At 67.5% G+C, this 192067-nt stretch carries 167 protein-coding genes, 2 tRNA genes and 1 pseudogene (1 of these 170 running past the window's edge); 88 read left to right on the forward strand and 82 right to left on the reverse strand.

Translation table 11 applies throughout. The annotated features are described in order from the left end of the window. From ABIB25_RS11135 to ABIB25_RS11155, 5 genes are all read right to left on the reverse strand, one after another. On the reverse strand, positions 1-231 hold the beginning of the coding sequence (locus ABIB25_RS11135; RefSeq protein WP_354528514.1) for a FadR/GntR family transcriptional regulator. 552 nt of this gene lie to the left of the window's left edge; the window shows 231 of its 783 coding nt (coding positions 1-231); its start codon is at positions 229-231; its stop codon lies beyond the left edge, outside the window. 52 nt (positions 232-283) lie between these two features. Further along, positions 284-1303: an ABC transporter permease gene (locus tag ABIB25_RS11140; RefSeq protein WP_354528515.1), complete on the reverse strand. Its 1020-nt coding sequence runs from the start codon at positions 1301-1303 to the stop codon at positions 284-286. Next, on the reverse strand, positions 1300-2832 hold the full coding sequence (locus tag ABIB25_RS11145) for a sugar ABC transporter ATP-binding protein (protein WP_354528516.1): 1533 nt from the start codon (positions 2830-2832) through the stop codon (positions 1300-1302). The genes ABIB25_RS11140 and ABIB25_RS11145 overlap by 4 nt, the downstream gene beginning before the upstream one ends. 125 nt (positions 2833-2957) lie before the next feature. Beyond that, on the reverse strand, positions 2958-3971 hold the full coding sequence (locus ABIB25_RS11150) for a sugar-binding protein (RefSeq protein ID WP_354528517.1): 1014 nt from the start codon (positions 3969-3971) through the stop codon (positions 2958-2960). Between the two features lie 146 nt (positions 3972-4117). After that, positions 4118-4807 (reverse strand): aspartate/glutamate racemase family protein, encoded by a 690-nt coding sequence (locus ABIB25_RS11155; protein WP_354528518.1) that lies wholly within the window; start codon positions 4805-4807, stop codon positions 4118-4120. 405 nt (positions 4808-5212) lie between these two features. Here ABIB25_RS11155 and ABIB25_RS11160 point away from each other — a divergent pair, with 405 nt between their 5' ends. Continuing rightward, positions 5213-6718 (forward strand): four-carbon acid sugar kinase family protein, encoded by a 1506-nt coding sequence (locus ABIB25_RS11160; RefSeq protein WP_502919794.1) that lies wholly within the window; start codon positions 5213-5215, stop codon positions 6716-6718. A gap of 55 nt (positions 6719-6773) precedes the next feature. Here ABIB25_RS11160 and ABIB25_RS11165 read toward each other — a convergent pair whose 3' ends face one another. Next, positions 6774-8405 (reverse strand): fatty acyl-AMP ligase, encoded by a 1632-nt coding sequence (locus ABIB25_RS11165; RefSeq protein WP_354528519.1) that lies wholly within the window; start codon positions 8403-8405, stop codon positions 6774-6776. A 78-nt stretch (positions 8406-8483) separates the two neighbouring features. On the opposite strand from ABIB25_RS11165, the gene ABIB25_RS11170 reads away from it, so the two are divergent. The 4 genes from ABIB25_RS11170 (at position 8484) to ABIB25_RS11185 (ending at position 12324) form a co-directional block, all read left to right on the forward strand. Next, entirely contained in the window at positions 8484-9377 is an 894-nt protein-coding gene (locus ABIB25_RS11170; protein WP_354528520.1) for a ribokinase, read from the forward strand. 182 nt (positions 9378-9559) lie between these two features. Continuing rightward, complete coding sequence (locus ABIB25_RS11175) at positions 9560-9883, forward strand: DUF3311 domain-containing protein (RefSeq protein ID WP_354528521.1); 324 nt, start codon at positions 9560-9562, stop codon at positions 9881-9883. After that, on the forward strand, positions 9880-11520 hold the full coding sequence (gene mctP, locus ABIB25_RS11180; RefSeq protein ID WP_354528522.1) for a monocarboxylate uptake permease MctP: 1641 nt from the start codon (positions 9880-9882) through the stop codon (positions 11518-11520). Before ABIB25_RS11175 ends, mctP begins: the two co-directional genes overlap by 4 nt. Positions 11521-11586: 66 nt before the next feature. Then, positions 11587-12324, forward strand: coding sequence for an alpha/beta fold hydrolase (locus ABIB25_RS11185; protein ID WP_354528523.1), 738 nt, complete (start codon positions 11587-11589; stop codon positions 12322-12324). A gap of 58 nt (positions 12325-12382) precedes the next feature. Here the strand turns inward: ABIB25_RS11185 and ABIB25_RS11190 are convergent, their stop codons facing one another. The 11 genes from ABIB25_RS11190 to ABIB25_RS11240 all read right to left on the reverse strand — a co-directional run bounded on the left by ABIB25_RS11190 (position 12383) and on the right by ABIB25_RS11240 (position 28836). Next, positions 12383-14197 carry an ABC-F family ATP-binding cassette domain-containing protein gene (locus tag ABIB25_RS11190; protein ID WP_354528524.1) on the reverse strand — a complete coding sequence of 605 codons (1815 nt, stop codon included), beginning with the start codon at positions 14195-14197 and terminating at the stop codon, positions 12383-12385. A 101-nt stretch (positions 14198-14298) separates the two neighbouring features. Further along, the gene (locus ABIB25_RS11195; RefSeq protein WP_354528525.1) at positions 14299-15207 is read right to left on the reverse strand and encodes a 4-(cytidine 5'-diphospho)-2-C-methyl-D-erythritol kinase; all 909 of its coding nucleotides are present in this window, start codon (positions 15205-15207) and stop codon (positions 14299-14301) included. Then, positions 15204-16259 carry a 16S rRNA (adenine(1518)-N(6)/adenine(1519)-N(6))-dimethyltransferase RsmA gene (gene rsmA / locus ABIB25_RS11200; RefSeq protein ID WP_502919795.1) on the reverse strand — a complete coding sequence of 352 codons (1056 nt, stop codon included), beginning with the start codon at positions 16257-16259 and terminating at the stop codon, positions 15204-15206. Before rsmA ends, ABIB25_RS11195 begins: the two co-directional genes overlap by 4 nt. A gap of 56 nt (positions 16260-16315) precedes the next feature. Beyond that, positions 16316-17305, reverse strand: coding sequence for a DUF6636 domain-containing protein (locus ABIB25_RS11205; protein WP_354528526.1), 990 nt, complete (start codon positions 17303-17305; stop codon positions 16316-16318). Between the two features lie 133 nt (positions 17306-17438). Next, positions 17439-19427, reverse strand: a complete 1989-nt coding sequence (locus tag ABIB25_RS11210; protein WP_354528527.1) for an ATP-binding cassette domain-containing protein — start codon at positions 19425-19427, stop codon at positions 17439-17441. Positions 19428-20931: 1504 nt separating this feature from the next. Then, entirely contained in the window at positions 20932-21810 is an 879-nt protein-coding gene (locus ABIB25_RS11215; RefSeq protein ID WP_354528528.1) for a protein phosphatase 2C domain-containing protein, read from the reverse strand. Positions 21811-22088: 278 nt separating this feature from the next. Then, positions 22089-22853 carry a vWA domain-containing protein gene (locus ABIB25_RS11220; RefSeq protein ID WP_354528529.1) on the reverse strand — a complete coding sequence of 255 codons (765 nt, stop codon included), beginning with the start codon at positions 22851-22853 and terminating at the stop codon, positions 22089-22091. Between the two features lie 475 nt (positions 22854-23328). Next, on the reverse strand, positions 23329-25134 hold the full coding sequence (locus tag ABIB25_RS11225; RefSeq protein WP_354528530.1) for a resuscitation-promoting factor: 1806 nt from the start codon (positions 25132-25134) through the stop codon (positions 23329-23331). Positions 25135-25424: 290 nt separating this feature from the next. Further along, positions 25425-26264, reverse strand: coding sequence for a TatD family hydrolase (locus ABIB25_RS11230; RefSeq protein WP_354528531.1), 840 nt, complete (start codon positions 26262-26264; stop codon positions 25425-25427). 2 nt (positions 26265-26266) lie between these two features. Then, positions 26267-28081, reverse strand: a complete 1815-nt coding sequence (metG, locus tag ABIB25_RS11235) for a methionine--tRNA ligase (protein WP_354528532.1) — start codon at positions 28079-28081, stop codon at positions 26267-26269. Between the two features lie 146 nt (positions 28082-28227). Further along, a complete protein-coding gene (locus ABIB25_RS11240) occupies positions 28228-28836 on the reverse strand; it encodes a TetR/AcrR family transcriptional regulator (protein WP_354528533.1) in 609 nt (202 codons plus the stop codon). Between the two features lie 150 nt (positions 28837-28986). Here ABIB25_RS11240 and ABIB25_RS11245 point away from each other — a divergent pair, with 150 nt between their 5' ends. Both ABIB25_RS11245 and ABIB25_RS11250 read left to right on the forward strand, forming a co-directional pair. Beyond that, positions 28987-30510 (forward strand): MFS transporter, encoded by a 1524-nt coding sequence (locus tag ABIB25_RS11245; RefSeq protein WP_502919796.1) that lies wholly within the window; start codon positions 28987-28989, stop codon positions 30508-30510. Between the two features lie 242 nt (positions 30511-30752). Then, complete coding sequence (locus tag ABIB25_RS11250) at positions 30753-31745, forward strand: type IV toxin-antitoxin system AbiEi family antitoxin domain-containing protein (RefSeq protein ID WP_354528535.1); 993 nt, start codon at positions 30753-30755, stop codon at positions 31743-31745. Positions 31746-31843: 98 nt separating this feature from the next. Here ABIB25_RS11250 and gnd read toward each other — a convergent pair whose 3' ends face one another. The 3 genes from gnd to rsmI form a co-directional block, all read right to left on the reverse strand. Continuing rightward, positions 31844-33289 carry an NADP-dependent phosphogluconate dehydrogenase gene (gnd, locus tag ABIB25_RS11255; RefSeq protein WP_354528536.1) on the reverse strand — a complete coding sequence of 482 codons (1446 nt, stop codon included), beginning with the start codon at positions 33287-33289 and terminating at the stop codon, positions 31844-31846. 195 nt (positions 33290-33484) lie between these two features. Further along, positions 33485-33952, reverse strand: coding sequence for a GatB/YqeY domain-containing protein (locus ABIB25_RS11260; protein WP_354528537.1), 468 nt, complete (start codon positions 33950-33952; stop codon positions 33485-33487). A 131-nt stretch (positions 33953-34083) separates the two neighbouring features. Beyond that, positions 34084-34929, reverse strand: coding sequence for a 16S rRNA (cytidine(1402)-2'-O)-methyltransferase (rsmI, locus tag ABIB25_RS11265; protein WP_354528538.1), 846 nt, complete (start codon positions 34927-34929; stop codon positions 34084-34086). 23 nt (positions 34930-34952) lie between these two features. Between rsmI and ABIB25_RS11270 the strand changes: the two genes are divergently transcribed. Beyond that, positions 34953-36707: a dolichyl-phosphate-mannose--protein mannosyltransferase gene (locus ABIB25_RS11270; protein WP_354528539.1), complete on the forward strand. Its 1755-nt coding sequence runs from the start codon at positions 34953-34955 to the stop codon at positions 36705-36707. Between the two features lie 182 nt (positions 36708-36889). Further along, complete coding sequence (locus tag ABIB25_RS11275) at positions 36890-37513, forward strand: superoxide dismutase (protein ID WP_354528540.1); 624 nt, start codon at positions 36890-36892, stop codon at positions 37511-37513. 105 nt (positions 37514-37618) lie between these two features. On the opposite strand, the gene ABIB25_RS11280 is transcribed toward ABIB25_RS11275, so the two are convergent. Then, a complete protein-coding gene (locus ABIB25_RS11280) occupies positions 37619-39529 on the reverse strand; it encodes a primary-amine oxidase (RefSeq protein WP_354528541.1) in 1911 nt (636 codons plus the stop codon). A gap of 132 nt (positions 39530-39661) precedes the next feature. Beyond that, positions 39662-40609 (reverse strand): cation diffusion facilitator family transporter, encoded by a 948-nt coding sequence (locus ABIB25_RS11285; RefSeq protein WP_354528542.1) that lies wholly within the window; start codon positions 40607-40609, stop codon positions 39662-39664. Positions 40610-40886: 277 nt separating this feature from the next. On the opposite strand from ABIB25_RS11285, the gene ABIB25_RS11290 reads away from it, so the two are divergent. From ABIB25_RS11290 to ABIB25_RS11305, 4 genes are all read left to right on the forward strand, one after another. Continuing rightward, positions 40887-42566 (forward strand): circularly permuted type 2 ATP-grasp protein, encoded by a 1680-nt coding sequence (locus tag ABIB25_RS11290; RefSeq protein ID WP_354528543.1) that lies wholly within the window; start codon positions 40887-40889, stop codon positions 42564-42566. Beyond that, positions 42560-43525 carry an alpha-E domain-containing protein gene (locus tag ABIB25_RS11295; RefSeq protein ID WP_354528544.1) on the forward strand — a complete coding sequence of 322 codons (966 nt, stop codon included), beginning with the start codon at positions 42560-42562 and terminating at the stop codon, positions 43523-43525. Before ABIB25_RS11290 ends, ABIB25_RS11295 begins: the two co-directional genes overlap by 7 nt. After that, complete coding sequence (locus ABIB25_RS11300; RefSeq protein ID WP_354528545.1) at positions 43525-44469, forward strand: transglutaminase family protein; 945 nt, start codon at positions 43525-43527, stop codon at positions 44467-44469. The genes ABIB25_RS11295 and ABIB25_RS11300 overlap by 1 nt, the downstream gene beginning before the upstream one ends. 103 nt (positions 44470-44572) lie before the next feature. Continuing rightward, complete coding sequence (locus ABIB25_RS11305; protein WP_354528546.1) at positions 44573-46456, forward strand: AMP-dependent synthetase/ligase; 1884 nt, start codon at positions 44573-44575, stop codon at positions 46454-46456. A 226-nt stretch (positions 46457-46682) separates the two neighbouring features. Here ABIB25_RS11305 and ABIB25_RS11310 read toward each other — a convergent pair whose 3' ends face one another. Next, positions 46683-47552: a 3-hydroxybutyryl-CoA dehydrogenase gene (locus ABIB25_RS11310; protein ID WP_354528547.1), complete on the reverse strand. Its 870-nt coding sequence runs from the start codon at positions 47550-47552 to the stop codon at positions 46683-46685. 183 nt (positions 47553-47735) lie between these two features. Between ABIB25_RS11310 and ABIB25_RS11315 the strand changes: the two genes are divergently transcribed. Next, a complete protein-coding gene (locus ABIB25_RS11315) occupies positions 47736-48800 on the forward strand; it encodes a lysylphosphatidylglycerol synthase transmembrane domain-containing protein (RefSeq protein WP_354528548.1) in 1065 nt (354 codons plus the stop codon). Here ABIB25_RS11315 and ABIB25_RS11320 read toward each other — a convergent pair. Further along, the gene (locus ABIB25_RS11320; RefSeq protein WP_354528549.1) at positions 48766-51507 is read right to left on the reverse strand and encodes an MGH1-like glycoside hydrolase domain-containing protein; all 2742 of its coding nucleotides are present in this window, start codon (positions 51505-51507) and stop codon (positions 48766-48768) included. The genes ABIB25_RS11315 and ABIB25_RS11320 overlap by 35 nt on opposite strands. A 146-nt stretch (positions 51508-51653) precedes the next feature. Between ABIB25_RS11320 and ABIB25_RS11325 the strand changes: the two genes are divergently transcribed. Beyond that, positions 51654-52649, forward strand: a complete 996-nt coding sequence (locus tag ABIB25_RS11325) for a DUF998 domain-containing protein (RefSeq protein WP_354528550.1) — start codon at positions 51654-51656, stop codon at positions 52647-52649. Positions 52650-52654: 5 nt separating this feature from the next. On the opposite strand, the gene mmuM is transcribed toward ABIB25_RS11325, so the two are convergent. The 7 genes from mmuM to ABIB25_RS11360 form a co-directional block, all read right to left on the reverse strand. Further along, positions 52655-53572: a homocysteine S-methyltransferase gene (mmuM, locus tag ABIB25_RS11330; protein WP_354528551.1), complete on the reverse strand. Its 918-nt coding sequence runs from the start codon at positions 53570-53572 to the stop codon at positions 52655-52657. A 19-nt stretch (positions 53573-53591) separates the two neighbouring features. After that, positions 53592-54644, reverse strand: coding sequence for an aldo/keto reductase (locus ABIB25_RS11335; protein ID WP_354528552.1), 1053 nt, complete (start codon positions 54642-54644; stop codon positions 53592-53594). A gap of 176 nt (positions 54645-54820) precedes the next feature. Further along, positions 54821-55609 carry an NTP transferase domain-containing protein gene (locus ABIB25_RS11340; protein WP_354528553.1) on the reverse strand — a complete coding sequence of 263 codons (789 nt, stop codon included), beginning with the start codon at positions 55607-55609 and terminating at the stop codon, positions 54821-54823. A gap of 272 nt (positions 55610-55881) precedes the next feature. Then, complete coding sequence (locus ABIB25_RS11345) at positions 55882-56736, reverse strand: ABC transporter permease (protein ID WP_354528554.1); 855 nt, start codon at positions 56734-56736, stop codon at positions 55882-55884. Next, positions 56733-57692 carry an ABC transporter ATP-binding protein gene (locus ABIB25_RS11350; RefSeq protein ID WP_354528555.1) on the reverse strand — a complete coding sequence of 320 codons (960 nt, stop codon included), beginning with the start codon at positions 57690-57692 and terminating at the stop codon, positions 56733-56735. The genes ABIB25_RS11345 and ABIB25_RS11350 overlap by 4 nt, the downstream gene beginning before the upstream one ends. 206 nt (positions 57693-57898) lie before the next feature. Further along, the gene (locus ABIB25_RS11355) at positions 57899-58558 is read right to left on the reverse strand and encodes a response regulator (RefSeq protein WP_354528556.1); all 660 of its coding nucleotides are present in this window, start codon (positions 58556-58558) and stop codon (positions 57899-57901) included. Positions 58559-58575: 17 nt separating this feature from the next. Further along, positions 58576-59838 carry a sensor histidine kinase gene (locus ABIB25_RS11360; protein ID WP_354528557.1) on the reverse strand — a complete coding sequence of 421 codons (1263 nt, stop codon included), beginning with the start codon at positions 59836-59838 and terminating at the stop codon, positions 58576-58578. Positions 59839-60159: 321 nt separating this feature from the next. Between ABIB25_RS11360 and ABIB25_RS11365 the strand changes: the two genes are divergently transcribed. From ABIB25_RS11365 to ABIB25_RS11380, 4 genes are all read left to right on the forward strand, one after another. Beyond that, positions 60160-60396: a hypothetical protein gene (locus ABIB25_RS11365; RefSeq protein WP_354528558.1), complete on the forward strand. Its 237-nt coding sequence runs from the start codon at positions 60160-60162 to the stop codon at positions 60394-60396. Between the two features lie 91 nt (positions 60397-60487). Further along, positions 60488-60976, forward strand: coding sequence for a hypothetical protein (locus ABIB25_RS11370; protein ID WP_354528559.1), 489 nt, complete (start codon positions 60488-60490; stop codon positions 60974-60976). Positions 60977-61067: 91 nt separating this feature from the next. Continuing rightward, positions 61068-61811, forward strand: coding sequence for a DUF305 domain-containing protein (locus ABIB25_RS11375; protein WP_354528560.1), 744 nt, complete (start codon positions 61068-61070; stop codon positions 61809-61811). 479 nt (positions 61812-62290) lie between these two features. Beyond that, positions 62291-62602, forward strand: a complete 312-nt coding sequence (locus ABIB25_RS11380; protein WP_354528561.1) for a hypothetical protein — start codon at positions 62291-62293, stop codon at positions 62600-62602. Positions 62603-62633: 31 nt separating this feature from the next. Here the strand turns inward: ABIB25_RS11380 and ABIB25_RS11385 are convergent, their stop codons facing one another. Together ABIB25_RS11385 and ABIB25_RS11390 are read right to left on the reverse strand one after the other, a co-directional pair. Further along, positions 62634-64166 (reverse strand): sensor histidine kinase, encoded by a 1533-nt coding sequence (locus ABIB25_RS11385; RefSeq protein ID WP_354528562.1) that lies wholly within the window; start codon positions 64164-64166, stop codon positions 62634-62636. Then, positions 64163-64903: a response regulator transcription factor gene (locus ABIB25_RS11390; RefSeq protein ID WP_354528563.1), complete on the reverse strand. Its 741-nt coding sequence runs from the start codon at positions 64901-64903 to the stop codon at positions 64163-64165. The genes ABIB25_RS11385 and ABIB25_RS11390 overlap by 4 nt, the downstream gene beginning before the upstream one ends. Positions 64904-65215: 312 nt before the next feature. Here ABIB25_RS11390 and ABIB25_RS11395 point away from each other — a divergent pair, with 312 nt between their 5' ends. Beyond that, a complete protein-coding gene (locus ABIB25_RS11395) occupies positions 65216-65653 on the forward strand; it encodes a hypothetical protein (protein ID WP_354528564.1) in 438 nt (145 codons plus the stop codon). On the opposite strand, the gene ABIB25_RS11400 is transcribed toward ABIB25_RS11395, so the two are convergent. Next, positions 65650-66615 carry a glycoside hydrolase family 5 protein gene (locus ABIB25_RS11400; RefSeq protein WP_354528565.1) on the reverse strand — a complete coding sequence of 322 codons (966 nt, stop codon included), beginning with the start codon at positions 66613-66615 and terminating at the stop codon, positions 65650-65652. The two genes, ABIB25_RS11395 and ABIB25_RS11400, sit on opposite strands and share 4 nt — an antisense overlap. 7 nt (positions 66616-66622) lie before the next feature. On the opposite strand from ABIB25_RS11400, the gene ABIB25_RS11405 reads away from it, so the two are divergent. Beyond that, complete coding sequence (locus ABIB25_RS11405) at positions 66623-66880, forward strand: hypothetical protein (protein ID WP_354528566.1); 258 nt, start codon at positions 66623-66625, stop codon at positions 66878-66880. Positions 66881-67119: 239 nt separating this feature from the next. Here ABIB25_RS11405 and ABIB25_RS11410 read toward each other — a convergent pair whose 3' ends face one another. Next, on the reverse strand, positions 67120-68526 hold the full coding sequence (locus ABIB25_RS11410) for a protoporphyrinogen/coproporphyrinogen oxidase (RefSeq protein WP_354528567.1): 1407 nt from the start codon (positions 68524-68526) through the stop codon (positions 67120-67122). 428 nt (positions 68527-68954) lie between these two features. Here ABIB25_RS11410 and ABIB25_RS11415 point away from each other — a divergent pair, with 428 nt between their 5' ends. The 10 genes from ABIB25_RS11415 (at position 68955) to ABIB25_RS11460 (ending at position 81715) form a co-directional block, all read left to right on the forward strand. Next, the gene (locus ABIB25_RS11415; RefSeq protein ID WP_354528568.1) at positions 68955-70907 is read left to right on the forward strand and encodes a glycosyltransferase family 2 protein; all 1953 of its coding nucleotides are present in this window, start codon (positions 68955-68957) and stop codon (positions 70905-70907) included. Beyond that, positions 70904-71239, forward strand: coding sequence for an STAS domain-containing protein (locus ABIB25_RS11420; RefSeq protein WP_502919800.1), 336 nt, complete (start codon positions 70904-70906; stop codon positions 71237-71239). The genes ABIB25_RS11415 and ABIB25_RS11420 overlap by 4 nt, the downstream gene beginning before the upstream one ends. Further along, positions 71236-72948 (forward strand): SpoIIE family protein phosphatase, encoded by a 1713-nt coding sequence (locus tag ABIB25_RS11425; protein WP_354528570.1) that lies wholly within the window; start codon positions 71236-71238, stop codon positions 72946-72948. Before ABIB25_RS11420 ends, ABIB25_RS11425 begins: the two co-directional genes overlap by 4 nt. Next, positions 72945-74009 (forward strand): response regulator, encoded by a 1065-nt coding sequence (locus ABIB25_RS11430; RefSeq protein ID WP_354528571.1) that lies wholly within the window; start codon positions 72945-72947, stop codon positions 74007-74009. Before ABIB25_RS11425 ends, ABIB25_RS11430 begins: the two co-directional genes overlap by 4 nt. Further along, the gene (locus tag ABIB25_RS11435) at positions 74006-74365 is read left to right on the forward strand and encodes a response regulator (RefSeq protein WP_354528572.1); all 360 of its coding nucleotides are present in this window, start codon (positions 74006-74008) and stop codon (positions 74363-74365) included. The genes ABIB25_RS11430 and ABIB25_RS11435 overlap by 4 nt, the downstream gene beginning before the upstream one ends. Then, positions 74362-74790, forward strand: a complete 429-nt coding sequence (locus tag ABIB25_RS11440; RefSeq protein ID WP_354528573.1) for a response regulator — start codon at positions 74362-74364, stop codon at positions 74788-74790. Before ABIB25_RS11435 ends, ABIB25_RS11440 begins: the two co-directional genes overlap by 4 nt. Next, the gene (locus ABIB25_RS11445) at positions 74787-76628 is read left to right on the forward strand and encodes an ATP-binding protein (RefSeq protein ID WP_354528574.1); all 1842 of its coding nucleotides are present in this window, start codon (positions 74787-74789) and stop codon (positions 76626-76628) included. The genes ABIB25_RS11440 and ABIB25_RS11445 overlap by 4 nt, the downstream gene beginning before the upstream one ends. 139 nt (positions 76629-76767) lie before the next feature. Beyond that, a complete protein-coding gene (locus ABIB25_RS11450) occupies positions 76768-78351 on the forward strand; it encodes a phytoene desaturase family protein (RefSeq protein WP_354528575.1) in 1584 nt (527 codons plus the stop codon). A gap of 325 nt (positions 78352-78676) precedes the next feature. After that, entirely contained in the window at positions 78677-80728 is a 2052-nt protein-coding gene (locus ABIB25_RS11455; protein WP_354528576.1) for an aldo/keto reductase, read from the forward strand. A gap of 3 nt (positions 80729-80731) precedes the next feature. After that, positions 80732-81715, forward strand: a complete 984-nt coding sequence (locus ABIB25_RS11460; RefSeq protein WP_354528577.1) for a LacI family DNA-binding transcriptional regulator — start codon at positions 80732-80734, stop codon at positions 81713-81715. Between the two features lie 32 nt (positions 81716-81747). Here the strand turns inward: ABIB25_RS11460 and ABIB25_RS11465 are convergent, their stop codons facing one another. Then, complete coding sequence (locus ABIB25_RS11465) at positions 81748-81933, reverse strand: hypothetical protein (RefSeq protein ID WP_354528578.1); 186 nt, start codon at positions 81931-81933, stop codon at positions 81748-81750. Between the two features lie 115 nt (positions 81934-82048). On the opposite strand from ABIB25_RS11465, the gene ABIB25_RS11470 reads away from it, so the two are divergent. Then, a complete protein-coding gene (locus ABIB25_RS11470; protein WP_354528579.1) occupies positions 82049-82975 on the forward strand; it encodes an epimerase in 927 nt (308 codons plus the stop codon). Between the two features lies 1 nt (position 82976). Here the strand turns inward: ABIB25_RS11470 and ABIB25_RS11475 are convergent, their stop codons facing one another. The 3 genes from ABIB25_RS11475 to ABIB25_RS11485 form a co-directional block, all read right to left on the reverse strand. Next, positions 82977-84074 (reverse strand): DNA glycosylase AlkZ-like family protein, encoded by a 1098-nt coding sequence (locus ABIB25_RS11475; protein ID WP_354528580.1) that lies wholly within the window; start codon positions 84072-84074, stop codon positions 82977-82979. 69 nt (positions 84075-84143) lie between these two features. Next, positions 84144-85385 (reverse strand): RNA polymerase sigma factor, encoded by a 1242-nt coding sequence (locus ABIB25_RS11480; RefSeq protein ID WP_354528581.1) that lies wholly within the window; start codon positions 85383-85385, stop codon positions 84144-84146. Between the two features lie 20 nt (positions 85386-85405). Continuing rightward, positions 85406-85765 (reverse strand): YciI family protein, encoded by a 360-nt coding sequence (locus tag ABIB25_RS11485; protein ID WP_354528582.1) that lies wholly within the window; start codon positions 85763-85765, stop codon positions 85406-85408. A 312-nt stretch (positions 85766-86077) separates the two neighbouring features. On the opposite strand from ABIB25_RS11485, the gene ABIB25_RS11490 reads away from it, so the two are divergent. The 5 genes from ABIB25_RS11490 to ABIB25_RS11510 all read left to right on the forward strand — a co-directional run bounded on the left by ABIB25_RS11490 (position 86078) and on the right by ABIB25_RS11510 (position 89488). Continuing rightward, positions 86078-86257 (forward strand): hypothetical protein, encoded by a 180-nt coding sequence (locus tag ABIB25_RS11490; protein ID WP_354528583.1) that lies wholly within the window; start codon positions 86078-86080, stop codon positions 86255-86257. Further along, positions 86244-87008, forward strand: a complete 765-nt coding sequence (locus ABIB25_RS11495; RefSeq protein WP_354528584.1) for a cytochrome b N-terminal domain-containing protein — start codon at positions 86244-86246, stop codon at positions 87006-87008. Before ABIB25_RS11490 ends, ABIB25_RS11495 begins: the two co-directional genes overlap by 14 nt. Next, positions 87005-87943: a hypothetical protein gene (locus tag ABIB25_RS11500; RefSeq protein WP_354528585.1), complete on the forward strand. Its 939-nt coding sequence runs from the start codon at positions 87005-87007 to the stop codon at positions 87941-87943. The genes ABIB25_RS11495 and ABIB25_RS11500 overlap by 4 nt, the downstream gene beginning before the upstream one ends. Before the next feature lie 79 nt (positions 87944-88022). Continuing rightward, positions 88023-88436, forward strand: coding sequence for an ArsR/SmtB family transcription factor (locus ABIB25_RS11505; RefSeq protein WP_354528679.1), 414 nt, complete (start codon positions 88023-88025; stop codon positions 88434-88436). Beyond that, positions 88433-89488, forward strand: coding sequence for a cation diffusion facilitator family transporter (locus ABIB25_RS11510; protein WP_354528586.1), 1056 nt, complete (start codon positions 88433-88435; stop codon positions 89486-89488). Before ABIB25_RS11505 ends, ABIB25_RS11510 begins: the two co-directional genes overlap by 4 nt. 19 nt (positions 89489-89507) lie before the next feature. Here ABIB25_RS11510 and ABIB25_RS29215 read toward each other — a convergent pair whose 3' ends face one another. Further along, positions 89508-89678 (reverse strand): DUF8730 family Cys-rich protein, encoded by a 171-nt coding sequence (locus ABIB25_RS29215; RefSeq protein ID WP_502919801.1) that lies wholly within the window; start codon positions 89676-89678, stop codon positions 89508-89510. A gap of 185 nt (positions 89679-89863) precedes the next feature. On the opposite strand from ABIB25_RS29215, the gene ABIB25_RS11515 reads away from it, so the two are divergent. Then, positions 89864-90130 carry a metal-sensitive transcriptional regulator gene (locus ABIB25_RS11515; protein ID WP_354528587.1) on the forward strand — a complete coding sequence of 89 codons (267 nt, stop codon included), beginning with the start codon at positions 89864-89866 and terminating at the stop codon, positions 90128-90130. A 629-nt stretch (positions 90131-90759) separates the two neighbouring features. Further along, on the forward strand, positions 90760-92064 hold the full coding sequence (locus ABIB25_RS11520) for a ferredoxin reductase family protein (RefSeq protein ID WP_354528588.1): 1305 nt from the start codon (positions 90760-90762) through the stop codon (positions 92062-92064). A 215-nt stretch (positions 92065-92279) separates the two neighbouring features. Here ABIB25_RS11520 and ABIB25_RS11525 read toward each other — a convergent pair. From ABIB25_RS11525 to glp, 5 genes are all read right to left on the reverse strand, one after another. Further along, positions 92280-92355, reverse strand: a tRNA-Ala gene (locus tag ABIB25_RS11525). 100 nt (positions 92356-92455) lie between these two features. Continuing rightward, positions 92456-93235, reverse strand: a complete 780-nt coding sequence (locus tag ABIB25_RS11530; protein WP_354528589.1) for a 2-phosphosulfolactate phosphatase — start codon at positions 93233-93235, stop codon at positions 92456-92458. 50 nt (positions 93236-93285) lie between these two features. Continuing rightward, on the reverse strand, positions 93286-94536 hold the full coding sequence (gene sepX / locus ABIB25_RS11535) for a divisome protein SepX/GlpR (RefSeq protein ID WP_354528590.1): 1251 nt from the start codon (positions 94534-94536) through the stop codon (positions 93286-93288). Positions 94537-94833: 297 nt separating this feature from the next. Next, entirely contained in the window at positions 94834-95511 is a 678-nt protein-coding gene (locus ABIB25_RS11540; RefSeq protein WP_354528591.1) for a GNAT family N-acetyltransferase, read from the reverse strand. Between the two features lie 6 nt (positions 95512-95517). After that, complete coding sequence (gene glp, locus ABIB25_RS11545; protein WP_354528592.1) at positions 95518-96741, reverse strand: molybdotransferase-like divisome protein Glp; 1224 nt, start codon at positions 96739-96741, stop codon at positions 95518-95520. Between the two features lie 288 nt (positions 96742-97029). On the opposite strand from glp, the gene ABIB25_RS11550 reads away from it, so the two are divergent. The 4 genes from ABIB25_RS11550 (at position 97030) to mscL (ending at position 99594) form a co-directional block, all read left to right on the forward strand. Continuing rightward, on the forward strand, positions 97030-97638 hold the full coding sequence (locus ABIB25_RS11550; protein WP_354528593.1) for a 5-formyltetrahydrofolate cyclo-ligase: 609 nt from the start codon (positions 97030-97032) through the stop codon (positions 97636-97638). Positions 97639-97797: 159 nt separating this feature from the next. Beyond that, positions 97798-98250: an FmdB family zinc ribbon protein gene (locus tag ABIB25_RS11555; protein WP_354528594.1), complete on the forward strand. Its 453-nt coding sequence runs from the start codon at positions 97798-97800 to the stop codon at positions 98248-98250. Positions 98251-98431: 181 nt separating this feature from the next. Next, positions 98432-99082 carry an SAF domain-containing protein gene (locus tag ABIB25_RS11560; protein ID WP_354528595.1) on the forward strand — a complete coding sequence of 217 codons (651 nt, stop codon included), beginning with the start codon at positions 98432-98434 and terminating at the stop codon, positions 99080-99082. A gap of 116 nt (positions 99083-99198) precedes the next feature. Next, positions 99199-99594 (forward strand): large conductance mechanosensitive channel protein MscL, encoded by a 396-nt coding sequence (mscL, locus tag ABIB25_RS11565; RefSeq protein ID WP_354528596.1) that lies wholly within the window; start codon positions 99199-99201, stop codon positions 99592-99594. Between the two features lie 168 nt (positions 99595-99762). Here mscL and ABIB25_RS11570 read toward each other — a convergent pair whose 3' ends face one another. After that, the gene (locus ABIB25_RS11570) at positions 99763-99999 is read right to left on the reverse strand and encodes a hypothetical protein (protein WP_354528597.1); all 237 of its coding nucleotides are present in this window, start codon (positions 99997-99999) and stop codon (positions 99763-99765) included. A gap of 133 nt (positions 100000-100132) precedes the next feature. Between ABIB25_RS11570 and ABIB25_RS11575 the strand changes: the two genes are divergently transcribed. After that, positions 100133-100471: a hypothetical protein gene (locus ABIB25_RS11575; RefSeq protein WP_354528598.1), complete on the forward strand. Its 339-nt coding sequence runs from the start codon at positions 100133-100135 to the stop codon at positions 100469-100471. Positions 100472-100571: 100 nt separating this feature from the next. Here ABIB25_RS11575 and ABIB25_RS11580 read toward each other — a convergent pair whose 3' ends face one another. After that, positions 100572-101066 carry a MogA/MoaB family molybdenum cofactor biosynthesis protein gene (locus ABIB25_RS11580; RefSeq protein WP_354528599.1) on the reverse strand — a complete coding sequence of 165 codons (495 nt, stop codon included), beginning with the start codon at positions 101064-101066 and terminating at the stop codon, positions 100572-100574. A gap of 196 nt (positions 101067-101262) precedes the next feature. Between ABIB25_RS11580 and ABIB25_RS11585 the strand changes: the two genes are divergently transcribed. Continuing rightward, positions 101263-101925 carry a histidine phosphatase family protein gene (locus tag ABIB25_RS11585; protein ID WP_354528600.1) on the forward strand — a complete coding sequence of 221 codons (663 nt, stop codon included), beginning with the start codon at positions 101263-101265 and terminating at the stop codon, positions 101923-101925. Between the two features lie 12 nt (positions 101926-101937). Here ABIB25_RS11585 and ABIB25_RS11590 read toward each other — a convergent pair whose 3' ends face one another. Further along, positions 101938-102789 (reverse strand): alpha/beta fold hydrolase, encoded by an 852-nt coding sequence (locus ABIB25_RS11590; RefSeq protein ID WP_354528601.1) that lies wholly within the window; start codon positions 102787-102789, stop codon positions 101938-101940. Between the two features lie 171 nt (positions 102790-102960). On the opposite strand from ABIB25_RS11590, the gene ABIB25_RS11595 reads away from it, so the two are divergent. The 5 genes from ABIB25_RS11595 to ABIB25_RS11615 are packed head-to-tail and all read left to right on the forward strand — an operon-like array spanning position 102961 to position 107318. After that, complete coding sequence (locus ABIB25_RS11595) at positions 102961-103638, forward strand: biotin transporter BioY (protein WP_354528602.1); 678 nt, start codon at positions 102961-102963, stop codon at positions 103636-103638. 1 nt (position 103639) lies between these two features. After that, a complete protein-coding gene (locus tag ABIB25_RS11600) occupies positions 103640-104839 on the forward strand; it encodes an AMP-binding enzyme (RefSeq protein ID WP_354528680.1) in 1200 nt (399 codons plus the stop codon). A 6-nt stretch (positions 104840-104845) separates the two neighbouring features. Beyond that, the gene (locus ABIB25_RS11605) at positions 104846-106042 is read left to right on the forward strand and encodes a thiolase family protein (protein WP_354528603.1); all 1197 of its coding nucleotides are present in this window, start codon (positions 104846-104848) and stop codon (positions 106040-106042) included. Next, the gene (locus tag ABIB25_RS11610; RefSeq protein ID WP_354528604.1) at positions 106039-106719 is read left to right on the forward strand and encodes an energy-coupling factor ABC transporter ATP-binding protein; all 681 of its coding nucleotides are present in this window, start codon (positions 106039-106041) and stop codon (positions 106717-106719) included. The genes ABIB25_RS11605 and ABIB25_RS11610 overlap by 4 nt, the downstream gene beginning before the upstream one ends. Next, positions 106716-107318, forward strand: a complete 603-nt coding sequence (locus ABIB25_RS11615) for an energy-coupling factor transporter transmembrane component T family protein (RefSeq protein WP_354528605.1) — start codon at positions 106716-106718, stop codon at positions 107316-107318. Before ABIB25_RS11610 ends, ABIB25_RS11615 begins: the two co-directional genes overlap by 4 nt. A 28-nt stretch (positions 107319-107346) precedes the next feature. Here the strand turns inward: ABIB25_RS11615 and ABIB25_RS11620 are convergent, their stop codons facing one another. The 4 genes from ABIB25_RS11620 to ABIB25_RS11635 all read right to left on the reverse strand — a co-directional run bounded on the left by ABIB25_RS11620 (position 107347) and on the right by ABIB25_RS11635 (position 112662). Continuing rightward, entirely contained in the window at positions 107347-107874 is a 528-nt protein-coding gene (locus tag ABIB25_RS11620; RefSeq protein ID WP_354528606.1) for an O-acetyl-ADP-ribose deacetylase, read from the reverse strand. Positions 107875-107939: 65 nt separating this feature from the next. Beyond that, entirely contained in the window at positions 107940-108581 is a 642-nt protein-coding gene (locus ABIB25_RS11625; RefSeq protein WP_354528607.1) for an HAD-IA family hydrolase, read from the reverse strand. Between the two features lie 1774 nt (positions 108582-110355). Continuing rightward, positions 110356-111423, reverse strand: coding sequence for a DMT family transporter (locus ABIB25_RS11630; RefSeq protein ID WP_354528608.1), 1068 nt, complete (start codon positions 111421-111423; stop codon positions 110356-110358). A 273-nt stretch (positions 111424-111696) separates the two neighbouring features. Beyond that, complete coding sequence (locus tag ABIB25_RS11635) at positions 111697-112662, reverse strand: hypothetical protein (protein WP_354528609.1); 966 nt, start codon at positions 112660-112662, stop codon at positions 111697-111699. Between the two features lie 224 nt (positions 112663-112886). On the opposite strand from ABIB25_RS11635, the gene ABIB25_RS11640 reads away from it, so the two are divergent. After that, positions 112887-113081 carry a hypothetical protein gene (locus ABIB25_RS11640; RefSeq protein ID WP_354528610.1) on the forward strand — a complete coding sequence of 65 codons (195 nt, stop codon included), beginning with the start codon at positions 112887-112889 and terminating at the stop codon, positions 113079-113081. A gap of 359 nt (positions 113082-113440) precedes the next feature. Then, positions 113441-113513: transfer RNA gene (locus ABIB25_RS11645), tRNA-Arg, on the forward strand. Between the two features lie 372 nt (positions 113514-113885). Here ABIB25_RS11645 and ABIB25_RS11650 read toward each other — a convergent pair. After that, the gene (locus ABIB25_RS11650; protein ID WP_354528611.1) at positions 113886-114332 is read right to left on the reverse strand and encodes an SRPBCC family protein; all 447 of its coding nucleotides are present in this window, start codon (positions 114330-114332) and stop codon (positions 113886-113888) included. 82 nt (positions 114333-114414) lie between these two features. On the opposite strand from ABIB25_RS11650, the gene ABIB25_RS11655 reads away from it, so the two are divergent. Then, positions 114415-115062 (forward strand): TetR/AcrR family transcriptional regulator, encoded by a 648-nt coding sequence (locus ABIB25_RS11655; protein ID WP_354528612.1) that lies wholly within the window; start codon positions 114415-114417, stop codon positions 115060-115062. Between the two features lie 169 nt (positions 115063-115231). Here ABIB25_RS11655 and ABIB25_RS11660 read toward each other — a convergent pair whose 3' ends face one another. Beyond that, a complete protein-coding gene (locus ABIB25_RS11660) occupies positions 115232-115474 on the reverse strand; it encodes a transposase (protein ID WP_354528613.1) in 243 nt (80 codons plus the stop codon). A 619-nt stretch (positions 115475-116093) separates the two neighbouring features. On the opposite strand from ABIB25_RS11660, the gene ABIB25_RS11665 reads away from it, so the two are divergent. Genes ABIB25_RS11665 through ABIB25_RS11675 form a run of 3 tightly spaced genes read left to right on the forward strand, consistent with a single transcriptional unit; the run spans position 116094 to position 119664 of the window. Further along, a complete protein-coding gene (locus ABIB25_RS11665) occupies positions 116094-118529 on the forward strand; it encodes a penicillin acylase family protein (protein WP_354528614.1) in 2436 nt (811 codons plus the stop codon). 23 nt (positions 118530-118552) lie between these two features. Further along, the gene (locus tag ABIB25_RS11670) at positions 118553-118843 is read left to right on the forward strand and encodes a hypothetical protein (RefSeq protein WP_354528615.1); all 291 of its coding nucleotides are present in this window, start codon (positions 118553-118555) and stop codon (positions 118841-118843) included. Continuing rightward, on the forward strand, positions 118807-119664 hold the full coding sequence (locus ABIB25_RS11675) for a hypothetical protein (RefSeq protein WP_354528616.1): 858 nt from the start codon (positions 118807-118809) through the stop codon (positions 119662-119664). Before ABIB25_RS11670 ends, ABIB25_RS11675 begins: the two co-directional genes overlap by 37 nt. A 108-nt stretch (positions 119665-119772) precedes the next feature. Here ABIB25_RS11675 and ABIB25_RS11680 read toward each other — a convergent pair whose 3' ends face one another. The 7 genes from ABIB25_RS11680 to ABIB25_RS11710 all read right to left on the reverse strand — a co-directional run bounded on the left by ABIB25_RS11680 (position 119773) and on the right by ABIB25_RS11710 (position 127330). Then, positions 119773-120819 carry an L-idonate 5-dehydrogenase gene (locus ABIB25_RS11680; protein WP_354528618.1) on the reverse strand — a complete coding sequence of 349 codons (1047 nt, stop codon included), beginning with the start codon at positions 120817-120819 and terminating at the stop codon, positions 119773-119775. After that, entirely contained in the window at positions 120819-121739 is a 921-nt protein-coding gene (locus ABIB25_RS11685) for an NAD(P)-dependent oxidoreductase (protein WP_354528619.1), read from the reverse strand. Before ABIB25_RS11685 ends, ABIB25_RS11680 begins: the two co-directional genes overlap by 1 nt. 63 nt (positions 121740-121802) lie before the next feature. Beyond that, entirely contained in the window at positions 121803-122573 is a 771-nt protein-coding gene (locus tag ABIB25_RS11690) for an SDR family oxidoreductase (RefSeq protein WP_354528620.1), read from the reverse strand. Positions 122574-122606: 33 nt separating this feature from the next. Continuing rightward, on the reverse strand, positions 122607-123761 hold the full coding sequence (locus ABIB25_RS11695; RefSeq protein ID WP_354528621.1) for a substrate-binding domain-containing protein: 1155 nt from the start codon (positions 123759-123761) through the stop codon (positions 122607-122609). Between the two features lie 96 nt (positions 123762-123857). After that, positions 123858-124916, reverse strand: coding sequence for an ABC transporter permease (locus ABIB25_RS11700; protein WP_354528622.1), 1059 nt, complete (start codon positions 124914-124916; stop codon positions 123858-123860). Next, a complete protein-coding gene (locus tag ABIB25_RS11705; RefSeq protein ID WP_354528623.1) occupies positions 124913-126427 on the reverse strand; it encodes a sugar ABC transporter ATP-binding protein in 1515 nt (504 codons plus the stop codon). Before ABIB25_RS11705 ends, ABIB25_RS11700 begins: the two co-directional genes overlap by 4 nt. 123 nt (positions 126428-126550) lie before the next feature. Then, on the reverse strand, positions 126551-127330 hold the full coding sequence (locus ABIB25_RS11710; protein WP_354528624.1) for an IclR family transcriptional regulator: 780 nt from the start codon (positions 127328-127330) through the stop codon (positions 126551-126553). Positions 127331-127579: 249 nt separating this feature from the next. Here ABIB25_RS11710 and ABIB25_RS11715 point away from each other — a divergent pair, with 249 nt between their 5' ends. The 8 genes from ABIB25_RS11715 to ABIB25_RS11750 all read left to right on the forward strand — a co-directional run bounded on the left by ABIB25_RS11715 (position 127580) and on the right by ABIB25_RS11750 (position 137288). Continuing rightward, positions 127580-128542 carry a cyclase family protein gene (locus tag ABIB25_RS11715; protein ID WP_354528625.1) on the forward strand — a complete coding sequence of 321 codons (963 nt, stop codon included), beginning with the start codon at positions 127580-127582 and terminating at the stop codon, positions 128540-128542. Further along, positions 128542-129564 (forward strand): NAD(P)-dependent oxidoreductase, encoded by a 1023-nt coding sequence (locus ABIB25_RS11720; protein WP_354528626.1) that lies wholly within the window; start codon positions 128542-128544, stop codon positions 129562-129564. The genes ABIB25_RS11715 and ABIB25_RS11720 overlap by 1 nt, the downstream gene beginning before the upstream one ends. A 136-nt stretch (positions 129565-129700) precedes the next feature. Continuing rightward, complete coding sequence (locus ABIB25_RS11725; RefSeq protein ID WP_354528627.1) at positions 129701-130879, forward strand: alpha/beta hydrolase; 1179 nt, start codon at positions 129701-129703, stop codon at positions 130877-130879. Between the two features lie 370 nt (positions 130880-131249). Next, positions 131250-131399, forward strand: a complete 150-nt coding sequence (locus tag ABIB25_RS11730; RefSeq protein WP_354528628.1) for a hypothetical protein — start codon at positions 131250-131252, stop codon at positions 131397-131399. Positions 131400-131558: 159 nt separating this feature from the next. Then, a complete protein-coding gene (locus ABIB25_RS11735) occupies positions 131559-134447 on the forward strand; it encodes a CHAT domain-containing protein (protein ID WP_354528629.1) in 2889 nt (962 codons plus the stop codon). A 169-nt stretch (positions 134448-134616) separates the two neighbouring features. Further along, positions 134617-136116: a S8 family peptidase gene (locus ABIB25_RS11740; RefSeq protein WP_354528630.1), complete on the forward strand. Its 1500-nt coding sequence runs from the start codon at positions 134617-134619 to the stop codon at positions 136114-136116. 109 nt (positions 136117-136225) lie between these two features. Then, positions 136226-136855: an RNA polymerase sigma factor gene (locus ABIB25_RS11745; protein ID WP_354528631.1), complete on the forward strand. Its 630-nt coding sequence runs from the start codon at positions 136226-136228 to the stop codon at positions 136853-136855. After that, the gene (locus tag ABIB25_RS11750; RefSeq protein ID WP_354528632.1) at positions 136827-137288 is read left to right on the forward strand and encodes a hypothetical protein; all 462 of its coding nucleotides are present in this window, start codon (positions 136827-136829) and stop codon (positions 137286-137288) included. The genes ABIB25_RS11745 and ABIB25_RS11750 overlap by 29 nt, the downstream gene beginning before the upstream one ends. A 429-nt stretch (positions 137289-137717) precedes the next feature. Here ABIB25_RS11750 and ABIB25_RS11755 read toward each other — a convergent pair whose 3' ends face one another. The 3 genes from ABIB25_RS11755 to ABIB25_RS11765 all read right to left on the reverse strand — a co-directional run bounded on the left by ABIB25_RS11755 (position 137718) and on the right by ABIB25_RS11765 (position 143170). Beyond that, positions 137718-140090, reverse strand: coding sequence for an HNH endonuclease signature motif containing protein (locus ABIB25_RS11755; protein ID WP_354528633.1), 2373 nt, complete (start codon positions 140088-140090; stop codon positions 137718-137720). Between the two features lie 482 nt (positions 140091-140572). Further along, positions 140573-142087, reverse strand: coding sequence for a hypothetical protein (locus tag ABIB25_RS11760; RefSeq protein ID WP_354528634.1), 1515 nt, complete (start codon positions 142085-142087; stop codon positions 140573-140575). 123 nt (positions 142088-142210) lie between these two features. After that, entirely contained in the window at positions 142211-143170 is a 960-nt protein-coding gene (locus tag ABIB25_RS11765; RefSeq protein ID WP_354528635.1) for a helix-turn-helix transcriptional regulator, read from the reverse strand. Positions 143171-143281: 111 nt separating this feature from the next. On the opposite strand from ABIB25_RS11765, the gene ABIB25_RS11770 reads away from it, so the two are divergent. After that, on the forward strand, positions 143282-143851 hold the full coding sequence (locus tag ABIB25_RS11770; protein WP_354528636.1) for a DinB family protein: 570 nt from the start codon (positions 143282-143284) through the stop codon (positions 143849-143851). A gap of 25 nt (positions 143852-143876) precedes the next feature. Here the strand turns inward: ABIB25_RS11770 and ABIB25_RS11775 are convergent, their stop codons facing one another. Then, entirely contained in the window at positions 143877-144278 is a 402-nt protein-coding gene (locus tag ABIB25_RS11775; RefSeq protein ID WP_354528637.1) for a DM13 domain-containing protein, read from the reverse strand. 28 nt (positions 144279-144306) lie between these two features. On the opposite strand from ABIB25_RS11775, the gene ABIB25_RS11780 reads away from it, so the two are divergent. Together ABIB25_RS11780 and ABIB25_RS11785 are read left to right on the forward strand one after the other, a co-directional pair. Beyond that, complete coding sequence (locus tag ABIB25_RS11780; protein ID WP_354528638.1) at positions 144307-144579, forward strand: hypothetical protein; 273 nt, start codon at positions 144307-144309, stop codon at positions 144577-144579. A gap of 189 nt (positions 144580-144768) precedes the next feature. Continuing rightward, positions 144769-145677 carry a cyclase family protein gene (locus ABIB25_RS11785; RefSeq protein WP_354528639.1) on the forward strand — a complete coding sequence of 303 codons (909 nt, stop codon included), beginning with the start codon at positions 144769-144771 and terminating at the stop codon, positions 145675-145677. Between the two features lie 100 nt (positions 145678-145777). Here ABIB25_RS11785 and ABIB25_RS11790 read toward each other — a convergent pair whose 3' ends face one another. Beyond that, positions 145778-147502, reverse strand: a complete 1725-nt coding sequence (locus ABIB25_RS11790) for an aldehyde dehydrogenase family protein (RefSeq protein WP_354528640.1) — start codon at positions 147500-147502, stop codon at positions 145778-145780. Positions 147503-147682: 180 nt separating this feature from the next. Between ABIB25_RS11790 and ABIB25_RS11795 the strand changes: the two genes are divergently transcribed. Next, entirely contained in the window at positions 147683-148699 is a 1017-nt protein-coding gene (locus ABIB25_RS11795; RefSeq protein WP_354528641.1) for an NADP-dependent oxidoreductase, read from the forward strand. Between the two features lie 21 nt (positions 148700-148720). Here the strand turns inward: ABIB25_RS11795 and ABIB25_RS11800 are convergent, their stop codons facing one another. Next, entirely contained in the window at positions 148721-149206 is a 486-nt protein-coding gene (locus ABIB25_RS11800) for a TspO/MBR family protein (RefSeq protein ID WP_354528642.1), read from the reverse strand. A 212-nt stretch (positions 149207-149418) separates the two neighbouring features. On the opposite strand from ABIB25_RS11800, the gene ABIB25_RS11805 reads away from it, so the two are divergent. Further along, complete coding sequence (locus tag ABIB25_RS11805) at positions 149419-149961, forward strand: Rieske (2Fe-2S) protein (protein WP_354528643.1); 543 nt, start codon at positions 149419-149421, stop codon at positions 149959-149961. Here ABIB25_RS11805 and lysA read toward each other — a convergent pair. From lysA to ABIB25_RS11845, 8 genes are all read right to left on the reverse strand, one after another. Continuing rightward, complete coding sequence (lysA, locus tag ABIB25_RS11810) at positions 149927-151381, reverse strand: diaminopimelate decarboxylase (RefSeq protein WP_354528644.1); 1455 nt, start codon at positions 151379-151381, stop codon at positions 149927-149929. The genes ABIB25_RS11805 and lysA overlap by 35 nt on opposite strands. Then, positions 151378-151698: an Lrp/AsnC ligand binding domain-containing protein gene (locus tag ABIB25_RS11815; protein WP_354528646.1), complete on the reverse strand. Its 321-nt coding sequence runs from the start codon at positions 151696-151698 to the stop codon at positions 151378-151380. Before ABIB25_RS11815 ends, lysA begins: the two co-directional genes overlap by 4 nt. A 1-nt stretch (position 151699) precedes the next feature. Further along, positions 151700-152110: an SAV_915 family protein gene (locus tag ABIB25_RS11820; RefSeq protein WP_354528647.1), complete on the reverse strand. Its 411-nt coding sequence runs from the start codon at positions 152108-152110 to the stop codon at positions 151700-151702. 192 nt (positions 152111-152302) lie between these two features. After that, positions 152303-153856, reverse strand: coding sequence for an IS1182 family transposase (locus ABIB25_RS11825; RefSeq protein WP_354528648.1), 1554 nt, complete (start codon positions 153854-153856; stop codon positions 152303-152305). A 211-nt stretch (positions 153857-154067) separates the two neighbouring features. Beyond that, complete coding sequence (locus tag ABIB25_RS11830) at positions 154068-155534, reverse strand: circularly permuted type 2 ATP-grasp protein (RefSeq protein WP_354528649.1); 1467 nt, start codon at positions 155532-155534, stop codon at positions 154068-154070. Between the two features lie 13 nt (positions 155535-155547). Continuing rightward, a complete protein-coding gene (locus ABIB25_RS11835; RefSeq protein WP_354528650.1) occupies positions 155548-157395 on the reverse strand; it encodes a S9 family peptidase in 1848 nt (615 codons plus the stop codon). Positions 157396-157486: 91 nt separating this feature from the next. Next, positions 157487-159280 carry an N-acetylglutaminylglutamine amidotransferase gene (locus tag ABIB25_RS11840; RefSeq protein WP_354528651.1) on the reverse strand — a complete coding sequence of 598 codons (1794 nt, stop codon included), beginning with the start codon at positions 159278-159280 and terminating at the stop codon, positions 157487-157489. Positions 159281-159462: 182 nt separating this feature from the next. Then, on the reverse strand, positions 159463-159843 hold the full coding sequence (locus ABIB25_RS11845; protein ID WP_354528652.1) for a hypothetical protein: 381 nt from the start codon (positions 159841-159843) through the stop codon (positions 159463-159465). A gap of 511 nt (positions 159844-160354) precedes the next feature. Here ABIB25_RS11845 and ABIB25_RS11850 point away from each other — a divergent pair. The 11 genes and pseudogenes from ABIB25_RS11850 to ABIB25_RS11900 all read left to right on the forward strand — a co-directional run bounded on the left by ABIB25_RS11850 (position 160355) and on the right by ABIB25_RS11900 (position 176487). Beyond that, positions 160355-161116: a response regulator transcription factor gene (locus tag ABIB25_RS11850; RefSeq protein ID WP_354528653.1), complete on the forward strand. Its 762-nt coding sequence runs from the start codon at positions 160355-160357 to the stop codon at positions 161114-161116. Positions 161117-161126: 10 nt separating this feature from the next. Further along, the gene (locus tag ABIB25_RS11855) at positions 161127-162797 is read left to right on the forward strand and encodes a sensor histidine kinase (RefSeq protein ID WP_502919802.1); all 1671 of its coding nucleotides are present in this window, start codon (positions 161127-161129) and stop codon (positions 162795-162797) included. Positions 162798-162972: 175 nt separating this feature from the next. Next, complete coding sequence (locus ABIB25_RS11860) at positions 162973-164208, forward strand: bifunctional glycosyltransferase family 2/GtrA family protein (RefSeq protein WP_354528682.1); 1236 nt, start codon at positions 162973-162975, stop codon at positions 164206-164208. Positions 164209-164261: 53 nt separating this feature from the next. Next, positions 164262-166523 carry an ArnT family glycosyltransferase gene (locus ABIB25_RS11865; RefSeq protein ID WP_354528654.1) on the forward strand — a complete coding sequence of 754 codons (2262 nt, stop codon included), beginning with the start codon at positions 164262-164264 and terminating at the stop codon, positions 166521-166523. A gap of 75 nt (positions 166524-166598) precedes the next feature. Next, positions 166599-166925 (forward strand): annotated as a pseudogene (locus ABIB25_RS11870) (cupin domain-containing protein); the annotation flags it as partial. Between the two features lie 119 nt (positions 166926-167044). Then, a complete protein-coding gene (locus ABIB25_RS11875) occupies positions 167045-167833 on the forward strand; it encodes a response regulator transcription factor (protein ID WP_354528655.1) in 789 nt (262 codons plus the stop codon). A gap of 125 nt (positions 167834-167958) precedes the next feature. Next, positions 167959-170022: an ArnT family glycosyltransferase gene (locus tag ABIB25_RS11880; RefSeq protein WP_354528656.1), complete on the forward strand. Its 2064-nt coding sequence runs from the start codon at positions 167959-167961 to the stop codon at positions 170020-170022. Positions 170023-170293: 271 nt separating this feature from the next. Further along, entirely contained in the window at positions 170294-172312 is a 2019-nt protein-coding gene (locus ABIB25_RS11885) for an ArnT family glycosyltransferase (RefSeq protein WP_354528683.1), read from the forward strand. A gap of 542 nt (positions 172313-172854) precedes the next feature. Beyond that, entirely contained in the window at positions 172855-173532 is a 678-nt protein-coding gene (locus ABIB25_RS11890) for a hypothetical protein (protein WP_354528657.1), read from the forward strand. Positions 173533-173721: 189 nt separating this feature from the next. Then, the gene (locus ABIB25_RS11895) at positions 173722-175575 is read left to right on the forward strand and encodes a LamG-like jellyroll fold domain-containing protein (protein WP_354528658.1); all 1854 of its coding nucleotides are present in this window, start codon (positions 173722-173724) and stop codon (positions 175573-175575) included. A 150-nt stretch (positions 175576-175725) separates the two neighbouring features. Then, positions 175726-176487, forward strand: a complete 762-nt coding sequence (locus ABIB25_RS11900) for a MerR family transcriptional regulator (RefSeq protein ID WP_354528659.1) — start codon at positions 175726-175728, stop codon at positions 176485-176487. 105 nt (positions 176488-176592) lie between these two features. Here the strand turns inward: ABIB25_RS11900 and ABIB25_RS11905 are convergent, their stop codons facing one another. Beyond that, a complete protein-coding gene (locus ABIB25_RS11905) occupies positions 176593-178110 on the reverse strand; it encodes a long-chain-fatty-acid--CoA ligase (protein ID WP_354528660.1) in 1518 nt (505 codons plus the stop codon). Positions 178111-178445: 335 nt separating this feature from the next. Here ABIB25_RS11905 and ABIB25_RS11910 point away from each other — a divergent pair, with 335 nt between their 5' ends. The 7 genes from ABIB25_RS11910 (at position 178446) to ABIB25_RS11940 (ending at position 185246) form a co-directional block, all read left to right on the forward strand. Beyond that, positions 178446-179828, forward strand: coding sequence for a citrate synthase (locus tag ABIB25_RS11910; RefSeq protein WP_354528661.1), 1383 nt, complete (start codon positions 178446-178448; stop codon positions 179826-179828). A gap of 201 nt (positions 179829-180029) precedes the next feature. Next, positions 180030-181418, forward strand: coding sequence for a cryptochrome/photolyase family protein (locus ABIB25_RS11915; RefSeq protein ID WP_354528662.1), 1389 nt, complete (start codon positions 180030-180032; stop codon positions 181416-181418). A 53-nt stretch (positions 181419-181471) separates the two neighbouring features. After that, positions 181472-181708, forward strand: a complete 237-nt coding sequence (locus ABIB25_RS11920; protein WP_354528663.1) for an AbrB/MazE/SpoVT family DNA-binding domain-containing protein — start codon at positions 181472-181474, stop codon at positions 181706-181708. Beyond that, on the forward strand, positions 181705-181893 hold the full coding sequence (locus ABIB25_RS11925; protein ID WP_354528664.1) for a PIN domain-containing protein: 189 nt from the start codon (positions 181705-181707) through the stop codon (positions 181891-181893). The genes ABIB25_RS11920 and ABIB25_RS11925 overlap by 4 nt, the downstream gene beginning before the upstream one ends. Positions 181894-182020: 127 nt before the next feature. Beyond that, positions 182021-182722, forward strand: a complete 702-nt coding sequence (locus ABIB25_RS11930) for a TetR/AcrR family transcriptional regulator (protein WP_354528665.1) — start codon at positions 182021-182023, stop codon at positions 182720-182722. Further along, a complete protein-coding gene (locus ABIB25_RS11935) occupies positions 182719-183633 on the forward strand; it encodes an ABC transporter ATP-binding protein (protein ID WP_354528666.1) in 915 nt (304 codons plus the stop codon). Before ABIB25_RS11930 ends, ABIB25_RS11935 begins: the two co-directional genes overlap by 4 nt. Next, entirely contained in the window at positions 183630-185246 is a 1617-nt protein-coding gene (locus ABIB25_RS11940; RefSeq protein ID WP_354528667.1) for an ABC transporter permease, read from the forward strand. The genes ABIB25_RS11935 and ABIB25_RS11940 overlap by 4 nt, the downstream gene beginning before the upstream one ends. A 203-nt stretch (positions 185247-185449) precedes the next feature. On the opposite strand, the gene ABIB25_RS11945 is transcribed toward ABIB25_RS11940, so the two are convergent. From ABIB25_RS11945 to pdxH, 6 genes are all read right to left on the reverse strand, one after another. Further along, positions 185450-185695, reverse strand: a complete 246-nt coding sequence (locus ABIB25_RS11945) for a DUF2630 family protein (RefSeq protein WP_354528668.1) — start codon at positions 185693-185695, stop codon at positions 185450-185452. A 42-nt stretch (positions 185696-185737) separates the two neighbouring features. Then, complete coding sequence (locus ABIB25_RS11950; protein ID WP_354528669.1) at positions 185738-186673, reverse strand: aldose 1-epimerase family protein; 936 nt, start codon at positions 186671-186673, stop codon at positions 185738-185740. Between the two features lie 64 nt (positions 186674-186737). Beyond that, positions 186738-187313 (reverse strand): hypothetical protein, encoded by a 576-nt coding sequence (locus ABIB25_RS11955; RefSeq protein ID WP_354528670.1) that lies wholly within the window; start codon positions 187311-187313, stop codon positions 186738-186740. Between the two features lie 155 nt (positions 187314-187468). Next, positions 187469-188224 carry a hypothetical protein gene (locus ABIB25_RS11960; protein ID WP_354528671.1) on the reverse strand — a complete coding sequence of 252 codons (756 nt, stop codon included), beginning with the start codon at positions 188222-188224 and terminating at the stop codon, positions 187469-187471. Positions 188225-188378: 154 nt separating this feature from the next. Then, a complete protein-coding gene (locus ABIB25_RS11965; protein ID WP_354528684.1) occupies positions 188379-189683 on the reverse strand; it encodes an MFS transporter in 1305 nt (434 codons plus the stop codon). Positions 189684-189751: 68 nt separating this feature from the next. Further along, entirely contained in the window at positions 189752-190444 is a 693-nt protein-coding gene (pdxH, locus tag ABIB25_RS11970) for a pyridoxamine 5'-phosphate oxidase (RefSeq protein ID WP_354528672.1), read from the reverse strand. A 328-nt stretch (positions 190445-190772) separates the two neighbouring features. Here pdxH and ABIB25_RS11975 point away from each other — a divergent pair, with 328 nt between their 5' ends. Beyond that, a complete protein-coding gene (locus tag ABIB25_RS11975; RefSeq protein ID WP_354528673.1) occupies positions 190773-191906 on the forward strand; it encodes a citrate synthase 2 in 1134 nt (377 codons plus the stop codon). The last annotated feature ends 161 nt before the right edge of the window (positions 191907-192067 follow it).

Raw genomic sequence — 192067 nt, forward strand, 5'->3', positions numbered from 1 at the left:
CGACCACATCGCCGGCGGGTTGGCGAACGTTCCTCGCCCCTGCTCGACACGAACCACACCCTTGGCCGCGACGGTCTTGATGGCCTCGCGTGCGGTCAGCCGACTGACACCCGACTGTTCGGCCAATTCCGTCTCGCTCGGAAGGGGGACATTTGCCGCGTACCGACCGACGACCACGTCGTTGATGATCTTGTCGGCGAGGCCGTCTGCCAGCGACGGACGCGATGTCATCCTGCCCTCCTTTCCATTGCCAGGAGTATGACATGCCAGTCTGCGTCACCCTTTACCTGCCGCGGCTTCGCTTTTGACGCCAGATGTTGAGGGCCACCGCACCGACGATGATGACGCCGCTGAACACCTGCTGCCAGTAGGCCGAGATGCCGAGGAGGATCAAGCCGTCCTGGATCAGTGCCAGCAGGCAGGTGCCGAGAACCGTCCCGAGAATGCTGCCTTCCCCGCCGAACAGACTTGCTCCACCGATCACCACGGCCCCGATCGCGACCAGCTCGTAGCCGTTGCCGGCGGAGGGCTGGCCGACACTCAGGCGGGCGGTCTCGATCACGGCCTCGAGCCCGGCCAGGCCGGCTGCGATGGCGAAGATGGCAATCTTCGTCCGGCGCACCCGGATTCCCGAGAGCACGGCTGCCTGTTCGTTCGAGCCGATGAAGAAGACGTTGCGACCGAAGCGGGTTCTGGCCAGGACCAGGTGCGCCAGCACCGCGACACCAGCGGCGATCCAGACCGGAATGGGTATTCCGGCCAGCGACCCCTGCCCGAGTACCAGGAAACCGTCGGGGAATCCGCTGATCGTCTGGCCCTGGGTGATCCCGAGGGCGAGTCCCCTTGCCACCGCCAGCATCCCGAGCGTCACGACAAAAGGTGGGATCGATGTCAGGCCGACCAGCAGACCGTTGACGAGACCGACGACCACACCGCAGGCCACCGCCAGCAGTGCCGCAACGATGGTCGGCAGGTTCAGGTTCACCATGAACTCGCCGGTCATGATGCTGACCAGCGCCACCGTCGACCCCACCGAGAGATCGATGCCACCGGCCAGGATGACGAAGGTCATGCCGACGGCGATGATCAGCGACAGGGACGCCTGGCGGGCCACGACGATCAGGTTGTCGGTGGTGAGGAAGTACGGTGACCGCCAGGTCAGGAACAACACCACCAGGATCAGGACGCCGGCCAGTCCGGCCTCCCGCGCGGCGAGCACCGATCTCACCCTGTCCATCGCGCTGCGGCGGTCAGGGCCCTCCGCTTCGCCCTTCTGCACTTCCGTCGAGAGCGTATCGGTCATCGTTCCATCTCCGAGTTTTCCGTCTGCGAATCATGAACACCGGTGGCGAGTGCCATCACCTGCTCCTCGTCGGCCAGTCGGCCATCGAGCTCCCCCACGAGGCGGCCCTCGCACATCACGAGCACGCGATCCGCCAGTCCCAGCACCTCCGGCAGTTCGGAGGAGATCATCACCACTGCCACCCCGGTGGCCGCGATCTCCCTGACGAGACGGTAGATCTCGGCCTTCGCGCCCACATCGACGCCACGCGTGGGTTCGTCGAGCAGGAGCACCTTCGGCCGCATGGCCAACCATCGGGCGAGCACCGCCTTCTGCTGGTTGCCGCCACTCAAGGTGCCGACGGTTGTCTCGACGGAGGGCGCCTTCACCCGCAGGTCGCCCGCCATCCGAACGGCCAGCTTGCGATCGCGACCCCGCCCGACGACGCCCAGGCGGCACAGATCGCCCAGGCACGCGGACGTGATGTTGGTGCGGATCGGTAGCCCGAGGAACAGACCCTCGCGCTTGCGGTCCTCGGGGACGTAGGCGATACCGGCGGCCATGGCTTCGCGAGGATTGCGCAGGCGTAGCTGCTTTCCATCGACGCGCACCGTTCCGCTGGTGGTGCGACCCATGCCGAACACCGCCATCGCCGTTTCCGTCCGACCGGCACCCACCAGACCTGCCATCCCGAGGATCTCGCCGGCTGCCACCTGGAAGCTGACGTCGCGTACCCGTGGGCCGGCGTTCAGACCCTCGACCTCCAGCACGGGAGCCGCCGGGGTCGTCGGCACCGCCGGACGCTGTCCGTACATGTCGACGAGATCCCGGCCGACCATCATCTTCACCACTTCCCCGGGGGTGACCTCGGAGACCTGTCGGACCCCGACGAGGGCACCGTCCCGCATGATCGTGATCGCATCCGCTACCGCGAAGATCTCCCGCATGCGGTGGGAGACATAGACAATGCTCACGCCACGCGCCCTGAGCCGACGGACCAGGTCCAGCAGGGTCTCGACCTCGTCCTCAGTCAGGGACGAGGTCGGTTCGTCCATCACGATGAGTCGAGCATTCATCGACAGGGCTTTCGCGATCTCGACCATCTGCCGGCGGGCCACGTTCAGCCGTCCGACCTGATCCGTGGGCCGGGCATCGATCTTGAGCTCCGCCAACAACTTGGCCGTCGCGTCGTGCATGGCGTGGAAGTTCACGCCTCGTCCGGGCCGGGTCGGCTCCCGCCCGGCGAAGACGTTCTCCGAGATGCTCAGGTGCTCGGCCAGCATCAGTTCCTGGTAGATCACCGCGATGCCGGCCGCCTGGGAATCACGCGGGGACCTGATGTTCATTGCTGTGCCGTCGATCTCGATGATGCCGGCCTCGGCGGTGGCAGCCCCGGCCAGCACCTTGAGCAGCGTGCTCTTGCCGGCGCCGTTCTCCCCCACCAGCGCCATGACCTGCCCGGGATCGACCCGGAGGTCGACCCCGCGCAACGCCTTGACACCCGGATAGTTCTTGACGATGCCCCGCATGAGGATCAACGGCTGCGTCATCCTGTCCTGCCTTTCTCGATCGAGTGCCAACGCCACCCACCGACCGGATCAGACCCGGCCTGCCCGGATCAGATCCGGTTCAGATCCGGTTCATCCGGATCAGTTCCGGATCAGTTCCGGCTCGGTCAGTGGGGGGCCGAGCTCTGGAAGGAGTCGAGAGAGGCCGGCGTGACCGTGACGACACCGGTGTCCTGGTTGAAGTCGGCCGGCAGCTTGGACTTCTTGGTGTTCAGGTCGACGAGGATCTGCAGCGCGCTGGCCGTCATCCCGTAGGGCTTCTGGGAGATGAGCGCGTCGACGCAACCGCCCTTCATCCCGGCGATTCCCTGTGGCACCACGTCGAATCCGACCGCCTTGATCTTCCCGCACTTGCCGGCCGCCTTGAGCGCACCGGCGATACCCGGCAGGTCGGAACCGCCGATGCCGGCCATGCCCGTCAGGTCCGGATGGGCCTGCAGGATCGTTTCGGCCTTGCCCTGGGCGTCGGCGATCGATTCGCCGGATTCCTCGGTGGCGACGATCGAGATGCCGGGGTACTTGGCCAGGCCGGTCTTGAGGCCGGTCAGCCGCTGGTTCAGGTTGGTGGCGCTCAGGGATCCGATGACGACGGCGACCTTCCCCTTGCCGCCCATGGCTTTCGCGAGCGCCTCGGCCTGGCTCTCGCCGGCCTTGACGTTGTCGGTGCCGATGTAGCCCTGGACCTGGCTGCCCGGAACCGGGCCGTCCCAGGCGATGACCGGGATGCCGGCGGCCCTGGCCTCGGCGATGATGTCCTTGACGCTCGCCGGGTCGTTGGGGGAGATCGCGATCCCCGCAGGCTTGGTCGCCAGGATCGACTCGAAGATGGCAACCTGCTTGCCGGCGTCATCCGTGTCCGGCCCGAGGAACTGAGCCTTGACCCCCAGCTTGGTCGCCTCGGCCTCCATGCCCTTTCGGGCGTCGACCCAGTACGGGTTGTTCAGCGACTTGGGCAGGAACACGTAGCTGCCCGTGGCCACCGACGCGGCTGCAGCAGCAGGCTGCCCCGCACCCGAGACGGCAGGGCCGCCGGCCGCAACGGTGCTGGACGCACCGGTGCTGCATCCGGCCAGTGCAACGGCGGCGAGCATGCAGATGCCACCCAGAACAGTTTTACGCATGGGAATTCTCCAGTTCTCTTCAGGGGGTTCGAAACGGAGGAGTCGAGATCAATCCGTAGATCTTCGACGAGGTGGGGCCAGGAATGGATGGCACTTCGTGCCGGGATTCATTGCCGATGTGCGGCGCAGAAACGATGCAGTGGGTGTCAGTTCATCGGAGAACCGTGGTGCGAGACCTCCCGCACGATCCGGGCCAGATTCTCCACTCCGGAACGCGGGCTGGACAGGACCGGAAGACCGGTCTCGGCCTCGAGCCGCTCGACCAGACGGTTCATCGACGCCTGCGCCAGCACGATCACGTCGACTTCCCCGGCGAGCTCGGCTGCTTGGTCGGCGATCATCTGGTCGTGGGCGACCCGATCGCCGGCCATGAGCACATCGAACGCGCCGGGGCACAGCCGCTGGACGATGTGTGGGGATCTGCCGGAACCCGCCGCCACCGACGCGATCAGGTCACTCGTGGGGCCGAGCGTCGTCGGGACGGTGGCCAGCACCCCGATGCGGTCCGATCTGGCCGCGATGGTCGCCATCGCCTGATCGATCTTGACGACTGGAACGCCCACTGCCCGTTGCGCCGCATCCAATGTGGGGCCCAGCGACGAGCAGGCCGAGAAGATGACATCGGCTCCGGCGGCTTCGGCAGCCTGCGCCAGATGCACCATTCGAAGCTCGCTCCGCTCGGAGATTCCCTGCTCGCGCACGACGGTCGCCAGCACGTCGGAATCGACGAAGTGGAGGAGTTCGGCGCCCGGGATCAGCTCGGAGATCAGGTCCGTGATCACCGGCTCCACGGTCACGAACACGAAGCTCGTGTGAAGCACTGCCACCTTCGCCATAACTCTCCTTCGATCGACATTGATCCACCCATCAGATGACTTCCTCTGATGTCTTAGGACTATGAACATCGGTCAGGCAGTTGTCAAGACACTCTTCCGGCTTGTTGACGAGCTCCCTCCAGGAACTTCGGTGAATCGTCAGGTGCGCCCGCGGACTACCCGATTCAACGGCGGCGAAACATCGGATTCCAGCCGGACTGCAGGGAGAATTTGCATAGTTCTATGGCGTCCCGGCAGCTGTGCGAATGGCACTGACGCGTATGTATTGTGGCCACTGGACCGGCGCGTTCGACGCTCGCTCCCGATATGCGTCTCAACCCGACCACCGTGCCGGCCGGCCCCATCCGTCCCGGAATCACACATTCGGCAACGCTCCCCGACGCCCTCTTCCAGACGAGGACCCCCATGACGGCTCACCCGCACGACGCAGCCCCGCCGGCCGCGGTCGGCGTTCTGTCCTTCGAGGCATCGACCGCCGATCTGCCTCGACCATGGCGGGTCGATCCAGCCACCATGGCCGAGTCCGCTGCGGCAGGAAGGCGTCTCGTGGTGCTGGACGACGACCCGACCGGCACCCAGACGATCTCGGATCTTCCGGTGTTGACCGGCTGGTCGGTCGAGGATCTGCGCTGGGCCCTGCAACAGCCCACCAACGCCTTCTTCATCCTCACGAATACCCGCAGCCTGTCGCCCGACGACGCGGCCGAGCGGAATCGGCAGATCGTGCGCGCACTGGCCGAGGCTTCCGCCCTCGAGGGGGTCCAGTACGTCGTCGCGAGTCGGGGCGACTCGACGCTCCGCGGACACTACCCACTCGAAACAGACGTACTGGCAGAGGAACTCGACAACGTGCAGGTCACGGTCGACGGGGTGGTCATCGTTCCGGCCTACATCGAGCCGGGCCGGCTCACGGTCGATTCGGTGCACTGGATGCGCACCGAGGAGGGCATGATCCCGGTGGGGGACAGTGAATTCGCCCGGGACAGCAGCTTCGGGTACCAGCACTCCAACCTGCGGGATTGGGTGCAGGAGATGACCGCAGATCGGTTCCGCGCCGACCAGGTTCTCGCGATCACCCTGACGGACCTGCGAAGCGGCGGGCCTGACGCTGTCCAGACCATGGTCAGCTCCCTGCGCCACGGAGCGCCTGCAGTCGTCGACGCCATGGTCGACGACGACCTCCAGGTGCTGGCCATCGCCCTGATCAGGGCAGAGGCCGAGGGCAGGAACTTCCTCTATCGGACGGGGCCGTCGTTCGTCCGCGCGCGCAGCGGCCAGGTGGCCCTGCCGCCGGTCGACGTCGATCGCCTGCGACAGATCTTTGCCCGCACCGGAACGCCGGCTGACGACTCCCGCATCTCGAGTCGGCAGGGGGTCGTCGTGGTCGGCTCGCACGTCGGTCTCACCTCACGGCAGCTCGATCAGCTCCGGCTCGCGGGACACATCACCGAACTGGAGCTCGATGTGCCCACCCTGCTCGATCCGGACCGACGGGACGCACACGTCGGTGCGGTCACCAGATCAGCCGTGGAATTGTTGTCCGACGCCGGGGCCACCGCCGACGTGGTCATCAGAACCAGTCGCGCTCTCGTCACGGGGGCCGACGCCCACAACAGCCTGGCGATCGCACGCGCCGTGAGCGACGCGCTGGTCGGAACCGTCCGGGACATCGTCGCTTCCGTCCGGCCGGCTTTCGTCGTGGCCAAGGGTGGCATCACCTCGTCCGACACGGCCACCGAGGGACTCTCGATCAAGCGCGCCTGGGCACGCGGAACCCTGCTGCCCGGCATCGTCTCGCTCTGGGAACCGGTGGCCGGGCCGGCGCAGGGAATCCCGTACGTCGTTTTCGCCGGGAACGTCGGCGACGACCAGGCACTGGCGGACGTCGTCGCGATCCTCCGCGCCCTGTGAAACGGTTCTCCGCCCTGTGAAACGGTTCTCCACTGAAGCGGCCGGCCGCGGCCGCTCAGCCGATCAGCTTGGCCGCGGCCGAACGCTGCAGCTTGCCGGACGGCGTCTTGGGCAGGGAGCCGACGGCGAGCACGGAGACCAGGGCCGGACGGACGCCGATGGCCGCCGTCACCGCGGAGCGAATCTGACTCGAGATGCGTTCCACCGCCGCAGGATCAGCTGCCTCCCGTGATTCGACGCCGACCGCGAACGACTCCCGGCGGCCGTCCTCCAGCCAGCGCACGGCGACGGCGTTGCCGGCCCGCACACCCTCGATCTGCTCGGCGACCCGCTCGATGTCCGTTGGGTAGATGTTGCGGCCGCCCATGATGATGACGTCCTTGACCCGGCCGCAGACGACGACCTCACCATCGACCAGGTACCCGAGATCGCCCGTGTCGAGCCATCCTTCGTCGTCGCGGGTGGGTTTCGGGCCGTCGACGGTCAGATAGAGCTCGGTGATCGACGCACCCCGGACGTGCAGGACGCCGACACCCCGGTCGCCGAGCCGTTCACCGGCCTCGCCGACCGCGACGCAGGTGATGCCGGGCAGCGGCGGCCCCAGCACCGGGAACGAGCGTGAACCCGGCTCGTCGTCGGCGACCGGCGCCGCCCGATGGCCGTTCTCCAGGGCGTCGGCGTCGATGGTATCGATCCGCAGCGGCGTCCCCCAGGGGTGGAAGGACACCCCGAGGGTTGCCTCCGCCATCCCGTAGGCACAGACCACCGCAGTGGCCCGCAGACCGAACGGGGCGCCGGCAGCGAGGAATCCACGGACCGCCCTGACGTCGATCGGCTCTGCCCCGTTGAGTGCGAACCGCAGCGTGGACAGGTCCAGATCGGTGGCCCGCCCCAGCACCCGTGCCGTCAGCGCGTAGGCGAAGTTCGGTGCGGCCGTGACGGTTCCGCCGTAGCGGCTGATCAGCTCGGCCCACAGCAGTGGACTGGCCAGGAAATCCGCCGGGGTGACGGTGACCAACTCGATCCCCCGGCACATCGGCAGCGTCAGGAATCCGACCATGCCCATGTCGTGGAACAGCGGCAGCCACGAGACCATCACGTCCTCACCGGCACGCAGATGCGCTGCAGCGCACATGGCTCCGATGTTGGCCCACAGATTCCCGTGGGTGATGCGCACTGCCTTGGGGGTCGCAGTGGAGCCGGAGGTGAGTTGCAGCAGAGCGGGATCGGCGTCTCCCCGATCGACTGCCGGAGCCTGCGACGGGTCGCCCCCGGCAAGTTCTGCGACGGTCACCGCGCCGATGCCGGTGCCGTCCAGCAGGGGCGCCAGCTCCAGGAAGGGTTCACCGACGATGACCAGGCTCGCCCCGATCACCCGCAGGGTGGTCATCGTCTCGGCGGCGTAGTGGTCCAGCCGGGTACGAGCGGTCGGCTGGTGCAGCATGGTGACCGAGCCACCGGCCAGCCACACGGCCTGGGCTGCGGGAGCAACTTCGGCCGGCGTGCCGGCGAGCACCGCGACGGCCTGCCCCGGCACCAGGCCCCGCGCGGCCAGCACCGCGGACCCGGCGAGAGCGGTCCGATGGATGTCGGACCATCGCGTACGGACGACGGTGCGCGGTTCACCGGTGGTCATTCCGGCATCTCCCTGCGCAGCGCTGCGCAGGGCGTCGACGAAGGCGCTCATGCCTAGAGAATCTCACGTCACCGGGGGTCTACGGTCGTCCTGGCTGGCACCATCGCCCCGACAGGAGAACCGGCACCCATGACCAGTTCCAATCCCCCCCGTCCCGTCGTCGTGCTCGGCTCGGTGAACATGGACCTCGTCACCACCACCGATCGCCTTCCATTGCCCGGAGAGACGTTGCTGGGCAACAGCTTCGACACGGTCCCCGGCGGGAAGGGTGGGAACCAGGCGATCGCAGCGGCCAAGGCCGGCGGGGACGTCCTGTTCATCGGCGCGGTCGGGCGGGACGACTTCGGCCGTCGCATCGAGCGAGCCCTGAGCAGTGGCGGAGTCTCCGTGCAGCAGCTGCGCCGGGTCGCGGGCCCGAGCGGGGTGGCCACCATCATGGTCGATGCGAATGCGGAGAACACGATCATCGTCGTGCCCGGCGCGAACGGCACGGTCCACGGGCTGACCGACAGCGACCGCGAGGTGATCCACGCCGCCGGCATGCTCGTCTGCCAGTTGGAGATCCCGCTCGCCGGTGTCGTCTCGGCCGTCGGCGTCGCCGCGGCCTCCGGGGTGGCCGTCCTTCTCAACCCATCCCCGGCCAGGGAACTGCCGGCCGAACTCCTGGCCGGCGTCACCCTGCTGGTGCTGAACGAGGGCGAGGCGGCCGCCATCGGCAGAGCGACGGCGGACACCGTGCCTCATGTCGTCACCACGCTCGGCGCGGACGGCGCCCGCTACCGGGGGCCGGACGCCGAGTTCCACGTATTGGCGCCGAAGGTCGACGCGGTCGACACCACCGGCGCGGGTGACGCCTTCACCGGAGCCCTCGCGGTGGCCTGGACTGCCGGAGCGGGTCCGCTGGAGGCCGTCCGCCGGGCCTGCGCGGCCGGCGCCCTGGCCACCACCCGACCGGGCGCCAGCAGTTCCTCGCCGACCGCCGAGGAGATCGACCACCTGGTCGCGGCCACCTACGGTCGCTGACCGGGGAACCCACCGGGCACCGACCGACCCGACACCGACCGGGCGGCCGGGTCCACTCACCCATCCGGAGGTAAACCTGCGCAAAACACCCACCATTGCCGTGTCCGGCTGTCCCGGACCAAGATCGAGTTCTAACCTCCTCTCCAGCACCGCAAGGATGCGGTGCCTGCCGGAGGCGAGCCATGACGCGACCACCCACACCTCACCCGCCCACCACCCACCCCGACGGGCGTGGACCCAGCGCACTGATCTGGCGGTGGTGGAACCTGCTGCTGCTCCTGCCGTTGCTGATGCTGATCACGCCCTGGTTCAACCAGGACAGGCCGCGCGTCCTCGGGCTCCCGTTCTTCTACTGGTACCAGCTCGCGTTCGTGTTCGTCGGGGTGGCCTGCGTCTGGATCGTCTACGCCGCGACCCGGAAGGCACCGTCGACGCGCCCGAAGCCCGCGGCATCCTCCCCCGACGATCCGGCCACCGGCCGTCCCGATGACGGGGCCCGCCGATGACCGGCCACTGGACGGAGTTCACCGTCTTCGTCGTGCTGTTCTTAGGCGTCGCGGTGATGGGCTTCCTGGCCAGCCGGTGGAAGGCCGGGGACACCATGGACCACCTGGACGAATGGGGTCTTGGCGGCCGGAAGTTCGGCGGCTGGATCACCTGGTTCCTGGTCGGCGGCGATCTCTACACCGCCTACACCTTCGTCGCGGTGCCCGCCCTGGTGTTCGGCGCCGGCGCGCTCGGCTTCTACGCACTGCCCTACACCGTCGTGCTCTACCCGATCGTCTTCCTGCCGGTGCTCCGGCTGTGGTCGGTCTCCCGGGCGAAGGGCTACGTGACCCCGGCCGACTTCGTGCGTGGTCGCTACGGCTCGCCGACGCTGGCGCTGCTCATCGCGATCACCGGCATCGTCGCCACCATGCCCTACATCGCCCTGCAGCTCGTCGGGCTGGAATCGGTGCTGCGGACCATGGGCATCAACAGCCATGGGATCGTCGGACACCTCCCGCTGTTCATCGCGTTCCTGGTACTCGCTCTCTACACCTTCCAGTCCGGGCTCCGGGCGCCGGCGCTGATCGCCTTCGTCAAGGACGGCCTGATCTACCTGGTCATCATCGTCGCGGTGATCTACCTGCCCTCGAAACTGGGTGGCTGGGGCCACATCTTCGATACGGCGGCCAAGAAGTTCGCCGCCACCCCGAGCAAGACCGACGGCATTCTGCTGACCGGCAACAATCAGTTGCAGTACGCGACCCTGGCCCTGGGCTCGGCGCTCGCCCTGTTCCTCTATCCGCACTCGGCGACCGGGATCCTGGCCTCGCGTGGACGCAACGTGATCAAGAAGAACATGATCGCGCTGCCCGCCTACTCGTTCCTGCTGGGCCTGCTGGCCCTGCTCGGCTACGTCGCGATCGCCGCCGGCACCAAGCCGATCTTCAACAACGCCACCGGCAAGGCCGACACCAACACCATCGTGCCGGCCCTGTTCCAGAGCCAGTTCAGCGGCTGGTTCGCCGGGATTGCCTTCGCCGCCATCGGTATCGGCGCCCTGGTCCCCGCGGCGATCATGTCCATCGCGGCCGCCAACCTGTGGACCCGGAACATCTACAAGGAGTACATCAACCGCGGCGCCAGCTCGAAACAGGAGGCCAAGCAGGCGAAGTGGGCGTCACTGGTGGTGAAGTTCGGCGCGGTGGCCTTCATCTTCTTCATCGATCCGCAGTTCTCCATCGACCTGCAGCTGATCGGCGGGGTGATCATCCTGCAGACGCTGCCCGCGGTGGCGATCGCGCTCTACACCCGGTGGCAGCACTCATCGGCGCTCATCGCCGGCTGGGCGGTCGGCATGGCCTGGGGGCTGTACCTGCTGTACACGATCCCCAACCCGGCCAATGGCAAGCTGCACTTCGGCGGCTCCGCGCTGCAGCTCGGACAGCTGTCCCTGTTCGGCTGGCACCCATTCGGCGGCTCCGCCTTCCAGATCTACGTGGGTGTGGTCGCTCTGGCCGCCAACCTCGTCGTCGTGGTGGTGGTCACGCTGGTGTTGCGAGCGCTCAAGATCAAGGACGGCGAGGACGACACCGTCGGTGCCGACTACCACGTCGACGAGGGTGACGCCGGCCTGCGGAAGGTGGCGGCCGACTGATGTCGGCCGCCGACGGTCGGCGCATCCGGTCTATCCAGATGCGCGACAACAAGGCACGATGACACCGTGACGTACAGCGCTGTACATGATCTGTTCATCGACGAACGCGAGATCAGGGTCTACTCCAACGGCACCGGCAAGCCGGTGCTGATGTTCCACGACCTCGGGGCGTCGGCCGCGACCTTCGAGCATCTGACGACACCGCTGGTGCGGGCCGCCCGCGAACTGGTGGCGGTCGACCTGCCGGGCTGCGGCCGGAGCGACCCGGTGCCCGGGGAGGGCCTCGATGCGTTCGTCGACCACCTGTCGCAGATCTTCCCCAGCCTCGGCAGCGACCCGATCGACCTGCTGGGCCACGGGTTCGGCGGGTATCTGGCCGCCACCCTGGCAGCGTCGCGTCCGCATCTCGTCCGACGCCTGATCCTGTCCGAGCCGACGGCACCACCGCGGTCGGGTCCGCCTGCGAGCGCCCGGATGTCACCGGGCATGGCGTTGTCGGGAGCGGTGACGACCCTGCGCCGGGGGAAGCTCCGGCAGAACCTGCAGGGGTTCTCCCGGGCCAAATCGGTGCTGGACCAGCTCGCCAAGGCCGATCCGCAGTGGTGGGAGTCGTTGTCGGACATCACGGCACCGACGCTGGTGTTGTGCAGCGGCGCCGCCGAGGTCGGCGAGCGGGCGATCTTCGACCTGATCGCGGCCGCCATCCCGGACGCCATCCGCGCGACGGTGCCCGGCGCGAAGAAGCCGCACACCTCGTCGCCGATCGACTTCGCGGCCCAGATCCTGGACTTCGTCTCCGGCTGAGAAGCTCTCGCCTGACGACGGTCTCACCCCGCCCCGGGACGGACAGTTCGCCCAGGGTTCAGCCCTCGAGCGCCTCGGCCGCGGCCATCCAGCCGGTTTCGGCCTCGTCCTTCTCCCCGTCGATCACCTTGAGCTGCGCCTGCAGGTCGGCAGCGGCGGCGTAGTCCGCCGCCACGCTCGTCAGCCGGGTGTGCAGGTCCTTCTCCTTGCGCAGCAGGGCTTCCATCTTCTTTTCCCACCGCTGCAGGTCCTTGCGGAGCGCCCGGGTGGCGGCAGCGTCCAACGCCACCACGGAGCCGTTGCCCGACGCGCCGGACCCCGGCGAACCCGCCACCGCGGACCCACCCGCGACGGAGCCGACCTCAGCAGCGGCACGGCGGCGCAGGTACTCGGAGATCCCACCCGGCAGGTGGGTGACCTTTCCGTCGCCCAGCAGCGCGACCACATCGTCGGTCACCCGCTCGATCAGGTACCGGTCGTGACTGACCACGATCAGCGTGCCCGGCCAGGAGTCCAGCAGATCCTCCAGCGACGCGAGGGTGTCGGTGTCGAGGTCGTTGGTGGGTTCGTCGAGGATCAGGACGTTGGGCTCGGCCATCAGGATGCGCAGCAGCTGGAGCCGCCGCCGCTCACCACCGGACAGCTGGGCGACCCTGGTCCACTGGTGCTGGTTGGTGAATCCGAAACGCTCGGCGAGCTGCCCGGCCGAGATGTCCTTGCCTCCGAGGTTGACGGTGCCGGCGATCTCGGTGACCGCTTCCAGCAGGCGTAGTTCGGCGGGGAGTTCGACCACGTCCTGCGAGAGATAGCCGATGGCAGCAGTTTTCCCGGTCTTCACCTGCCCGCTCGTGACTTCGCGGTCGCCGACGAGCACCCGCAACAACGTCGACTTCCCGGAGCCGTTGATCCCGACCAGACCGATCCGATCGCCCGGACCGATCCGCCAGGTGACGTCGTCCAGCAGCACCCGGTCGCCGGACGGGGTGGGGACGGTGGCCGTCACACCTTCGAGATCGATGACGTCCTTGCCCAGGCGCTTGCGGGCAAAGCTGTGCAGCTCCACGGTGTTCCGCGGTTCGGGGACGTCGGCGATAAGGGCCTCGGCGGCTTCGATGCGGTAGCGGGGCTTGGAGGTTCGGGCCGGCGCACCGCGTCGCAGCCAGGCCAGTTCCTTGCGGGCCAGGTTCTTCCGGGTCTCCTCCGCCGCCCGGTCCAGGCGGAACCGCTCGGCACGGGCGAAAACCCAGTCGGAGTAACCACCCTCGCGGATCTGCACGCCGCCGTCGACCACTTCCCAGGTGGTGTCGGCCACCGCATCGAGGAACCAGCGATCATGGGTGACGGCGACGAGGGCCGACCGGCGGGCCAGCAGATGGTCGGCCAGCCAGGCGACACCCTCGATGTCGAGATGGTTGGTCGGTTCGTCCAGGATCAGCAGGTCGGCGTCGGTGACGAGCGCGGCAGCCAGTGCGACCCGGCGTCGCTCACCGCCGGAAAGGTTGTCCACCAACGTTTCCAGACCGATACCGGCCAGCCCGAGACCGTCCAGGATGGCACGGACCGACGAGTCGGAAGCCCAGCCGTGATCACCTTCGCCGAAGGTGTGCAGCACGATGTCCCGGACGCTGGCCCCCGGCTCGAGGCGGTCGGACTGGGTGACCACCTCGATGGTGACGCCGCGGAGAGTGGAGACGCGGCCGGTATCCGGCGGCACCAGACCGGCCAGCACCGTCAGGAGCGTGGTCTTGCCGGAGCCGTTGAGGCCGAGCACCCCGATCCGGTCGCCGGTCTGGACGCCCAGCGACACGTCCGACAGGACTGCGCGGACGCCGTGGACGACGGTGGCTGATTCGAGATTGACGAGATTGGCCATCTTGGTGCAACTGCTCCTTGCGTGGTGACGGGGCGGCGTGTTCGACCCCGGTTCTTGAAAACGATGCTGGCGGTGGAAATAGTCCTGGTGGACACCGGGCGTCAGGCGATGATCCTGGCTCCCGGCGCCGGCCCGGCGGCGATCTTGACGCTGCGGCAGGTCCCGGAACCGGCGACCTCCGCCGCGACCGCGGCGGCCGCCACCGGGTCGTCGCACAGCAGGGCGATCGTCGGCCCGGAACCGGACACCAGCCCGCCGAGTGCACCAGCGGCCACACCGGCGCGCAGGGTACGACGCAGGCCGGGTTGCAGCGAGATCGCGGCGGCCTGCAGATCGTTGCCCAACATCGCAGCCACCTTCGTCGGGTCGCCCGAGCTCAGCGCGGCCAGCATGTCCTGGACCTCGCCGACCCGCGGTGGGTCACCGGCCGCCCGTAGACGGTCCAGCTCGCCGAAGACGGCCGGGGTGGACAGCCCGGAGTCCGAGATCGCCAGCACCCAGTGCAGCGGAGTGCGGGCCAGCACCGGGGAGAGCCGCTCACCACGACCGGTCCCGATGGCGGTGCCGCCGGCCAACGCGAACGGCACGTCCGAGCCGAGTTCGGCCGCGTACTCGGAAAGCTGGTCACGGCTCAGTTCCAGTCCCCACAGTGCGGCGCACCCGACGAGAGCAGCTGCGGCATCGGCACTTCCGCCCGCCATCCCACCGGCCACCGGGATCTGCTTGAGGATGTCGATCGCGACCGGCGAACCCTGGCGGGTGCGTTTGGCCAGCAGCCGGGCCGCTGCCCCGGCCAGATTCTTGGCGCCAGGCGGAACCCCGGCGAGACCGGTGGACCGCACGGTATTCCGCGGAGCGGCGGAGAGGGTCAGCTCGTCCACCAGGTCGACGGCGTGGAAGACGGTGACCAGATCGTGGTAGCCGTCCTCACGCAGATCACCGACCGAGAGGAACAGGTTGATCTTGCCCGGCACCCGGACCCGGACCGGCCCGACCGGTCGCCTCGTCACGTGCGCGCCTGGTCGGGCTGGTCGGCCGCATCGGGCTGCTGGTCGGCCTGGTCGGGCTGCTGGTCGGCCTGGTCGGGCTGCTGACCCCCCTGGTCGGGCTGCTGGTCGGCCTGGTCCGGCTGCTGGTCGGCCTGGTCGGCAGCGTGTCGGGCGTCGGCGATCCGGGCGAAGGCGTCGATGTCGAGCATCTCGCCGCGCAGACCCGGGTCCACGTCGGCCGCCCGCAACAGCTCCTCCGCGCGCACCGGCGAACCGGCCCAGCCCGACAATGCTGCACGTAATGTCTTGCGGCGCTGGGCGAATGCCGCGTCGATCACCGCGAACACGGCCTTGCGGTCGCCGACCCGCGGGGTGTCGTGACGGTCGAGGGCCACCAGCGCGGAGTCGACCCCCGGCACCGGCCAGAACACCGAGCGGGCAACGGCTCCGGCCCGTTTTGCGGTGCCGTACCAGGCGGCCTTGGCACTGGGCGAGCCGTAGGTGCGCGAGCCCGGCGGAGCGGCCAGCCGGTCCGCCACCTCGGCCTGGACCATCACCATCACCCGCCGCAGGGACGGGAGCTCGGCCAGTAGGTGCAGCAGCACGGGGACCGAGATGTTGTAGGGCAGGTTGGCCACCAGCGCAGAAGGTGAGCCCGGTATGTCGGCCCCCGAGAGCGCCATGGCGTCGGCGGTGATGACGGTGAGGTCGGCGGTCCGGCTCGGCGCGTGAGCTGCCACCGTGACCGGCAGCAGCCCGGCCAACCGCGGATCGATCTCGACGGCGGTGACGGTGGCCGAGGTCTCCAGCAGGGCCAGCGTCAGCGATCCAAGGCCGGGCCCGATCTCCAGGACATGACCCGACGGATCCAGTTTCGCGGCAGAAGCGATGCGCCGCACGGTATTTGCGTCGTGGACGAAGTTCTGCCCGAGGGTCTTGGTCGGACGCAGATCCAGCTCCGCGGCGAGCCGCCGGATCTCGATCGCGCCCAGCAAGGTCACCTCGGGTGGACGGGACCTACTGTCCCCTACGGCTGGCTGCCCCAACCCCGAACGAGGATCGTCATCACGCACGCCAACCATCCTGACACGGCGAACGCCTTGCGCCCGACCGTTAGCTCATCCTGCTTTCATCCGAGGCCGTAGGAGTTACTTGACATGGAGAAGAAATGCCCGTTGGCCGCGTTCCGGCACGTAAGCCCCGTTTCACGGCTCTCGCAGGTGTAGCTGCCCTCGGTGAGGCTGTACCCGTAGGCCAACACCGAGCCACCCAGACCATCTGAGCTGCGACACCCCAAGGTACCCGAGCCCGCATCGCTGAGGTCGAAGACTGATCCCCAGTTCGACTTGCAACTCTGCCCTGGAGGCATCGGTGGTACAGCGTACGAGTGGTCCGCAATCCCACACCGCGCTCCGTTGGGAGCAAGACCACACTGGATTCCGCCCGGTGAACTAAAGGTCACGTAAGTACCCTTTTCACCAAACGTGGATGCCCCTAGCGGGATGACTTGCGAGAACGTCTCGAGGGCGATGCCTAAAGTTGGCTGAACCGGCGTAACGAATGTCGTCAGCACGGAGGGTTGCCCCACCGTTTCAGTGACTACCACAAGGGTCTGGGTCTGAGTGCGGGTCTGAACGGGCAGCGGGCCGGGAACCGACGTCACGATAACCGTTCTCGGCACAATCTTGATCGACGTTGACGTCTTAACGCGTGCGATCGACGACTTCGCCACGGAGGCAGGGCGCGGACTGGCGGGAGCCACCTCGGAAGCGGTCTGCGCAACGGAGCTCACTAACGAGCTGGCCGGCGCAGACGAGACGGCGGGCGCAGACGAGACGGCGGGCGCAGGAAGAGCCGTCTGATCGGCGCTCTTGCTCTTCTTCGATATCACCACTACAGCGGCGACAAGAACTGCCACGACAGCCAGCGCCACCGCCCCACCTATCAACCAACCCTTCGACCGAGAGCGTTGCGGTGGCATCTCCATCCGCATCATCGGGATGACGCCAGTACTCTTGGAAGCTGAGAGAGTCTGGCGCTGATCCCGGATGTCCGCTCCGCAGCGGCTGCAGAAGGCCCCAGTCTCCCCCGTTGAACCGCAGTTTGTGCAGTCTTTCATGTCATGCACCCCCCTTTCTGGATCTAGCACCGCCAACACAGGTCACTCTCGGACTCAGCCAGATGATACAGCCGCACTCACAACTGGTTCAGATCCCCGCGGCTACGAATTCGCTGGCTTCTGGGCCGAGAACTCAGCTCCTCCGCCGAAGCTGCTGGGACAGCACGAGTGACGCCAGCACAGCCAGCAGGAGTGTCCCACATCCCAGTACGCCGACAGCAGTCCAGAAGTGAGTCAGATCGTGAGACCAGATTGCGTCCAGACCGGACGGTGAAGGGGACAAGCTATCTGTGCGCGTCGGAACAGCGTTGAGATCGAGCTCGGACCCCAGCGCTGAGGCTGCCCATCGGGTTGGTACGAGGGTACTGACCATCCTCAATACATCGCCGGATGTCCCGGGCGGAAACGGTATTGCCAGCCCGGTCAACACGACCTCCGCAGCGAGGAGACCCATCAGGACGAACACAGCCTGCCGCAGATCCGCAGCGACCGTCGACACGAGCAGTCCGACCGACACCGCCGTGAGCGGCACCAAACACCCCACGATGAGAATTCCGGTCGGGCCCGGCAACAGCGGGCGGTCGGACCCTGGCACAACCAACAAGGTCCCCAGCACGGAGGACAGACCCAGCCAAAGTGCCACTGGCGTGAAGGCCAGCATTCTGGACATCAACACCGCGTAGGCAGAAATGCCCCAGCGTGCTTCTCGAACGAGGACTACGCGGTCAGCGACAATGGACGAAAACGACAACGACATGGAAAAGAACGTCAGGCAGACGATGAGAATCAGGGCTGCCGCACGTGCGCCTCCTGGGCTCTGTCCGACGGAGTAACCATGCGACGCGGCCGAATAGGTCAATGCCACGACAATAATTGGGTAGAGGACCGCGGTCCTGATTATTGATTTCAGGACCGCTCGCTGACGAGCGAACTCCCTCATCAACAACGTGCTGAACTGGCGCCAACTCGATGTCGCGCCAGGCGTCGACGGTACCGATCCGGAAGCTAAGGCCGGCAGGGATGTCAGATTGTCCACTTGACCCACAGCTCTACCCTGCCGCAAGCGATCCATAACAGTCGCGTAATCCTGCGCTCCAAACGCTGTCAAGAGTTCAGACGGAGGTCCAAGAAAGCCGCGGTGGCCGCCAGCTGCCACGGCTAGAACGATATCGGCTTGGTCTAGATTTACCATAGAATGTGTCACCACGACGACCGCGCAGCCGCGTCCAGCGATGTCACGAAGTAGTCTCATCAGATTGCGGTCTAACCCTTCATCCAGGCCGGACGTAGGCTCATCAAGGACCAGCAACATAGGGTCACTGAGCAATTCCATCGCTATCGAAAGCCGCTTCTTCTGGCCCCCGGAGAGCGACCCAGCCGATTTCTCAGCATCCTTTCCCAACTGCACCTGCTCAATGACGTCCTCGACGCGGCGAGCTCTCTCGTCGCTTGGTAGATCAGCGGCAAGTCGCAACCGTGACACCAGCAACAATGACTGTCGAACCCCCAACTCGGCATACAGGTCCGGGTGTTGAGGAACGAAACTCACCAAGTTCATCAACTGATCGCCCGCTTTCGAGAGGTCGATCCCACCCAAAAACAGACGACCCGCAACGACATTCACACCACCCGTGAATGCGCCGCATAATGTAGATTTACCAGCACCAGAAGGGCCAATCACGGCGAGTACCTCATTCGAGCCCAGATCAAAAGATATGTCTCGTGTCGTGGGTTCGTTAGCTGTTCGATATTGTAGAGTCACACCCCTCAGGCGTAGGCGAGCCTCACCAGCCTTGGCACCTCTGGGCATCAGCAGCAATTGACCGACGGGGCTAACTTGGAACGTTCCGTGACCGATCATGAACTGTTCAGTCGGCCCTACACGGGCTTGGAGAACCGGCACACTGCGGACAATCGGGCGGAGGCGCGGCGCAAGGCTCCGGATGTCGAGATACTCGCCGTTCCATCTCAACCGCGCGTGCTGGAGCTCGATATCTACGCCGTCTAGCTGGATCTCAGCCGGACCACCACGCCGACCCACCACGGCGTCGACGCCATTGACCAGATCCCAGGATATCACAGAATCTTCTGGAGCCTTTCGATCACCGCCCCCTGCCGTCATTTTCGAGAGCTCCTTGCTTCTAACTTCACCTATAGGCGGCGAACTCGTAAGCGGGACTAGCATGTCTGCCGCAGCAAGGGTCACTTGCAGGTGTACCCGATGGCTATCGATCGCCACAGTCAGGATAGTGCTGGATCCAGCAGTCAAGGCCGGAAAACTGAACTGCCGAGTGGCGTCGATGAAAACTCCGTCGACCCAGAACCACGCGCGAGGGTGAAGACGTTGTACGACCCAACCGCCCAGGAAGCGAAACCTGAACCAGGGCGTGGGGCCCTCGCGGTCACTGAGCGCGAAGTTGCCCCCCTGGTCGACACCGCCGACGTGTACTCCCGGCTCAAGGTTCCAACTCTGGTCTCCATGGACGACCGACAGACTGTCCTGGATAATCATTGACGCTCCAACATAGTTGTGGTTGACGAATCCAGGATCCCTCAGGACTGTAGATACACGAGCACTACGACAATGGACGAAATAGCGAGGAGCAGGGAAAGGCCCACGACTATCTGCCAAGGCTGGAGCCAACGACTTGAACTGGCGGACCCGACGGCCTGACCTGCCGGGCCGCCATCGAGGTGAACCTCGGACTCCCTACCTCGAAGACGTCCGTCGAACTCGACACATGACCGCCACCCACGACCTAACCCCTCAAGTAACTGGTCGGAGAAGTTACCCGTCCCGTCCAGTAAGGTGCCTAACTGATAAACATCATCTGTGGTGAGATATCGACCTAAGTGATCGGTCGAAACCTCGAACGCTCCGAGATCCTCGGCAATACAACGCATTGCGATGAGTGCAAACTTGTACAAGTCCGACCTGACGGTGAACTCAACACCCTGGGCAGACTGAGAGAGCGTAGATTCCGGCGCCTTATACGGCAGTGGGTCCATACCCTCATGGGCAGACCGACCCAGTAGGAAAAACGAATCGCAATCGATGAACAGGTTGCGAACGGGCCCTGCGGTCCCCGGGAGGGCGGGGCCCGTAGTCAGAATATTCTTCGGTTGGAGATCTCCGACGACCACTTGCAACCGGTGAAGGAATCGGAGATTCATCAGAAGCTCTCCCAGGCGCCCCAGCTTATGCGGCATCTCGAAATACTCCCGCCCTTGGGCATGAGCAACCGTCCTGCCGACGGCCAACGACGTGAGATGCCTTGGTTCAAGACGACCCTTCCTCGTCGTCTGAAAGTCCTCATCGGCCGGACGCATTAGAACACCCACCAATAACCCATCTGCTGAGACCAGGGAAGAGGGCCAAGCACACAAGGTTAGGAGTCTATCTCGATCGTCGGACCGCAAAGTCGAGGGGAACTCCACGAGGTCGGATAGGACTTTAGCATCGAGACTGGCCAAGTAGTCGTCGTTGAACCTCTTAAACAACTGCGCCTGCCCCTGGAAGGAGCATCTCCAGATGGTCGCCGTGCCTCCAGAAGCGACTCTGACGAGGTCGCCCAACCGCCAGGACTCCACAGTCACTCCGACAGGATAGGCGTGGGCGTCGGCCATCAGCCACCATCAGCGGGGAAGGGCGAGACGGCAACAAGCGTTCTGTCGTCGTAGAGTTGACGGATCTGAAAGTCTAGGAGTGCACCGAACGTGTGAGCAGGAACTCTGAGATCTATCATCTCTCGGATGGCTTCGGCGAAATAGTCTGGCGCCAGGTCGATGGCTGAAGTCAGGCCGTCAGATGCGAACAGCACAGTAGCGCCAGCCGAGAGTTTGACCAAGCCGGCCTGGAGGCGATGGGGCTCCTTTGGCAGCGAGTCAACAGCGTTGCTCACGAGCGAACCTGCCCGGAGACCACGAAAGACATCGAAGGAAACAGCCGAAATCCAGTTCAGTTGACCTTCGGGTTCGACCGTGGCGAGTCTACAGTCGCCTACAGAGGCCCACGCAAGTTCGACCATCCCAGAGTTGTCCAATTCAATAGCTGCAACTAGTAGAGTGCAGGCCGGATCGGTTTCCACCTTTCGCGACGGAACATCTCGAAGCGGACGGTATCCCAGAACCGCAGCGTAGGAGTCGACCGCATGTGGGCTCAATTGCAGGCAGACCTCCTCGACAAGCGCTGGAGCAAGACCGGTCCATTGTTCAGCGAGCCGCACTTGGCCAGGCACAATTCGGTCTCTCAGGAAATCGACTGCAGTACGCACTGCTTTGAGGGATGCTGCGTGTGAATTTCTGGCCGCGCCTAGGCCATCTGCGACCGCGACTATGCAACCGGTCCAGCCCTCGACGCCACCCAATGCGTAGGAGTCTTCCCGCGGATTGCACTTCACCGCATGAGCGAAGCCAAGTTGGGTGGCAGCATAGACATCAAACGGCCCGATGCGCCCTGTGTCAACACTGAGTCCAGCTGTTCCCGAGCTGGTTCCCAAAGGCATCCGGATAATTGTTGGCTTGGTGGTGACCGTCGAAACCGAGTGCCGTCCACCCCGCGGCTTGCGCGACTCGTCCATTATCTCGGAAGAGTCTGCCTCTGGCTGAGGGAGAGTCGACGGTTGCATTTCAGCAGGCGCTGGGGATCGCGCGAAAGTGGCGCCTATATTCGGTTCAATGGGATCGGTCTTGAACGACGTAGATCGTCTGCGAATGATCCCGCTTAGGTACCCCAGCAGCGCGGCAGTCACGGTGCAAAGAATGGCTAACAGAAGACCAGCGCTCACGTCAGCTTTGTCATTCCTGCTGGCACCCGGAACTCTAAGTGCCCCGACCCTGAGCTATTGCCGATTGAATGCATAATGCTTTCGATGATTTCGGCGAGCAATGAATCAGGCGCCTGGCCATTTGCCATGCAGGCGATTCCTCTGGGTCGCCCGCTTGCGATTTGACGGACTGTACCGGGGGCAACGTCGCCCAGCCCAAGCGCAACTATGGTCGGACTGACTGGGAAGTTGGGATCTTCGAATCCCTCGCGCAGATGGATCCAGTCTGATGTTGTCTGCATCCGTCCACGTACTTGTGGATTCCCATCCGTGATGAAGTATATAGCTGGCGTGTAGAGTTCGCACCCTGTTGCAATTAGCCTCCTAACGTCTTCACGAATCTGTTGTTGAAGATGTTTGAAAATCGCAACATAGTCTGTCGAGTATTGCCGGGTCATTGGACTGATCACCAGGGCAGACGACTGCTCAGAATTTAGCGGAGTAAGAGGGAGGACGGTTTGCGGCTCATCTCCGAAAGCAATTACTGACACGTGGGCCGTGTCGCGGACTGATATGTCGTCCTCTAATGTCTCGATTAGACCCGGAAGTGACTGTTCAATTTGCTGAAACGGGGTTAAAACGTCAAGATGCCTTGAACCACGACGAACTCCCGGCGTCTCCAAGAAGTCAGGATCCCACATCGAACGGGAGACGTCACAGACGACGTAGAACGGGAAGACTCGGCGTCCGACGACCCCTACCGGTCCTGTCCATCGCACCATGGGTATCCATCTCCGACTCACTCAGGTCGGAGCGATCCCCCCCGGCAGACGGACACTACCAGGTACTAGCTCGGTCCCGTCCTGTTATAGAGGGACGTGATCAGAAGGGATCGATCACAACTCGGCGATGAGAGCGTCGATCCTTTGGACCGAAGCGCGCCGAGACCGTGGGTGGTTCCGCACGACTATTGCTCCGCCGTCTAGATTCTTGGTCAGCGCAACTTCCACAGCGGCATGGCGAGGTGCCCGAGGTTTTAGCGCCTGATAGTACGACGAGCGTGGAGCTCGATCGCCGTCAGACGTTCCGACCAGCGCACGAATCCAAGACTCGTCGAAGCTCTCTGATGTCTGCTCCGTTGCATGATGCTTGCTCATGGCCCTTCTCTTCCTTCAGGTTGGCGAACCCTTCAAACACTTCTGCGTTGTGGCATCGAACCGTCGCCCAGCTGCGTAAGTTCCAATCGCTAGGGGAATCTCAGCCAGCTGCGTACCCACAAGCCCAAGGCTCAAGGCCACGCGCCGCGTAGACCCGTTCGGCGATCGCGATCTGCTGGTCCTTGCTGGCGTGGTCAGCACGATCGGCGTACTCGCCGCCGCCGTTGCTCAGCCACGTTCCGCTGTCGAACTGCAGCCCACCGTAGTAGCCATTGCCGGTATTGATCGACCAGTTGTTGGTCGATTCGCAGTGCGCAATGGCATCCCAGTTGACGCTCCAATGGCTGGAGTCCGCGTAGTAGTCTGCGGAACCCGGCGCAGCGGATCCCGAACTCGTGCTCGGCGCAGCACTGGAGGTCGGCGCAGCACTCGAGGAACTGGGACTCGAGGACGAACTCGGGGACGAGCTCGAGGACGACGAACTGGGCGCCGTGGTCGGGGACGCGGTGGTCGTCTCGACCGCCGGAGCGACGTAGGTACCGACGTGGGTGACGGTGCCGATCGCTTCCTTGACCGTCTTGCGTCCCAGCTCCTGGGGCGCACCGACCTTCCCGTTGACGACCTTCATGCGGTAGGTGATCTGAACGGCGCCGGCGTGACCCTGCTGGGTGACCTCCGACGTGCCCTGGTCGATCGAGTCGTCGTCAACGGTCTGGTCGGCCGGCTGCGCGACCACCTGGGTCTTGGTCTGGAGTTGGTAGCCGACCCGGGTGATGGTGATCCGCAGACCCTGCTTCAGCGCGGTGGACGGCGAGGGGGCGACGAGGTCGTCCTTGCCGATCTTGACCCCCTCGGCCTTCAGCAGGTCACCGACGGTCCGGAGGCCGGACACCTTCGCCGCGGCCTTCCCGGCACCATCGGCGATGACGACGGTCGGCAGGGTGCGAACCGTCACGGCCACGCCGTCGGACAACACGGTGCCGAGCGACGGGGACACCCGGTCGTTCCGGCCCAGCACGATGCCCTCCTGGGAGAGCAGCTGGCCGACGGTCTTGGCCGGCGAGGTGACCGTCATCTTCGATGATCTGACGTGCGAGCCGGCCACCGACACCGTGTGCAGCGAAGCCGCGGTGATCTGCAGGCCGACCAGGGGAATCGTGCGGGAGCGGTTCGCGGACAACTGGAAGTCCGACGGGTTGCGGCCGATCTCGGCCAGCGCCTCGTCGACGGTCCGCGCCGTGGTCCAGATCTGCTGCTCGCGTCCGTCGATCGTCACGGTGAAGAGCCGACCGCGATTGAGCGCGATCTGCGAACCGTCCGAGATCGACGCAGCGCCGGCGGGGGCCAGCGTGTCGTGCGAGGAGACCTGGAGGCCGGCTGCCGCCAGGGCACCGTCCACGGATCCGGCCAGGGTGGTGATCTGACGCTGGGTGCCGTCGACCGAGATCGTGACGGTCTTGGTCAGGGCCGCGACGGTGCCGCCGCCGACGGTCAGTGCACACACGACCGCGGCCACGCCGATCAACGCAGGCTTGCGCCAGCGGTTCGCCTTCGGCGCCTTCGGCGCGGGCACGGGGACCGCGGTGGCCTCCGACGCGGCCTCGGTGGCCGGGATGTGATGGACGACAAGGCTTTCGGGTTCGTTCTCGCCCTGGCCGTCGACCGGCTCGGAGGTGAGGTCCGAGGTAGCAAAGGGTTCCGAGGATGCCGCTGTCACCTCAGGAGCTGCGGCATCAGACGCTGCAGCATCAGATGCTGCGAGATGGGGAGCCATGCCATCGGGAGCGCCTACCGCGGGGACGGATCCTTCCGCAGCGCCATCCGCGAGGGGCTGGGCTCCGAACTGATCGAAGAAGGCCTGCGCCGACCCGTCCTGCGGGTCGTGCGCGTCGTTGTTGGAAGCCAAGTCACATCCGTAGCTCGAACCGTGCGGGCAGGGGTAGGTGCATCTGCAGTTCGCCGACCGGTCCGTTTGACGATGACCGATCCTGCCGACATGCGAAGGGCAGGCGTTGAGTGCATCGCCCTGACGTTCCAGAGCGACGCGGACAGCACCTGCCCCGATGCACCCGGGACTTCCCCATCCCGGCTGTTATCACAGGACAGTAACGGCACGGGCACGGGTGGGCAACCTCTAGAACGTTCACAGATTGGGGCGAGGTTGCCCGCCCATGATCGTTTCACCGGTTTCCGTGCTCAATTCACCCGTATGCCGTACACACGCTCTGTGGTCCGATTCACCTCTTCGCACAGACCTATCACATCTTGCCGGCGTAGTAGCGCCAGCGCCCTGACCGTGTAGGGCAGCGCGAACGGCTCGTTGCGCTTTCCGCGGTGCGGGTGGGGCGTCAGGAACGGCGCATCCGTCTCGACCATGATCAGATCCGCCGGCGCGAGCACGGCGGCGGCCTGAAGATCGACCGCGTTGCGGAAACTGACCGGTCCGGCGAAGGACATCACGTAGCCGGCGTCCGCGCACTTCCTGGCCATCGCCGCGTCGCCGGAGAAGCAGTGGAAGATGACGCGCTCGGGCGCTCCCTCGTGGTCCAGGACCTCGAAGACGGCGTCGTGGGCATCACGATCGTGGATCATCAGCGCCTTGCCGGTGCGCTTGGCCAGATCGATGTGCCAGGCGAACGCCTCCGCCTGGACGTCGTGCGGGGCGGCCTCCCAGTAGTGATCCAGACCGGTCTCGCCGATGGCGACCACCCTGGGGTCGTTCGCCAGCTCTTCGATCTTCGCCCTGGCGGTTCCATCCAGCCGATCGGCACGGGTCGGGTGCAACGCGACCGCCGCGTAGAGGTCAGGGTGCCAGTTCGCCGCCTGCACGGCCCAGACCGCCGACTCGAGATCGTCTGCCACCGTGACGACCTTCGTCACCCCGACGGCCCTGGCTCTCGCCATCGCCGCGGCGACGTCATCCACGTTCTCGCATCCGCACGCGTCCAGGTGCGTGTGCGCGTCGGCGACCGGACCCGGCAGGGGTTCCGGCGGCGCCGCGAGCGAGCGGCCGCGCAGTGATTCGTGCAGCGGCATCGTCAGACGATCGGGGCCCAGGACGGCCCGGTTTCGCCCAGCACCGGATCCAGCTTGGCGAACAAAGGGACCGGCTTGGACAGCGGGGTGCCCGGCACGATGTCGCGGCGGGCCCAGACCGCCAGCTGGTGACGGTAGTCGCCGGTGATGACCGGATACCGCCGCACCGGCGGCGCGCCAACGCCCTCGACGTCGTCGTCGAAGTCCGTCACCTCTTGGATCTCCGGTTGGGCGGCCCAGACGCCCTGTCCACCCAGCGCTTCGAAGACTCCCTGGGAGGAGTGCGGCAGGAACGGGGTCAACATCGTCTTGGCGTCGTCGACGACCTGCAGGGCGGTGTGGAGGACGGTGGATTGACGCTCGGGATCCCCACCCAGCTTCCACGGCTCGGCGTCGGAGATGTACTTGTTGGCCAGGCCGACCACCCGCATCGCCTCGGCCATCGCCTGCTTGAACCGACTGCGGCCCAGCAGGTCTCCCACTGTCGCGAAGGCAGCCTCGGACGCCTTGAGCAGCGTGGTGTCCAGTTCGGTCCTGGTGCCGGGCGTCGGTATCTCGCCGAAGTTCTTGTGCGCCATCGAGACCGTGCGGTTGACCAGGTTGCCCCACTCGTTCGCCAGCTCGAAGTTGTTACGGCGGACGAACTCGTCCCAGGTGAAGTCACTGTCCTGGTTCTCCGGGCCGGCCGCCACGATGAAGTACCGCAGCGCGTCGGGTCCGAATTCCCGGATGAAGTCGCCGACGTAGATCACCGTGTTCCGGGACGTCGAGAACTTCGATCCGCTCATCGTCAGGAACTCGCTGGATACCACCTCGGTCGGCAGGTTCAATGCACCGAGGCTCCCCGGCGAGCCACCGCGTGAACCGAGTCCGTTGTACGCCAACAGTTCCGCGGGCCAGATCTGCGAGTGGAAGGTGATGTTGTCCTTCCCCATGAAGTAGTACTGCCGGGCCTGCTCGTCCGACCAGAACCGGCGCCAGGCATCGGGGTCCCCGCCATACCGCCGGGCCCACTCGATGGACGCGGACAGGTAGCCGACCACGGCGTCGAACCAGACGTACAGCTTCTTGTCGCCGCGGTCGCGCCATCCGTCCAGCGGAACCGGTATGCCCCAGTCGATGTCGCGCGTCATGGCGCGAGGCTTGAGGTCGGCCAGCAGGTTCAACGAGAACTTGAGGACATTCGGACGCCAGTCGGTCCTGGTGTTCAGCCACTCCCCGAGCGCTTCGGCCAGCGCCGGCAGGTCGAGGAACAGGTGCTCGGATTCCACGAAAGACGGTGTCTCGCCGTTGATTCGCGACTTGGGATTGATCAGGTCGATGGGATCCAGCTGGTTGCCGCAGTTGTCGCACTGGTCGCCACGCGCGGCGCCGTATCCGCAGATGGGACAGGTGCCCTCGATGTAGCGGTCCGGCAGGGTGCGGCCGGTGGACGGCGAGATGGCGCTCATCGTCGTCTTCGGCACCATGTACCCGTTGCGCTCGACGGTGCGGAAGAGCTCCTGCACGACGGCGTAGTGGTTGCGGGTGGTGGTGCGGGTGAACAGGTCGTAGCTGACGCCGAGCTGCTGCAGATCCTCGACGATGACCCGGTTGTAGCGGTCGGCCAGTTTCTGCGGCTTCACCCCCTCGGCATCGGCCAGCACCAGGATCGGCGTCCCGTGCTCGTCCGTCCCCGACACCATCAGTACGTCGTTGCCGATCATCCGCTGGTACCGGGCGAACACGTCGGAGGGGACGCCGAACCCGGACACGTGCCCGATGTGGCGCGGGCCGTTGGTGTACGGCCAGGCGACCGCGGTCAGTATGGAACTCATGACTTGTAGGTTAGTGCGGCCGGCCGAACCCTTTTCCCCACCCCGCCCGCGCTTATCAACTTCGTCGGCGCTCATGATCGTCGCGGTCTTGGTGCAGGTGGGACAGAAATCGACCCGATCATGAGCGCGACAACCCACGCGGTGAACTAGCTGCGCGCCGGCGCGCCGTACCGCAGACCATCGAAGACCAGGTCGACGAGGGCAATGGCACTGGCTCCGGCGTCAGGACGGTCGGTGGCCATGCAGATACCACCGAGTGCCCTGATCACGTCTCCCGGCTGGAAGTCCGGCCGGATCTCCCCTGCCTCGGCAGCCTTGGTCATGAGCGAGCCCGCCGAATCCAGCAAAATGGCCCTGGCGTCGACGAACAGGTTGGTCTCGGTATCCATCATGGACTTGAGCAGCACGACGAGACCGCGCTTGACGGCGCCATATTCGACGAATCCGCGCATCCACAGCCGGAGGGCGTCGGACGGCCCGTGGGTCAGCGGCAGTTCCCGGGCAGCGGTCTCGAGTCCCTCGATCTGCTTGCGATAGACAGCGAGGACCAACGCCTCGCGCGTCGGGAAGTGCCGGTACAGAGTGCCGATGCCGACGTCGGCACGACGGGCGATCTCCTCGAGGGCGACGTCGACCCCCAGGTCGGTGAACGCGGTGGTCGCTACCTCGATCAGCTTGTCCCTGTTGCGCTGGGCATCGGCCCTGAGTGGACGCACAGCTGCGGGTGACGTCGGTGTCACAGCGGGGATGGTCACGGCACTTCACGCTCCTCGCGCAAGAAATTTCGGTTGTGAGCTTGCATAACCGGAGGAGCCCTCCGTATAGTTCTAACCGGAGGCAACCTCCGGATGCGATCCGGAGGGACCATCCGTTTCGATCGTACGCCCCGCTGGGGTGTGGAAGGAATGACCGCCGTGATCCAATCCCCGTCCATCCTCGAAGAGAAGACAGCCGCCCGCCGACGGCTGCTCGTCCTCGGACTGGTCCTCACCGCCCAACTGATGGTCGTACTCGACGCGACCATCGTGAACATCGCTCTCCCGGACATCTCCGGAGCATTGAACTTCTCCCCCACCGGCCTGTCCTGGGTGATCAACGCGTACACGTTGGTCTTCGGCGGCCTCCTCCTGCTCGGCGCCAGAGCAGGTGACATCCTCGGCCGCAGAAAGGTTTTCCTGGCCGGCATCGCGCTGTTCACGGTCGCTTCCCTGCTCGGCGGGTTCGCCACCTCGTCCGGACTGCTGCTGGCCGCCCGCGCGGTGCAGGGTGTCGGAGCCGCGTTGGCCGCACCGTCCGCTCTCGCCCTTCTGATGACGATGTTCCCGGACGCCCGCGAGCGCACCAAGGCAATCGGCTACTACACGGCCGTCTCCATCGGCGGCAGCGCCGTCGGCCTCATCGCCGGCGGCATGCTGACCCAGTGGGTCTCCTGGCGCTGGGTGCTCTTCGTGAACGTGCCGATCGGCATCGCCGTCATCGCCATCGCGCTGCGGGTTCTTCCTGAGACTGCCCGTCGCTCCGGTCATTTCGACCTGGCCGGTGCCATCACCTCCACCCTCGGCATGACCGGCCTCGTCTACGGGTTCGTCCGTGCAGCGTCGTCGGGTTGGGGCGATCCGGTCACCCTGATCGCCTTCGCGCTGGGCGTCGTGTTGCTCGGCACCTTCGTCGCGGTCGAGGTGCGTGCGCAGTCCCCGATCGTGCCGTTGCGGCTGTTCGCCGACCGTGATCGTGCGGTGTCGTATGTGGCTCGGCTGCTGTTGGTCGCCGGGATGATGGGCATGTTCTTCTTCCTGACCCAGTTCCTGCAGGACGTCCTTCACTACTCGGCCGTCGTGTCCGGGCTCGCCTTCCTGCCCCTGACGATCGTGCTGTTCACCGCCTCGCAGGTCTCGGCCCGCGTGCTGACCGGCCGGTTCCCGGCGAAGACCGTCATGGCCGTCGGCCTGACGTCCTCGACGCTAGGCCTGCTGTGGCTGACCCAGTTGCACGCCACCAGCAGCTATCTCGATCTCCTGTTCCCGCTGGTGCTGTTCGGCCTGGGCAACGGACTCGCTTTCGTACCGCTGACTTCCACCTCGCTCCGCGGCGTCGAGCCGGCTGACGCCGGTGCTGCGTCGGGTCTGGTCAACGTCATGCAGCAGGTCGGTGGGGCCCTCGGTCTTGCCGTCCTGGTGACGGTGTTCGGCAGCGCGTCCCGTGCCGCGGTGTCCCCGGCCGGTGCCTCGGCCGTGGAGAAGGCGCAGCATGCCTTCGTCGTCGGAGCCGATCGTGGGTTCTTCGTGGCCGCGTGCTTCCTGGCCGCGACGGTGATCCTGGTCCTGGTGGCGATCCGCCCCCAGCCCAAGCCGGCCGCGGTCGCCCAGGACGGGGACCTGGACAGCGAAGCCGCCGAACTCAGCGCCTCCGCCGCCGCCGCCCACGCCTGACCCCGCGCTTATCAACATCGTCAGCGCTCATGATCGTCGCGGTTTTGGTGCCAGAGTGACATAAATCGACCCGATCATGAGCGCAAGCCCGACGCCCCGCCTGATGCCTCCAGCATCAGGCGGGGCGTTCTTGCCTTCCGGATCCTCGGACTGCGCACCGATTCCATCCACATACCCCTCGGCCATCCACAATTCACCGATGCACCTGGCCCGGGACGACATCTGTGAAGAGACTTCGCAGGATGAGCAACCTGGCGGATCGGCGACAGATCTCGATGCTCGTCGACCTCCATGGGGCGGTGTTCCTGTTACGGGATGCCGACGCGGCCGGCATCTCGCGCGGGGTGCTCAGGCGGATGTTCGCCACGGGGGACCTGCTGCGGCTGGCCAAATCTGCGTTCGCGCTGACGGCGACGATGGCTGACGCATCGCCGTGGGAGCGGTTTCGCCTGCGATCGATTGCCTTCGCTGCGTGCGCCCAGGAAGGAACCTTCCTGACGGGTGCCGCTGCCGCAGCGGTCCTCGGCCTTCCGATGATCGCGGACCCGCCCGCCCTGCCGATCGCAATCCGGCATGGGAGTCCCCATGCCGGACACCGGCTGACGCCCTATGGCTCGGTACGGCACGGACCCCTACCACTGCGGCACCGCACCACGAAGAGCAACGTGCCGGTCGTGAGTCCGGCGTACTGCGCGATCGACGTCGCCCGGCACTTCGGTCCGCGAGACGGTCTGGTGGTCGCGGACAAAGTACTGCACATGGGGACGCCACGCGAAGTACTGGCTGACCTCACCAGGAGGATGGACCGATACCCAGGCATCTCAGAAGCCCGGTGGGTGGTCGAGCACGCCGACCAGCGCGCAGAGAGCCCACTGGAAACGTTGGGCCGCTTTGCGTTTCTCAGTGCGTCCTTACCGGCGCCGAAGTCGAATGTCTGGATTCCGGTCGGTGGGCAGTGGTTCAGGGTCGACCACCTGATACCCGAGACGGGAGTGATCCTCGAGGCCGACGGCGCGGTCAAGTACGACAATCGGGATGACGCATCCGTACTCATCGCGAACGATCGGGATCGTGAACGACTTCTCCGCGGACTTGATTTCGGACTCGCCCGCTACCAATGGGCGATTGCCGCGCACCGGCCGGCCGAAATTCTCTATCGCGCTCGCGAGGCCGCCCGCCTCCGAGGATCGAAGCCCATTCCCACCTGCTGGACGCTCGACTCACCGTTCGCCTGACTAGCGCTTATCGTCGTGGCCGTTTTGGGACTCGTGTGGCACGAATCGACCCGATCATGAGCGCCGTCGAAGTTGATAAGCGCGACAGGGTGCGGGGGTCAGGCATCGATCTCGGTGCGGTCGCCGGACCACAGGGTGTGGTAGGTGCCGTCGGAATCGACGCGCTTGTAGGTGTGAGCCCCGAAGAAGTCGCGCTGGCCCTGGATCAGCGCGGCGGGCAGGCGAGGGGAACGCAGGCCGTCGTAGTAGGACAGCGCGGACGCGAAGCCGGGTGTCGGGAGACCGGCCGTGGCCGCCCCACCCACCACCGAGCGCCAGGAATCCTGCACGCCGGCCATCGCCTTCGTGAAGTACTCGGTGAACAACAGGGACGCCGGGCGCTCGCTCTTCCCGTCGTAGGCCTCGGTGATCCGGTTCAGGAACACCGCGCGGATGATGCAGCCACCACGCCAGATCCGTGCCACCGCACCGAGATCGATGTCCCAGTCGTACTCGACGGCGCCGGCCACGATCTCGTCGAGACCCTGTGCGTAGGCGACGATCTTCGACGCGTAGAGCGCCTGACGGACGTCCTCGACGAACGCTGCCTTGTCGGCCACGGTCATCGACCCGTCCGGCCCCGGCAATTCCCCGGCAGCAGCGCGCTGGTCGGGCAGCGAGGATAGACCACGCGCGAAGACCGCCTCGGCGATGCCCGAAACCGGCACGGCGAGGTCCAGCGCGGTCTGCACCGTCCAGGTGCCGGTGCCCTTCATGCCCGCGGCATCCACCACGACGTCGACGAACGGCTTGCCGGTCTTGGCGTCGACCTGACGGAGCACCTCAGCGGTGATCTCGATGAGGAAGGAGTCGAGTTCGCCCTTGTTCCACTCGGCGAAGATGTCGGCGATCTCGGCCGGCTCGAAACCCGCGCCGCGCCGCAGCAGGTCGTAGGCCTCGGCGATCAGCTGCATGTCGGCGTACTCGATGCCGTTGTGCACCATCTTGACGAAGTGCCCGGCGCCGTTCTCGCCGATGTGCGTGCAGCACGGCGCACCGTCGACGTGGGCCGAGATCTTCTCCAGGATGGGTCCGAGCGACTGGTAGGCCTCGGCGGACCCGCCCGGCATGATCGACGGGCCGAGCAGTGCGCCCTCTTCACCACCGGAGATCCCGCACCCGACGAAGTTGATCCCCTTCTCCTTGGCTGCGGCCTCCCGGCGGATGGTGTCGGCGAACTTGGCGTTGCCGCCGTCGATCAGGATGTCGCCCGGCTCGAGGAGCTCGGACAGCTCGTCGATGACGGCGTCGGTCGGGCCACCCGCCTTCACCATGATGATGATCTTGCGTGGCACCTTGAGCGACGCCACGAAATCTGCCGCCGACTCGGAGGCGACGAAGTCACCGTCGGAGCCGTGCTCGGCGATGAGCGTCTCGGTCTTGCTGTTGGAGCGGTTGTGCACTGCGGTGACGAAGCCTTTGCTGGCGAAGTTGCGCGCCAGGTTCGAACCCATCACGGCCAGGCCGGTGACACCGATATCGGCGGTGGCGGTGGTGTCGGACATCGATGACCTCCAGGAAAGGGGTACTGCTCTCGGGGTGCGGGTGATGCGGGCCGTGGCCGCGAAAAGGTCCGGGTTCGGCGAACAGGGTTCAGCCTTCCGTACCCCTCGCCAGGCCCACCAACCGGGTGGGCGATGGGGTGTGCGGCCGCGGCGGTGAACGAGTGAGGTACTCGACCACCGCTGGACATCCAGACGTCAGGCGAGGGCTGACTTCACGGCGGCGGCGATCTTCGAGCCGTCGGCGCGACCGGCCGCCTTGGCCTGAGCGGCCTTGATGACCACCCCCATCTGACGGATCGTCGGGGCCTCGCCGGAGGACGCGGTCAACTCCGCGATGACGGAAGCCACCAGGTCCGGGATCTCGTCGTCGGACAGCTGCGCCGGCAGGTAGGCGGAGAGCACGGCCGATTCGGCCCGCTCCTTGTCGGCCAACTCGGTCCGGCCGGCGCCGTCGAACGCCTCGGCGGACTCCTTGCGCTTCTTGACCTCCTTGGTCAGCACCGCGAGCACCTGCACATCGGTGAGTTCGCGGGCCGTGCTACCGGCCACCTCCTCGTTGGTGATCGCCGCAAGAGCCATCCGCAGGGTGCCCAGCGTCAGCGCATCCCGCGCCTTCATCGCCGTCATCATGTCGGACCGCAGTTGCTGCTTGAGTTCGGACATCGCTCCACCTCGGTTCCAGGCCGGGCGGGAACCCGACAGTTTTCAAAGTTAGTCGCCCACCGGGTCGGACGGCACCGGAGATTCCGCCGATCCAGCCCGGGCCGAGGCGCGCAGACAGCGAACGACACGGCTCAGCTGCGGTGTCCCACGGCGTAGACGGTGCGGCGGGGCAGGCCGAAACGCGCGGCGATGGTATCGACGGCGTCGCGACGGGTCGAGCCGGCTGCGACGAGTTCCGCAACCGCGGCACCCAGCGCTTCGTCCGACGGCGGGCCAACGGCGTCGGCCGAGGCGCCCCCGATCACCAGGGTCACCTCGCCCCTGACCCCCTCGGCGCCGGCGGACAACTCGCCGAGCGTGCCGCGCCGGACCTCCTCGTAGGTCTTGGTCAGCTCCCGGCACAGTGCCGCCGGACGATCGGCGCCGAAGGCGATCACCATGGCCGCCAACGTGTCCGAGAGGCGGTGGACGGATTCGAAGAACACCATCGTCCGCGTCTCGCCGGCCAGCGCAGACAGTGCGGTGGCCCGCTCCCCCGACTTCCGGGGCGGAAAGCCCTCGAAGGTGAACCGGTCAGACGGCAGACCCGACAGGGCGAGTGCGGTGATGACCGCACTGGGTCCGGGGACGGAGGTGACGGGCAATCCGGCGGCAGCGGCGGCCGCCACCAGTCGATAGCCGGGATCGGAGACGGACGGCATGCCCGCGTCGGTCACCAGGACCACCGTCGCACCCTGCCGGATCCGGTCGAGCAGACCGGGGATCCGGGCCTGTTCGACAGCCTCGTAGTACGACAGGACGGTCGCGGAGAGGGAAACGCCGAGATCGGCGGCGAGCCGGTGCAGCCGTCTGGTGTCCTCGGCAGCGATCACGTCGGCCGTGGTCAGGGCCTCGATCAGCCCGGCCGAGGCGTCCGAGACCCGCCCGAGCGGGGTGCCGGCCAGCACCAACCGCCCCGTGTCGGCTTCCGCTTTCATGTCCTCACCTTACGATCGACCTCATGACTGCCCCGCCCACCGTCGATTCCCGGAGCGACGAGTCGGACGTCAGCGGCGACGCGACGCCCGTCCGTACGGGTCGTCCCAGCGTTGTCGGGTTGGACGAGACGGATCCGCTGCAGGCCAGGTCAGATCCGGCCGGAGGCGTGGTCGCGATCGGTGAGGTGCCGGCGATCGAACGGCCGCTCAGGCCGCAGCGCCGCACGCCGTCGAACCCGCCGGCCGACCGTTTGCGCGGGTGGATCACCACCATCGTCCTGACGATCATCGGCGGGTTCACCCGCCTGTGGAACGTCGGCAGTGCCTCCGACAACGGGACCCCGCTCTTCGACGAGAAGTACTACGCCGTCCAGGCCGCCGAGGTCGCCCGCAACAGCGGCGTCGAGGACAACCAGGCCTACGGCGTGATCGTCCACCCGCCGCTGGGCAAGCAGCTGATCGCCCTCGGCGAGAAGTTCCTCGGCTACACCCCGACCGGGTGGCGCCTGGCATCGGTCATCGCCGGGACCCTGGTGATCCTGATGATGGTCCGGGTCGTCCGCCGGATGACCAGGTCAACCCTGATGGGCGCCATCGCCGGCATCCTGATCATCTGCGACGGCGTCAGCTACGTGCAGGCCCGCACCGCCCTCCTGGACGTCTTCCAGGAGGTGTTCATCCTGGCGGCCTTCTGCTGTCTGATCGCCGATCGCGACCAGGTGCGGGCCAAGCTCAACGCATCGATCTACGACGGGTTCCTGCCCCAGAAGACCCGGGTGCCGTCGTTTCTCCGGCTCTGGGGGACCTGGGGCGAGCGCGCCGGAATCGCCCACGGCGCCCGTTGGTGGCGATTCGGCTGCGGTCTGTTCATGGGCCTGACGATGTCCATCAAGTACTCGGGCGTCTACTGGATCGTCGCCTTCGGCGTGCTGAGCGTCATCTGGGACATCACCGCACGTCGCGAGATCGGCGTCCGGCACCCGGTGCGCGCCGTCGTCCGGCGCGACCTCTTTCCTTCCTTGTGGTCGCTGGCCGTCATCCCGTTTGCCACGTACATCGCCTCGTGGTGGGCCTGGCTGTTCTCCGAGGACGGGTTCCCCCGCCACGTCCTGGTCGCGGCGACCCGCGACGACTGGCACAACGGCGGCAACACGATCTGGTACTGGCTGGCCTCCCGCTGGGACAACTCCCTGTGGCAGTGGACGTGGAAGATGCTCGACTTCCACTCGACGCTGGACACCCCGACCAATCCGGCGGACCGGCACCCCTGGGAGTCGAAGCCCTGGTCGTGGCCGATCGGCACGAGGCCGGTGCTCTACTACGTCAAAGACGGCCAGACCGGCTGCGGTACCGGGCGAACCGACTGCGTGCAACGTATCTTCCTGATCGGGACACCGGCACTCTGGTGGATCTCGCTGTTCGTCTGCGCCTGGGCGCTCTGGCGTTGTGTGGCCAGGATGGACTGGCGCTACGCCGCCGTCCTGGTGGGTTACGGAGCGGGCTACATCCCGTGGTTCTTCAACCTGAACCGCCAGATGTACTTCTTCTACGTGACCCCGCTGGCGCCGTTCCTGGTCATCGGCATCTGTCTGGTGTTGGGCGACATCCTCGGTCGGGCAAGGGTCGGCGTCGAACGGCGATACCTCTCCATCGGCATCGTCGCGCTCTACGTGGGGCTGGTGGTGGCCAACTTCATCTGGCTGCTACCCATGCTCAACGGCACCTCCATGACCCCGGAACGGCTCAACATGGAGACGTGGCTGCCTTCCTGGGGGTGATCCGGACTACCGACGGCGGACCAGGAACGGGTGCGGGGCGGACTGTCGCGGGCCACCCGACCGGAGCGCCCGGAGTGCTGTCGAGCACCGGGTATAGGGTCGATTGAGGACCTGCCGAACACATCCGCAGGGAACATCGCAGCCTGCTGCGGTGTCGACGTCAAGAAGTGAAGGAGGCCGCAATGGCCCAGTACACCTTGCCCGAATTGCCCTACGACTACGCCGCTCTCGAGCCGTTCATCTCCGGTCAGATCATGGAGTTGCACCACTCGAAGCACCACGCCGCCTACGTCGCCGGGGCCAACACCGCTCTGGACCAGATGGCCGAGGCGCGCGAGAAGGAAGCCTTCGGCACCATCAACGCCCTCGAGAAGAACCTCGCGTTCCACCTCGGTGGCCACATCAACCACTCGGTCTTCTGGCCGAACCTGGCCCCCGGCGCCGGCGACAAGCCGGACGGCGAACTGGGTGCTGCCATCGACGAGTTCTTCGGCTCGTTCGACGGTTTCTCCAAGCAGTTCAGTGCCAACGCCAACGCCATCCAGGGGTCCGGCTGGTCCATCCTGGCCTGGGACACCCTCGGCCAGCGGCTGAACATCCTGCAGTTGTTCGATCAGCAGGGCAACATCCCGTTCGCCCAGGTGCCGATCCTCCTGCTGGACATGTGGGAGCACGCCTTCTACCTGCAGTACAAGAACGTCAAGGCCGACTACGTCAAGGCGTGGTGGAACGTCATCAACTGGGCCGACGTCACGGCGCGGTTCACCGCCGCCCGCGACAAGACCTCGGGTCTCATCGTCCTGTAGTGCAGGCCCCTGGTCCCGTAGCCAGGAAAGTTCCTGTCATCCCGAAAGCCCCTGGCGCACAACGCCAGGGGCTTTCGGTCTTCACCGCCGGTCGTTGCGGGCGGCTCAGTGGCAGTGACTCATCCCTGGCGTGGGCGGGACGTCCAGCGCGGGGTTGCGGTCGAAGAAGCCGAACGGCTTGAGCCAGAACGAGACGGTGTCGGCCGGCATCACCGGCCAGTCCTCCGTCCTGGTGATGTGGTGGATCCCGAACACGTACCAGAGCACGACGTCGGAGTCCACGAGCGGCTCGTCGTCCGAGATCCACCTGGTCAGGCCGTCATCGGTCTCGCTCTGCGTCGGATAGTCGCCACAGGGCCACTTCTCGTCGTCGTGCTGTCTGGTCACCCACAGCGTGTGGCCGATGACGGGTGCGCGCAGGAACTGAGGCGCACCCGGCGCCATCAGTGGCGGGATGGCCGCCCCCGGCACGAGTTTGTATGCCACCGGCGTCCCGATCGCGTTGGTCCGGTGCGGATTCGTCACCTTCCAGGACCGCTGTGTACCGAAGTCGTAGTCGCGGCCGGACGCCGACTCCGAGGCGATCACCGTCGACCGGGTCCGCAGTTCCAGTCCGTACGGGTTCTCCGGGGAAGTCTCCGGTGCGTAGGAATCGACCTCGACCACTGTGTTCGACTGGCCGTCGACGTCGAGATCCAGTCTCGCCACCAGGAAGTGCTGGTGGAATGGCGCATACGTCCGTTGGTCGACCAGGGTGCCGGTGGCAGGCACCGGATCGCCCGGGGCAATTGGCGTGGTGACCATGATGCCGGTAGCCCTGATCTCGCATTCGATGTTGCCGTCGGTGTAGAGACGCCAATAGATCAGATACTCGTAGTTGGCGACCGTGGCGTGCATCGACACCACGAGTCGACGCATACGCCGGACCTCGACGCGGCCATTGTTGTCCACGTGCTTCCAGAGAACCGCATTGTCCTCCTCGTGAATGCAGATAGCCTGTGGGATGTCGTACGGCACTCCTGCTGAATTAGCGAGAGTGGCATCGAGATAACGGATCTCACCCAGACAGTCACAACCGAGCTGCAGCGAGGTGGTCATGTATCCCAGGCCCCACTCGCCGATGTCGTAGGCCGTCCGGCGGTAGTGGTCGAAACTGGAATCCCGATAAGGCACGATCATCTCGGCCAGTGAGATCCGGTGGGCGATTTGACGGGAAACGCCGCGATCGGCATAGGCTATCTGGTGCAGAACCAGGCCCTCACGATGGTTGAAGCCGACTCGTAGCGACCAATTCTGCCAATGGAGTTCGTTCCCGTCGAGCACGAACCCAGGGCCGTCGGGCTGGGTGATGTGCAGTGCCTTGACGTCGTCTCGAAGCACCTGGTCGGGCACCAGATCCGGTTCGTACTCGCCCATCACCGGTGCCGGCGGTGGCGGGTTGTCGACTAGATCCAGATCCAGCAGTTCCATCGTGTTCATGTCGACGATCAGCTTGATGCCGGAAACCGGGTTGGCGTAGGGGTTCCCGTACCGGCTGGAGCGCAGCCAGACATCGGCCCATCCGAGCCGCCGATCGGTCCACTGCGGTGGCATCAGCGCCTTGCCGTACGTCCAGACGTCGATCACCACCAGCGAGAGATCGCTGATCCCGCGCTCCGCCAGCGCCGCGATGACCCGTGGTTCCAGCTTCATCGCGTCTTCGCAGTCGTGCCACTCGTCGATGGTGAAGTTGGGTGTGACGCCGGGAACCTCGACCAGGCTGTCGATCTCGCCGATCACCAGATCGACGACGGCCTCACGGGTCAGGTTGTCACGCCGGTCCCAGAACACCGACGACGAGCGACGTGGAACCGGGTCACCGACGCGCCAGGCCAGCATCTGCTGCTTCGGAGGTTCGGCCAGCGTGATCGACGCGAAGCGATAGGTGTCGCCGACAGCGCCTGCGGCGCGCAGGAGTTCGACCGTGCGGCTGATCTCGGCCGCGCTCAACGGGTCGAGCGGATGCAGGTCGGTCACGAAGTCCTCCAGGTGCCGGGCGCTGGGCTGCGCATACCGATGTGCCCTGATCCGGCAATTTCAAGCCGAAAACGGGCAGATCTGTATGCGCCGGGCAGAACTGTATGCGCGCAAGGGGCGGGCGGGGACGGGTCAGTGAGGGTTCGGCATGGTGGTGGTGGACGACCGGCTGCTGTCGTAGATGTCCGGCTCGATGTAGAGGACGCGGGCGATCGGGACCGCCGTCCGCACGCGCGCCTCGAGCGCATTGATCGCCTCGGCCACCTGGCCGGCCGAATCGGTGGCTGCGACGGCCACCTTCATCCCGACCATCAGTTCGTCCGGGCCGAGGTAGAGCGTCTTCATGTGGATGATCTTCTCGATGTCTTGACCGGCCAGGGCCGCCTCGGCAATGTCAGCCAGATCCTGTTCCGAGGCACCCTCCCCGATCAGCAGGCTCTTCACCTCGATCCCGAGCACGATCGCGACGAGCACCAGCAGCACACCGATGGCGACGGTCCCGACGCCGTCCCACACACCTTCACCCGTGATGACGGCGATACCGACCCCGAGCAGGGCCAGCCCCAGACCGAACAGCGCTGCGATGTCCTCCAGCAGCACCACCGGCAACTCGGGTGACTTGGCGCGCCGGACGAACTGCAGGATCGAGATCCCCTTGCGCTGTTCTGCCGACTCGTGCAGCGCGGTGCGCAGCGAGTAGCTCTCCAGACCGATCGAGATGAGCAGGATGGTGATCGGGATCCAGGCCCGCTCGACCGGCTCGGGGTGCTGCAGCTTGTGCACGCCCTCGTAGATCGCGAACACCCCGCCGACGCTGAACAGGATGATCGAGACCATGAACGCGTAGACATAACGCTCCCGCCCGAACCCGAACGGATGCTCTGCCGTGGCCGCCCGTTTGGCGCGCTTGCCGCCGATCAGCAGCAGCACCTGGTTGCCGGAGTCGGCGAGCGAGTGGACCGCCTCGGCCAGCATCGATGACGCCCCGGAGATCAGGAACCCGACGAACTTCGCCGCCGCTATCCCCAGATTCGCCGACAGTGCCGCCACGATCGCCTTGTTGCTTCCGCCCGTGCTCATGTTGAATCCTGGCTCTTCGCGCAAGCGCTCATCGCTCGCTGCGCTCCGCTCCTCGCTCGTCCCTCGCTGCGATGCTCACCACGCGTCCGATCACCCATGTCGACATGTTCGCACGCAGGGTCCGGTCATCAACGCCCCAAGGCCACTGCAGCTGTCCAACGACGGGTCAGAAACGACGGGGACGCGCCGTGCTACGACCCGGTCATGACATCCCGGCGTTACAGGGCGACAATCCTGTGTCATGACCCCGTCACACGTCGAACCTACGGTTCGGCCCATGGCCGATCTGTTCCAGGACTACCCGTTCGGGCGAGCGTGGGATGAGATGTTCTCCGGACCGGGCGTCATCCGGCCTGCCTATGAATCAGTACACGCCGCTCTCCAGACTCTCAGCGCAGCGGATCTGAAGGCCAGGGCCGACATCATGGGCCGGACCTTCCTCGATCAGGGGATCACCTTCGCCCTCGGCGGCGTCGAGCGTCCCTTCCCGCTCGACCTGATCCCACGCATCGTCACCGCCCAGGAGTGGAAGGTCGTCCAGACCGGTGTGCCGCAGCGGGTTCGCGCCCTCGAGGCGTTCCTCGCGGACTGCTACGGACCAGGACGGATCTTCCAGGACGGGGTTGTCCCCCGCAGACTGGTCACCACTTCCCCGCACTTCCACCGCCAGGTCGCGGGGATGGACGGACAGGACGGCGCGCGCATCGTCATCTCCGGTGTCGATCTGATCCGCGACGAGCACGGCGCCTTCCGGGTGTTGGAGGACAACGTCCGGGTGCCGTCCGGGGTCTCGTACGTGCTGGAGAACCGTCAGGCGGTCTCCCAGGTGCTTTCCGAAGCGGGTGGTGATCAGCAGATCCGCTCGGTCGCCGAGTACCCCGGGCGACTGCTCGCCGCGCTGCGGGCGGTGGCCCCGGCGAACATCAGCGACCCGACCGTCGTCGTGCTCACCCCCGGCGTCTACAACTCCGCCTACTTCGAGCACACCCTGCTGGCCCGGGAGATGGGTGTCGAACTCGTTGAGGGCCGCGACCTGATCTGCCGGAACAACCGGGTCTTCGTCCGCACCACTGCCGGCGAGATGCCGGTGCACGTGATCTATCGGAGACTCGACGACGAATTCCTCGACCCGATGCAGTTCCGGCTCGACTCGATGCTCGGCTCTCCCGGCCTGATCAACGCGGCCAGGGCCAACAACCTGACCATCGCCAACGCGGTGGGCAACGGTATCGCCGACGACAAGCTCGTCTACACCTACGTGCCGGACATCATCCGGTACTACCTCAACGAGGAACCGATCCTGCTCAACGTCGACACCTACCGGATGGAGGACCGCGAACACCTCGAGTACGCCCTCGAGCACCTGGCCGAGCTCGTCATCAAGCCGGTCGACGGGTCGGGAGGCAAGGGCATCGTCATCGGATCGCAGGCCGACGCGTCGACCCTCTCCAGGGCCCGGCAGGCCATCCTGGAGAACCCGCGTGGCTGGATCGCGCAGCGGGAGATCGCCCTCTCGACGGTGCCGACGCTGATCGGCGACAAGATGCGCCCGCGCCACGTCGATCTGCGTCCGTTCGCCGTCAACGATGGCAACTCGGTGTGGGTGCTGCCCGGTGGGCTGACCCGCGTCGCGCTGCCCGAAGGCGAACTCGTCGTCAACTCCTCGCAGGGCGGTGGATCCAAGGACACCTGGGTGCTGGCTGCTCCCGACGAACCGATCTCCGCACCGATCGAGCTGCAGGCCCAGGCCCCTGGTCAGGCAATACTGCCCACGACCGAGGAGGATGACGTGGACCCGGACGGTCAGGAGCAGGGCCAGGGGTTCATCCCGTGGCAGGAATCGCCTGCCCAGAGCACCGGTGCCTTCTTCTTCGATCCGCCCGTCTCCCCTGACGACGGTGGTGAGGGCCTTCGCCACCAACAGGGCCAGCAGCAGCAGGAGCATGCGACATGTTGAGCCGGATCGCGGAGTCGCTGTACTGGCTGGGCCGGCACGTCGAACGCGCCGACTGCACCGCCCGGATCCTGGACACCTACCTGCACCTGCTGCCGACCGGGTCGTGGGCGACCGATCATCAGGTGATCCGGTCGCTGGTCGACTCGATGGGCCTGTCCGGGGACGACGAGGTCGAGGGAGCGGACTCGGGCAAGCTGATCCGCACCCTGGTCTTCGACACCGAGCGCGCCTCCTCCGTCTCCGGCGCCCTCATCGCGGCCAGGGACAACGCGCGTGGTGTGCGCGACGCGCTCCCGCTCGACGTCTGGGAATGCCTGAACGTCACCTGGCACGGGCTGCGCAGCCGCGCAGCGACCGGCGGCGGCCCGCACACCTACCTGCGGTGGGTCTCCGAGCGGTGCGCCATCGCCGCCGGGCTGACCGACCAGGTGATGAGCCACGACGAGGGCTGGCACTTCCTGGCCGTCGGTCGGGCGCTGGAACGTGCTGACATGACGATCCGGCTGATCGCCGCCGCCGACTCGCAGACCGGTTCGGTGCCGCCGTGGCGGGCGCTGGTCAGTGCCTGCGGCGGCTGGGAACCGTACGTGCGGGAACACGGTGGATCGATCGGTCAGCGCACGGCGATCGAATTCGCCCTGCTGGACCGCAAGTTCCCGCGGTCCGTCCTGCGCTGCCTGACGGCTGCCGAGGCCTCGCTCGCGGAGTTGGAGGCGGCCGGGTCGATGCAGCAGCGCGACCCGCGGCGTGATCCGTCCTCGGCCCGCCGGATCGTCGGCCGCACGAGGACCGGACTCGACTACCGGACCGGCACCGAGCTGTCCTCCGATCTGCCGAACCTGCTGTCCAACCTGCAACGCACGGTGGCCAGCGCCCATGTCGCGGTCAGCAACTCGTTCTTCCGGCGTGGCGACGAGGTCACCTGGGCCAACATCGGATCCGAAGGGGTGTTGGCATGATGTCCACCGGAGCAGGCGACATCGCCGGCAGCGCGGGCAGCAACAACCAGGCGATGTACGGGTCGGACATCTGGCGCCTGTTGATCGTGCACCGCACCGAGCTCACCTACCCCGACACCGTCACCACCTCGTACAACGAGTTCCGGATGCAACCGTCGGACGAGCCCGGTCAGGCGGTGCTGTCCTCGCGCATGGAGATCGATCCGTTCGAGGGGGTGACCAGCTACTTCGACTACTTCGGCACCCGCGTCGCCTCGTTCGACGTGCACCGGCCGCACCGCCACCTGACCGTCACGGCGACGTCCACCGTCGAGACCTTCGCGCCTGGTGCGTTCGGTCCGGGCGGCTACGGCAACGGGGCCGCCGAGGTGGCGACGATGAGCTGGGAGGAGCTGGCCGCGTCCGGGGTCGACGACCGCTTCGAGGAGTTCCTGACCCCCACCCCGCTCACCGGGCTGAACGACGAGCTGACCGGTATCTCGGAGCAGATCCGCGCCGAGGCCGAGAATCCGTCCGCGGCCGGACGGGCCATCTGCTCGATGCTGAAGAAGTCACTGAGGTACGAGCAGGGCGCGACCGGCGTCCACACCTCCGCCGAGGAGGCCTGGTCGGAGAAACGTGGTGTCTGCCAGGACTTCTCCCATCTGGCCATCGGTCTGATGCGGGCCATGGACGTCCCGACGAGGTACGTGTCCGGGTACCTCCACCCCGATTCGAAAGCAGAGATCGGCAAGACGGTCGTCGGGCAGTCGCACGCCTGGGTGGAGTGGTGGGACGGGGCCTGGGTGCCGTTCGACCCGACCAACGCCGCCGCCCCGGGCCAGTCGCACGTCGTCATCGGCCGCGGCCGCGACTACCGGGACGTGCCGCCGGTCAAAGGTGTGTACGCAGGCCCGGAGGCCACCGGCAACGAGGTCACCGTGAAGGTCACCCGACTGCGGTAGTCCTCGGCCAGTAACCTCTTGGGCAAGAACTCTGCGCGCCGGGGCCGTTCGGGCAAGGACCCAGACACTCCGGAACATCGCGCATGACGTCAAGGAGGACGCGATGCCCACCATGCCCGCCATGCCCACGGCCGAGAAACAGTCGGCTTCGTTCGGTCACCTGTTCCGCGACCGGGTCGCCTCGACGCCCGACGCCGAGGCGTTCCGCCGCAAGGCCGGTGCGGGCTGGGAGTCGACGACCTGGGCGCAGACGAAGTCGCACGTCTACGAGGTCGCAGCGGGCCTGATCGCGCTGGGGGTCGAGTCCGAGCAGCGGGTGGCGATCGCCTCCGGCACCCGGCTCGAGTGGATCCTGGCCGACCTGGCCATCACCTGCGCCGGCGCCGCGACCACTACCGTCTATCCCTCGACCGCGGCCGAGGAGGTCGAGTACATCCTCGCCGACTCCGGGTCGGTGGTGGTGTTCGCCGAGGATGCGTCGCAGGCGGCCAAGGTGCTGGGCGCCGACCTGCCCGGCCTGGTGGCGGTCGTGCTGATCGAGGGCTCACCCGCTGCCGGCTCGGGTGGTGCCGGCGACTCCGGCAGTTCTGCCGGCCCTGAAGGTTCTGCGGGTGGGTCTGCGGGCGCCGCGGTGATCAGCTGGGACGAACTTGCCACGCGCGGCCGGGCCTTGCTGGCGACGGAGCCGAAGGCGGTCGACGACCGCATCGACGCGCTCGGACCGGAGAGCCTGGCCACCCTGATCTACACCTCCGGCACCACCGGCCGGCCGAAGGGCGTCCGGCTGGTCCACGAGAACTGGACGTACGAGGGCCTGGCCGTCACCGAGCTGGGCATCCTGCGCGCCGATGACGTGCAGTACCTGTGGCTCCCGCTGTCCCACGTGTTCGGCAAGATGCTGATCGCGATCCAGCTGCAGATCGGCTTCGCCAGCGCGGTCGACGGCGACCTGACGAAGATCGTCGAGAACCTCGGCGTCGTCCAGCCCACTTTCATGGCGGGGGCCCCGCGCATCTTCGAGAAGGTCCGCGCCAAGGTCACTCTCACCAGCGAGGGCGCCGGCGGTCTCAAATCGAAGATCTTCAACTGGGCGTTCTCCGTCGGGCTCGCCGCCTCCCGCAGGCGGCAGTTGAAGCAGCCGTTGACCCGGCTGCACGGGATCCAACTCGCCATCGCGGACAAACTGGTGTTCCACAAGATCCGGGCCGTCATGGGCGGTCGGATCCGGTTCTTCGTCTCCGGCTCGGCGGCCCTGTCCCGCGATGTGTCCGAGTGGTTCGACGCCGCCGGGCTGACGGTGCTCGAGGGTTACGGCATGACCGAGACGAGTGCTGCGACGTTCGTCAACCTGCCGCGCGACGCACGGATCGGGACCGTCGGTCCGCCGCTGCCCGGCACCGAGGTCATCATCGCCTCCGACGGCGAGATCCTCGTCAGAGGGCCGGGTGTGATGCGCGGTTACCACAACCTGCCCGGCGCCACCGAGGAGGTGCTGACCGTCGACGGCTGGCTGCACACCGGCGACATCGGTGAGCTGGCAGACGGTTTCCTCAAGATCACTGACCGCAAGAAGGATCTGATCAAGACCTCGGGCGGCAAATACGTTGCGCCGCAGAAGATCGAGGGCATCTTCAAGGCGGTCTGCCCGTACGTGTCGCAGATCATCGTGCACGGCGAGAGCCGCAAGTTCATCTCGGCGATGATCACCCTCGATCCGGAGGCGATCGTCGAATGGGCTGCGGCGAACGGTCTCGGCGGGAAGTCACCGGAGGACCTCACCGGAGACCCGGCGGTGCGCGACATGATCAGCGGCTACATCGACGAGCTGAACTCCAAGCTGGAGCGCTGGGAGACGATCAAGCGATTCGTCATCCTCGCCCGCGACCTCACCATCGAGGACGGCGAGCTCACCCCCTCCATGAAGGTGCGCCGCAAGGTCGTCGAGAAGCAGCACATGGACCAGCTCGACAAGCTCTACGTCGACTGAGGTTCTGCCGCCCCCCGCCCCCCGCCCCGCCCCGCCCCGCCCCGCCCCCGCGCTTATCAACTTCCTCGGCGCTCATGATCGGGTCGATTCGCGTCACTCCAGTCACAAAACGGCCATCTTCCGCAGCGCCGACGAAGTTGATAAGCGCGAGCCAGACCCGCGCCAGTCAGACCCGCGCGAGCCAGACCCGCGCGAGCCAGACACACGCCAGCCAGACCCGCGCGAGTCAGGCGGTGTAGTCGTAGAAGCCGCGGCCGGACTTGCGGCCGAGGAGGCCGGCCTCGACCATGCGTGACAGCAGGGCCGGCGGGGCGTAGTGCGGCTCGCCGTACTCGGCATACATCGACTCGGCGGCGGACTTCGCGGTATCCAGCCCGACCAGGTCCAACAGGCGCAGCGGGCCCATCGGATGCGCGCAACCCAGCACCATGCCGTTGTCGATGTCCTCGGCGGAGGCATGCCCGGCCTCGAACATCCGCACCGCGGAGAGCAGGTACGGGATCAGCAGCGCGTTCACCACGAACCCGGCCCGGTCCTTCGCCCTGACGACGGTCTTGCCCAGTGCCGTCGTGGCGAAGTCGACGACGCTGTCGACGGTCTCGGCGCTGGTGAGCAGGGATGGGATGATCTCGACCAGCTTCTGCACGGTCGCCGGGTTGAAGAAGTGCACGCCGACCACCTTGTCCGGCCGGCCCGTGGCGACGGCCAGCTTGGAGATCGGGATGGAGGAGGTGTTGGAGGCCAGAATCGCAGCGGGGTCGGTGACGATGCGGTCCAGATCGCCGAACACCGCGAGCTTGAGCTTCTCGTTCTCGGTCGCCGCCTCGATCACCAGCTGACGGTCGGCCAACGCGTCGAGCCCCACCACCACCGCGATCCGGGATGACGCTTCCCCGGACTCCTCCGCCGTGACCTTGCCGGACTTGACCGCTCGCGCCAGCGAGGTCTGGATCCGCTGCTCGGACGACGCGGCGAAATCCTCGCGCATCTCCGAGACGATCACATCCAGACCACTGCGGGCGCAGACCTCGGCGATCCCCGATCCCATCAACCCACCCCCGACCACACCGATCCTGGTGATGCGGTTCTCGCCCATGCGCCCTGTCCTCACCTCGTCGTCGTGACTTTGCTCTCCACCGGACGATACGACCCCACCGGGATCACGACGGAAGCGGGCGTGACCCATTCGTCACCGTCGTCACCCGAACGATGGGGACGGACCAGCGCTTCACACCCGGCACACTGTATGGAGCACCAACATCGAATCCGAGGACCCCCTGTGACTACAGCCACCCTGGCGCCCGCCACCGAGCGCGCGAGTGTGCGACCCATCAGGGTGATCATCACCGTTGTGCTGTGCCTGGCCGTGGTGGTCCTCCTCGTCTGGCAGCGTCAGCGACTGGCCGGTCTGCCGGATCTGCTCGCCGATGCCAACTGGGGCTGGATCGCGGTCGGGATCGTCGCCCAGGTCGCCTCCATCGGCGCCCTGGCCCGGGAGCAGCGGCTGCTGATCAGCGTCCGCGGCGGCCGTCGGCCCCTGCCATCGGTGATCGCGACCACCTGGGCGGGCAACGCCATCTCGGTCTCCCTCCCGCTGGTGGGCTCGGCCGCTGCCGCAGTCTTCGTCTACAAACGGTTCACTTCGATCGGCGTCGACCGGACGGTCGCAGCCTGGGCCCTGGCCATCTCCGGCGTCTACTCGACGGTCAGCTTCGCCGCCATCGCGGCTGTCGGCGCCATCATCAGCGGCTCGCCGGGGCTTGCGATCACCGGGGTCATCGCGGTGCTCGCCGGGGTGCTGCCGGCCTGCCTGATCCTCATCGGGCTGCGCCGACCACGGGTCCACCACGCCGCCATCACCGCCATCGCCTACGTACTCCGCCTGTCCCAGCGGCTCTTCCGCCGCCCGAAGGGCAACGCCGACCAGATGAGCTCCTCGACGCTCGACCAGCTGACGACGTTGCGCCTGAGCAAGTCGCACACCGTCATCGTGAGCTTCGAGGCCGTCATCAACTGGATCTTCGATCTGACCTGCCTGGCCTGCGCCATCATGGCGGTCCACGGCACGGTGCCCTGGCACGGCCTGATCCTGGCCTGGGCGGCCGGCAGTAGCGTCTCCTCTCTCGGCCTCACCCCCGGCGGCCTCGGGGTGGTCGAGATCGCCCTTGGCACTGCGTTGATCGGCGTCGGACTCCCCGCCGGCGCCGCCATCGCCGCCGCCCTGCTCTACCGCGCGGTCAAGCTCGGACTGGTATTCGCGATCGGCGGCATCACCCTGCTCGTCATCCGATGGACCACCGCCCGGGAGGTCATCGCGCCGGGCGCTCCGCTCCTTGCCGATTGACCGTCGAGTCGCCCTGGCTGACCTTGTCGCGGCAGAGGAGATGCGCGATCAGAGCGGTCCAGCCGGTCTGGTGTGACGCCCCGAGCCCCTCACCGGTGTCACCGTCGAAGTACTCGCTGAAGGTGATGTGATTGGCCCACAGGGGGTCGGGCGACGACTCGATCCGCCGGCCGTCGCTGGGCCTGCGGCCATCCGCTCCACGGCGGAACAGATCGGCCAGCCGGCCGTCGATCAGATCCGCCGCCCGGTCCAGGGGCATTTGTGGGCCGTCGGGGGACGGTACTGCCGTGGTGAACGAGTCGCCGAGGTAGCCGGCGTACTTGCGCAACGCGTCGGCGAGCAGCACGTTCACCGGGAACCACACCGGGCCCCGCCAGTTCGAATTGCCGCCGAACAGCCCGCTCCGTGATTCCCCCGGTTCGTAGTCGATGGTCATCTCACGGCCGTCGATGACGGCCGTGTACGGCGTGCGGTAGGACGCTGACATGGCCCGGATGCCGTAGGGGGACAGGAACTCCGACTCGTCGAAGATCCTCGCGGCCAACCGGGCGAAGGCGTCGTCGCCGACGAGCGACAGGATCATCGCCTCGCCGGAGGCGTTGGCGCTCAACAGACCCTGCGCCAGATCCGGACGACGGCGGCGGAGCCACGCCAGCCGGGCGGTGAAGTCGGGCAGCTTGGACCAGACGTCCGGCGAGACGGTCGCGACCGCGAGCAGGGGCAGCAGCCCGACCATCGAGCGCACCCGCAGACGCTGGTGACTCCCGTCGGGATGCACGAGGACGTCGTAGTAGAAGCCATCCACCTCGTCCCAGAGCGAGATGTCGTGCGAGCCGAACTGTCTCGTCGCCTTGGCGATCGAGAGGAAGTGCTCGAGGAACTTGGTGGCGATGTCGTCCCAGGCCGGAACCACCATCGCCAGCTCGAGCGAGATCTGCAGCATGTTCAGGCAGAAGACCGCCATCCAACTGGTGGCGTCGGATTCCTCCAGCCGATATCCCGGTCCCAGCTTGGCCGAACGGTCGAAGAACCCGATGTTGTCCATTCCCAGGAAGCCGCCCTCGAACAGGTTCGAGCCGTCGGCGTCCTTGTTGTTGACCCACCACGCGAAATTCAACAGCAGCTTCGTGCAGGTCCGGATCAGGAAATCCCGGTCGGTGCCGCCGTCGACCAGGTAGACCTGCCAGGCCGCCCACGCATGGACCGGTGGGTTGACGTCGGAGAACGCCCACTCGTAGGCCGGGAGCTGTCCGTTGGGATGCATGGCCCATTCCCGGCACAACAGCAGCAATTGATCCTTGGCGAAGGCAGGATCGACGTGCGCCAGCGCGACGCACTGGAATGCCAGGTCCCAGGACGCGAACCACGGATATTCCCAGTCGTCCGGCATGCTGATCACGTCGGCCAGCGAGAGGTGCTCCCAGGTCACGTTCCGGCCGTCCGGCCCCTGCCGTGACGCCGGTGGCACCGGCTCGTCGGGATCCCCGACGAGCCAGCGGTGCACGTCGTACCGGTAGAGCTGCTTGCCCCACAGGAGTCCGGCGAAGGCGCGGCGGGCGATGTTCGCGTCCTCGTCCGAGAGATGCTGCGGCAGCACGGATCCGTAGAACTCGTCGGACTCGTCGCGGCGATCGGCGAACACCGCGTCGAACCCGGACCCGAAGGTGTCCGCATCCGGCTCGCCCGTCGACATCCGCAGGCGGACGGTGACCGAGGATCCCGACGCGACCGCGTCGAAGTGGTACCAGAAGGCCGCTTTCGTGCCATGGCCGCTGGGGTCGACCGCTCCCAGATCACCGTGCACCACCCGATTGTTGATCCCGTCCTTGGTGAACGGGGCCGCGTTCGCCGATGCACCGAACAGGGCGACGTCGTTGGTCTCGTTCTGGCAGAACAGCAGCTGCGGGGTACCTTCGGCCACCACGACGTACCGGCCGAGAAACCCGTGGACGCATTCGATCGCCCTCGACCGTCCGCCGAACATCGCGGAGTCGAGCTGCCGGATGAAAGGCGTCCGGCCGTCGGTCCCCCAGATCCAGGTGTTGCGGAACCACACCTGCGGCAGCAGGTCCAGCGGCGCGGCGTCCGGTCCGTGATTGGTGGCGGTGATGACGGCGCAGACGTCGTCCGGACCGGCCTTGGCGTATTCCACCTTGATGTCGAAGAAGCGGTTGTCGGTGAGGATCTCGGTGTCGGCCAGTTCGAACTCACGGTCGTCGCGGTTGCGTGCGGCATTTTCGGCCCGCAGCCGGGCGTAGGGGAATTCGGCCTGCGGATAGCGGTACAACCAGCTCATGTAGGAATGGGTGGGCGTCCCGTCGAGGGCCCAGAAGTATTCCTTGACGTCCTCGCCGTGATTTCCCTCGGCATTGGTCAGGCCGAACAGCCGTTCCTTGAGAAACGGATCCTGCCCGTTCCACAGCGCCACCCCCAGATTGAGGAAGCCGAAGCGATCGCAGATCGCGCCGAGGCCGTCCTCGCCCCAGCGATAGGCGCGGGAAACGGCCTGCTCGAACGGGAAGTAGGCCCAGGCGTCACCGTCGGCCGAGTAGTCCTCCCGGACGGTCCCCCACTGACGGCCGGATACGTAGGGGCCCCAGAGCCGCCAGGGCCCGCCCGCAGACGGGGACTCGGCGAGCCGTGCGTGTTCGGCGCTGCGGTGCGGGGTGGACTCGGCGGATCTGGCGTGTCGCCCGGCTGTGCTCACCCCGCAAGCCTGGCACGACACCCACCGGACGGTCAGACCGGCCGGGCGTCGTTCACAGATCGCCCACAACCGACCTGATTACCGTCGATCCGAGCAGCAAGCGAATGTGCCACCCGACCACGACCCCTCACCGACTCCGGAGCCGCATGTCGAGCAACACCACCGCGCGGCCATCGGCCGGGACGGCCAGCGCCGGGCCGACCACTGCCGGGCCGACCACTGCCGGGCCGACCACTGCCGGGCCGACCACTGCCGGGCCGACCACTGCCGGGCCGACCACTGCCGGACCGACCACTGCCGGACCGACCACTGCCGGACCGACCACTGCCGGACCGACCACTGCCGGACCGACCACTGCCGGACCGACCGCTGCCGGACCGACCACTGCCGGGCCGGGCAGCGCCGGGCCGGACACCCACCTGACGGCGCAGCGTCGGGGCGCCGTGTCGGCCCTGACCTTCGGTCGGACGTACGGCACCGTGGGGATCGTCGGCATCGCCGCGACGCTGGTGATCTTCGCCGGACTGCACCTTCTCCCGCCCACCAGCGACATCTCGCCGATCCGGCGCACCATCAGCGAGTACGCCTTGACCAGCTCGGCGTGGGCGTTCAACCTGGCGGTGCTGTGCCTCGCCGTCGCCTCGGTTGCGGTCCTGATCGCCGCCGTTCGGCGCGGCCGGGTCGGGCTCGTCTCCGGTGGCACCATCGCCGGCGCACTGTGGATTGCCGGTCTGCTCACCCTGATCGGGTTCCCGAAGCACAACTGGGCGCAGGGCGGCCCGAGTACCAGCGGCTCGATCCACCGGGTGGCCAGCCTGATCGCCTTCGTCGCGCTGCCCATCGCCGTGATGCTGATCGCGCGACGACGTGGAGCCAGCACGCAGCCGGCCTCGGCGCGCTGGGCGCACTGGCTGGGAGTGCTCTCACTGCTGTGGTTCTCGCCGCTGCTGTTCGCCATCATCAGCGCTCCGATGACGGGACGCCCGTGGTGGCAGGCGATCGCACTCGGCCTGGTGGAACGCGGCCTCGCTCTCACCGAGGTGCTGGCGTTGCTGGCCGCCGCCTTCCTGGTCCGGAGTCGCAGCGACATCCACCGCGAGAACCGCGAGAACCGCCTGGCCGGCGCCGAAGTCAACGCCTGACGGGCTCAGTCCGGCACGGCTCCACCGCGGGCAAGGACCTCCGCGATCTCCTGGATCTCGCGCGGCCCGACCCGGCAGCACCCGCCGATCAGGGCCGCCCCCGCGGCCTGCCAGCTCTTGACATCCTCGGGCCGGAAACTCGGGCTTCCGGTCCAACCACGGGCCGCGCCGTCCCAGATCTCGCCGCTGTTGGGGTAGACCACCACGGGTTTGCCCGAGGCCGCCGAGGCGATCGCGGTCAACTCCACGACCTGGGGGGCCGGCGAGCAGTTCACCCCGACCGCGATGATCTCCGGGATCGAGCCGGCCAACTCGAAAGCCGCTCCGAGAGATTCGCCGGCCCGGGTGCGGCCGTCCAGAGCGGTCAGCGACAGCCATGCGGTCACGCCCGATCCGTCGAGAAGCTCGACCAGGGCTTCGATCTCGGCCAGACACGGGATGGTCTCGATGGCCAGGACGTCGGCGCCGGAGTCCATCAGGATGTCCAGTCGGGGCCGGTGCCAGTCCCGCAGCTGCGCCACCGTCAGGCCGTAGTCACCCCGGTACTCCGATCCGTCGGCCAGCATCGCCCCGTACGGCCCGACCGAGGCTGCGACGAAGCGCGGCACGCCGTCGTCGAACGAGTCCCGGGCGGTGAGGGCGCAGCGGACCGCGGTCCGCAGGACGCGCTCTGACTCCGCCCGGTCAAGGCCGAGCGCAGCGAACCCCTCGAACGACGCCTGGTAGGACGCCGTGATCGCGACCCGCGCACCGGCTGCGTAGTACTCCCGGTGTGCCGCAACGATTTCCACCGGATCGTCGATCAACAGCCGCGCGGACCAGATGGCAGATCCGAGGTCGTGCCCGCGCGCCTCCAGCAGGGTGGCCAGCCCACCGTCCAGGACCACCGGGCCCCTCGCCATGGCTAGTTGAAGCGTCGTCATACCGTGCTCGCCCGGCCTATCAGGAAAGGTGCCGGCGCAGCAGCGTCAGGTCCGCCTCCGACAACCGGCCGCCGGCACCGCCGGCCTGGTGCCAGTACGGATAGAGCAGCGGTGGCCGGCTGACCTCCTCCAGCAAGGTGATCTCCTCCGGGGTCAACACCAGATCCGCGGCGCGCAGATTGGCGAGGAGCTGCTCGTCGGTCCGCGCTCCGATCACCAGCGACGTGACACCGGGCCGACCCAGGGTCCAGGCCAGTGCGACCTCGGCCGCCGACACACGGCGGTCCGCAGCAATACCGATCAGCTTCTCGATGACGTCGTAGAGCAGCTCCTCATCACGCACCGGCGGCTCGCCCCAGGCCGCGAGATCCCTGCTACCGCTGGGTGGTTCCTGACCCCGGCGGTACTTGCCGGACAGCAGACCACCCGCCAGCGGGCTCCACACCAGCACACCGATCCCGGTGTCGACCGCCGCCGGGATCAGTTCGTACTCGGCTTCGCGCGCCTGGAGCGTGTAGTGGATCTGCTGACTCACCACGGTCGGCAGATGGTCCCGCTGGCTGATGCCCACGGTCTTCATCAACTGCCAACCGGAGAAGTTGGACACCCCGATGTATCTGACCTTGCCGGAGGCCACGAGGTGGTCGAGGGCGGAGAGCGTCTCCTCCAGTGGAGTCCGCCCGTCCCACTCGTGCAGCTGGTAGAGGTCGAGGTAGTCGGTCCCCAGCCGGCGCAGGCTCGCCTCGCAACCGGCGATCACATGGTGCCGCGACAGGCCCTCGTCGTTCGGTCCGCTACCCATCCCGAACCGCACCTTGGTGGTCAGCAGGGCAGCCTGACGACGACCGGCCATCACCTTGCCGACGATCTCCTCGCTCAGACCCGACGAGTAGACGTCGGCGGTGTCGATCAGGTTGACGCCGGCGTCAAGGGCGATGTCCACCTGGCGTCGAGCCGTTTCCAGGTCGGTGTTACCCACGGCGGCGAACCCGCCCGTTCCACCGAAGGTCATGGTGCCAAGCGTGAGGACGGAAACCTTGAGGCCGCTGCGGCCGAGGTAGCGATATTCCATGCCCAGAATCTAGCCCGGGTCGGCACCGGCCGTTGCGGTCAGCACCGGCTGTTGCGCTGATCAAGTTGAACGATATGGGGCCGAAGTGACGCGAATCGACCCGATCATCAGCGCCGGCGAAGTTGATAAGCGCGACAGGGGGGTCGGGGGGGTCGGGGGATCGGGGGATCGGGGGGTCAGGGGGGCGGGACGTCGGCGGGGTCGGCGTTCATGGTGTTGCCGAACCGGTCGCGGATCGCGCAGACCAGATGTTCACCCCGCTCGACCCTGGCGCCGGACAGGATCACGCTGCGGTCCAGGATCCCGAGCACCTCCGCGTCCGGCGCCACCACGGACGACGCACCTGACGCCGCGAGGTTGGCGATCAGGAACTCGGCCGGAGTGCCGCAGTCGTAGGACGTCCCGGTCAGCTCGACGAATTCCAGCTCACCGCGCTCGTGGGCCGCGGCCCAGACCGAGGAGTACAGCCCGGACGGCGAATACTCCAGGGCCGCAGCGATGGGCGCCGGAACGGTGCTGACCCCCATGTACCGGAACCGACCGAAATCGGCCGGACGGCCCATGTCCTTGACCAGGAGCCGCGGACGGGTGCCGTCCCACCCGTCGAGGAAGTGCTCGATCGGATCCGACAGCCACAGGTCGGCATTGTTCACCAGCACCGGACGCCCGGCGATCCAGTCCCGCAGATGACGCAGCGCCCCGGCCGTCCCGAGGAGCTCGTCCCGCTCCAGCGAGACGTGCACCGAGGGATCGAAAGCCCCGGCTGCCACAACGATCTGATCGGCAAGATGGTGGGCGTTGACGGCCACCTCGCCGACGACCGCCGAAACCCGCCGCAGCGCCAGATCGAGCAGCCGCTGGTTGTCGACGGTGAGGAGCGGCTTCGGCACGCGGTCGGTGAGCGGGCTCATCCTGGACCCGCGACCGGCGGCAAGCACCACTCCGACGATGTCTGCCGCGCTCATCGCGGGATGCTGCCGGCGACCGCAGCGACGATCTCCTTCGCCTGTGGCATCAGCTCCGGATCACGGGTTCCCGCCACCGGACACCCCCCACCGGGTTCGAGCTGGTCGACCAGCTCGTCGAAGAAGGGAGAAGGCTAGCACGACAGGCCCTTTCACCCCATGGCGGCCGCGCCCCGGACGAACGTCGATGCACCAGCACCGGAGCCACGAGGACGATCGCCGAGAACCCGCCACGTACGGCGTCTCCAGGGCCCAGCCCGCGGAGGCGCTCCTCAGTTGGCGTCGCTCCGCACCATCCGCACCAGCGCGAATCCGCCCAGCACCACCACGTACCCGACGAGCAGTGCGAGCGCGGGCCAGTAGTTCAGGTACTCGGCGCTGTGCGTCACCGACGTCAGCGACGTGCCGGCACTCGAAGGCAGGTACGGCCTGATGTTGTCCTGCACGCTGGTGGAGAACAGACCCAGGATCCCGGGGAGCAGGAAGAACGCCGCGACCGCCACCGCAATACCGGATGCCGTGCTGCGCAACAGGAACCCCAACGCGACGCCGAGGACGGCGGTGCCCGTCAGGAAGACCGCTGCGCCGATGACGGCCGGCAGCACGCCGGTGTCGGCGAGGGTGACGCCCTTGCTGCCAAGGATGCCCTGGCCGGCGAAGAAGGCGATGAACACCGCAACCAGCTGGACGACGAAGGTGGTCGCCCCCAACACGACGAACTTCGCAAGCAGCACCGGCCAGCGGCGGGGAACGGCGGCGAGTGTCGAGCGGATCGAGCCGGTCGAGTACTCGGAGGTCACGTACATGACGCCGACGATCGCGACGATCAGCTGGGCGAGTTGGACGCCGGCCAGCGAGATCCCGGTCGGGTCCGTGCCGAAGCCCTGACCTCGACCGCCACCGGCCCCACCGGCCGGGGTGATGCTGCCCGACTGCACGGCGGCGGCCAGCACCCCGATGCCGACCACCACGGCGGCCGAGGCCAGCAGGGTGATGACGGTCGACCGAACCGAGCGCAGCTTGATCCACTCCGATTTGAGCACCCGCGGGAAGGTGACCGCAAGATTCGGGTCAGACTGACGAACGGACGCCGGGGCGACCGGAGCCGTGGTGGTGTCGACGGTCATGCTGCCTGCTCCTCTGACTGGGGGTGCTTGATGTGTGAGGCAACTTCGCCAGCCGAATGCCCGTGGTACTCGACCGAATCGCCGGTGAGCTCCATGAATGCGTCCTCGAGCGAGGCCCGCACCGGGGTCAGCTCGTGCAGCGGAATCCCCGCTGCCGCAGCACGTTCACCGATCTCGCGGGGAGTGAAACCGATGACCTCGAGCGAACCGTCACCGTCCTCGGTGATCGACACGCCGTCGCCCAGCAGCAAAGTGCGGAGGTCAGCCTGCCGATCGGTGCGTACCAGGACACTGTTGCGGGCCGACTGGGCGGTGAAGTCGGCGAGCGAGACGTCCGCGATCAGCTTCCCACGGCCGACGATGATGAGATGCTCTGCTGTCACGGCCATCTCATTCATCAGGTGGGAGGAGACGAATACCGTCCGACCCTCGGCCGCGAGATCCTGGAGTAGGTAACGGATCCAGCGGACGCCTTCCGGATCGAGCCCGTTGACGGGCTCGTCCAGCATCACCACGGCCGGGTCGCCGAGCAGTGCGCCGGCGATCCCGAGCCGCTGGCCCATCCCGAGGGAGAAGGCGCCCGCCCGCTTGCGAGCCACCTCGGTGAGGCCGACCAGTTCCAACACGTCGTCGACCCGCTTGGCCGAGACACCGGTAGTGGCAGCAAGTCCGAGCAGATGGTCGCGGGCACTTCGCCCCGGGTGCACCCCCTTGGCCTCCAGCAGCGCACCGACCTCGTGCATCGGTGCCCGGTGTTCGGCCAGCGACCTGCCGTTGACCAGGGCGTGACCGGTGGTCGGCCGGTCCAGCCCCATGATCATGCGCATGGTGGTGGATTTGCCCGCACCGTTCGGGCCGAGAAAGCCGGTGACGATGCCGGGCCGAACGGTGAATTCGAGGGCGTCGACGGCGAGGGTGTCGCCGTAGCGCTTGGACAGGTTCACGACTTCAATCATGGACATGAGTCAACCCGTCAGGCCGGTTCGTGTCGTCCTCCTGACGTGGACACCTCGAGGTACTGCACCTGCAGTACCACCCTGGTCGACGCTCAGGGGTGACCCCGAGGACGGCAGCCGTCCCGACCGGGAACGACCGCCAACCCCGATCGGTGGAGCCGCCATCCCGACCGGGACCGGCAGACCACCCAGCCGCTGGAGCGCCGTCAGCCGGGCGTCACCAGACCCGAACGGTAGGCCAGCACGACGAGCGCGGCACGATCGCGGACACCGAGTTTGAGCATGGCCCGGTTGACGTGTGTCTTCGCCGTGAGTGGCGAAAGCACGAGCCGAACTGCGATCTCGTCGTTGGACAGCCCGTCCGCGACGAGTGCGACGACCTCGCGCTCGCGCACGGTCAGCACCGACAAGCGTTCCGGATCGCTGTCCGGGCGGTCCGGGCTGGCCAGGAACCGGCTGATCAGGCTCCGGGTGGCCGCCGGCGAGAGCAACGACTCGCCGCGGGCGATCATCCTGATTCCGTCGAGCAACTCCGTCGGAGCCACCCCCTTGCCGAGGAATCCACTCGCGCCGGCCCTGAGCGCAGCTGCAACATGCTCGTCGAGCTCGAAGGTGGTGAGAATGAGAATCCTTGTGCTGGAACAGTTCTGATCCGAGCAGATGATCTCGGTCGCGGTAATGCCGTCCATCCCGGGCATTCGGATGTCCATCACCACGACATCGGGGTGCAGGCGGGCAACCAGCTCGACGGCCTGCTCGCCGCTCTCACCCTCCCCCACCACCTGCATCTGCGGGTCGCTGGAGATGATCGCCCGGAAGCCACCCCTGATCAGGGCCTGGTCGTCGACGATCACCACGCTGATCATCGACTCGCTCCCTGACATCACGACGTCACCGGTGGTGTCGTCGTCTGCGGCGTCGGCGTCTGCGGGACGGCCACCGGCGCAGGCTCCACCGGCGCTGCGAGGTCCGGCAACCGTGAGATCACCGGCGCTGGCAATACAGCGAACACCCGGTACCCACCGCCGGCGACCGGACCGGTCTCGAGGAAACCGCCCACGGCCGCGCTGCGCTCGCGCATGCCGGCAAGTCCGAAGCCGTCGACGCCCGGGGGCGCCGGACGGGGAGCGTCCGGCGCGGTGTTCACGATCTCCAACACGAGTGACCCGTCCCGGTAATCGAGCCCGATCCGTACGCGACTGCCGGCCGCGTGCTTCTGCACATTCGTCAACGCCTCCTGCACCAGTCGGTACGCAGCCTGGTCGACGGCGGGCGGAAGCGGTCTCGGGCGTCCTGCCGTGGTCCACCGAACATCCAATCCCCCGGCGCGCAACGGTTCGATCAGACCCACCAGCCGGGCCAGGCTCGGCGCCGGCTCCGTCGATTCGCCGTCGGACTGATGCCGCAGCACCCCCAGCACCGTCCCGAGTTCATCGAGGACCTGGCCGGCTGCGGCGCGCGCGTGACCGAGCGCGGTCTGGGCGGCGGGTGGATCGGACAGCAGGAGGTGTTGGGCGACGCCGGTCTGCACGTTGACCACGGCCATGTGGTGGGCGAGCGAATCGTGCAGATCGCGGGCGATCCGGAGGCGTTCCTCGGCGACCCGGCGAGCCGCCTCCGTCTCCCGCGTGCGTTCGGCCCGATCGGCCCGTTCGACGAGCGCAGCCAGGTACGCCCGCCGGTCGCGGATCGCAGTTCCGGCGGCCGCCGCCAAGAGCAGCAGGATCAACGGATTCACGTTTTCGGCCCGCAGGCCGCCGAAGCCCTCCGCCACCACGGCCCTCACCAGCAGAGCCAGGCAAAGAGCCCCGCAGGAGACGAGCGCAACGGACGTCGGCCTGCTCACCCCCACGGTCCAGGCCGCCACCACCAGCGCACCCCCGGTGGCGCCGCCGGTCACTCCCAGCACCAGTGCAACCAGGGTGAGCACGCCGACGGCCGCGAAGACGATCATCGGTGAGCGCCGCCGGAAGGCGACCAGGGCCGTGCAGATCAACGCGAAGACCAGGTCGATGACGGTCAGGTGGTGGGCGATCGGCCCGTAGACCGCGGCGGACAGGGTGAAACCGGCTGCGCCGAGTCCCAGGAAGGCATCCGCCGGCAGCTGGTGCCGACGGCTCCAGGCGATCAGCGCTCCGCGATTCACCCCGGTCACGCTAGTGCCAGCAGGCTTCGCCACACCGGCGGCCCGCTGGCGGGCGTCAGAGCGTGAGCGGCCTTACCCCCGTCCGGCCCTGTCATGGACCCTGCACGCGGCGTAATGTCTTATTTGTTCAGACGGTGAACGTGGACTTTTGGTACCTCTGCATCCGTCATCGATGTCCATGGGCGCCCCTGCTCACGGACGGACTACTCGCATGGCACCGGGAATTCTCGGTAGTGGCAGCTTCTTGGCTGAGGCGGCCTCTCCGGTAGTGCAGAGGCCCCGCGTTCGTCGTCTTCGTCGTGGTCAGATGGAGGATTAGCGATGTCACAGTCGGCCATCGTGCTCGGCACCGACCTGCCGAGCAACGACCTGATCGGTGAGCAGACCGTCCGGCAGTCGGCGACCAGCCGGGGCCTGCGCCTCGAGAAGTCACGCCGTCTTCACGACACGTGCTTCGGTCCGACGCTCTACTGGCTGTTCGACGAGGCCAGTTGCCGACTGATCTCGTCCAAGAGTGGCTGGACCCTGGATCACGTCTCGGAGTACCTCTCCGCCTGACGCGGTGATCCTGGCGGCGGTCTTGAACCCGGATCGGGTCGGATTTCGCGCGACCTCGCCAAGTCCGCGTCATTTCGGACAGACTGGTGAGATGAACCGGACCGAGGAACGCTTCGCGTCCGTTTCAGTGCTGCGATTGTTGCTCCTCACCGGCGTGGTGGCCGGAATTTTGGCCATGCACGTCCTCGGCGGCCACGAGTCGATGAACGGCAGCTCGCCGATGGCCATGGCAACGCCGGTTGCCGCGCCGTTCACCGCATCCGACCACACCCACTCGACGTCCGCCGGTGCGGTCATGCCCTCGATGTCGTCCAGGCCTGTCCCATCCGCGCGGTCGGTCGACGTGGAGCCGGTGAGCGTGACCTCGATGCGGGCAAGCCCGGTCGACATGACCCACATGACCACCTGCTGCCTCCTCTACCTGACCGCGGTCGGCCTCGTACTGCTGGCCGCCCTGGCCGTCGCTCGGCTCCGGGACACCATCCTCGGCCTCTCCGAGCGGTCCATGATGACCTGCCCCGTGCGCGGCCCGCCCGGCCTCGGGCCTCCGCGAATCTCTCTGTGCGTGTTGCGGGTGTAGCAGGAACTCGTCCGACGTGGCCCACCGGGCCTCTGACGGACCTGCCCTGCCTCCCCGACCCCAACACCCCACCAGAATCACGGAGATCGTCATGAACATCAGGAAATTCACTCGCGCCGGAACGGCTGCTGCCGTTGCCGCCGCACTGTTCGGGCTAGCCGCGTGCGGCACCGCTTCGACGCCGGCGGCTGCACCGAGCACTGCCTCTTCGAGCACTGCCTCTTCGGGCACCTCCGCACCAAGCTCTGCCTCCTCGGCCGCTGCTGCCTCCGCCCCTTCGACGACCGGCGCAATGCCCATGCCACCGGCACCGGCCGGCCCTTTCAAGCCGGCCGATGTCACCTTCGCGCAGCAGATGATCGTGCACCACCGTGGCGCGATCACCATGTCGGACCTGGCTTCCACGCGGGCTTCCAGCGCCGAGGTCAAGACGCTGGCCGCTCAGATCAAGGCCGCACAGGACCCGGAGATCAAGGAGATGTCGGCCTGGCTGGCGGTCTGGGCACCCAGCACCGACATGAACGGGATGCCCAATTCGTCTTCGGCGACAGCCACCGGCGGCGCAATGGCCGGCATGGGTGGGGGCGCCACCGGATCAGCCATGCCGGGAATGATGACGGATGCGCAGATGGGCCAGTTGGCCGCCGCCTCGGGAGCTGACTTCGACAAGCTGTTCCTCCAGCTGATGATCGTGCACCACCAGGGAGCACTGACCATGGCGGAGACCGAGAAGGCGCAGGGCAAGAACCCGGCGGCGCTGGCCCTGGCCGCCTCGATCATCACGAGTCAATCGGCTCAGATCACCACCATGCAGGGCCTGCTCGCGAAGAAGTAGCCATCGGCCCTCCGCGCACCAGAAACTGAGCGGCGCACCAGAAACTGATCGGCGCACCAGGACCGGGTCGGCGGGCAACCGTCGACCCGGTTCGCCGGGAGTGTTCGGCCGTGGTTGGTGCGCTTGGGCCAACGGATGAGAACTCTTGCGGCGTCCTGCGGATCGGCCCCGAGTGCCGTGGCGGCCAGCTCCACCCGAGGACGGATCTGATCGATGCTCAGACCCTGCGCGTCCTCATGCCTGGCTGGTTGCGGACCAGTGGCGATCCCGACCGATCGTCGGGCTCACCGATGTCGTTCAGCAGCGCGCCGCCTACGGCGGTGATCTCGCCACCTCTGCGCTGGTCTGGAACACCAACGGCAGGTATCGATATCGCAATGGCACCCACGACGAGATCGTCGATCCTGCCGACACCGCCGGCCGACGAATTGTCGGAACTGGCTGAGAGCGAGCGAGATTTCAGGCGTTGAGAGTCCGACATGGAATCGGGCCTGGACACCAGCACCGCCGCCTACCAGCAGGAGGATCACCTCATGCAGTGCCAGGCTGCGATCGCGGCCGCCGAGACCTGGCTGACCCGGCGGCCGGCCGGCTTTACCGAAGAAAAGGCCGAGATCGACGTCGGTGGCGCGGATGTCACGGTGGCGACCACGGTGCGGACCGCCGGCCGGCGGGTGCTGGATTCCGGTTCGACGACGAACACCGCATCGTCGACCGCTTCGAGGGAACCGGGACGGGCTGCCGGCAGCCCGTCCCCCGCCTACCAGCACAGCCGACGAGTCGGGGCCTGAAGCGAAGGTTGCCGGTCGCGGACCACCGAGGTCACGCCCTGGGAAGCTCCACCTGGACTGCGGTCCGGCCCGGGCGACTGGAGATCGATACCGAACCCCCGTGGGCGGTCACCACGCCGGTGACGATCGCCAAGCCGAGACCTGAACTACCGCTTGCCCGATCAGGATGACCGGCACCCCTGACGAACCGCTCGGCGATGTGCGGGAGTAGATCCGGCGGGACGCCGGGGCCGTCGTCGACGACCGCGACCCGGATCATCTCGCTGTCGGCCGACGAGCCCCCGGCCGGCAACACCCCGTCCGGCAACACCCCGTCCGGCAACACCCCGTCCGGCAACACCCCGTCCGGTGATACCACGGAGAGAGACACGGTGACCGTGGTGCCCGGTGGCGTGTGCAGTCGGGTGTTGGCCAGCAGATTGGCCATCACCTGGTGCAGGCGTTGCTCGTCCCCGATGACGACCAGCGGTTCGGCCGGCAGCTCCAGGATCCAGTGATGGTCGGCGGCGGCGACCCGCGAGTCGGCCACCGCGTCCAGCGCGACCCGGGTCAGGTCGACCTGCTCACGCTCGAGCGGGAGGCCGGAGTCCAGTCGGGCGAGCAGCAACAGATCGTCGACCAGTCGGCTCATCCGCCGGGTACCGGACTCCATGCTGCGCAGCGAGTCCCGAGCAGCTGACGAGAACGCGTCCGCCTCCAGCGCGATGAGTTCGGCGTGGCTACGAACCACGGCCAGCGGCGTACGCAGTTCGTGGCTGGCGTCCGCGACGAACTGGCGGAGCCGATTTTCACTGGCCTGCCGCTCGGTGAGCGCGACCTCGATCCGCGTCAGCATGTGATTGACGGCCGAGGCCACCCGACCGACCTCGGTGTGGTCGTCGGCGCCGGGAACCCGGTCCGGGAGGTTCACCTCACCGCTGGCCAGTGGCAACTCGGAAACGCGTAGTGCAGTGGCTGCAACGCGTTCCAGTGGCCGGAGCGCTCGCCGGACGGCGATCCGACCGAGCAGGCCGATCACGACGGCGACCGACAGGAACACGATGATCTCGGTCCACAGCAGGACATCCATGGTCTCCTGCAGACTCTCCAGCGGCAGTCCGGTGACCAGCACGTCGCCATCGGCGCCGGTGGTGACCTGAACTCGGTAGTCACCCAACCCGTCCACCGATACGGCCCGTGCGCCCCCGTCCTGACCAGCGGCCGCGACGACTGCCTCCAACTCGGCTCGACCATCAGCCGAGACGACCAATGGATGGGTGGAGTCGGAGACCACGCCGATGTTGGTGATGTGCCCCTGCAACAGGCGTGCGCCGAGCGTGCCGATCGCCTGCCCCACCGTCGTCGTCTCGGGTTTGTTGTCGGCATCGTGATCGTTGTGTTCCAACGACACCGCATAACGGGACCCGGCCAACGTGATCTGCTGGTCCAATCGCGAGATCAGGAACGAGTGGATGGCCACGTCTGTCGCGAGACCGACTGCGGCGCAGGCGACCAGCACCGCGGTGGACACCAAGATCGTCAGCCGGGTCCGCAGGGTCCGGCCGGCCAGCAGCGGCCGCCTCACTGCTCGGCCGGCTTCAACACGTACCCGAAACCCCGCACGGTGTTGATCATCGGCGACCGTCCCAGATCCACCTTCTTGCGCAGGTAGCTGATGTAGAGCTCGACGACGTGCGAGTTGCCACCGAAGTCGTACTCCCAGACGTGATCGAGGATCTGCTCCTTCGAGAGCACCCGGCGCGGATTGCGCATCAGGAATCTCAGGAGCTCGAACTCCGTACCGGTCAGCTCCAGCGGGTCGCCGCCGCGCCGCACCTCCCTGGCGTCCTCGTCCAGTTCGAGGTCGCCGACCCGGAGACGGTGCACACTCTGGGCGCTCGCCAATCCGGCTCGCCGCAGCAGACCCCGTGAACGCGCCAGGACCTCCAGGATGCTGAACGGTTTGGTGACGTAGTCGTCCGCACCGGCGGAGATGCCGGCGACCCGATCGGAGACCCCCTCCCGGGCCGTCAGGAACAGGACGCAGACCTGCTCGGACAGGGCGCGGAGCCGCTGGAGCACCGCATACCCGTCCTCATCGGGGAGGGTGATGTCCAGGACCACCAGATCAGGCGGGAACTCGATGGCCGAGATCAGCGCCGATCGGCCGTCCATCCGGCCGCGCGCCTGCCAACCGTCGTAGGTGAAGGCCGTGACCAGCGCACTGGTGATGTCCGATTCGTCATCCACCACCAGGACCCGGGGTGGTGACCCGTCCGGCCGGAGGAACTCCGGGCCGCCGCGACCGACGCCGTCATTCACGTGTGGCCCTGGCTCTTCGCGCAAGCGGTCATCGCTCCTTCAGTCCGGTTCTCGTACCTCGGCGGCTCTTCGCGCTGGCGCTCCCCAACGATCACTCCGCTTCCTCTGAGCTTCCTCTCAATCGCGCGCACGCCGCGCCAGATCGGTTTGTCGACCGCCCCGCCCGGGCATCGTTGGCCGACAGGTTCGATCGGGGTCGCTCGAACCGGTGGTTGAAATGCCCTTGACGGCAAACGGATCCGTCGGACGGATCCCCTGGACAACGCCGACGGCCTTCAGCCTGACGAAACCTTCAATCAGAGGAGCACAACCATGTCCGCGAGCACCACGACGAAGACCGACCTCGCTCCACCCACCGGGACCAGGAGCGTGCTGTTCAACGTGCTGATGGGCCTGACGGCGCTTGCCGTGCTGCTCCAGGCCCTCTGGGCCGGGATCTTCCTGCAGCACGACGGCGAACGTGACGCCGCTTCCAGCTGGATCGATGTGCATGCCAAGGGCGGTGAGGTCGCGATCGCCCTCGCGCTCATCGCGACGGTCGTCGCCATCGTCAAGTTGCGTTCCCGCAAGGACATCTGGATCGCCAGCGCTGTCCTGACCGTGCTGCTGGTCGCCGAGGCCTACATCGGTGGCTTGATCGTCGACCAGAGCAAGGACAACCTCACGGCGGTCCACGTCCCACTGGGGATGGCCATGATGGCGTTGGTCGTGTGGATCCCGCTCCGGGTGCACAAGGCAGCTACCGCCTAACCCAGAAGTGGTTCTAGAGCAGCCAGTTTCGCAGTCTGCGGTGTCGTCCAGTCGTCCTGGACGATACCGCCGGTCTGACCGCTGTCGGGATTGAAGGACCAGTAGGCGAAGCCGATGCCGGACGTCTTCAGGTACGACACCATGGCGGTGAGCCACTGCTTGTCCGATGTCGTCTCCAACTGGGTACCGAATTCACCCAGGAGTACCGGAGCCGTCCCCCTCTTCTGGATGAATCCGAAATTGCGGTCCCACACTCCGGGCATGTTGGCCGGATAGTTCGCCGCGCTGAACCACGGATGACTGTTGACCGAACTCGGATAGTCGTGGGCGGAATAGACGAGCTGGTGCGGGATCTTCAGCGTAAGCGGGTGTGCAGCCACGTCCTCCAGCGCACCGCCCCACTGGGCAAAGGTGCCCTTGGCCGTCTGCTCCACCCCCTCGACGATGATGAGTAGATGCTGGTCAACCGCGCCGATCGCATCGCCGGCCCTGGTCGCGGCAGCGGCCCAATCCCGGGACGCCACCTTGCATCCCCAGCAGGCACTGCCATGCGGCTCGTTCTGGAGGTCGGCTCCGATGACGGCCGGCTCTGCGGCGTAGCGCCTGGCCAGCATGACCCAGTCCGCGATCCAGGTCTTCTCCGGATACGCGGCGGTGTACCAGAGTTCGGACTGTGCCGCAGAATCGGGACGATGTCGGTCGAGGATCACGCGTAGCCCGTTCGCCCTGGCGGAAGCCACGAATGAGTCCATCAACTGCAGCGGGGTCTTCCCCACCAGTCCGGGGTTCTTGGTTGCGTCGATCCCACCCGAGGGAGTGGTCTTCTCCAGGCATTCGCTGGAGAACGGGAAGCGGACGGCATTGAATCCGAACTTCGCGATCTGCGCCATTCCGCTGTCCAGGTTGATCTGGTAGAGCCCATCCGGAGCGCATCTCGTGGTCTCGAGGCCGAACCAGTTCACCGCCTTGATGGCGAACGGCCTGTCGGTCGCGTCCAGAATGGCCCCACCGGCAGTATGGAGGCGCGACACCGGCGGCCCCGGCGGGATCCTCGACGAACTGGGTGTCCCGCTCCTACCTGACGTACCGGACGTCGGCGACGAAGCAGCAGCCCCACCGGACGAAGGCGACGGACTGACCGACGCCGTCGAGGACGCACTGCTGCAGCTTGTGACCGCCAGGAAGAATGCCAGGCCACATCCGACCCAGGCGGCCAGAAATCGATAAACGGGTCGCGACGACGCTGATGTGGACACGGAATGACGTTAACAACTATTGGCCAGGTGATTGTGCGCTACGAGCCACATGACCGGGTGAATCCGGCCCATAAATGGTCACTCTGTGCGATGACCGGACCGTTCCGGACTCGATCGGCTCACTATCAGGTCGACGGGCGCCGGGCAGGACCATCGCCGAAGACCCCGACCTCCCCCCGAAAGGCGGCACCGGTCCGGGTGAACGCCGAATCAGAATCTCTCCGGGTGCCAGTAGACGTTCTCGGCCGCCCCGTAGAGGATTCCGTCGACCGCTTCGATCCCCTGCTGGAAGCTGTAGTCCTGGTTGCAGGATTCGTACCGCCAGCCCCCGAAGCGACCGCGCGATCTGATCCCGGCGGACAGCAGGCGATCGTCGATCCGGTGGAGCAGATCGTCGCGTCCGAGGGTGGGCACCGGATAGCCCCTGGGGACGACCCGGATCCAGGTGGAGACCAGGGTCGCCGGGTCCGCACCGAGTTCGACCATGGACGCGATGCAACTGGCCACCGCGTCCTCCTGCTCGATCGAACGGAAGTCGCTGCGACCGACCTCGCAGAGCACCGACCAGCGACCGGGCCCGGCATTCTGCTGGTCGTAGTGGCTGAGCATCGTCGCGCGATGCCAGGCGACATCCCGGTCCGGGCAGTACAACCAGGATTTGCCCAGCAGCGCGGCCGGTGTCGGCCCGTCGAATCCCAGACCGATCACCAGGCTCTGGTTGCTACGGAATTCCGGAGCCAGCCGCGCCAGATCCGGCTCGTCGACGGCGCCGAGGAGGGTGGTCAGCGACATGCTCGAGACGCAGTCGGTGAAGCCGATCTGCTCCCCTGTGTCCAACCGTGCGACCCTGGTCCCGAGGTCGATGTCCACCACTGTCGATCCGTACCGGATGCGGTCCTGGTCCAAGCCGGCGGCGATGGCGTCCCAGAGCCTTCCGGTCCCGCCGGCCGGATAGGGAAACGTCACGGGCGCAGGGGATTCTGTTGATTCACGCACCCGGATCGACGGGACGTTCCTGGCTGCGGAGCCATTGCGCAACGAGGTCCACTCGTGGTCGATCAGTTCGAGCGGTGTCGCCCACATCTTCTCGGTGAACGGCTTGAAGAAGCGACCGTAGAGATCGGCGCCAAGGTGGTTGCGGTAGAAGTCTGCGAGGTTGTCGGCCGGGCCGTCGGGCTCGAGATCGGTGGGCAGCACCTCGACCTGGTGCTGCACAGGAGTCGGCATCAACTCGTGATGCATCCAGACCCACCCGTTCCGCACCGGGGCCAACAGTTGAACACCGGATTCGGCGATCGCCTTGTCGAAGTCCTCGAAATGACTGTGCAGGACATGGCCGCCCAGGTCCCAGGTGAAGCCGTGCTCGTCGGTGACCGACGACGCCATTCCGCCCGGGCCCGTCTCCGCCTCGACGAGCAACCAGTCCGCCCTCTCCTGCTGCAGACGGACGGCGGCACCGATTCCGGTGGGTCCTGCCCCGATCACGAGGACGCCGACCTCCCGGGCCACCCCGGACCGGGCCACCCCGGACCCAGTGGCCACCCCGGACCCAGTAGCCACCCCGGACCCATTGGCCACCACGACACTTTCCTCCCGACCGACAACAGACCGCGACATGCAGCGCCTCCGAGAGAACTGGTATGCGAGGTGATCTCCACCGCATGTGCCCCAGGAACACCCCTGGGGAACAAGCGAAACCTGCACGACATCGTGCCAGCTTGCCGAGCGTATATCGAGCCTCGATCAGGCGAAGTCTCTATCGCCGGATCACCATCCACAGGTTCCGTCCGAGGCTTTCCCGAGCGTCGAACCTCACTCCCGGTAAGCGTCGTGGACCCGTTGGGGAAGAACCGGACGCAAGGGGGTGACCGAGCCAGCGAATAGCACAAGGTAGTCAGATCCTCACGTAGCGTAGATAGCGCAACGACTCGTCTGCCCCGGTCCGACACTTCCTGCGGATCAACCCCGGACAACCTCGGCGCAGACGACATCGGAGCAGACACGACGGAAGCAGCCATCGCTGCGCACCAGGAGGAGGTAGCGCGATGACTCGGCTCTTCGGCATCAGGGTACTGATCGTCGTCACCGTGGCCCTCGGCATCGACTACGTCGTCTGGCGTTGGTTGTTCTCGGTGAACTGGTCGGCGTGGTGGATCGCCGTTCCTCTCGTCGTCGTCGAGACCTACAGCCTGATCGATTGCATGCTGTTCGGTCTGACCATGTGGAAATTCAAGGAACGACCGGAGCCCGGCCCACCACTGCCGGATGTCACCGTCGACGTCTTCATCACCACCTACAACGAGCCCATCGACCTCGTGATGGGAACGGCCCTGGCCGCCAAGGCCATCCACTACCCCCACCGGACCTGGGTTCTCGACGACGGAGCCCGGCCGGAGATGCGTACGGCCGCCGAGGCGGACGGCATCGGATACATCACCAGGTCCGACGAATGGGTCGGACATTCCCGCCATGCGAAGGCCGGCAACCTGAACAACGCGCTGGGCGCGACGGATGGCGAGTTCATCCTCATCCTCGACGCCGACCAGGTGCCGAAGCCGACCATTCTCGATCGCACGCTCGCCTACTTCGCCGACCCGACGGTCGCTCTCGTGCAGACGCAGCAGTTCTTCATCAACGTTCCCGAGCAGGATCCGCTGGGCAGTCAGGCGCCATTGTTCTACGGCCCGATCCAGCAGGGGAAGGATGGTTGGAACGCCGCCTTCTTCTGCGGTTCCAATGCCGTGCTGCGCCGCGAGGCCATGATGCAGATGGGCGTCCGCGGCTACGTCAAGGAGGTCGAGGGTTCGATCCGCAAGGCGCTCAGGGCCGCCGACCAGGTCCTCACCAAGGCCAGGAAGCGGCGCGGGTTGACGCCAGGCGAGGCGACCGCCATCGACCGGGTGTCGTACGCCGTGGTTTTCGCCAACGGGCAGCTTTCCCGCGGCGAACTGCTCGCCGAGATCACCTTCGACTTCCAGGTCGCCGTCGACGACGCCACCCGCGAGGTGGTGTCGGCGGACCTGGCGGAGTTGGAGGCGGATCTGGCCGAGATCGACCGCCTGTCCGGGAGTTCCGGGCGGCACCGCGCACTGCTGGTCGATGATGCCGAGGTGGAGGCCCTGGCCCGCCGGGACTGGTCGCCGCTGGGCGCTCTGGAGTCGGTCAGGGCGTTGGTGAAGACGATCGACGTCGACCGCTTCGACGAGGCACAGCCGGTGATGCCGATGGCCACGATCTCGGTCACCGAGGACATGGCCACCGCGATGCGGTTGCACTCTCACGGCTGGAAGACGGTCTACCACCACGAGTCCCTCGCCGACGGGCTGGCCCCGGAGGATCTGTCCACCATGCTCACCCAGCGACTTCGCTGGGCGCAGGGCACCATGCAGGTGATGATGCGCGAGAACCCGCTGGTGCAGAAGGGTCTCAGCATTCCGCAGAAGCTCATGTACTTCGCCACCATGTGGAGCTACCTGTCCGGCTTCGCGGCCCTGGTCTACATCGCCGCACCGATCCTGTACCTGTGCTTCGGTGTACTGCCGGTCCACGCCTTCAGCATCGACTTCTTCATCCGGCTGATCCCGTTCCTGGTGTGCAACCAGTTGCTGTTCGTCGTGATCGCGAGGGGGATCCGCACCTGGCGGGGCATGCAGTACAGCCTCGCCCTGTTCCCGGTGTGGATCAAGGCGTTCACCACCGCCTTCGGGAACGTCTTCTTCGGCAAGAGCCTCGGGTTCGCCGTCACCCCCAAGACCAAGCAGGAGTGGTCGCCGCAGTGGGCCCTCATCCGCCCGCAGCTCATCGCGATGGTCCTGCTGTTCATCTCCTGCATCGTCGGTGCCGTCCGGATGTTCACCGGCCACGCCGCCGTAAGCAGCACGCTGATCAACATCGCGTGGGTCGGGTTCGACCTGCTCCTGCTCGGCGCTGTCATCACCGCCGCGAGGTACCGCGGTTTCGTAGCCCACGAACCGAGCGAGAAAGGTGTGTCCGTCTGATGATTTTCGACGTCGAGTATCCGCAGGAAGGTGCGGCGGTGATCACCGCCAACGGCCGGCTGAACATGGTGGCGGCCCCGCGGTTGCGGGAGCTGATCTCCACCACGGTCAAGGACAAGGGTTGCACCAGGGTCGTGGTCGACCTGGCCGACACCGAGTTCATCGATTCGTCGGGGCTCGGCGCACTGATCGCCGGGCTGAAGACCGCCCGGACCGCTGGCGGCGACCTGCGCATCGCGCGCCCCCAGGAACAGATCACCACGGTGCTGGAGCTGACGAACATGCATCGTGTGCTTCGTTCCTACCCCAGTGTGGCCGAAAGCCTCGGATGACCGGGACGCCGGTGATCGAGCGGACGCTGCGGCACTGCGTCCGGCCGGCCGATCTCGATCGCATCCATCAGCTGCTCTCGGACCTGTGGTCGGACGAGGTCGCGGTGGACGGCCAGGACCGCATCGGGTTCGAGCTCGCCGTGATCGAGGTGGCCGGCAACATCGCCGAGCACAGTCTCCAGTCGCCCGCCTTCGAGTGCGATCTGGTGGTCCGGATCCAACCCGATCAGCTGGAGGCCGAGTTCAACGACACCGGTGAACCCCTGGAGATCGATCTCGAAGCGACCGAGATGCCGGATGAGATGGCAGAGAACGGGAGAGGTCTTGCCATCGCGAAGATGGCAGTCGACGAGCTGAGCTACCGACGCAACGGCGCCGTCAACACCTGGCGCATCCGTCGCAAGCGACGGGTTCCGGAACCGGCTCCCAGCGTGGCCAATGCCCGCCGGACCAGGGCGACAGGATGGAACGCACCGGCGACACCGGGCATCGTGCTGGTCGTCGAGGACGACGCCGACCTCGGCGGGTTCATGCGGGCCGCTCTCGAGCGCAAGGTGGACCGACCCGTCCGCCTCGCCGAGAATGCACTGCTCGCACTGCAGATCCTGTCGGTGGAAGCCGTCGACGTGGTGATCACCGACATCCAGATGCCGGGGATGACGGGTCTGGAGATGGTCAGCCGGATCAGGCAGTCCCACCCGGCGCTCCCCATCGTCATGATGACGGCACACGCCAGCGTCGACTACGCGATCGCGGCCCTGCGGCACCAGGTCGACGAGTTCCTGGTCAAACCGATCTCGGCGGCCACCCTGGTCCCGAAGGTCAAAGAACTGGCGGCCAGGGGCGCCGCGGCCAGGCAGACCGCCCGTGCGCTGGCCAACGTCGACCCGTCGACCTCGGCCGAGGCGGAGGTGATGCGCGTCGAACGCGAGATGCTGCAGGATCTCTCGGACGCCATGGGGCAGCGGGAGAGTCTGTCCCAGCAGCTCGAACGAGCGGCCCAGGTGCAGCGGGACCTGTTGCCCCGCAGCGCTCCCCTTCTCGCCGGCTGGGATCTCGCCGGCACCTGCGTCCCGTCGTTCGCCATCGGCGGGGACTTCTTCGACTGGTACTCGACCGACGACGCAGTCGAGTTCACCGTCGCTGACGTGATGGGCAAGGGCATCCCGGCCGCGTTGGTCACCGCCACCGTCAGGGCCGTCATCCGGGGGGTGGACCGGAGTGCCGGCCCGGCCGCCTCCCTCCGATCGGCCGCGCTGTCGCTCGCCGAGGATCTCTCCGAGACCGGCACCTTCGTGACCATGTTCCTGGGCCGGCTCGACGGGACCACCGGGGAACTGCGCTACGCCGACGCCGGTCACGGTCTCAGCCTGCACGTGCGTGCGGACGGTCGGTTCAGCCAGTTGGTCGGCAAGGACCTTCCGCTCGGGATCGAGACGGGGATCGAATCCGGTGACGCCGACACTCCGACCTGGGCCGAGAACGTCCTCACGCTGGCCCCCGGCGACACGGTCGTGTCCTTCAGCGACGGCCTGTTCGACCTGCTCGGCGGCGACAAGCAGGCGATTGTCGAGGTGGCGGCCATCGTGTCGTCCGCTGCCGACTGCGCCGCCATCATCCAGCGGGTGGTGGAGCTCGCCGGCCAGACCACGCTGATCGACGACGTCACCGTCGTGGCTGTGCGCCGTGACTACGAGGAGATCTCATGACGACACCGTTCCACGTCCTGGTGGTCGAGGACGATCCCGATGTCGCCGAGTTCGTCAAACTCGTCCTGGTGAAGCGCGCCGGCATGCAGGTCGATGTGGCCGGCAACGCCGACAAGGCTTTCAACCTGTTGCAGGAGAACGAGTTCGACGCGATGATCACGGACATCGAGATGCCGGGCGCATCGGGGCTCGACCTGATCGCACGAATCCGCGGACTCCGACCACTGCTGCCCATCGTGGTGATGACCGCTCACGCGTCCGTCGACTACGCGATCACCGCGCTCCGCCATGCCGCCGACGAGTTCCTGACGAAACCGATCGCCGCGGCGCACCTCGTGGAGCGGATGACGGCGCTCGCGCAGCGGGGACGCACCGACCGCCTCTCCGCGGCCGGTCAGGTGGTGCTGGCCATCGGCGCCCATCCGGACGACGTCGAGATCGGTGTCGGCGGACTGCTTGCCGCGCACCAGGCCGGCGGCGACTCGATCGTGATCCTGACCATGTCGCGCGGCGATCGCGGCGGCGACCCCAACGATCGGCAGCACGAATCGCTGGCCTCGGCGGACCTGCTCGGTGCGCGGCTGTTCCTGGAGGACCTCGTCGACACCAGGATCGAGCCGGCCGACCCCACCGTGTCCATCATCGAGCGGGTGGTCGCCGAGGTCTCACCGACCATCGTCTACACCCACTCCTCGCACGACCGTCACCAGGATCACCGGGCGGTCCACCAGGCGACCACGGTCGCGACCCGGCGGGTCCCGACCGTCGCGTGCTACCAGAGTCCCTCCGCAACAGTCGATTTCCACCCGAACCGGTTCGTCCCGATCGACGGCTTCACCGAGGCGAAGATCCAGCTGCTGGCCTGCTTCGCATCGCAGAGCGACGTCAGGGCGTACCTGGAAACGGATTTCGTCCTGGCCACCGCGCGGTACTGGTCCCGTTTCGGCGGCGGCCGGAGCTGCGAACCCCTCGAGGTCATCCGGGACACGTCCGTGATCGGCAAGGCCTGGACCCCGTCGAGGCGAGTGCCCGCTCACAGCCCCGGCCAGGCCCCGCAGTGACCACACGCGTGCTGATCGTCGACGACGAGCCGGACCAGCTGGGCCTTCTCACCACCTACTTCACCCGCGCCGGATGCACCGTTCTGGCGGTGTCGAGCGCCGAGCAGGCGCTCTCCCTGCCGCTCGAGATGCATCTGGATCTGATGGTTCTCGATCTGCTGCTCCCCCGGATCAACGGGTGGGAGTTGACCGCCCATCTGCGCGAGCGCTACCCGGGCTGCCCGGTGGCGATCACCTCCATCCTGGACGTCGAGCACTATCCGCAGCAGGCCGAGGCCAGGCTGCCGAAGCCCGTGACCAAGGCTCAGGTCCGAGACCTGTTGGCAGAGAACGTGCCCGGCTGGGTTTCACGATGAGCACCGTCAACGGATCCGTGGGGGACGACATGGAAGTACCCGGGCCGGTCGTGGTCATCGCCGACGATGATCCGGACATCCGCCGGCTGGTCGAGGTCGCGGTCACCCGCGCCGGTGCAGTGGTCGGGGCCAACGTCGCCGACGGCGCCGAGGCCTGGAAGGCGATCAGTCGGCTGCATCCCGCGATGGCCATCCTGGACGTCTCGATGCCCGAGAAGACCGGCCTGGAAGTCTGCCGCCTGGTGCGCGCCGACACCTCCCTCACCGAGATCAAGCTCATCCTGCTGTCGGCCGCCGTGCACCCGGAAGCCATCGCGGCCGGCCGGGCCGCCGGCGCCGATCTCTACAGCCAGAAGCCCTTCCGGCTGCGAATCCTGCAGGACGAGATCCGCGGTCTGCTCAGCATCGGAGTGACGACATCATGAGCGGCGCAGGTATTCTCGGCCGTCCGGCCCCGGTCTCCGTTGCCCGGCCCCGGACCCAGGGCCTGATAGGCCATCTGCACCGTTTCGCTCTCGACCCCAACTCCGTCCTCGAGCGCCAGCTGTCCCTGGCCGTCGTGTATGCACTCTCGCTGCTGGTACTGGCGGTACCGGAGATCGGCCGGCCGAGGTTCTGGCCACTGGTGGCCAGCATCGCGCTCATCGTCGCGGCCACCGCCGCGGCCTTCGTGGTGCGGCGGCCGACCGTGCACTGGCGTCTGGCTCTGGTGGTTCCACTGGTCGACATCCTCGCGGTGGGTTTCCTGCGCGCCGGCACCGGTGGCCCCACCTCGGTGCTGTCGATCCTGATCGTCCTGCCGGTGATCTCGCTCGGCGTCGAACCCGGGCGCCTCCCCTTGCTGCTCGGTGGGATCGTCACCATCGTCTCCCAGTTGCTGCCGCTGGCCTTCGATCCGAACGTCTACGACGACGGGCAGTGGATCAGGGTGGTCTACACCCCCCTCGTGCTGGGCGTGACCTGTCTGTTCGTCAGCGAGATGACCAGACGCCTCCGCTCCCGCGTCCGCGCGATCGAACGGCTGCGCACGGACCAGGAGACGCTGCTGTCGGCGGCGCAGGATCACGCCGACGCCAGTGGTGCCGCCTCGGCCCTGCTACGCGAATCGGCCAACCAGTTGACCGGCATCATCGATGCGGTCACCGAACAGGCCATCGTCGCCACCGACCCGACCGGACGGGTGGACATGTTCAACGCCGGGGCCCAGAAGATGCTGAAGATCGCGGCCCACGACGTGGTCGGGCATCCATTGATCCAGCTGGCGATGTTCGAGCCACCGGAGGCGACGCGGGCGGCCTCCGGTCACCCCCCGCCCGAAGACGCCGCCCTGCCCATGATGTCGCGCGAGGACCGGTTCGCACTGCTGGTGGCCGGTGTGCGCCCCGGGCACCCCCAGGTCCGCGACCACACCTTCCTTCCGGCCGGCCGGCCGGCCATGCAGATCCAGGTCGCGGTCACGGCGCGCTGCGACGCGCGAGGGCAGATCGACGGGTTCCTCTTCGTCGGCACCGATGTCACCGTCGACCGCGAGCAGGCCCGGATGAAGGACGAGTTCGTCAACCTCATCTCCCACGAGCTGCGCACCCCGCTGAGCTCCATTCTCGGCTACCTGGAATTGATCGCCGACGACGAGGAGAACCCGTTGTCGGAGGAGCAGTTGCAGTACCTGGCCACCGTCGACCGGAACGCGAACCGCCTGCTGCGACTGGTGTCCGACCTGCTCTTCACCGCTCAGGTGGAGTCGGGGCGGTTCCACATCAGCAAGGAACCGGTCGAGCTGCAGTCCCTCCTCGACGGGGCGCTGGAGACGGCCCGCCCCGGCGCCAGCACCCGCGGGGTGACCCTCAAGATGTCGATCCCCGACCAGTCCGTGACGGTCTGGGGCGATCCGGTGCGGCTCGGTCAGGCGATCGACAACCTGATCTCCAACGCGGTGAAATTCACTCCGGCCGGCGGACGGGTGATCATCACCCTGGGCACCGACGACGACCCGGAGCCGCGGGCGCTGATCGGGATCACCGACACCGGCATGGGAATTCCGCCGGACGAGGTCGATCGCCTGTTCTCCCGCTTCTTCCGGGCCTCGACGGCCACGGCCAACGCCGTCCCCGGAGTTGGTCTCGGCCTGACCATCACCAAGGCGATCGCCAACGCCCACGGTGGCCAGATCCGGGTGGCCAGTACGGTCGGGGAAGGCACCATGTTCGTGCTGGACCTGCCCCGCGAGCTGTCCCCCCAGGAGTCCGACGCGCTGGTCGCCTGACCCCGCGGGCCCGGCCGAGAACAGCGCACGGCTGGAAAGCCGACGCCGGACAGGGTTGACTGGTGTCCCGGTCCCGAGCCGGTCCACTGCTGGACCATCATCGGCGCGGGCTGACACCCAGGAGAGCAGGACGCACCACATGTCGCCGAGAGACGCAGGAGCCGGCCGACCCTCGGCGAGGGGCGGTGAGGTGATCGTCGTCGGAGGCGGTCACAACGGCCTGGTCGCCGCGATCCTGGCGGCCCAGGCCGGCCGCTCCGTCACGCTGCTGGAGCAGTCGGAGCACCTCGGCGGGGCCAGCATCGGCAGTCGCGTGTTCGACGGACATCCGGTGCGTCTGAGTCGGTATTCCTATCTGGTCTCGCTGATGCCCCAGGAACTGATCGATCGTCTCGGCATCACCCTGACCCTGGCCTCCCGCACCGTTTCCTCGTACACGCCGGTGCTGCGCGGTGGACGCCCATCCGGCCTGCTGGTAGAACGCAATCCCGGCGAGGCGACGGCCGAATCCTTCCGCAGCCTGACGGGCTCGGATGCCGAATACGTTGCCTGGCAGGAGTTCTACGGTGAACTCTCCCGTGTCGCTGAGGTCTTGGCGCCGGCCCTGTCCGGACCGATGCTGCGGCGCCGCGAGGTACAGGACGCCGTCATCGGTGCGGCCGGCAAGCAGGTGTGGAGCGACGTGTTCGAGGCGCCGATCGGGGAGGCGATCACCCGTCGATTCGCCGACGACACCGTCCGCGGTGTGGTCGCCACCGATGCGCTGATCGGCACCCACACCTCGCTGTTCGACGAATCGATGCTGGCAAACCGCTGCTTCCTCTACCACCTCGTCGGACGTGGCACCGGTGAGTGGCTGGTGCCGGTCGGCGGCATGGGCGCCCTGGCCGATGCCCTCACCGCCAAGGCCCTGGAACTCGATGTCCACATCCGCACCGGCGCGCAGGTGACCGAGGTGGTCGAGGACGCATCGAGGGTGCGGGTGGCCACCGCGGACGGTCTGGACTACGCCGGCGACGTCCTGCTGGCGGCGGTGGCGCCGGCGGTCGTCGAGGGTTGGTTGGGGCGGCCGGTGCACAAGCCGGTCGGCGCCCAGATGAAGATCAACATGCTGTTGAACCGGTTGCCGCGCCTGCGATCCGGCGTCGATCCCGCCGTGGTCTTCGGCGGGACGGCCCATCTCGAGGAGGGCTTCGAACAGCTGGAGAACGCCTACCGGGATTCGGCTGCGGGCCGGATTCCGGACCCAATGCCGGGCGAGGTCTACTGCCATTCGCTGACCGACCCCTCGATTCTGAACGGACACCCCGGGGCCACCCTGACGCTCTTCGGACTGCACGCTCCCGACGCCCTGTTCACCTCGGATCCGATCGGCTCCCGGCAGCGCGCCGCCGATGCCGCGCTCGCTGCCCTGCAGATGCACCTGGCCGAACCCCTGGAGGACTGCCTGGCCAAGGACATGGCCGGGCGGCCGTGCCTTGACATCGCCTCACCGCTCGATGTCGAGCAGTCGGTCAACATGCCGGGCGGCAACATCTTCCACGGCGACCTGAGTTGGCCGTGGTTGTCCGACGACGTCGATCCGACCACTGCCGAGCGGTTCGGCACCCAGATCCAGGGGTGCACCCGCATCCTGCTGGCCGGAGCGGGAACCGTTCGTGGGGGCGGCGTCTCGGGTCTGGGCGGCGCGGCCGCCGTCGATACCCTGCTGGCCGGACCATGACCTCTGCCGCGCAGTAGGACCCGGGCGATCACCCCTGCCGGACCACGAGATCGAGTTCACCGCAGTGGCTTCCCGGTTCAGCGTGGGCATGTCCTCGAGCCCCTCCTCGACCTCCTGCGCAGCCCCCACGCCGGCACCGCGCGCATGGCCGCCGTTCTCATGCTCGGGAGGTCGGTGACGATGCGTGCCTGGCCGCGTCCGACGTCCGGCGTCCGGCGTCCGGCGTCCGGCGTCCGGCGTCCGGCGTTGACAGCTGACCATGGCGGCACCTAGGCTCGGCCGCGCCGTGAACGTTCACGGTCCGCCTCTCTCCCGGAGCCTCGTCATGGACAACACCTGCAACTGGGCCGTTCTCGGCCCCGGCGCCATCGCCCGTCGATTCATCTCGCAGCTGCCCGCCAGCCGCAACGGACGGCTGATCGCCGTCGGTAGTTCGGATCCGGCACGGGCGAAGGCCCTGGCCGACGAGGTCGGCGGCGACCTCCGTACCGGGACCTACGCCGAGATCCTGGCGGACCCGGCCGTCGATGCCGTCTACATCTCGACGGTGCACACCACCCACGCCCGCCTGACGCTCGAGGCGATCCGGGCCGGCAAGCACGTGCTCGTCGAGAAGCCCCTCGCACCCAACTTCGGCAGCGTGATGGCCGTCGTCGACGCGGCGCGCGAGAGCGGCGTCACCGTCGTCGAGGCCTACATGTACCGGTTCCACAGGCAGACCCGGCTGCTGCTCCGACTGGTGGCCGAGGGCGCCATCGGCAAGGTCTCGCACATCGACGCGAGCTTTTCCTTCGCGACCTCCTCCACCACCGGGCGCCTGTTCGACCCGGCGCTCGCCGGCGGCGGAATCCTCGACGTGGGCGGTTATCCCGTCTCGATCGCACGCGCCGTCGCCGGCGCGGCCACCGGAAGGGCATTCGCAGAGCCCACCGAACTGACGGCCACCGGGACCATCGGCTCGACCGGCGTCGACGAGTGGTCGGTCGCCCAGCTGACGTTCCCGGCGGCCAGGGCGAACGGAGCCGCGGGGGAGGTGGGAGCGAGCGGAGCGACGGGGGAGGTGGCCGCCGTCATCACGGCCACGGTCCGGACGGGCGTCCGGCTGGCCGACCCGGAGTCCGTCACCGTGTACGGCTCCGCCGGAACCATCACCCTCGACGACCCGTGGACCATCAGGACGAACACCGCCCTGACCCTGCGCGTCATCGGGCAGGACCCACAGGTGTTCTCGTTCGCCGCCGACTCGGCCGACCACAAGCCCTACGCCCTCGAAGCCGACGCGCTGGCCCGCGCCGTCGCCGCGGGCGGCGACCCGGACGAGATGTCGCTCGAGGATTCCCTCGGCACCGCCAAGGTTCTCGACCGATGGAGGGCCGCCATCGGCCTGCGCTACCCGTTCGAGACCAATACCTCCGACATCCCCACCGTGTCCGGACTTCCGCTGCAGGCGAAGGCCGGCGCGCCCATGCGCTACGGCACGATCGACGGTCTGGCCAAGCCGGTCTCACGGCTCGTCATGGGCTGCGACAACCAGCCCGATCTGGCCCATGCCTCGGCCGTGTTCGACCACTTCTTCACGGCAGGCGGTAACACCTTCGACACCGCCTGGCTGTACGGAAAGGGGTTCTACGAGAAGCTCTTCGGCCAGTGGGTGAAGAATCGCGGGATCCGCGACGAGCTCGTCGTCATCGTCAAGGGTGCACACACCCCGCACTGCGACCCGGAGTCGATCACCAGGCAACTCCTCGAGTCACTGGAACGCCAGCAGCACGGCACCGCGGACATCTACATGCTGCACCGGGACAACACCGACGTCCCCGTCGGCGAATTCGTCGACGTCCTGAACGACCACGTCGACGCCGGACGGATCACCGTATTCGGGGGATCCAACTGGTCCCCCGAACGGGTCGACGAGGCCGACGCCTACGCCGCAGCCAACGGAAAGCGGGGCTTCTCGGTGCTCAGCAACCACTTCGGGCTGGCCGAGGCGTACGACGTCCCCTGGGCCGGTTGCAAGCACATGACGGACCCTGCCTCGAAGGCGTGGCTGGAACGCAAGCAGATCCCGCTGCTGCCGTGGTCCTCGCAGGCCCGCGGGTTCTTCGCCAGGGCAGACGCAGCCGATCACAGCGACGCGGAACTGGTGCGGTGCTATTACAGCGACGCCAACTTCGAGCGGAAGAGGCGAGCCGAGCAGTTGGGCGCGGAGCTGGGGGTGCCAGCCACGGCCGTCGCACTGGCCTTCGTTCTCGCGCAGTCCTTCCCCACCTTCCCGCTGTTCGGGCCACGAACCATCGCCGAGACCGGTTCGTCGATGGCCGGCCTCTCGGTGGTGCTCGACGCAGCCCAGGTCGCCTGGCTGGATCTGCAGGACTGAGGCGTGACCGGCAGGCCGGCCACCATCAACGACGTGGCCGCAGCCGCAGGCGTTTCGCGGCAGACGGTCACCCGGGCGGTGAACGACATGCCCGGGATCAGCACCGAAACCAGAGCCCGCGTCCTGGCCGCGGCCCGCGAGTTGCGTTACCGGCCATCGCGTTTCGGTCGTGGTCTGGTGAAACCCCAGACCAGCACCCTTGGTCTGCTCATCGAGGACCTGTCCAACCCCTACTACGCCGAACTCGCCTCCGCTGTACTGGGTCTCGCGGCCGACGCGGGCTGGAACGTGATTTTCGGCGAGCGCGCCCACGCCGCGCACGCCGAGGAGTTCCTGATCGACGACTTCTCCCGACAGGTTGACGCAGTGATCAGCTTCACCGGCATCGCGGTGGCCACCTCCCGCGACGGTCTGCCGGATCTACCACTGGTGGAGATCGATCCGCTGACGTCTTCCGCCGGCCACGGGCGTGTCGAACTGCTGCGGAAGGAGGCGGTCGCCGACGCGGTCCGGCACCTGGCGGAACGCGGCACGAAGCACCCCGTCGTCTTCGACCACCCGGACCCCAGCCCCCGGGCTGCCGAATTCATCCAGGCCTTCGCCGCCCAGGGGGTTCCGGCGGCCCGCATTCCCTCGGTCGGCTCCGGTCTCGAGGGTGGACTGCTGACGGCACAGGCGGTGCTGCGGGAAAAACCCGACACCGACGCCATTGTCGCCTACAACGACGTCATGGGGTTCGGTGTTCTCCGGGCGCTCGCGCTGGCCGGGGTTGATGTTCCCGGCCGGATCCGGGTAATCGGCGTCGACGGACTGGAAATCGGCCACTTCATCACGCCGCGCCTCACCACCCTGGCCATCGACATGCACGTCGTCGCGCAGACGGCGCTGGATCTGCTGCTCAGGATGCACACCGGTGATCTGCCGACCGGCGGACGACCGACTCGTCGAACTGTCCCCTATCGATTCGAAATCGGCGAATCCACCTGAGACGTCAGTACTGCGACCGGCGACGAGGATGGTCAGGAAAAGATCCACCAGATCGGTAGGAAGAAGACCACGACGATGACGATCATGGCCAGGACCATGAATGCCGACAGCATCATCAACTCTCGGACCCGGATACCGGGGCGGGAGAATCTTTCCAGATAGCTGTCGGCCTTGCCCCTCCAGCCGGAACGAGGAGCGGGACCCGCGCCGTCGGCCATGGACGCACGCTAGCACCGCGCCCTGCCGACCGCCGGGCCCGTCGAGCGCCCCACCGCGCCGGCCACAGCAATCGACTGCCGCTCGCGTGGCCCTCCACCCGATTATGGTCGAAAGGTGCGCATCGTGATCGCCGGCGGCTCCGGCTTCCTTGGCCGCAATCTGGCCAGACGGTACGGAGCGGCCGGGCACGAGGTGGTGGTCCTCACCCGAAGGGTGGACTCCCGTCTCGATCTTCACCAGGTGGTTTGGGACGCAAGGACAATCGGTCCCTGGGCCGAGGTCCTGACCGGCCCGGATCCGGTGGCAGTGATCAATCTGGCCGGCAAACTGGTGGACTGCCGGCCGACGCCGGACAACATCGCCGCACTCACGGCATCCCGGGTCGACGCGACCAGGGCGCTGGTCCTGGCGTCGCAGCAACTCGACCGGCCGGTGGAGAGGTGGCTGCAGTCCAGCACCACCGCGATCTATTCGGACGGCGGCGACGACCGGCTCGACGAGATGTCGCCGCTCCCCGACCCCGGCCTCCCGCAGATGACGGGCGTGGCGCGGGCGTGGGAGGACGCGTTCGACGGTGCGCACACGGCGGCGCACACGGTGCTGCGCACCTCGATCGTGCTCGCTGACGGTTGTCCGGCCTGGGATCGCCTGGCGACGCTTGCCCGGTTCGGGGCCGGCGGCAGCGTCGGTTCCGGCCGGCAGTGGTTCAGCTGGATCCATCTGCAGGACTGGCTGCGCATCGCCGACGCAGCTCTGGGCCTGGACCCGGCCGTCATTCTGCCTGACGGCGTCGTCATCGCGGCAAGCCCGCATCCGGTCCGCAATGCGGAGCTGATGGCGCTGTTGCGCAGACACTTCCGTCGGCCCGGGCTACCGACGCCGGCAGCGCTCGTCAGGCTCGGAGCATTGGTGCTGCGCACAGACCCGGCTCTGGCACTGACCGGACGGTTCGCGACCTCGTCCGTCATGGAGCGTGCCGGCTTCACCTACGAGCACCCCGACCTGGCCGAGACGATCGCCCGCCTCACACGTCGCCGCTGACCTACAGCGGCATTCGAAGTTGGAGATCGAGCCACTCGGCGAGGTTCTCGATCTCGCTGTCGACTGCCTTGGTGATCGCACCGGTGAACGGCAGTTCGTGGTGGACGGCGTTGACCCGGAGCACTCCGGAGTCGCGGTCGGCGGTCGCGTCGAGGCGCCCGACGAAATGATCGCCGTACAGGATCGGCAGCGCGAAGTATCCGAAACGTCTTTTGGCGAAAGGCTTGAACATCTCCAGCTGGTAGTCGAAGTCGAAGAGTTCCACCATGCGTTTGCGATCGTGGATCAACCGGTCGAAGGGCGACAACAGGGCGGCACGCCCGGAGAACGGTTGGCCCAGTTGTGCCGGGTCGACCCGCCAGGTGCCCTTGAGACCTTCGACCGTGGCAGGTTCGCCCACCTCACCGACGTCCAGCGGCTCGACCGGACATTCCGGGCCCTTGGCGCGGGCGATGCCCAACGCCCGGAGGCGTCGTTCGTTGCGCTCACGCACAGCATCGCCGTCCGGAACGGCGGGCCCGTCCGGATAGACACGTGAGGCCAGATCCCACAACCGTTCTCGCCGTTCCCGACCGGCGACGGCAACCTCTCCCCGGAGCACCATCATCTCGAGCAGCATGGAGACGTTGCGATTGTTGTTCCACCCACTGGACTTCCACGGCCGGGCACAGTGATCCGGGAGGTCACGAACAGCCAACGGGCCGCTCCGGTCCAGCAACGCCAGGATGTCCCGACGACACACGTCGTTGTCCTCCACCCAGACCGACTGGGCCCGCTTCCACCCCGCCACGTCCCCGGTCCCCGGCCACTGCGCCATCTCTGCGCGGTACAGGGCGATGTCCTCGGCCGGCCGGACCATGCCCCGCAGCTCGATCAGCGTCCGATTCTCGAGCGCGGTGACCAGATGCTCCGGGGAATACGAAGCGCCCAGCCGACTCCAGAGCACCAGGTCTGCGCTCGGCGCGATGGCAGCCGTCGGATCGATCTGCAGGAGCGTCAGGTCGCGCACCACGTCGATCAGATTCTTCGGGCGTGGCTTGTCCAACAGTTGCGCCCGTACCGCGATCCGCCGAGCGTCGGCTCTGGACAGCGTATGCATCGATCCGATCTCCCCATCGCACGCGAACAGAAATACATCGTCGACTCCGGAAATGCTACTGGGCGGGGCTCACAGCTGCCGGTCGACCTCGTCGAGTCTGTCCTGCAGAAGCACCCGCTCGACCTCGTTGTCGGTCAAGGCCAACGCCTCCCGATAGGCAGCCGCCGCCTCCGACCATCGACCGAGACGCCGCAGAAAATCGGCGCGGGCTGCGCTGAGGTAGCCGTAGGTGGCCAGCGCGGGTTCGGACAGCAGCGGCTCGAGTTCGCCCAGACCAGGCGCCGGTCCGTCACGCAGCCCGACGGCTACCGCCCGATTGAGGTCGACGACCGGGTTGGGCCAGCAATCCCGCAGCAGGTCGTACAGGCCGACGATCTCGGCCCAGTCCGTGTCCTCGATTGACGGGGACTCGGCGTGGACCGCAGCAATGGCCGCCTCGAGGGCGAATCGGCTCGCCGGCCCGGCCGCGAGGGCCCAGGTCAGCAGACCGACGCCTTCGTTGATCAGCGCAGCGTCCCAACGACCCCGGTCCTGGTGCGACAGCAGCACAAGCCGCCCGTCGGCCGATGTCCGGGTACTGCTGCGGGCATCGGTGATCAGCATCATGGCCAGCAGCGACGCGGGATCGGGCTCGGCCGGTAGCAGTTCGTGCAGCAGTCGGCCGAGCTCAACGGCCCGGTCCACCAGATCCCTGCGGATCAGGTGCTCCCCGGTCGGGGCCGCATGACCGGTGGTGAAGATCAGGTGCACGATCTCCAGGACGGCCCCCACCCGTTCCGGAAGATCCTGCCGATTCGGAACCCGGTACGGAATCCGAGCCAGCGCGATCTTCTTCTTCGCCCGGGTGATCCGGGCCGCCATCGTGGTTTCCTGCACCAGGAACGCCCGAGCGACCTCCGCGGTGGTCAACCCGCAGACCAGTCGCAGCGTCAGGGCCACCCGGGCTTCACCGGACAGTGCCGGGTGGGCACAGATGAAGATCAGCTGCAGCCGTTCATCACCCACCGTCGGCCGGGCCAGATCGACCTCGGGCCCCGGTTCGTCGTCCATCACCAGGAGCGGCATCGCCCGGCGGAAGGCCGACTCCCGCGCGAGCAGGTCCCGCGCCCGGTTCCTGGCCACCGTGGTGAGCCAGGCGCCGGGCCGGAGCGGAATGCCGGCGGACGGCCAACTCCGCAGCGCCTGCGCGTACGCGTCCTGTGCGCACTCCTGGGCCAGATCCAGATCCCGCGTCACCCGCACCGTCGCCGCGACGACCTTGGCCCACTCCTCCCGGTGGGCCAGATCGACCGCTGCCGCGACGTCCTGCACGACGACTCCGGCCCCGTCGCTCAGTTCATCTCCTGCAGCGGTCGGACCTCGACGCCGCTGTGATCGGTCTCGACCTCGGGCAACTGCTTGGACATCGCGATGGCCGCGTCCAGATCGGGCGCCTCCAGCAGGTAGTAGCCGCCGAGCACTTCCTTCGTCTCCAGGAACGGCCCGTCGGTGATGGTGGGGTGGCCAGGCGACGCACCGGCGCGCAGACTCGTCGCGGTCGACGTAGCACCCAGCTCGGCACCGAAAAGCACTGCGCCGCCGTTGTTATTGTTGAAGGCCTGGTGTCCGTCATTGATCCGCTGCTGCTCCTCCGGCGACCGCGAGTCCCATCGCTGCTCGTTGCCGTAGATCAGAACCAGATATTTCGCCATGATGCTTCCTATCATCCGGAGCCCCTGCTGGGCCCGATCACTGCCACGACGATCGGACCGGGGTCCGATCGACAGTTCGCAGGAGCGGATCGGGAATTGATCATTCCCGGGTAGCGCCGACCCGATGCCGGCACGTTTCCGCACGACAACGAAACCCGCGCCGACGGATCGGGGTTCGGCACGCAAACGAGGCGAAGGTCCCCCCGATTCGGGACGTCGGACTCTGCGGGCGGCAGCGGGAGCGTGCGAGGTTCAGATCAGATCCCTTGCCCACCAACGGCGATGGCCAACAAACTCTGAGGAGTCTCTGAGATGATGGCACCAACGGTGTTCGTCGCACAAGCCCACTACCTCCACGCCGGGGTCGTGCAGATCTCCCTGGCGAATCTGCTGATCATCGTGCTGATGATCACCGCCTTCGTCCTGGCCCTGGTACTGCCCTTCCCGCGAGGTCACGAGGACCCCGAAGGAGCACCCGATGTCCGGAATTGAGGCAGACCGTATCGAGGTGCGGAGTTCCCGGAACTGGACCGTCAGGCTGCGGGAACGGATCGTCAGGACCGTTCCGCGCGGACAGTGGTTGCCCGATCGGCAGCCGGCTTACGTTCGTTCCTGGATCTACGTCTTCGGCGTGGCCTGCCTGGCCGCGCTGATCGTCGTCATCGCATCAGGTATCGCGCTGGCGGTCGAGGGCGCCGGCTGGTGGCATGTCTCCGCACTCGGCCATTTCGTCAACTCCGTCCACCTCTGGAGCGTCGAGTTGTTCTTCGGCTTCATGGTGGTTCATCTGTGGGGCAAGTTCTTCATGGCGGCGTGGCGGGGAAAGCGGGCACTGACCTGGATCACCGGCGCGATCGCCTTCGTCGGCTCCATCGGGACGGCTTTCACCGGCTATCTCTCGCAGTCGAACTTCGACTCGCAGTGGATAGCCGGTCAGGCCAAGGACGGCCTCAACGCAGTCGGTATCGGAAGCCGGTTCAACGTCTTGAACTCCGGCCAGATGCTGCTCTTCCACGTGTCGCTCCTGCCGCTGATCATCGGCGTGCTGGTCGTCCTGCACATCGTCCTGGTCCGTCGACATGGTGTGGTCCCGCCCTTCGACGCGGAACCTGCGGACTACCTCCGCACGGAGGTGCGTCTGCCCTCCCCGGAACCCGCCGTGCTCGCCATCACGCCGCCCGACCAACACGAGATACCCACGCCTCGTGAAGCTGTCGCACCAGTCATCGGGAGCGCGTCGTGAGCACGGTCGTGCGACGGTCACGTCGGTCCCCACCGGTGACGCCGGATTCTCACCTCTTCCCGACAAGGCCGTACGACCTGGTCAAGGAATTCGTCATCGCTCTGGGAGTTGTCCTGGTGCTGTCGTTGGTGCTGGCTGCAGTGTTCTCCTCACCCGACCGTCCGGCGCTGAGCCTGGCCGACTGGGCCACCAGGGCGCCGAACGACGTGGTCGCCACCGCGACCGCCGAGCTGGCCGGGACCAGCACCAGTGCCGGCTACGGGGCGCCCTACAACTCGTCCGCTCCCGGCCAGAAACTCGGACCGCTGTCACTTCAGAAGTGGGGCGGCGTCCAGATTCCGGTCGACAGCGCCAAGGATCTGGTGCTCGACCCGCTCGCCACCGTCACCGGCGATCCGGCGCTGACCAAGGCCCTGACCACCTGGTCGGCCGCCGGCGCCGACCAGCAGGCCGCCTGGGCCGGGTCCTACTCGGACGCACTGGCCGGAGCGCCGGACGGCAACCCGGCAGCTGTGGCACCCGGCGCCTACGGACCGGTCCCGGTGATCGCGGGTGGACTGCTGGCGCTCGCCCGCAGCGGGGGGCTGCAGAGCCAACTGACCGGCCAGAACAACTTCTACAGCTCCGACCAGACCAGGCCCATGCTGCTGCTGGCGGACGGTGCCTACCTGGAGGACCAGGCGCGTGCCGAACAACTGGGTGGTGACCAGTGGGGAATGATGAACGAGAGCGGTAACTACCCCGGTCAGCCGTGGATGTGGCTGTACACCTTCTGGTATCAGGTCAAGCCGTTCTCCACCTCCGACAACGCCGACGCCCTGGTGTGGGGCCTGATGATGTTGCTGACACTGGTCTTCGTGCTGGTGCCGTTCGTGCCCGGTCTGCGTTCGCTGCCGAAACACCTGCGGGTGCACCGGCTCATCTGGCGCAGGTAGAGCAGACCCATCACCGGGAGGATGCCGAACAGGCGTGCCCCGGACGAGTATCCCGCTGCTGGTGGGCTACTATCTGCGTATGGACGCAGATAAGCAGATTCGCAGGGAGTCGCTCCCCGGCGATCAGGTGGCACTGGCCGTCGAGGTGTTCCGGATGCTCGCCGACGGCACCCGCATCCAGATCCTGTGGGAGCTGATGGACCGGGAGATGTCGGTCAACGAGTTGGCCGACACCGTCGGCAAGCCGGGCCCATCGGTGTCCCAGCATCTGGCGAAGCTGCGGATGGCCAGGCTGGTCCGGACCCGTCGCGACGGCAATCAGATGTTCTACCAGCTGGAGAACGACCACATCAGGCAGCTGATCATCGACGCCATCAACAACGCCGAGCACGCCGGCCCCACGGTGCCGCGTCACCACCTGGTCCAGTCCGACCCTCTCAGCCTGCCGGCCATCCACATCCATGACGCCGCAACCGAATCGAGCGCATCATGAGCGCCGACTCGCGCCAGCACCCGCCGGGCGACCACGGCCACCCACACGGGCCGGACGGCGGTCACGGTCACGACCACGACCACGACCACGACCACCCGAGAGGGGCCAGGGGCCTTTTCCTGTCGATCTTCAAACCCCACAGCCACGACTCGGCCGACTCGATCGACGATGCGCTCGAATCCAACAATGCCGGGATCCGAGCGGTGAAGATCAGCCTCATCGCCCTGGGACTCACCGCGGTCGCGCAACTGCTGGTCGTCCTCGCCACCGGCTCGGTGGCCCTGCTGGCCGACACCATCCACAACTTCTCGGACGCCCTCACCGCGGTGCCGCTGTGGATCGCGTTCGTCCTGGCCAGGCGCAAACCGACCCGCCGCTACACCTACGGCTATGGCCGCGCCGAAGACCTGGCCGGCCTGTTCGTCGTTGCGATGATCACCCTCTCGGCGATCCTCGCCGGGTACGAATCGGTCCGCCGACTCATCGATCAGCAGCCGATCACCCACGTCTGGATCGTCTTCGCCGCCGGCCTCATCGGGTTCGCCGGCAACGAACTCGTTGCCGTGTACCGCATCCGTGTCGGCCGGCAGATCGGCTCCGCCGCGCTCGTCGCCGACGGACTGCACGCCCGCACCGACGGATTCACCTCACTGGCCGTCGCACTGGGCGCAATCGGCGTCATGCTCGGTTTCCCGCTCGCGGACCCGATCGTCGGAGTCGTCATCACCATCGCAATCCTCGCCGTCCTGAAAGGCGCTGTCGTGGAGGTCTTCCGCCGCCTGATGGACGGAGTCGACCCGAAGGTCGTCGCGGCCGCCGAACAAGCACTGGCCGACTCCCCCGGCGTGGCCGAGGTACGGCGGCTACGGATGCGTTGGGACGGACACCGTCTCACCGCCGAGGCCGACATCACCGTCGACCCGGCGCTGACCCTGCCCGCCGCCAGGGCCATCGCCCACGCCGCCGAACACCGCGTCCTCGACACCGTTCCGAAACTGGTCGTCGCCGACGTCCACGCCTACCCCGTTCCGGAGCCCGCCCACGCCCATTGATCCGCTGGGTGCCGGACCATCAGCGGCCGAAAATCCGTGCCAGTAAACCGTTCCCGGGCGCCGACGGCCTCTTGATGTGACCCGCGCAGCGCTCATCGCGGGGCACCCCACGCATCACAGACTCCACGTGCTGCCCACAACCTGCCCACGTCGTCTTGCCGCACTGCCTGCATGTTACGGCTCTGCACATCGACTTCAGCCCTTCGATCGAGTGACCTGGAATACTTCGCATGATACCCCCAGGGGTATGCTCCTAGAGGCCGCTCAACCTGTCACGCGTCAGCTCCAGGAGCAAACATGGCCAGGTCATCACCACCCCCGTCACGCAGCGTGGGTGGTACTGGGGCACGCGCGTCAACCAAGAGGAGATGGACCATGGTCGAACTGGCACCGGAGAAGATGACCGCTGTCCTCAATCGACTGCGACGCGCACAGGGACAACTGGGTGGCGTGCTCAAGATGATCGAGGACGGGCGCGACTGCCAGGATGTAGTCACCCAGCTCGCTGCCGTCGGCAAGGCCATCGACCGCGCCGGGTTCGCAGTGATCACCGCCGGACTCAAACAGTGTTTGCTCGAGTCCGGCGGCCAGGACACCCTCGACACCGCTGCGATGGAAAAGATGTTCCTCTCCCTGGCGTGAAGCCTGGGGGCGTTCGGTGCCACTGACCGGGACGCGGCGACGTTTACCCAATTCTCACCATTCTTGCTGTTGTCGATTGATTCTCATCGGACTCTGGCAACGGATATGCACGCGGTCACATCAAGACTGTGGTTTTGTCCAGCAATACCTGAGGGTTGACCGACGGGCCATTCATATCGGGCTCGACGGGCTCATGCTGAGAATCAATCGCCCGTTCAGCCACCAGTGAAGAAGGTTTCTGTGACCGCACCGACCCTGCCCGGCCGCCTCCAGACGGAGCAGGTCGATCGCCGTCGTCCGCACCCACCCGGTTCGCTCTCGGCGCGAGGATGGACCGCGCTGAGACGGGGCGCAACAGCAACCGTGTTCGTAATGGCCACCGTCGTAGGGGTAGCCCTGGGGGTTCGCGGCGTCGAGACATCCCCGGTGTCCCCTGCCGTCGCCGCTGCACCGGCGGCTGCTCCAGCAGCTGCACCGGCGGCTGCTCCACCAGCTGCACCGGCGGCTGCTCCACCAGCTGCACCGGCGGCAGTTGGGCCGGCCACCACCGGCGGCGGGGGCGCATCTCCGGGCGCTGACGAGCGGCCGGGCGGCGGTCAGGGCGGCAGGGGCCGCGGGGGCGGGACCCGGTGAAGCGCGACCGGTTCGCCCGGCGGTTCCTGACCGGGATCGGCAGCGGGGCCGTCGGCGCCGCGGTTCTCGCACTGGTCCGGGCGCCGTGGCCGCTGCCGATGGATGCGGCGCTGCTGGCGCACGTCACCGGTCTGCTTGCCGGCTATCTGGTCGCCGTGATGGTCATCCTGATGTCACGGATGCCAGTGCTGGACCGCCGGATCGGATCGGACACCCTGGCTCGCTGGCACGGAAAGGGCGGACGAATCTTCCTGATCCTGGTGCTGGTCCACGCCGGAGCAGCCGTGCAATCCTGGGCCGACGCCCGTCAGGAGGGCATCCTGTCGTCGATGCTGGACGTGCTCGGCCTCCCCGGCCTGGCGACGGCCACCCTGGGCACCGCGCTGTTCATCGGTATCGCAGTCATCTCGATCCGGGCTGCCCGACGCAAGCTGTCCTACGAGACCTGGCACGGGGTGCACCTTCTCACCTACCTCGCCATCGCGTTGTCGTTCGACCACGAACTGGCCGGGCCCAACCTGGCCGGGGTTCATCCGCTGCAGATCGGCTGGAGTCTGTTGTACGCCTGGGCATTTGCTCTCGTGCTGCGGTATCGCATCCTGGCCCCAGTGGGCAATCTCTGGCGGCACCGGCTCCGGGTCGAGGCGGTCATCCCAGAAGCCAAGGGCGTTGCGAGCATCATCCTGGCAGGCCGCCATCTGGCCGAACTGCAAGCCGAATCCGGGCAGTTCTTCCGCTGGCGTTTCCTCACCGCCCGGACCTGGCGCAGTGCCCACCCGTTCTCCCTCTCCGCCCCACCCCTTGACAACGAGATGCGCATCACCGTCAAGGCTCTGGGAACCGGCAGCACGCTGCTGCACTCGATGAGGCCAGGCACCCTGGTGTTCGCCGAAGGCCCCTCCGGGTCGATGACCGCTCGCAAGCGGACCCAGCCATCGGTACTGCTGATCGCCGGCGGCGTCGGCATCACCCCCATGCGGGCGCTGTTCGAAACCCTGGAACACCGTGGCGGGCGAATCACCCTGCTCTACCGCGCTTCCAGTGAGCAGGATGTCGTCTTCGATCGCGAATTGCGCTCCATCGCACACACTCGAGGTGCCGAGATCATCTGGATGATCGGCCGCTCGAGCGAACCGGCCAACCAGCTCACCGCCGACAATCTCCGACGGTTGGTGCCGGACGTCGCCCAACGGGACGTGTACCTGTGTGCCTCCCCCGCCCTGTCCACCGCGGTCAGAAGGGGACTCAGCCAGGCCGGGCTCCCACCGCACCGGCTCCACGAAGAGGTCTTCGACTTCTGAGGGAAAGGCAACGCGCCGTGGTGATCAACGATGGGCGATGACATGATCACGCGCCGCGATACGCAGTTGGGTACCGGTGAAGAGGATCGAGAGCAGCGAGACCCGACGCGACCATGACGCCGAGCAGCATCAACAGGGTTTGTGGACAAAGTGTGCCGTCAAGATCAACAACACGGCCTCGAATTCCAACGTACAAGGCCTGAACTGCGAAAACGTGGTGGAGCTGCAGGGAATCGAACCCTGGACCTCTTCGATGCGAACGAAGCGCGCTACCAACTGCGCTACAGCCCCGAACCCGGATCTCTCCGTGAACAGTCAGAAGAATACCAGCGCCCGGAGGGTGCCCCGGACACCCCGCATGCCCGTCGGGTCACCTCCAGAGGTGCAGAACTCACACCGACCGGAACGACTCACCGACGAGCACCGGGACCTTGGACGACACGTTCTCCTGGGCGGCCAGGTCGATCTCGGTGCCGTAGCCGTCGGCGATCAACTCCTGCCCGGACGCACAGGAGGCGAGCGCCGGGCCAACGGTCCGGTCGAGTTCGCGATAGGCAGCAGCCGCGGCCCCCGCCTCGGGCGACGCCGTCCCGAAACCGCAGCGCAGCAATGCATTCACCACCGCGCCGGCGCCCCAGAGATCTTCGACCGCGGGTCGGAGCTGATCACCCGGCCACCGTTCCCCGGCAGCCACCACAGCCACCGGTCCGCGGACGGCACCGGCGGTGATCCAGGCGGCAACGGCTGCGGCGTTCCGCAGGCAGGCGCCGACCACGACGGCTCCAGATTCGGCGAGTTGACGGGAGATGGTGGAGCCGTTCGGCGAGGGCAGCACCAGCTTCCGGGAGGTCGCCAGCGGGCCGGTGCGGGCAGCTTCCTGCACCGACAGCGGAGAGAGACTGACCCCGGTGGGCCCGGCCTCCCGGCGCCCGATGGCCAGTACGGCACCGCGGGTCGCTGCGAAAGCGGCGGCCGACGCGTCGCGGATTCGGAACGGATAGACCTCGATGCCTTCGTCGATCGCGACGGACAGCGTCGTGGTGAACGACAGCACGTCGACGACCACGACGGCGCCCGCTCCGTCGGCGATCGCGGTCGCGCCGGACAGGCCCCAGTCGAAGCGAATGGCCCAACCGGACTGACGGTGATCGTTCCGGGCGGGAGGCGTCATCGACCACCCCCGATGGTCACAGCCGGCTCAGCCGGTGGAGCGCATCGGGATCACTGTCCCGAGGCGCGACGGTAGAGAGCGGGCTGGTAGTAGTCCAGGTCGTCGAACGACGGATCGTCGTCCTCGAGATCGACGATCTCCCGGCCACGACGGTAGCCCGACGGCGGAACCTGTGACACCGCAACGGCTCCGCGACCGAAAGAACTGCCGGTCACCGGCTCCTCCTCGCGGTCCAGGTGGTACTCGGGCCGGATCTGCCGGGCCCGCCGCAATCGGGCGAGACGCCGAGCCGTGATGTCGTTCTCGATCCGCACCTGGCGGCGCAGGTACGTCAGGAACGCGACCAGCAGGAGTCCGGACACCACCGTCCCCGTCCACAGCATCGGGCTGAAGAGGTAGGCCGCGACCGAGAAGGCCAGACCGGCCAGCAGCAGGATCACCGCGACCCGGCGACGACGTGAATACCGGTACGCCCGAGCGGCTTCGGCGGCGTCGGGATCGTAGCCACCACGACCGGGACGGCGCGGGACCGGTCGCAACTGCGACTCGTCGAAGTTTTCCAGCGGGTCGCGCCGACCACTGCGTCGTGGTGCGTCCCGGCGGTGGTCCTCGTCGTACGAGGTGTAGGAGGCGGTCGCGTACCTCGGCTCGGCTGCTTCCTGGTACTCCGATCCGCTGGTGTACTCCTGCGCCCCGCTGTACTGCGCGACGCCGGCATAGCGCTCCTGCTCGGCGGTGCCGGAATGTTCGACAGCATCGGCGTATCCGACAGCATCGGAAGATCCGACAGCATCGGCGTACTCGACAACCTCCGCATACTCGACAACTTCGGCGTACTCGGCAGTTTCGGCGTACTCGACCGTCGCGGGCTCGCGGCGTCCCCAGGCCCGCAACCCGCGGCGAGATGCCTTCACCGGTTCGCGGTCCGCGACCTCGGCGTACTCGACCTCGGCGTACTCGGTCTCGGCGTACTCGATGTAGTCCGTGTCGGCGTCGGCACTCTCGTAGCCGTCCACGAACTCGCCGTCCTCGAGATGATCGTCCGATACGGCGTTCTCGTCCAGCTCGCGATTCTCGTGCAGCATGTCTTCCTGACCGGTGTAGTCGTCGTCGAACTCGTCACGCCGGCCGAATCGGGGTCGACGACGGACCGAGGACGAGGCCCGACGCAGCACCCGGAAAGTGCCGGTGTCCATGTCGGTTTCGGGTACCGGCTCGCGGCGCTTGGCGAACATCGGTACGAGGATCGCGAGCCAGAGGGCGACCAGGCCCACGATGACGACCGACGTGGGTATGGACATCGCGGCCCCCTCTCGATTCGGATGCGGTCGGCCGGACGTTCGGTGCAGCAACGGGCCTTGCGCTCACGCTAGCGACCGGGTGAGCCCAACCTCTGGAGGACACGCCAGTAACAATCACCCCATGCGCCTCTTGCGTATCTCCGACCGACCTGGGTGCCGACCAAGTCCTGGGTGCCGGCCAAGTCCTGGGTGCCGGCCAAGTCCTGGGTGCCGGCCAAGTCCTGGGTGCCGGCCAAGTCCTGGGTGCCGACCACGTCCTGGGTGCCGCCCCTCTGGAGCGGGCACACCCGCCCCGGCTCAGAACGGCGTCGGCCCCGCGCCCCTGCGCAGCACCGACCAGCGGGCCAGCAGATCCGCCGTCCCGCCGGGCACCTCCTCCCTGGTCATCGCGTACAGCAGGTGGTCACGCCAGGACCCGTTGATGTCGAGATACCGCTGCAGGTAGCCCTCCTGACGGAAGCCGACGTGGGTGACAACCGCCTGGCTCGCGGTGTTCTCGGGCGCGATCGTCGCTTCGACCCGGTGCAGCCCAACTGGTCCGAAGGCATGACCGACCGCGAGGGCCACGGCCGCGGTCGCCACTCCCCCACCCTGCACGGTCGAATCGACCCAGTAGCCCACCCAGGCCGACCGCAGGGCACCTCGCTGGATCCCGCCGACGGTGATCTGACCGATGAACTGGCCGCCCAGTTCGATGACGAACGGGAGCACCTCGCCCCGGCGGGACGCCGACATCAGCAGCGTCCGGTGAGAGTGCCACTGCACCCGGGTGTGTCGATCCGCCCAGGACAGCGCGCTGGTGGCGTCCCAGGGCGAGATCAGCGCCTCGTCACGGATCCGGATCAGCTGCCAACGGTCACCGTCGGACCGTCGCAGCGGTCGGAGTCCGACTGCACCGGCCCGGACCTGTACCGGACCCAGCTTTGCCGGCCAGCCCGGGTGACGGCCGGCCGACGGCCACCCGTCAGCAGTCAACGGAACTCAGGCTCGCTGCGCCAGAAACGAGACCGACACTTCTGTCCCCACGGGGATCTCGGTCGCGCTCTCGTCGACGAGCACCAGACAGTTGGCCTCGGCCAACGAGGCGAGCAGATGGGTCCCGCCACCACCGAGGACGTGCACGAGGTACTCGTCGTCCTCGTCACGCATCAGCTGCCCGCGCAGGAACTGGCGCCGGCCCTCTGGCGAGACGATGGGTTCCAGCGTGCGGGCGGTCACGGTGCGGCGGTAGGGGTTTCGTCGTCCCAGCATGACGCGCAGGACCGGCCGCACCATCACCTCGAAGACCACCAGCGCCGACACCGGATTGATCGGAAGGAGAAAGGTCGGCACGGCGTCAGGGCCGAGACGACCGAAGCCCTGGGCCGAACCGGGCTGCATCGCGACCCTGGTCAGATCCAGCTCGCCGAGTTCGGAGAGCGCCTCCACCACCAGTTCCGCGCTGTGACCACCGGCCGCGCCGGAGATCACCACCACCTCCGACACCAGCAGTCGGGCCTCGACCAGCTCCCGCAACTTGCGTGGGTCGCGGGGTGCGATCCCGACCCGGTTGACCTCGGCGCCGGCGTCACGGGCGGCCGCCGCCAGGGCGAACGAGTTCACGTCGTAGACCTGGCCGGGTCCGGGCGACCGCGAGACGTCCACCAGTTCGTCGCCGACCGAGATGATCGACAGTCGCGGCTTGGGGTGCACGAGAACCTTGTCCCGCCCGACCGCGGCCAGCAGTCCGACCTGCGCCGACCCGATGAACGCCCCGGAGCGCACGGCGACGTCCCCTGGCTGCACGTCCTCGCCGGTCCGCCGGACGTACTGTCCGGACCCGACCGCGCGGGTGATGTTGACCCGGGCGCTCGCGCGCTCAGCGGCAGATCGTGGCACCACGGCGTCGGCGATGGTCGGCAGCGGAGCCCCGGTCGCGACGTAAACGCACTGGTGGGGTTGCAGGCGATGGGCTGCGCGGGTGCCAGCGTCGATCTCGCCGACCACCGGCAGAGCGATCGGGTTCATCGGGGACGCGCCCTGTACGTCCACGGACCGCACGGCGTAACCGTCGACCGCGGCCTGGTCGAACGCGGGCAGGGCAGCCGAGGCCACCACCTCCTCGGCACACAGCAGGCCCTGCGCCTCGGAGATGGCCACCCGGACCGGCGGAGGCGTCAGCGCCGCAGCGAGCACCAGATCGAGTTGGTCGGTGACCGAACGCATCAGATTCCCTGGTCCCCTCGGGTGGGCGCCGGTCGACGGGCAGGCGCCGAACGGGGCCGCGGGTCAGCCCACCGGCCCGGGAGCAGCATCGAGTCCTCGGTCATGAAAGGCAACGCTACTGTCTCCACCCCGGGCAGGGGCCGCCGACACCACGGACGCCACCCTGTTTGCTGCCTGGACTACCGCCATGCGGGCCGCCTTCCGGGCTGGCTTCGGGGCCGCCTTCCGGGTTGTCTTCCGGGCAGTGTCCCGGGCCCGCGTCCCGGGCCATCAGATTACGGTGGATCGGTGGCCGACCAGCAGCACGACAGCGATCGGAAGAACGCCCTCCGGCAGCGTCTCCTCGCCGTCCGCAGGTCCCGTTCCCACGCGGACCGACTCGAGGCTGCCGCCGCCAATGCCGCGCACCTGCTGGATCTGCTCGTCGACCGCCACACGGTCTGCGGCTACCTGCCGCTTCACAGCGAGCCGCTGACGACCGAATTATTTGACGGCCTGACCGCCGTCGGGACGACGGTGCTGGTGCCGGTCATCACGGCGAACGCTGCCCTGGACTGGTGCCGCTATCCGACCCCGACCGAGCCCGGGGCCTTCGGGATCGCCGAACCGTCAGGCCCGCGTCTCGGCCAGCAGGCGGTCCGTTCGGTGGACGCGATCCTGGTCCCCGCCCTGGCCGTCGATAGTGCCGGCCATCGTCTCGGTCGGGGCGGCGGTCACTACGACCGCACTCTGGCCCTGCTGGACGACCCCGGCCAGCAGCCCGGCGCGCCCGGCCTGCTGCTCGTGGCAGTGCTCTTCGACGACGAGATCGTTGACGACCTACCCGTCGAGGCCCATGACAGACCTGTCGGCGCGGTGCTCACTCCGAGGCTGGGATTCCGCTATTTCCGCAGGTGAACGTCGGCGCGTTTGCACCCCGGCACCCTCTGAGCGCATCATCGAACTGGCAGTCCGACATGCCGAGTGCCAGCATCACCGGGACTCGGTATGGGCTCCATCATCAGAAGTCGATACCTTGGGCGCCTCGGGCGCGAGGTGACCGTCGGAGGAAAAAGCGTGCCCACGTACCAATACGCCTGCACAGAGTGCGAGCACCGCTTCGAGCAGGTCCAGGCGTTCTCCGATTCGTCCTTGACCGACTGCCCGGTGTGCGGAGGAAAGCTCCGCAAGGTCTACGGATCCGTCGGCGTCGTGTTCAAGGGCAGCGGCTTCTACCGCACGGACTCCCGCTCGGGCGCAGCCAGTGCCGTCTCCGGCGATGGCAAGTCGGAGAAGTCCGAGAAGTCGGACTCCTCGTCTTCCTCGGACGCCGGCAAGACGGCCGCCAAGGAGTCGAGCGGCTCGGGCGCCAAGTCCGATGCCGGTTCCTCCTCCAGCAGCTCGTCGAGCTCCTCCAACGGCGGCTCCTCCAATGGCGGATCGTCCTCGAGCGGGTCGCCTTCGAGCGGATCGTCGTCCAACGGGTCCAGTTCCTCGAGCGCGGGCAAGACCACCACTGCGTCGAAGTAGCGGGCTCGGTTCGAACGGGCCGGGCTCCTTTCGAGTGATCGGGCTGGGCGAATTGGCAGGTTCCCGGCGACGAGTTGTCCCCATGCCCGAAACCATCCACATTTGCCAACGGGTCGTCGCCGGATGGGATCCGTCGATCTAGCGTCGTCAGGATGTCGACTGCTGCAACGGGACCACGGCGATGAGGCGGGGCCAAGGGCTGCAACCACAGTGGCGTGACCGCCTGTCCACCCGGCTGACCAGCCGACGACGGGGCGGGCCGCGTGGGCGGGCTGCGCGGCGTGCGGTGGCCGTACTGCTGTTCATCGCTGCGGGCGTTCTTGCCGCTACGACCCGACAGGACCCCGTCCCGGGCACCGACGTCGTTGTAGCCGCCAGGGACCTGCCGGCGGGCGCGGCCCTGCGGGCGAGCGACCTGACGATCATTCGTGTCCCATCCCTGCCCGACGGGGCGCTGCGCTCCTCGTCCGCGGCCACCGGACGGCTGCTGGCCTCGCCCGTCCGCCGGGGCGAGATGCTGACCGACGTCCGACTGGTCCCGAACAACGGCCCGCAAGCGGGGCCCGGCCGAGTTGCCGTCCCCGTCCGGCCGTCCGATGCCGGGACAGTCGGACTGCTCAGCCCCGGTGTCCACGTCGCCGTCCTGTCGATCGCCGACAACGGCCAGGGGACGGTGCTGGCGGCCGATGCGGTGGTGCTCGCGATACCGCCGCCCTCGCCGTCGGACAACGCAAAACGATTGGTGGTGCTAGCTGTCCCGACAGCGACGGCCGACCGGATCACCGCAGCCGGCTCGACGGGCACCATAGCGCTCCGGTTCGCGGCCGGATGATCTTGGTCCCACCAGACAATCGTCAGGGCTATTCCCGACATCGACGCAGAGTAGGGTTCGCCGCGATCAGCTGAACGTGGCCACCCAAGTGCCCACCTGAACAAGGGGAGCTTCCCGTGCTCAAAGGCTTCAAGGACTTCATCCTGCGAGGAAACATCGTCGAACTGGCGATCGCAGTGGTCATCGGCACTGCTTTCACCGCCGTCGTCACCGCGTTCACGAGATACATCATCAACCCGATCATCGCCTCGTTCGCCGGCACCTCCGCCAACGGCCTGGCCGTCCAGCTGGTGAACGGAAACGCCGCCAGCATCATCGATTTCGGCGCGCTGATCACTGCGATCATCACCTTCGTCATCACCGCGGCCGTCGTCTACTTCATCTTCGTGGTGCCGATGAACAAGCTGTCCGAGCGTCGCAGGCGGGGCGAGGTCCAGGTCGCCGCCGACCCCACCGAGCTGCAGCTGCTCGTCGAGATCCGCGATCTGCTGAAGACCCAGCGCCCGGTCTGATCCACCCACCGCGATCCGCCGACCGGAGGATGGGGATCCTCCGTTCGTCAGTCGGCGTCCGTGAATCGCGGTTTGGTCAACACCCGCTCGTCAACGACCTCGTCGACACCCGATCGTCAACAACCACCCACTCGTGAACAACACTGCCGATGGAATCCGGGACAGCAGTCAGCCGCCGTGGTGCGGCGGTCTGTTGTCCCGGTACCACTGCTCGCTGTAGCCGTCAGACCCGGAATCCTGACCACGCTCGTCACGGGTGGTGTCCGGCAGCACGTCGCCGAAGATGTCGTCCAATGCCTTTCGGTCGATCTTCCGCTGCGGGGTCTCGTGGCGGTGCCCGGGATCCGCTGCTGCTGAACCTGAATCATTCGGGGCGTCTGCGCCGCCATCCGGGGGTAGTTTCATGCCCATCACCCTGCCACCACAGCACCCAGCAACCAGCAACCAGAGGCACCCAGCCACCATCAGCAGCCAGCCACCATCAGCACCCAGCCACCATCAGCACCCACCAGCCACAGCAAGCGGAGGAGCATTCGCCATGAGCTTTGTCGAGAAGGCCAAGGACGTCGCCGAGGACGTCGGCGAGAAGGCCAAGGATTTGGCGGAGACGGTGGGAGACAAGGTCTCCGATGTCGCGGGGCCGGCCTGGGACAAGGTCAAGGATGTCGCCGAAACCGTCGGGGACAAAGTGTCGGAGGTTGCCGGCGACGTCAAGGACAAGATCTTCGGATCGCACCCGGATGCGGCCGACAAGGTCGCCGACGCCGGCGATGCGATCGCGGACGCCGGATCGAAGACCGCCGACTCCGCGAGGTCTGCCCTCGAATCGGCGACCGACAAGGCCGCTGACGTGGCCGACAAGACCACCAAGGCCTGACTGTCGGCATCAAGGCTTGACGTCGGCCTGCTGCGACGTCGGGGCGGGCGGGCGAAGGGCGCGGATGCCGGCGGCGCCCGGCGATCCGATCGCGGTCGGCTCAGATCTCCGGATCGGAGAGTTCGCCGATGACGTGCACGGCGAGCGGGATCAACGTGGCGAGTCCGTCCCGGATGGCCTGACGCGACCCGGCCACGTTGGCGACCATGGTCGAGCCGGAGATGCCGACCAGTCCGCGCGAGACGACGGCATCGACCACGCCGGCAGCCATGCCGGACCACCGGAGGGCCTGGGCGATGCCCGGCAGTTCACGGTCCAGGACCTCACCGGTGACGTCCGGGGTCACGTCGCGGGGCGAGATGCCGGTCCCACCAACGGTCACCACCAGATCGACCCCACCGATGACGGCGGTGTTCAGCGCGTTGCGGATGTCGACCGCGTCGGACGGGACCGCCACCGACCCGTCGACGACGAAGCCCGCCTCGGTGAGCAGTTCGGTCACCAGGGCACCGGCACCGTCGTCGCCCTCCCCGTGCACGAGCTGATCGGTGATCGACACGATGAGCGCCCGGCCGGCGTGTGGTGTGGTCGGCATGCTGACCCTTCCTGCTCGAAAATCGGCCGCCCGAAAGATCGGCGGCAATCGGCTGCCCTGGAACATCGGCAGTGGAACGTCGGCTGTGAAACGTCGGCACCGCTGGCGGAACCGAAAGCCTGTCGATAGGAGACTAGCCACCGGCCGGGCACGTCCTCGCCGGGGCCCTGCGCCGGCCTGAGGTTAAATCGCCTCCATGCGGCTGATCCTCCTCCGGCATGGCGAATCGATCGGGAACGTCGACGAGTCGGCCTTCTGCCGGGTTCCCGACCACACGATGGAACTCACCGACGTGGGCCGCGAGCAGTCGAGGGAGGCCGGCCTCAGGTTGCGCGAGGTGATCGGGCCGGCCCCGATCGACGTGTTCGTCAGCCCCTACCGCCGTACCTGGCAGACGCTGGAGCTGCTCGGTCTGCAGGACCGGGTGCGACGGGTGCGGGAGGAGCCGCGGCTGCGGGAGCAGGACTGGGGCAATCTCCAGACGCTCGCCGACCAGGTCCGCCAACGTCGGGAGCGAGACGCGTTCGGCCACTTCTTCTATCGCCTGGCCTCGGGAGAGTCCGGCGCCGACGTCTACGACCGGCTCACCGGATTTCTGACCGGACTGACATCACCGTGGGCCGACCGGGCTGACGAGCCGGGGCGGACGGTGCTGCTGATCACCCACGGCCTGGCCATGCGGTTGGCCTGCATGGCGCTGATGGGCTGGACCGTGGCGGAGTTCGAGGCGCTGTCGAACCCGTCGAACGGTGACTTCCGGGTGCTGACCAGACTCGGCAACGGATCGCCGACCGGCGGTGGTCTGCTCGGCCTCGGCCCCGGGTGGGAACTCGACCGGCCGTTCGCCACCTGGAGATAGCGCGAGTTCGGATCAATCCGTTCCGTCGGTGAGGAAGGCGATCGCGGCGGCGCGGAAGACCGAGGACGTGACCGCATTGATGTGGCCCCGTCCGGGCAGCCACAGATGACGCCCGTCGGGCAGCCCGTCGGCCCAGCCGAGGGTGTCGTCGGTGATGAAGTCCTGGTCCCCGGCGACTGCCAGGGTCGGCACCCGCATCACACCCGGGTCGAGTACGGACCTATCGCTGCCCAGCCCTCGGACCATCGCCGCCAGCGCGGCGAGGTCGTTGTTCCGGCCCGACCTCGCGATCGTCGCGAGCCTGCGTGCCGGGCTGTCCGGCCCGTCCGCTCCGGCCAGCGCGGCGGTGAACTCGGCGAACTGCTCGTCGTCGAGCGACCCGAGCGGGGCTCGACCGTCGTAGCCCCCGATCACTACGCGGCGGATGTGCGGGAGTCCCGCACTCCAGGCGGGACGCTCCAGCCCGGTGACGGACCCCGTCGCCGCCGCCACCAGTTCACCCACCAGTCGGCTGCCCATCGAGTAGCCGACCAGATCGATCTGCGGTGTCGGTCCGAGCCGGGCCGGCAGTGCGGCCAGGACGAGGTGCAGATCGGTGAGCACGATCGGCAGGCTGTAGGCGGCCGGGTCGTGGGGCTTGGTCGAAAGACCATGGCCCCGTAGATCCACGGTGACGCTGGTGATGCCGGCGCGCTCCAGGCCGCGCAACCAACCGGTGGCCGACCAGTTGGCGTTGCCGCTGGAGCCGAACCCGTGCACCAGCAGCACCGGCGGACCCCCGGCCGGGCGGATCCGGACGGAGATCGCGGCGCCGTCGGCCCCGGTGACCTCCAGCGCAATCGAGTCGGGCGGCGCAGCGGTCATGGCGTCCATCGTGCCCGGCCGACGTCTGGGTGAGGCACGCAGGCCCGGCCGGGACCGCTAGGGTCTTCACGTCGCTCGGTCCGGCACGCAGGCCGGTCGCCGAGCGGGCGCGTCGAGACTGACTTTCCGGTGGACAGAACCCACCGTCGGCAGAATGAGGGAGCACTCATCGTGGCAAACCGCCGCAGTACCGCCCGTGACCTCGCCCAGATCGCGGTCTTCGCCGCGCTGATCGCCGCCCTCGGCCTGCCGGGAAAGATCCTCGTCGGTGCGAGCGCCGTGCCGATCACGTTCCAGACGCTCGGTGTGATGCTGGCTGGAGCGATCCTGGGCGCCCGCAAGGGATTCCTGGCCGTGCTCACCTTCGACGTGCTCACCTTCGCGGGGCTCCCGCTGCTCGCCGGTCCGCGGGGCGGGCCGGCTCCGTTCACCTCCTCGGTTTCGGCCGGGTTTCTCTACGGCTGGCTGCTCGGGGTGGTGGTCATCGGGTTCCTGACGAGCGCGATCATGCCGAAATACCCGTTGTGGGCCGGAATCCTGGCCACCGCCGCGGGTGGCATGGTGCTGATCTATGCGGTGGGGATCCCATGGTGGGCGATGCGCGGTCATTTTTCCCTCAGCTACGTGACCAGCCTGAACCTCATCTTCCTGCCCGGCGACTCCGTCAAGGTGGTGATCACCGCGCTGGTCGCCAAGCAGGTCCATCGGGCGTATCCCGGCCTGATCAGACCGAGGGCGTCGAAGCGTGCCGTCGTGGCCGCACCGTCCACCTCGGTCGGCCCGGCCGACCTGTCCGACAAGCTGCCCGAGCGATCCGGCGAGAGCCAGGGGACCACCCCACTTGGATGACGTGGTCCACGATCAGGCGGTCCGGCTCGGCGGGCGGGGTGGCCGGGTGGCGATCTCCGTCGCGGGTCGACGTGTCACCTACGCCGAACTCGAAAGCCTGATCGACCAGCAGCACATCCCTGGCTCGGGTCTACTCGATACCGCCGGTTTCGACGTCGTCGACACCCTCGTCGCGGTCTTCTCGGCGGCGCAACACGGCTTCGCCGTCCTGGTGCGGGATTCCGAAGCCCCCTCACCCCTGATCGACGGGCTCGACCGAGGGCTGCCCGCCGGCACGTTCCTGGTGGCGATGACGTCCGGTTCCGCTGCGGCGCCGCGGGCGATCCTGCGCACTGCGGCTTCCTGGTCGTCCTCGTTCGAACCGCTGTCCCGGCTGACGGGCCTGACCGACGCCGACACCCTGCTGCTGACCGGTCCACTGCACTCGACGCTGCACCTGTTCGGTGCGGTCCATGCCCTGTGGCTCGGTGCGCACCTGACCGACGAATCGACCGAAGCGACTGCGGCGCACGTGGTTCCGGCTGCGCTGGACCGCCTGCTGGACGAACGGTCTCCGATGCTGCGGATGGTCGTGGTGGCCGGAGCAGCCCTGCCGCCGTCGCTGGAGTCCCGTGCCGCGGCGGCTGGCCTTCGCCTGGTGGAGTACTACGGGGCGGCGGAGCTCTCGTTCGTCGCGGCTCGGATCAGCCCGGCACCGTTGACCGCGTTCCCCGGCGTCCGGGTCGAGATCCGCCGCCACGAACTGTGGGCGGCCTCGCCGTACCTGTGCCTGGACCGGATCGGCGGCCCGCCGCTGCGCGGATCCGCCGACGGGTTCCGGACGGTCGGCGATCTGGCGTCGATCGCCGACGACGGCCGGATCGAGGTGCACGGGCGGGGCGATGCCGCTGTCACCACCGGCGGCCACACCGTCGTGGTCGAGGACGTCGAAGCGGCGCTGGCCGCACTTCCGGGGGTGCACGAGGCCGCGGTGGTCGGGATTCCGCATGACCGGCTGGGCCAGGTGGTCGCAGCGGCTGTGATTCTCGACGCCGGAACCGATCTCGCTGCGGTCCGCCGGGCGGCGCGGACGGCGCTGAACGGTCCCGGCCTCCCGCGTGTGTGGCGGGTGGTCACTGCGTTGCCCCGCACCGGCAACGGCAAGATCGCGCGTGGTCGGCTCGCCGCCGACCTTGCCGTCCCGAGCCGGTCGGTACGGTAGGACCCCGTGCCCTCCCACTCCTCCCGCCGATCGTCCGGGGGCGGCCGACCGTCCGATCCGGTGATCGTCTCGGGGCGCCGGACGGCCATCGCCACCGCGGGCCACGGGTTCGCCGGACTGGGCACCACCGAGTTGGCCGCTCCGCTGCTGGCCGACGCCGTCGCCTTCACCGCCTCGCTCGATCTACCGGTGGACGACGTCATCCTGGGCAACTGCCTGGGCGCCGGCGGTGATGTCGCCAGGGTCGCCACCCTGGCGGCCGGGCTCGGCGTCGCGGTGCCGGCGGTCACGGTGGATCGTCAGTGCGGGTCCGGACTGGACGCGGTGCTGCAGGCCGCCGCCCGGGTGCGCTCCGGCGACGCCCGGCTCGTGCTGGCCGGTGGGGTGGAATCGGCCTCGACCGCGCCGTGGCGCAGTTGGCCACCCGTCGGCGACGCGGCGCCGATCCGGTACACCAGGGCGCCGTTCGCCCCGCCCGGATTTCCCGATCCGGACATGGGCCAGGCCGCCGACGAACTCGCCCGCCGCCGGGGCATCAGCCGGGTCCGTCAGGACGAATATGCCAGTCGCTCCCACGTTCTGGCCGCGCACTCGACTGCCGCCGGTACCTTCGAGGTCGAGATCCTCGGCGTGGCAGGACTTCTCCGGGACGAGCGTCCCCGTAGCAAGATGACCGTCGAGCGGCTGGGCAGACTGCGTCCCACCTTCACCGCTGCTGGTTCTGCCACCGCCGGAAACTCCTGCGGAATCTCCGATGGCGCCGCGGTCGTCTCGGTGACCACCGCGGAACATGCACGCGTCGCCGGACTGCCGTTCTTCCGCATCCTGGGCGCCGCGGTGGCCGGTTGCGATCCGGCCGTCCCGGGGTTGGCCATCGAGGCAGCTACCCGAAAGCTGTTGCAGCAGAGCGCGATTGCCGACAACGGCATCACCTTGGCTGACATCGGGGCGATCGAGATCACCGAGGCCTTCGCCTCGGTCGCTCTGGCCGCGATCGATGGCCTCGGCCTCGATGGCGATCTGGTCTGCAGCGACGGCGGTGCCATCGGTCTTGGACATCCTTGGGGGGCGTCAGGAGCAATTCTGGTGGTGCGCCTGATGACGCGGATGAGCCGACCCGACGGACCTCCGGTCGGCCTGGCGGCCTGCGCCATCGGCGGTGGACAGGGCATCGCTGTCCTGCTCGAGAAGGCGTCGACGTGACCGAAATCCGTTTCCAGGGCGTGCATCACCGCTTCGGCGAGCGGGTGGTGCTGGACGGAATCGACCTCACCCTCACCGAGCAGCGGATCGGCATCGTCGGCGGGAACGGCTCGGGCAAGTCGACGCTGGCCCGGATGATCAACGGGCTGGTCGAGCCGACGTCGGGCGTGGTGAGCGTCGATGGTCTGGACACCGTGCGCGAGGGCAGGAAGGTCCGTCAGCAGGTGGGCTTCGTCTTCACCGATCCGGACAACCAGATCGTCATGCCGACGGTCGCCGAGGACATCGGATTCTCGCTGCGCCGATCGGGTCTGTCCAAAGCCGAGATCGCCGACCGGGTCAGCGATTCGCTGAGGAGGTTCGGACTGTCCGGCCACGCCGACCACCCGACTCACCTGCTGTCGGGCGGACAGAAGCAGCTGCTCGCCCTCGCTGCGGTGCTCATCCGTCGACCGGCCGTCGTCGTCGCCGACGAACCGACGACCCTGCTCGATCTCCGCAACGCCCGCATGGTGTCCGAACTGCTCGGATCGCTGGACGAGCAGGTGGTGCTGGTCACCCATCATCTGCAGCTGCTGACCGACTTCGACCGGGTGCTGCTGATCGACGGGGGCCGGGTCGCCGCCGATGGTCCACCGGCGTCGACGACCGCGCACTACGAGGCGTCGAGCACGTGAGCGTCATCGGTCTCTACACCCCCGGACGCTCCTGGCTGCACCGACTCCGGGCCGGGTGGAAACTGGCCGGCATGTTGATTGCGCTGGCCGGACTCATTGCCCTGCAACACCTCTGGCAACTCGGGGTGGCGGCTGTGATCATCGGGGTCGGGTTCGCGACTGCCCGGATCCCCTGGCCGGCGATCTGGCGTCAGCTCAGACCGCTCCGCTGGTTGTTGCTCCTGATCGCCGTGGCGCAGGTCGTGCTGTCCGGCTGGTACTCCGCAGCCATGGTCTGCGGCGGGTTGCTCGTCTCGCTCGCCGTCGCCACCCTGGTCACCCTGACCACCAGGGTGTCCGAGATCCTCGACGTCTGCCAGCGGCTGTTGCGTCCGTTCACCCGGTTCGGGCTGGACGCCGACCGCGTCGGGTTGGTCCTGGCGATGACGATCCGCTGCATCCCGCTCCTGACGGGCATCGTCGACGAGGTGTCGCAGGCCCGCAAGGCCCGCGGACTCGGCTTCTCGATCGTCGCCCTCGTCGTTCCGGTGGTGGTCAGGGCACTGCGCAGTGCCGACGCCATGGGTGAGGCGCTGATCGCCCGGGGCGTCGACGACTGAGCGCCTACCGGCCTGCGACGCCGATCGGTCAGTCCCGCAACAGATGCCGCGCCAACTGGTAGCTCTTGTCGTCGAAGAGCACCAGGGTGGCCTTCTCCACCTGCGAGTCCGCGCCGCAGAGGGCGCCGAGCGCCTGCTCGATCGCATCGCGGCGCGGCCAGCCGTAGGCCCCCGCCGAGATCAGTGGGAACGCAATGCTGCTGGCGCCCAACTGGTCCGCCACCGCCAGGCAGCTGACGTAGCAGGCGCGCAATTGCTCCTGCTGGACGGCGACCCTCCTCGGTTCGGGACCGCCGTAGATGGGCCCGACGGTGTGGATCACCCAGCGGGCGGCCATCTGTCCACCCGAGGTCGCCACGGCCTGGCCGGTGGGCAGACCTCCTCGGTACTGCTCGGTCTGGCGCAGGGCCCGGCATTCGGTGTCCATGATCGGCCCGGCCGCCCGGTGGATCGCGGCGTCCACCCCACCGCCGCCGGTCAGCGCCGAGTTCGCAGCGTTGACCACGGCATCCACCTGCGCGGCGGTGATGTCGCCGCGGACCACATCCAGATCCATCCGCTCATTGTGGTCCTGCTCCCCGACCTCCGCCCGGCAACCGAGGAAGGCAGCCGGTGTACCGATCAATAGCTGACGATGATACCGGTTCGATCCGCCGAGAACTCGACCTCAGCAAGGCTTTCCACCGTCGGGGCGTTCAGGGACGAGTGGGTGGTGAGCAGCCCGACGACGGGGATGCCGGCCGCCCGGGCCGAGGTCACCCCGGCCGGCGCATCCTCGAAGACCAGACAGCGCCGGGGCGCACGCCTGACCCTGGCGGCGCCGAGCAGGTAGGGAGCCGGGTCCGGCTTGCCCAGCGCGACGTCGTCGGCGGTGATCAGGAACCGCGGCGTCGGCAGGCCGGCGGCCGCAATCCGGGCCGTCGCGAGCCGGCGACTGCCACTGGTCACGATGGCCCACCGGGTGGTCGGCAGCACGTCCAGGGCGGTCAGCGCGCCCGGCATTGGCATGACGTCGCCGGTGTCCGTCGATTCCCCGACGACCATCATCTCCTCGAGTTCGTCGACACGCTCGGCCGGCAGGTCGGGGTCGATCATGCGGAGCGCCTGCCGACCGGGGATGCCGTGGATGAACGGTTCGACTTCGCTGTACGGGCGGCCGATCTCGGCGGCCAGACGGCGCCAGTTCCGTTCCACGCTCGCAGCGGAATCAACCAGCGTGCCGTCCAGATCGAAGAGGATCGCGTCGGCGACGAGTTGTGTCATGCCACTCTGCCTATCACGGCGGTCCCGCCACCTCTGCAGTGCCGACACCGCTGGGCGTCGTTTCACGCACTGGGATCCGGGCAAACTACTCCTGTGGCCGTCAGCGGACCCGTACCGTGAACCACACCGAACTGGCGGTGATCACCTCAGCAGGGGGCGGATGGGCGTGCGCAGCACTCAGACTTCGCCGGACGCGCCGGCCGGGCAGGTCACGACAGAGGAACTCTCGATGGAGCAGTCGACGGACGTGCTGGCCAGGATCCTGCTGGCGGCGGCGACCTACCCGACCAGACCCGCGCTCTCCGGCGCGCACGGTCGGACGCTGCGTTACCGCGATCTGGCCATCGTCATCCTTTCGACCGCAAAACGTCTGCGCCGCAACGGCTTTCTGACCGGCGACCGGCTGCTGAACGGGCTACGGCCGAGCCCGACGGGCGTGGTGCTGACCCTGGGCACGATCGCGGCCGGCGGCATCGTGGTCCTCCCCGAACCGGGTACGGGCGGTGCAGGCTTCGCAGCGGCCGCCGAGTTGTCCGCCCCGCGGTGGGCGGCCGCCGATGCTGCGAGCTGGGCCTCGGGGGCCTTCCGCCCGTTCCGTCCCGGTAGCGGATCCAGCGGGTGGGGCCTACCGGCGGTGCAGGGTGAGCGGGTACGGACCATCCGACACGGTCGCTGGCTGCCCGGTGTGCCGTCCGGGAGCATCTCGACCCGTTCGCTGACCCAGGGACGGGGCCCGTCCGATGAACCACTCCCCGACCTGCGGGCGGCCGCCGACACGACGGCGCTGATCCTCTTCGCCTCGTCCCTGCTCGTTCCCGAGCCCCTGTCGTCGACGTCTCCGGTTCCCGATCGGCCCCGGGGCATCCTGCACACCCGCGGATCGTTCGGGGTCAACCTGATCGAGGCCGCGTACCGCTACGAGATGGACCGACGGTCCAGGGTCTACCTGGACGACCTCTCCATCGGCCTGTCCGCCCTGGCCGTCGGGGCGCACTGGCGCCTGCCTTCGCCGACCGCCAGTCCCCGAACCGACCCGGCCCGTTTCACCAAGGGCATCGGGCGCGCAACACACATCCATCTCGCGACGCACGAGGTGACCGCCGTGCTGGGGGCGATCGGCGAGAGACTGACCCCAGCACCGACTGCGCTGCGACAGGTGCTGGTGGATGGCACGTCGGTTTCCCCCGAGCTGGTGACGCGAACCTCCTCGTCGCTCCCGCACGTCCGGTTGCTGACGGTCTACGGGGTCCCCGAGATCTATCCGATCGCAGTCGGCGAGGCGCTGCCGGAGGCGGGGCCGAAGGCGGGCGGCGGGTCCTCTCCGTCGAGCGAACTCCTTGCCGGCGTGTCAGCCCGAACCCCTGATGGCGAGCTGACCGTCGGCGGGCCGCCCCTGGCCGTCGGCTACCTCGACGAATCGTCGATGGCCGAGTACAGCACCGGCGATCTCGCGCACCTGGACGGTCGTCGTCTCGTACTGCTCGGACGACGACACCACCTGATCCGCCGTGGGCGGACGATCATCCACCCGGAGTCCTACCAGGCCGGGGTGGAGTCCCTCCCGGGTGTCGGTCACGCCGCCCTGCTGGCGACGACGGACGACAACGGCATCACCAGGATGATTCTCGCCGTGCAGCCGGCCGGACAGCCCGTCAACGACCATCCCCTGGCCGGCGAGCCCAAGCAGTCGAACAGTCGCGATGACGACCGACCCGATGCCCAGCAGATCTCGGTGCTGCTCGGCCATCCCTTGGCGGCCAGCGTTGCCGCCGGCCTAGCGGGCGTCGTCGGCGACAGCGCCCTCCCGGACCAGATCGTGGTGCTCAGCGCACTTCTCGCCGGTCCGGACGACCACGAGGTCGACCGGGCAGCGCTGCTCGGGTTGGTGGCCGACGTGACCGCCGGTGAGGCCGGGGTGCCGGAGGCCGAGGTCGACGGGCGTCGAGGACGGCGTCGGCGTCTCACTGCGGTCAGGAACCCTGTCGATCCAGAGGAACAGGCCCACCGATAGCCCGATCAGCAGGGCACCGAGAACCTTTTCCGTGGTGAGGGTTTCGTCGAGCCAGATGACTGCGCTGACCAGTCCGAACGCCGGTGCGAGGTTGATGATGACGCCGGCCGGACCGGCCGGTACGTGCACGATCGCAGAGTTGTAGAGCAGAAACGCGACCGCACCACCCAGGATGCCGACCAGCACGGCGGCGATCCAGAATCGCGGCGCCACCTCCAATGGGAAAGGTTCGGCGCCACCCGTCCATCGGACGATTGCCAGCGGCAGCATGACCACTGTCGCGGCAGCGAACTGGTGGGCGGTGATCGCCAGCGAGCCGTCCTCGGGAGCCAGACCGCGAGCGACGATCGTGTAGGCGGCCGCCGACAGGACCCCTGCGATCACCAGCACATCACCGAACCCCGGCGCTCCGAAGGAACTCGCCCCCTCCAGGACGACAAGTCCGACGACGGCGACGCAGGCGGCCACGATCACCGTCCGGCCGGCTCGCTCACGCAGGAACAGCGCGGCCAGGACGACGACGAAACCGCACTCCAGGCCCGTCATCAGGGCGGCGTTGGACGCGGTGGTCAGATCGAGTCCGAAACTGAACAGCAGGTAGGCGAGGCCGGGTTCCAGCAGGCCGAGGACCAGCACCCGTCGCCACGACCGCGGTCGACGATATCCGCTGCGCAGCAATGCCACCCACAGGACGAGCGTCGCAGCCAGCAGTTCGATCACCAGCACGGTGACCGGACCGAATCCGTCCAGGCCGAACTTCGTGCCGGTCGGCGCGATGCCGAACAGCAGGGCGGCAGCCACCAGCGACGCCCTCGGTATGCGGTTGATCATCGCGCGCCGTTTCTGCAGAAGTCCAGACCACCGAGACCCGACAGGTCATCGAGATCCGTCAGGAGAATGGGGGGGCGGACGCTGCTCGACGCCCGGCTCCTGCAGGGTCAAGAGCGGTTGCCGGGGGCTCAGATACAACGGTTCGGAAAATTTGCTATAAGGGGTCGGAAAATTTGCACGGTTGTACGACGCCCGCCGGAACGATGCCGGGTACCGGCGGTAGAAGGATGGACCAACCCCCGATCGGGGCTCGATCAGCCCCGGTGGGCCGGATCAGCCTGCGGGGGGGACGATCACACCCAGCACATGACGGATCACCGCGCCGACCCGCATGGCCAGATCGGCGGCGGCGGAACTCAGGGCCGTGCCCTCGGCCGCCTGGATCTCCGCGTTCGACTGCAGACCCGCGATCAGATCCACGGTGATGGTGGAATCGTGGCGCATCTGCGAGTACTGCGGCGTGGGCGACGTTTCCAGAATTGCGCCGAAATAGCGGTCGGTCCAGCCCACCGAATGGATGTTGATCGCCTGGGAGGTGTCGAGGTCGGTCCAGCCCTGCTTGGAGCCGTGATCGCCGTCGAGGGAATTGAAGCCGAAGTCCTGGTCGAACCCGTCGGCACCGGCGGGTGCGACGTCGGACATCGCGGCCATCAGGAACGGTCCCACCATCGGATCCTGCGAGGCTCGGTACAGGAACATGGCCTCGTCGGCCGCGGTGATGTATTCCCAACCCCAGTCGTGCGGGCCGGTCTTCGCACCGTTCGCCGTGTGCGCAAGGCTGTACCGCTGCGCCACCCTCGGGACGGCTGCGGTGGTCCAGTACTGGGACTCGATCCGGTCGTCGGAGTGCACGATCATCTCGTGCAGGTCCGTGGCCATCTGCGACGGCAGATCGCCGTGGTACCTGACCAGGTAGTAGGCGACGGTGAAGAGCTTGACGATCGATTCGGAGACGACCTGGGTGTCGCCTCCGGTCGAGGCCATCAGCTTGCCGGTGGACCTGTCGACCAACGCGACGTACTGGTCGATCCCGTCGGAGGCTGCGGTCGCGGCTCCCTCATCGACCGCCTGCTGCGGAGTCAGGATGTTGGGCGCCACCGAGTCCGCCGCGGCTGAGACAGGGGCGGCCGGCACCGCCGCGGCCGGCACCGGGGCGGCGGACACCGGGGTGAGGCCGACGACGCCGAGCACGGCACAGACGGCCGTGAGTGCCAGCACCCGGCCGGGTCCGCAAGTCATGGACCAATTGTCCCTCTCGATGATCACCGCTTCGGCCACCACCCTGTCGGCCGTACGACGTACGCCCAGATGGTGACAATCAGGAATGAGTTAGCTACGGATGGTGGTTCCACCGTTTACTTCCGGGTCGGGCAGGCGTAGGAATGGCATGGGTCCACCGAGGTTCGAGGGCTGTCCCGGTGAACCAGGAGACACCACGGTTTCTGCGGAAGAGAAGGTCGACGATGACGCCCACCCAGCAGGACGACACCCGCTTGCGGAACGCATCGGGTTCCACCCAGGAAGCCGCAGTTCGCATACCGGCGAGCCGGGAGCACCGGGAGATCATCCATGGTCGCCCACGCAGCACCGAGAGCGAAGAGGCCTACCTGAGGAGCGCTCGAGAGCAGGCCGCCATCGATATCGCGGCCGGCTGGTAGAGCTGCCGCGTCACGGGTACACCAGCCCGTTCAGCCGGGCAACTTCCCGCTCTGTTCGGCCCCGGGCGGTCAGTCCGGCTCGACGCGCTGTCCGAACCGGGTGGGCGGCGGACCGTCGTCCGAGCTGGAGATGGTCTGCACGCTTGCTCGGACGAACGCGGTCGGTGGCCACGGGACATGCCCTGCCCACGCTCGGGTGGAGCCAAACCCGACACCACGACCTGGCAGCAATTTTCCTCGGTTGCCCTCGGGCGGCTATCCTCGGTGGGCTTCCAGGTGGCAGCGGTCGGCTCGCCGACCGACATCATCCGGAAGCGCTGGCCGGACGTAGGCGCACCCGCACCGCCGCCCGGTCCCCCGCCTCTATAGCTCAGGGGATAGAGCATCGGTTTCCTAAACCGTGTGTCGCAGGTTCGAATCCTGCTAGGGGCACAGCCACACTCCCGGACTCCGTCCGGAGTGCGCCAATCCGGTTTTGAAAGCGTTCCAGGTTGGCGACAGCCACACTGCCGGACTCCGTCCGGAATACGACCATCTCCGCTCCTGCTTCCTCGCCGGCCAGACGCTGATATGTGCCCAGCAGACATCCGCTGCAGATCATGGTCAACCACCACAACGCCGCTGAACCGACTTCGACTGTCGCGGGTTCACTCGTACGGTCGTCGAGGAATAGTCAAGACCTGGGGAGGGGCGTTTCATGCGACTTGCTGATTGCTTCCAGAATCATCGGATGGTCGACGAGTTCGCCGAGGTCCCTGAGCCCAGGTCGCGGTCGTCGCCTGGTTCCGGCGACTCGGGCGAGGACTAGCGCCCGTCTCTGGCCTCGAGGATGGCCTTGAGCGAGCCGAGGTTGGTCCGCACATCCCGTCTCAGGGCGGTGGCGAACAAGGGCTGGAGGACGCGGAACGGCCCAGATGGTTGCAATGCGATGCGCGAGATGAGTCGCGTGGCATCCTCGCCGGCCGGCGCAACTTCGTAGGAGGCCTCGAGCGGCCATCCTCCCGATGTTGCATTGAAGGCCACGCACCGGTCTGGATCGAACTGCGTGTACTCGTTCTCCCCCGACATTCGGCGTCCCATCAACATGCGCACGAATTCGTACCGTGTCCCTACTGCGAGGGGGCCGTCCCCGATTTTCCGAACCGTCGCGAGCCCACGCTGCCAGCGCGGGGCGTTGGTCTGGTCGCCTACGAACGCGAAGACCGCCGATGGGGGTCTGTTGATGCTGATACTCTGTTTAACGTTGATCATCGTCTACCGTCCATGATGGAACTACCCGCTAAAGTAGCCCACTAGTGTTCTCCACTAGTGGGCAACTAGTAAGATATGCCTGGTGACGGACGAGGTCAAGGGCAGATTGACGGCATCTCGGCGCGAACGAGCGCGGCGGACCCGTGAGAAGATCGTGCGAGCCGCCGACGAGGAGTTCCGCGCCGCGGGTTACCAGGGCGCCACCATGGCCGCAATAGCGAAGCGAGCTGGTGTCGCCGTGCAGACCGTGTACTTCGTCTTCCACACCAAGGCCGAGCTGCTCAGCAATGTCATCGACGCTGCGGTGCTGGGGCCCGATGACCCCGTTTCGCCCGACGAAGCGCAGTGGTACCAAGCCATGGAGGCGGAGCCCGATCCGGTCGCCTCACTGCGCATCTTCATGTTCGGGGTCGCGGACACGCTCGCCAGGGCTGCGCCGCTCAAGGCGATCGTGCGTGCCGCGGCGAACGTCGATCCCGAAGCACAGCGGGTGCAGGCGAAGCACGAGCAGATGCGGCACAACGCCTACCGCCACGTCATCGAGAACCTTGCCACCAAGGGCGGACTGCGAAAGGATGTCAGCCTCGACAGCGGGACCGACATTCTCCTGGTCCTCGGGGGGGACGATGGCTACCAGGCCTTCCGCGACCGCGGCTGGCCGCACGAGCAGTGCATCGAGTACCTCTCGTCAGTGCTGCCCGAACTGCTCCTCGCCCCGAATCGGTGCTGAACGAAGTAGTTCAGACCTTGGACTGGGAAATAGTCAAGACCCATGGATCAAGATCTTTACGCGATCATGACTTCATCGGTCGCGGTCGTTGTTTCGACTGGTCGCTCGATCAGTTTCCCGCGGTGGAACGTGGCGCCAGCGCGGACCAGGGCGACGAGGTGGGATGCGTTCACGCAGCAAGCACATTCGCCAACTTGTGGAAACAACACCGCTGCGCCTTCGTCTGCGGGAACACGTCCTTCACCGCCGCCCAGAACCCCAATGCACCGTCGCCCATGGCCAGCCCACCGGCGCCCGCATCCCACGGCGTTTCGCATCCCGCAGCAACCCGCCCCATGACTGGCGTGGACTCCCGGTAGCCGTCGGTCAACGCAATCAGCCCCTTCTCCCCGTCGGTGCGGACACCGATCATCACCAGCAGGCACAGCTTCTCCTGCTCCAGCCGGACGTCGACGTGGATCCGCCTCGACCCACAGATAGACGTAGTCCACGCCGGACAGGCTGCGGTCGGCGAACAACCAGGCCTCGTCCTGCCACTGCGTCGTCAGGCGGGTGATCGTGGTCGCCGACAACCCGGCCCCCGAGCCCGGACATACCTTCCCGACCGGCGTTGGCGCGCCGGCCTTTGCTTGAGAGCGGACCGGGTCCATCAGGAGGTGCGTCCTCCCCGGCAGATCCACAGGTCTCATGCATTGCTCACGGTCGTCTCCCTGTTCACACCCAGCAACGCTCCGACATGTGACCGACCCATGACGGCGACCGCTTGCGGGCCCGAAACTCGCCGGGATCGTGCTGGCACTGAAAGGCGCTCGGGCATTCCACTACAGCATGCGTCCCTGCACTGAGCCGCTGGGTGGGTGATTGGCGTCACTATGACTACCGACAGACCGCCACCAGCTGATGGAGCGGTCGACGTCGACAATCAGCAACGCGAAGGAGCCCAAATGTCCAGCCGGGGATTTTCGTGGTCGCCAAAGCGACGTGGTGGTGCGATGGCCCGTAGCGGTCGGATCCTTCGTGGAATCAAGTCGATGCTGCTCATGGTCACGATGGCCACGGCCTTCATTTCTGCACCGATCAGCGCGTCGGCCCAGGCTCATCCGGCCGGTGGAGCGAAAATCGTGCGGGATGAATACGGAGTTCCCCATGTCTTTGCTGCGACAGTCAGAGATTTGTTCTTCGGCAACGGCTACGCCACGGGCCAGGATCGATTGTTCCAGGCGGACCTGGTACGCCGCACGGCCACTGGGACCTTGTCGGAGTTGCTCGGGGCCGGCACTGATGGACAGAACGTCGCCGGCGATGAATTCTTCCGCAGTTACACGGGCGGAACGGCTGCGCTGCGAAGTGCGTTCGAGGCGATGCCCGCCTCCGACCGCACGGCGGTCACCGCATACGTAGCCGGCCTGAATGCCTGGATCGCGCTCGCTACCCGGGCAGGGGACCTACCGCCGGAATATGCCGGTATGGGCCGGCTGCCGCAGTCGTGGTCCGAAACCGATGTGCTGGCCAGCGCCATGCTCGATGTCCTGCAGGTCGGGGCCCAGGGCTTCGACGAGTTGCACAATGCCGCGGTGCTGCGTGACCTGACGGGCCGCCTAGGCGTCGCCCGGGCATCGGCCGTATTCGCCGACACCCACTGGCTCGACGATCCCAGCTCGGTCACCACCGTTCCCTCCCCCCGGCGGTCGACGATGGCCGTTCTGACCCAGGTGACCGGCGCCGGTCGGCCGGCTACCGCCTTCGTGCCGGCGCAGGTCACCCCGGTCGATGTCTCGCCGGCAGCGTCAGCCCGGGTGCAGAATCTGCGCGACGCCGCGACCGTCGCCATGGACCGTCTCGGCCTCGCCGGCGTCGGCCACTCGAACGCGATCGCCATCTCCGGGCAGCTGTCCAAGAGCGGGTTTCCGTTGCTCCTGGGCGGACCGCAGATCGGTCACAGCGTCCCCCAGGGCTTCATGGAGCTTGGTCTGCACGGCGCCGGATATGAGGTCACCGGTGTGGTGTTGGCCGGCACCCCCGGTATACAGATCGGCATCGCCAACGGCCAGGCCTGGACGGTGACCTCCGGCGGCGATGACAACCAGGATGCCTACCTCGACATCCTCGACCCGGCAGTGCATCCCGGCCACTACTTCTTCGACGGTGGCTGGCGAGCCCTTGACTGTCGCCTGGAAACCATCGACATCGCCGGGGCGGCAGCAACATCGATCAGCCTGTGCCAGGACGTGCACGGACCCGTCCTGGACATGACCGGGGGAACCGCGATCGTGATACGCGATGCCACGCGGGCCCGAGCAGGAAATACCCTGCACGGCTTCCTGGCACTGGACCGGATGGGAAGCCTCGATGATTTCGTGAAGGCCGCCCGCAGCCTGGGCGGGAGCTTCAACCTCACCTACGCCGGCCATACCGGCCACATCGCCTACGCGCATGTCGGGCCGGTCCCGCAGCGGCCGATCGCCGACAACCGTTTCCTGCCCCATCCGGGCAACGGCAGCGATGAGTGGCAGGGGCTCGTCCCGTCGGATCGGATGCCGCTGGTGATCGACCCGACGGAGGGATGGCTGGCCAACTGGAACAACAAGCCTGCGCAGGGCTGGACGAACTCCAGCGATGGATTCTGGCAATGGGGCCCGGTACATCGCGGCCAGGTTCTCGTGGATCAACTGCGCGGCATCCGCCCCCACACGGCCACGATCGCCACCTTGGAACGCATCAACCGCATCACCGGGCAGACCACCGAAACCCCGGTTGCCGACGAATCAAATGTGATCGTGCAGCGATTGCTGCCCGCCCTGCTCGATCACCTGCAAATTGGCGCCGATCCCCGATTGGCCGCAGTAGCAAAACTATTGACGCGCTGGAACCATCAGCGAATCGACGCCAACGCCGACGGTGGCTACGACAGTCCCGCAGTCGCCCTCTTCAACGCCTGGTACAGCAGCTTCAGCACGCAGTACCTGACCCCGGTCCTGGGCACCGACTACAGGGCCGGCGGCACCGACGAGAACGTCACCTCGAACCTCGCCCTGCGGCTCCTGCAAGGCAGGAAGGCCTCGCTCGTCTTGAAGGGTGACTACTTGCAGCACACGCCGCTCGCCGCGGCGGTCACCGGCAGCCTGATCACCGCCCTCGACCAGCTCACTGCCGCGTTCCACACCCCCGATGCCGCCCAGTGGCTGACGCCGATCAGGGAGATCCTCTGGGCACCAATGGGTATCGGCGGCGTCCCGAACACGCCGTTCATGAACCGCGGGACCTACAACCAGATCATCTCTCTCGGTCCGTGCATCCACGGCGAGAACGTCGTCGCCCCCGGACAATCCGGCGACCCCCGCAGCCCACATTTCGCCGACCAACTCCAGCTCTACGCCACCTGGCACTACAAGCCGATGCACCTCACGGCCGTCGACATCGGGCACCACACCACGACAAACATCACGGTCCCCTTCACCCGACCCTGACCACTGCCAACCCAGGAGAGACCATGCTCAGCGCCCCTTGGATCAGATCGCCGCTCGCGGCCGGCGGCACCGACGTGTTCATCGACGGCTGTGTGCCGTCCGGCGCGACGGTCATCCGACTGTCGGTCAACGGCGTTGCGCGGCCAGACCAGTCGGCCACCGGCGAGACCGTCCTGGTGGGAACGGCACCGCTTCACGCCGGTGACCGGCTCAGTGTCGTCCAGGGTGACGCGGCTGGTCTGTCGGTGGCCTCGGGAGAGCTGGTAGTGCAGGCGATGTGGCTTCCGCCCACGCCACCGGTCTTCGAGAATTGAAAGGCATCACCCCGGGGTCGCGGGTCGACCTGTTCGTCGGCGCAACCATGGTCGGGTCCGCTGACGTTGCCACCGGCACCCATCTGTTCGCCATCCCGGCACTGAAGGTGGGCGACCTGCTCATGGCGCAACAGAGCGAGTACGGAGGACCGGCGGACCAGGCCGCCCGCAGCAACCCGGTGCAGGCCTTGCGATACCTGGACCTCACCGTCGACACGGCGCAGAGTGACTCGAAGTTCTACGCAACCAAAGGGCTGCAGGTCCTGGTCCAGGCCACGGTGACGGACGCGCAAACGCACCAACCGGTGGACGTCCAGGTAGCAATAGCCAACATCGGTAAATCGATTCCATCCAGCCACGCAACCACGATTGAAGTACCAGCCCACTTCGCCGGGACATCGGCTTCGTGTTCGATCGTCGCGACGCGCGGCCTCCGCGGCCTCGATGGCAACCCGGGGCCCACCCCTGAGGTCCGCCCCCCGTTGAAAGTCGTCAACACCCAGTCGATCCTCGTCGTGGATTCCAGCAATCTCGCGCTCACCTTCCCTGGTTCGCCCAGTACGCATTACGCCATCCCCGACATCGGCCAGGTACCAGGCGCTGTGCCGTTGCCAGGTGTGCCGCGGCGGAAGCAGACGGTGACTGCGACCCTGACCGGCTCGGTGGACTACCGCATGAAGAACAGCACCCTGCAGAAGTTGCCCGCCAACGCAGACAGCACAGCCATCTTCCCGATCAACTTCGTCGACAACACGCTGACGGTCTGGGTGAATGACCCAACGGCGCCCTTGCCGCACGTCGACTTCACTGCCGAGCAGTGAGACGGGCCTTGGCCAAAATCCCAGTTCGAGGCAGCTGGTCGTCCGTTGTTCTGACTCAGTGCCGAGGACAGGATCACCGTGACCCACCGTGGCACACTCTGTCCGCAGTCACGCCGAGACGGAAGCTCCGAAGGTCAGCAGCACCTTGCCCGAAGCGGCGGAGTCCCGGGCCATCGCAAACGCCTCGTGCGCATCGGCGACGGGGTAGGCATGGCTGACGACCGGGTCGACCTGGAGCGAACCGTCGGCCAACGCCCCGATGACAGCAGGCATCTCGCCGTGGAAACGGAACGATCCGGCCACGGTGAGTTCCCGCGTGATGACCTGGGAGACCAGGAACGGTTGTTCCCCGGCCGGCAGTAGACCCAGGAGAACGAGATGACCCCGGCGACCAAGCCCGCGGACGGCGGAGGCGACGCCGATCGCCGACCCGGACGAGTCGATCGCGATGTCCGCGTCGACATCCTCCGGGTGGAAGTCCTTCGCCAGATAGGTCGAGGTGGCGCCCAGTTCGGCGGCGACCCGCAGCGGCCGCTCGAACACGTCCGTGACGATGATCTCGGCGGCCCCCGCCCGTTTCAGGACGGCCACCACCAACGATCCGATCGGTCCCGCCCCGACCACCAGCACTCGCTTGCCGTGCACCGACCCGGCCTGCGAGACAGCATGCCAGGCAACCGATGCGGGCTCGATGAGGCTGGCGATGCGAAGGTCCAGCCCAGCGGGAAGGGGCAGCAACCGATCCGAGGTGACCGTGTACAGGTCGGCGAAGGCGCCGTCCGTGTGCGGAGTACGCGCCGCCGATCCCAGATAGGTGGTGGTGGCGCAGACGTTCCCGTTGCCCGCCAGACATTCTCGGCAGTGTCCGCAGGGGGTGGCCGGGAAGATCGCAACAGGGGTGCCGACCGCGGGGCCCGATCCGTCGGCCGCCGCGGACCTGACCCGGCCGACCACCTCGTGCCCGAGCACCATGGGCTCCCGGAGGATCGACTGACCGGCAGCACCGTGGCTGAGGTAGTGCAGGTCGGAGCCGCAGATGCCGCCGTGGGTGATGGCGACCACGGCCTGGTTCGGTTCCGGGACAGGAAGTTCGCGCTGATCGATGCGTAGATCGCCGGCGGCGTGGATGACCAGTGCGCGATAGGTGTGGTTCATCAAGGGGCTCCAGGAGGAGAGGGAGGCAACCCGGCGCGTTCCCGGATCAGGGCGTGGACGACGCTGACATCCAGGTCACCCAGGCCACTGTCGAGGACGGACCCGAAGAACTCTGCCGACAGTTGGGCCTGGGCAACCGCCGCCCCGGTGAGTTGTGATTCAGCCGTCACGAAAGCCAGGTCCTTGACCATGTATCGGGCGGCCCCGGTCGGGGCGTAGGTGTTGGCGGTCAGGTTGGCGGCCTTGACCTCCAGTACACGGCTGGCCCCGAATCCTCCGGCCAGGATCTCCAGCAGCCCCTGGACCGACAGGCCGGCGGATTCGGCCAGCACACTTGCTTCGGACAGCGCGATCAACGTCGCCGCCACCACCATCTGGTTGCAGGCCTTGGCCAGCGAGCCCGCGCCGATCGGACCGAGGTGACGGACCGTCGTGCCCATGGCGGTGAGCGCCGGCCAGGCGGCCGCGACCTCCGCATCTCCGCCGCCGGCCATGATGGCCAGATTCCCGGCCTCCGCCCCCTCGATCCCACCGGACACCGGGGCGTCGACCACCCCGACCAGTCCACCGGTCGTCGTCGCCACGTGCTCGGCGTAGGCGCGGACGCCCTGGGGTGAGACCGACGAGCAGATCACCAGCACGGTCGGTGTCGTGACGGCGCCCAGGATGTCGGCCGGCCCGTCGGTCAATTCCATCAATTGCTCCAGGTCGGGCAGCATCACCACGACCACATCACTTCCGGCGACCATTTCTCGTGGATTGTCGGCGACGGCCGCACCACGACCGGTCAGCGGGCCTTCGCGCCCCGGCGTCCGATTCCACACCGTCAGGGTGCTGTCACCGCCCTCGCACAGATCGGCGAGATGGCCGGCCATCGGGGCACCCATGGAACCGAGCCCGACGAAGCCGTAGCGAGTCATGCGGATGAAACCTCCTGCTGGCGCGATACTTTCGCTGTGCGAGCAAACCGATGATAGTAGTAGCTAGAGGACTGCAAGCATCCCGCCGTCCACGTACACGATCTGCCCGTTGACGAACGCGGACGCGTCGGAGGCCAGGTACAGCAGGGTCCCGACGAGATCCTCGGTCCGACCCCAACGCCCGGCCGGAGTACGTCCACGCACCCAGGCCGAGAAGGTCTCGTCGGCCACCAGGGCCTTGGTCAGTTCGGTCTCGAAATACCCGGGACCGATGGCGTTGACACAGATCCCGGAACCGGCGAGATCGGCGCACATACCTTTCGTCAGCATCTTGATCGCGCCCTTGGTCGCTGCGTACGGCGCGATCCCGGGACGGGAGACCTCGGATTGCAGGGACGCGATGTTGATGATCTTCCCCTTGCCCCTGCCCTGCATCCGCCTCGCCACCTCGCGCCCGACGAGGAAGGCCGATGTCACGTTGGTGGCGACGAGAGAGTGCCAATCGTCATCCGTGAAGGTGGTGAAGGGGGCACGCTTCTGCATGCCGGCGTTGTTGACACAGATTTCCAGCGGGCCGACCTCGCTCTCGATCGAAGCAATACCCGCTGCGACCGCAGCGGAGTCGGTGACGTCGAAGGGTGCGATGTGCACCTCTGCCGACGTCTGGCCCCGGATCTGCGCCGCAGCGAGTTCCAGGGCCGGTACGTCACGCCCGTTCAGCACCACCCGCGCGTCCGCCTGGGCGAGCCCGAGCGCCAGCGCCCGCCCGATGCCGCGCGACGACCCGGTCACCAGAGCAATCCGCCCGGTGATGTCGAAGAGCTGGTGCGTCATGAGGAATCCCTTGTCAGTGCTTGCCCGGGGTGATCACTTGCCCCAGATCTTCTTGTACGCATCCTGGTAGCCGTTCGCCGGGTCCCAGGAGGTGCTGGTGCCCACGTTGCTGGCATCGGTCACATGGACGGCCGGTACGTATCCACTGGCCGGCGCGTTGTTGAAGGCGCGGTTGAACTCGTCGACGATCTGCCAGCCCTCCTGCGCCAGCGGTTCCGGCACCGTCGCAGCCTGGAACTGCTTGCTGGCAATCCGCTGGAAGGCCGCCGCAGAACCGTCACCCGCTCCCACGTTGAAAGGTGCACCGGACCCGTCCTTCCCGGCCGCACGGAGCGGTGTACCGGCGTTGTCGAAGTACAGGTCGTTGATGGCGACCGAATAGTTCCACTCTGCACCGAGCTTGGACACCAGTGACGAGAACTCCTGCGGGGTACGGGTTCCCGCGTCAGGGATCGGGATGTTCTCCACCTGAAGCACCTTCACCGTGCTGCAGGCCTTCAGCGCGTCCTCGATCATGGTGGCCTTGCCGGCGGCGAAGGGGATGGAGTTGTCGGTGAAGACGACCACTCCCGCGACGCCGTTCGATTTCGCGATGATCCACTGGGCACTGATCTTCGCGACCGCACTGACCGGCGTAGTGATGTTGGAGAACAGTTTCGGCGTGGTACTCGGACCTGGATCGGACAACGCGTGCCACCCGATGACCGGGATGTTCGCGGCGTTCGCCTGGGTGATCTGGGCCGAGATGCTGTTCGGGTCGAATCCGCCGACCACGATGCCGGCCGGTTTGAGGGCAAGTGCCTGTCCGAAGGCCGCCGAGATACCGGCGGCGTCACCTTGGCCGTCGATTACCCGCGCGGTCCAACCGATGGCCGCGGCGGCATCCTGTACATCCTTGGCCGCGCCTGCCACACCCGGATTGGTGAGGGTCTGCGCCACGTAGACGATCTGCTTGCCCGTCGCTGCCTTCGGACCGGTGGTGGGGCCTGCCCAGGCCGGCTTCGGGTCGGTCGCGGCCGCCACCGCGGTTGCCGACGAGGCCACGACGTCGGCGCAACCACCGGCCGTTGCGGAGGCAGCGGTCGTCGACCCCGCGACGGTGTCCGAACCCTTCGAGCATCCCGCGAGGGCGCTTGCGGCGATGGCCACCGCAGCGGTCAGGCGCATGGCAGTTTTGTTGACGATCATCGAGGACTCCTGTGTCCGGAAGTTGGTGGGCTGGCAAGGTGGGGATACCGATGAATTCGTGGGCTGGAGCTGGAGAACTGTGGGGACTGAAAAAAATCAGCTGTCCGGAGGCCCGGCAGCGGGTGTTTCGGGGGATGCGGGTCTGGCAGCCGCCCCGACAACGGCACCGGCGCGCTGACGTCGCCGCGAGGCGAAGCCCGCCAGGCCGACGGCGGCCAGCAGGGTCAGTCCGTTGAACAGCGGGGTGACCCAGAAGGCGGCGCCCTCCTGCTGCAGTCCGGACAGGCCGATCGCCAGGATGGCCACGGCGACGAGGGTGCCGAAGGCGTTGGCCCGGCCGGGCTTGATGGTGGTCGATCCGAGCAGGGCTCCGACGAATGCCGGGAGCAGATAGGAACTACCGGCGCTTGGGTCACCGATCTGTTGTTGCGCGGCCAGCAGAACGCCCGCGATCGCAGTGACCACTCCTGACCCGATGAAGGCGTAGATCACGATCCGCCGGCGGGGAATCCCCACCAGATCCGCAGCCCGGGGATTCGCCCCGACGACATAGAGGTAGCGGCCCAACGGGAGATGCTCGAGGGTCAGCCACAGGATGATCACCAGCACGAGCACGTAGAAGAACGTGACGGGGAGTCCGAGGAAGTACGAGTTGGTCAGATCCGTGAAAGCCGGCGGCAGGCCGCCCGGTCCCGGGACGATCCGACCGCCTCCGGTGATCCAACCGGTGAGCGCGTAGAGCACGCTGCCGGTACCGAGAGTCGCGATAAAAGAGTCGATCTGGCCGAATTCCACCAGGGCGCCGTTGACCAGCCCGACGACGATCCCGCCCACCACCACCAGCAGTGCCACCAGCGGCCAGGGCAGACCCTTCTCGGCCAACAGCCACATGGTGACGACATGGGCGAGGCCGATGCCGTACCCGATGGACAGATCGAACCGGCCGGTGACGATGGGAATCGTCGCCCCGAGAGCCAGGATCGCCGGGATCGCCTGGTTCGTCAGGATTGCGCTCATGTTCGCGCCGGTCGGAAAGGTGGACGGCAGGAGCAGGGCGAACAGCGCGAAGATCAGCACCATCAGGACCGGTAGTCCGTAGGTGCCGGCCAGCGAACCGCCGAAGCGGGCCCTCTTGGGCGTTGACCGGTCCGTCATGCCGCAGCCCCGGACGCGAAGGCCACCAGGTTGCTGACACTCAGGTCCGTGGCGGCGATCTCACGCACGATCTGACCGTCCTTGAAAACCAACGCGCGGTGGCACACAGCCGCGACCTCCTCGAAATCGGTGGAGATGAGAAGCACCGCGACGCCGCGGGCCAGTGCTGCGTCCAGCAGGGTGTAGATCTCGTGCTTGGCTCCGACATCGACACCCGCGGTGGGCTCCTCCAGGATCAGCACGCTGGCCTTGGTCGACAGCCACCGACCGAGGATGACCTTCTGCTGATTCCCCCCGGACAGACCGGCGACGGGCAGATCCGGGTCGGCCGGACGGACTCCGAAGGTCCGGATGAGGTCGGCCGCGATGGCTCGCTCCCGTCCGTTGCGACGGAATTTGAAACCGGCCTCCGCCGTCAGGGCCGGATTCGGCCGGAGGTTCTCGGTCAGCGTCAACGGCATGGCCAGACCTTCCTCCGGCCGGTTGCTGGTGACGAACCCCAGTCCGCGACCGACCGCCTCGGCAACGTTCTTCGGGGCGAATCTTCTGCCCTGCAACGTCATCTGTCCGCTGTGCAGAGTGAGATCGCCCAGCACCGTTCGACCGAGTTCGACATGCCCGGCGCCCGCGAGGCCGACCAGCCCGACCACTTCGCCGGCCCGGATCTCCAGCGAGACCGGCCCGACCCGCTCACCGACGAGATCACTGACGGCAAGCGCGATGTGCTCGGTGCGCGCCGGCGCCGGCGGTGGCGGCGGGATTGGCTTGCGGCCGACGATGTACTGGATGACCTGGTCGGAGTCCAGGGTGGAGAGTCGTGCATCGGCGACCACCGCCCCATCCCTCATGATCGTGACGTGGTCGGCGATCTCGAAGACCTCGTCGAGGCGGTGCGAGACGTACACGAGGCCGAGACCCTGGTCGCGCAACCTGCGCAGCACGGTGAACAGTCGATGGGTCTCGTCGACGGGCAGACTCGCCGTCGGCTCGTCCAGCACCAGCACCTTGGCATTGACCACGAGGGCCCGACCGATCGCCACCAGAGATTTGTCCGTGCGGGACAGATCGGCGACCCGTGCGCGCGGATCAACTGTGCTGCCGACGATCTCGAGGGCCCGCTCGGCACGCCGTCGCGCTGTGGACCAACCGATCAGCCCGGCTCGTCGTGGGTACCCTGTCCCGAGCGCGACGTTCTCGGCGACGGAAAGTCCTGCCACCAGACCCAGGTCCTGGTGGATGAACGAGATCTTGCCGGCCGCATCGGGGGAACCGAGGGGCGCGCCGCACACGGTCACCTCCCCACTGTCCAGGCTGTAGATCCCGGCGAGAACCTTGATGATGGTGGACTTCCCGGCACCGTTCTGACCCAGTAGGGCCAACACCGACCCGGGCCGGACGTCCAGGTCCACCTTGTCGAGAGCCTGGGTGGCACCGAATCGTTTTGACGCGCCGCGAACGGTGACCAGCGCGGGTGCGCCGAGCGTCAGATCCGATCCTTGGTCAGCTGCCATGCCGCTCCCCGATCCGATGACCGCAGGTCCCCCTGCGGTTCAGGTCGCTCCATCGCGAGCCTGAAGATGTCCACCATGATGGACGACGTACAGCCGGTTGGCAACCCAGCAATCAGATTCTCTTCAGGAAAGGGTGACCATCGGATTGCTCAGCGAGCCGCCGACGGAGCGGAGTTCGGCCAGCAGTTCCGAGCGCAACGGCTCGTGGAACTGCGAGGACAGGGTGGTGACACTGATGGCGAAAGGCTCGCTGTCGGTCCGGAAACCGGGCACCACGATCGACACGCAGGACACTCCCGGCGTCGTCTCCTCGTCATCGATGGCGTAGCCGTCCTGCCTCGCCTTGGCCAGGACAGTGCGCAGCTTCGCCGGGTCGGTGACGGAGTTCTCGGTGAGACCGGCCAGGCTGCGACGGCCACGCAGTCGTTCGTCCAGAGCGCCGGGGTCCATCGCTGCCATCAGCGCTTTTCCGGTCGCGGTGCAGTTCGCCGGGAACCTGTCACCGATATTGGCGGTGAGCCTGATGGGTTGCGTCCCATCATATCTGGCGAGGTAGAGCACGTCGAGGCCGTCCAGGACCGCAACCCTGGCGGTCAGTCCGGAGATCGTCGGCTGGCGTCGACAGGCGGCATAGAACTCCTGCACCTGGTCGATGGTGGACAGGTAGGCGCCGCCGAGTTCGACCAGGCGACGGCCCAGGAGGAAACCGCCGTCCCCCTTTGCCACCAACCGTTCCGATTCCAGCGCGAGGCAGAGATTCGCCGTCGAGGACTTCGGTAGTCCGAGCTGTCTGGCCAACTCGCTGACCGAGAGCGGCTGACCCTTGGCCTCGGCGAGCGCGGCCAGGATGGCCGCCGCCCGGGTGACCGCGGGGACGGCAGCCGAAGGCAGGTCACCTGCCATTGCCGGCGCTCCGTCCTGGTTTGTCGAGCAATAGCGTCTGCCATCGATCGTCGTCGAGCAGTGGCCGAGCGAACTCGTGCGGACCACGCACTCCGTACCGTCCAGCATATTGGATGCCGTCCATGATGATGATACCTTGCGATCCATCAGAATTGAGTGGGCAAAACCGCCGTCACCTCGCGATGCGCTACCGAACGGTAGTCGATCGCGGGCCGGCCTCGCCGACCGGCCAAGTCCTAGGAGACCCTCGTGACCGATACACCCACCCACGAAGACCACGGCCTCCGGCTGAACGGGCCGGCGCTGACCGAGGACGAGTTCCACGCCGAGTTCCTCCGCCTCCGAAGATGGTCCGGGTCCGAGACCGATCAGCGGGGAACGCTCGCCGGACTGACCGACCAGCACCGCCTGGCAGCGCTGGCCACCCCGCGGATCGGCCGGGCGGTCAGCCTGTCGATGCCGATCAACCGCTACAGCGGTCCGGACAACAGCAAACCCGCCCTGCACCACATGGTCGATCTCGGTGACGTCGAAGCGCCGGAACCCAGTGCCCACAAGGATTTCATCGGCCTGGACTACCACGGAAAGGCGACCACACACCTGGATGCGGTGTGTCACATCGGCTATCAGGGCGAACTCTTCGGCGGCGTCAAGAGCCGGGACGCATTCACTTCGCTCGGCTCCAGCTGGGCTGCAGTGACCAACATGTCGGCCGGACTACTCCTTCGAGGCGTGCTGATCGACCTGCCGGCGGTCCGGTCGATACCGTGGCTGGAGCCGGGCACCGCGGTGCACGCGTCTGACCTGCTGGAGGCCGAGCAGTTTCTCGGCCTGCAGATCCGCGAGCACGATGCCGTCCTACTCCGTTCAGGTCACGGGGCACGCAAGTCGAGTCTGGGTCCCTGGAACTCCGATGATGCAAGCGCCGGACTGCATGTCGACGCGATGCCACTGCTGGCCGAGCGTGGGATCGCACTGCTGGGCGGCGACGGCGACAGCGACGTCCGACCGTCCCCCGTCGCAGGCGTGCATTCGCCGATCCATGCGATGGCGCTGACGGCGCTCGGGATGCCGCTGCTGGACAACCTCACCCTGGAGGAGCTGTCCGTCGAGTGCGCCGCGCTGGGTCGCTACGAGTTCCTGTTGGCCGTCGCCCCCCTCGTCATACCGCGCGGTACGGGGTCGCCGGTCAATCCCATCGCGGTGCTCTAGTGCCGCCCGCGTTCCGGGTCGGTCTGTCCCACGATCTCTACTCGAGCAGTGCCCAGACCTCATGGGGGGACATCGAACTCGCCTCGTTGGAGGACGCCGGCGTCTCCTGGGAGTTCCTGCCCGCAGATGACGGCACGCTGAGCGCGGCCGCCGTGACCGGCTACGACGCCATTCTCTTCGCCGCGCCGGGAGTGACCGCCGAGACCGTCAGCGGGCCGTCCACCCCGCAACTGTTCGCTCGATTCGGGGTCGGCCTCGACTCTGTCGACCTTCCCGCCTGCAGTGCGGCGGGCGCCGCGGTGACCATCACCCCGGACGGGGCCAAACGCGCGGTGGCGACGGCCGCCCTTGCCCTGATCCTTGCGGTCGAACACCGGCTGATCGACAAACACCGCCTGGTGGAGCAGGGCCGCTGGCAGGACAAGCAGCAGTTGATGGGGCGGGGCCTCACCGGGAAGACCGTCGGGACAATCGGTCTTGGCAACGTCGCACTGGAACTCTTCGGCCTGCTCGCGCCGTTCTACACTGTCAATCTGGCGTCCGATCCCCGACGGAGGCTCTCGGGTGTGATCACCGATGGCGTCGAGCTCGTCGATCTGCCGGATGTTCTCGCGCGCTGCGACATCCTGGTCATCACTGCCGCGTTGACCGACGAGACCCGTCATCTGATCGGCGCACAGGCGCTCTCGTCGATGAAATCCGACGCCATCCTGGTGAATGTCGCCCGCGGACCCATCGTGGACACCGATGCGCTGGTCCGGGCGCTGGCCGCCGGTGAGCTGGCCGGCGCGGGCCTCGATGTGTTCGAGAGCGAACCGCTGCCTTCGGACCATCCGTTGATCGGGATGGAGAACGTCGTCCTCAGCCCCCATGCTCTGGCCTGGACGGAGGAGATGGCCCGTGGCAACGGCGCCAGCGCCATCAGATCGATTCTCGCGGTTCGTGACCGCGTTCGACCGACCTATCTCGCCAATCCGGATGTCCTCGGACACGAGAGGTTCCGCGATTTCCGGCTGCCCTGATCTGTGTGGGGCAATCCGTTCGGGGTGAGGCAAACCGTTCCGTGTGAGGCAATCCGTCGCTCAAATTTCGCAAGGCTCACACTCTCTGCACACGTGGACATCCCAGACTGTCCACGACCCCAGGGAGAGCACTGAAATGTCTTTGACCGGTTCCACCTTCGTCTGGTTTCTCGGCATCGCCGCCCTTGCGATGTTCGTCTGGTCCATCATCGTCTGGCCGAAGTCGGCCGGCCGGGGCTGGTGGCCGGTGACCCGGCGCGTACTGCACCAGCTCGGCATCCTGGTGCTCGTCCTCGCCTTCTTCGGGGCTTCGTTGAATAGCCAGTACGGCTGGTATTCCGACTGGTCCGACCTGGCGTCCTCGTTCAGCAATGCCCAGCCGGTCGACGCGGTCCAGGTGGCGGGTGCGGCACCCTCCCAGGCTGCCGCGGGACGTCTGGACGGGGTGACGCCCGGAAGCCTGGTGACCGGTGGACGACGGGTCGGCACGGCGGCGTCCCTCGGTCTGAGTGCGATCCCGGGGCCCAACGGGCAGTACCGCACCTTCCAGGTTCCCGGGCCGATCAGCGGGCACTCGGGGGACGTGACGATCTGGTTCCCGGCCGACTACGGCAGCACCGCTCAGCTGGAACACCGCTTCCCCGTCATCGAGGCCTTCCACGGTGTTCCCGGGTCGCCCAAGCAGCTGAGCGGAGCGTTCGTCAGCATCGGCACGGTGGTCGCCGGTCTCGTCGCCCAGCACAGCATGCGGGACACGGTCGTGGTACTCCCGGACTACTCGCCCAAACAGGTCGATACCGAGTGCGTCAACGGCAGCGGCACCAACCCCCGGATGGAGGACTGGCTGACCAAGGACGTTCCTCGCTGGGTGGACACCCACGTCCGGGTCGACCAGGATCGGGGATCGTGGGCCACGCTGGGATTCAGCGCCGGCGGTTGGTGTGCGGCCATGGCCTCGATGCTCCATCCGGAGACCTACTCGGCCGGGATCGTGCTACAGGGCTACTTCCAGCCGACCTTCGAAGCTCCCTACCTCCCGTTCGCGGCCAACAGCGCCGAAGCATCCCACTACGACCTGGTCAGGCTGGCGAAGCAGGCGCCTCCTCGGACAGCGCTGTGGATCCTGACGTCCAAGCAGGACCCCGTCTCCTTCGGCACCACCAACGAACTCCTGAAGAGCGCGAAGCCCCCCCTGTCCATCACCGCCGACGTGCTGCAGACCGGTGGACACCGCACGTCGGTGTGGACACCCCTGCTGCCCAAGTCCCTGGTGTGGCTCGGGGCCAACGTGCCCGGATTCGCACCGATCACCTGATCCCGCCCCGGCTGCGACGGCGGAGTCAGGGATCAGCGAGCCCACCGCGCCTGATGTCCCCGTCGTCCACCTCGCACGCCCACATCAGCCGGCGCCTGCGACGAGCAGGATGACGACGACGATCGTGATCCACATGGACGAACCGTAGCCGCAAGCCCGGGTCTGTTCTGTGTGAAAAGCCTGGGGGCGAAACGAACTCCCGTCAGCCGGCACGGTCGGCGGTGGTCCTCGTCGGTGCGTGCCCCGAGCGCCCGGAGTGGCGGACTTCGCCGTCGGGCGCCTCACGGTTCCGCAACCTCACGGTCGCGTCCGGATTGCGGGCTGGACGGCTGAACCGGTTTCCGACTCCGTCCGGGGGCATAGTGGCGGCATGGAACACGAGCAGACCTACGAAGAGCACAAGGCAGAACTCCAGGCCTACAGCGATGCGGTGCACGATCCCGAGGCCACCCCCGAGCAGTTGAAGGCACTCGAGGGTGCCGAGGCCAAGAAGCCGCTCGGCCCTGATCTGGAGATCTGAGCGCCGGGCCCTGCACCCAGATCGAGCCGCTTCCCTCGCGCCGAAGATCATCCAGAGGGCCGATGGGCAGCGATGATCAGGAGCGCTACCTTGTGAAGATCCCCGATCGGGGATGCCAACGCCTGGTGTCGTACCAGCGGTAGCCGAGGTCGGTTTCGGGTGGACGTACGACCGGACGTCACGACAGCCGATGATCCGCTCAGCCGTGCTCGGGCGCTGTTCGAAACCGTCCAGGGCGACCCGACTGCCAGTGGCCTGGCCGGGAGGGCGGCCGACGTCGCGGCAGCAGCGCGTCGACAGGGCTCGGCGGAAGCCGAGGTGCTGGTCTGGCGCGCGTTGGCGTACGCCGAAGGCGCCATCTACGCCAACGATCAGGCAAAAGCTCTGCTGGACAGGGCGATCCGGTTGGCCAGGAGTCAGGGACTCGATCGCCAACTCGTCGCCGCCCTGCTGTCGCGGTCCGGCGTGACCCAGGAACTCGGCCGCCTCGATGCAGCCCAGCGTGACTTGGATCAGGTTCGCGAGTTGGCGGTCGACGGCGAACGCTCGGAGTTCCACCTGCAACAGGCTGCGTTGTTCCACAACACCGGCAGACTGGCCGGCGCCGCGGGAATGTACCGGCTGGCCCTCGCTGATCCTGCTGCATCGATCCAGGTCAAGGCCATGACCGCCAACAATCTGGGCTCGATCGAGGTATTGCTGGGTCATCCGGCGGAGGCGATCGGGCACCTCGAGCTCGCGACGGCACTCGCCGAGCACTGCAGTCCGCCGATCCGCGCGGGCGTGGCCACCACCCGCAGCTGGGTCAGCATGCAGGCCGGACGTCTGACGGAGAGCCTGCGGCAGTTCGACGAGGCGGGCCGGATCTACGTCGAGGAGGGCCTGCCTCTTGGCTCGCACTACCTCGAGTACGTCGACGCCCTCGTCGACCTCCGCCTGCTGCCCGAGGCCGAGGAACTGGCCGATCGCGCGGTCGCCGAGCTCGAACGGAGCGGTGTGCATCTGATGGCCGCCGAGGGTCGGCTCCGCCGGGCGCGTGTCGCACTGCTGAGGGGTGATCCGCGGGTGGCGGTCGATGCGGCCGGCGTTGCGGCCGAGCAGTTCGCACGGCAGCAGCGAATCGAGTGGGCGGCTCAGGCGGTGACCATTCTGGTGCTGGCGATGGTGCAACTCGGCGAGACCTCCCCTGAGTCACTCGCCAGGGTACGGCGAGCGGCTGCGACCTTCGAACGGCTCCAGCTGTCCGCGAGAGCGGTGGAGGCCCACCTGACGGCCGGGCGGGCGGCGGGCGCTCTACACCGTGAACAGGTTGCGCTGCAGCACTATCGGCGAGCGCAGGAACTGACTGGGCCGATGTCACCGGTGCTGGTACGGCTGCGCGGCCAGGTCGCCGGGGCTCTGGCGAACGAACTGGTCGGTCGAGACCCACTGGTGCTGAGGCACTGTCGATCAGGCCTGCGGGACCTCGCCCGTCATCGCGATGCTTTCACGTCGCTGGAGCTGCGGGTCCTGGCGTCCGGGCACGGCGCCGAGCTGGGCCGCATCGGACTGTCGGTTCTGCTACGACAGGGCGACGCAGGCCGCATCTTCGGATGGATGGAGCTCACCAGGGCCGCCGCCCTCATTGCGGTGCAACCTGCGGTCAGTCTTGGGATCGAGGATGAACTGTCGCAACTGCGTGCGGTCCAGGTCGAGATCGCAGCGCTCGAAATCGAGCCGCCGTCGGGTGATGCGACAGTGCCGAAGAGGTTCGCGGAGCTGTCCGCCAGACAATCCGCGATCGAACACCGAATCAGGCGGACCACCTGGTCAGGCCAGGCGCACCCTGCCGGCAGTACTGCGGGAAGCGGTGGTTCTGCTGTCGGGAGCGCGGGCGCTGGCGGTACTCGCGGCCGCGCGGGCGGTACTCCTGGCAGCGCGGGCGCTAGCGGTACTCGCGGCCGCGGGGGCGCTGGCGGTACTCGCGGCCGCGGGGGCGCGGACGGTCAAGGTGGCGGCGCCGGTGGCGATGTTGGCGAGACCTCGGGCATTGGCGGTATCGGTCCAGCGGTACACGCGCCGGGCCGCCGCGAAGTATCGCCCGCGTCGCTCCGCCGGCAACTCGACGGTCGCGTGCTGATCGAATTCGATGTCCTGGACGGTCATCTCGTCGCAGCCGTGCTGGAACCGCGGCGTACCCGCATCGTGCGTCTCGCAGCGTTGGCGGAGGTGGAGCGCCATGTCGATCTGCTCCTGTTCGCACTGCGCCGACTGTCCCAGCCCGGCCGATCCGCAAGAGGCACGGCCGCTGCCCGCGCCGGCGCCGATGCTGCTCTGCTTGCACTCGAGGGGCTTGTTTTCTCCGGTCTCGCGCTACCGGACGACTTACCGGTGGTCGTGATCCCGACCGGTGCTCTGCAACGGGTCCCCTGGTCGGCGCTGCGGAGGGCGCCGGTCTCGTTGGCACCATCGGCGGCGTTCTGGGCGGCCACCGATCGCTCCCCTGCGCCGGCCGGACCGGTGGTGCTGGTCGCCGGGCCCGACCTGCCCGGCGCGGCCCGCGAAGTCGAGATTCTCGCTGGTCTGCACCGCAATCCGCTCGTCCTGCAACCGCCCCACAGCACGGTCGAGACCGTCAGCGCTGCCCTCGGCGGGGCCGGTCTTGCGCACCTTGCCTGCCACGGGCGGCTGCGCTCGGACAATCCTGGATTCTCTGCGCTGCAGCTCACCGACGGTTCGCTGACCGTGCACGAACTCGACGTCCGGGGAATCGCCCCCCATCGCCTCGTGCTCGCGTCCTGCAATTCGGCGGCGGACATCAGTTTCGAAGGCAACGAGACGCTGGGCTTCGTCAGCACCCTGATGGCCCGCGGGACCAGCGGCCTGGTGGCCAGCATCGTGGTGATCCCCGACGCCAGCACGGTGGGGCTGATGCACGCTCTGCACACGCGGGTGGTCGCCGGGGATCGCCTGAGCGACGCTCTCTTTGCAGCCCGGGCGTCGATCGACCCGCTCGATCCGCGGGAGTTCGTCAGCTGGTGCGCGTTCAATACGTTCGGCGCAGCCTGACCGGGTCGGCCGGCCAATGGATTCGACGTCGTGCCGATGTATTTCCTCGACCTGTTCGTTCTCCTGCAGACGTGCGGGCTCACCAGAGGCTCGCCGCGCTCACCTGCACGTCGAAACACCCGTCCGTCAGCTCGGACCCACCGCACCCGACTGATCCCGGAGGTCACAGATGTCTTTCGTCAAGGGTAGTCCCTTCGTCGAGCTGTCCGGCGGAACGACGTCGGAAACCGGCACCACCGACAGTCGCACGGTCGACATCCTGCTACCGACACTCGGCGTAGGAATTGCAGGCACAGATTGGCAGAGGGCACAGATCGAGGCCATCAAGACACGGCGGTCTCCCGTCACGCCCACACTCGATGGAGATCTGGCAGGGCGGCCCGACCCGTTCGCGATGGCGTTCTCCACCCTGGGCCCGATCGAGAACCCTATCCTGACAACGGACTTCCTGCTGGTTCGCACGGAGGACTACCAGGGTCGCGACGACGGGCGACCTCGTCAGCTGCGAGACGTGCTGGGCGACAGCAAGTACTACCTCGCCGCGCTGGCAGACACCGGCGAGAATCCGGAACTGTTCGACATCGGTTCCGAGCTGGGTGATCTCGAGGGCCGCCTGGTCAGGATTTCCTACCCGGAGGTCGGGCAACAGGAGGCAAAGCGAGGTGCGGAGCTCTACGCGGTTGCACAAAATCTGCGCCGCAACGACTTTCCCGCCTCGGTCGACCATGTCGTCCCATTGAATGTGGTGCTGAAGATCAAGGGTGCCATCCACGCCGCGGCCGAGCAGTTCCCGTTCCCATCGGTCGGAGCCCTGGGAGGTGAGCCTGTGAGGGTGGCCGTGATCGACACCGGTGTCGAGGCCAGTGGCCGTACCGACGGATGGCTCACTGGCGTCGAGACCCCGGCCAACGGTGACCCGCTCGACGTCTTCCCGATGGCGCCGGCCCGGCCCGACCATCTGCTCGACTTCGCCGCCGGCCACGGCACGTTCGTCGCCGGCATCATCCAGCAGATCTCCCCTGACGCCATCATCGACGTCTACCGCGCGATCGACAGCGACGGCATCGGATCCGAGGTGGAGGTCGCCAAGGCGATGGTTCGCGCCGCGCGAAATGGCGCCACCGTCATCAACCTGTCGCTCGGTACCAACACGCTCGACGGTCGGCCACCCCTTGCACTGTCCGTGGCGCTGGAGATCCTGCACGAGAAGTTTCCACTGGTGGTCGTCGTGGCCGCGGCTGGCAACAGCGGGACAGATCTGGAGGCCTGGCCTGCGGCGTTCAAGCACGTCATTGCGGTGGCGGCGACGGACGCCGACGGCGCGCCCGCCCGCTGGTCCAATCGTGGCCAGTGGATCGACTTCTGCACCGTCGGTGAAGGTGTCGTGTCGACCTTTGTCCCAGGGACCCAGCCGGACGATCCGGATGGCAGCAAAGGTGACTTCTTCGGCCCGGAAACGCCCTGGGGTGTAGGAACGGGGACTTCGTTCGCAGCACCCCAGGTTGCCGGCGCGATCGCCAGGCTCGTGCAACAAGGGATGACCGACTCCGGGGAACCGATCACCAGCGCCCAGGACGCGGTCGCGTACCTCAGGCACGTCGGTATCCATCACCCTGACTTCGGCTACCGGCTGACACTTCTCAAAGGCACACACCACCACACTCCCTGAGGTGGAGGAGCTCCCGGGATTCTTCGCCTCCGGCCCTACTGGGCGAACGCAGTCGTCGACAAGGCACTACCTGACAGAAAAGCGCAATTGGTGAGGAGGAGCTTCGCTCGTGAACCAGACAGCATCGATCACAGAGCTGGTCCAACGGGCGATCGACGGGGATCAGCATGCGTGGAACGGCATCGTGGACCGGTACATCCCGTTGGTGATGTCCGTGGTCCGGACGTATCGGATGACCGAGAAGGACGGCGAGGACGTCAGTCAGACGGTGTGGCTGCGTCTGGTGGAGAACCTCGAACGGATCCGGGAACCAAAGGCTCTGCCCGCGTGGATCATTCGCACGACGAAGAACGAAGCCCTGCGCGTGCATCGACAGCGGGCGAGGGCAATTCCGGTCGATCCGGTCGACAACTCGCCGCTGCACGCCCTTCCCGATACCACCGAGATCGATGCTGACCTGTTGCGCAACGAACTCAACCAGGCATTACGCGACGGACTTGCGGATCTGAGCAGCGAACACCGCGGTCTGCTGCTGCTGCTCGTGGCCGATCCACCGGTCACGTACGAGGCCATCAGCCGTGAACTGGGGATGGCGATCGGTAGCATCGGGCCGACCAGGGCGAGGTGTCTGGACAAACTGCGGGGCACGCCCGCGATTCAAGCGCTTCTGGCCGCTGATTCCGGCGCCCGGGACAAGGGAGGTGTTCGCCGTGTCTCAGCCGCGATGGGTTCCCACTGACGACGCACTGCTGGCCTCGCTCGGGGACGCGACCAACGCTCCACCGGTTTCGGATCGCCTGGTAGAGGCGGCCAAGGCAAGTTTTGCCTGGCGGACGGTCGACCGGGACCTCGAGTTGATGTCGCTGGTCGGCGACTCCGCCCTCGCCGGGGCCGCCGGGGTTCGGGGCGGGGCAGCCGGAGAACTGCGGGTGCTCGATTTCCATTCCACGGTCATGAGTCTCGAGCTGGAGGTCAACGACGGATTCGTGATGGGCCAGCTGATCCCGATGCAGACAGGCCACATCGAGTTGTCGACCCCAGACGGTCTGTTCGCCGAGACCGATACCGATCACACCGGTTGCTTCCGGCTGCGCCGACCGGAATCCGGCCCGGTGAGAATGGTCTGCCGGACCGACTCCGCCGAGCTCGCCACCGAATGGACCCGCCTGTAGCCACCTCGGGCAATCGCTTCCCGTTGCACGACGACCGTTGCCCCTCCTGTTGATCGGTGAGCTTCGCAGCGCTGGCACAGCACCGAGCCTCAGGCCCTGGCGAGGTCCGCTGACCCTGTCGGAATCCGCCAGCCTTTTCGCAATCCACCGGCCCGATCACGCTCCACCCGCTCTGGCACGGTCCGCCAGCCTTTTCGGAATCGCCGACCCTTTCGCAATCCGCTGACCCTGTCGGAATCCGCCAGCTTTTCGCAATCCACCGGCCCGATCACACTCCACCGGCTCTGGCGTGGTCCGCCGCCTGCGGTGGTCCGCCGACCCTGTAGCCAGCCCCGGTCGGGGATTACCCCAACCCGGCACAGGGTGAAGCCGCGTCACACCTGTTGGTGTGGCGCGGCTTTCCGGTTCTCGGTTTGTGGTGTGGGTCGGTTAGAAGGGTGGGTCGTCGCCGGTGGTGCCGGCTGGTGGGTCGGTGGTTGGGTGTTCGGGTTTGGGTGGTCGGTTGAGTGCGATGGGTCGGGGTGGTGGCGGTGTTTGGTGGTCGCGGCGTGCTGCTGCGGCGGCGGCTGTTGCGGTTGTTGCGGCGGCGGTGAGGTTGGTGGTGAGGGAGGCTTTTTCGGTGGTGTCGTGCCGTCGGGGGGTGTGGCCGGCGGCCATGTCGGCTGCGGCGGTGGCGGCGTGGGTGCCGGGGTGCAGGTCGGCGATGCCGGCCAGGCGACGCAGGGAGTGTTCTCGGGCTTGTTGGCGCAGCACGCGGTAGGTGTGGATTTCCACGCTGCCGGGGTGCGGGATGGTGTCGGGGTCTTCCAGTTCGGTGTTCGGCTCGTCCCACTGGGTGCCGGCGGGGTGGACGGGGATGGTCGGCCCGGTGACCGTAGGTCCCAGGATCACCGGCCCGTCGGGGTCCGGGGCGGTGTCCGGGGTACGGGCAGGGTTGTCCGCCGGATCGGCGGCAGCGGCGGGGTTGTCCGCCGGATCGGCGGCAGCGGCGGGGTTGTCCCCCGGATCGGCGGCCGCGGCGGGGTTGTCTGCCATGTCGGGGTTGGTGAACAGGCGGGGGTGGGAGATGGCGTGGTGTCCGGTGTTGGTGATCCAGCGGATCGACATGTCCGGTTGCAGGTGCGGGGTCCAGTCGGTGTGGTGTTTGAGCAGGTGATGAAATTTGCATTCGGGTAGTTGGTTGCCCAGCGTGGTGGGTCCGCCGGCGGCGGGGTGGCGGTGGTTGAACGGGTCCAGGTGGTCCAGTTCGCAACGCCAGGCGGGCATTCGGCAGCCGGCGGCGCGGCACGTGCCGTGCAGCGTCAGGAGTTGGTCGGTCAGGGCCTGGCCGGGGCGGTAGGTGCGGTCGCCGATGCCGCGGGCGGTGCCGGTGGCGGGGTCGACGGCGATGGCGGTCACCGATTCCCAGGAGGCGGCGATGGTGCGGAGCAGGGTGGCGGTGATCGCGCCGTGCCCGTCGAGGTGTCCGGGAAGTTCGTCCAGTCCGGCCAGGGTGGTCCACGCGCCGGTGACGTTGAGGTGCGGTCGCCGACCGTGGCGGGTCAGAACCCGCGCCGCCCGCCGACCGGCGGACTTCACGGCCGACTCCGGCACTGCGGTGGGGGCGTCGGGAACATCCATATCCACCACCACATCTGCATCTGCGCCGATGTCTGCGTCTGCGTCTGCGTCTGCGTCTGCGTCTGCGCCGATGTCGGCTGGGTCTGCAGCTGCGGCAACATTTGCGGCGCGGTCACCGTCGTCGCTGTCGGGGACGTCGCCTGCGTTGTTGTCGTCTGCACCGCGGGCGGTTTCGCCGGTCGCGGTGTGGGTGTCGCGGTGGGTGTCGGGGTGGGTGTTGTCGGGGTGGTGGGGGTGGGTGCGGGCGATCAACCCGTCCAGGTCCAGGTAGCCGTGGGTGAGTAGTTCGTCGGCGATGTCGGCCAGGACGTCGGCGCGGCGTTGGTCGATGCTGCGGCCGTCCAGCCCTTGGTGGGCCTGGGCGATCAAATCGATGAGGGTGAACACCAGGACGGCGGATTCGGCGGGCAGAAGGGCGGTGATGACGCCCATGCCGTCTTTGTCGGGGCGGTGCCCCACCGAGCGGCCTTTCACGGCGTGGATGCGCCGGTTTTCCGCCGCGGCGGGGTCGGCGGCGATCACTTCCCGATCGACCAACGTTTCCAGCTGTCCCAGGGAGCGGCCTTTCACCCATTTCAGGATGCGCCGTTCCACCCGGCCGCACTGCGGTGGGGTCAGGACGGCGGTGCGGTCGGTGATCATCCGGGCGCGGCCCACATCCACTCGGCCCTGTCGTAGGGCGGCGGCGGTGGCGGGGAGGGCGGTGAGCAGGCGGGTGGCCTGGTTGATGCGGATTTTCGCGGTGATCGGCGACCAGTCCAGCACTGCGGCCACTTCCGCGGCGGCGACCCGCACCGCGCAGTCGGCGGTCACCTCCGCCACCTCCGCGGCACGCGCGGCGTCGGCATCGCCGTTGTGCCCGGCCCCGTCAGGGCTGCGGCCACCTTTGGTGAGCAGCGCGTTGACGAGGTCCGACACGTCGCCGCACCGGCCGGGGGCACCCAGTTCGGCGAGCAACGAGAGTTGTCGGGCGTGGAGGTGGGCCAGGAGTCGTTCGGAGGTGATGATCGCGTCGATGAGTTCCGGCGGGGTCAACGCACCCGGGTCGTTGTCGGTGGTGGCGAGGAAGGTGAGGGTGTCGACGCCGGGTAACGCGACGGCTGCGGCCGCAGCCGGGGTCACCGCCGGCGGGGCAGGGGTGGCCCCGGCGGGGGATGGGACGCCGGGGTCGCCTGCATCCATGCTGACCTCCCCTAATTTCCGAACGTGTGTTCCTAGCGTAGTGGGTCGGTTTGGTCGTGTCTGCCGCCGAATGGGGGGATTTGAGAGGTAGTGCTGCGGTCACCCGGGTGGGCCGGGTTGGCAACGCCCCGCCCACCGGCGCTCGGCTCGGGACTGCTGTCGTGGCCGACAGGTGAGGCGACGGGACCGGCATACGGGACCGGTATGACGGTGCCGACGACCGGTATGACGCAGGCAGCACCGGTATGACGGCCCGCGGTACTACCAGTGCCGACTGCGTCATACCGGTGGACACCAGCGGTCGGCCACGTCATACCGGTCGCCGCCGCGGGCCGGCCAGGTCATCCCGGTCGCCGCCGCGGGCCGGCAAGCTCATACCGGTCGCCACCGCGGGGCGGCCACGTCTTACCGGTCGCCCCAGCGGTCGGCCAGCTCATACCGGTCGCCACGCCCAATCCGCCACACCACCCCGTTCGCAGGCGTCAGAGGTGCCGGACAGAATCCCCCTGGACGGAGGGACTGCCGTCCTGTCCCGGATCCGGTCCCCCGCCGGCACTGTCCACCACACCGTCCGCGCCGCTCGGGGCGGACCCGACCCGTCGTACCGAGCGGTAGGCCATCCTGATCCAGAGCACCACGCTGAGCCACGCCAGCAGGACAACGGCCCAGTAACGCCAGTTGCCGGAGGCCTGGTGGATCGACGCCTTCAGCGGCATGGACACGGTGCCCCAGGTCTGGTTGTTGTTGCAGTTGTTCAGTTGCTGCTGCGTCCGGTTGGTCTGTCCCGGTGCGCAGTAGGGAAGGACCTTCCACGTCCCGGTGATCTGGGCGGTGTACGTGTTGGGCCGGAACACCACGCCGATGGTCGGGAGAAGTGCCAGACAACAGACGATCGCAAGGGCGATGGCCCCCGGGCGGGACAACCAGGTCCGGCGAAGCGGATGCCTCTCGATCAACGCGAGGCTCAGCACCGTGGTCCCGGCGGCGATCGGCATCAGCAGGCGCGGACCCCAGGCGTACCAACCGAAAGGCGCCCACCAGTCGGCCAACGACGCGATCATCACGGCGAGCACGACCAGGCCGGCAATTGCGCTCCACCGGATCCGGCGACCCGCAAAACCCGGCAGACCGGGGCGCGCCACGGCCAGCACCAGCAACACCATCGCAATCGCAGCTCCCGGCCAGAACCACGCGATTCCCGCGTTCGGCGAGATCAACATGCCCGCGCCATTGCTCACCCACATCGACGACGGAGCACGTGCCTCGGCCAGATAGATCGGGTTGTAGATCTTTCCGAAACGGAAGAGATTGAATCCGACGTCGAGCAGCTCGCCGACGGCGACACCGATCGTCAGGTGGATCGCTGCTCGTCTGACGACGGCGAAACCCGCACCGGACAGGCCGATCGCCGCAACTCCCAGCAGAAAGGCGAAGGGCGCAGCGGTTTCCTTGCTGATGGTGGCCAGCACTGCGAAGACGAGAAGCCATCGACTGACCCGATCCTTGCGCAGTGCAGAGAGACTCAGTCCGCCGAAGGCAGCGGCGGCCAGCGCCTCGCCGAAACTCTGGGCGCTGTAGGTCAACAGCATTCCGCACGCCATCAGCAACCCACCGATGACGGCCAGCGGAAGGCCGGCCCGTCGATGGGCCCAGACGACCGTCACCGCGATCAGCCCCACCACGGCTATGGCATTCAGCCAGACGAGTGCACCGATCAATGGTGAACTGTGCATCCCCAGCAGGTGGAGTACATAGGCGGGTATCTGCTGGAGAAGGGCGAACTTGGAGATTCCATTGCAATAGACACCGTCGCGCCAGCATTTGGTGATCGCGCCCATGCCGGTGACGAGAACCTTGGTGTCACCGGTGGTCCAGTCGTGGGCGGATCCACGCAGGATCAGCAGCACCGTCGACACGAGAGTGGCGCCCGTGGCCAACAGTCCGACCATGCGGGCAGGGACGGTGCGGACAGATCCGACGTCAACCTGTAGCGGCATCGTCCGAGTACATCATGAATCGTTTGTGGGTCGGGTGAGGACGACCAGGCCGCACTGAAGATAATCGTGACCCGGACCGGCTCGGCAGGTCACCGCCCCTGCGCGATGGCTTCCCGAGTGCCGTCACCGTAACCCCTTCACAGCAGCGATCAGCCGGTGCCCCAGCCGCCCCATCAGGTCGATCAGTTCCGGCGGACCCAGGATACGCATGTCAGTGTCCAGCGACAGCAGGTGCACGGCAATGGAAATCAACGAGTCAGAGCCCGTCAGGAGGAGGGATTCGCCGGGTTCGGCCGGCACCACCACTCCGACGGTCGGAGGCACCAGTTCGCGCAACCGGCCGGCGTCGGCGCTCAGCAGCACCCTGACCTGGAATCGGTAGGGGGCCGTCGACACTGCGCGGGACACCATCGTGGCAGCATCCTCGTCGGGCTCCCGCAGCGCGAAGTGGAAGGTACTGGCACGCAGATCGTCGATCCGGTCGACACGGAACGTCCGCCACTGGCCGCGTGAGAGATCCCAGGCCACCAGGTACCAGTGCCGGCCGGCCTGGACGAGGCGGTACGGCTCGGTGTCGCGGTCGCTCTCCTCACCCTCACGCGAGCTGTACCGGAACCGCAATCTGACACGGAGGTCGCAAGCCCTCAGGATGGCGGCGATGTCGTCGCCGCTGACCAACGAAGCACCGCCCTGCAGCGTCACCAGGCCTGCATCCAACGACGCCAGTCGACCCCGCACCGCCGACGGCAGCACCTCGTCCAGTTTTGCCAGTGCACGGCCGGCCGCCTCCTGTGCGCCCGACACCGAGCCGACAGCAGCCGAACGCAGACCGACGGCGACGGCGAGAGCCTCGTCCTCGTCGAGCATCAGCGGCAGCAGCCCGCGCTCGCCGCCGAGCCGGTACCCGCCGAAGGCACCGCGTCGGGCCGAGACGGGATAACCCAACTCCCGCAGACGGTCCACATCCCGCCGGACGGTCCTGGGTTGGATGTTCAGGCGCTCCGCCAGCCGCGGCGCAGTCCACTCCTGGCCCGACTGCAGGAGACCCAGCAGCTGCAGCAGACGGGCCGAGGTGCGAATCATCCACCCAGTCTCCACGCAAACAGGACCGAACCCGACCTGATGGCACCCGAAGGTGCTGTCACATCGATAGAGATAGATCGGTGACGATGCAGAACGGACGAGGGAGCAACGATGACGATCGACTGGACCAGGGAACTGCTGGAGCAATTCACGTGGCAGTGGGACACCCATCTGCGTCCGCGCCTGGAGGGACTGACCGACGCGGAGTATCGGTGGGAGCCCGTCGACGGGTGCTGGAGCATCCGGCCACGGGCCGAGGCCACCACACCGATGGCCGTCGGGGCGGGTGACCATGTGATGGATTACGCCTTTCCCGAACCCTCACCAGCGCCGGTCACCACGATCGCCTGGCGGATCGGCCATCTCCTCGTCGGGGTGCTCGGTCAGCGCAATGCCTCGTACTTCGGCGGTCCGCCGACCGACTACCCCACCTTCGACTACCCGGCCGGCGCACAGGACGCCTTGAACCAGCTCGACGTCATGGTCGCCCGGTGGGTGGCAGGCGTGCAGTCGTTGACGCCCGCGGATCTCGAGAAGCCCTGTGGTGAGGACGGTTTCGAATCGTCGACGATGGCGGCCCTGGTGCTGCACATCCACCGCGAGATGCTCCACCACGGAGCCGAGATCGCCTTGCTGCGCGACCTTTTCACCTGGCGTGGACAGCCTGCGATCCGTCCGTAGGCCGCCGCGGTGCTGTGCAGCGCATTCAGGTCGGGTCGAGCTCGGCCGCACCGAAGGAGACCGAGAAGCGTTCGCACCAGATCGATGCGCTCGAGTACTGCGACAGGTCGAGGTCGTCAGGGAGCGGATAGACCTGATTGCCGATGTTGCCTCTGAGGTCCCCCAGGTCCGCATACCTCCCGTCGTCGAATACCTTCCAGCCGTCCTCGCCCTCGATCACCGGGGCGTCGGTCAGCCAGACATGAAGAGCCGGACCATCTGACGTACGCAGGTTCTCGAGCGTGAGCACTCGATGCCCGTCGGCCAGACGCACGATCTGGACCGTGCCGGACGTCTCGTGCTCGTGGGTGATCAGCGTGCCGGTGGCCAGCAGAGTCGCCCTCGGCGCCTCCGGACTGGTGCGCGCAGCAGTCGAGACCTCCTGCACCCTCGCGGTTATTCGTGTCGATGTCGCGGTGGGCGCAGAGACTCGCGGTGTCGCAGGTGCGAGTACGGACGAAGCCGGGCCCGAGGTGCGGGCCACGCTCGGGCTCGGGCTCGGGCTCGGGCTCGGGCTCGAAGTCGGGGTCGAAGTCGGGGTCGCGCTCGGGCTCGAAGTCGGGGTCGGGCTCGAAGTCGGGGTCGGGGTTGATGCAGCGCCCGGATGCGAGGAGACGTCGGCCGCGAGCACGGGCAGTGCCTCGTCGACCACCGTGCTGGTCCAGAGTCTCCACGGCTGGAACCAGTAGAGACCGGCCGTCATTGCAACGACGAGGAACGCGCCGACGACCACCGACCGGCGACGCAGGCGGAGTGGCTTGTTCATGTGCTGGACCATGTTCGTCACGCTAGCGACGAACTCACCACCTCTCACCGCGAACTCCGCTTACGGTTCCATGACGTCGGGTGCACGAGCAGCGGTGTGCTGAGATGAGGCGGTGACCGAATTCCGCGCCCAGTTCGACGCCGCCATCACCTTTGTCAACGGTGGGGCCTTGCAGACGCAGGATTTCCGGCTCGACATCTCCGGGCCGGAGATCGACAGCGCCGCATTAGCAACCGCACTCGTCGGCCACCTCGGACTGCTGATGGTGGACCACGTCGACATCACCAACCTGCAGGTCATCGCCGAGCCACACCGTGGCTCACGGGGAGCGGCCGCCGCCCGTGGCCTACCGCGGCTCGTTGACCTGAGCCATGTGATCACCGAGGGGATGACCACCTATCCGGGCCTGCCGGGGCCGGAGTTCCTCCCGCACCTGACACGGGATGCGTCGAGGTCGGTCTACCCAGCCGGCACCGAGTTCACCATCGATCGCATCAGCATGGTCGGCAACACCGGGACCTACGTCGACAGCCCGTTCCACCGCTATCCCGACGGGACGGACCTGGCTGGACTTCCGTTGACCAGCCTGGCCGATCTGCCCGTCGTGGTGGCCCGGTTCGTCGGGAGTCGGTCGCGCGGGATCACCGCACACATGTTGTCCGCCTTGCAGATCACCGGTCGGGCGGTACTCCTGCACACCGGCTGGGACGCGCACTTCGGAACCCCGGAGTACGGACGACCGGCCCCGTTCCTGACGGAAGACGGTGCTCGATTCCTGGCGGAGAACAAGGCGGCCCTGGTCGGCATCGACTCGGTGAACATCGACGACACCGTCCCGGGCGGCGGCCGGCCGGCCCACTCGATCCTGCTGGCTGCAGGCATTCCGGTGTTGGAGCACGTCACCCGGCTCGCCGATCTACCGCACAACGGTGCCCGATTGCACGCAGTTCCGCCGAAGGTGGCCGGATTCGGCACCTTCCCGGTGCGGGCCTACGCCGTGGTCACCCCCGAGAACACCTGACCCGCCGCCGTTCCGAGCATCCGTTCGGCGATGAAACGCGCCAACCGGGCCGACCATCCAGGCAGGACGGACGCGACGAGTCATGCCGAACCGAGGTGACCTATCCGCGTAGAGCGGACGCAAAGATCCCGGGAAGTCTGGCCCACCCTGGCTTCGCGGCAAAGGCCGTCAGCCGGCGCCCGGTGGTGGCCTGCGTCCGATTGCCGACGAACCACGGCGGCTTCGGCGACAGGGTGAACTCGCCGGCCCCCAGCGCCCGGTGAGAGGGCCGGAACGGTCCCCGGATGACGGTGCGTTCGGCGCCGTCCAGCAGTAGGGCGTTGTGGACGATGCCCACTCCGCTCCCGACCTCGGTCAGGGTGTGGCCGGGGAAGGCACCCCAGGTCGCTCGCGCCGCGAGGAACCCGAAACCCGTCCACACGTTCACCCCGATCGCGCCGTACCGCAGGTCGGCCAGCGCCAGTTCGAAGGCCTCACCGGCCGCTCGCAAGGTGCGTGGATGGGCGATCACGCTGACACCCAGCGTGCCGACGAACTCGTCGTTGGCGGCCGACACCGCGGCGCGGAAGAACGCCAGCCCGGCCCCCGGCAACTCCTTGACCGCGAGCACCGGCGCGAAGTACTCGACGTTCAAAGCCTTCTCGCCTTGGACGCTGCCCGCGCGGACGATCAGTCGACCGCGGTCGACTGCCACGGCGTCGGGATAGCTCAATCTCGCCGAGGCCACCCGCTGGTCACTTCCCGGGTAGAAGGCGGGCCTCGCCGGGGCCTTGGCCATCGCGAGCCGAACCTGCTCCAGGAAGTCCTCGCGCTGGTCCCAATCGGAGGACACCAGCAGGACCTGCCCGGCAATGCAGTTGTAGCCACCGTTGTGCAGACGTTGCGTCGCAACGTGTTCGGCCTGGTATTTCAGATCGGCCTTGGACCATCGGCCCGGCACCACGATGATCGGGGAGACACCGCCGAGCTCGCTGGTGATCTCCTTGTCCAGCAACGGTTCTGCTGCACCCTGCCGCACTGCCGCCCGCCGGGCCTCGCCGTCGACGCCTCCACCGAAGACGATCGAGTTGTGGCTGGCGGCACTACCGGTGATGTGTACGTGATCCACCGACGAATGGTGCACCAGATGCTGCCCGATGTCGGCGGCACCGATGACCACCCGGAGATAGCCGGCCTGGATCAGCGGAGCAAAGGCCTTCTCGAAGACAGGCAGCAGCGGATCCGTGACCGGGTTCAGCTTCAGGATGCTGACGCGATTGTGGGCGATCAACTCGTAGAGCACGTCCAGCGGCGGGATGGAGCTGATGTTCCCTGCCCCGAGAACCACGCCGACCCCCCCGCCGACCGTGGGCGTGAGTTGTCCGAGCCCGGCCGTTTCCACCACCTGCTGGGCCGTGACCCCGGGCTTCATCCAGACCTGGGCCGAGAAGCCGTTCAACAGCAGCACGTCGAAGATGTTGTGCGGCAGCGCCTCCACCGTCACCCGACCGCCCGGCGCGGTCCCCAACGTCACACCGTCGACCGGGCTCTTCCCGGTCTCCAGCGCTCGGAGGCTCTCCACCAGCGCAGACAGACCGCTGAGTACCGCATAGGGGCCAGACGTCCATTCCTCGCCGACTAGCGGCGAGCCGGGCTCCAGGCCCTTGTAGCCGCAGGCCACCGACACCCAGTTCGATGCCTCCGCGGCCACCGATCTCGACACCGCCTCGAGCAATTCCCGACGAGCCTCCACCGTCAGCCCCGTCCAGCGCCGGGCACCGGCGGTTAGCTCTGCCAGTGAGCCGTTGATCAGCTCGACGTTCTGCTCGAAGATCTGGGCCGTCATCTGGGGATCCACCTCACATCGGTTCTTCACGTGGACCTCCACTGTGCCACTCACGGCGGCCACCTGCGCCCAAGGATCCAAGGGCCTCTCCTGAAAGACGCTAGGAGGTCCGCGGGAGGCGCACACCGGGCGTAGGGTGCGGCACGGTCACTTCATCGAACAGCACCGGAGGACGTCAGCATGAGCACCGAGATCAGCAGCCGTGAGTGGCATCTGGCCCAGCGACCCGACGGCGCACCGACCGCGGCGGACTTCCGGATGGAGACCGTCAGTACGCCCGGGCCCGGCTACGGAGAAGTGCTGGTGCGCAATCGATTCCTGTCGGTCGACCCGTACATGCGCGGCCGGATGAACGACGTCAAGTCCTACGCGCCGCCGTTCCAACTCGACCAGGTGATGACGGGTGGCGCTCTCGGCGAGGTCGTCGAGTCCAACTCCGACACCCTCGTGCCGGGCGACCTGGTGCTGTCCGAGTACGGCTGGCGGGAGTGGGCCTCCGCCCCGGCCAAGACCTTCCGCAAGGTGGCGGAGGTACCGGGGATCTCCCCCAGCGCGCACCTCGGCGTGCTCGGCATGATCGGTCTGACGGCCTACGCGGGCCTGATCGAGGTCGCGCGCCTGAAGCAAGGCGATGTCGTGTTCGTGTCCGGTGCTGCCGGGGCCGTGGGATCGCTCGTGGGTCAGATCGCCAAGCTCAAAGGCGCGTCACGGGTGATCGGCTCGGCCGGCACCAAGGAGAAGGTCGGACTCCTGACCTCGACCTACGGCTACGACGTCGCCTTCGACTACCACGACGGCTCGGTGAACCGCTCACTGCGCGAGGCCGCGCCCGACGGTATCGACGTCTACTTCGACAACGTGGGCGGCGAACACCTCGAGGCGGCCATCTACGCGTTCAACCTGTTCGGCCGCGCCGCCATCTGCGGAGCGATCTCGTCCTACAACGCCACCGAAGCCCCGGCTGCCCCGCGCAATCTGTCGCTGATCATCGGCAAGGGGGTGAGCCTCACCGGCTTCCTCGTCAACCACCACCGCGCCCTGGCCGGCGTGGCAGCGGCAGAGATCGGCGGCTGGCTGGCGGAAGGGAAGATCACCTATCAGGAGACGGTGGTCAACGGCATCGAGAACACCCCGGCCGCCTTCATCGATCTGCTGGCCGGCGCGAACATCGGGAAGATGGTCGTGGCGCTCGACTGACGGGCCGGCTGCGGTCGTCGATCAGCGGTGCCGCGGGTTCCGTCGGGCGATCGCGACCGTCAGCGCAGTGGCGAAGGCGCACCACAGCGGGTACGGGGACAGCGCCCAGCCGGCGCGGCGATCCGCCGAACCCACCCGGCTCACCAGATCTGCTGAACTTACGGTCAGAGCAGCACATTCCGCTGCCGCGATCCACGGCCGGTGCACCTTGAAGAACAGCCAGTTCCAGGACGCATTCAACACCAGGTTGGCCACGAGGGCCTTGACCAGGGAACCCTTCTCGGCTGATCTACCCTCCTTCTCGAGCACATCCAGAGCCTGCGCGGTGGTCACCGCGACATCGGCGTAGAGGGGCGTCCACACGATCCCGTAGACCGGGGGCGGCGGCTGCCACGACGGCTGGTCCAAACCTCGGTAGTAGGCCGACTCCGGATCGGTGGCCAGTGCGCCGGTCACTGCGGTGGCTGCCGTGACCAGCCCGGTGACAGCCAACGTGCGTGCTCTCATGATCGGCGTTCCTCTTCTCGCGCATTTCTCGGACGCACTCCACCATGCCAGAGTCATCCCCGACGCTCCGCCGACGAACCCCCGGGCACGATGGCCGGGCGACGCTGACAGCACGATCACACGTTCTTCACCGATACCCGTGCCATCATCGATTGACCTGCCGGGTTGGGCCCGCCGGGTGCCAGCCACCGACGACGGACGACAGGACAACCATGCCGACGACTGCCCACCGCGACACCGCCACCCGCGACACCGCCACCCGTGACCCCGCCGATCTTGACGCCGCCGATCTTGACGCCGCGTCGACGATCCCCGCACCCCGCACCTGGCCGCGGCGCGCCGTGATCGCCGGGTCCGGCGCCGCCCTGCTCGCGTGCGCCGCTTGCGGATCCTCCAGCTCGGCGGCCCCGGCCGCCTCGACCACCGCAACGACGTCGTCCGCCGCGACCTCCAGTGCGACCGGTGCAGCCGGCGGGGCCACGGCCCTGGCGTCGGTGTCGGACGTCCCGGCCGACACCGGGCTGATCGTCACGGCACCCAGCGGGCAGGTCATCCTGGCCAAGGCCAACGGCAAAGTTGTTGCCCACACAGCGGTCTGCACCCATCAGGGGGCCATCATCGATGGTTCCGGAGTCTGCCCGCTCCATGGTTCGAAGTTCAACGTCAGCACCGGTGCAGTGATCGAGGGGCCGGCTAGCTCGCCGCTGGCCGCGGTGTCCGTCACCGAAACCGGCGGCAAGGTATTTCTCGCCTGACGGCTGACCAACAGGTCCTACGACGAATTGGCCGGCCACTCCATCGGGATAACCCCCGAGGTGGCTGTTCGTCGACGTCGCGGCGCATGAGGTCGTCCTCGGTTTCCCGGCGGACCAGCAGTTCGGTTCTGCCATCGCGGACGGACACCACCGGAGCACGCCGGACCATGTTGTAGTTCGAGGCCATCGAATGCTGGTAGGCACCGGTGCAGAGCATGACCAGGAGATCGCCCGGCCGGATGTCGCCGGGCAGATCGGCGTCACGGGCGAGGACGTCGCCGGCCTCGCAGTGACGCCCGACGACGGTGACGCGCTCGGTCGGCGCACTGTGCACCCGCCCGATCAATCGCACCGTGTATCGGGCGTCGTAGAGTGCCGGTCGCGGGTTGTCGCTCATCCCGCCGTCGACCGCCACGAACAAGGCGCCGTCGGACGTGCGCTTCACGTTGATCACGCGATAGATCGTGACGCCGGCGCGCGCAACGATGGCCCGTCCGGGTTCGATGACCAAGCGGGGCAACGGATACGCGGCCTCAGTGCATTCGCGCTCGACGGTGCTGCGCAGCGCGGCGGCCAGCGGCGCCGGATCCAGCTCGCGGTCACCCGCGCGATAGGCGACGGCGTGTCCGCCACCTAGATCGAGCTCCGGCAGGACGATCCCGGTCAGGTCGCGGATCTGGACGAGCAAGCCGACCATCGCCCTCGCCGCCCGGACGTAGGCCTGGAGATCGGAGATCTGCGAGCCGATGTGACAGTGCAGACCGGCCAGTTCGAGCTCAGGATGGCTCATCATCCGCCGCACCGCCTCGAGCGCAGCACCCGAGGCCAGCGAGAACCCGAACTGCTGATCCTCCCGGCCCGTGTCGACGGACTTGTGCGTGTGTCCGACGACTCCGGGCAGCACGCGCAACAACACCTTCTGCCGACGGTGGCCGTCGCCGGAGTGACCGAGCGCCGCCAGTTGGCTGATCTCGGCGCGGGAGTCGACGACGATCCGGCCCACTCCCCAGCGGTGGGCCGTGGCCAGCTCCTGGGGCGTCTTGGCATTGCCGTGCAACAAAATCCGCTCCATCGGCACCCCGGATGCGGCCGCGAGGGCAAGTTCGCCGCCCGAGCACACGTCCAGGTGCAGCCCTTCCTCCATCATCCAGCGAGCCATCGTGCTGGTCAGGAAAGCCTTTGCCGCATAGGCGACGTCGCATCCGGCGAAGGCCCGTCGGTACGCCCGGCTGCGCTCGCGTACCTCCGCCTCGCTGATCACCTGGACCGGAGTGCCGTACTCCTGCGCGATATCGATCAGCGCAATGCCGTCGACGGTCAGCTCGTGGCCGGTTCCGCGGCCGGTCAGGGTCGGCCAGGGGGTCCCGGCGGCGAGATCGCCTGCCAGGGAGTCATTCGGGCGGGTCGGAGCGATTGTCATGAATCAAGCCTCGTCGACAGCAGCGTGGTTTCGGTTTCCACCGCACCGCCGGCATGACGAATGGCGGCGATCGCAGTGTTGAGCCGTTGCGGGTCACGGCTGGCCACCCGGAGCTCGTAGTCGAAATGCCCGGTGCACTGGAAGACTTCCACCACGTCCAACTGACCGGAGAGCCATTCCTCGAAACCCGCGCAGTGGCCGGACGTGGCGAGCCTGACCCGCACGGTCGCCGACAGCGCGGCACCGGACACCGCGGGCGGGCGCAGACGCGTCGGCGTCTCCTCCTCGAGCGCGGCACTCCACAGGCAGCTCGTCAACTCAGGCCACCGCAGGCGTGGCAGTGGCCAACGGCCGGCGGATGTCGACGCCCGACCGACGGGACGGGTCGAGCAGCGCAGGCGGGTTCAGCCGTGACACGGCCCGACCGACGAAGTCGGCGTCGACCTGCATCCGGAAGATGCCCAGGGGTAGCAGACCCGATCGCAGCACTTCCTCGGACATGCAGGTCCACCCCTGCTCGACACCCATCGCGGACGCCAGCCGAACGAGGCTGGTGAAGGCCAGGCCGGCCGGTTCGCCACTCGGCAGCAGAGCCGTGCGGATGGTGGCCACGTCGGCGAGCCGGGTGGAATGGATCGGAACGAACAGGATGTCCGGTGTCGCGTCCATGGAGCAGGCGATCCCATCTTGGTGAGTGTCGTTGATCGCCACCAGGTCCAGGGCGATCACCTCACGCTAGGAGACTCCTGAACAACCTGGTATCTGGGCTGCGGGACGGATCCGAGGCGACGCCAAAATCTTACGGGTGGCTGGCATCGGGTCGGTCGGTATCGGTTGTCGGGTTGCGGTGGCGGTGTTCGGCCCGCCTGGTGGGTGTGGCGGCGGGTCCGGAGGCCGGTTTGCGGCGTCCAGACCCGCCGTTCAGACGGCGGCCAGGACCCAATTTCCGTCGGTGCGGGTCAGTCCGAGCATCAGCAGTCGCCGCAGGTTCAGCCCGGCCACCCGCAGATGCAACCAGTGATCATTTTTGGTGGTGCCGCGGTAGCGGACCTTGCGGTTGCCTCGGACCAGCCAGGCGATGGACCGTTCCACCATCGGCCGGTGCCGGCGATAAACCTGTTGGAACGCAGGTGTTTCGGCCTGCCGACGGGCCGCGCGGAGCAGCTTTTCCTGAGGGTGCAGGTCCAGGGTCCGCCCACGCGGGCTGGTGGTGCACTGCGCCCGCAGCGGGCACCCCTTGCACGCCGCACCAAAGGTCACCGACCTCTTCGGGGTGACCGGGCGGGTGACTTTGTTGGGGCAGGTCACCGCGGTCTCGTCCGGGTTGATGGTGAAGTCGTCCAGGGTGAACCCGCCCGGCACCGCCGGATGCAACGGGATCGGTTTGATGACCGCTTCGTGCCCGGCGGCGGCCAGTTCTGCCCTGGCCTGTCCGGATCCGTATGCCGAATCGGCCAACGCCTGCACCGAGGTTTCCTCGCCGTCGAGCAGGCCGGGTCCGACCTGCGCGTCGCTGCTGCGCTCACCTGCCGCTTTGGTGATTTCGCAGTCGGTGATGATCCCGGTGTCCGGTTCGATCGCGATGTGCGCCTTGAACCCGTCCTGCCGGCGAGAAACCGTCTTGTGGGCGTGCCGGGCATCGGGGTCGATCACCGAGATGACCCGGTCCGGTGCGACCTTCCGGGCGATCTGCCACCGCCCGTCCGTCCCGTCGCTGCCGTGGACCGGTTCCACGTCCTGACCGGCGATCAACGCCAACAACGCAAGAGCCTCAGCAGCTTTCGGGTCTCGCTCGGCGTCGGGGAGATGGCCGAGCAGGCGGTGCGCGTCGCCGACCAGAGCATCAATCAACGCGGCCCGAGCGTCGGCGTCGTTCCAGGCGATCGCCGGTTTCCCCGGGTCGTCGTAGTCATGGGCGTGACAGTGCTCCGCGATGACCTCGGCGGCGCCGGGGACGTCCCGGCGGACCCGGCGGATCGCCGCGATCAACTGGATCACTGTGTCCTGGGTGGCCACCGCATCATCCAAAATCGTGGAGTCCAATGCCCGGCGGGTCTTGCCCTTCAAAGCTCCCGTTTCGGCGACCACCGCCTTGACCGCCTCGAAGACCCGGTTCGGTGACGTCGAGGCGGCCAGCCGTCGCCGCCAATACGTCAACGTCGTCGGATGAAACGCCCCCGCAGTCACCGGCAGGCCGCACGCGGCCTTCCACCGCAGATCAAAGGTCACCGCATCGACGGTCTCACTGTCGGACAAGCCCCGCAGCGCTTGCAATGTCAGCACTGCGGCCATCACATCCACCGGCACCGACGGCCGCCCAGACCCGGACGGGAACAGGTCCGCGAACATCGCATCCGGGAACAGTGTCCGACGATGCTCGGCCAAAAACGCGAACACGCTGCCCGGCTTCAACAGATGCCCAGCAACCGACTCCACATCCAACAAGTCCCGCTGATCAGCCGCTCGACCCTGCATCACTCCATTGTCCCAAAGACCGCCACGCCAGGCCCGGACCGACACAGTTATTCAGCAGTCTCCTAGGACGGGGCCAGCCCACCACCAGGCCGTCCGAACCGGATCTGTACGCCGGTGGCCACGATCTTGACGGCGCATTGACGGCACCAGTGGCGACCGGCACTCACACCGACACGGCGACCGGCACCGGCACCGGCACCGGCACCGAGAGTCAGGCCGAGAGCCAGGTGTCCTTCGATCCGCCGCCCTGGGAGGAGTTCACCAGCAGCCCATCGGCTCCCATCGCCACCCGTGTGAGACCGGCTGGTACGACGACGGTCTCGGCACCAGACAGCACGAAGATCCGCAGATCCACGTGCCGGGGCCGCAGATCGACCCCGGTGAAGGTGGGGTGCGTCGAAAACCGGATCACGTCCTGGGCGATGTACCGGTGCGGGGCGGCGGCCACCCGCTCCTCCAGGTCGGCGACCTGCGCTCTGGTGAGCTCCGGTCCGATCATCACCCCGTCGCCTCCGGAGCCGTCGACGGGCTTGACCACGAGATCCCCCATCCGGCCGCGAACGGCCCGGTACTGCTCGGGATCGGCGAGCACCCAGGTGCCGACATCCCGCAGGATCGGTTCCTCGTCGAGGTAGTGCCGGATCATCGGCGCGACGAACGCGTAGATCGCCTTGTCGTCCGCGATCCCGTTGCCCGGAGCGTTGACGATCGACACCGTGCCCGCCGCAGCCGCGCGCCGCAGCAGGACAGCCGCTCGGTCGTCCCCCAGCAGTTCGTCCCCGCCGAGCCGTCGGTAGACGACGTCCACCGGGACCGACCGCCCGTCGACAACGGCCACCACTCCGTCGCCGTCCGCCCGTAGATCCTCGGGATGTACCACCGGCACCCCCATCTCGGCCGCCAGCGTCCGATGCTCGTACCACGCCGAGTTGACCGGGCCGTCGGACAGCACCACCACCTGTGGCTCGGATCGCACGCACCGCGGCGGCGCGGCATCGGCCATCGCGCGGTGCAGCAGCGCGCCGATCACCTCCGGCGACCGCAAACCCTGCGCCTCCCGGTGCAGCTCAGGGAAGCAGGCTGCGGCGGTACGTCGATTGGCCAGCACGTAACCGAGGCCGGACGGCACCTGCAGGTTGTCCTCGAGCACCACCCACTCACCGCTCGAATCGGTGAGCAGATCCAAGCCGAGCACGGTGGCCCGCTGATGCCCGCCCGGAACGAGCGACGCGGCCTGCGGACGGTGGCCGGGGACCCCGGCGATCACCTGTTCCGGGATGACGCCGGCAGCCACGATCGACGCGGAGGACGGCCCGGCGACACTGGAATAGACATCGGCCAGGAAGGCGTTCAATGCCCGAGCCCGTTGCGCCGCACCGGCTTCCAGATGTCGCCAGGAATCCGCCCCGATCAGCCTTGGTACCGGATCCAGCGGGAAGACCTGTTCGGTCGGACGGCCGTCGACGTTCGCGGTGAAGACGACGCCATTCTCGCGTCTGCGGGTCTGCAGTTCCTCCGAACGCCCGGACAGACCGCCGGACCCGAGGTCGCCGAGAGCCTCCAGCACCCGCCGATAGGGCTGCCTGATCTCGCCGGACGGGTCGATCGCCTCGTCCAGCGGCACGGTGCCGTAGTCGACCAGCAGCCCGCCACACCCCGGCGCGGACCCATCCATCATGAACGCCCGTCCGTCATGAACGCACCAGCCAACGGACGAACCAGCCGCAGATGGCCAACGCAAGTTCGGCGCGATGCGGCGCACCGACGATGGTGTGGCCCTCACCCTCCAGCAGGACGAGTTCGGTCGGCACACCCGCCGATTTCAGAGCCGCGTGGGCCCGGATCGACTCCCCCACCGGCACATTGGTGTCCTGCGCGCCGTGCACGAGCAGCGTCGGCGCGATCACCCTCGACAGGTGGGTCAACGGCGAGAGCGCCCGGAGCAGGTCCGCCGACAACACCGGGTCGCCGTACTCGGTCACCGAGGCCGCCGCCATCCAGGTCTCCGTCTCGGCGAAGAAGGACAGCAGGTCCGACATCCCGGCATGCGTCGTGCCGGCGGCGAACAGCTCGGGCCATCTGGTCAGCGCCGTCAGCGCGAGATAGCCTCCGTAGGACCAACCCTGGACACCGATGGAGCCCGGCCGGGCCCAACCCGCGTCGACCAGGAACTCCACCGTCGCGGTCACGTCCTGGAAGGAGTCGGTCCGGGACGGCCCGTCATCCGCGGCCAGGAACGACGCCCCGTACCCGGAGGATCCGCGGACGTTCGGCGCGAAGACCGTGATGCCGGCGGCGACCAGCGACTGGGTGAGCAACGAGAAGGCCGGTCGCTCCTGGCTTTCCGGTCCACCGTGGAAGGAGATGACCGTCGGTCCCGGACCGTGCGCGGTCCGCGGCCGGAACAGCAGACCGTGCAGTTCCAGCCCGTCGGGCGCGGAGTAGCGGTGCAGCGTCGGCCGCACCAACACGTCGGGAAGCTCGGGGACCGGCAGACCATCGAGCGGGCGCACGGAGGCCGCACCGCCGGCGGCTGTCGGCAGCACCAGACGTACCAGGGAGCGAGGCGAGGTCGGTCCGGTCAGCTCCGCGATCATCGAGAGTCCGTCACGTGCCAGCGACCAGCCCGGCATCACCGGTTCGCCCAGGGGTATCGGCAGTTCCAGCCCGGACTCGAGATCCTTGATGCAGGCAACACTCTCGCCGTCAACATTCCAGACCAGGACGGCGGTCCGGCCGTCCGGACGCATCGCGTAGAACTCGAGATCGGCGCCGTCCCGCTCGGCGACCACCGTCAATTCGCCCGGGCGGCCGTCCTCGTCCAGCTGGACTTGGCACAGTGCCACGCGTTCCCGACCAGCCGCGGTCCGGAGGTAGACACTCCGGTGGTCCGGCGCGAAACGTCCGTCCTCCCCGGTGTCGCCTCCTTCGGGGAAAGACCGTTGCAGCAACGGGATCGGCACGCGTTCGCCATCCAGGTCCAGCAACAGCAGCCGTCGGCGATTGCGCGGGCCGCAGCGCACCACGGCCCGTCGTCCGTTGGCACTGACCGAGGTGACGGTGCAGAATCCGATTCCGATCGAGGATTCGACCACCTCCACGCGGGAGGTCTCGACGTCGACCAACCACACCGCGGCGTCCGGCCCGGTGCCGTCGGCCATCGAGAACGCGTACTGGCCGGGCACAGTCGTCCACAGTCCGGCGAACACCGTCTCGAGTCCCCCGCCGCCGGCCAACAGCCGACGATCGCTGCCGTCGGGCCGGACCGCGTACAACTCCGCCCGGATCGACCCACCCGGCGAGACCAGATAGGTCAGCCACCGACCGTCGGGCGACCAGCTGACCGAGATGGCCTCCTGGTCCGGCCCGGAGACGACGCGCGTCGCGGGTGTCCCGTCGGAAGTCGTTGCATTGCAATTGATTTCGATCGGTCCGATCTCCACCCGTGGGCTGCCGTCGCGATCGGTGATGTACGCAACCCGATCACCGGACGGCGAGAGGGACGGACACCACGATCCGGCGACCGTCGAGATGGCCACCACCGACCGTACGAACGACGCGGGAGGGCTGCGGATCCCACGATCGAAATAACGCGGCCGGGGATGACCGACGCGCGTCACCCCGGGCCCACTAACGGATTCCATGCTGCTGCAACCACATCTCGAGCAACCCGACCTGCCAGAGCTGGTTGGAGCCGAGGTTGGTCCGATGACGATTCGGGTCGGCCAGCAGTTTCTGGACGTACTCCGGACGGAAGAGACTGCGCTCCCTGGCCTCCGGAGACAGCAGGGCGTCCCGCACCCGGTCCAGGTAGCGGCCCTGCAGATTGATGATGGCGGGCACCGGGAAGTGGCCCTTCTTCCGGTCGATCACAGTTGCCGGCAACACCTTTCGTGACGCCTCCTTCAGCACACCCTTCCCGCCGTGAGCCAGCTTCAGGGCGGGCGGCACCGCGGCGGCGAGCTCGACGAACTCGTGGTCCAGGAATGGTGTCCTGGCCTCCAGACCCCAGGCCATCGTCATGTTGTCGACCCGCTTGACGGGGTCGTCCACCAACATCACCAACGAGTCCAACCGCAGTGCGCGATCCAGGGCAGAATCGGCACCCTCCCGCGAGAAGTGCTCCAGGGCCAGGGCCCGGCTGTGATCGACCTCGGTGAGCCACTGAGGTTGCAGGATCCCACCCAGTTCGGCGTGCGGCCGATCGAAGAACCGCGACGAATAGGTCGCCAGTGCTCCCTCCACGTCATCGTCGGCCACTCCGGCGAGCGGTGGGTACCAGTCGTAGCCGGCAAGGATCTCGTCGGCACCCTGACCCGACTGGACGACCTTGACGTGCTGCGAAACCTGTTGCGACAGCAGGTAGAACGCAATGCAGTCGTGGCTGACCATCGGCTCGCTCATCGCCCCGATGGCTCCGTCCAACCCGCCGAGCACCTCGGCGGACGGAATCAGGAGCTGGTGGTGATCGGTGGCGAACTCCGTGGCGATGAGATCCGAGAACTCGAACTCGTCACCCTCTTTGTCGCCGACCGCCTCGAATCCGATGCTGAAGGTCTGCAGGTCCTTCTGCCCCTCCTGTGCCAGCAGGGCGACGATCACGCTCGAGTCGATACCACCGGACAGCAGTACGCCGACCGGGACGTCGGCCACCATGCGTCGCTGCACCGCCGTTCGCAGCGATCCCACAATCAGGTCCTGCCAGTCGTTCTCGTCGATTCCGGCGTACTGCTCCGCCCTGGCGTGCACCGGGTTCCAGTAGGTGACATCCCTGCTGCGCCCGTCACTCTCGACGACCCGGACGGTGGCCGGCGGTAGCTTTCGCACCCCGGACAGGATGGTCAGCGGCGGCGGAACCACCGCGTGCCAGGTCAGGTAGTGCTGCAGGGCCACCTTGTCGATGGTGGTGTCCACGTCGCCACCGGCGAGCAGGGCCGGCAGCGACGAGGCGAACCGGAGGCGGCTACCGGACTGCGAGAGGTACAGCGGCTTGATGCCGAGCCGGTCGCGGGCCAGGATCACCCGTCCGGAGTTACGCTCGTGCATCACGAACGCGAACATGCCGAGGAAGTGATCGACGCAGTCGATGCCCCAGCGGTGGTAGGCCTTGAGCACCACCTCGGTGTCGGAGGTGGAGAAGAAGCGGTACCCGTGCCCGATCAGCTCATCCCGCAATTGACGGTAGTTGTAGATGCACCCGTTGAAGACGACGGTCAATCCGAGCTCGGAGTCGACCATCGGCTGGCCGCCGGCGTCGGACAGGTCGATGATCGACAGTCTGCGGTGGGCCAGTGCCACCCGGCCGTACTGCCAGATGCCCTGGCCGTTCGGCCCGCGTGGTTCCAGCGAGCAGGACATCCGCCAGACGGCCTCGACATCGGCGGCGGCACCGTCGAACCGGATCTCGCCGCTCAGCCCGCACACGGTGCATCCACCTCGTGCGCTGGGTTGGTGAGACGGATCATCGGCTCCTCCACGGCGTACCGGACCATCCTCGAGATGGCCTCGTCCACAGCGCGCCCCGATGGCCGCCGGTGCCAAAACTACCCGGCACGTGTGTCCGGCTCGTTGCCCGGCAGGGTGGGCGGCCGGGGTGCGGGGCCGGATCAGATCGTGCTGCAGACCAGATCAGATCGTGCCGCAGGCCGGATCAGATCGTCGGCGCACCCGAGTCGGTGCTGCTCGAACCTGTGCCACCCGTCGTGCCCTGGCCGGCTCCGGAGCCACCGGTTCCGCTTCCGCCCGGCGCGACGGGGGCACTGCCAATGCCGCCCGGCACCGGTGCCGCCGGTCCCGGTGCCGGTGCCGGTGCCCGTACCGCCGCTTATCCCGCCGGCGGTGCGCGCGGCGGCGATGGAGGTAGCCGTCACGGTCGTCCCGCTGACCTTCGCGATGACGGTGACGTCGGTGCCGGTGCCGGTGGTGAAGGCGGAGACGTCGAGGTCGGACGTCAGCGTGTAGGCGGCCGAGTAGTCGTCGGTGCTCATGACCGTGATCGACGTGCTGCCGACCGCGGTGACGGCACCGGTCTAAATGCGCTCGGTGATGGTCCCGGTGCCGTCGGCCACCACGAATTCGCCGTGCAGGGCGCTGCCGATGACGGCCATCCCGCCGAACCCGCCGCCGCGGGTACCCGTTCCGGTGCCGCCGGTGGTCCCGGTGCCGCCGGAGGTCCCGGTGCCGCCGGAGGTCCCGGGTAGTGCCGTTGCCCGCCGGGCTCGACGACCGATCCGTCCGGCAGCGACGCGTGGCCGGTCTGCGGAGCGCCGGCAGGCACGCTGCCGGACGGCACACCGCCGAATTGCCCACCCCCGACCGGCCCACCGCCGGCTGTGGTCGGGAGAGCGTCAGGACCCCAACGATCGATGCCGGGGCTGTCCGTTTCCTGTGCCCCCGCCGCCATCACGATGTGGATCGGTAGCGTCGCGCCGGAGAAAACACAGGAACGACACAGGTAAGACCTAGCCAGGGCACACAGCGATCCCCCAGGATCAGCTCATGACGAGCTCTCCATTTGCGACCTTCACGCCTCGCTCCGACACCGGACGGGAGACCCTGAGGGGTCCGGAGGGTCGACCGATCAAGGTGTTGGTCGTCGACGACGAGCAGACGCTGTCGGAGCTGCTGGGGTTGGCACTCCGGTACGAGGGCTGGGAGGTCCGGACCGCGGGCGACGGCGCCTCGGCGATCACCGCGGCCCGCGAGATGCGCCCCGATCTGGTCGTGCTGGACGTCATGCTGCCGGACATGGACGGCCTCGAGGTGCTCCGCCGCCTGCGCACCGATTCTGATCGGACCCCTGTGCTCTTCCTGACGGCTCGTGACGCCGTCGAGGACCGGATCGCCGGCCTCACTGCGGGTGGCGACGACTACGTGACCAAGCCCTTCTCGATCGAGGAACTGGTGCTGCGCCTGCGCGCCCTGCTCCGGCGATCCCACACTGCCATCACCGCCGACTCGTCACTGCTGACGGTCGGCGATCTGAGCCTGGACGAGGACTCGCGCGAGGTGCACCGCGCCGGCGACCTCATCGGATTGACGGCCACCGAGTTCGAGCTGCTCCGATTCCTGATGCGCAACGCCAAGCGGGTGCTGTCCAAGGCGCAGATCCTGGACCGCGTCTGGAACTACGACTTCGGCGGCCAGGCCAACATCGTCGAGCTCTACATCTCCTATCTGCGCAAGAAGATCGACTCCGGCCGCGACCCGATGATCCACACCATGCGCGGATTCGGCTACGTCCTGAAGCCGGCCGGCTGAGCCGGTGTCCGTGCCTTCGCCCGCCCCACCGACCCCAACCGTCACGAGCCCACCGACCACGACCGCCACCAGCCCGCCGACGAGACAGAGGCGTGCCGTCAAGCTCCGCACCAAGCTGATCGCCAGCATCGTCGGCGTGATCATCCTGCTCAGTGTGGTGATTGGCGTGACGACCGAGTTGTTTCTGAGTAACTATCTCCAGAGACAACTTGATGCCAAGCTGGGCACATTCGCACAACGAAACGGGCCAGAGCCTTCATCGGGCAACCCGGATGCCAGTGGCGGTACCGGATCGATCATCGTGGTCTCGCCGCCGACCTCGGCACCACAACGACCAACTTTCAACGGATGTGCCTCGTCTTCATCCACCACCGGTACGACCACCACCGGAGGCTTCGACCGGAAGTACATCCAGCCCGACAATTCGTTGTTCGCGGTGTTCTCCGGCGGCAGGCTGCTCGACGGTACGGTGAGAACCAGCAGCTGCGTGGTGATGACGCCTGCCATGGCGACCGGGTTGACGTCTTTGACCCCTGGTCAAGGAATCACCACGGTGACGATCCCCGGGTACGGGTCATTCCGGGTGAGTGCCCGGGCTGGTAACTCCGACGGGACCGTGTTCGTCACCGGGGCATCGCTGAGCGAGGTAACCGATACGCAGAAGCGGCTGGCGGTGATCATGGCGCTGGTCGCCGGCGGCGCGATCGTCCTGGGCGGTCTGATCGTGTTCGTCATCGTCAGGCGGTCGGTGCGGCCACTGGAACGGGTGGCCGCCACCGCTCGCAAGGTCGCCACCCTGCCGCTGGACAGGGGCGAGGTCGACCTGGCCATCCGGGTTCCGACGCGGGACACCGACGCGCGTACCGAGATCGGGTCGGTGGGGGCAGCCATCAACCAGATGCTCGGCCACGTCTCCGGTGCGCTGACGGCCAGACATGCGTCGGAGACCAGGGTCCGGCAGTTCGTCGCCGATGCCTCGCACGAGTTGCGCACGCCGCTGGCGGCGATCCGCGGCTACGCCGAATTGGCCCGCCGGGGCGAGCACGAGCCCGGTGCCGTCGCCCACGCCCTTCGCCGGGTCGAGTCGGAGTCCGCCCGAATGACCACGCTGGTCGACGACCTGCTCCTGTTGGCGCGGCTGGACTCCGGGCGTCCGCTGGCCACCGAGGAGGTCGACCTCACCATGCTGGTGGTCGACCGGGTCTCCGACGCGCGGGTGGCCGGCACCGACCACCGCTGGCAGCTCGACCTGCCGGACGAGCCGGTCACGGTGACCGGCGACGGGGCGCGCCTGCACCAGGTGCTCGCGAATCTGCTGGCCAACGCCCGTAATCACACCCCGCCCGGAACCGTTGTCGTCACCGGTGTCCGGCGCGAGCCGGGTGGCGCCGTGATGACCGTCACCGACAACGGTCCCGGTATTCCGACGGACCTCCAGCCGGAGATCTTCGGCCGGTTCGTCCGGGGTGATTCGTCGCGCTCGCGGGCCGCCGGATCGACCGGTCTTGGCCTGGCCATCGTCGCCGCCGTCATCTCCGCGCACGGCGGCACCGTCACGGTGGAGAGCCGGCCCGGTCGCACCTGTGCTCGCGTCTGGCTGCCCGACCACGTCGAATTCCGATCTCCCGCAGTCGATCCGCTGCCCAACTCGTCGGGCACGGCGTCCCTGACCAAGGGCTGACCGGTACCGATTTCCGGAACTGGGACCGCCCGGCGGGGGTCGGCACAGACGTCGGGAGTGCCTCACAGGATGGCCACAGTCGAGGCCAGTGATCAACACAGTCCCGGCCAGCAGAGTCACTGTCATGACCACCGAAACCCTTCGCTCCGATGTCGCCGATTCGAGCGACGAGGCCATGGCCGACACCGATTTCCGACTCGCTGCGGATCGGTCGGTGGTGATCACCACGCTGGACGTCGTCATTCCCGTCTACAACGAACAGGACGATCTGGGCCAGGCCGTCCGCCGGCTGCACACCTACCTCTCCACCTCGCTGCCCTACAGCTTCCGGATCACCATCGCGGACAACGCCTCCACCGACGCGACGCCGCGGATTGCCGACGAACTCGCAGACCACTACGAGGAGGTCGGCGTCCTGCACCTGACGCAGAAGGGCCGCGGCCGGGCCCTCAAGGCCGCCTGGACCCAGTCCGAGGCAGGGGTTCTCGCCTACATGGACGTCGACCTGTCGACCGATCTTGCGGCCCTGCTGCCGTTGATCGCTCCCCTTCTGACCGGCCACTCCGACCTGGCGATCGGCAGCCGGCTGGCCCGCGGTTCGCGGGTGGTCCGTGGATCCAAGCGGGAGTTCATCTCCCGCAGCTACAACCAGATCCTGCGCCGGACCCTCTCGGCCCACTTCTCCGACGCGCAATGCGGTTTCAAGGCGATCAGAGCCGACGTGGCCAGGCAACTGCTGCCGTTGGTGCAGGACGACGGCTGGTTCTTCGACACCGAGATGCTCGTCCTGGCCGAACGGAGTGGCCTGCGCATCCACGAGGTCCCGGTCGACTGGGTGGACGACCCCAACTCCAGCGTCGACATCGTCGCCACCGCCATGACGGACCTGAAGGGCGTCTGGCGCGTCGGCCGAGCACTCGCGTCCGGATCCCTTCCACTCGCCCAGGTGCGCGCCCAGCTCGGCCGTGGTTCCATCGAGCCGGCAACACCGGGCGTGCCAACAGGTATGGTCAAGCAAATCGTGAGATTCGCTGCCATCGGGGTCGTCTCGACGCTCGCCTATCTCTTGCTGTTCGTCGTGCTGCATCCGTTCATGGGCGCCCAGGTGGCGAACTTCCTGGCCCTGGCGATCACCGCGATCGCCAACACCGCAGCAAACCGACGGTTCACCTTCGGTGTCCGGGAACGGTCCGGTGCGGCACGACACCAGTTGCAGGGCTTCGGGATCTTCCTGCTGGGACTGGCCATCACCAGCGGTTCGCTGGCCCTGCTGCACGTGGGGGCACCGAATGCCAGCCGGATGTTCGAGCTCAGCGTGCTGGTGCTGGCCAACCTGGTCGCGACCGTCCTCCGATTCCTGCTCATGCGCGGTTGGGTTTTCCGTCGCATGGCTCCGGCCAGCGGGCAGTGACACCCCCCGATACCAAGAACTTCAGCCTCCACGTCCCCCAGAGCAAGGTAGCGATGACTTCGACACAGCAGCCCGATGTGGAACAACTGGAACTCGCCGAACCAGGCGCGCACCGGCAACAGACGCGCCCGGCAGCGCCGGTTCTCTCCAGGACCGGCGCTCGCCGGGTTTTCCTGGGTCCGGCCGGCAACCCCGGCTGGGCCCGGCCGTTGCACTGGCTGCTGCTGCTGGGGACGGCCCTGTTCTACCTGGTGAACCTCACCGGCAACGGCTACGCCAACGATTTCTACGCGGCCGCCGTGAAGTCGAGCACCCAGAGCTGGAAGGCGTGGCTGTTCGCCTCGCTCGACTCCGGGAACGCGATCACCGTCGACAAGCCGCCGGGCGCCATGTGGGTGATGGGCCTGTCCGCCCGGATCTTCGGCTTCTCCTCGGCGTCGATGCTGATCCCCGAGGCACTGATGGGGGTGGCCACCGTCGCCCTGGTGTACGGGGCGGTCAAGCGCTGGTCCGGTCCAGCCGCCGGTCTCGTCGCAGGCGCACTCGTCGCGCTGACTCCCGTTGCGGCGCTGATGTTCCGGTTCAACAACCCGGACGCCTTCCTGGTGCTGCTGATGACCGCCGCTGCCTACTGCGTGGTGCGGGCCATCGAGGCACCGGCCGTCGTTCCGGCTGTTCGCAGTGGTGAAGCCCGAGCCGCTGAGGCCGCCCGACCCGAGCAGCGAAAGGTGCCGCTTCGAGCGCGTGCCCTGACCTGGCTGCTGCTGGCCGGGGCCGCGATCGGCTTCGCCTTCCTGACCAAGATGCTGCAGGGCCTGCTGGTACTGCCCGGATTTGCCATCGCCTACCTGTGGGCGGCACCGAGCCGGCTGTGGACCCGGATCTGGCACCTGCTCGCGGCTCTCGGGGCCGTCATCGTGGCCGCGGGATGGTTCGTCGTGCTGGTCGCCCTGTGGCCGGCCGGATCGCGGCCGTACATCGGCGGGTCAACCGACAACTCGCTGTGGGAGTTGGCCATCGGCTACAACGGCCTCGGCCGGATCTTCGGCGGATCGGGCAACGGCGGTGGCGGAGGGACCGGCGGCGGTTTCGGCGGCGCCGGTGGTGGTGGTGCTGCCTTCGGCGGTACCACCGGCCTCGGCCGGATGTTCGGCACCTCCTTCGGCTCCCAGATCTCCTGGCTGATCCCGGCGGCACTGCTGGCCCTGCTTGCCGGCCTGGTGTTGTCGGCCCGTTCGGCGCGAACCGACCGCACCAGGGCATCGTTGTTGCTCTGGGGCGGATGGCTCGTCGTCTCCGGTCTGGTCTTCTCGTTCATGGAGGGCACCGTTCATCCCTACTACTCGGTGGCGCTGGCCCCCGGGATCGCCGGTCTGGTCGCGATCGGCGGCCGGGAACTCTGGCGCGGCAGGGCGAATCATGTGGTTCGGGTGATCCTGGCAGCCATGATCGCCGTGACGGCCATCTGGTCCTTCCACCTGATGCAGCGGGATGCCGCGAGCTGGAAACCCTGGATCCGGGACGTCACGCTGGTCGGCGGGCTCGTCGGCGCGGTCCTGCTGGTCGCGTCGATCGAACGGATCCGGAGACTGGCGGTCGTCGGCCTGCTCGTCGGGTCGGTCACCGCGCTGACCGGGATGACGGCCTTCGCCGTACAGACGGTCGCCACCGATCACACCGGCTCCACCCCGACGGCCGGCCCGGCGACCGCCGGCGGATTCGGGGGGGTCGGCGGCTTCGGCGGCGGACGGATACGAACCGGCGGCACCGGCGGATTCGGCGGCTTCACCGGCGAGATTCCTGACGGCGCACAGATCCCGACCGGCGCGCAGGCGCCAGGGGGCACCAGCGGCACAGCCCCCGGCACAACGGGCGGGACCGTTCCAGGGGCAACAGGCGGGACCGGCGCGTTCGCGCCGGGCGGGGCGGGCGGCGGATTCGGCGATGCCTCGGCAACTGAATCCGGTGTCGTCACTGCCCTCGAGGCGACCACCAGCCGGTGGGCGGCGGCCGCCATCGGCGCCAACTCGGCGGACGGCTACATCCTGTCGACCGACAAGGCGATCATGGCGATCGGCGGCTTCACCGGAAGCGATCCGTCCCCGACCCTCGCGCAGTTCCAGCAGTACGTGGCGCAGGGCGACATCGCGTACTTCATCGCCGGTGGCCGCGGCGGCGGCTTCGGCGGAGCCGGCGGCAATGGGACGTCGTCGCAGATCAGCAGCTGGGTGGAGCAGAACTTCACCGCCACCACCGTCGGCAGCACCACCCTGTACGACCTGCGGAAACCCGCCGCGGCCACCACCGGCGGTTGATCGGCGGCGGGGTCGGTGGCCGGGCCGGTGGCCTTCAACAGGCGCCGACCCGGCTTCCGGCCGCACACTGCTCTCATGCAGAAGCTCTCGTTGCAGGCCCTCGCCCGGGAACAGCAGACCGTCGCCGCCACCGCCTCGAGCGGGCGCAGCGCCCGGACAGTCTTCGGCGGTCACGAGCACGTCCTCCGTCAGACAGTCATCGCCCTGACCGCGGGCAGTTCCCTGTCCGAGCACGACAACCTCGGTGACGCAACGATTCTGGTGCTCTCCGGACGGGTCCGGCTGACAGCGGGACAGGTCAACTGGGAGGGTCGACAGGGTGATCTCCTGCTGATTCCGTCGTCCCGGAACTCACTTCTCGCCCTCGAAGATGCCGCCATCCTGCTCTCGGCTGCCGCAAAACCGGCCAAGGCGGGGTCGTCGCAGGAACAGCGGAGCAGGGAACCAGAGCCCGCTGCGAGCACAGGGACGGCATAGGCAGCGCTCAGCGTCAGCATTGGCTGGCGGTCCAGACTCGAAACATGACCATCACCGCCCCCTTTGCCGGTTTCGCGCCCACCGTCACCTCGAACGGACGCAGCGAGAACGGCCGTGAATCCCTGCGAGGTCCGGGCAATCGGGCCATCAAGGCCCTCGTCGTCGACGACGAGCAGACCCTTTCCGAACTCGTCGGACTCGCCCTGCGCTTCGAGGGCTGGGACATCAGGCTCGCCGGCGACGGACTGTCAGCCGTCGCCGCGGCCCGGGAATTCCGTCCGGACCTGGTGATCCTGGACGTCATGCTGCCGGACATGGACGGGATGGAGGTCCTGCGCCGGATCCGCGCCGAACTCGACCACGTCCCGGTGCTCTTCCTGACGGCCCGCGATGCCGTCGAGGACCGTATCGCGGGGCTGACCGCCGGCGGCGATGACTATGTCACCAAGCCCTTCTCGATCGAGGAGCTGGTGCTGCGACTGCGGGCGCTGCTCCTCCGTTCGAAGCTGAACGTGACCACCAACTCCCCCACGCTCGTGGTCGGCGACCTGACGCTGGACGAGGAGACCCGTGAGGTCTTCCGCGACGGCAATCCGATCATGCTGACCGCCACCGAGTTCGAACTCCTGCGCTTCCTGATGCGCAATTCCCGTCGGGTGCTGTCGAAGGCGCAGATCCTGGACCGCGTGTGGAACTACGACTTCGGCGGCCAGGCCAACATCGTCGAGCTGTACATCTCCTACCTGCGCAAGAAGATCGACGCCGGACGCGAACCGATGATCCACACGGTGCGCGGGTTCGGCTACGTCATCAAGCCGGCCCCGCTGGGCTGATCCAGACCTCCCGCGTCGCTCCGCCCGCCCCGAACGAAGATGTCGATCCGAATATATTTCAGCACCTCCTCTTCTTCCTGTTCCGCTCCTCGAACGACCGGAGCCCCGACCACTGCGAGGTTCCGATGACAGCCACCCTGGAGAAGTCCGGGAGCGAGCACGCTGCCGCCGACGAGGCTTCCCCTGCCACCGACACCACCCCCGTCATTCCGCAGAAGCTGCTGGTGCAACGGGTCTGGCGGGGCGGGGCGGACGATCCAGGCTGGGCCCGCCCCGCACTGTTCGGACTGCTGGCCGCCACCGCAGCCCTGTACCTGGTGAATCTGACCTCGTCCGGCTGGGCCAACGCGTTCTACTCTGCTGCCGCGCAGGCGGGTTCGGTGTCCTGGAAGGCCTTCTTCTTCGGATCCTCCGACGCGGCCAACGCGATCACCGTGGACAAGACTCCCGGGTCGCTGTGGTTCATGGCCCTGTCGGTGCGGATCTTCGGACTCAGCTCTTTTGCCATCCTGCTACCACAGGCCCTGATGGGTGTGGCGTCCGTCGGTCTGCTCTATGGCACCGTCAGGCGGGTGGCCGGTCCGGCCGCCGGCGTCCTCGCCGGCGCCGCCCTGGCATTGACACCCGTTGCCGCCCTGATGTTCCGATTCAACAACCCGGACGCCCTGATGGTGCTCGGGCTGGTGGCGGCGGCCTGGGCGATCATCAGGGCCATCGAGGACGGCAAAACCAGGTGGCTCCTCTGGTGCGGGGCCTTCGTCGGAATCGCCTTCCTGGCCAAGATGATGCAGGCCTTCCTGGTCGTGCCGGGTTTCGGCCTTGCGTACCTGATCGCCGGCCCGCCGAAGATCGGCAAGAGGCTCTGGCAACTGCTGGCAGCGCTCGGCTCGATGATCGTCGCCGGTGGTTGGTGGGTCGCCGTCGCGATGCTCTGGCCGGCCGCTGAACGTCCGTTCATCGGCGGGTCGCAGACGAACTCGGTGCTGGACCTCTTGTTCGGCTACAACGGGTTCGGCCGTCTCACCGGTGACGAGGTGGGCAGCGTCGGCTGGAGCGATCAGAGCTCGGCGACGAAGCTGATCAGTTCCGAGATGGGCGGGCAGATCGCGTGGCTGCTCCCGGCGGCCCTCATCGCGCTCGTCGCCGGACTGGTCCTCACCGCCCGGCGGAAGCGGACCGACCCGGTGAGGGCCTCCCTGATCATCTGGGGCGCATGGCTTGTCGTCACCGGAGTGACGTTCTCGGCCATGCAGGGCATCATCCACCCCTACTACACCGTCGCGCTCGCCCCGGCCATCGCCGCCCTCGTCGGCATCGGTGCGCAGCAGCTCTGGACGCATCGCCGGCATCCGGCGGCGCTCGGCACGCTGGCCGGAACCATCGTGCTGTCGGGCATCTGGGCAGAGGTGTTGCTGGCCAGGACCTCCACGTTCCTGCCCTGGCTCGGTCTGACGGTGGTGATCGGCAGCCTCGTCGCCGCCGCCCTTGTCGTGGCGGTTGCGGTACTTCCAGGGAACCGGACCCGCATCGTCGGGCCGATCGCCGCTGTGCTCACCGCAGCGGTCCTGCTGGCCGGACCGGCCGCGTACACCATCGACACCGTGTCGACCGGTCACGGTGGGGCCCTGCCCTCGGCCGGACCGGCGGTCGCCGGCGGCGGCGTCGGTGGTCGCGGCCTGCGCGGCGGTTTCGTCGGTGGCAACGGCGGCGGGAACTTCGGCGGCCAGACCCCCGGTCCCCCCGCGACGACCACCACCGGGACGACCGCAGCGGCCGGCGGCTTCAACCGTGGTGGCGGGGGCGGTGGTGGTCTGCTCGGTGCCACGACTCCGTCGGCGACCATGGTCGCGACCCTGTCGGCGAACTCTGGCAACCACACCTGGGCGGCGGCGATCATCGGCTCCAACAACGCAGCGGGATACCAGCTGGCGACGGGACTTCCGGTGATGGCGGTCGGCGGATTCAACGGCACCGATCCGGCGCCGACCCTGGCGCAGTTCCAGGCGCTGGCCAAGTCCGGCAAGATCCACTACTTCATCTCCGGTTCGGTCGGCTTCGGCGGCAACTCGAGCTCCACCTCGGGATCGCAGGACGCGACGCTGATCTCGGAGTGGGTGACGGCCAATTACACCGCCACCACGGTGGATTCGGTGACGATCTACGACCTGACGCCCAGCAGCATTTCCTAGAGCTCGCCGGGTCTGAACGACCTGAGCGTAAGACGAAGCGCCGGCGGGCCCCATCCCCGTCGGCGCTTCGGCGTGCTGCCCCGCCCCCAGCAGGAATCCGCACGACGGGATTCCTCGGCTCAGAACCAGCACACAGGAAGTGCAAAGGATCGGCAAGGAAAGGGCACAGCGCCATCCGCGAGAGTCACCTCATGACCACCGATGGCGCCTCCCCGTCCATGGCTCCGGCCGGGACCGCATCGCACAGAGAAGGAATTCACCGACCATGACCATGACCTCCGCGTTGACCACGGTCGACCTCCCGGCAGAGCCGTCGACCCGACCCCGAGAACCATTCTCCTCCAACGCTTCCGGCCCCCCTGTCCAGCGGAACCGTTGGAACAGGCTGGTTCGGGGCGGGGTCGACGACCCCCAGTGGGCCCGTCCGCTGCTGATCGCGCTGCTGGTCGTCACGGCCGGCGCCTACCTCTGGGATCTCTCGATCTCGGGCTACGCCAACGACTTCTACGCCGCCGCCGTCAAGTCCGGGACGGAGAGCTGGAAAGCCTGGCTGTTCGGGTCCCTCGACTCGTCGAACTCGATCACCGTGGACAAACCACCCGCCTCGCTGTGGGTGATGGTGCTGTCGGCGCGCATCTTCGGCTTCTCGTCCTTCTCCATGCTGCTGCCGCAGGCCCTGATGGGCGTCGGCACGGTGGCGCTGCTCTACGCGGCCGTCAAACGCACGTCCGGTCAGGCCGCCGGCCTCATCGCCGGGGCCCTGGTCGCGCTGACTCCCGTTGCCGCCCTGATGTTCCGCTTCAACAACCCCGACGCCATGCTGGTCCTGATGATGACGGCCGGCGGCTACTTCGTGGTGCGTTCCATCGAAGTGGTTCCGGCGGGCAAGAAGTCGCACGCCCTCCACTGGTTGCTGCTGGCGGGTATGGCCATCGGTTTCGCCTTCCTGACGAAGATGATGCAGGGTCTGCTGGTGCTTCCGGCGTTCGGCCTGGTCTACCTCGTCGCGTCCCCGAACGAGCTCGGCAAGCGTCTGTGGCACCTGCTGGCCGCGTTCGGCGCCGTGATCGTCTCGGCCGGCTGGTTCGTCGCACTGGTGGCACTCTGGCCCGCCGACTCCCGGCCCTACATCGGTGGCTCGACCGACAACTCCCTGTGGGAGCTGGCGATCGGCTACAACGGTCTCGGGCGGCTGTTCGGCTCGACCGGCAACGGCGGCGGAGGGGGAGGCGGTACGAGCTTCGGCGGGTCGAGCGGCCTGACCCGGATGTTCGGCACCTCCTTCGGCTCGCAGATCTCCTGGTTGATCCCGGCCGCTCTGGTCGCCCTCATCGCAGGACTGTGGTTCACCCGCAGGGCACCTCGCACCGACAAGACGCGCGCCGGCATCCTGCTCTGGGGCGGCTGGATGATCGTCACCGCCGTCGTCCTCTCCTACATGCAGGGCACCGTTCACCCCTACTACTCGGTCGCCCTGATCCCCGGCATCGCCGGCCTTGTCGCCATCACCGGACGGGAACTGTGGCGGGGCCGCGATTCCCACCTGGCCCGGGCCTCGCTGTCGCTGATGATCGTCGTGACGGCCGGCTGGTCCTACTTCCTGCTGAACCGGGACGCGGCGACGTTCGTGCCGTGGCTCCGCTGGGTCGTGCTGATCGGCGGCGTCCTGGGTGCCGCCACCCTGGCGGCCTCGATCGGCCGGCTCAAGAAGTACGCCGTGGTCGGGTTGCTCGTCGGCTCCATCGCCGCCATGGGCGGCACCGCCGCCTTCACCGTCGACACCGTCCTCACCGCGCACACCGGTTCCACCCCGACCGCCGGTCCGGTCACCAGCAGCATGGGCGGAATGGGCGGCGGTGGCTTCGGAGGCGAACGGCCGAGCTCCACCGGTACCGCACCGGCCGGGATACAGGGTGGCGGTGGCCGGGGCGACACCTCGACGAACAGCGAACTGGTCGCGCTGCTCAACGGGACCACGTCGCGTTGGTCGGCGGCCGTCATCGGCGACCAATCCGCAGCGGGTTACATCCTGTCGACGGATACGGCCGTGATGGCCATCGGTGGATGGAGCGGCTCGGACGAGTCGCCCACCCTCGCCCAGTTCCAGGCCTACGTGGCGGCTGGTGACATCCACTACTTCATCTCCGGCGGGAACTCCGGCGGAGGCGGCGGCCAGAGCGGGACCACCTCTTCGAGCAGCGCCATCACCACCTGGGTCGCCGCGCACTACACGGCCACCACGGTCGGCGGCGTCACGGTGTACGACCTGACGAAGGCGACCACCAGCTGATCCGAACGCATCACCACCAGCAGGCCCGGAACCGTCAGGTTCCGGGCCTGCTGTGCGTGAGATGGACGCGAATTTCCGGCGACCGGAGCCCGACCGACCGCTCGAACCGGGCAATCGCTGTCGAGTAGACAAATTCACTCCATAGTGGGCATTGAATAGGCATCCTCTCGGAAGGACGAAGGGAATCGGCCAATTCGGTCACTCGGCAGCGGACGGTCACGACGGTTGTGACCTATTCCCCCGGACGTGCGATTCAGGCCTGAAGAAAGTCGCCGTGCGTATTGAGCGATGCGAGGACTTCTTCTTCCGGGGGACGTGTGCTTCACCGAAGTGGCGTGCTGGCCTCGGCATTCGGCCGTCCAGTCATCCGGTTGCTACGAACGACGGATCTCGACAGGTCCACGAAGGAAAAGGTCGGCCGACCCCATTCGTGCTTGTCGGAATCCATGGCCCACCGTTCAACCCGTACTGCCCCTCTGCCCCACACCGATTCACCGTCGACCTCCGCTTCGCGGACCGGCGACCCACCCGAAAGGCACAACATGTCCGACCACTCCCGCGCGATTACCCGTCCTCGTCGGTTCCGGCCGTTGCTCATCATCGCGGGTCTCGCCGGCGCGGTGGTGCTCTCGCTGTCGATGACGAACACCTTCTCCGCCTTCACCGCCTCCATCAACAACTCGGTCAACACCTCGGCGTCCGGCACCCTGATCCTGCAGGAGGTCAATCTGGCCGGTGGGACCGGGTCTACCTGCAACAGCACGGATGGCGGCACCATCAGCACCAACGCGAGCACCTGCGCCACCATCAACAAGTACGGCGGCAGCACCACCATGGTCCCCACCAACACCGGCGGAACGACCAGCGTGTCGACCACCGCCATCACTTTCAAGAACACCGGGACCGGCATTGCTCAGTCGTTCACACTTACTCCGGGTGCGTGCACGCAGACCCCGAACGGCACCCCCAACGGCACCGCGACGGACTTCTGCGCCAAGTTGAACGTCAGCATCAAATCCGGCACGACGGTGATTTTCACCGGCACCGCTGCCGCACTCGCAAGTGGCGGAGCGATCAATGTCGGCGCGCTCGCCACCGTCCCGGCGCCGAATGGCGCGGTCGTCCCGATCACCTTCGCCGTCACGGTGGACAATTCGGCAGGCAACACCTACCAGGGACTCGCAGCCTCACAGCCACTGTTGTGGACGCTCTCGTCCTGAGTGTTCGCACGATAGGAAACATCTAGAAGTCCTGAAAGCCATTCAGCACTGCAGATCTCGGAGGTCGTTGTCGTGAAGCCAGCGCACCACGGCTCCACGACAACGCTCGAGGATCTGCTGGCATCTGCACCACCTGCACCCCCGACGACCCGGCCTTCCGGGACCGCGCCCCGTGCGAGGTCCCGGAAGGTGCGGGTCCTGGGACTGCTGGCCGTCATCGCCATCGTGCTGACCCTGCTGGCCGCCGCCGGCTGGTGGATCAGCGGCGGCCGCTGGATGATCGTCGCGACCCCCTCGATGGGTGAGGCTGCGCCGGTCGGGACCCTAATCTTCACCGAGAAGGTCACGGTCGCCGACGTCCGTGTCGGCGACATCGTCAGCTTCCACTCACCGCTCAACCCTGGTGAGACCTACACCCACCGCGTCGTTTCGGTGGATTCCTCCGGCGCTCTGCACACACGCGGCGACATCAACGGCGCGATGGATCCAGCACCTCTGCACCAGAAGGACCTGGTCGGCAAAGTCGTGGCCCGCTGGTGGGCGTTCGGGTGGCTGATCCGTGCGGTGCCGTTCCTGCTGGTCGGTGGTCTCGTTCTGTGGGCCGCGACGCGCCGCTGGGCGTCGATGACATGGCTTGTGCCACTGCGGGTCTTCGGTTCGTCGCTGCTGGTGGCGATCGCTGCCTTCCTGCTCAAGCCATTCGTCGGCTTCGTCGTCGTCCTCAACATGCCCACCGCGAACGGCGTGGACGCCACCCTGGTGTCCACCGGAATCCTCCCGATCCGCATCTCACCGACCGGCGGAACGGCCGTCGACTTCATCGACGGCCAGGTGGCCACGGTGAGCGCCGCAGGAACGGCCGGGCCCCGTGGCTACCAGTTCAGCTCCAGCCCGCACCTTTCGTTGTGGTGGTGGTTGGTCCTGATCGCCTGTTGGCTGACGCCACTGATCATCGGGCTCCTGGCCAACCGCCCTGATCCGCCCATGCCGGACGACCGGGCCGACGCACCCACCGGCGGCGGTACCGGTGGTCCATCAGTGGACAGGACACCCATCGGATCCATTGCGGCAGTGCGGGTCGCGCACACCGGTCACCGATCGGAGTCGGTCGCCGCCGGGCCGGCCGGTCGTCATCGGAAGGTGAGGGCCCAGGGCGGAGAGCGCCCGAGCAGGGTCCGGCCGCGTTGGGTCGCCGGAATCGTCGTGGCCCTGGCCATGACCTCCGTCCTGGTCCCCTCGACCGCCAGCGCTTTCACCGCCAGGATCACGAACAGCACAAATACAGCGGCCTCGAATCCCTACTTCACCTGCCTGGCCTCGACCGCCCCGCCGGTAACACCCACGCCTTACTTCACCTGGCCTCTCGGTGAGACGACGTTCGTGGGAGCGCAGGATGTCTCGGGCAACAACAGGGCCGGCAACTACAGTGGCTCGTTCACCGCGTCGACGTCGAAGGCCTGCAGCCGGGACACCACCGCGTCCGTCACCTTCGGCGGTACCCGGTCGTACGTCCAGAGCGGTTCCTTGCTCGGCATCCTCACTGCGATCGCCGGTCCCAACACCTTCAGCGTGGAGATCTGGTTCAAGACCACCAGCACCACCGGCGGCCGACTGATCGGCTTCGGCGACGGCAACGGGACGGTTCTCGGCACGACCTCCGGCACCTACGACCGGCACATCTACATGACGACTGGTGGCCAGCTGTTCTTCGGGGTCTACCCCAACACCGTCAAGACGATCAACAGCTCGTCGACCTACAACGACGGTCTTTGGCACCAGGTGACCGCCACCCTGTCGCCGACGGCCGGCACGGCGTTGTATGTCGACGGAGCCCAGGTCGCATCCGACCCGACCTCGAAGACCGCTCAGAGCTACTCGGGCTACTGGCGCGTCGGCTACGACAACCTCAACGGTTGGACCTCCAACCCGAGCAACTACAACTTCCTCGGCTCCCTTGCCTACGCATCCGTCTACACGGTTGCCCTCAACGCCACCCAGGTCGCGCAGCACTACGCCGCTGGTAACGGAACCCCCACCCGCTGAGGGCATCGCGAAATTTCTCCCGAATCAAGTTGACCCCGACGTAACGTCAGGCTGCATCGTGGTCCTTGTCCGGGTCGATCGATCCGGATGACCAAGGCGGCAGGGCACCATTGTCCTGGCACCGGAGCGTCGCGGAGAAGGTGAGAAGAGATGACGAGTTATTCGGTCGGCCAGGTGGCCGATCTGGCAGGTGTGACGGTCCGGACGTTGCATCACTACGGCCGGATCGGGCTGCTGGAGCCGGAGGATCGCAGCGGGGCGGGATACCGCCAGTACTCCGATGCGGACCTGGACAGGTTGCAGCACATCCTGTTCTACCGCGAACTCGGATTCTCGCTCGAGGAGATCTCGAACATTCTCACCGATCCCGGTGCGACCACCGGGGCACATCTGCGCAAGCAGCACGAGTTGCTGAACAAGCGGATCGACAGGCTGAGAGAAATGATCGCCGCCGTCGAGAAGGAAATGGAGGCACACACCATGGGAATCCAATTGACGCCGAAGGAGAAGTTCGAGATCTTCGGGCAGAACTACAGCGAGGACTACGAAACGGAGGCGGAGCAGCGCTGGGGCGACACGGAGGCCTGGAAGCAGTCCCAATCCCGCACCGCGACCTTCAGCAAGGAGGACTGGGTCCGGATCAAGGCAGAGGGTGACGATCTGAATCGGCGTCTGGGTGCCGCCCTGGGCTCCGGCACATCGCCCGACAGCGTCACCGCGATGGACCTCGCCGAGGAGCATCACGCCAGCATCGAGGTGTTCTACGAATGTCCGTACGCGGCGCACCGAGGCATCGGCGACATGTACGTGGCCGACCCCAGATTCACCAAGACGTACGACGATGTGGCCCCGGGCCTGGCCCAGTGGCTACGAGATGCCATCCACGCCAACGCCGATCGGCACGAGGGCTGATCGGCGATCCTTGATCGTGCGGCGTCGCGGTTGCATGCCGGCCTTCTCTGCTGCGGGAAGGCCGGCATGCCCGGGGCCCCGGGGGCAGGCGCAAGCCTCGCCGACTCAGAGGTTGGCGACGATCTCCCGCTTCAGGATCTTGCCGCTCGGGCCCATCGGCATCGAGTCGACGAACTCGACCCGCCGCGGGTACTTGTACCGCCCGAGATGCTGCTGCGACCAGGCGATCAGCGTCTGGTCGTCGAGTTCCGGTGCGTCGGGCGAGCGCACCACCACGGCGCAGATCTCCTCGCCGTGCACCTCGCTCGGATAGCCGACCACCGCCACCTGGGCGACTCCGGGGTGCCCGGCCAGCACCTCCTCGACCTCCCGTGGGTACACGTTGTAGCCACCACGGAGGATCATGTCCTTCTTGCGGTCGACGATCGAGACGAAGCCGTCGGCGTCCTTGATCCCGAGGTCGCCGCTGCGGAACCAGCCGTCGACCATCACGGCGGCGGTCGCCTCGGGGTTGTTGAGGTAGCGGGAGAACACGCAGTGACCCCGGATGACGACCTCGCCCATCTCCCCCGTCGGCATCAGCTCGATGGCGCCCTCCACCTCGGCGGCGGCGATCTCCGCGTCGACACCCCAGATGGCGCGGCCGACGGTCCCGGGCTTGCGACCGAAGACCGGCTGGTTGAAGGTGGCCACCGGCGAGGTCTCCGACAGCCCGTAGCCCTCGTAGATGTCGGCCTCGAAGACCTCGGCAAACTTGTCGATCACGGCGACCGGAAGGCTAGAGCCTCCGGAGGCCGCCACCCGCAGGCTGGGCCGCCGATCGTCCGTCCGGGCGGCCGCCAGCAGGCCGATGTACATCGTCGGCACCCCCATGAACACGTTGACCTTCTCCGCCACGATCACGTCCATGGCCGCCGCACCGGCGAAACGGGGCAGCATCACCAGCGTCGAACCAGAGAAGAAGCCGGCGTTCATCGCGCAGGTCTGGCCGAACGAGTGGAACAGCGGCAGGCAGCCCAGGATGATGTCCTCCGGCGTCAGGACCATCACGGAGGTGGCCGAGACGATGGCGTTCATCGTCATGTTTAACTGGGTCAACACGGCGCCCTTGGGCGAGCCGGTCGTGCCCGAGGTGTAGAGGATGACGGCGTCGTCCTGGGCCTCGCGCTCCACGTAGCCGGCGACCGGCTCGACGTCGGCGGCCAGCAGGTCCAGGCGCTGCGCTTCCTCGCCGCCCATCACCGAGTAGAGGGGGATTCCGGCAGCCTCCGCCGCCGGCGCACCCTCGCCGAGCAGGGGCGCAGCGACCACCAGCAGCTTCGCCTCGGAGTTCTCCAGCACGTAGGTGATCTCCCTGGCCACCAGCAGCGCATGTACCGGAACGACCACCGCCCCGAGGGAGAGCGCTGCGTAGTAGACCCGCGGGAAGTCGGGCACGTTGGGCATCAGCATGGCAACCTTGTCGCCGGGGCCGATGCCGGCGGCGGCGAGCACGGAAGCGTAGCGGCGGGCCTGCTCCCACAGGTCGGAGTAGGTGATCCGCTGCTCGCCCATCACCACGGCCTCGCGCTGCGGGAAGCGTTGCGAGGACTCGGCGAGGATGCCGGCCAGGGTCAGGCTCATGTCGTTTGGACCGTTCTCGTTTTCAAGGACTGTCCGGCCAGCCAGCCGGGCCGTCAGGTGGATTCTGTTCGGCAGGTGGTCGTCGGACACACCACCTCGGTGTGGATCGACGCCACTGCGAGACCCACACTGCTGTGGGACCAACGTCACAGACGACGATACGCACGCCCACCGGGAGAGCACCCAGTTGGCCCGGACCGACACCCTCGAAGTAGATTCGCGCACAGATGGGTTGGAAATGGTCCTGTCCGGGATCGCGGTGACCCACCACGGTCCGGGCAGGGGCGACGGTAACCGCCGTAGTGGGACAACTTCTTGTAGAAGCGGAGACGTACATGTCCGAGGTCAACGAGGCCCACAAGGACTCGACAGCGCTGGATCCGGCACCCCTGGATTCGACAGCGACCCAGTCGTCGGCCGAGGCGGCCGCGCTCCCGGAATCCGGAACGCTCACCTACAACGGTGCGACGCTCGACCTCAAGGTGGTCAAGGCCACCGAGGGATCCTCCGGTGTGGAGATCGGCAAGCTGCTGAGCACCACCGGCATCGTCACCCTCGATCCGGGATTCACCAACACCGGCTCCACCACTTCGGCGATCACCTACATCGATGGCGATGCGGGCATCCTGCGGTACCGGGGCTACCCGATCGAGCAGCTCGCGAAGTCCTCGACGTTCATCGAGACCAGCTACCTGCTGATCTACGGCGAGCTGCCGACCGAGCAGCAGCTGGCCGATTTCACCTCCCGCATCAACCGTCACACGCTGCTCCACGAGGACCTGAAGCGGTTCTTCGACGGCTTCCCCCGCGACGCGCACCCGATGCCGGTGCTGTCCAGTGCCGTCAGTGCGCTGTCGACCTTCTACCAGGACTCGCTCGACCCGTTCAATCCCGAGCACGTGGAGCTGTCGACCGTCCGTCTGCTGGCGAAACTGCCGACCATCGCGGCCTACGCCTACAAGAAGACCGTCGGCCAGCCGCTGCTGTACCCGGACAACTCGCTGGGACTCGTCGAGAACTTCCTGCGGATGTCCTTCGGTTTCCCGGCCGAGCCGTACGACGTCGACCCGAAGCTGGCGAGCGCGCTCGACCAGCTGTTCATCCTGCACGCCGACCACGAGCAGAACTGTTCGACCTCGACGGTCCGGCTGGTGGGGTCGGCGCACGCGAACCTCTTCGTGTCGGTGGCTGCGGGCATCAACGCCCTGTTCGGTCCGCTGCACGGCGGTGCCAACGAGGCGGTGCTGCAGATGCTCGGCTCGATCCGTGACGACGGCGGCGACATCAGCAAGTTCGTCGACCGGGTCAAGAAGAAGGAGCCGGGCGTCAAGCTGATGGGCTTCGGACACCGGGTCTACAAGAACTACGACCCGCGTGCCGCGATCGTCAAGCAGACGGCCGACGGGATCCTGGAATCCCTCGGCGCCAACGACGAGTTGCTTGACCTGGCCAAGCAGCTGGAAGAGGTTGCGCTGCATGACGATTACTTCATCTCGCGGAAGCTCTACCCGAACGTCGACTTCTACACCGGCCTGATCTACAAGGCCATGGGCTTCCCGACCAAGATGTTCACCGTGCTTTTCGCCATCGGCCGACTGCCGGGCTGGATCGCCCAGTGGCGCGAGATGATCGAGGACCCGGCCACCAAGATCGGTCGCCCGCGTCAGGTCTACACCGGTTACACCGCAAGGGATTACGTCCCCGAGGACCACCGCTGACCCCTGCCGCCCTGCCGCCCTGCCGACCTGCCGCCCTTGCGGCGCATACAGGAGTGCCCGGCGCATACAGAAGTGCCCGTTTTCGGTCGATCGGGGCCGATATGGGCATTCCTGTATGCGCACCGGGGTGAGCCGTCCGCGTTGGCTGCGCAGGCGGGAGTCACAGGTGTTGTTGGACTGGCGCAAGGGAACTAGTCCGTCATGACGACACTGTTGTGGTTCCGGCGCGATCTACGTCTGGACGATCACCCCGCCCTCCTCGCGGCCGCTCACGGCCCCGGCGGCGAGAGTCGCGATGTGCTCGGCGTTTTCGTCGCCGACGACCAACTGCTGAACGGGTCGGGTTCGCCGCGCCGGAACTTCCTGGCGGGTTGCCTCGACGCGCTGTCCGAGTCCATGGGCGGACGTCTGCTGATCGTGCACGGACGACCCGAGAAGGTCATTCCGCAGCTGGCCGCCAAGGTCGATGCGAAGCAGGTCCACATCTCGGCCGACTACGGTCCCTACGGTCGAGCCCGGGACGAGCGAGTCGAAAAGGCACTGCAGGACAAGAACGTCGAGCTGGTCACCACCGGTTCGGCCTACGCCATCGCACCCGGCCGGGTCAACAAGCCCGACGGCAAGCCGTACGCAGTCTTCACCCCTTACTTCCGGGGGTGGACGGCCCACGGCTGGCGCAAGCCCGCCGGGTCGGGTGACTCCGTGCAGTTCGTCGACCCGGCCGGGCTGGGCAGGTCTGTTGCCTCCGAGAAGGTGTCGGCGGCCCTGAGCAAGGGGATGGAACTACCGGAACCGGGCGAGGCCGCCGCCCGGAAAGCGTGGTCGCACTTCCTCGAGACCGCCGTCGCTGCCTACGATGACGAACGAAACCGCCCAGATCATCCTGGCACCAGCCATATGTCGCCCTATCTGAAGTGGGGTTGCATCCATCCGCGAACCCTGTTGGCCGACCTCGCCCGCCGGCGTTCGGTGGGAGCCGATTCCTACCAGCGTGAATTGGCTTTCCGGGACTTCTACGCGGACATCCTCTTCCACCGGCCGGACACGCTGACGGTGTCAGCCGATCTGACGATCGACCGGCTCGACTGGGATACCGGAAAGGAGGCCGACGAGCGATTCGAGGCCTGGAAGCTCGGGCGCACCGGTTACCCCTACGTCGACGCCGGCATGCGTCAGTTGCTGGCGGAGGGCTGGATCCACAACCGCGTCCGGATGGGAGTGGCGTCGTTCCTGATCAAGGATCTGCACCTGGCCTGGCAACTCGGGGCAGCCCACTTCATGGACCATCTGGTGGACGGCGACATCGCCTCCAATACCCACGGATGGCAATGGGTGGCCGGAGCCGGCGCCCAGGCGTCGCCGTACTACCGGGTCTTCAACCCGATCAGCCAGGGCGAGAAGTTCGATCCTGACGGCGACTACGTCCGCAGGTACATCCCGGAGCTGGCCGCCGTCGCCGGCAAGGCCGTGCACCGTCCGTGGGATCTGCCGGACGGCGTCCCGAAGGGTTATGCCCCGCCGATCGTCGATCACGCCGCCGAGCGCACCGAGACCCTCCGGCGCTGGGAGCAACGTCCCCACACCCGCTGAGGCCCCCGCTGATGCGCCCCGGACAAATGGCAGCCGACCCGTACCGTCGTGCCATGGAGACCACGATCGACAGCGCGGGGCGGATCGTCGTCCCGAAAGCTCTCCGTGATGCCCTCGGTCTCGCTCCCGGTTCGTCGGTCGACATCTCGCGCTACGGCGCCGGCCTGCAGCTGATCCCGGTCGGGCGCACGGCGAGGCTTGTCGAGGAAGGCGGGGTCCTGGTCGCAGCGGGCACTACCGTCGTCGACGACGACGTCGTCCTCGAGCTCGTCGACTCATTGCGACGATGACACTCCTGGTGGTGGACACCAGCGTCGCGGTTCCCTCGGTGCTCCAGCCGCGCGCTTTCCACCGCCAGGTCACTGCGTGGTGGGCAGGTCGCGTGGTCACGCTCTCCGGCCGGCTGGGCATCACCGGGGTGCCGTCTATGACGGAATGGTGGCTGCAGCTGCGGTGGAGCACGACGCCTTGCTGACCATCCGAGATATCCGCGCTGTCAGCACCTACGGGCTGATCGGCGCAGGTATCGAGTATGTCGACCAGCGAAATCCTCCCCTTCCGCCTCCTTGCAGCGCGCTGAACAAGCGTTTAGTATCCTGATCATGCGTTTAGTCAAGAGCGGCGATCCGGACGACCTGACCACCAAAGCCCGCATTCGGGACACGGCCATCACGATGATCGGCCGGTCCGGCTTCGCGGCGGCGACGGTCCGCGCGATCGCCGCCGAGGTCGGGGTCTCGCCGGCACTCCTGTTGCACCACTTCGGATCCAAGGATGGCCTGCGCGAGGCGTGCAACGAGTACGTCCTCGGTTGGTACACCGTCCAGGTCGACGAGATCGCCCGGGACGACTCTCCCGCCACCGTCGTCGGGATGATCGAACGGACCCCGGAGATGCTGCCACTGGCCGCCTACATCCGACGTTCGCTGATCGATGGGGGCACCTTTGCCCGACAGATCTTCGACGCTCTGGTTGTCGACACCGAGAGATACCTCGACCGATCCGTCGCCTCCGGACGCGTCCGGCCCACCGCCGATCCCCACGGGCGAGCCGTGCTGATGGTGGTCACCAGTCTCGGCAGCCACCTCCTTGCCGAATATCTGGTGCCGACAGAGACACCGGCAGAGCAGCTGGTCCCGGCAGCTTCGCAGCGGTTGATGCTTCCGGGGCTCGAGCTGTACACCCATGGCCTGTTCACCGATTCGGGCTACCTGGATGCCTATCGGGAGTGGCAACGGGAGAATCCCGCGAGCCAATCGTCCGTGCGAGGCGAACGACAGGAAATGCGAGAGGAGTCATCATGAGCGGCGAGGCGATCGAGATCCGCGGCCTGACCAAGTCTTTCGGCGCGACCATCGCCCTGGACCAGCTCGATCTGAGCGTCCGCAGCGGCGAGGTGCACGGCTTCCTCGGGCCGAACGGATCCGGGAAGTCGACCACCATCCGGGTGCTGCTCGGTCTCTTGCGGGCCGATGCCGGCGAGATCCGGCTGCTCGGCGGCGATCCGTGGCGTGACGCGGTGGACCTGCACCGGCGGCTCGCCTACGTTCCCGGGGACGTCAACCTCTGGCCGACGCTGACCGGCGGCGAGGTCATCGACCTGATGGGCCGGTTGCGGGGTGGGCTCGACACGAAGCGACGCGACGACCTCATCGCCCGTTTCGAGCTCGACCCGCGGAAGAAGTCGCGCACCTACTCCAAGGGGAATCGGCAGAAGGTGGCCATCATCGCCGCTCTCGCCTCGTCTGTCGAGCTGCTCGTGCTCGACGAGCCGACCAGCGGACTCGATCCCCTGATGGAGTCGGTCTTCTCGGACTGCATCCGTCACGAGCGCGAACAGGGTAGGACGGTGCTGCTGTCCAGCCACATCCTCTCCGAGGTCGAGCAACTCTGCGATCGCGTCAGCATCATCAAGGCCGGTGCCCTGGTCGAGTCCGGCACCATGGCGGAACTCCGACACCTGACCCGGACCCGTGTGGAGGCCGAGATCGATTCGCCGCCAACGGCACTCGGTCAGGCTCTTGGCGTGCACAACCTCACGGTCACCGGCCACCACGTCCGATTCGACGTCGACGACGCAGAACTCGGCGCCGTGCTGGGGGTCCTGACCGCCGGCGGGCTCAGGTCCCTGACGGCGCAGCCACCTACCCTGGAGCAGCTGTTCCTGCGCTACTACGGGCGCGCACCGGAGCCTGGCCCGAAGGTGACCCGATGAGCATCGACACGCGACCGACGTCGTCGACAACTGTTGCTCGGCAACGGTATGCCGGATTGTGGACCGTCCTACGCCTGGGTCTCCGGCAAGAACGGCTGCCCCTGATCATCTGGACGTTTGCCGTTGCAGCCACCGTGCTGTCCACCGTCTCCGCGATCAAGGGCCTCTACCCGACGGCGGCCGACCGGGCCCAGCTGGTGGACTCGATCACTGCCAACCCCGCCTTCCTCGCCCTGACCGGCCCGCTCACCACGCCATCACTCGGCGGCGTGACGGCGTGGCGGGTCGAAGTGCTGGGCGGTCTGGCCGTCGCATTGATGTCGGTGTTCACGGTGGTCCGTCGGACCCGAGCCGACGAAGAGTCCGGGCGGGCCGAACTTCTCGCCTCCGGCGTGCTCGGCCGGCGCAGCACGTTGACCGCCGCGCTGCTCCTCGCCTGGACGTGCGCCGTCGTCATCGGCGGTATCGGCGCGCTGGGTGCCATCGGCAGCGGACTCCCTACGGCGGGCGCCCTGGCACTGGGAGCCTGCCTCGCCGGGCCTGGCCTCGTCTTCGGTGCGGTCGCAGCAGTCGGTGCGCAGATCTTCGAGAATGCCCGGACGGCAACGGCTTCGGCTCTCGTTGCTCTTGCCACGGCGTTCGCTGTCCGGGCTGCTGCCGATCTGTGGTCCGGAGCCGGCTGGCTGCGCTGGCTGAGTCCGTTGGGCTGGGTCGCAGAGGTCGGCGCGTTCGGGGCGCAGCGCTGGGCGGTCCTCCTGCTGTTCGTCGCGTCGGCTCTCGTTCTCAGCGCTATCGCGATTGCCTTGTCCGGACGACGGGACCTGGGCCATGGCCTCTTCGCAGCCGGCCTCGGCCCAGCCGGCAACACCAGCCTGCGAAGTGGTTGGTCGCTGGCACTCCGGCTGCACCGGACGTCGTGGATCGGCTGGGCCACCGGGTTCCTCGTGCTCGGCCTGCTCACCGGCTCCCTGGCCACCGGCGCAGCGGCGCTGATCGGAGACAACGAGCGCATCCGACAACTGGTCGAGGATCTGGGTGGCACCGGAGCCGTGTCCGATGAACTGCTGTCGGCGCTGGCCGGAATCGCCGGACTCGTCGCCGGCGGCTACGTGGTGTCGGCGACCCTTCGCCTGCGGGTCGAGGAGGAAGCCGGCCGAGCCGAAACTGTTTTGTGCACTGGACTTTCACGAACCCGCTGGTGGAGTGGGCACCTGCTCTGCAGCCTGGGCGGGTCGGCCGGCCTCCTGGTGATCTGCGGTCTGGCGACTTCAGCGGTGCGCTGGAACGTTGGCCCTGCTGGTGCCGGCCTGGCTGCCATGGCCGTCCAGATCCCAGCGGTGCTGGTGATCGGCGGAGTCACCTCCGCGGTCATCGCAGTGGCGCCGAAGTTCTCCTCCGCGAGTTGGGGCCTGCTCGGACTGGCGGCCCTGCTCGGACCCTTGGGCGAGCTGTTGGGCCTGCCCGCGACCATCCGCGATCTCTCGCCCTACACCCTGGTGCCGGCCTTGCCGGCGGCTCCCATGACATGGGCCCCGGTGGTGGCGCTGATCGTGGGCGCCGCGGCGTTCACCGCCGTCGGCTTCCGGGCGTTCACGCGGCGCGACCTCGGCTGACGACGCGGCTGACGACGCGCCTGGCGACTCTCGGCGGTCCGTGGCGACCGACCGCGACGCCTTGCGACGGACCACGACCCCTGGCGACCGACCGCGTATACAGGAGTGCCCAGAATCAGCCGAAATCTGCGATTTACGGGCAGATTCGAACGCGCCGGGCAGAACTGTATGCGCAGAGAGCGGCGGCTAGCAGAGAGCGGCGGCTACTGGAGATAGCCCTCGACGGTCTTGACCGGGCGGGCCGCGGCGTCCTCGGGGTTCTCGCCGAACTCGGTCTTGGCGCGGCGCTGGCGGAGCAGGTCCCAGCACTGGTCGAGTGCTTCCTCGAGGGATTGCAGCTCGGCATGCTCCGCCTGCGAGTCGATCTCGCCGGCCAGCCGCTTCGCACGGAGCTGGTGCTCCTGATCGACGAGGGAGCGGACGGTTCCGAGAATGTCGTGCTCGGTCATGTGGGGCACTTCCTTACCTAGAGGCGGTCGCGCGGAAAACCGTCAGAAACCTTCCGGACGCAAACCCCATGATGCCGTCCACGTCTCGCCGGGCGCGAGGTGGAGTAGCCCGTCACCGGAATTGAAGGCATCGACGGCGCAGGTCATCGGTTCCACTGCGATCGCCACCCGCTGGTCCGGCAGCCCTGGCCCGGGGAAGTTCTCGGGCGAGTAGATCTGCACCCAGCCGAAGACCTCGTCGGCCCAGAGCACCACGGCGGTTCCGTCCCCTGCGGCCAGTCGGTGCGCGACCCGGCCGTCGGTCGCCGTCAGGCCGGTCAGTGCGGTGTCCGCCTTGATGTCCCCCACCCGTATCCCGCCGCGCAGGTCAAGGTGGGTGCCGTCGACCGACTCCCTGGCCATCGGGATCATCCGGTCGTCGACCGCGGCGTGGGTGTCGGCGGCCACCGTCACCGTCAGGTCGGTAGCAGCGTGCTCCCCCACCCGGAGATACGGATGCGCGCCGATGCCGAACGGAGCCGTGCCAACACCGACGTTGGTCAGGCGGTAGGTCACCCGCAGACCGTCGTCGACCAGCGCGTAGATCACCTCTAGATCGAGGGTGAAAGGGTACCCGTGCTGCGGGTAGATCGAGGCGCCCAGCGTGACGAAGTCCTCGCCCTGGTCGACCAGGTGGTACGCGGTGTTCCGCAGCAGGCCGTGGATCGCATTCCCGCGGGAAGGCTCGGTGATGTCCAGCTGCTGGGTCTTTCCCTCGTGCTGCCATCTGCCGCCGGCCACCCGGTTCGGCCAGGGTGCCAGCACCAGACCGCACCCCATCGGCGCGACGACGTCGTCGGTCCAGGTTTCGGTGAAATGCACGCCGGCAACGGAGAATTCGCGCAGGACGGCCGCGACCTGACCGACCTTCACCACCGCATCTCCGCGACGCACCTCGAACTGGTGGCCCGAAACCGGGCGGACGACGGTCGCGCTCATCGCTCCTGCCTCTTCGCCCAGGCGCTCATCGGGACATGAGCTCGTCCCTCGCTACGAGGCCCGCTCATCGGGCCTGCGCGGTGAAGTGCGACACCGCGCGGCCGAACTGGAGCAGCCGCTGCATCTGCGCCAGACCACCGTCGGTCACCGATTTCGAGAAGCGGTAGGTCTCGACGTATTGAACGGTGCGGGTCTCGTTCGCCTCGGTGAGCTCCGTCATCGAGCGTTCAGGCGTCTGGGTCGACAGGTAGAGCATCACCGCGTGCATGGTGCGGGATCCGTCGGGTTCGGCCTTGAAACGATTCCGCAGTCCCTGGTCGACGATGGCGTGCAGCGGGATCGTCCGGACCGACGAGGAGAACATCAGCACGTCCGGACGGTCGTCGTCCGTCTCGTCGTCGCCGTGCCAGAGGATCAGCCGGTGCCCGTCGGTGACGGCCACCTCCTGCCACAACGATTCGCCCCACGCCTGTTGCGAGGGCACCCGTTCGCAGGTGAAGGCCTTGACCGCACTCGGGTCGAGCACGCCGTACAGGGCTTCCAGCGCAGCGTCCGCATCCCGGATGTAGGCCCTGACCGCGTCGTCGAGACGTGGATACGGCGCCCAGTCCTGCGGCGAATGTGGTGCGGGGTAGGTCATGGACGACGCCTCCTCTGGGCAGCCCGGAACGGGGCAGGCCACCTTGAATCCTGCACCATCGCGCCGGGCTCTCGGACCGGCCTCCGTCAGGGACGCGCACCCGCCTCCGGCCGGGACGGGCCCCGGTCGGTGTCAGGACAGGGCGCCGCTCGGCGTCAGGACAGCCCAGCGTTCCTTGCTCTCACCCAGCTCCTGACGTCCGCGCCCATGGTCAGCGCGACCGCGATGATCGGCAGGACGGCGTAGACGATCGGTACCCAGGTCGCATCGCCGAAGGCGAAGTCGGAGAGCCGGATGATGAAGTAGAGCGAGATGGCGAGTGAAGCGACCGCCCCGATGATCAGCAGCACCGGTTTGCGGTTCAGCACCGTCGTTCCGCCCGCGATGAGCAGCCCTCCGGCCAGCAGGGCCGAGCAGCCGATCAGCACCGATTCGTCACGCAGGCTCGAACCCGCGAATCCGAAGGCGTTTCCGCCTGCGAAGATCACCGTCGAGCCGAGCAGGACAAAACCGGCCTGCACGAAGGCGAGTACGGCCGCGGCAACGGCTCCGCCCGGTCGTGGCGGCCGCTGCGGCACCATGGGGTACATCGGCACCATCGGATAGCCCGGCGGGAAGTAACCGGCGGGGTATCCGGGCGGCGCCTGCTGGTGGGCGGGCGGCTGCGCGTACGGGTCGACGGCAGAGTAGGCGGGCGGTCCGGGTGGGAGCGGCTGGCCGGTCACCGGATCGTAGGACGGCTGTGCCGGATATCCGGCCGGGTAGCCCGGGACAGGCTGACCCTGGGGCTGATACCCCTGCCCGTACGGGTCCGCGTGCCCGTACGGGTCCGCGCCCCGCCCATGCGGGTCCGGGCCCTGCCCATACGGATTCGCGGGGCCGCCCTTCTGGAAATCAGGTCCCTGAGTCACGTGGCCTCCCGGTTCCGGCACCGCGTCTGGTCACGCGGGTAGCGCTGATTCTGCCTGACTGCGGCGCCTGCGGCGCCCGTTTCGCCGGTACCGGTTGTCCTTTCGTGCGCGTAGTTGGTCGGCGACACCCACGCCGCGCAACTCGCCTGGCCGATCAGACGGACCGGCCGACCACCCGGCCCGGCTCGTCGATCGAGGGGTTCCGGGAGTCGTAGTCCCACATCGAACGGCCGAACCAACCGGCCACCAGGGTCAGCACCACGCAGAGCAGGCCTCCGCCGACGACGGCGAACTGGGTGGAGGTGGCATCGGCCACCACCCCGTGCACCAGGTCGGCGAGCCGTGGACCGCCCGCGACCACGACGGTGAAGACGCCCTGCATGCGCCCGCGCATCTCGTCGGTCGCGGCCACCTGGAGCAGCGTCGACCGGTAGACCGAGCTGACCAGGTCCGCGAACCCGCCGATGGCCAGGTAGAACACCGCAAGCCACAGCAGCGACGTGCTGCCGAACGCGGCCATCGAGAATCCCCAGAAGATGACGGCCAGCAGGATCGCGATGCCCTGTCGATGGACTCTCGTGATCCAGCCGCCGGTCAATCCACCCAGCAGCGACCCGACGGCCAGCCCGGCATTCAACAGGCCGAGAGCCACACCGCCGCCGGGCGGCCCGCCGAAGGTGTTCTCGGCCATGGCCGGGAACAGGGCCCGCGGCATGCCGCAGACCATGGCGATGATGTCGACGACGAACGTCATCAGCAGGAGTGGTCGTGCCCGCAGGTAGATCAAACCGTCGCCGACCTTCGCCCGGCCGCGGCCGGCGCCGGCTCCGGCCGGCGGGATCGGGGGTAGCCGGAACACCGCATACAGCACCCCGGTCAGCGTCAGCGCGTCCAGGAAGAACAGCCACGCCAGTCCGATCACCGGGATCAGCAGGCCGACGAGCAACGGCCCGACGATGACGCCGGTGGAGAAGACGGTGATGTTCAGAGCATTTGCGGCCGGTACCAACTGGGCGGGCACGATGCGCGGCAGGACAGCGCTCCTGGTGGGCTGGTTGACCGCGAAGAAACCCTGCTGGACGGCGAGCAGGGCCATCACCACCCAGACCTGACGGGTACCGGACAGCGCCGTCAGCCACAGCGCCAGGCTGGTCGCCGCGATCCCGACCGAGGTGATCATCAGAAGTTTGCGCCGGTCGAAGCTGTCGGCCACGGCGCCGCCCAGGAGCCCGAAGACGACCAGCGGCACCAGGGCGACCAGCGACGCGACACCGATGAGCGCCGAACTCCCGGTGATGTCGAAGATCTGCTGCTGCACGGCCACCGCCGTCAGCTGCGATCCGACCACGGTGGCGATCTGGGAGAGGAACATCCGCCGGTAGGCCGGGATCTGCAGCGGCCGCGAGTCCGGCACGATCCGCCCGAGACGACCACCCCGGCGCTCTCGCAGACCGGCCATCTCGTCGGTCTCGTCAGGAGGTTCGGTGCCGTTGGAGGAGCCGGTCCCGGGTGTGGGGGGCTTGTCCGTCACGGAGCAAGCCGCTCGACGACCCAGCGGTCCTCGACACCATGTTCGGTGACGAGGCGGTAACGGAGTCGGTCGTGCATGCGCCCGGTGCGGCCCTGCCAGAACTCCACCGTCATCGGCTCGATCCGCCAGCCACCCCAGTGTGGTGGCAGCGGGATCTCCTGGGCCTCTGCCTCGGCGGGATGATCGAGATGCCGCGCACCGAACTGGTCCTCGACGCGCTGCTGGAGACGATCCAGTTCGTCCCGGCCGGCGACGACGGTCGACTGCGGACTGGACCAGGCCCCGATCTGCGAGGCGCGGGGCCTCGTCCGCCAGTACTGGAGCGAGGTGGCCTCGTCGACTTTGTGCACCGGCCCACGGACATGGACCTGCCGCTGTAGCTGGTACCAGGGGAAGGTCGCTGCAGCCCAGGGGTTCTCGTCCAGATCGTGACTCTTGGACGAGGTGTAGTTGGTGTAGAAGACGACCCCCTGCCCGTCGACGGCCTTGGCCAGTACCGTCCGTGCGGTCGGCCTGCCGTCGGATCCTGACGTCGCCACCACCATGGCGTTGGGTTCGGTCACCCCGGCCTCGACCGCCTGGTCCAACCACGAGGCGAACTGGCTGACCCAATCAGCGGCCAGGTCCGACTCCTGCAGCCCTGCCAGCGTGTAATTCTCCCGCATCCTCGCGAGATCTTCGATGCTCACGTCGCCGTCCTGTCCGATTCGATTTCGTCCGGTCGCGCACTTCACCGACCATCTCTTACTTTAGCTAACGGTTACCTCCACCCACGACCAACAACAGCACCCGATTCGGTCGGTGGATACACCCCTCTTCCGGCGTCGACTCGAACGGGACTGCGGCGGACGTGACCAAGAGCACCGGCCCGGAGCATGGCACCAGCACAGCGCAGAGGAGGACAGTGGCGGCAAGTTGAGTGGCCGTTCCCAGGGGCGTCAGACTCCCGGATCGTGGCGCTGGACTGTCCGTTTCCGATCGACGCGCTGTCGAACCCTCAACGTGGAGGTGCCCGAAATGGCTCCAAACGCATCCGATCAGACACCCGCCGCTGCCGCATTCGTGCCCGGCCTCGAAGGTGTGGTCGCCTTCCACACCGGCATCGCCGAACCCGACAAGGACGGCGGTTCGCTGCGATACCGCGGGGTCGACATCGATGACCTGGTCGGACGAGTCGGCTTCGAGGACGTCTGGTCCCTGCTGGTCGACGACTCCTTCGGCGCCCACCTGCCGGTGGACATCTCGATGCCCGCGTTCCGCTCCGGTGACGTCCGCGTCGATGTACAGGCCAGCCTCCCGCTGCTGGCACCGGCGCGCGGGTTCGGCGCCATGCTGGACATCACCGACGAGCAGGCGCGTGACCACCTGGCCCAGACGACCGCGGCAACCCTCGCCTACGCCGCCCGGTCCGCCCGCGGCGATCTTCCGGAGGTGCCGCAGTCACTGTTGGATGCTGCGCCGACCGTCGTCGAGCGCTTCCTGACGATGTGGCTCGGCGAACCGACTCCGGAGCAGGTGCGAGCCATCGACGCCTACTGGGTCTCGGCCGCCGAGCACGGGATGAACGCCTCCACCTTCACCGCCCGGGTGATCGCGTCGACCGGCGCCGACGTACCAGCCTGCTTCACCGGGGCCGTCGGCTCGATGTCCGGCCCGCTGCACGGTGGCGCGCCGGCGCGGGTGCTGCCGATGATCGCGGCCACCGAGGAGAGCGGCGACGCCGCCTCCGTCGTAAAGGGAATTCTCGACCGTCACGACCGGTTGATGGGCTTCGGGCACCGTGTCTATCGGGCCGAGGACCCTCGGGCGAGAGTGCTGCGCCGGACCTGCCTGGAACTGAATGCTCCCCGATACGAGGCTGCCGCCGCGTTGGAGCAGGCCGCGCTGGCCGAGCTGCGGGAACGGCGCCCGGACCGGGCGATCGAGACCAACGTCGAGTTCTGGGCCGCCGTCATCCTGGACTTCGCCGGCGTACCGGCCCCAATGATGCCGGCCATGTTCACCTGCGCCCGGACCGCCGGGTGGAGCGCGCACATCCTCGAGCAGAAGCGACTCGGCCGCCTCGTCCGGCCGTCGGCCATCTACGACGGCCACGCCCCCCGCCAGCCCGAACTCGTCGACGGCTACGGCGAACTCGCCCTCGCCGGCTGAGCCCGCCTTTCGCCGGTAGGTCCCACCCCGGACGGGGGGGGGGGGGGGGGGGGGGGGGGGGGCGGGGGCGCGCGGGGGGGGGGGGGGGGGGGGGGGGGGGGGGGCCCCCCGGGGGGGGGGGGGGGCAGACAAGGGGGGCCGCGCGGGGGGGGCCACACCCC

Source organism: Nakamurella sp. UYEF19 (assembly GCF_040546275.1).
Lineage (GTDB): Bacteria > Actinomycetota > Actinomycetes > Mycobacteriales > Nakamurellaceae > Nakamurella.

Bases quoted from the DNA above. Each gene is read 5' to 3' on its own strand.
- ABIB25_RS11140 (WP_354528515.1), bottom strand. From the start codon at position 1,303: ATGACCGATACGCTCTCGACGGAAGTGCAGAAGGGCGAAGCGGAGGGC.
- ABIB25_RS11145 (WP_354528516.1), bottom strand. From the start codon at position 2,832: ATGACGCAGCCGTTGATCCTCATGCGGGGCATCGTCAAGAACTATCCG.
- ABIB25_RS11150 (WP_354528517.1), bottom strand. From the start codon at position 3,971: ATGCGTAAAACTGTTCTGGGTGGCATCTGCATGCTCGCCGCCGTTGCA.
- ABIB25_RS11155 (WP_354528518.1), bottom strand. From the start codon at position 4,807: ATGGCGAAGGTGGCAGTGCTTCACACGAGCTTCGTGTTCGTGACCGTG.
- ABIB25_RS11160 (WP_502919794.1), top strand. From the start codon at position 5,213: ATGACGGCTCACCCGCACGACGCAGCCCCGCCGGCCGCGGTCGGCGTT.
- ABIB25_RS11165 (WP_354528519.1), bottom strand. From the start codon at position 8,405: ATGAGCGCCTTCGTCGACGCCCTGCGCAGCGCTGCGCAGGGAGATGCC.
- ABIB25_RS11170 (WP_354528520.1), top strand. From the start codon at position 8,484: ATGACCAGTTCCAATCCCCCCCGTCCCGTCGTCGTGCTCGGCTCGGTG.
- ABIB25_RS11175 (WP_354528521.1), top strand. From the start codon at position 9,560: ATGACGCGACCACCCACACCTCACCCGCCCACCACCCACCCCGACGGG.
- mctP (WP_354528522.1), top strand. From the start codon at position 9,880: ATGACCGGCCACTGGACGGAGTTCACCGTCTTCGTCGTGCTGTTCTTA.
- ABIB25_RS11190 (WP_354528524.1), bottom strand. From the start codon at position 14,197: ATGGCCAATCTCGTCAATCTCGAATCAGCCACCGTCGTCCACGGCGTC.
- ABIB25_RS11205 (WP_354528526.1), bottom strand. From the start codon at position 17,305: ATGAAAGACTGCACAAACTGCGGTTCAACGGGGGAGACTGGGGCCTTC.
- ABIB25_RS11210 (WP_354528527.1), bottom strand. From the start codon at position 19,427: ATGACGGCAGGGGGCGGTGATCGAAAGGCTCCAGAAGATTCTGTGATA.
- ABIB25_RS11215 (WP_354528528.1), bottom strand. From the start codon at position 21,810: ATGCCTTTGGGAACCAGCTCGGGAACAGCTGGACTCAGTGTTGACACA.
- ABIB25_RS11220 (WP_354528529.1), bottom strand. From the start codon at position 22,853: ATGGTGCGATGGACAGGACCGGTAGGGGTCGTCGGACGCCGAGTCTTC.
- ABIB25_RS11230 (WP_354528531.1), bottom strand. From the start codon at position 26,264: ATGCCGCTGCACGAATCACTGCGCGGCCGCTCGCTCGCGGCGCCGCCG.
- metG (WP_354528532.1), bottom strand. From the start codon at position 28,081: ATGAGTTCCATACTGACCGCGGTCGCCTGGCCGTACACCAACGGCCCG.
- ABIB25_RS11245 (WP_502919796.1), top strand. From the start codon at position 28,987: ATGACCGCCGTGATCCAATCCCCGTCCATCCTCGAAGAGAAGACAGCC.
- ABIB25_RS11250 (WP_354528535.1), top strand. From the start codon at position 30,753: ATGAGCAACCTGGCGGATCGGCGACAGATCTCGATGCTCGTCGACCTC.
- gnd (WP_354528536.1), bottom strand. From the start codon at position 33,289: ATGTCCGACACCACCGCCACCGCCGATATCGGTGTCACCGGCCTGGCC.
- ABIB25_RS11260 (WP_354528537.1), bottom strand. From the start codon at position 33,952: ATGTCCGAACTCAAGCAGCAACTGCGGTCCGACATGATGACGGCGATG.
- rsmI (WP_354528538.1), bottom strand. From the start codon at position 34,929: ATGAAAGCGGAAGCCGACACGGGGCGGTTGGTGCTGGCCGGCACCCCG.
- ABIB25_RS11270 (WP_354528539.1), top strand. From the start codon at position 34,953: ATGACTGCCCCGCCCACCGTCGATTCCCGGAGCGACGAGTCGGACGTC.
- ABIB25_RS11275 (WP_354528540.1), top strand. From the start codon at position 36,890: ATGGCCCAGTACACCTTGCCCGAATTGCCCTACGACTACGCCGCTCTC.
- ABIB25_RS11285 (WP_354528542.1), bottom strand. From the start codon at position 40,609: ATGAGCACGGGCGGAAGCAACAAGGCGATCGTGGCGGCACTGTCGGCG.
- ABIB25_RS11290 (WP_354528543.1), top strand. From the start codon at position 40,887: ATGGCCGATCTGTTCCAGGACTACCCGTTCGGGCGAGCGTGGGATGAG.
- ABIB25_RS11295 (WP_354528544.1), top strand. From the start codon at position 42,560: ATGTTGAGCCGGATCGCGGAGTCGCTGTACTGGCTGGGCCGGCACGTC.
- ABIB25_RS11300 (WP_354528545.1), top strand. From the start codon at position 43,525: ATGTCCACCGGAGCAGGCGACATCGCCGGCAGCGCGGGCAGCAACAAC.
- ABIB25_RS11305 (WP_354528546.1), top strand. From the start codon at position 44,573: ATGCCCACCATGCCCGCCATGCCCACGGCCGAGAAACAGTCGGCTTCG.
- ABIB25_RS11310 (WP_354528547.1), bottom strand. From the start codon at position 47,552: ATGGGCGAGAACCGCATCACCAGGATCGGTGTGGTCGGGGGTGGGTTG.
- ABIB25_RS11325 (WP_354528550.1), top strand. From the start codon at position 51,654: ATGTCGAGCAACACCACCGCGCGGCCATCGGCCGGGACGGCCAGCGCC.
- mmuM (WP_354528551.1), bottom strand. From the start codon at position 53,572: ATGACGACGCTTCAACTAGCCATGGCGAGGGGCCCGGTGGTCCTGGAC.
- ABIB25_RS11335 (WP_354528552.1), bottom strand. From the start codon at position 54,644: ATGGAATATCGCTACCTCGGCCGCAGCGGCCTCAAGGTTTCCGTCCTC.
- ABIB25_RS11340 (WP_354528553.1), bottom strand. From the start codon at position 55,609: ATGAGCGCGGCAGACATCGTCGGAGTGGTGCTTGCCGCCGGTCGCGGG.
- ABIB25_RS11345 (WP_354528554.1), bottom strand. From the start codon at position 56,736: ATGACCGTCGACACCACCACGGCTCCGGTCGCCCCGGCGTCCGTTCGT.
- ABIB25_RS11350 (WP_354528555.1), bottom strand. From the start codon at position 57,692: ATGATTGAAGTCGTGAACCTGTCCAAGCGCTACGGCGACACCCTCGCC.
- ABIB25_RS11355 (WP_354528556.1), bottom strand. From the start codon at position 58,558: ATGATCAGCGTGGTGATCGTCGACGACCAGGCCCTGATCAGGGGTGGC.
- ABIB25_RS11365 (WP_354528558.1), top strand. From the start codon at position 60,160: ATGTCACAGTCGGCCATCGTGCTCGGCACCGACCTGCCGAGCAACGAC.
- ABIB25_RS11370 (WP_354528559.1), top strand. From the start codon at position 60,488: ATGAACCGGACCGAGGAACGCTTCGCGTCCGTTTCAGTGCTGCGATTG.
- ABIB25_RS11375 (WP_354528560.1), top strand. From the start codon at position 61,068: ATGAACATCAGGAAATTCACTCGCGCCGGAACGGCTGCTGCCGTTGCC.
- ABIB25_RS11380 (WP_354528561.1), top strand. From the start codon at position 62,291: ATGGAATCGGGCCTGGACACCAGCACCGCCGCCTACCAGCAGGAGGAT.
- ABIB25_RS11395 (WP_354528564.1), top strand. From the start codon at position 65,216: ATGTCCGCGAGCACCACGACGAAGACCGACCTCGCTCCACCCACCGGG.
- ABIB25_RS11405 (WP_354528566.1), top strand. From the start codon at position 66,623: ATGGCGAACGGCCTGTCGGTCGCGTCCAGAATGGCCCCACCGGCAGTA.
- ABIB25_RS11410 (WP_354528567.1), bottom strand. From the start codon at position 68,526: ATGTCGCGGTCTGTTGTCGGTCGGGAGGAAAGTGTCGTGGTGGCCAAT.
- ABIB25_RS11415 (WP_354528568.1), top strand. From the start codon at position 68,955: ATGACTCGGCTCTTCGGCATCAGGGTACTGATCGTCGTCACCGTGGCC.
- ABIB25_RS11425 (WP_354528570.1), top strand. From the start codon at position 71,236: ATGACCGGGACGCCGGTGATCGAGCGGACGCTGCGGCACTGCGTCCGG.
- ABIB25_RS11430 (WP_354528571.1), top strand. From the start codon at position 72,945: ATGACGACACCGTTCCACGTCCTGGTGGTCGAGGACGATCCCGATGTC.
- ABIB25_RS11440 (WP_354528573.1), top strand. From the start codon at position 74,362: ATGAGCACCGTCAACGGATCCGTGGGGGACGACATGGAAGTACCCGGG.
- ABIB25_RS11445 (WP_354528574.1), top strand. From the start codon at position 74,787: ATGAGCGGCGCAGGTATTCTCGGCCGTCCGGCCCCGGTCTCCGTTGCC.
- ABIB25_RS11450 (WP_354528575.1), top strand. From the start codon at position 76,768: ATGTCGCCGAGAGACGCAGGAGCCGGCCGACCCTCGGCGAGGGGCGGT.
- ABIB25_RS11455 (WP_354528576.1), top strand. From the start codon at position 78,677: ATGGACAACACCTGCAACTGGGCCGTTCTCGGCCCCGGCGCCATCGCC.
- ABIB25_RS11465 (WP_354528578.1), bottom strand. From the start codon at position 81,933: ATGGCCGACGGCGCGGGTCCCGCTCCTCGTTCCGGCTGGAGGGGCAAG.
- ABIB25_RS11475 (WP_354528580.1), bottom strand. From the start codon at position 84,074: ATGCATACGCTGTCCAGAGCCGACGCTCGGCGGATCGCGGTACGGGCG.
- ABIB25_RS11485 (WP_354528582.1), bottom strand. From the start codon at position 85,765: ATGGCGAAATATCTGGTTCTGATCTACGGCAACGAGCAGCGATGGGAC.
- ABIB25_RS11490 (WP_354528583.1), top strand. From the start codon at position 86,078: ATGATGGCACCAACGGTGTTCGTCGCACAAGCCCACTACCTCCACGCC.
- ABIB25_RS11495 (WP_354528584.1), top strand. From the start codon at position 86,244: ATGTCCGGAATTGAGGCAGACCGTATCGAGGTGCGGAGTTCCCGGAAC.
- ABIB25_RS11505 (WP_354528679.1), top strand. From the start codon at position 88,023: ATGGACGCAGATAAGCAGATTCGCAGGGAGTCGCTCCCCGGCGATCAG.
- ABIB25_RS11510 (WP_354528586.1), top strand. From the start codon at position 88,433: ATGAGCGCCGACTCGCGCCAGCACCCGCCGGGCGACCACGGCCACCCA.
- ABIB25_RS29215 (WP_502919801.1), bottom strand. From the start codon at position 89,678: ATGTGCAGAGCCGTAACATGCAGGCAGTGCGGCAAGACGACGTGGGCA.
- ABIB25_RS11515 (WP_354528587.1), top strand. From the start codon at position 89,864: ATGGTCGAACTGGCACCGGAGAAGATGACCGCTGTCCTCAATCGACTG.
- ABIB25_RS11530 (WP_354528589.1), bottom strand. From the start codon at position 93,235: ATGACGCCTCCCGCCCGGAACGATCACCGTCAGTCCGGTTGGGCCATT.
- sepX (WP_354528590.1), bottom strand. From the start codon at position 94,536: ATGTCCATACCCACGTCGGTCGTCATCGTGGGCCTGGTCGCCCTCTGG.
- glp (WP_354528592.1), bottom strand. From the start codon at position 96,741: ATGCGTTCGGTCACCGACCAACTCGATCTGGTGCTCGCTGCGGCGCTG.
- ABIB25_RS11560 (WP_354528595.1), top strand. From the start codon at position 98,432: ATGAGGCGGGGCCAAGGGCTGCAACCACAGTGGCGTGACCGCCTGTCC.
- ABIB25_RS11570 (WP_354528597.1), bottom strand. From the start codon at position 99,999: ATGAAACTACCCCCGGATGGCGGCGCAGACGCCCCGAATGATTCAGGT.
- ABIB25_RS11575 (WP_354528598.1), top strand. From the start codon at position 100,133: ATGAGCTTTGTCGAGAAGGCCAAGGACGTCGCCGAGGACGTCGGCGAG.
- ABIB25_RS11580 (WP_354528599.1), bottom strand. From the start codon at position 101,066: ATGCCGACCACACCACACGCCGGCCGGGCGCTCATCGTGTCGATCACC.
- ABIB25_RS11585 (WP_354528600.1), top strand. From the start codon at position 101,263: ATGCGGCTGATCCTCCTCCGGCATGGCGAATCGATCGGGAACGTCGAC.
- ABIB25_RS11590 (WP_354528601.1), bottom strand. From the start codon at position 102,789: ATGACCGCTGCGCCGCCCGACTCGATTGCGCTGGAGGTCACCGGGGCC.
- ABIB25_RS11620 (WP_354528606.1), bottom strand. From the start codon at position 107,874: ATGGATCTGGATGTGGTCCGCGGCGACATCACCGCCGCGCAGGTGGAT.
- ABIB25_RS11625 (WP_354528607.1), bottom strand. From the start codon at position 108,581: ATGACACAACTCGTCGCCGACGCGATCCTCTTCGATCTGGACGGCACG.
- ABIB25_RS11630 (WP_354528608.1), bottom strand. From the start codon at position 111,423: ATGATCAACCGCATACCGAGGGCGTCGCTGGTGGCTGCCGCCCTGCTG.
- ABIB25_RS11635 (WP_354528609.1), bottom strand. From the start codon at position 112,662: ATGACTTGCGGACCCGGCCGGGTGCTGGCACTCACGGCCGTCTGTGCC.
- ABIB25_RS11640 (WP_354528610.1), top strand. From the start codon at position 112,887: ATGACGCCCACCCAGCAGGACGACACCCGCTTGCGGAACGCATCGGGT.
- ABIB25_RS11650 (WP_354528611.1), bottom strand. From the start codon at position 114,332: ATGATCAACGTTAAACAGAGTATCAGCATCAACAGACCCCCATCGGCG.
- ABIB25_RS11660 (WP_354528613.1), bottom strand. From the start codon at position 115,474: ATGATCGGTGTCCGCACCGACGGGGAGAAGGGGCTGATTGCGTTGACC.
- ABIB25_RS11665 (WP_354528614.1), top strand. From the start codon at position 116,094: ATGCTGCTCATGGTCACGATGGCCACGGCCTTCATTTCTGCACCGATC.
- ABIB25_RS11670 (WP_354528615.1), top strand. From the start codon at position 118,553: ATGCTCAGCGCCCCTTGGATCAGATCGCCGCTCGCGGCCGGCGGCACC.
- ABIB25_RS11680 (WP_354528618.1), bottom strand. From the start codon at position 120,819: ATGAACCACACCTATCGCGCACTGGTCATCCACGCCGCCGGCGATCTA.
- ABIB25_RS11685 (WP_354528619.1), bottom strand. From the start codon at position 121,739: ATGACTCGCTACGGCTTCGTCGGGCTCGGTTCCATGGGTGCCCCGATG.
- ABIB25_RS11690 (WP_354528620.1), bottom strand. From the start codon at position 122,573: ATGACGCACCAGCTCTTCGACATCACCGGGCGGATTGCTCTGGTGACC.
- ABIB25_RS11695 (WP_354528621.1), bottom strand. From the start codon at position 123,761: ATGATCGTCAACAAAACTGCCATGCGCCTGACCGCTGCGGTGGCCATC.
- ABIB25_RS11700 (WP_354528622.1), bottom strand. From the start codon at position 124,916: ATGACGGACCGGTCAACGCCCAAGAGGGCCCGCTTCGGCGGTTCGCTG.
- ABIB25_RS11705 (WP_354528623.1), bottom strand. From the start codon at position 126,427: ATGGCAGCTGACCAAGGATCGGATCTGACGCTCGGCGCACCCGCGCTG.
- ABIB25_RS11710 (WP_354528624.1), bottom strand. From the start codon at position 127,330: ATGGCAGGTGACCTGCCTTCGGCTGCCGTCCCCGCGGTCACCCGGGCG.
- ABIB25_RS11725 (WP_354528627.1), top strand. From the start codon at position 129,701: ATGTCTTTGACCGGTTCCACCTTCGTCTGGTTTCTCGGCATCGCCGCC.
- ABIB25_RS11730 (WP_354528628.1), top strand. From the start codon at position 131,250: ATGGAACACGAGCAGACCTACGAAGAGCACAAGGCAGAACTCCAGGCC.
- ABIB25_RS11740 (WP_354528630.1), top strand. From the start codon at position 134,617: ATGTCTTTCGTCAAGGGTAGTCCCTTCGTCGAGCTGTCCGGCGGAACG.
- ABIB25_RS11755 (WP_354528633.1), bottom strand. From the start codon at position 140,090: ATGGATGCAGGCGACCCCGGCGTCCCATCCCCCGCCGGGGCCACCCCT.
- ABIB25_RS11760 (WP_354528634.1), bottom strand. From the start codon at position 142,087: ATGCCGCTACAGGTTGACGTCGGATCTGTCCGCACCGTCCCTGCCCGC.
- ABIB25_RS11765 (WP_354528635.1), bottom strand. From the start codon at position 143,170: ATGATTCGCACCTCGGCCCGTCTGCTGCAGCTGCTGGGTCTCCTGCAG.
- ABIB25_RS11770 (WP_354528636.1), top strand. From the start codon at position 143,282: ATGACGATCGACTGGACCAGGGAACTGCTGGAGCAATTCACGTGGCAG.
- ABIB25_RS11790 (WP_354528640.1), bottom strand. From the start codon at position 147,502: ATGACGGCCCAGATCTTCGAGCAGAACGTCGAGCTGATCAACGGCTCA.
- ABIB25_RS11795 (WP_354528641.1), top strand. From the start codon at position 147,683: ATGAGCACCGAGATCAGCAGCCGTGAGTGGCATCTGGCCCAGCGACCC.
- ABIB25_RS11800 (WP_354528642.1), bottom strand. From the start codon at position 149,206: ATGAGAGCACGCACGTTGGCTGTCACCGGGCTGGTCACGGCAGCCACC.
- ABIB25_RS11805 (WP_354528643.1), top strand. From the start codon at position 149,419: ATGCCGACGACTGCCCACCGCGACACCGCCACCCGCGACACCGCCACC.
- lysA (WP_354528644.1), bottom strand. From the start codon at position 151,381: ATGACAATCGCTCCGACCCGCCCGAATGACTCCCTGGCAGGCGATCTC.
- ABIB25_RS11825 (WP_354528648.1), bottom strand. From the start codon at position 153,856: ATGCAGGGTCGAGCGGCTGATCAGCGGGACTTGTTGGATGTGGAGTCG.
- ABIB25_RS11830 (WP_354528649.1), bottom strand. From the start codon at position 155,534: ATGATGGATGGGTCCGCGCCGGGGTGTGGCGGGCTGCTGGTCGACTAC.
- ABIB25_RS11845 (WP_354528652.1), bottom strand. From the start codon at position 159,843: ATGAGCACCGACGACTACTCGGCCGCCTACACGCTGACGTCCGACCTC.
- ABIB25_RS11850 (WP_354528653.1), top strand. From the start codon at position 160,355: ATGACGAGCTCTCCATTTGCGACCTTCACGCCTCGCTCCGACACCGGA.
- ABIB25_RS11860 (WP_354528682.1), top strand. From the start codon at position 162,973: ATGGCCGACACCGATTTCCGACTCGCTGCGGATCGGTCGGTGGTGATC.
- ABIB25_RS11865 (WP_354528654.1), top strand. From the start codon at position 164,262: ATGACTTCGACACAGCAGCCCGATGTGGAACAACTGGAACTCGCCGAA.
- ABIB25_RS11875 (WP_354528655.1), top strand. From the start codon at position 167,045: ATGACCATCACCGCCCCCTTTGCCGGTTTCGCGCCCACCGTCACCTCG.
- ABIB25_RS11880 (WP_354528656.1), top strand. From the start codon at position 167,959: ATGACAGCCACCCTGGAGAAGTCCGGGAGCGAGCACGCTGCCGCCGAC.
- ABIB25_RS11885 (WP_354528683.1), top strand. From the start codon at position 170,294: ATGACCTCCGCGTTGACCACGGTCGACCTCCCGGCAGAGCCGTCGACC.
- ABIB25_RS11890 (WP_354528657.1), top strand. From the start codon at position 172,855: ATGTCCGACCACTCCCGCGCGATTACCCGTCCTCGTCGGTTCCGGCCG.
- ABIB25_RS11900 (WP_354528659.1), top strand. From the start codon at position 175,726: ATGACGAGTTATTCGGTCGGCCAGGTGGCCGATCTGGCAGGTGTGACG.
- ABIB25_RS11905 (WP_354528660.1), bottom strand. From the start codon at position 178,110: ATGAGCCTGACCCTGGCCGGCATCCTCGCCGAGTCCTCGCAACGCTTC.
- ABIB25_RS11910 (WP_354528661.1), top strand. From the start codon at position 178,446: ATGTCCGAGGTCAACGAGGCCCACAAGGACTCGACAGCGCTGGATCCG.
- ABIB25_RS11915 (WP_354528662.1), top strand. From the start codon at position 180,030: ATGACGACACTGTTGTGGTTCCGGCGCGATCTACGTCTGGACGATCAC.
- ABIB25_RS11920 (WP_354528663.1), top strand. From the start codon at position 181,472: ATGGAGACCACGATCGACAGCGCGGGGCGGATCGTCGTCCCGAAAGCT.
- ABIB25_RS11925 (WP_354528664.1), top strand. From the start codon at position 181,705: ATGACACTCCTGGTGGTGGACACCAGCGTCGCGGTTCCCTCGGTGCTC.
- ABIB25_RS11930 (WP_354528665.1), top strand. From the start codon at position 182,021: ATGCGTTTAGTCAAGAGCGGCGATCCGGACGACCTGACCACCAAAGCC.
- ABIB25_RS11935 (WP_354528666.1), top strand. From the start codon at position 182,719: ATGAGCGGCGAGGCGATCGAGATCCGCGGCCTGACCAAGTCTTTCGGC.
- ABIB25_RS11940 (WP_354528667.1), top strand. From the start codon at position 183,630: ATGAGCATCGACACGCGACCGACGTCGTCGACAACTGTTGCTCGGCAA.
- ABIB25_RS11945 (WP_354528668.1), bottom strand. From the start codon at position 185,695: ATGACCGAGCACGACATTCTCGGAACCGTCCGCTCCCTCGTCGATCAG.
- ABIB25_RS11950 (WP_354528669.1), bottom strand. From the start codon at position 186,673: ATGAGCGCGACCGTCGTCCGCCCGGTTTCGGGCCACCAGTTCGAGGTG.
- ABIB25_RS11955 (WP_354528670.1), bottom strand. From the start codon at position 187,313: ATGACCTACCCCGCACCACATTCGCCGCAGGACTGGGCGCCGTATCCA.
- ABIB25_RS11965 (WP_354528684.1), bottom strand. From the start codon at position 189,683: ATGGCCGGTCTGCGAGAGCGCCGGGGTGGTCGTCTCGGGCGGATCGTG.
- ABIB25_RS11975 (WP_354528673.1), top strand. From the start codon at position 190,773: ATGGCTCCAAACGCATCCGATCAGACACCCGCCGCTGCCGCATTCGTG.